Genomic DNA, 167,871 nt, shown 5'->3' on the forward strand with positions numbered 1-167,871 from the left:
GGAGGGCAGCAAGAAATTTAGACTTGGGGGGCGGGTAAGCTCACCTTCCCACCCATCCTTCTCACCATCCCCCAATCGAACCACCAGAGGTCAGCGATAATTTGAGATTTGGGACCGGCGACTTCAACACAAACCAGATCCTCGAAAACAAGCAACACGAAGTGCTCAGAACGCACCTTTGGCGTCGTTCGACTTTACAAAAACTGGCCGACAGTCAATTTCGTTCGCAAAGCTGCCAATGCGGGGGGTAGAATCGGTTTGCGAGTGGTAATATTTTATTAGCTTTTAACGCACCACCTTAAATTTTTATAACTAATTGTTTTATATTGTTAATTACATAATTTATCAAACCAAAAAAGAGACCATAAAGGCCAACTTTTATCGTACCTAGTTACGTTGCTTACTATCGTATGTATATTACGATATAGGGTACGATATATTGCAACGATTGTTTACACGATATAGCGCCCAACGGAGAGATTTTTTGGCCGAACATCAGCTAAAAATTTCATCGCGTTTTCCCGGGAAGCTGAGGTGAATCATGACCTGCTTCCCACGGCTCGTCCGGTCGCGGACGAGCATCGAGCGGCTACCATATCGCTTGACGCGATGGAGTTCGCAGCAATGTGGGTAGAGGCGAAAAATGGCCGCAGGCTCCGCGTTGACGTGGTATTCGCAAGCACCATTATGCCTAGTTCTCGGAGGACGGGGAGGTTAAGAATGCCAGCCATGAGCAAATTTCAGATGTAAAAAAACCAAGCCCCGTCAGCAAAACTGCGCGGATTTGGTTAACACTACTGAATAGACAAACGAACGTGCTTACGTGTTTGGATGCACATCTAAAAGCATATCTGCGCTTGCTTGGACGAAACTCTGCGGGCAAAGGGGTGATGTTCGTCAACGTTTGGGTATCTTAAAGGCCGCCGCCAGGGCAGCAGCGGTCGCTTCCTTGACCTGCTGCGCCTCTGCTCTTGCCTCTGCTTCTATCCTTGCCGCCGCTTCTGTGGCGGCTCTAGCTGCATCTTGGGCCTTTCGGGTAGCTTCCACCCGTGCCGCGGCCTCTGCGGCTTCACTGGCAGCTTCTTGTTCTCTCCGAGTGGCCTCTGCCTTGGCACGCTCCTGTTCGGCTCTCTTGCGAACTGCCTTAGCCTGTCTTTCAGCCTCCTCCAGCGCTCGCTTATCGGCTGTGTCCTGTCGCTGAAGTTGCCATCTTCTCCTCACCACAACGATAATCAAAACGCTAGAGACCGCGAGCACTGCTGTCGCTAAAAACCGCCATGTATCGCGCCAACGGTAGCACCATTCGGACCACATCTCGTCTCGGTAATTTAACAACGGCCCAACGGTATCGAGCAACTCGTTGCCAATCCGCCAATAGAACGGATGGTTGGGTAGTGGCATAGCCCTGCCACCCTTAAACTGCCGTAGTTGTTCAGTGTTGGTCACTGTTTGGCACAGCGTCGAGTCGTTGCCGACGCACGAGGCGACAGCATCGGCGACGGCCTGTGCTCTGTCTTTGACTTTGGTGCAGTCGCTGCTCTGGCTTGACCCACACAGTTTGAGCGTCTGGGCCAGATCCTCCGCGTTGAAGCTTTTTTCCCAGTCAGAATGCGCGGTGACGTGAATAAGCTCCTGTGCCGGATCCTTCCGGTTGCAGTAGGTAAGTCCACACACAATTAGAGCCACAATTATGATTACTTGCATGGTTCAGTGATCCAGCAGCACAAAGGTAACCTTGTCGTCCAACCAATTGGGGACTTTGTCACATCCGGCTTTTTCCCAATGCTGCCGGTCGTTTTTTTTAAAGATTTGCAGGTCGGCGCCTGGCTGCATGTCCCTCTTGTATCTGCTATAAATCGCAGAGGATTCGGTCACAATGGCAAAGCTCTGGTACTTTGCTGGTTGACCGGTGCTGGTTGGGGACAGGGCGCGAACGATGCCTAGAACGAATAGATAAAAGTTGTGATCCCACTTCGGGCTCAGTTCGATTTCGACGCCCATTTTCTTCCCGTCGGGTAGCAGCCAGATTACGTCGGGGCGTTTTTCGCCGGCCTTGTCGCCCTCCTCATCGATCATTCGTTCTGTCTCGTAGCCGATGATCGTGTCGGCGACCAGCGCATTGATGGTGGCCCGCTGTGCCAGGAGGTAATGATGGATTTGCTGCTGTTTGACCTTTGACGAATCAGCTTCCGGGTACCGAAGCAGCTTCTCGGCCCGACGCTCGGCATCTTGTTGTCCGATCTGACTGAGCGTGTAGATACAACGGGGTAGGCGGCTCTCGGTCTTTTTCTCAACGAGCCAGCCCTTTTCGGAAAGGCCCTTGGCGTAGCCCTTGGCCTGTTGTCCTGCGACTTCGCGAAGAATTTCCGCCGATGAATAGCCCCAGCGGTACACCCACTCAAGCACTTTCCGGCGCTTTTTCTCGCCCCTGGCGCGCGGACTTTCGCCGCCTAGATAGTCGGCGGCTGTTGGGGTTCTCTTTACGTTTCTAGTTTCGTTATTTTGCATCGTCACATATCATCAGTTTATAGGTATGATAGTATATGACGATACTAGGTACGATGCAAACCGACTTAACAAGTCTCTTGTTTGCGTTGTATCGACACCGATAGGAGGTTCCACGCGCAAAGCACGATTTTTGCGATCGGAATCCCACCAAGCACCATCAGGTGGCCGCTTTTTTTTCGGTAAGCTTAGGCAGCATGCGCATCATCCCCTCTGTGATGCTGGTATACACGTCCGCGGGGAAACCAGCTGGGAGCCTTGCACCAACAGCATCAATTGCCCCCGGAACTGCTTGCGCAAGGTGAGCCAGGGTCGCCTCGATGCGGTCGCCGTACCCACACCGTCGAGCTGTTCCTACAAAGTGCCGATACTCGATTTCTCTAAATTTGTAATGGGTCGACTTCCCTTTCCATGCCATGGCCAATTCAGCTTTTTGGAACGCCAACTGCCTTGCGCCCGAGCCAATGATTGGCCATGCGGATAGTACGTCGTATATCGGGGTGAGCTGATAGTCACCGCCAGCGCGCAGGAAGATACTGAAGTTCTTCGCGTGGCCATCGGTAGCGGCCATCAGGGTGAAAACGATTTGCGCGCGGAAGAACGTAGTCAGGTCGTCAGCAGGGGTAAGGGAATTCTGGAGTATCTGGGCAATCTCCAACATACCCGGTCCTCCGTCCTTTTGGTACTTCATCTCACTGTGCCGGCCAAATACTTGGCAAAAATCCTCTTGAGGCAGCCGCAACCAATAGCCTTCATCGGCGAGCCGTCGGTCAAATCGCTCAACCACAAGAGCCTTTTGGTTCCCGAAAACACCAATTTCGCTGGCGGCGACAGGAATATCCAACTCGTCAAGTAGTTGCATACACAACCATTCGTTTTCAACCGATGTGCGCAAGTCCGCACCCATATTGCCAACTAAGCCAAGCGGCAATTTGAAAATGTGCGTGGTCGGGGTCGTCCCATGTGGAAGGCACCATTGGCCGTTGTGACGCAGGAATGCTGTCTTTTCCTGCGCGCCTGCAATCGAAATCCGGAACTCGTCATCCGCGTCGGCAATGCGGGCAAACGTGGCCGCCGGTGTAACCGTGCCGATGAGATGGCCTTCGACCTGCTCATCGGTTAGCGGGGTCGCATGTATCTCGGTAATCCCGGTCGGTACTTCTCCTACCGGCAGCAACTGCAAAGCCCCAACGCAATCACGCCCAATGGCTGTCAGCAGGTCGAACGCGCCCTGCGTGTTGGTATTAAAGCGTGACTGCAGCCGCTGTCGAATTGCGCCATTGTCCGGTAGCAAGTTGTCAAAGTAATGCTCTACAGCCGCACCACGCAATGGAGTATTTTCGAGCGGGAGCGGGAGAGACAAAGACAACGGCCGGCGAACTTCAACGTTGCCCAACCAGGACTGGTCGTAGCAAAATTCCGGCGCAGCGCCTCGCGGTAGGCGCCACTCGCCAACCAGGGCACCATTCATCCATGCAGCAAGCGCGCGCGATTTCGACGGCCGCCCTACCATTTCGCCCTCCTAGGACCCATTGCCGCAGGCGCTTGCGGTTGCTCATCTTTAATCCCGATGTGCAGCTCCAGTCCGAGGCTTGCGGTAAGCAGCAACAGGCGGTCAAACGCTAACAGCGCGGGGTCAGCCTCGACCTGGGAGTATCGAGACTGGCTTAGGCCAAGCTTAAGGGCCACCTCGGCCTGCGACAGCCTTAGTTTTTTGCGCCTGGCCACGATAGCCTGCTGCAACTGCGATGCACTGATGAGTTTTTGCATGGCATTTATTGGGTATTTCAATAATCACATAATATTTGCTTTCCCAATAAAACGCAAGTATTGGCAATACAAATAATTCTAATATATTGATTTTTCCAATATTTTGTTGTTGATACGAAGCGGTTTTGTTGCGTAAATCGAAATTGAGTTGTACTTCACCTTTCCCCAGACGGATTTATGCCAGGGCTACCGTGACGGGTGTTCCGAGATGGGTATCGTCACGACTACATTGTCTCCTTTCGCGGCAGACTCCATGGCCGTACTCGATGCTGCGATGTTGAATTGCGTCGAAATCTGACCCGGGATTTGCACTGAAATATGACCCACCCGATGAGTCGCAGTATGGCTCAAGTTACAGATGAATTTCTAGTTTTCACCTCCTTGTTAGCTTTGGTCGAACTGTTCTTGAAACGGTAACTTTCGTTGCCGGTTTCGACGATATGACAGTGATGGGTTAATCGGTCGAGTAGTGCTGTTGTCATTTTTGGATCCCCAAAGATACTGGCCCACTCCGAGAAACTCAAGTTGGTCGTGATGATTAAACTGGTCTTCTCATAGAGCTTGCTCATGAGGTGAAACAGCAAGGCACCACCGTTCTGACTGAACGGCAAATAGCCCAGTTCATCAAGGATCACCAGGTCAGTATGTACTAGACGATTGGCAATCTGCCCTTGCTTGCCAGCCTGTTTTTCTTGTTCCAGCGCATTCACCAAATCGACCGTTGAGAAGAAACGGACACGCTGATGCGCATGCATGATGGCTTGTACGCTGATGGCGGTAGCCAGATGAGTTTTGCCAGTACCAGGCCCACCGATGAGCACGACATTGTGAGCTGAATCCATGAAGTCTCCACGATGGAGATGTCTGACTAAGGCTTCGTTAGCAACGCTTTGCGTGAAGTCAAAGCCGGACAGATCGCGGTAAGCCGGGAAGCGGGCGATCTTCATTTGATAATTTACGGAACGGACTTCCCGCTCTGCCAATTCGGCCTTAAGCAGGCTGTCCAGAATCGACTGCGCATTGAGATAGGCAGGCGAGTTCTGAGCCGCCAATTCATCAATGGCTTGTGCCATTCCGAAGAGTTTGAGGGATTTCAGGGCTGAGACCATCGCATCAGGCAGCATTTCGGGCCTCCCGCAGGCTGTCGTAACGTGTCACGTTGGCTAAGGGTTCTATCTTCAACAGCAATGCCTGAGGTGCATCGATTGGTGCTGGCGGTGGCAATTCCACCAGTCGCCCGAGCAAATTGAGGACATGCTGCTTTGAGGGAACCCCTGCATCGAGTGCCATCTCGACAGCTGTCAGCACTGCTTGCTCATCGTGATGCAGAACCAGGGCAAGGATCTCAACCATTTCCCGGTCACCGCCGGGTCGTTTCATGAGCGACGATTGGAGGCGCTTGAAGCCATCAGGGAATTCGGCAAAGGGAGCTCCATTTCTCAACGCGCCGGGTTTGCGCTGCAATACCGAGAGATAGTGCCGCCAATCGTAGATGGTCTGGCTGCAGTCATGACGGCGATCAATGATCCGTACGTGCTCCGCGATCACATTGCCTTCGGCAGCCACGACAAGATGGTCAGCATAGACACGCAAACTGACGGGCCGATTGGCAAACGAAGCGGGAACGCTATAGCGGTTGCGCTCGAAGTTAATCAGGCATGTCGGTGAGACGCGCTTGGTGTGCTCAACGAAACCATCAAAGGGCGCTGGCATAGCCATCAACTGGGCTCGTTCATCAGCCCACGCCTCGGCAATCGTGCCTGGCAACTCAGGATGACGCAGTTCTTGCCAGAGCGCCAGACAACGCTGTTCTAACCAGGCATTGAGTGCCTCAAGATTCTCGAAGGACGGCGCACCTTGCCAGATGCGATGTCGGGAGTCCTGAACATTCTTCTCAATTTGCCCCTTCTCCCAACCAGAGGCCGGATTGCAGAACTCGGCTTCGAACAGGAAGTGGCTGACCATGGCCTTGAATCGGGTGTTGATATCCCTGGCTTTGCCTCTCCTGATCCGATCAACGGCGGTCTTCATGTTGTCGTAGATCCCGCGCCGAGGAACACCTCCCACCATACGAAAGGCATGGTTGTGAGCATCGAACAGCATTTCGTGCGTCTGTAGCGGATAGGCCTTCAGAACAAAGGCCCGACTGTACGAGAGTTTGAGCTGGGCAACCTGAAGTTTGGTCTTCACGCCGGCAATCACTGCCCAATCTTCGCTCCAGTCGAACTGGAAGGCTTCGCCGGGGGCAAAGGTCAGTGGAATGAAGGTGCCACGTCCGGTCGTCCCTGCAGCCTCCCGCTGCGCTTGCCGCCAATTTCTGGCAAAAGCAGCCACACGGTCATAGGAGCCTTCGTAACCCAGTGAAGCCAGGTCAGCATAAATCTGTCGGAGGTTTCGCCGCTGCTTACGGTTCTTCTTTGCTTCTGTCTTGAGCCAAGCAGCCAGCTTCGGCGCAAACAGATCAAGTTTGCTCGGACTATGCCGGTCCGGATATTTCGGTTCGACAATCCCTGTGCTCAGATACTTGCGGATTGTGTTCCGGGACAAGCCCGTTCGCCTGGCAATTTCCCGAATGGCCATGCCATCCCTCAGGTGCCAGCGCCTGATTACGCTTAATAACGCCACGTCGATCACTCCTAATCCCCCACTCGTTCCCGAGTAGGTCAGTGTCTATACGTGGGTCAAAATTCGATGCAAATCTCTGCGACTAATGGGTCAGTTTTGCGTGCAAATCAACAATTTAAGGAAAGACCGCCTTTAAGCCATTTAGCGGCAAAAGTTCATTTAATACGTAGTTACGATGAACTTCGGCGGCTCGAATAAATGTAAACAGAGGACTGGAGTGGACTTCGGTGCTGCTCAACGTATGCATGTGATCTATTTCCGAGTCGTAGCCTACTGGGTCATATGTCGGAATAGCAGCCTTGCCTGGGTTGGCAAATACAAGGCCTTCCCGTGCAGCCGTCTGCCAGGCGTCAATTCTTTCTTCCATAGTCCCTTCACAAGAGAGAATTTCGCGAACGGCCTCCTTGATTGCCGAAAACACAATCGGATCTCCATTAGAAAACTCTGGCCTGCGCTTACCAAACTCAAGAAACATCGTATGCAATTTTTCGCAAGCAGCAAGGAACGTGTCTTGGTTATTGCGAAGATCTGAATCTCGCCCATCGCTATAGCGGAAGCGCCAAGTCAAATAAGGTCGATCGGGAAATGTTGCAGCACCGCCGTGCCCAAGTTTTGTGAGTAATTCCGCACCTTGTCCTTTGCATGCATCCCAGAAATCGGAAGCCTTTTCCCATACGTAATTCCGGAGACTGGATGATTTGATGCTCAAATCGAAAGATCTACCATCCACTTCATTCATTACGTTCGATATCCCGGAAAAACCAAAATGTGCAAACGTATCGGCATAGACATGTGCGGTAATGCCGATAAGAACCAGTCCAAAGTCTTCGTTCGACAGATCCAGATGATGTGCCACCATCGTTTGTGCGACCTTACTGTCCTTCCTGCAGATCATTCTCTCGGCGATCGTTGTTCCTTCACAACCGGGCAAGAAATGAAAAGGAGACCAAACATGCCGCTGATCTTCGTGGTCAACATTTTGAGCTGTATCCTTTACGGTTTCGACAGTGAGCGTAATCCCATGCGCAGTGGCACGGCAACCAACATAAGCGTTGTCCGCTAATTCCTTTGAAACACCTTTGAAATCGTCCACATATTGAGCTGCCGTGGCAATAATCATTGCAGCCTCTGGTTTTATTCCCGCTGCACGAGCCAATGCGTAGGTTCCGTAATAATGCATATCTGTCTGCATGGTTAACCTCCAAGAGTTGAGATTGATTGCTGCTAACAATCATCGATGGGGAAGCATTTACCAATTCAAATCACACAGCACATCGAGCACTTGACTTTGCCATTTTTCAATGGTGACGAAGTCATAATTATAGTCACGCAACAGGGGGCTCCTTTGAACTTTTACTGCGCTTTGTCGGAAGTGACTGCAGTGATTCGAATAGTCGCTCAGCATATACATAACCCATAAGCTTTACGGATCTATCATTAAAATAGATCCATGACAGAAGAAGTGTGGTGGCAACCGCTAAGGTCATCCCGCCGGCCAAATCGGGGGTTGCCAACTTCGTCATGTCAACAGCCAGTGGATTGAGTTGCAATGCACCACTCAGCACCAAACCAACAAGGAAACTAATGAAGCAGGACAGAACACCGATTGGTCTTACGGCAAGCATATTTCGATGGAATCCGTAAGCAATGTTTTCCTTCAGCAAGAGAGCATGATTTTTTCCCCGGGTCATTTCTCTCAACAGGCGAGTAGCGCCGATGTACGCGTCATCTGCCGCGACCGGATTTGCCAGTTCCTCTTCTGCCGTTGGCAATATGATGCCCAACTTAAGGCGAATATCTTTGTGGTATCTTGATTTGCTGAGGCTATCCAAAAAGCTGTCGCGGTGACGCAGTATCAGCGTCGTCGGCATTCCGCCCCAACGCTCTACAAGTTTTTCTTCAAGGCGCTTACCCATACCACGCGCGATACTGGCCAATGCATGGACAGCTCCGCAACTGACAACAAGACCAAGCAATGTCGTCATGACCGGATTTTTAGGCCCGAAAATCCATAGCAAAGGTACTAACAGCGGAAGCACCACCAATAATCCCGGGAAAACCCGAGCCTTCCGTTCGTATGGATCTTTAAATTGATTTAGGAATGTAGAGATATTCATACAATCACAGTCATGTAATGGCAGTCACTCGATTCGCCCCTCCTTAACAAGCGCTGCATACCCATTGGGGTGCCTTATCAGCATGACAACGGCACCTCTCAGCAATCCTTCGATTGATTTAGCTGTCGCTTGATCGACTGAGGACGGCCCGCTCGGTTGCAAATGACTATGCCATGTTCCCAAGCACCCTAAAACATTCGCCCCCTGGCTGTCATAGGATGAGATCTGACTTTTCAGACCGTCCACCCCTAAGATGAATTGGGTTGGCGATCGTGAGCTATCCGGCGGCGGTGGGAGAACATCCACGATGGTCACTTCTCGTTGAATTTGAGAGCAGCGTCCAACGATGAGACCGCCTGTTTCACTCCCAGAATGACGGACTACATCTTCTAAAATTTTTTTATGCGCCGTATCCAGAACCCTCACGCTCCAACCAGACAAGCCTGAAGTCTCGGCAATATGTGTCTTCCCAACCACCCAATGCCGCCATCTCACCGAAACTCGATCGGCATCAAGGAACCCGATGCGAACCATTCCTTCGTCAGGCAAGGACCCGACTTGAGCATCCAAGATGAGTTGTGACATGCCAGCTGCGAAAAGTGAAACACGCGCATCAGACATAGGTAGAGTCACCGAATTGCAACCGACCCCAACGTGCAATAAGGCTTCAGAAGGATCCAAAGGTTTCTTGAGGCAATTGGACTTGCGTAATTCTTCATACACAAGGCACATGAGATCGCCGCAGTTCGCGCTCCGCTGATTGCCTTCCACAAGAAAAATTCCAATTTCGCCCTGATTAGTCAGGCACCCCTCGATAACACGTGCCTTAAATGCGCTCTTGATCAAATAGTGCCGTACCGCATGTGATCCGGTGGTATTGATCAGCAAATTTCCGGCTCCGGACAACACTTCCTTCAGCGGACTCTTTTCCGGATCGGCCGTGATTATGTCGCCATTGAATACCTTGGGCTTTTTCAGGTTGAAGGTTCCGATCTCGTCGGCAAGGGCTTCACTCTTTGTGCGCAGAATGCAGTGGCGAGGAAAGAGAGCATGGCGTGCAACATTGTGTGGAGCAAGTTCTTCTGAATCGATCAGTAGGGAGGGTGGAAATCCGGCTCTTGTCGCATGAAGCACCAGCTTAGAGCCAAGGCTACCGCAACCAAGAAAACTTACAAAAGACTCATCAACCGTTGTTGGCATACCCGAGGTACGTCGCAGAAGGTCTTTACTGGTCGGTATCAGGAATGCAACCGACGATACCTGACACGATTTGTCCGATAGCCCTACTGACATAGGAACGTCCGCGCGATAACAAAGGAATTCGTACTCTGTTGTGAAACCGATGACCGTTGCTGGACGGCGAACAGGAAAGACGATGAATATGGGATGTTGATACTTAATTTTGAATTGTTTGACGGCGTAGTTCAGATTGGACGCGAATTCGTCGAACGATTTTTGGCACCCAAGTTCATTGGCACGGGTGGCGAGATCCCCTGCGCAGTTAACGGTATCCGGCAGGTACTGATCGATTACCTTAGGTTGTCCGGACTCGGTTGATGACGGCCAACACACCGCCATCAGCGACTGACCTTCGATAATGTCATTCGAAGTACGCTGATCATGAATAATAGATCGCAATTGATCTGCCAGAATTGTTGCCCCGGGCCATCGACGGTGTTCGGATGTCAGGGATGCATTGCCACTCTTTTCCCGCCAGCAATTGATAGAAAATAACTGATGTTTTCCAAGGATATGCGAGGAGAGTAGTTCTTCCGGATCAACATACATCATGTTCCGAAGATTATTTCGTCGCATGGGCTCCCACCCCTGCACGAGATTCATCAAACTCTGGCGGCCGGCATTTTTTAGCCATTCAGCCATCTGGTTAATGAGGCTGAACAATCCTTCTGCATGTAGCAGTTCAGAGATATCGCCTGCCAAAATACAAGGGGGGATCGGATCCCCTGGGCGATGGGGATTGATATGCGGCAACCTGGAATTGAAGTCAGCTCGCAAGAAAAAGCGAGGCGCTCGATCAGGATAATTTTCAGGAAAATGGATTGTTACAACTTCGCTGGCACGAACTCCATCCGGACTTTCCCCTATTTTTGCCCAACGCGATGGCAAGCGAGTATCGAACGTCGCCTCGATGACATAAGTGCCGTCATCCAAATGCCTAGGACCAGTAACATTGAAGACCGCCTCATGAGCCTCGACGACTCTGAGTGCGTCCTCAATCTGCTGTGGAAGGGCCACCATCAGCGCCATCTGTCATCCGTGAACTCGCGGTTGCGAAGCAAAAGCGGAGATCGCACTGGCCGCAGTGGCAGATTTCGATGGCTTATTGCTGGGCTTGCCCAGACCACCTGCGGTCACCTCAAACATCAGAGGTGCAGGATCTTCAGATGTCGGATAGCGAGCCGTGTTGTAAAACTCGCCAGCGACATCATCGAGGATGGATTGATACTCCTCTTTGGCGCGGATACACGGCGGATCAACATCGTCGTCCTTGATCTCGTTAGAACTGGCAACAATGACAGCCCCTCCGTACGCCTGGGACAAAGCATTACGTGCGTCTTCTGATACCTCGGCCTTACGGCGTTTATCACCCCAACTATCATTGGAGAGACTGTGCCAAGAACAATGGTGCGGGGTGCTCAATAGATCATACTTGAGGGTATCGGGACTTGATTCATACTTCTGCCACAGACGCTCCCAGATCAGTACTTCGGCAGCGCCCCCCGAGAGAAAGCGTACGGCATCAGAAACTTTGCCAACGCCGATGGTGTACTTGAAAATGACACTAGATTCATTTTTCGAGAGTTCCTGATCATCGTCCTCATTTTCTGCAAGAAGCGGCCCCAAAAGAAGCGCACCAAAATTCGACTGAGCTTTGCCGGCGACCTCTGAAATGGTCTTTTCCGGGCAAACCAAAATGTCTTCAAGTCCGTCAGTCTTGCCGTTCTGGTCTTCTCCGAGAACAAGGATAAGATCACCGTTCTCGCCAATTCCATGTTCCCTGAATAAATTAACGCGACGGCGTGCTTCCTTGTTCCAAGCTTTGGCATCGTCACACAAAGTATGCTTACTGCTAGCCCGACGGAAAATCAGGGGGGATGACCACATTTCCCGGATAACTATTTTTTTCGGCTCGGCGTTGTTGTCATAGTCCGCAAGCGCCCCCAGGTGAAAATGCTTTTCCAGTCCCCGGCAATGATCTTCATCCGGGTGGCTAAGTACCATCGCATCAATATATGGCCTGCCTTTTTCGTCTGTCGTCAGGCGATCGCGCAGATCTTTTGCAACATCGCGCACATCATCGCTCGGTTCGCGAATATTGATATCGACCAGGATGCGCGTACCACTCTCGAGCTCAAGGAGCGTCATGTCGCCGTTACCAACGGGAAAGAAGGTGATATTGGGTACAGCCATTACTTTCTCCTTGTAGAACTGAATTCATCTTGAATCAGAAGGCAAAAGCAGCTATAAAAACCGTATGTCGCTTCCGTAATCAAAAGTTCGGGATAACGAACACGGGCAAATGATGGGCGCAATGTTCACTAAAGTCAACCATAAAGTTCGGAGTAGTGGTAAATTCCGCCCCGGCTTGAAATTGGAGAAGACTGATATGGCGACTAGGCTTGGAGATAAGCTCCGTGAATTACGCAAGACACATGGTTTCACACTCGAAAAGCTCGCCGACGCGGCAGGGCTCTCAAAAAGTTACTTGTGGGAACTTGAAAACAGGGACTCGCAACGACCGTCAGCAGAGAAATTGAAAGCATTGGCCGATGTGCTAGGTGTTAGCGCAGCATTTTTTCTTGAAGATGATGTGCGGGAACCCGAAGAACGTCATAGAGACGAGGCGTTCTACCGTAACTATCAGCAACTTGATGCGCCAGCAAAAGAGCATCTGCGCCTTATTTTGGAGACTTTCAAGAAGAAATCGTGAGCACTGAAATCCGTACGGCCACTAAAGAGGCCACGCGTCTAACAAAAATTCTGGATGTCTTTCATCAGACTCACGGTGGTGATCGTTACCCCGTGAATGTCGAAAAACTGGCACTGGACTGTGCGTCCCTGTTCCAATGGAAGGATCCGATTGCGGAAGTCAGAGGGGCCAATATTGCTGGATTTGATGGCGGATTATTTAAAGACTCAGATTCTGACCGCTGGCTCCTCTTGTATAACCCGGCAGTTGACCCAGCTGGACGTATCAGGTTTACCCAAGCACATGAACTCGGGCACTACATCCTTCATAGACAGATAAAGAATGTCTTCGAATGCAGTGAAGAAGACATGCTCAACTGGGACCCCAAAAAAATTGATATCGAATCCCAGGCAGACAAATTTGCATCGCACCTACTGATGCCACTGCACGATTTCAGGTCACAAACGACAAATACCGTAGATTTGGGGTTTCTGGGGCATTGCGCAGATCGTTATGGGGTATCACTAACGGCAGCAATTCTTAAATGGCTGGAACACACCGATCAGAAAGCGGTTGTCATTCATTCACGTGATGGCTACATGAATTGGAGTTGGTCAAGCCAGCCCGCACGAAAAGCCGGCGCGTTTTTCAAGACCAGTGGTCCTCCTGTTCCGGTGCCAGACGGTTCTCTGGCTTCAAATACGTCAGTAAGACATGAAAAGGTTGGACTGCCGATAGCTGCTCAGGTGTGGTTCGAACATGCAGATAAATCCATGCCCCTTCGCGAGATGAAACTGTCTTCTGAACGTTATAACAATGTACTGAGCTTATTGATCCTGCCACGATATGCGGAAGTCTGGAGACCTAGGAAATAAGTCGTCGTATATGATGCACACGACCAACAAGTAACTTCCCTATGAAAGAGCAAATCCGAGAATTACCCGCAGGCTAACCGGCCTTCATTCGGAGTCTGTTCATGTGGCCGGTAGCGAACGCTCAACGCGACTGCTCACAGGAAAGTGCTCGGCCATTGCCGACATTCGGTTTGCTGACAGACTGGTCCGCAATAGTCCGCCAAGCAGTCTTTCTGACCATACCTAACAACTGTGTATGGCCAACCCACTTGGTAGCAGAGGCACCAATCGCTTCCAATATCCAATCAGCGTTTATACGACAAAGACAATAGTCCGCAGCGATCGAGCAAAGGCAACGCTAAGCACTCAAACCATCAAGCTCTGATTGAAGGCGAACGTTTCTTACCGCTTTGGCGAATTCAGGTAAACTTGAGGGCTACTTGGTCAGAGAGACGGTCAAGCCGACCTCCCACAACGAGTCGTAGCACTCAGGCGATTTCATGCTCAAATTTTTTGCCGTGATTTTTTTCGGATTATTGCCATGTTTGGCAAGCGCCGATGTTTCCGTGCGCGATGACTCTGGCTCCGTAGTTCGTCTTGCACGCCCTGCTCAACGAATTATTACGTTGGCCCCCCACCTCGTTGAGACTGTCTTTGCAGCGGGTGCCGGCTCACAACTGGTGGGGACGGTCGAATACAGCTCGTTCCCAGAAGAAGTCAAAAAGGTTCCCCGCGTAGGAGGCTATTCAAGACTAGATCTTGAGGCTGTGGTTGCACTGAAACCTGATTTGGTAATTGCTTGGCAGAGTGGTAACTCGCCGGCTCATGTTGAAAAGTTGCGTCAACTTGGGTTGCCAATATATATCTCACAACCCAATCGGATCGAAGATATTGCAAGCGAAATCGAGCGCATCGGGGTGCTGGCAGGAACCACCAAGATAGCGTCTAGCGCCGCAAAGTCGTTCCTTACACGACTAACGGGACTACAGACCCGTTATGGCGGCCGTCCAACGGTACGAACGTTTTACCAAGTCTGGCACCAGCCCTTGAAAACGATTGGTCGAACGCAAATTATTTCTAACGTTATTCGTATGTGTGGTGGCGAAAACGTATTTGGCAACCTGGACGTTATGGCGCCAGAGGTGACCGTGGAGGCCGTGCTGGCTGCCAATCCCGAGGTAATCATCGCAAGTGGTATGGGAGAGGCTCGCCCAGAATGGTTGGATGAATGGAAGTTACGTACAGGTCTAATAGCTGCACAGCGACAGAACCTCTTCTTTATTCCACCAGATCTTATACAGCGACATACTCCACGGCTATTGGATGGCGCTGAGCAATTGTGTCGACACCTTGAGACAGCTCGGACGAAACGCCCGTCCGGCGCCGCGCGCTGACACACAACTGAAATTGTATCCATGCAGACACGTAGCCGAGCGTTGTTGATCCTTGCCACCTTAACGATTATGGCAATTGGTAGCCTGACTCTGGCATTGATGCTCGGAAATATTCATGTATCACCAAAAGAACTTGTGTCGGTGCTGTTCGGGAACGGCAACGATCTGGCAAGAGAGGTTGTGCTCAAGCTGAGACTACCGCGTGCGCTAGCAGGCTTGGGATGCGGTGGTTTGTTAGCGGTTTCGGGAGCATTACTTCAAGTGTTGCTGCGAAACCCGTTAGCAGACCCATACGTGCTTGGGATTTCAGGCGGCGCAAGCGTTGGGGCTCTGCTTGTCATGCTCTTCGGAGTCGCCGGTGGTATCGGCGTAAGTTCTGCGGCGTTTCTTGGCGCGTTTTGTACGATGTTTATCGTTTTCGGTCTTGCCCATGGCGACGGTAGTTGGACACAGGCTCGACTATTGCTCACGGGTGTCATCGTGGCTGCCGGATGCGGTGCAGCGGTGGCGCTGATGCTTTCTATTGCGCCCGACCACAAGCTACATGGGATGCTGTTCTGGCTGATGGGTGATCTCTCGCAGTCCGGGAATCCAACATTGATTCTCGGCGCATTGGTTTTAGTCGTCCTGATTGCATTGCCCTTTGCTCGCGAACTCAATCTCTTGGCGCGTGGTTCGGATATTGCACAATCGCTCGGTGTTGCGATCAAGCGATTACGTTTTGCCATTTATGTTCTCGCCTCCCTCGCCACTGCGTCAGCTGTCACGCAGGCTGGATCAATCGGCTTTGTCGGTCTAATCGTGCCCCATTTGGTTCGACTCGCCATAGGCAACGATCAGCGAGTGCTCTTGCCTGCCTCCGCTCTGGCCGGAGGGAGTTTGTTGGTCGTTGCAGACACACTGGCACGTACCGTCATCGCGCCGCAGCAACTGCCTGTCGGCGTTCTGACCGCACTGATCGGTGTTCCGGTCTTTCTCTTTCTGCTCGCACGCGACTCGCAGACAGGGAAGTGATATGAACACGAATGCACCGCTGTTAGAACTTAGCCATCTCGACGTAGGCATAGGCGATCGCTGTTTTTGTCGTAACCTCAATCTTGTCCTGAGGCCAGGCGAGTGTTTGGCTATTCTTGGGCGCAATGGCGCGGGGAAGTCGACGTTATTGTCGGTACTGGCTGGTCTGCGTACGCAAAATTCCGGCGATGTGCGAATTGCTGGTAAGACCTACGTTGAGCAAGGGCACCGTCAGGCAGCTCTCGTTCGCGGATGGTTGCCACAAGCTCGCCAAGATGCTTTTGCTGCCACTGTATTGGAAACAGCCATGGTAGGGCGCCATCCGCACCTTGATCGATGGGACTGGGAATCCGAGACGGATGTCAGCATCGTCCGGTCGGCGCTAGTAGCTGTCGACATGGGACACATGGAGCAACGCAACATTCTCACACTGTCGGGAGGGGAGCGACAACGTGTGGCCATTGCCGCACTGCTGGCGCAGCAGCCCCAATTGATGTTGCTTGACGAGCCCATTGCCCACCTCGACTTGAAACATCAAGTGGCCATGCTGAAACTAATTGCGAACGAATCACGCGAGCGCAATGCAGCAGTTGTAATGGTTCTGCACGAACCTGCGCTAGCCCGGCGCTTCTGTGATCGCGCATTGCTGGTCCACGGTGACGGACAGGTTGAAGAAGGCGATATAGCGAGTATGCTGACTGCGGAGAAACTCTCGGCCTTGTTTCAGTATCCGCTGGCAACCACGGAATGTGGCGGGTATGTCGGGTTTATTCCGCAGTAAGGGTTGAAGGACATCGAATCGGTCGGCTGCGCACCAAACCGTGCAGTAATCGGGTTCAGACCAGCACGAAGCCGACGTGATTCGATCTCAAGATAGCATAGTGAATTAGCCTGATTAGACTGCCGGACTTCGCGTTGGGCTCAAGACATTTGCCACTATGCCCATGGCGGCCAAGGACCACACAACGAGTGGCCCTGAAGGCAGGTCGACTTTGGCTGAAATGATCAACCCCAGTGTGTAGGCAATCATCCCGACCCCATACGCCACACAGAGTCGGATACGTGGCAGATAGTTGCGACTGGCCAGCGCGGGGATGATGAGACTCGCAAAAACCAGATAGACGCCGACCAACTGAACCGATGCTGTTACGGCGAAAGCGAAGAGGCCATAGAATCCCAGGCGCCCGAGTTTCTGGCCGCGCCATCGATGGATAGTCAGAATCGCTGCGCTCAAAAGTCCGACTGGGATGAGTTGCTGATAGTTCACCCAGAGAATCTGCCCCGAAAGCAGTTCCTGAAGGTGTTCTCCGCCATGCGGATTATTGGCCACCAGAAGCATGCCGGCACTGGCGGCCAACACAAATAACACGCCGATTAATGCTTCCAGAACCTCCGGCCAACGTTTCTCCGTCCACGTGAGCAGCACAGCGCCGAGCAGCGCTGCCGAAACAGCCGCTGCTTGCGCAATCCAGCCTTCGGGTTCGAAGCCCGCACTATCGGCGGCAATCACACCCAATGTCGCGATCTGTGCAATGGCAAGGTCGATGAACACTATCCCGCGCGACAATACTTGAATGCCCAGCGGCACGTGCGTAGAAAGGACGAGAAGGCCGGCGAGGAAGGCCGGAATCAGAATGGTGAAATCCATCGTATTTACGCTCATTTCGCCAACTCGTGCCTATTTCGTAGCCATCAGCAAACGCTGGATCACATCATCGAAGAAGCCGAACAGATCCTTGGCCTGATCCGAACCGCCTACGGTGAATGGCAGCAATACTGCGGGAATCTTGGCTCGCTCGGCTAGCCATTCCGACCCACGGCTATCGTTATAGGTCGAACGGATGACGGCCCGGGCCGGCTGCCGCTGCAACTGCGCCAGCACCTCGGAAAGATGTCCGCTGGTGGGCTCGACGCCGGGCTTGGGTTCCAGCGTCGCAACTTCCTTCAACCCCAGCCAGTTCTCAAGATAGATGAACGCCTTGTGGTGGACAACGATGTTCAGTCCCCTCAGGGGTGCGGCCTGCCTCTCCCATTCCGCAATAGCTTTCTTCCAGCGGTCGGCGAACGACGCGTATCTGGCCTGATAGACCGTGCTGTTGGCGGCATCTATCTCCGCGAGACGCTTGGCTAGCCCTTCAGCGATCAGGGCGATATTGCGCGGGTCCATCTGAATGTGCGGATTGCCGCCAGGATGAACATCGCCGAGCGAGCGATCGATGCTGGTCGGAACTTCCAGCATGCGCACGAATTTGGCGGCTTCAAAGTAGCCGGGCTGTCCTTCCTGAATTTTCGGGTTGCCTGCCTGCTTGAGGAGAATCGGTAACCAGCCAACTTCCAGTTGCACACCGGTGCAAATCACGAGGTCAGCGTTTCTGGCCCGCGCCAGAAGACTGGGTTTGGCCTGGATATGGTGCGGGTCCTGGAAAGCGTTGGTTGCACTGAACACGGTCACCTTGTCGCCGCCAAGTTCCTGCGCCAGTGCGCCCCATTCCGGTTCACAGGCGAGAATATTAAGGGCCGCGAAGCTTGGAAGGGCAAAGACGGCAAGCAGCAGCGCGGCGGTATTACGAGCGTATCGAATCATGATGAACTCCTAGAATTTGTGAGCGCCGTGCGCGCCAAGACTCATTTGGTATTGCAGGAAGATCTGGTTGTCGGTGATGCCTTCCCGGGATTTGTCCTGCGCGAATTGCAGGCGAATACGCGAGAACTCGCTGGGGTTGTAGTCGAACATCAGCGCATGTGCCGAGGGAGCGTAGTGGGAAGCAAGCAGCGAACTGCTGTTAACGCCGTAGTCGATCGCCCCGGTGCTCAGGCGCTCGGCCCGTAATCCGACACGCCATTTGGGGGCAAATTGATAGACCCCTTGGAGATACCAGCCGGATTGGATGCCCGAATAGTGCCCTGTTGCCGTTCCCAACGATGCGGCATTCGTGTCGTAGGTCAGATCGCCACTTTCCGTGCGGCGGAGGTATTCTCCTTGCAGCTTGAAGTTAGTGACGCTGGCGTTGCCATTCGGTGCCCACTTCCAGACGCCGTCGGCAATCAACAAGCGACTATTGCCGGCAAAACTGTTGGTAACCGACGTACTGGTTGCGTCGAGCTCATCAAATTTCCGATCGCGCGCGGATGTGCCGAGATAAGACAGGCCGGCCCGCCAGCTATGGCTAATTCCGACGTCGCCGCCCAGATGCGCGAATACGGCCGCCGATCCGGCGCCATTTTTGTTACGGTCGGTGCCCGGATAGTTCGCACCGCGCCCGAGTTCGGCGCCGATTTCTATGAAGGTGTCGGTCGGCGCGAGCCAGCGCATCTGCACGCCATCGCTCCCAAACTGCCCGCCGAGGAAGGCGCGATAGGCGAGCGGAGAATCGACGAAATCCCAGGTGTGTGCATGCTGCTCGTTGAGATAGCCGATCCCCGAGTAGTGCCGGCCCGCCTTGAGCGTTAGGCCATAGGGCAATGCCGTCGTCTGGATGAAGGCCTCTTCGGTAGAAACGCTGTTGTCCGGATGGATCGAAAAGAGCATTGCGCCATAGAACAGATGATCGATGTTGGCCGATATGCCCAACTCGCTTTCCGTAAGACTCAAGCCTCGGTTGGCCTTCAGACCATCCAGCGTATCATTCGGCAGATGGAATCCGGTGATGCGATAGGAAGCCGAGTCTTTCGACAGATTGCTGTACTGACCGGACAAGATGAGCGACACATCCGGATTGAAGGCATTGGTGCCAGCGACCGGCGCTGCAACGGGTGCCTGTGGGACAGACTCGGCTACCTTGGCTTCCGTGGTTGATACCTTGGTTTCGGCCTGGGCAAGCCGGTTCTCCAGATCCTGGATTCGTTTTTCGTAGGATTCGCGCATCCGCGCGACTTCCTCGCGCAAGGTTTGCAAATCGTTGTCGGCAGCAATAGCAATCGTCGGCGCAAGCGCCAACGCCGCTAAGAGCGGTTTAGGTAAACGCATGAATCATCTCCAAAGCAATAGACGACCTTCCGGCGTCGCCGAAAGGGAATATCAGTGAGTTAGGCTTTAGAGATTGACGGGGGGAGCACGGGCGCCATAGGGAAGGATCGAGCGAGAAATTACCTGCGTTACCGCCACCTCGCTGTGCGGTCCCGGCATGGCAACCTGACTTGGCGAGGGGGCAATATCCAGAGGCGGCGCCGCAACTATGCCAGCATAGGCTAGACACGACAGGCACTGTTCGTCCGCCCTTTCGTGCTGCCCGGCAGGTTTGCTGTCCGCGTTTTCCTGGACCGAAGCGCTTAAGGCACGTTGCGCATCGGTGCCAATGTGTTCGATCCAGTGTGCGAACGCTGCTCCCTGCGCAAACAGCAGGAAGAACGTGCAAACAAATACGAACAATGGAATCGAACGGCGGCGCATGGAGTGATATTACCCGAACGTGGGGAAACGTGACGGAGCGATCCGTCGCGCTACGACCGCCAAAACGCGGATGTGTTCAATGAAAGACCCCAGCGGATGGATGTCCGTTTTTAAACCGCGACGAGCGATCAACGCCTCGCCTCTTACTGCGGAACCCTCGACGCAAAACGATTCATTCCCATGATTCAACTGGCCTCAGTGTAGAATTTGACAGCCTTCCACATGAGTCTCGCTGCGTTAGCCCATGGATTCTCTTTCTGCTGCTGTTTGCGCCATTCCAAAGCAATATCGTGATCAAGACATCTCGATCCCCAACTGTCTTCAAGCGAATGCCTTTTTGGTCAAAAGCGAGCGCGGAAAATATTGGGAAAAGTCGCTGGTTGTGACGTTTCCAGGACGCCGCCAGACGCTTTCGACCTATGATGGCTTGGTCGATGCGTTAGCAGTCGTCAACCATTCGGCACATCCATGTCTATGGAAAATAGTCGGCCAGGAATTCATGAATAAGGATGGGTGTGGTGGAAAGTCATACGTCGAGCACATTCGCAGAAAGCTGGCCGATGACCTTGGCCTCGAACACACATCCATTACAAAAGTTGCTACCGCAGTCGACGCCGAAAATCTGGCGGTCGTAACCAAAGTTTTTGATCCGATTACTGTCACCGTATTGGTCACCGCGGGTGTCGAGACGAACGCCATCAGAGCCGGCACCGATATGGGCACCTACATCGAAGGGCAAGAACCTCCTGGCACAATCAACATCATCTTGCTGACCAATGCGGTTTTGAGCATCGGCGCGATGGCACGCGCAATGGTCACTGCGACCGAAGCAAAAGCTGCTGCATTACAAGACCTGATGGTTCCAAGTTGCTACACACCCGACGTCCAGGCAACGGGAACGGGTACCGACAGCGTGATTGTCGTATCAGGCAACCACGGCCCTTCTATCGCCTATACCGGAGGGCATAGCCGGATCGGAGGAATGATCGGTCAAGCAGTGCACGAAGGAGTAATAGCAGCACTCGCCAAACACGAGGCATCCGAGAGGGCAAGAACGCTCAGCATTCCAGAAATTGCGTGATTCTGGATTGCAATCGCCTCTCAGACATCCTTATTTAGCAGTCGGCTGCGTCACAAACCCGATCCGCGTCAATCCGGCACGTCGTGCGGCGCTCATCGTTTCGGCAACAGCCTCATAGCGCGTATTCCGGTCGGCCTGCAAGTGCATTTCAACCTTGGCATCCTGAGCTACTGCCATCCGAAATCGCCCTTCCAACTGATCACCAGCAACTCGCTCCACACCCACATAGACCTGGCCTTTGGCATCAATCGCCACTTGCAGGTTGACGGGCTTTTCTGGCGTTGGCGTACTCGCGGCTCTCGGCAGCTCCACCGGCACGGAATGCGTCATCAGCGGTGCCGTAATAATGAAAATAATCAGCAACACGAGCATTACGTCCACCAACGGCGTCATGTTAATTTCTGCCGTTGGCATTTGAGTGCCCGCTGTATTGAATGAGCCGAATGCCATTTATGCCGCCTCCGAGTGTTTTTCATCCCGCAGCGGATGTACCCGCGCAGTATTGGCAACGAACGGCTTGCCCATCGTAAAGAACGCGTGCAAGTCATGAGCAAACGCATCGAGATCGGTCAAGATGACGCGATTGACGCGAGTGAAGGCGTTGTAGGCAAAAACAGCGGGAAGCGCCACGGCAAGGCCGGCAGCGGTCATGATTAGCGCTTCGCCGACAGGCCCTGCAACGCGTTCCAACGCAGCTTGTCCGGAGATGCCGATTGCGACAAGCGCGTGGTAGATTCCCCAGACAGTGCCAAAGAGACCGACAAACGGCGCCGTTGCACCCGTGGTGGCTAACAGCGTCAGTCCACTCTCCATTCCCGCTTGAGCACACGAAAGCTGCTGTCGGAGTGTCCGTTCCATCTGCTCGGCCGGATTGAAGCGAGAAGCGAGATGTCCGCGAGCGGCTTCGCAGTCACTGTTGCAGCTCCCGGCTTGTGTAGCCAATTGGACGTAAGGGCTGTCGCCACTGACATCACGCAACTTCTGTATGCCTTCGGCCAAAGTCGTCGCCGACCAGAACAGTCCCACGGCACGAGACGCCTTACGTAGTTTCCAGTTGTCCAGCACTTTCGCCAAGACCAGATACCAGCTCGCGACCGACATAAGCGCCAGCAGCACGGCCACAGAATGGGAAATCAAATCACCGTTTTCCCAAAGATGCGCGAATCCAAATACATTTTGCATCGCAGTTTCTTGCATGTCATTGCTCCAATCGGAAAGTAATAGGAACCAGCACCCAACTTTCAACCGGGGTGCCACCCCGCTTCGCGGGGACGAATTTCCAGGTGCGCACGGTACGCTGCGCAGATTCATCGAGTCGGAGACTTCCCGACGAGGTCTTGATATCAACCTGATCAGCGGACCCGTCTAATAAGACATGGACTCGGAGAATAGTCTTGCCTTCTTCTCCCAATCGCCGCGACATCGACGGATAGACAGGCGCCGGATTCTTTAAATAGTCAGCATCAAAGCGCGCCTGAACCAACGGTAAGTCACCTGTCATGCTGTTGCCACCGGCGCTGCTTGGCACCGATGGCTTCGCCTCTGCCGCAACCACGGGGGCATGACTTGCTGCCGGCTCGGCACTGGCTGTTGTCTCAAGCACCGGTTGAGGCGCCTTTTGAGGCGGTGTCGATTCCTTCTTCTGCGGAACCGGCGGGGTGACAACCGGCGACGGTTTTACCCGCGATGCCTGGGGCAGCGGCATCGCCTCAATCAAGTCAACGATGAGCGGCGCCTCGACAATTTGCGGCAATGCCGTCTTGGTGAGTATTAACAAGGCAAACAGGCCAATGTGCAACCCAACCACGATGCCGATCAACCCGGTCCGGCGCGTAGCAGACGGACTCGACAGAACGTAGCTCATGGGGACCTCTCAATTACTCTGGCGAACATCATGTTGGTCATCATTCCAATTTCCTAAACACTCAACTGGCACTTCTCAACCGCAGTCTTCTGCGCCGAGCATTGAATCCAAACCCGCATAAGACCAGAGCCGCGAAGCCCGCCAGTGCCCAGTTACGTACTTCTGGCGTCATGTTGCCGAGTAGCCGGGTTTTTTCCTCGACTTCATACCCTTCAACCTTCGACGCGGTTTTCCCCATCGCCTTTGCAGGCTGCTCGCTCGCTGGGGATGTCTCCGGAGTTGCAGGCTTCGTCGAGCTGTCCATTGCTCCCGACACCAATGCGGAATTAGCAGCCGAAAGCGCAGATTGACGTCCAAGGTTGGGGGCCGGCATCGATTCAGCATCCGCCATGGCCCTCCGATCCTGCGCCTCCGCGAGTGCCGTGATTTCTGGGCTACTGCATGTGTTGGCATTGCAGGCAACCCCTGCCTCTGCGATCACTTCACGATTGACTTTGTCCAAGTGGGCTTTGACCTCGGGATCGGCCTTCCAGTAACCCTTGTTGATCGCAACCAGCATTTTGTCGACCAATGCCTGATACGCCAGCAGATTCTTGGCCTCACGGAATTTTTCCTTGATGTTCAGGTTGTTCCGGTCTGTCACGTAGGTTTCGTACATTTCCTGCCACTTCGCACCATCGACAGCCTCCGGTACGGTGACCTGCCACCCCCACAGGTTGTCGGCCACCGTCTTGATATAGCGAGCACCGCCATAGCCTTCCTTCAGCATCGATTTGACCCACTCGGGGTTGGTGTAACGAGTCCGCATCTCGCGGCCCATGTACTTGTCCAGAGTTTCGTGCTTGCCGGCGGAAGGATTCGCCAGGTTCAAGACATAGGTTTCCGGCGTCTGTCCATTGACCTGTCGAATCGCCATTGCCGAACCGCCCATGTAGTCATGGAGATCATCGTTATCGAGCGTTGCAAAGAGGTTGCTGGAACGGGCGATAACGGTTGCTTTGGCGCCTTTGAGTGCCATTTTGAAGATGTTCACCGCCAGGTCCTTGCCTCCGGGGCGGTCTCCCCAATATCCCTGACCAAAAAGATGGCCCAGCCGATTGAAATACACGTCAGCAATTTCACCTTCGTTCTTCCAGGTATTGCTGGCGTCAACCGCACGGGAGACACCGACGCCATAGGCCCCTGGTGGCTCCGTAAAGATGCGAACCGCTGCCATTCTTGCTGCGTCGGCAGAATCCACGCCCTTCGCTTCGAGCGCCTTTTGTGTCGTCCTCACATTTTCCCGGATCGGGTTGTCTTCTTCCTCCAGGTCCTTGACCTTACTTACCGCGTCGTCCAGCAGCAGCATGATGTTCGGCAAGGTGTCGCGATACAGTCCCGACGGTGTAATCGTGATGTCGACACGCGGCCTTCCGAGTTCCTTGCGAGGAATCACTTCAAGCCCCGACACGCGACCGCGCTCGTTCCAAACGGGCTTGACGCCCATAAGCGCAAGGATTTCCGCTTCGGTGACCCCCTCGTGGTTCATCGTCTCGGTGCTCCACAAGGTAAATGCCAGACGATCCGGGTATTGGCCGTGGCGCTTGCGATAATCGGCGACAAATTGCTCTGCGAGCTTTTTCCCTTGCAGCCAGATGCCCGGCGAGGGTAGCCGGGTCGGGTCGAAACCGTAGAGGTTGCGTCCGGTCGGCAACGAATCCGGATTACGAATCGGATCGCCCCCCGGCCCCGCCGCAATATATCGACCGCCCAAACCGGCGGCCAGTGCATTGAGTTCGTCAGCCGCACTGTTCTCCATGAGCACCGACAATTCTTCCTTGCGACGTGCGAGCTCGTCAGGCGTCAATTTTCCGGCCATCGACAACATTGCCTCGGCCGTGGTTAGCCGGAGTGCCTTTTCCGGCGCAACGCCGAATGTGTGCAGACCATAAGGGGCTTGGCTGTTGCTGACCTCCTCGAAATACTCGTCGAGCTTCTCGACATCTTCCTCGTCTTTCACCGCCTTGATCCCGATATCCTTGAGCACGCCGGTCTTGCGAGCTTGCAGGTCGATTTCGACAAGTTTGGCTGCGGCCGTCGATTTGCTCTTTTGCGCTGCCACCTCGTAATCACCGATCAATGCCTTAAGCAGCTTGAGTTCCTGATTCAAGCTGGCCTTGTCAAAGGGCGGCGTCATATAGGAGATGGTGGCCGCCATACCGCGACGCTTGGCTTGCAATCCCTCTCCGATGTCATCGACGACATACGGATAGAACTGCGGGACATCGCCCATCAATGCCTCGCCCGGATCGGCTGGCGTGTAGCCGATTTCCTTACCCGAGAGCCATTCATGCGTACCATGCGTTCCCACGTGCACCATGGCATGCGCCTTGAATCCCTTCTGTAGCCAGAGATAGAACGCTAGGTATTGATGATGCGGTGGCAAGACGACATCGTGGAACATCTTGTCCGGATCGCCTTCCCAACCACGCGTTGGTTGCGGCGCGAAGACGAGATTACCAAAACGCTGCGCGGGAAAGACAAAATAAGGGATTCCCTTCGGGTTTTTCCAGACCATCACTTTCGATTTTTCCGGCTCGCCCCATGCCTTGATCATTGCCGTACGCAGCTTCAACGGCTGATTTTCAAGCCATTGGCGGTATTCGGAGATAGGCAGCAACATCGCATTGCCGCTTCGCACCAGCTTTTCAAGGGCACCGCGTGACCAATTTCCAACATTGGTGCCATGGTTGCGCAACAATTCCAGCATGGCATCTTCGCTGGCTGGACGTCCCTGCGTGCTGTACCCATCGCGTTCCAAACGCGTGAGAATTTGCCAGAGTGAGCGTGGCATCACGTTGAGATACGCTGCCCCCACATTCTCTTTACCCGCAGGATAGTTGTAGTAGATGATCGCGACGCGCTTGTTCGGGTTCAGTTCGTAGCGTAATGCCGTGAACTTTTTGATCCTGTCAGCGAGCCGCTCAATGCGCTCGGCAATCGGTACCTCTGCGATGTATTCCAGACCGCTGTCCCGATCCCGACGTCGCTCCTTGGCCGCCACAACCGTCGGCGCCACAGCCCCCGCGAACTCGGGAAGCGCTACCTGCCACGATCGCTCCGTGTGCGACAGTCCTATGGGGGAGTCTTCCCATTCTTTCTGGCTCAGACTCTGCAACGAGATCGCGTTGACCATCGGCACATCCAGTTGCTTCATCACCGGGATGCTGCGTTCCGGTGTATTCCCAAGCTTTGCGGCCAATCCAACGAGCGCTGCGACGCGCGATTTTCCGTTGTGGTCGATGAAATATTTCTGCGCCGGAATCTCCGACGGGTAGCCGAATGCCGCGATGACGTTGAACCCGCGAGCCTCCAAGGCGGCAAACATACTCGTTAGCAGTTCGGAACGTCCGGACTGTGCTACTGGCCGATGAAACAAGATGCCAACCCAGGGATGGTCGGCAGCGTCCGGCCGACGCTTCACGTAATCGGCCGCATAGTCCTCAAATTTTGAAAATGCCTTGCCATTGACCGGATTCCATAAGCCGCTCATGGGAAATGCAACGACTTCTCCGTACTGTACTGGCAACCCGAAATCGCGTGACAGAACCCGCTTGATCATCGAGGACAGGTTATCGACCCCACCCGCCTGAGAATAAGCCCGCAGGGCATCGTCTTGGACAAATCCGGCCTTTCTCTCGATTTCTTCGAACGAGGAACCGATGGCGTAGGCTTTGGCCCCGCGTGCACTCATTTTCTTGATTGCCGGGGTCACCGCTTCGGCAATCTCTCTGCCCATGTTGTAAATCAACGCAACGTCGGCACCGGAGAGCGTTTTCAGATCGCGCTCCTGAAGTTGCGTGAAGGGTAGGATGTGGAACTTGACCTCTTTCAACGCCAGTTCCTGGCGTAACTGCTTGATTGCCTCCAAGGCCGCTGGCGTCGAAGGATCGCCAGGAATGATCACCATCGAAAGCGGTTTTGCGCAGGCAAAACTAAACAGCGTACAGCCAAGAAAACCCAAGAGTACTCGGCAAAATACGGCGAGCAGGCTGTCTCGCAACGCCGTCTCTCGCCTACGATTATTCGGGGACATAGACGACTCTTCCATCCGGAAGTTTGTAGGCGGTACCCAGACGCTGACCTTTGCCGGATAGCTTCTGGTCAGTGACCTTCGAGACTTTGATTTCCTTGCCCTTCTTGGTGATGATCTCCATATCGCCATTGGCGTTTTTTTTCATCATCGTGACCTCAGACGTTGGATCAAGGAGGTCCATCATGTTGTAGGCCATGAACAGGGCAATCATCATCGACACGATGAAAACAATGCTGGCGTCGAATAGGTTGGCCACCCCTGCTATCGGGTCTTCAAGTGGCTCCCCGCCGAACGAGGAGCGCCTACGCTGAGACAGCAAGCGCATCGTCAGCCCCCTCTTGCAAATGACGCTGTTCGTGTTTCTTGGGATCAATGTGCGCAATGACTAATTCTGCCGCATGCGCCATTTCGCGTACGTCCTCGCGAGCCCATCGTTCGCGCACGAGGGCAATCAGGTAAGCGAGCACCCCAGCTCCAAGACCCGCGACGGTTGCGGTGAAGGCGGTCACCATGCTGCCAGCCATCTTGGGGATATTCCCTTCAGCGAGTGCCGCGAGGGAAATTCCCATCGGTATGAGTGTCCCCATCAGACCGAGTGCCGGACCGACCTTGATGACAAAACGCACCCGGTCGAGACTACGGGAGAGACCCAATTCGGTTGCCTGCAACAGACGTTCGACCTCAATTTCCAGTCGCTGTGGCGACATCTTGCACTCATAGCGAAGGCGATCAAGCGCCAAGCCAAACATCTCACGATCATCAAAACGATGCCGCCATCTTTGCCATCCCTCGAACAGTGTCATCCCGAGTTGAAGCGGGGTGTAACACACGAGGAATGCGCAGCCCGCGATAACGGGAAAGTAAAGGGCGGTTGCGACTTCGTACAACAACTGTTCGATCAGATGAACACTATCCATAGCTACCTCTTTCAAGAGAGGGAGGCACCGAGACGACTCCCGGCGCCTTCTCTGCACGTTTCCATCGAACGGTCACCCATTCGACGACCAGACATCACTTGTAGTCGTAACGAATACCGGCGTAGAAATTCCGACCTTGTCCTGGATAGTTCCAGTACATCTCGTTCTTGCCATCGAACAAGTTGTTGATCTCGGCGCGCAAGGTCAGCGTTCCGTTGCTATTGCTGAGTTCGACCAATTCTTTTTCGAGACTCAGGTTAGCCACAGTACCGGAGGGCCGCTGGATGTACGGACTGCCTGTCTTGCTGTAGTCCTTTGTCAGGACCGTGCCATAGGTGTTGGCACTCAGGCGGCTCTTCAGTTTGTATCCCGGATTGGCATAATCCACCCCGTAGCTGAACATCCATTCCGGCGTGTTGGCCAAAATATCGGTCGTGCTGCCGTTGTACTGGTAGAACTGGCTTGAATCAGTCGTCTTGCGCGTGCCCAGCCAGGTAAAGCTACCGAACGGTGTCAGACTCCAACTCTTCCCAAGAGCTTTCCCTAGGTCATAGCGCAAACTGCCTTCCATACCCGCCAATGTCGCTGCCTTGATGTTCTGCCATTGGTAGGACAGGGGCATTCCCGTCACTGCCATGCCAACGATTTTGTTTTCATAACTGGAGTGGAAATACGTCAAACTGGCCGCCATGGATTTCCAATCAAAATCGGCGCCTATTTCCCAGGTCTTGCCCTTTTCCGGTTGCAGATTCGGATTCGCGTTGTAATAGGGAGAACTGCCGCCGACCTGACGCGGGGAAGGCATCTTGAAGCCTTCGGCGTAGTTGGTACGCAGCTTCAATCCTTCGACCGGCAACCAGGCCACTCCGTAAGATCCGCCGAAGTGGCTATCCGTGTAGTCAGTCCCGCTTACCGACGTATTCGTGTATTTGTCATAACGGCCACCAACGGAGAAGATCAACCGCTCATCAAGCAAGCGGAGTTTGCTGGAGAAATACGCGCCGTGATCCGCCATCGTCGGCTTCGCCGGCGCATTGCTCGCATAGTTGTGATACTCCAGCGAATCGATACCGACCGAGAGCGACCACAAGGAGCCGTTGTAACCGGCCTGGCCGTTCAACATCTGCGTTTCGATAAAATTCGTATACGGCGGGGTGGAGGTCTTGTATTGATTGTCTTCACGTCCGGTGGTGTAGCTCGCTGACCAGTCATAGACTTTGTCATCGGTGCTTCCGGTGTAGCTCAGCGTGGTGTTTTCGGACATCTTCCGATAGGAATTGTAGGTCGAAGAGGGGGTGTTGCTGCCGGCGGAACGGATATAGCCCGTCGGCAAATTCGACGCGACGTCTCCTTGGTAATAGTTGAGTCCGACACGGTGATTCTTTGCGATGGTATAGCCCAAATCCAGGGTTCCCATCGTGTTGTGGTCTGTGTCGGTGTGATACCACTTCCCGAATTCAGACGTTGAAATATCGTTGCGCGTGAAGTTGGTAAGTCCGAGGGCGAAGTCGAAGTTACCAACGGCGCCACCCGCGGCCATCTTTTCCCGGACCAAGCCGTTGCTTCCGGCACCGAGTTCGATGGATGCGTAGGGCTTGTTTGCCGTGCCCTGTTTTGTGATGACGTTAATGACGCCACCCAGAGCAGACGAACCATATTGCACAGCAGACGGTCCGCGAATGATCTCGACCCGTTCAACGTTGGCCAAGCCCATGAAGCCAAGGTTGGCGCTGCCAACGCGGCGTCCGTTGATGAGCATGAGCACCGTATTCTCTGGCTCATTCATCATCGTTAGGGAGCCATAACCGCGCATTTGCACACCGCTGGAATCGCCTGTCGTCACAACCATCAACCCTTGCTGAGTCATGAGATCGGCAAGCGTCGATGCGGTAGATGCCTTGATGTCCGCCTCGTTGATGATCGTGACGTTGCTGCTCAGTTCTCGCTTCGCTTCTTGCGTACGATTTGCGGTGACGACCATTTCACGCATGCCGGCATCCTCGGCAACAACGGCTCCGGAAAACGTCAATGCAGCGGGAATGGCCGCAAAAATAATTCTCTTGCTCATGTTTTTGTTGGCTCCTGTGTTGAATTCGAAAAAATGCTTTGCAGATACGTGACCTTTAGTCCGTTATCTCTGAGAAACCTTGTTTGCCGTCCCAATCGACATAGAACAAACGTGATCGGGCGGAGCTGAAGGAGAAAAGGCGTTTGCCCTCAACAGAGACAGCACTCTGTCCCTGAGAAAAATCGAGTTCAGGTTCTTTCCCGGTACGATTGACGGCAATCAATGGCAGGCCGGTTTCACGCGAGCGCGTTTCCCAATAATTCTTGGGGCCAAGTTCTCCCGCCGGAGGCCAGTTCGCCGGCGACAACAGAATGGCAGCGCCTTGCTCGCGATATTGCGCAGCAAGACCCGGTTTGTACGCATCAGCGCAGATCAACACGCCCACAGGGATGCCATCGACGGACATAGGCTTGCTCTGGGCGCCCGGGGTAGACCAGGCTTCCGCCGACCCATGGACGGCCTGTTTGCGATACGTCCCCTGAATCGTGCCTTGGCGATCAATGACGACGACGCTGTTGTACAACTTGGCGGTTTTTGGATCTCTCTCGGCGAAACCGACAAATAATGCGATTCGATTGTCGCGGGCAATTGCTGCCAACGTGGAAACCCAAGTACCGGGAAATGGTTCGATCCAGTCGGTACCAATTCGTTTGAAAAAGTAATACCCCGTCTCTGCCAGTTCCGGGGTGATGACCCAGTCCGCTCCGTGGGCTACGGCTTCCTGAACCCCCTCTTCAATTCGCCTGCGATTCCCGGCGACATCTCCAGGAACGGCCTCCATATGCAACAACCCAAGGCGAATCGTATTCGGCGTTTTCGTAATCGCCGCTTTATCCCCCGCAAACCGCTTTGTGCCGGGCAGGAAAAATCCATTTTGCTTTCCCAGGGACTCAACCACAGCCTCGTAGGTTGCTTTGCCGATAAGTTCGCCAAGTCGACTGTGCCCGCCTGCGTAGGTGGCTTTCGGCCCCGTCGAACCGGAAACGATGATCACGCTGTCGGTGCCTGTTCCGGTGGCTTGCACTGCTGGGCTATAAGTGCTCGGTATCTTGAGATCTTCGAGCGCCGCCGTCTTGCCTTCAGTCACGGTCACGATCGCACGGGCCATCGCACCGTCGGTCAAGCGTGCGTTCGTCAGCACCATGATGTTGATCGTGCCATGCGGCTTTGAATCGGCCTCCTGCCCTTCGATGTAAGAACTCTCGTCGATACCCGTCCGTATGGCATTACTTTTCGCTCCGGCCGTAGCCAGGACGGTGACCGTCAACGGGCCGAACTCCTTGGTCACCACCGCAAGGTTGTCCATGTCGGCGGCCGTCGCCATCTTGGCGATCTCTGATTTGTCGAGCTTCAACGAATCAGCCAGTTTCTGGTGAATGTGTTCGAGATAAACCTTGCCGCCGCTTCCGTTCTGGTTCAAGAACTCTTTGCTCACCTTGATCCAGAGCAACGGATGCGCCGAGTGATTGACGGCTGCGCGTGCTTCAACGATCCCGTCGAATGTCGATAACGAACGGCGGCGTTCGGGAAACGAAACGACGAGCGACTTTTCCCAATATCCGTCTCGCTCTGCGCGAATCACTTGCGCTTGAGCCTGAAGATTGGCCGGCATTGTGATATCCGAAGCTGATGCCGTTGTCGACATCGCTAACGACAACGGGACTAGCAAAAAACCGAGCAGCGAAACTGCCTTCCTCGCAAAAGGGAAAAGGGTGTCGCCTCGACCACGTTGGCTGTCATGTCGAGTGAAAGGGCTCCGCTGGTTCCGGCGACATTGATCGGCGGTACAGAAAGGACGGCTTTCCAGGTCCTGTCCCATACCAAAAGAAACTGAATCGTCTGTGGTGTGGCGCAAGCAGCCAGCGAGCAACTCCACGAATCGTGAAATTGCCGAAGAACGTAGCCACCTATCGATACCAACCTGTCGATGATGCATGATCAAACACTCCTGTTTGACCTGCTGAGAGGCTGGCGGAAAGGAGAGTGGGAAGGCGCGAAACCTCTGTTCCCGAATTCTCCGACCGCCCTCCGCACCCCACAGAAGGTCAATCAATCTGTCACCCTGGGCGAGTGACACAAACAACAGGCCGGTTTACGGGCTCGCAAGTTGTTCTCTCGAACGGATGTTTCGCCTTCCCAGGAGGCCCGCAGCGACGTTTCCGACACCACGTAACGTTCCCAGTGACTGATTGCCCATCGAGCAATCCTGAAACACCTACACTCACTTACCGTTGCGGGGGCAGCCGAGGCTTGGCGGTCAACAACCACGTACCTCGTTCCCGTTTAACGCTCCACCTTCACAGCAGAGACGCACCTGTTGCAACGACTTAACTCTATAACCGGGACTGACCGAACAGGAGCAGCCCCGTAAAACTCGAAACCCTGTTACTACAACTTTCTCGTTGGACTTCCCAGCTTTTCCTTAAGCATTCTTTCGCGCGTCACACCCACGCCGATGAAATAGCCGATAAAGCCAGCGCCTATTGCAGCTTGCAGGGCAAACAACAATGAAGCGATCTCTTCGCTGGCGGGTTCGAGTAACGGCTCAAACCACGGTTTATAGTCGGGGGCAATCTCGCCGATCATGTCCTTGGCCTTGTCGTCGGACCCGCCAAACAGCTTGATTTCCGGCGCCCCATCGATAGCTTCCGGCTTTTGCACCATCCAGAAAGGGATGATCGCCAACACGACCACCATCAACAACATCATCAGATTCTTGCTCTTGCTCATGACTGCGCTTCCAATTCACGTGCAAAGCCCATCTCCCTGAGTTCCTTTGGATTAAATCTTGCCAAGGCATTGAAGATCAGCACTGTCAGCAATCCTTCGCTAATGGCCAGCGGGATTTGGGTAATCGCGAAAATTCCAGCAAACTTGGCCAGCGATGCGGCAAAGCCACCGACGGGATCGGGGAAGGCGAGCGCTAATTGCACCGATGTCGTGACATAAGTCATCAAATCACCGAGACAAGCCGCGAAAAACACGCCCACAGCCAGCGAGGCGCCAAGCATCCGAGCGATCTTGTAAATTCCCCAGGCCACAAACGGCCCGACTATAGCCATGGAAAAGACATTGGCACCCAGCGTCGTCAAACCACCATGTGCCAGCAGCAATGCTTGAAATAGGAGGACAACGAGTCCAACAGGTGCCATCGCGGCTGGACCGAACAGAAGCGCGCCGAGACCTGTCCCAGTGGGATGAGAGCAGCTACCGGTCACAGAAGGTAGCTTGAGGGCTGAGAGTACGAAAGCGAAAGCAGTGCCGACACCCAACAACATGCGTTGCTCAGGGTTGTGAGCAATCTGTTTTTTGATCGACGAAATGCCCCAGGCAACAAACGGCAAGGAGGCGACACTCCAGCCAATGGCATGCTCAACGGGCAGAAAACCTTCCATGATATGCACGATTCACCTCATTTCTCGAATACTGCTCGGGAAAATGGGAATCAGATCGGAAGATGGGCTATCAATAGCGTCGACAACAAAAACACTACCGGCAGCGAATCGTCAGAACCTCACCCCTCACCCCGAGGATTGGCACTACATTCGTTCCAGGCCGGTCTTCTGGCTCACCTTCATCCTCCTCCAGCGCCTTCCCATGCGAAAACGTCGCACAGTGGCATATTGCTGGACTCGTCAGGCTTACAGCAGCGGGGGGCTGCACCGGAATTATCATCAAGGCAATTGATGACGCCACCGGTTTCCCGTTTAACCCTGCTCCACGGTTGCAAAGCAGGACACCTAAAACTAAGGGAAAGTCTACCTTTTCAAACCCATCGAGGCAATGCGGCTTTCCACAATCATGATTCGTTCCGTGCAGATCCAACTCTTGCGTAATCAGTTGAGCAGATCCCAGTGTCTGTTTTCTGAAACGTTGCTGCCGTTACTTAACGACAAGTCAATGGCTGCTTCGGCCGGATTCTGTTGAAAAACTCCTTCGATGCACGTTTCGGTGGTTTTTTAGGGGTGCTGAAACCCTTCCCCAAGCGACTATCATCGATCGTAGAGCGATTCTGAAGGTCGAAAAATTCTTTATTGCGCTGGCGCGATTGCAAACGGAGTTTTTCAACAGAATCGCCGAGGACTTGCCTGTGAGCATTTGCTTTTAGTGTCCGCACTACTTCATGAAACGCGACATGGACCGACTCCCGAGCAAGGACAAATCAGGAGTCGAGGCATTCAGCTAGCAAACGGGTTATCTCGATGATCGGAGGCTTTGTTGTAGCCCTACTAGCATAGGGACATACAACCACTTTTCGCGAGCATATGCTAATAACCCACCAGGCTTATCCATCGACGGTCGACAAGCCTGGGCGGCTGGTAAGGCTCTGCAGCGCTTTTTCAATACACGGCTTGGTATTGCACCTAGAGTCTACGCGGACATGGTTGAGCGCTTGTGCGAATCGGCGGTTGAGGTCGGCGCAGAAGTGATCGAAGCGGCCAGGAACGAATCACGCTGGCGTTCGGTTGCCAAGCAGATGGTGCATGCCTGGAATGAAGGCATGGTATCGCTGCGTGACCCTAAGAGGTCCGTGGAGCTTCGGGGCTTGGATACTGCAATTGCCGCAGCTTGTTTTTCCGAACCAGAGCCCCCGGAACAAACCCATGTGACGATCGGTCGCTCTGAACTACTGGCTCCACAGCAGCGCAAACGATAATTTTTGAGATACTTTCATTATCTTGGGATTGGCTTTTTAGCCGATATGACAGATAAAAGTATCGAGGCTTTCCAAAACCTGAATTTGAAAAGCCGAACATCGGCAAGCTCGTCTTAGACTCGTTCGATAAACGAGTCGAATGCTTCGATGGGTAGCGGCCGACTGATGAGGAAACCCTGGTAGGCACTGATGCAAGACGTCACATTGCGCTTCGGTCCCTTCCTACGACCTCGTCGGCAGATAGCGGTATAAGATTCGACATCAAGTCCCCTCTCAGTCTTGTAGCTGATTCTCCAAGCACGGTTCCGGAGCTGGAATATCCCACCCGCAAATGAATAAAGAATAGCAACGATAGTTCCATACGAACTTTCGGTGAAACCATATCGTCATAAATAGTAGTTAATATTCTCCGGCTCATATCTCAATGGGATTTGATTCACGTGCTCTAGGACATCCATCGTTGTCGCATACACATTACGACGTACTGCACGTCGCCTTTGGTGTTTTGATTTCGTCGCATACTAAGTCTTCATGAAACCACTCTCCATCGCTCAACGACTCATTGTTCTGATCTTGATCGCTTTTGTCGCGCTACTGGCGGTCGGCGCCGTCGGCTTCTATGCCACGTTGAATACGACCCGGAGCATTCAACACATTCAGGATAAGAATATTGCCGCCATTGAGAAACTGGGTGATGCACGGCAAGCGTCCATGCTGGTCCGCGTATATTTCTATCGGCTTGTACTGGCGAAGGACCCGACCGCTAGAAAGCAGGCCAGCGACAACATCCTCGAATTCCAGGCCGCTGTCCGCCAGGCCTTCGCGGACTACGAACAAGTCGTCGTCGGAGACCAGGACAAACAACTTTTCGAGCGCGACAAAGCGCTCGTCGGCGCGTATTTCGGCATCGTTGGTCGCGCCATCGACAAGGTACTCAAGGGCGAATTCGACGAAGAGTACGAAAGCATCCTGGCCGAGGGCGCCGCGGCCAGCACCGCAGCCAGAAAAGCCATGGACGAACATGTTACGTTCAACAAAACGGATTCGATGGTGTCAGTGACCGAAGCCATCGAAAACGGACGGCAGGCCGGGCATATTGCGTTGATGACCTTCCTGTGCGGCTCGGCAGTGCTGGTCGGCTTTGGTTACTGGCTGTTCAGAGACATACAGGGGGCGCTTCGGCGGATACAAGCCGTCATGGCCCATATCGCCGGTCATCTCGATTTCACCGTTCGCGCGGACTCAACCCGGAATGACGAGATCGGACAGGTCAGCCAAGCACTAAACGATTTTCTGACCAAGCTCGAGCGCAGTCTGATATCGATTTCGCGTCGCGCAACTTCCGTATCGAATTCGGCCGGCCAGATGGCGACTACGGCTAACCAGGTGGCTACCGCGTCTCATCACCAGAGCGAGGCGGCGTCGGCGATGGCCGCAACAGTCGAGGAAATGACGGTAAGTATTAATCATGTCGCCGACCGGGCACAACAAACGAGTGTGTTCGCTAGCGAAGCGAATCGCCTCGGCGCGGACGGCGAACGCCTGATCGACCAGACGACACAGGAAATCCGGGAGATTGCGACAAAGGTGGATGACGCGGCGGAACTCATCCATGGGCTGGAACAGCACAGCCAAAAAATTGAAAGCGTCATTCAGGTCATCAAGGACATCGCCGACCAGACCAACCTTCTGGCGTTGAATGCAGCGATCGAGGCCGCCCGCGCCGGAGAGCAAGGACGCGGATTCGCGGTCGTCGCCGACGAAGTCAGAAAGCTCGCGGAGCGGACCTCCTCCTCGACGCAGGAAATCGCCGAGACGATCGGCGCCATGCGATCGAGCACACTGGACGCCGTTGCCAGCATGGAGCGGGTCGTCAGCAAGGTTGGAAATGGCGTCAACTCGTCGCAACAAGCAAATGGTCTGATGAGGGAGATCAGCGAGGGCGGCCAAGGTGGCGCGACGATGATGCGGGAAATTGCCAACGCGATCCACGAGCAGGGTGCGGCTACCAACAGCATCGCCGTTCAGGTCGAACGCATCGCCCAGATGTCGGAAGAAAGCAGCGCGGCGGCGCAAAACAGCGCCCAAGCCGCCAAGGATCTCGATGATCTTGCTGCCGAAATGCAAAGAATCGTCAACGCCTATCGTCTTTCCGAGGAAAGTGCCGAATGACGACAGTTTGTGCCCGGCGTTGCGGCGCATATTGCGCCTGCTGAGTGCCCCCCGAACCTGTCAGTCTCCAATATCTCGGCCCAGACCTTCGTCGGTGTGACGACTCTGGCATGCGGCGGATACATCAAGGCACCCGAGGCCGGCGCGCTAATCTACGTCAGCGGCTGGCGCCAAGTTCGTCGGCGGTTCTCGACTCCCCTGTACAGCGACGGGCATCTTCCCGACATAGAACAACCCGCTGTCGATGACGGTAATCGGAAAGCACCTGGCATGGAGCGGATTCTCGAGACGCTGGAGCGATTCAGGCATCTCACCAACAAGAACATCATCCGGCATTCCGGATCCGGGAATTACGGCCCTGTTGTTCAAGCTGGCGACTATCTCTTGACAAGGTCATTGATGCACAAACCCCACTGAACTCATCAATCAAGTGTTCAGGAGTCTCGCCACTACCGAACAAGCGCTTTTCTCGGGCAAGACGCCACGATAACAAGAACGTAATATTTTGTTGCTATTGTCACTCGTCCGCTATTTTCTCTCGTATGCTTGTTGATTCGTGATGGTCGAGCCATTCGATTCTATTTTTCGCTGGCGCTCCCGCGAGAAATTCCGCTGTTCAATCGCGTTGGACGGATGGACCGGCATGCTCATCCTCTCGATAGGCATCGCCGTAGTGTTTTTTGCCTTCGTTTGGGGGTTAGTGAAAAATACCACCCAACGCGAGGAAGATATCGCCCTGCAAGCAGCAATCCGTCGCAATATCAACATCTCGACCATTGCAAAAGCAGACCTTGAGCAGGTGATCAGCAAGACTAAGGCATTTTCCAATCTCGCCATTGCCTTGCTTAACGGCAATCGATCCGTCGCTGGCCATCTCAATCCGACAGCGAACGGTGATCAGGAATACCTGCGAATCGTCGTGCTGGACCAGTCGGGCAAACTGATCCATTCATCCGCGCGTCAGGTGACCGAAGTGATGGCTGAGGCGCTCACCAAAGAAATTGTCCCGGCGTTCCATAAGGATCCGGAATCCCGGGATGTCCTCGTTGGCCGACCAGACCGTAACGATTCGTGGCGCGTCCCGCTTCTCCTCAAATTACCCGGACAAGGCGAAGAGCTGGGATATCTCGTCGCAGTTTTGGACTTAGGATACTTTCTCCGGCTATTTAAGGACATCGATATTGGCCATGACGGCCGTATCGAAATCATCGGGACAGATGGATTTCAGTTCGCCGAATTACGCAGGGGAACGCTGTCATCGGGACGGAATTACCGTGATAGCGATTATCAAGAGCGGATTCTGCGACACCCGACCAGCTTTGGTACTGTCAAGCGTCCAGGCGATGATGGCGAAAGTATCTACGCAGCATATCGGCTTGAAAATTTTCCTTTGATCATAGCGACCACAGTTAGTGTTAGCGAAGTGCTCGTCGCTACTAAGGAACGACAAAAATATGTCGAGAGGATTGCCGTTCTCGCCTCGATCGCTGTCTTGTTGGGTACTGTGGTGCTCATTAGAACAACGTACGGAAGGCGGAAGATCCAGATGGCGCTGGAACGTTCCCAGGCGGAAAATAGCGAGTTAATACGACAGTTGGAAGAAAAATCGCAGCATGCCTACAAGTTGGCTTCACATGATCATTTAACTGGTCTTCCAAATCGCATGCTGTTTACCGAATTCGCTGCCGCACACTTGACTCGAGCACGGCGAAGCCAGCGATATCATGCAGTATTTTTCGTCGATCTCGATCATTTCAAAGCGATTAACGATACGTTGGGCCATCGGATTGGCGATATCCTGCTGCAAGAAGTTGCCAAGCGTTATCGCGCCAGCTTGCGGGAATCAGACCTCGTCGCCCGTTTTGGCGGAGATGAATTTGTCATGTTGATCAATGATATTGAATCGATTGACAGCATCGGGAAGATTGCGGAGAAAATCTTATCCACCGTCAAGGATCCATTTCTCGACCTGGACGGGCACAATCTCGAGACGAGCCCGAGCATAGGCATTGCCATTTGTCCCCAGGATGGCGAAAACATCGACGTGCTGCTAAAGCATGCGGATGCCGCAATGTACGTCGCGAAAGCCGCCGGGCGCGGAACCTATCGCTTCTTTGACGAAGGGCTGAATAGAAAATCCGGTTACGAGTTGGAACTGCTCCGGGACATGCGCCATGCCATCCGGGTGGGAGAATTCTTTTTGCATTTCCAACCCCGGGTGGAGGCTTACGGCTATACACTCAGCGCCCTGGAAGCATTGGTGCGGTGGCAGCATCCTCGATTCGGGTTGATTTATCCGAACGATTTCATTTCCATTGCAGAGAAAAACGAATTGATCATACCCTTGGGGCAACTCGTCATCGAACTGGCATGCGATCAGATCGTTGATTGGCGGCGAAGGGGGATCCCCGCGGTGCCGATTGCGGTGAACATCTCGGCCAAACAGCTGAAGAGCGGGGAATTTGTCGGCAAGTTCATCAGTACGCTGGTTGCCCGTGATGTTCCTCCACAGCTCATTGAAATCGAGTTAACGGAAAGTTGCTTCGTCGAAGATATCGACGACATTTCCGGGAAACTGAAAGAAATTGCCGCCTTGGGCATCCGTATCTCGATCGACGATTACGGAACAGGCTTCGCGAATATCGGACATTTGAAAGAGTTCGCTGTGCATTCCATCAAGATCGACCGGTCATTTGTCCGCGAAATAAACAATACTACGAACGACGCCATCATTGTTGACTCAATCATTACGCTGGCACACAAACTTGGTTTGTTCGTCGTCGCCGAAGGCGTTGAAACGAAAGACCAGTTGACCCATCTGAAATCCGTCGGATGCGATCAATTCCAAGGTTATTATTTCCATCGCGCAGTGCCTGCAAAAGACATTGAAAGCGTCTTGAAAAACGGAAAATTTTTGCCATGATTCTTGCCATTTCTCGTTTCGTAGCCGTCAGTGTCGCCGTGTTCGCAGGTCACGCCATGAGCGCGGAATGCGACAATCCGACGACGCTTAACTTTCTCCTGATTCCCCAAAGCAACGCTGACAAGGGCGTTTCAGCGATGCAACCGTTGTTGGCAGAACTGGAAAAGGAAACGGGGAAAAAAGTCAAAACCAATATACCGCCTTCATATGGCGCAGTGGTCGAGAGTCTGCTGGCAGAAAGTACGGACATCGCCATGCTTGGTCCTGCTAGTTTCGCCAGTGCCATGTCCAACGGAGCCGCCATCCAAGTTTTCGCCAGCTATTCTGCGAAAGCGGGGCCATTCCAAGACGAAGGGCCGTATTACCACTCCCTGTTGGTGGTGCGCAACCGCTCGCAATTCACCAGCATAGAGAAACTGAAAGGATCCACGTTGAGTCTGGTGGATCCTCTAAGTACGTCCGGATCGGTTATCCCGAGGCACTTATTTTCTCCAATGATCGGCGGCTCTCTCGAGAAATACTTCGGCCGCATCGTCTATACCGGTGGGCATGACAAATCAGCCGCGGCTGTTCTCGACGGACGGGCTGACGCGGCCTTTGTATCGACGCTTCTCCTCTCGGAGTTTATTCGCGAAGGTAAAGGCATTGAAAATGACTATAGAATATTGTGGAAATCCGAGCCCATTCCGCTCGACCCATTCGTCTATAGAACGCGTTTGTGCGCACCGATCAAAGAAAAGATACGTAAAGTGTTTCTCACCGCAACGGAGAACTCCCACAAGGCGACGCTACAGTGGTTGAACGCCAGCCGTATTGTCGCCTTCAGCGGGGAAAATTACAGGACCATAAGCCAGATCATGCAGAGTCTGCCCAAATAGGAATCAACTCGCCGCAGCATGTAATTTAGGTCGAGTATTTCAATGGCACAACTCTGAAAGGATAGATCCCTTCCGGTCACCCGTTCGGCGTTTTCAATCTTGGCGAAGTGCATCCATGAGTGCTTATTGCGCAATAAAAGCGATTATACGTAGTTGAGTCTATCGACTTCAGCAGATGTTAAAGTGCTGGTTTATTAAACTCGAAGAGGGATACTGAGTGTGCTGTTTGAATGAGCACGACGACAAATGCCTTCGTTGTTATATAGCAAATCGTAGGACAATCGACATTTTATATGGAAACAGCCAAGCTAGCAGACCTGAGAGAAAAACTGGATATTGCTCAAGCGATCATGGATGCCGATCATCAGCGTTGCAATCGCTTGGTCGCGCAAATGATAGAGCTGAGCAGTTTCCCAAACATGCGATTTGAAATATTCGGAGAACTGGTTCAGGAATTAAAGCAATACGCACTCTCTCATTACGCTCGGGAAGAATCATTCATGGAGATTTGCGAATTCCCGGGCGCGGCAGAACACAAACGCGAACATGCACAGCAGTTGAACGAAATATCCAAAATTTCAGTTGCAGTCATGCGAAATGACCAGCCCGCTGCCCATCAACTGATGCTGTGTATTTTCGCGACTTGGCAAAAGCACAGGGATAATCAGGATATCAAACTCAGTGATTTTATTTGTGTGCTTGAGCATTAGTCGGAAAAGGTCATCAGACTACGAAGCTAACAGCAGATGCGGAGCCTTTTTTCCATCTGACAGTCCGTGGTGTGACCAACGGCTAACCGGCGTTCAGGTTATTTCAAATAAACACAACATCAGCCAGACCAACCTCAATCCGGAGGTTTGCACCATAGCAGACAAGTTTGCGCATCTTGCTTTTCACGGCGGCGACAACAAACAAATTCTCTATCGCGTCACGTGACGATTTCTGCTGAGTGATGCCTCTAAACAAATGATCTCTTAGGCTGACAACCCGCCCGACTACAATAAGTTTGTTTCCCATAATCCTGTGACAATAAACTGTTTAGCGCGCTTGCGTTGTGTTCAATGTTGAAGATACCAACATCAATGACGAAAAGATTGCATATGGCTTTTAAGATCGGTGCTGAGCTCCGAAAGATGTCTTTCCATTTCAGCACCAATTTGGTCATATATTTCAATAGCTGTCTGGTTTCTTCCCTTGAGAGAGTCGATATGAATGTTGTAGAAAATATCTCGAATTTTTCGGTGGCTAGCCAAATAGCGCTGTTTCACCGAGTTCGGTAATGTAGTGACTCCGAGCATTTCCTCTTCACGTAGGAAATAAGTATCTGCGGCATTGACCAGCAGCCGAAATCTTTCGATAAAAGTCTGACTGGTGATCGTGTGTAATGGGCTCAGTTCGAGCAATTTGACCAGTCGGATCAACTCGTCACAGTTCTCGTACAAGTTGAGATGTTTGCCGGTGACGATATGCGCGTGGCGTTCCTGTGTTCTCATCAGAGAATCTCCCATTTATAGGATGCCCGACTAGTCTTGCATTCGATGATGTAAAAACGATGACAAACATATTTCACGCGCTCGATTCGGCCGTGTCGAGCGCATCGTTTCGGTCTGTTCTTAACCAATTTGCAACATGGCATCGCTATGCTCATTCGATCGAATAAAGATTGATAGCGATTTGTGATCGCGTTCGCTGCGATCGGTGAGTTACATATGGACACCACTCATAACACACAGCAGGACCGGGCAGCGTCCGTGGCGTTGCCAATCAAAGAAAAGCTGAGCGAACTGGTTCGCTACGCCTCGATTACGCGAGCGAAAACGCAAGCGAATGCGGAGTCAGTCGTGATCGGGGAGATGGAGTCTTCATTTCAGTCGGGACGGATTTTGGCGCCTCACATGGCGTTCATCCTGATATCCGGCGAAACGATCCGAATTACATTCAAGGCGCACTTTAGTATCAGGTCGGCAAAGAGACTGGCTTTCCGGATTTATGGAGGAGCTTCTGCAGAGCAGATTCGCGAGCGCCAAGCAATCGATTTCGTTAAAGAATACACCAATCTGGTTGCGGGCAATCTGGTAACCAGGCTCAGTAATGTAGGTGTTGAGGTCGGAATTAGCCTGCCTCTCGCGACAAGCGGTTTCTACGAGGTTTTCGCAGACTATATCGATAAGCAGATCCCGACCGTTGCGTGCAGCGATTTTTGGGAGTTGGATGTCGATGGGTACAAACTGTACTGCAGCGCCCAGTATGAATTTCTCAGCATCGAACGGCTCGCGAAACTTGCCGATGTTGTTGTTGAAGAGGAAGACGATGAAGAGATGGATTTCTTATGAGCCGCATTAACCTTGATCTGCAAGCGTCGCACAAAATGCTGATGCTACTGGACGAAGCAAACGCGAACACCGAGTCGGTCATCGATCTCATGCCAGGGATTTTTCTCGTGTTGAACGAGAATCACGAAGTCTTGCGAGCTAATCAGGGATTCCTCGAATTGTTTGGGTTCGATGCAGAAGATATATTTAGAGCGCCACTTGCCCGGTTCTTCCGCAAGGAAAACTGGAGTGTCTTTGCCCATAATATCAGGCAAGTTGTTGAAGCCAGCGAGCCCTACCCGATGTTGCGATTCGAAATGGGGCTTTCGACAAAAGCTGGGGAGACAGAGAGCCCATTTCACTGGACGCTAACTCGGCGAATTGTTAAGAATCAGGGCGAAGGTCGGTTGGTCATGGTTTTTGGTGATGACATTTCTGGTCTGCGTGAAGCTGAACGGCGATTGTCGAGGGTGTTTACGAGTATTCCGTTGGGGATTTTTACAATAGACGGAAATGCGCAGATCAGCGATACCTATTCAAGTTATCTCGAGTCGATGCTTGGCCAAGGCGCGCTTGCCGGCGAATGCATCGAGGACGTCTTGTTTGGTCCTGCAATGGCCACGATGTCACCAGAAGCTGTCGCCGGTGTATTGGCTATACGCGAATGTTTGGGACGGTCTGAGCTGACATATGGAAATTATCTGCGCGTCTTCCCGAAGGAAATCTATCACGATCCCGATCCCAGTGTTCGCGAAGGGCGCTGGCTTCGGATCACTTATCAGCCCATCGTGTTCGACGGCTTTGTCGACCAAATGTTAGTCATACTTGAGGATCGAACAGCAATCGTCAATGCCGAGCGGGAGATGCTCGACGCTGCGCGTGAGCGAGAAAAATCGCAGGCTCTGGAGCGACAGAGCATGGAATTCTACGAGCGCGCAATTCGCGACCCGCTAACCGGTTTGTACACCCGTTTGTACATGAAGGATGCTGTCGCAGCTTTGCTCTGGAGCCACGACCGCGAACAAATTCATGAAGCGTCAATGGTGATTTTCGATATTGACCATTTTAAGAGAGTTAACGATACGTACGGTCATAAGAGTGGTGACGTGATTCTGGCTTCGGTCGGTCAGAAGATCCTTGAGTTATGCCCAGAACAAGCTATTCCCATTCGCCTTGGTGGGGAGGAATTGGCTGTCTTTACTCCACATGGGCTCGTGGAGACGCTGGCGCTGGCTGAAAGTATCCGCCGTTCGATCGAGTCGATGGTCTGCGCTTTGGGGGGTGAATCGATTTGCGTCACCGTCAGCGGCGGTGTTGCCGAGCATATTCGGGGAGAATCTGTCGATGATTTGATGCAGCGTGCCGATGGGCTCCTTTACGCTGCGAAGGCCGATGGGCGCAACCGGATTAGTGCGGATGTCGAGATGGCCGGATTGATTTGAAAGGGAGAGTAATGCCAAACGTATTGGTCGTGGACGATTCCGAAACGGTTCGCACGCAACTCAGAAACGATCTCACTGAACAGGGATATCAGATTTTTGAGGCGGGTAACGGGGTCGATGCGTTGAAATTTCTAATTCAATGGGAACAACCGATTGACCTGATCTTCTGTGACATCAACATGCCTGAAATGGACGGGCTGTCATTGTGCAGGGAGTTGCACAAAGATCAGTCGCTTGCGCGTATCCCGATATTCATGCTGACAACCCAGACAAATTCCGAAATGAAGCAATTGGGAAAGGAAAACGGCGTCATCGCATGGATTGTCAAACCCTATGAGAAGAAAAAAGTTATGAACGGCGTCGCCAAAGTGCTAGGCATCGCGTAGGTGCGGCAAGACCCCGCCGGGATGATGAAACGGTTTCCGGCAGTTATGGCTTGATCGAAATGATCGTTGAGGTGGCGTCTTGCCGCCGGCATCTCATTTTTTGGGTCGCCCAGTCTTGATGCGCTCTATGGCTGCAACGGCTCTGGCGAAATCGCCATTGTCCAAAGTATTCAACATCACGATACCGGCTCGCAGCAATTCGCTTTTCTTTATCTCTATTCCCAGGGTCAGGGCACGTTGCTTCAATGCTGCGAACAGCGCGTAATCATCCTGAGGAATCGTGAAGCTATCACGTACGAGCTTGGGCTTCTTGGCTTTTTCGGCTTTTGGCGGTTTCGGCGATGCAACTGCTTTCACCGTACGTTCCCGGCTGGGATTCTTGGTAGTCTTGGTCTCGGACTTCTTGGCTGCACCTAAGGTAGGCGGGCTGTCGGTCATTGCATCTTGAGAGGTCGTCGGTTTCTTGGCCGAGGCTGCGCGTCTTGGCGTTCCCTTTTTTACAACTGCGGCAGCCTTCGTTCGCTTGGTGTTTGTTGCACTGGTCGCTGCTGGGGGAGCTGCATCTTCCTGCAACGATTGAGAGGCGATTTCCTGATTCATTTCATTTCCTGATGATGAAAGGTATAAACGGTATAAACAATATATGCGAAGTTGGCGATGAGTGCAAACGGAGGAGTGCAGAATCCGTTGCGATTATCGCCTTCGGTTCCTTCCACCGAAAAACATGAATATCGATGACGCATATCGATTCAACGCTTAGCGCTTCCAAAAACTGTAATTCGCTCAACAAAAACCATCTTAACAATATTGAAACTTCGCGCTGGCATCATCCATGAACTATTTAAGGCCGTTAAGGTTTGGATGATGATGTCAATATTTGAACCCGCTGTCCGCCTGGTGGGCAGGCTTTCTTTCCGCAATAAGCTACGTGCGACCGCGCTGATTTTCGGTATCCCGTTGCTGGTCTCGCTCGTGATCATTCTGGTGAGCATCGGCAATCGGGTTGCCGCAGTACAGTACGAGCGCGATGCGCTTGCGGCGCAGACGCCGGCATTGGCACTACTCGCTAATATTCATCAGTACGTAGCCACGACACAGGCTGTGCACGAGGGTACGGATGGATTAAGACTTCGTGCTGGAGTTGAGTACGAGCGCTTTGCCGATTCACTGAGAGCTCTTAAGACGTTTATTGCAGAGCGAAAAAGACTGCGTGGTTTCCTCACCGATAACGAGGCATGGCTGGCGAATCTAAGCGAATCGATTAAACAGGTTGAGTCCGATGACTTGTCCGACCTCGGCGAGGTGCATTCCCGTCTACGACAAATTGTCCGCGACGAACTCGACAAACTCAATGAACACGCTGCGTTACTCGTCGATGAAGAAACGGCCGGCAGCCGACTGATTGATGTCGTCACTTCCCAGATTCCTGAGCTTATCGATAACACCGGGCAGGCGGCCCAGTACGGTGTCGTTGCGCTCGCAACTAAAAAACTCAAAAGTAGCCGACGGAATGATCTGACACTAGTACGCGGCAATTTCAACGCGTTTGTCCAATGGAGTATGGACAAATTGCAGAAGGTGGCTCGAGATCGGCCCGACATGGGCGCCACACTCGACCAGGTGAGTGGTGAGTTAAATACTGCTTATCTCTCGGTCCAGGAAGCGCTGACCACCAAAATGCTGGATACGTCGGATTTCGACATGTCACCGGAAGCTTTTCTGGTCCTTACCGACGCTTCTTTGCGACAGTCGGTGGTGATTGTCGGAAAACTTCAGGCCGAAGCCGATATTTTGCTGGCGGAGCGGCAAGCCAATCTGGAATTGCAAAGGAATCTGGTCTGGATCGCGATTGCGGGGATTTTGGCCCTAGTTACCGCCGCGTTCATTTCGGCATACATATCGATCATGCGTGGTTTGAATGGACTTTCCGATGCCGTTAGTACGATGGCCTCCGGAGATTTAAGCGCACGCGCCCCGATTTCGACACAAGATGAAATCGGAGTTGTTGGTCAGCAATTTAATCGGATGGTTGAGAGCCTCGCAGAACGAACCGCGCTGTTGCATGAGAAAACCAATGACATCCAGAATATGTTGCACCACATGCCTCAGGGAATTCTCACCATCGTCGATGATTGCAGAATACATCCTGAATATTCCGTCTACCTTGAGACGATTTTCGAAACTCAGGATGTTGCCGGAAATTCTGCGACGCAGTTCATGTTTGACGGCAGCAATGTCGGTTCAGACATTCTTGACCAGGTTGAAACGACAATTGCGGCTTGCATAGGCGAGGATCGGATGAACTTCGATTTCAATTCGCATCTGCTGATCGAGGAATTTAGCAAGACCATGCCGGATGGTCGAGTCAAATATCTGGAGATGAGTTGGTCGCCGATTTGTGATGCCGCCGGAAGTGTTCAGAAGATCATGGTTTGCGTACGCGATGTCAGCGAGCTTCGCATACTGGAGGCAGAGGCAGAGCAGCAAAAACGCGAGCTGGAAATGGTTGGGCAGATCCTGGCGATCAGACAGGAAAAGTTCCACGAATTCATCGACAGTTCGAAAAAATTTGTCGCCGAAAATGAGTCGCTATTGCAGTCTGCCAATGACAAGAGTCCAGAACTCGTGGCGCAGCTCTTCCGCAATATGCATACGATCAAAGGCAATGCACGAACGCACGGACTTCTGTATTTGACTAACGTCGTCCATGAAGCGGAGCAGGCTTACGACGAATTACGCAAGAACGAAAAAGCCGTGTTCGTCAGGGAGGCTCTCCTTCTCCAACTACAGGAGGTCAGGGAAAGCATCGACGAGTATGCGTCGCTCAACGAACTCAAGCTGGGAAGGAGAGGGCCTGGGCGCAGAGGCAGTGCAGAGAAATACTTCATGGTGCCGCGCGAAAAGGTCGAGAAGATGATTTCCGAAATTGAGAGATTCGACAAGGACGCGTTGAAATCGAGGGATTCGTTTATTGTCGCCATGCAAACCATCAAGCACAACTTGATGCTGATCGGCACTGAATCGATAGGGGAAGTCCTTTGCGGCGTTTTCGATTCTCTACCTTCGCTTGCGGTCGAGCTTGGGAAAGAACCACCCATTTTGAAGCTGAATGATAACGGCATTCATGTTCGTAATCAGGTCGCCGATCTGTTACGCAATGTTTTCATGCATCTGTGCCGCAACGCCATAGACCATGGCATCGAAAATGCCACGGAACGGGGCGCTTCCGGCAAACCGGCGGCGGGTACGATCGAGGTGGTGGTCGAGATGGTTAACGAAAGACTGCTCATCCTGATCAAGGACGATGGGAGAGGTCTTGCGCTTCGCCGCATCCGCGAGAAAGCCGTTGGCAAAGGTATTCTTGCCGCAGATGCCGAAATGGAAGACGACGATGTCGCCAAATTAATTCTTGCACCTGGATTCTCGACGGCAAGCGCGGTTACAGAGATTTCGGGGCGAGGCGTCGGTATGGACGCAGTGCAGGATTTCGTCAAACGCGAGGGGGGCAGTATTCAGCTGCTGCTTACGGATGAAAATGAAGGGGCCGACTATCGCTCGTTTATGACCGCTATCACCTTGCCAGGAATATATGCGGTTGAATCGGTGTCGCGTCGGTTTGTGATGCAGGACATAAGTCTCCAGCCTCCGGAGAAAGCCGTATTGGGCGCTGCAAGGATATAGGCGGATGACTGATTTGATAATTCTCGCCGGCTTCGGTCTTGCTCTCCTGGCTTGTGTGGCATTGATCCTGAAATGCAATGTTTCAAAGAGAAAACATATCGAGAGCTTGTCGCGCGACCATGCGGAAAGTGTTGCCGCATTGAAAGCGGAAAACGAGGAGGTCGTTGCAAACGCACTTCGATCGGAAAAGCTGCTTGCGGAAGCCGATATGCAAATTCGGTCGCTGGTTTGTGAAAAAGACAATTTGCGGGAGAGCCTTGAACAGTTGCAGTTGGAATGCGACCGGGCTGCGACGGCGCATGCGGCGGAAGCAGAGGATCTGCGGAATGGCAACGCTACGCTCAAGCGTGATCTCATGGCCAGAGTCGATGACCTTTCGGTAGAAGTGGGCCATTTGAGAGATGTTGCCTACACGCTTGAGCATTGGCACGAGGACATGAATCTCCTCATTGCACAGAATCGGGAAATGCACAAACAGAACGAACAGTTCGGTTCGATCGTGCAGCACATTGTAATTCTCTCGCTCAATGCTGCCATCGAAGCCGCGCGGGCAGGCGAATCGGGACGAGGGTTCGCAGTGGTTGCCGATGAAGTCAGAAATCTCGCAGCTCGCTCGGAAGCCTTGTCAAAAGATTACAGCGCAAGTCTCTACAAGAATGATCTGACAACGACGGCGGCGTTTCAGGAAATCCAAGCTGACGGAAAGATGATCGTGGCGGCAATCAGCAGCATCGAATCGCAGATCGGCCAGATCAAAGGATGTTTGAGTTAACCGTATGGCAAAAATGCTGAGTGATCAGGGTAAGAAGAGTCTGGACCTGATATTTACCCGAGCGGCAAAGACGAATCTGGTGCGCGATCCGAATCACCAAATCAAGATTGAAATTTTGCCAGAAGCACGGCAAATGGAGGCGCTGGAGGAAAATCTAGTCGTTCTTACGATCTCGTCATATACCTTCAGGCTCATCGTCATGTTTCATGTAAATTCAAGTGGCGGGGCGGCGACCTACTACTCACGCGGAACTGAATTTGCGAGTTTGATCGAGGTCTTTGGCGAAATGGTGAATCAATGCTGTGGTGGAATGAACCGGGACCTTGGCAAGCATTTCCCACACATGGGAATGTCCACGCCTTCGCTTCTGAACAAGCGGTGTCTGCCATTTCTGAGGGAGTTGAATCCAACCGATGTGTCTCGTTATCGGATCAGCATCAACGATTCGTTTTCGATGCATGTTTCCTTGTGTTTCTGCGCCTTTGCTCCGATCGATTTTCGCATCGATGAACATGCGGCTGAAGAGGCATTAGGGGAGTTGGAGTTGTTTTGACCGTTAAGCCGGATGGCAATAGCCGATTGGATTTGTGTTGGGATTAGATCGAATTGTATGGAGCTAATGTGTCGGAAAAACTGGTGAGTAAAGTACTTGTGCTGGATAACGACGCTTCTTGTAGCGACGTGATTAAGGCTTTCTGCGACCAAAACGATCTCGTCGCGGTACGCGTGAGCGAAGATCGTTTGATGTCAGTGCTGGGATCTAACATCGACTTGGGCGCGATTTTCTATTCAGCGTCATACGGTGGCACTCGGGATGAAAATGTAGAAATTGCCAGGCGTATTCATGCCTTACGTCCAGAATTGCCAATCTTTCTGAGGCTGACATCGATGGAGGCAATGGATGACGTCGATGAGTCTATTCGACATGCCTTCTGCGCTTTCTATACAACTGGGGAAATGTCAGGGTTGAGAAAGGCAATCGACGAATACATTTTTAGCCTCGTCTATCCAAATGCTTTGGTTCGCGGAATTTCCGAGATGACCGAGATTGCGCTTGCCAGCCAGTTTGGGGCACATACCATTCATTGGGATACGCCATACGTGGTGCACGATCGCATGATCTTCGGCGAGGTATTTAGTCTGATTCCGCTCGAAAGCAGTTGGTGTCGCGGATACATGATGTTGCAAACAGAAGAGGACGCCATTCTCGACTTTTTGCGAGACGATCTGCGAAGACCACTGCCCGGTTTCCGTGAAGTAAATAGTCTTCTTGGTGAGATGACCAACCTTATCTGGGGCATGTTCAAGAATCGCTACATCGGTGATCACGCTCCAACGCTCAACGGTCAGATTCAAGTTCCCCTGATCGTAAATCATCAGCATAAATATGCGTCGTTCGGCACCGAGAATCCACAGCTTTGTTTTCTGTATACGCTGACGAACGAGCGTTCTGGGAAGTCCATCAGGCTATATCAGCGATTTATTTTCAATCTCACGTGGACGCCGGAAGAATTCAAGGAAGTTGCGCACGATGTCGCATCCCTGGTTGATACCGGTGAATTGGAATTGTTCTAAGCCTCTCTGTCTGAAAGGAGACGATATATGGCAAAAATTCTCGTAGTAGATGATTCGAGTACCGTTCGAGATGAGGTCGCGGGGTTTTTAAAAAATAACGGATTGGATGTCGCCACGGCGATCGATGGAAAGGATGGGTTAGCAAAGCTGAAAGCAGACGGTGGAATCAAGCTGGTGGTAAGCGATATCAATATGCCGAATATGGATGGCCTCACTATGGCTGAGAAAATTCGAGGTGAACTAGGCAATGGCTCCGTCAATCTCATCATGTTGACGACTGAAAGTAGCCCTAGCATGAAGGAACGGGGAAAAGCCGCTGGCGTCAAGGGATGGATTGTTAAACCTTTTAACGGTGCTGCCGTTTTAGAAACTTTTAAACGGTTAGCTCAGTAACTGTGCCATTGCGGTCGAGTAACAACAAAATTTTGATAGCAAGCCTCGTTGTCATGGAAACGAAACACGGTAAAGATATAAATCGTTAGCTTGTGGAAATTGCACAACAATTCTTTATCGATATTGTTTTCAGGCTAACTCATGCGGAAGATAGAAAATAGAGATTCAGCTCGAGCCGGTGCTTGGGCTGTTATCTACTGCACGAAAACAGGCAAAGTTTTACTGGGGAAACGCTCTTCAAGAGTCAACAAAGGAGGTGCCTGGAATCTGTTTGGTGGTCGTGTTGATGAAGGGGAGTTGCCCAAAGAAGCGTTGCTGCGTGAGCTGGAGGAAGAAGCCGGTTTAAGTATGGCCGCGCGGCGCATTTCCAAACTCGATACGGTGACTCGGAAGTCTCGCACGGGTAAGATAGAACGGAAATTGCACTACTACATAACGAAAACAAAGGAAGAATTTTCTCCGGACCTCAACCGAGAACACTGCGATTTTGGTTGGTTCAAGGTAAATCAACTACCCTCAAGATTCAACGGCCCCACATTAATCGCTATCAAACGCGGGTTTCTTGATAGAGCCATCAAAAATTATTACTGAGGGGATGGAAAAAGTGCTTTCCTTTGTCGGATTATTGCGGTCCGGAGAAATGGCATTTAACTAACTCGAATAATGCACGTCATTCACTCGTGCTAGGACTCCAGAAAATCTGACTCACGCAGTCCAGAGGCGATAGCTCGTCAACAATCTGATCCATAACACTCCCATCCACGGACGTGGCTGTTAGCACCGCTTCTATTTCTATAGCGTCGTCGCCGAATGCATGAATAACCAGATCGTTGACAGGGAGCGCTGCGGTGGCTAACGCTTCTTCGAGTCGATGCAGCGCGTCTTTTTGACGCTCCTTCGGAGCAATGACATAAACGGTGTGAGTTACTTCCACGTCTTTTGTGTCTAGCGGCTGCCTATTGATGCGATTTACAATTGGGCGTAACAAGGTATTTGCAGCGAGAACGAAAACCGTGGCCAATCCAGCCTCGCATATCAAATCAGCGCCGGCACATGCACCTACAGCCGCGGAACACCATAGTGTAGCTGCGGTATTTAATCCGCGTACATTGCCTTCTTCCCGCATTATCACTCCTGCACCGAGAAAGCCAATGCCGGATACTACGTAGGCGAGCACGTGTGTCGCTCCTTCGTGACCGTGTAAGCGATTGGCTACATCGACAAATATGGCTGCGCCAATTGCGACCAAGACGTTGGTGCGCAAGCCTGCTGTTCTTTGTCGATACTGCCGTTCCAAGCCAATCAAACTACCAAGAGCAAAAGCGGTAACCAGGCTGATGCTCGTGTCGGCGAGTGAAGAGAGATTTATGTTGTTTAGTACTTCCATCGTTACATCACAGTCGAAGCGACATAGTAACTGCACCTAATCCGCGGAACGCAAATAGATCATGAACAAGTATTAATGATTACGTCTTTTGTGCAATATTATGAATATACAAATATGAATCGGTTAACCATGGGTTTTGTCAATTTAGGTATTGTCATAATTGCGCGGCTATAACGACTCAACTCCAGTCTTGAGGAAGTTATTCGAGTTAATTATTGTGGGACCAGATGCAAAATTTTTTTGAACATTTAAGACAATAGGCTGTGTACCCATTTTCAAATGGGTCTTTCATCGTGGTCAGCTTGCTGCCACAATTGGGGCATATAAGATGATAAAGTCGATGTATGATGTTAACGCACGATAAGGAAATTATCAGCCAAAAGGCTAAGATAAGTACCCAGCCAAGTACCAACAGGTCGTAACTGTAGCTAGCGAAAATAATGCCTATTATTGCCGCGCATATGATTGATAGGGAGATTATGAATTTTCTAAGCCAAATCTTGAATCCGATGTGTGGCTGAATAGGGTTCTGTGTCATCCACTTCTTTCGACAATATGGCGGCAGCTAATTCAGGAGATATAATTAGGAGAGATGGCAATCTGAGGAGGGTGTTGCGCGGTTAGCGAACATAACAAATATTTAAAAATCGCGGCAGTAGGATATTCGTTTTTCTGAGAGGTTGATTGCTGGTCAATAAAGGCGGCTGCATTCAAGTCAAATCATTAAATCGATATCCTATGCCACGAATCGTTTCAATTCTCGAGTGATTGCTCGAGGGTTCTAGCGCTTCTCGTAGGCGTTTCACGTGTACGTCGATCGTGCGTTCCTCTATGAAAGAGCTATTCCCCCAAATGTGCTCCTGTATTTGATGGCGGGTATATACCTGCTCTGGGTGCGTCATGAAAAAAGAGAGTAAGCGGAATTCAATCGGGCTAAGCCGCAAAGGCTTTTCTTGAGCGGATATTTGATTCGTCGATAAGTCCAAAGTCAATGTACCGCGTATGACTTGGCCTTTTGCGAGGTGCGGCAACCGATCGGTGAGCACAGAGCGAATGCGAGCAATGAGTTCCTTCGGGGAAAAAGGTTTTGTAACGTAATCATCGACTCCTGCTCCAAAGCACAGGGTTTTGTCTTCCTCTAGCGCCCTGGCGGATAGCATAATGATCGGGAGGTTGCGTGTCTTATTGTCATTGCGCAATTTCTTGGCAAAGTCGAGTCCCGACTGACCGGGCAGCATCCAATCCAATAAGATCAAATCAGGCAATTCATACTCTAGTACGACTTGGGCATCTTCCGCGCTGGGGGCTCCAAACGACAAATATCCAGTGTGCCTGAGAGTCACCGACAGCAATTCTTGAATTGCCGGATCATCCTCAACGATCAAGATTGTTGTGGACATTGCAAGCTTAGTCGATTTGATATGCGTTATGACGCACGTCCCGCCCATCGACAATGAAAATGACATGTTCTGCGACGTTCTTGGCGTGGTCACCGATGCGCTCGACGGCGCGAGCGATCCAGATAATGTCCATTGCCAGGCCGATGGTCGTATTGTCATCTATCATGTCCGTGACCAATCGGTGAAGGATTTCTTTGTATTCCGCATCAACGCCGTCGTCATCGACGATGACTTTCTGCGCAAGCGCGGAATCAAGACGGGCGAAGGCGTCGAGCGACTCTCGTGTCATGATCATGACGGCCTTTGCAAGCTGTCGGATACTAGGCGCGAACTGCGTCGGGTTGCTGCCGGCGTCGCAAATCCGGCGCACGCCCTTGGCGATTTTCTTCGCCTCGTCGCCGATGCGTTCGAGATCGGTGACGATCTTGATGATGCCAAAGACGAGGCGCAGATCGACCGCCGTCGGCTGGCGCCGTGCGATCAACTGGGCGCTCTCGTCGTCGATCTGCTTTTCCAGCGCATTGATATCCTGGTCGCGCGCAATCGTCTCTTCGATGGCGCGCGGATCGCAGGCGCCATAAGCCTCGATCGCCGTCGCCACCTGGTTTTCGACGAGCCCGCCCATACGCAGCACGTCGCTGCGCAGACGTCCAAGTTCCTCGTCGAACTGGCTCGATTGATGATGCAGAATGTCTTCCATCGCGGTGTTCTCCTCAGCCCATCCGGCCGGTAATGTAGTCTTCGGTGCGCCGGTCCTTAGGCTTGATGAATATCTCGTCGGTCTTGCCGAACTCGATCATCTCGCCGAGGAACATGTAGGCGGTGTAGTCCGAGACGCGGGCCGCCTGCTGCATGTTGTGGGTCACGATCAGAATGGTGACACGCTTTTTCAGCTCGTGCACCAGTTCCTCGATCGCGCCGGTGGCGATCGGATCGAGCGCCGAGGTCGGCTCGTCGAAGAGCAGCAATTCCGGATCGGTCGCCAGCGCGCGGGCGATGCACAGGCGCTGCTGCTGTCCGCCGGAGAGGTTCGACGCGAGGTCCTGCAGGCGGTCCTTGACCTCATCCCACAGGGCCGCGCCGCGCAGTGCATGTTCGACCTTGTCGTCGAGCATGCGGCGATTGCGCTCGCCGCGCACGCGCAGGCCGTAGGCGACGTTTTCGTAGATCGACTTCGGAAACGGATTCGGCTTCTGGAAGACCATGCCGACGCGCATGCGCACCTCGATCGGATCGACCTCCGGCGCCAGCAGGTTGGTGTCGTCCGGATAGAAACGGATCTCACCCTCGTAGCGGTTGCCCGGATAGAGGTCGTGCATGCGGTTGAAGCTGCGCAGATACGTGGACTTGCCGCAGCCCGACGGGCCGATAAGCGCAGTCACGCGATTGTCATAGATCGGCATGTTGATGTTCTTGAGCGCCTGAATTCCGCCGTTGTAGAAGAAATTCAGGCCGCGGGCTTCCGCCTTGAGGCGTTCTTGCGTCGTGTTCGGCACAAAGGGCTCCAATGAGTTGATTACCACTTGATGTTCTTGCGCATCCGGTAGCGCAGCCAGATCGCCAGCGCGTTCATCGCCAGCACCATCGCCATCAGCACGAAGCCGGCGGCGGCGGCATTGATCTCGAAGGCCGGATCGGGGCGCGAGGTCCAGTTGAAGATCTGGATCGGCATCACCGTAAAGGGCGCCATGACCCAGTCGAACAGTCCCGCCGTCCCGCCGTCCGGCAAGGCCGTCAGCGGCGCCGGCGGCAGGAAGGCGATGAAGGTCAGCGCACCGATCGTGATGATCGGCGCGGTTTCGCCGATGGCGCGCGCCAGGCCGATGATGACGCCGGTCAGGATGCCGGGCATCGCATAGGGGATGATGTGATAGCGGCAGGTCTGCCAGCGCGTCGCGCCGACCGCCATCGAGCCTTCGCGGATCATCGCCGGAATCGCCCGGATCGCCTCGCGCGTCGCGACGATGATGATCGGCAGGATCAGCAGTGCCAGCGTCAGGCCGGCCGACAGAATACTCTGGCCGAAACCGAACTGATAAACGAAGATGCCGAGCGCCAGCAGGCCATAGACGATCGACGGCACGGCGGCGAGGTTGGCGATGTTGATCTCGATCACCTGCGTCATCCAGTTGCGCGGCGCGTACTCTTCAAGATAGACACCGGCCGCGACGCCCAGCGGCACGGCGGCCAGCGCGGTGACGAACATGACGAGCAGCGAGCCGACCCAGGCCGAGAGGATGCCGGCCTGCGTCGCCCGGCGCGAGGCGAAGTTGAGGAAAAAGTCGAGCGTGAAGCGGTCCGCTCCCTTGATCGCCATGTCGAGGATCAGCGCGACGATGACGAGCAGCCCAAAGGCGAGGCACAGGATGCCAAGCGCCTTGAAGAGCGTGTCCTTGAGTTTTCCGCGCGCGATGACGGCACGGATTTCTTCGGTCGTCAGCGGTTTCATCAGTAGTTTTCCTTGTATTTGGCCCGCAACCACTGGCCGACGATGTTGAACATCAAGGTGATCAGCAGCAGCGTGAGGCCGGCGGCGAAGATCGTCTGGTAACCGATCGATCCGTGCGGCAGATCGCCGAGTGCGACCTGGACGATGTATGACGTGATCGTTGCCGCCGGTTCCATCGGGTTCCAGGTCAGGTTCGGCTGCATGCCGGCGGCGACGGCGAGAATCATCGTCTCGCCGACGGCGCGCGACACCGCCAGCACATACGACGCGGCCAGCCCGGACAATGCCGCGGGTATAACCACGTGGATCGCCGTGTAAAGCCGCGACGAACCCATCGCATAGGCGCCTTCGCGCAGGCTCATCGGCACGGCGCGCATGGCGTCCTCGGAGAGCGAGGCGATGTAGGGCACGATCATGATGCCCATGACAAAACCCGCCGAAAGCAGCGAGAAGCCGGGCAGGTTGGGCAGCGCCCATTGCAGGATTGGCGTGACGACGAGCAGGGCGAAATAGCCATACACGATCGTCGGGATGCCGCCGAGCAGTTCGAGGATCGGCTTGGCGATTTCGCGCACGCGGCTGCCGGCGAATTCGGAGAGATAGATGGCGATCGTCGTGCCAACCGGAATCGCCACGAGCAGCGCTACCAACGATGACACCAGCGTACCGGACACCAGCACCATAATGCCGAAGTGGGCGTCGTCGAAGAGCGGCGTCCATTGCGTATCGGTCAGGAAATCGACGATCGAAATGCGCGCGAAGAAATGAATCGATTCTGAAACGAGGATATAGACGATGCCGAGCGTCGTCAGCACCGAGAGCGCTGCAGCGAGGAACAGGACTGTTTCGATCAGGCGCTCGTTCCAGTGGCGCATCGCGTTGTGCGACAGGCGCGCACTGATGTATCCGGAACCAGTGTTGGAAATTTGGACACCGGTGGTCGAGGAGACTGTTTGCATGCGTCGGACCTTGTCAAGGGATAGCGCAAATGAAAAATAGGCCTCAATTACCGTTCCCGGTAACTGAGGCCTTATAAAACGCTATTACAGCGAACCCTCGCGCTTCTGCAAGGCTTCGATCGTCACGCCGACTTCGGCGTTGCCACCGAACACCGTGCCGAGTTTTTTCTTAGCGATGTGTTCAAGATTGACCGTGTAGGCCTTGGCAGGCAGCGGCACGTACTTGACTTCCTTCGACAGCTTGGCGCCTTCCTTCATGTAGTACTCGACGAATTCCTTCACTTCCGGCTTCTCGTACGACTTGGCATTGACATAGATGAAGATCGGCCGCGACAGCGGCTGGTAGGAACCGTCCAGCACCGTTTTTTCCGACGGGGCGACACCGGCCTTGCCGGCCTTCTCGATCACCGGCAGCGCCTTCAGCTTGCCGGTATTCTCGGCGTAGTAGGCGTAGCCGAAATAGCCGATCGCATTGACGTCGCGCGAGATGCCCTGGACCAGAACATTGTCATCTTCGGACGCGGTGTAGTCGCCGCGCGAGGACTTGGCCTTGCCGACGACGGCCTCGGTGAAGTAATCGAAGGTACCCGAATCGGCGCCCGGCCCGAAGAGTTTGATCGGCGCATCCGGCCAGGCCGGGTTGATCTGGTTCCACTTGCTGACCTTGCCCTGCGCCACCGGCTCCCACATCGCCTTCAACTGCTCGACGCTGATGTCCTTGAGGAAGCTCTTCGGATTGACGACGACGGTGATCGCATCGAAGGCCACCGGCAGTTCGTAGTACTGGATGCCAGCCTGCTTGCAGGCTTCCATCTCGGCCTTGAGGATCGGACGCGAGGCGTCGGACACGTCGATTTCGCCGCGGCAGAACTTCTTGAAGCCGCCGCCCGTGCCCGAAATACCGACGGTCACCTTGACCGCGTTCTTCTTGGCTTTCTGGAAGTCCTCGGCGACCGCCTCGGTGATCGGATAGACCGTCGACGAACCATCGACCTTGACGACCTGGGCCAGCACCGGTTGCGCGCCGACCATTGCAAACCCGGCCAGGGCCAGGGCGGAAAGAATTCTGTGTTTCATCATTGCTGCGCTCCTTTTGAACGATTGTCAGTGAATTCAGAGCGCACCTTACGCGGTGATTGTGACAGTTAAGTGACGATATTCGTGGTACCAAAGGCGAGTAAGGAATCAAGCATTGCCATTTCTCGTCCTCTTTGAGATAGCGTATGCCCTCTTGAATAGGTTAATGTCATTAAATTGCGGTAGTATCCGTGCTTGATCACTAGCCTGTTATGGTTCTTTTGTTCCGGCGTCCTTGTCTATTTAGTACCTAATTTTGTGATGAACACTCAAAAAATCGCTCAGTCTGTCAGCAAAAAGCAGCATAAAAGTGATGACAAAGGAGGCAAAGCCACGGCCATATATTCGGATTCTGCTTTCCCTGCAAAACGACGCCGGTTGGCGCGCGCATTTTCTTATCCCTTGGATGATGTAATCCGGAGAACGAATGATCCCGTTCGGGAGCGGTTTTTGTTGCTAAAAAGTGAGCTTGACTCGCTTATCGCCCGGAAAAAACAGCTTGTTAGTCAAGGGGTAGAGGTCAAGAAGAGTGATCTTGTTAGATTAGGATTGCAGTTACTAAAGGGTAAAACAGACGGAGAGATTCTCATTTTGTTGAGCAAACTCACCAAGATGCCGGATTGCGAGAAGAAATAGAACTCTGTTTGAATGCCCTGTGTCATTGCCGCCTTTCCGCGTGTTCTTTATGCTGAGAGTCCCTGTGCAATTGATCGGCGAAACGCCAACCAAGCCGGCAAAACTGCGATCAGCGCTCCCGCAAGCAACAGACCTCCCACGAGCAGGGCTTCTGGCGCCCCCAAGCTGACCGGCATCACGAATCCTGTTTGCGCTTGCAGACAGGCTGCAAGCAATGTCGAAACACCGTAACCCATAGCCATGCCAACCAGGGCACCGCAGCCGATCAACATAACGACTTCCCCCCATACCACATAAAACACGTACAAGCGACTTGCGCCAATGGCGCGCAATATGGCGAATTGGCGGCTACGTGCTAGAAACCCGACGAGCAATGCGGTGAGCACTGCCGCGACCACCAATATCTGCGTCGCTAGCGCGAGAAAAGCCATCAGGTCGCGCACATTGCCAAGGGTTAGGTAGAGGTCATTCAATACTTCTGCCGGAAATAGGGAAATGCTTCGTGGTGTGCGAAATTTGGCTCGAAGCGAATACGCGGCGCTGACTGAATCTGGCTTCACCGCAATTGCCGGAACACCTGGCAGACGCTCCGGTGTCCAAGGCGGTCCCAGGCGTGTGGAGAGACCCGAAACGGTCTCCGCATGGCCCGTTGGCAAGCCATGGGCGGCCCAGACATCTTCGACCGGTATCAGGATGGCCGTATCCCAAATGTTACCGCGCGGCGGCAGGCGGCCAATAACATGGTAGCTCACACCGGAATGTTCGTGCGCTGCGTGCTCAGTTTCGCCGTCATCGTCTGGCTTACGGCGTTGGCCGTGCTGCGGACTAATCCGTGCACCGAGTGCCAATTTTACGGAGGCGCCGATGACGGCCTCTCCCCGTGCGGAAAAAAGCCGCCCTTCTGCGGGTGCCAATGTGCCACCACGACTCACAAATTCTGAGATAGTCCCGATGATCGGATAACCTTGCCAGTTATCGCCGAAAGCGATTGGCGCTGCATAACGCACACCCGGTGCTGTCGCCGCGTCCTGAAGGACGTCGCCATCGAGCAGCGGAATCGCTTGGGGACGCAGATAGATGGAGGTCAATAGCAATTGTGTCGGACTGCCATGAGCGCCAAGCAACAAGTCAAAATCGTCGGCGGCTCGCGCGCTGCCTTGCCGCAAGGCGCGTTCCTGCGAGGTGACAGCAACGCCCGTTGCCACCGACACGGCGACGAGCAACACTGTTACTCCTGCTAACAACCGGTTACGGCGGAGATCGGCGCTTATAACGGGCCACGGATTAAATTGAATGCTCACAAAGCACGCTCCAATACTGCGGAAGCCATATTGGCGGATTGCAACAGAACGCCGTCACGCAGCGTCAGGCAACGATCCATGCGCACCAACAATTCCTGTTCGTGAGAGATGACCAACACTGTCGTGCCATGCGAACGAGCAAGATCGAGCAGCAAATCGCCAACCTGTCCACGATGATCGGGGTCCAGGCTGGCGGTCGGTTCATCCGCCATGATGATCTTGGGTTGGCACAGCAAAGCACGCGCAAAAGCTACTCGTTGTCGTTCGCCACGCGAGAGCAGCGAAACATCCCGGTCAGTGACCGACGAGTCGAGTCCAGCAGCTTCGAGCAAAGCGTGGGCACGTCGTCTGAGGTCGGTTGCCGGTCGCCAGGAAGCGAAGTACGCCGGTAGCAAAACATTGTTGAGTGCGGATAGCCCATCAATCAGATGGAAATCCTGAAAAATCAGCCCAAGGTTCTGGCGACGCCACCGATCACGCATGTCGCCCGGCAACCGGCTGATGTCCACGCCATCCCAGGATACCGTTCCTTGATTGGCCAGGGTGATGCCGGCCAAGCAATGGAACAGCGTTGTTTTCCCAGCCCCGGATGGGCCGCTGATACCGACGCTGCTGCCAGGTGGAATGTCGAGTTCTTCAATGTGGAATAACGGGGTTGTTTGTCCGGCAAAAAGCATCGATAAGTCGCGCAATTGCAGGTAGGCTCCTTGGACTTCCAAACGCATTAGCCCCGGACCTCGGCGTCGACGATACGGACCTGACTGACAAAACCTGTGGATGGATCAACCCATGAGCCAATTTCCAATCGTCCTTCGACTTCGATGCGATGTGAAAAATTGACAGGTGCCAGTGTCCCGTTGAGATAGATAACAATAATGTCGGCAGGCCACTCGGCATCCGACGCACAAAACGGACACACCGACACAGGTTCCCGTGTGAGTACAAAGAACTTACTCTCCGGCTTCAAGGGCGGCGCCATGTAACCTCGCATGCGCACCGCTTTCCCCCTAAGCGCGAGTGCCTTGTCAGAATATTGAATACCAAGCACGCCGATCGATTTGTACAGCACATCGAAGCTTAGTACTTCAGTGGCGCGCGCAAGTAGTGGCCAGAATGTTCCGAATGTCAGCAAGGGGAGCATCAGGAAGCGCCGCCGTGAGAACGTCGGCCTTTCGCGCTCGGAGATGGAACAAGATTCCAACATCACTGCCGACTGCGCTTGACCATTTTGCTGCGCGTAATATTGGATTCAGGGCGGTCCGGGTTCCCTAGCGACAACGCCTCGGCGATGATACGGAAAAGATCCGTGTTTTCCATCTGCCCATGCACTTTCTCGGCGCCCGGACCCATTGCGGTCAAGATTACGTCGTCGCCAGAATGTACGCCTTGATTGGCAGCGCGCGCGCCCTTATTCGGCAGATTGCCTTCACGTAGTACGGCACCGGCTAGGTCTTTGTATTTGTCGTTGGCGACCATGACACCGCTGGCGTTCTTTATCGCCGGAACGAACTCGCCGTCCATGAATGGCTGGAATGTATCGTAGTAATCGGGGGTTGCGCCAAACACGAGGCGGATGCGGCGTGATACATCGACTTTGGATGGATATCCGTCAGTGTCCGGGCGTGGGTAATTCGGATATCCGGCATCCTCGTAAATACTAACTTTGTTGCGCATCTCGTTGCCCGCTAACTCATCGTTGACCGTGCCGATCACGCTTACCGGGTGAGAATGGTCTGCCGTAACCAGAATCAGCGTGTTGCTGCCGTTCTCTTTGGCCCATTCTTTGGCACGGGCGACAGCATTGTCGAGCATGATGGTGTCGTATATCGCGCGCTCGGGGTCCATCGAATGAGAGTATTTGTCAATACGTGCCGATTCGACCAGCAACACAAATCCTTCTTTGTTGCGTGACAGCACCTTCAGTGCGGCCTGCATTTCTTCTACGATATCCGGTTGATCGGGGAATTTGGCGACTGAGCCTTTCTTTAGGAATTTCAGATCCAGCGCGCCGTCAACGTTGCCAGTGTTGTACAGGCCGAGCAATTTGGTTGTGCTGGCATCATTTGCTGCTGCCTGCATTTCGGTCTTTGAGGTCGCCAGGCTGTAATTGGCCAGTTTGAAAAGTTCAATGAAATCGACATCGTCACTTCGTTTCGATCCTGGCGTAGATTTTGGTAGGAAATTCGGAGATCCGCCCCCCATCATCACGTCAATTTTGCTGTCGTAGAACATTTTGACGATATCGTTATAGTCGGATCGACGACGCGTGTGCGCCACCATTGCCGCGGGTGTTGCATCTTCGATTTCGGAATTGGTGACGGCTCCTACAGCCATGCCCTTGCGTTTTGCGAGGGCGGTCAAGGTATCGACCTTGGGATGTTCCAATGTGTTTGCAGCGCGTGAACAATAGACGCCGAGTGCATTAACACAGGACTTGTGACCGGTAGTGTAGGCGTGTGCTGCGTTCGCTGAATCGGTAATGATTGAATCGGTACCTTCGGTTGTCAGAAGCGCCATATACGGCATGTCGTCCATGGCAAGTTTTCCTTTGTACTTGCCATCCTCGATCCCTTTGGAAAGAATGCGCGCCGCGGTGCGATGACCAATTGAAAAACCGTCTCCAATGAACAGAATTACGTTTTTTGCAATCCGTTTTTTTGGAGTGGCATAAACGTTCCATGTTGCTGATCGGGTATGTGTCCCATCCGTCGCTGTTATCGTGTATTGCCCTGGCCTACCGATGGAAACATTGCGTAGCAGCAAGCTGGAGACGTCCTTTCCGTCTTCACGAGAAATCAACTCGGCCGCTTTACCGAGCGTTTTGACATAGTCCTCGCCGTTGATTTCCACTGATACCAGTTTCGGATCAACGACACCAGCGAATTCGACCTTGAAGTCGAAGTGTGCTCCAGCGACAATGTCAGCCCGGTTTATAGGAAAAATGGTCTGTGCATGCACAGGCAGGGTCACTGCCGCAAAAAAAGCCAAGGCAGGGAAAATGAGGTGCGGGCGCATGCTATTCATCCGTCGTAATGGAAACGACACAGAGGATAGAGGGCGTAGATTAAAGAAATGTGACGGCGCCAAAAATTGCAAAATGTCAGAAGAGTGTCGAAGATTTGACGGATGGCGACAGGCTACGAGAGCAAAACGAGTAAATGTCCTCGGCGGACGAGTCTTCTGTTTCCGCCAACAAACTAAGGTGGTAGGCCACGGCGCTCCGAGCCATCACGGCGACCTCGCGGCGTGTGAGAGTGCCAGCGACGATCGGTGGGGTAGGTCTAAGGCGCACGTACAATGACCGGCTGGCGATAATTTCCGCCATGCATTCAGCCATTGTCGTTTCGCCTGCATAGGCTGGAGCAATGCTGCGTCGCCCTGAGCGGTCGAAATAGGCGAGCGCGAGCGGTTGCACCGGGCGTTTGCTGTCGATGGCCGGTTGCAGCAATGCGCCGTGGAAGGGCTGTAGGTGTGAACCGTCGGTCGTCGTACCTTCTGGGAATACAGCAACGTCCTTGCCGGCGGCGAGCAAGGTTTCGATCCGGGCATTGATATCGATGGCATCGGCCCGACACCCGCGGCGCAGGAACAAAGTGTCGGTATTTGCTGCGAGCCATCCGGCCAGTGGCCAATCACGCACCTCCGATTTTGAGACGAAAGCCATTGGCCGAATCGCATTGAGAACGAAGATGTCGAGCCAGGAGATGTGGTTAGCGACGATCAGGCTGCCGTGCGGCACACCGTGCAGATTTGCATCGAGGTGGATCGCCAGGATGTCGAGCAGTTGCTGCGACCAGCGCTGCTTCAGCCAGAGTCGAGCGTCGTCGTTGAGAAATCTATAGACGGCCGCGACGGTCAGTGCGCCCCAAAGAAGGTGAAGACCAAGGCGCGCGTAGCGCACCCATTGCAGCAGGCGCGGGGTGCGGTTTGCTTTTGCGCGCTTCAGTCCGGGCTCCCCATGAAGTGCTTGGCATAACGCTGGTCGATCCGTGAGAGAGGCATCAGGATGGGCAGGTCGGCTGTGTTGAAATCCGGGTCCCATGCCGGTTCGCCGCAGATGTAGGCGCCGGCGCGCAGATAGCCCTTGATCAATGGCGGCAGTTCGGCGTCGAGGTCGTTTCGTAGTGCTTCCAGCGGCAAGGGGCAGCGCGGAAAAACACGGTACTCGAGCGGGCTCATGTATTCGCCAAGACGGCTGAACATGCTGGCCGCGGCGTGACCGCCGTCGGCCATGCTGATGCTTGCGCAACCGATGAGGTATTCGTAACGATTTTCGAGCATGTACTTCGCTAATCCTCCCCAGAGTAGCGCAATGGTTGCCCCGGTGCGATAGTCTGGATGCACGCAGCAACGGCCGATTTCGACAAGACGCGGGCGCAGCAATCGCAAACGAGTCAGGTCAAATTCGTTTTCGGAATAGTAGTTGCCAACCCGGCGAATGTTTTCCGGCGACAGGATGCGATAGGTGCCAACGACAATGCCTTCGTTGTCATCGCGCACGATCAGGTGTTCGCAAAAGGGATCGTAAATGTCCCGATCGACACCTGGCGTGCGGGTCGGCAGGTTGGCGCCAAGTTCTCCAGCGAAGACGTTGTAACGCAGTCGCTGGGCCTCGAGAATGTCCCACTCGCTGTGGGCCAGTGTGACGGAAAGCTTGCTCCTGGAGGGCTTTGCTTTCAGGCTGGTTTGGATGTTCGTTTCCACTGTCTGTCGCTCCTTGCTATGGCATCGGAGCGACAGTAACGATGTCGTGTTACCTGCGTATTGCGCGAAAATGACGGTTCAGTTGATGACGGTTCTCCGGAATAATGGAGTCGTAGAGGACGGCATTGGCGATGCATACCACATCATTCTTTTAGGCCATCCTCAACCGCCCAAAGGCTCCTCAGCCCGAAGAAGCCAAGCAGGACACCCGAAAGCCCCCCCGGGGAAACAACTTCTGAATCTGCCTTTTTTAGGCAAATGGGGAATTTTCGAGTGCGGTGAATCGCGGGGTCACCATGCCTCAATGGAGACTTTTTCTGTCGCTTAGTTTCGGTCGTTTTACGTGCCTAAATGGGCGCCATGGCCTTCTTCGCCGCGGCTTTTACTGCTGCTTTTTTGGCGGCATATCCTCCTTGTTTCGCATAAGCAGACTTGCAGGTGCGGCGAATAGAGTGTCTAATCACCGCATGAAAGGCGGAGAAAAACTTTATATCTGGCAAGCCTGCGACTGGCCCGATTGGCGCTACGATCTATCGGTACTCGCGGGGCCTTTGGCTAAGGTCAGCCACGCCCAAGGCGTCCTACAGGGAAGGTTGGCTGATGCCGGCCTGGCTTTGCGTGATCAAGCGAGTCTCGAGGTGCTCACCGAAGACGTGATGAAAACCAGCGAGATCGAAGGCGAAATGTTAGACCTTGAATCGGTGCGGTCATCCATTGCGCGACGTCTCGGCGTTGATATCGGCGCAGCCGCTCCGGTGGATCGGCACGTTGATGGCATCGTCGAAATGGTACTCGATGCCACCTCTCATAGCCGAGAACCACTAACCGCTGAACGCCTGTTTGGCTGGCATGCCGCTTTGTTTCCCTCCGGATATTCCGGCATGAGCAAGATCGCTGTCGGTCAGTGGCGAGACGATACTGACGGGCCCATGCAGGTCATTTCCGGGCCAATGGGGCGGCGCAAGGTACATTTTCAGGCACCGCCAGCTAAGGTACTCAATAGGGAAATAGCTCGTTTTCTGACATGGGCAAATGGGACTACCGGTGAGCCTATGCTTATCAAGGCGGGGCTGGCACATCTGTGGCTTGTGACATTACACCCGTTCGACGATGGTAACGGTCGCATCGCCCGGGCCGTTGGTGATCTCTTCTTGGCTCGTGCCGATGGCTGCGGCCAGCGTTTCTTCAGCCTTTCCGCGCAGATTCAGCGCGAACGCCGTGACTATTATGATGTGCTCGAACACACCCAAAAAGGTACGCTCGATGTCACCGAATGGCTGACATGGTTCCTCGATACCCTCGGCCGTGCCATTGAAAGCGCCCAGGCTACCTTGGATGCAGTCCTGGTCAAAGCACATTTCTGGCAACGCTTGGCTGCTACGCCGATCAATGAGCGACAGATCAAATTACTCAACCGCCTTTTGGATGGCTTCGAAGGCAAGCTCACAACCAGCAAGTGGGCGGCCATCGCCAAGTGTTCCCCCGATACCGCGTTGCGAGATATTACGCATCTATTGGAACTCGGAATACTACGAAAATCATCTGGTGGTGGGCGCAGCACAGGATATGAGTTGGCCGCCTGATGAAGAGGCCCACGCCTGGGAAATACTTGCTCGCTATTTGGCGCAATCTTAGAGAAGAGCCAAAAGGACCACATGAACGAAAACACCTGCGCCACAGTGGCCACTCAGACGCCAGCGAGACGTTCGGTTTGGGGGGCGGAAACCCCCGGGGTGACTGATCCCGGCGAGACCACTTTTGAACCTGCCTATTTTTTAGGCATTTGGAGTTTTTCAGGGGCGAGGGTAGATTGAATACCCGTATGCCATAGAGTATTGCTATGCGATTTTCCGTTTTTAGGGGGTGTAACGCGGGGAGGGGTGTGCCACAAAAGGGAATTTTTTCACTACCATTTTTTCCGTAAGCCGGGGACCCTTGTGCCACAAAAGGAAAAAGGGGACGCGCCCCTTCTCGTTTTTCAGTGCTTACGGCCTTCTATTGCGACGACATCGCCTTCTTGGCCGCGGCTTTTTTGGCGAAAATTCGGTCCTTGTGCTGGGCCTGGACAACCTCCCATTTTCGCTCCGAAGTGGCCTTTTTCATCCGCCCCAACAGCAAAGCCAAGTCCGTAAGCTGATCCTGCTACCCTTAAACAGTTCCGCCAACGCTGGTGTTGTTTTTTCGCTACTTAGTCGTATACGTCATCAGGGACTGGCTGCGTGATTAACGCTGCACGTCTGTGGTTGCAGCGGGATCAACAGCTGAACGCATTGTTGCTTGAGAAATGCCGAAATCGAAGGCGGGGGCTCGTGGTCGGAAACGACCGCTGAAAGCCGATCCCAGCCGCACAAGAAGACCGGTGCGGTGACGTCGAATTTGCGATGGTCGATGACCAGCACCACGCGGTCGGCAATTTCCATCAGCGTCTGCTTGACGAGTCGCTCGACGTCGACCGAGGTGTAGATTCCGCGGTCATCGACCGCCGCGGCGCCCATGTAAAAGGTGCGTACGCGAAGCCGCTTGGCATTGTCGACGGTCACCGAGCCGACGAAGGCACGGCTTGGCCGGTACAGGTCGCCGCCGAGAACGATGGTCTTGGCTAGCGGCAGTTCGAAGAGGTGATTGATTACCGGAATCGAGTGCGTCACCACGGAACCACTGAAATCTTCGGGAAGCGCCTTGGCGACTTGCATCGCCGTTGTTCCGGCATCGATCGCGATTACATCGTTGGGCTGAATGTCTTTCGCGGCGAGCTGTCCGACGACCGTCTTCGCCGATCTTGCCGCTGCCGCACGTCGCTGGTACTCCGATACCGTGGGGTCCGTACTCGTCTCGGGCATCGGCAGGCGCAAGGCGCCGCGCAGAGCGATCGCCTGTCCCTTTTCGTGCAGGCGTTGCGCGTCGCGGCGAATCGTCATTTCGGAAACGCCGAGCAGCGCGGCGAGTTCCCCGATCGTGACAAACCCGGTCGCCCGCAGCTGGTCGATGATGGCTGCTCGCCGCGCATGCGCGTCGCGATAGCGAAGCGTTTCTGGGCTCAAGTTCACATTCATTGTGGGATTTCCGTCGAGTTCTCAATTTGTGTAACAAAAATCACAAACCGCCTGATACCGGGTTCGGCAGGCGCCGCTGGCGGCGAATCTCCGCTCGACTAAGCGCATTGCCAAGCAATTCAGCTGTTTAACACTTTAGCAAGATTTGCCCGTGTCGGCTATGGTTGGTGATTAATTGTTATATTTATAACATTTTATTGTTTGTTTAAATAACAATTGTTGACAGATTTGTGACATTGTGTGTAATCTTAGCAACAAATTACTTGTGCGGATTCAGGAGTCGCGATGTCCAGTTCTTTCAGGGTTGTCTGTGTCGGAGTGGTTACCGTCGATGCGCTCGCGCTCGTCGAGCGCTACCCGGCGGCCGACGAGCGGGTCGTTGGTGAGGAAGTGATTGTTTCCGGCGGGGGGCCGGCGGCCAATGCGGCGGTCGTGCTGGCCCGCCAAGGCGTGCCGGTGTCGTTCATCGGCCGGGTTGGCGCCGATGCGACCGGCGAGCAGGCAATCCGCCTGCTTGAAAACGAAGGCGTCGATGTCTCCGGCGTGCTTCGCGACAAGGATGTTCCGACCCAGGCGTCCTGCGTCGTCGTCTCCAAGACCACGCAAGCGCGGGCGATTTCCACCCTGGCCGTGCCGCCGCTGCCGGCGTTCGAAGCGTTCGGTTCGCGGGCGATGGAATTGGTCCGGAATGCAGAATGGGTCCATACCGATCACTTGGGTTTTTCGCCGGTCGCCGCCTTCCTGAAGCGCTCGGAACGGCCGGCGCGTCCGCGCCTCGCCGTCGATGCCGGCAATCCGGTGCCCGGCCTCGACTTGTCGTTGCTCGATCTCTACGTGCCGACTACCGAATCTATGGTGCGCGAATTCGGACTCGAGCATACGCTGGCCGGCATCGCCGCCGCCGCCGACAAGGCGCTGGCGGCCGGTGCATCGGCGGTGGTCGCGACCAACGGGCGGCACGGTTCGACCGCCTGGTGGAGCGACCGGTTTGCGCTGGGGCAGGCGCCGGGGCGGGTCGATGTGCCGGCGATGGACGGTGTGACGATTCGCTCGACACTTGGCGCCGGTGATGTCTTCCACGGTGCGCTCATCTCCGCGCTTTGCCGCGGGTGCGACTGGGCGGCGGCGCTGGCGCAGGCCAATGCAACCGCCGCGTTGTCGTGCCGGGGGCTCGATGGCCGCAGCGCCGTGCCGACGCTGGACGAATTGCGCCGCTACCTCTGATTGGCGGCGCCTTCATTTGATGACCGATTTATCACAGGAGTAACCATGACTACCTCTTCAAAACCTAGCGTCGCATCCGTTCTGGCTCGTCCGTCCGGCGGCTTCGCCATGCTGGCTGTCGATCAGCGCGAGGCGATGCGCCTGATGTTTGCCGCCGCCGGCGCCAAGCCGCCGGTCGAGGATCGCGTGCTGACCGATTTCAAGGTGACGGCGGCGGAAATCCTCTCGCCCTATGCCTCGGCGATTCTCGCCGACAAGCAGTTCTGCTTCGACCAGATCGTGGCCGCCAAGGTGTTGGCGCCGCAGTGCGCGCTGATCGCGGCGGCCGACGAGTTCCTGCCCGGCAACGGCATTCCGGTCGACGATGTGTGCATCGACGAGGCCGTCAGCCCGGCCGAAGTGCGCAACGCCGGTGCCAAGGCCATGAAGCTGCTGGTGTTGTGGCGTCCGGACGAGCCCGCCGAAAAGCGGCTGGCGATGGTCGAGGACTTTGTGGCGCGCTGCCGTTCGGCCGGCCTCGTCAGCATCATCGAGCCGGTCGTTCGCCCGCCGCGGCGCGGCTGGGCCTTCGACCGTGAAGCGGCGATCATCGCCGCCGCCAAGGAATTGGGGGGCACCGGCGCCGACCTGTACAAGGCGGAAATGCCGTTCGGCGGCAAAGGCGCCGAGCGGGATCTGCTTAACGCCGCGAAGCAGCTCAACGACCAGATCCGCATGCCGTGGGTCATCCTGTCTTCGGGCGTGCCGGCCGACATTTTCGGGCGTTCCGTGCGCATCGCCATGGCTGCCGGCGCATCCGGCTTCCTCGCTGGCCGTGCCGTCTGGGCTTCGGTGATCGGCGCCGACGACGTGCGCACTATGCTCCACGACGTTTCGGTGCCGCGCCTCAAGCGTCTCGGCGAGATCGTCGACGAGGGCATGGCCCGTCGCTGAAGGTTCTTTCTTTCCAGCATCACTTGCTTTGAGTCAGCTTTAGAGGGAGGGTTGTCGTGTCAGCAATCACCAAAGTGGTATTCACGGAAATCGGCCAAGTCGCCACGGAGAAAGTCGACGAGCCGTTACCCGCGTTGAAAGCGAACGAAGTCCGCATCGCGCCGGCGTATCTCGGCGTCTGCGGTTCCGATCTGCACGTGTTGGGCGGCGGCCATCCGTTCGCCAAGCCGCCGATCGTCACCGGGCATGAAATCTCGGCGGTGGTCACCGAAGTCGGCGCCGAGGTCACGAATACGGCAGTCGGCGATCACGTCGTCGTCGATCCGATCATGGCCTGCATGAATTGCCGCGCCTGCCGCAACAAACGCTACAACCTGTGCGAACCGCCGCAGGTCGCCGGTTTCCGGGCGCCGGGGTTCGGCCGCTCGTCGCACGTCGTTCCGGCGCGCAATATCCACGTCGCGCCGAAGTCGCTGCCGCTCGAAGTGCTGGCGTTCGCCGAGCCGGCGGCCTGCGCACATCATTGCGTCAATCGCCTGCCGGTCGATGCGCGGGAGATCGTCCTGGTCATCGGCGCCGGAACGATCGGCCTGTCGGTGGTGCAGGCGTTGCGCATCATGGGCGCCGGCCATATCACGGTCATCGAGCCGGATGCACGCAAGCGCCAGCTCGCGCTCAAGCTTGGCGCGCACCGCGCCATGGCGCCCGGCGAACTTGCGGCCGACGAGCGCTTTACCGGGGTCATCGACATCGTCGCCGCGCAGGCGACGATCACCGAAGCCTGCACCAAGGTCGTGGCGGGCGGCACGGTAATCTGCATGGGCGTGCCGAACGGGCCGCGTGAAATTCCGCTGCCGAGCATGCAGCGTTTCGAGCGCGATCTGTTGAGCACCGGCATGTACGTGCCCGACGACTTCGATGCCGTGATCGGCTGGCTCGCCGATGGCCGTTTCGATACCTCGGACCTGATCACCGACGTGGTCTCCGTCGAGGAAGCGCCGGTCGCCTACGCCAAGGCCAAGGAGCCGACCTCGATCAAGGTTCTCATCAAGTTCCCTTCCTGATTTATCCGTGACGCAAAGGACATCGAAATGAATACTTCCACGTATCGTATCCGCCGTCCGCAGGATGTCGTTGATCTCGTCAACGAGCACCCGGCGCTCAACACTTCGATCGGCATCGTGCTGATCGCGCTCGGCGGCATCCTGATCGACGCTTATCAGGCCGCGATGATCGGCTTCGGCAACAAGTACATCGCCGCGCAGTTCGGCATCTCGCAGGGGCTGGCGGCGACCATCAACGCCTCGGTGCTGGTTGCGGCGCTGATCGGCGGCCTGCTGGCCAACCGGATCATCAATTCGGTCGGCCAGAAACGCGCCTTCCTGATCGGCATGGGAATGTGCACCGTCGGCGCCGCCGCCGTCGCGGTGACGCCGGACATCTGGTGGCTGTTGGCCTGCCGCGTCATCATGGGGATCGGCCTCGGCATTGACTTCCCCTTGGCGACGAGCGCCGTCGCGGAACTGCGCGGCAGCACCTCGAAAAAGTCGGGCACCTCGGTCAACCTGTGGCAGATGGGCTGGTACCTGTCGACGACGGTGGTCTTCGCCGTCCTGCTGACGCTCAATTCCGTCGCGATCCCCGAAGCGGCGCTCTGGCGCTATGGCATCGGCATTGGCGGCGCGTTCGCCGTCCTCATCATGATCCTGCGCTACGTCTTCATCGGCGAGTCGGCGATGTGGGCGGCGCGGGCGAACCGCTTCGACGAGGCCTGCAAGATTCTCAAAAAGCGCCATGGCGTCGACGCCGTCGTTGCCGAAAACATTACGTCGGAGGCGGAATCCTCGGTCAAGATGCACGGTGCCTACGGCGTGTTGTTCAACAAAAAATACCGCCAGCGCACCATCCTCGGCTGTGTCGTGGCGACGATGCAGGCTTGGCAATACAACGCGGTCGGCGTCTATCTGCCGCTGACGCTGGCCGGCATCCTGGCCGGCGGGCTGACCAGCGCATTGTCAGGGTCGGCTGCGGTCAACGCGTTGTGCGGCGTCACGGGCGGGGCGATCGGCTCGGTGATCGTGCGCCGCTTCGGTTCCCGCCGCCAGTCGATGGTCGGTTTCGGGCTGGTGTTCCTCGCACTGCTGATCCTGGGTTCATTCGGGAAAGAAAACCCAATGCTGGCGCTGGCGCTGCTCGGGTCGATCATCTTCTTCCATTCCGCGGGGCCGGGCGGCCTCGGCATGACGATCGCCACGCTTTCCTATCCGCCGAGCATCCGGCCGGCCGGTGTCGGCTTCGCCCGCGCCATCATGCGGACCGGCGCGATCGCGGGCCTCATCCTGTGGCCCATCGTCTGGCAGACCTACAAGACCGACGCCTTCTACCTGCTCTCGGCGGTGCCGCTCATCGGCTTCCTGACCTGTGCCTTGATCCACTGGGAACCGATCGGTGCCAACGTCGATGCGGAAGACGCCGAAGTGCTTTCCGAAGTGACGGCGGAGGAGAAGTAAGATGACGACAACTACGTGGCCGGGATCGATCGGCTTCATCGGGCTGGGCGCCATGGGCGGCGCCGTCGCGCAGCGGCTGTCGAGCGCCTGGAAGCTCAAGGTCTTTGATCTTTCACCCGCGGCCGTCGAAGCCATCGGCAAGTTCGGCGCGGTCGCTTGCGCCAGCCCAGCGGAGGCCATGGCCGGGGCTGCGGTGGTGTTCTCCTGCCTGCCAACGCCGGAACTCGTCGAAGCGTTCTGGACTGAGAACGGCAAGCATCTTGGCGATGGCGCGATCGCCGTCGATCTCTCGACGATCGACCCGGCGACCTCGCGACGCGTGGCGACGCTGATCGAGCGGCAAGCCGGCGCCAAATTCGTCGCCTGCACGATGGGCAAGACGCCGGCGATGGCCCGCGAGGGGAAAATTCCGGTGTTTGTCGGCGGCGACGCCGCTGCCGTCGAGAAGCTGCGCCCGGTCCTGGCCGTGATGGCTAACGCCGTGTTCGACATGGGATCGGTCGAGGGCGCGACGATGTTCAAGCTGATCTCCAATCTGATCGGCATGACCAACCTGGCCGTCCTCGCCGAAGGCCACCTGCTCGCGCAGGCAGCCGGGATCGATCCCGCGACCTACATGGAGGCGTTGCGCACGACGGGCGGTTGGTCGGTCCAGGCCGACATCCGCCTCAAGTGGATGATGGAGCGCGACTTCGCGCCGCGCTTCGCGGTCGACCTCGCGGCCAAGGACCTGCGCCTGTCGGTCAATGCGGCGGCGCAGTGGGGTATTCCGACGCCGGTCGCGGCGGCCGGCCTGTCGGTGTTCTCGCTGGCGCATGCCGCCGGACTCGGGGCGAAGGACGCGGCGGCGATCGTCGAGCCGCTCACGCCGAAGGTCAAGGTGTAACCTCTCACCGGGCAAACGCAGGCGCCGGTCTCTCGTGCGCTCGCCCGGCGGGGTTGCAATGAACGATTTGCCAAGGGAGGTTTGTCGTGACTGACCATCGCAATTCTGTACCAACTGATGGCTTGAGCGGGGCCGCCATGCGCAAGGTCGTCGCTGCAAGCTTTGCCGGCGCGATGCTCGAATGGTACGACTTCTTCGTATTCGGCACGGCGTCCGGTCTGGTCTTCGGGCGCCTGTTCTTTGCCCAGTCCGATCCGATGATGGGCATCATCGCAGCGTTTGCAACCTTCGGCGTCGGCTTCTTTGCCCGTCCGATCGGTGGCATCGTCTTCGGCCATTTCGGCGACCGGGTCGGCAGGAAAGTGACACTGATCTGGACGCTGCTGATCGTCGGGCTATCGACGTTTCTCATCGGGTTGCTGCCGACCTATGACGAAGTCGGCGTGCTGGCGCCGATCCTGCTGGTTCTCCTGCGTATCGTCCAGGGCTTCGGCCTCGGTGGCGAGTACGGCGGCGCCGCGCTGATGACCATCGAGTCGTCGCCGCAGTCGCGGCGCGGCTTCATGGGCTCCTTGCCGCAAGCCGCGGCATCGGCGGGAATCATGCTGGCGACCGGCGTCTTCTCGCTGTGCAACTGGCTGCTCAGCGAGAGCCAGTTCATGCTTTGGGGCTGGCGGATTCCGTTCCTGCTGTCGATCGTGATGCTGATCGTCGGCATGTATATCCGGGTGCATGTCGAGGAAACCGGCGACTTCCAGCGGGCGCACCGTGCGCTGGCACGTTCCGCCGACGCCGAGGGCGAGCGGCCGAAGGAATCGCTGCCGATCGTCGAATTGTTCCGCCGCCATCCGAAGAACATTCTTCTGGCGCTCGGTGCGCGCTTGGCCGAGACCGTGTCGTCGAACGCGATCAACGCCTTCGGTATTGCCTACATCTCGAGCCAACTCGGCATGGGGCGCCAAGTGCCCTTGACCGGGATGCTGATCGCCTCGGCGGTCGGCATCGTCCTGTGCCCGGTGATCGGTCGCCTCTCCGACCGCTGGGGCCAGAAACCGATCTATCTGGCGGGTGCGGCGTTCTGCGCCGTGTTCATCTTCCCGTTCTTCAACCTGCTGGCGACGAAGGACATCCATGTCATCTGGGCGGCGCTGATCGTCGCCTACCTCATGGGGCCGACGTCGATGTTCGCCGTCCAGCCGACGATGTTCTCGCGCATGTTCGGGACGCGGGTCCGCTACACCGGCCTGTCTTTCGCCTACCAGTTCTCGGCCATTCTCGGCGGCTTGACGCCGCTGATCGCCTCATCGCTGCTGGCGATGAACGGCGGCCGGCCGTGGTTCGTCGCCGGATATCTCGCGGCAATCTCCACGATTTCCTTCGTCTGCGTCTGCCTGATCAAGCCGCATCAGGAGATCGATGGGCATGCCGTGCCGAGCGTCGTCGGCGCAACATCTACCGGGAAATAGTATGGCAATTGTGTTCGATCCGAATCCTTATCTGGCGGTCCGTCAGGCCTTCGACGCGCCTTGGCCGGGACGAAGGGGGCCGAGAATCGACTTGCGCTGCGGTGAACTCGCCGCGACGATCTATCCCGAAGACGGCTGCCGCATCACTTCCCTGACAGCCTACGGGTTCGAGCTGTTGCGCCAGTGGAATCCGAACCGGCGCGCCTTCCAGTACGGCTGCTTCCCGATTGTTCCATGGGTCGGCCGGATGCGTGCCGGGATGCTTCGTTTTGCGGGCAAGGACTATTAATTGCCGGTCAACAAACCGCCGCACGCGCTGCACGGCACGGCGTGTTTCGGGGCGTGGCGGACGATTGCCGCGAACGGGACGATGGCCGAATTCGAGTTCGCCTTGGGTGATCCCTGGCCATGGGCGGGGCGTGTGACGCAACGGATCGAACTGGTGGACGACTCGCTCAACCTGACGCTCACCATTGAAACGGAAGGGGAACCCTTTCCGGCGGCGGCCGGCTGGCATCCGTGGTTCGCCAAATGGATCGGCGACGCCGCGTATGTGGCGACGGCGCCGGTCGGCAATGCTGGGGAGCGGTTGCAGGTTGCCTTCTCTGCGGATTGGCAAGAAGAGCCGCGCCCCGACGACCTACCGACCGGGCAGCGGATCGCGGTTTGCGAAGGGCCGTGGGATGACTGCTTCGGTTTCGACGACGGCCTCCAAGCCTCGCTCTCCTGGCCGGGAAAGATTCGGCTCGGCATGACTTCGCCGGCTTCACGGCTCGTGGTGTTCGACAAGCAGCCCGATGCGACCTGCGTCAATCCGATGTCCGGGCCGCCGGATGGCGTGAATACCTGCCCACGACTCGTAACCATCCGTGATCCGCTAGTGGTGTCATCGGCGTTGAAATTTGTCCCGGAATATTCCAGGTAGAGAAATGGCCCTAGGTGGGCTAGGACTTGGTTAGTCCGTGCCTTGCCCTGTAGTTCGATATGGGACGGTTGAGGATGCAATAACACATTCGTCATTGCGGTGAAGTTCGGTGCAGTGTTGAATCTGGATTGGGCGCCTTCTCGCCGTATACCCCTCATTTTTACTGTTTCGCTGTAAGCCTTGCTCCATGCAGCTTCCCGAGAGACGTATTACTTGGCGGTGTCGAAGTCGAGTCAAAGTCAATCCTCAACTTTTGAAAAGGTGAGGGGTCTTGCGATAGTTGCGCATAGTCATTGGTATTTTCCAATACCCCTCGCACGGTATGTACGAGAACGTGCAGCCTACAAGGTGGGCTACGATAGCCCATCGCAATTTAGCAGTGAGTACAGCCGTCTATTTGGCGCGCCACCCAAGCGTGATATCAAGAGCCTTCGTAGCCAAGCGTTGCCTTTCGTCGCGTCGGCCTAAGCCAGAATTCAGAGCAAAGGCCGACAAGGAGGAAAGCCGCTATTTGCTTTCAGGCCATCAGCGTTACAGCCCCCCCAGTTGTTGATCTGGAGGTCTAATTCTCACGTTCACAGGTTCAACTAGCTGACCTTTGCAAGGCTCTATTGTTGAAGGTCAGCTCTTAAGCAGCAGAAAGAGCGGAGTTCAGGACACTGTGGGCAGGCGCCTGGGCGATGTTCGGTGCTTCGTTCAGGCTGGATAAGTAGACGTTCAAGAACGGCCAACCGTAGGCGACGACACCACTAAGAATCAGCAGTGGAACGGAAACAGCGAAAACGCCTGTCAGCAGCAGAGCCAGAGAAACGAGAGAAGCGGCCGTACGGCTTTCGGTCAGACGCTCCAACGACTTGATCAGGGGACTAGGGCTCATGGTAAATCCTTTCGTAGACATTTAGGCTTTGTCGCATAGTGAAATACTTCACCATCTGACGGAAGCCATGTTATCGAGGATCCATCGAGGCGTCTGTTTTGATTCTGCGCGCCTTTTGTAGCCGCATGTAACATATGTCTTTTTACAAGTACAAATGTTAATTTTGTGCTTAGAGCACTTGTTGCCGATTCCGTTGAGTGAGGGATCTCCGTCTGCTTTGAAAGACGTTTTCCCGAGCAATGAACAGTGCTGAGATCAAGTTTGGTTGATTATCATTGCCTGATAACGTCTATTATCAGGCTTGCGTTTTTATGTGTTTTTCCGCAAAATCGCCGTCAGGCACCCCTAAAATCACCTAAAGATGGCCCAGCACACCGAGGTTTCGCTCCCCGACGTCCGCTATACCCGGGCCGATTTCGCCGCCCTGCGCGCCTATCTGCAGCGACTCCCGCTCGGCCGCATCGCCACGCTCTACTACACCGAGGACGATCTCGAGCGCCTTGCCTGCGATTCTGAGAGCGCGCTCCGAGACCGCCTAGAGACGATGCGCGACCGCCTGGTCATCGAGGCGAGCCAAACCAACCCGTATCTCGCCGACATGCTGCAAAACGCCCGGCGCAGCGGCCTGTGGTCGCCAAAGCTGGTGGATTTTCTGGTCAGGGCTGGCGAAGCCGATCGACAAGGGCCCAAACGCGCTGATCTCGTCTCCGCCTGGCTGCGGCCGCGGGTGGCGGCAGTGTTGCGGGAAGAGTCGGTCCGCACCCTGGGCGACCTGATAGCACTCATCGAGGTCCGGGGGGATGGCTGGTGGAAACCGGTGCGCTGTATCGGCGCCGGCAAGGCACAACGCCTGGAAACCTGGATGTCCCGTCATGCCGCGACCTTGGGGGAGATACGACGCATCGAGTTGCCGCCGGTGATTCGTGGCGAGACCATAGAGATCGGTCCGCAGGCACCGTTTCTCGTGCCGCTCGAGCGAATCCGGCTCCCGGAGGCGCTCAGCGGTCGGCAGGGACGCAACCGCGCCAACAATTACTGTCAGATCTCTGCACGCAACGATCTCGATGCCATCGACGCCTATCTCTATCGTTTCCGCGCCAACGAAAAGACGCAGCGGGCCTATCGCAAGGAGCTGGAACGCTTTTTACTGTGGTGCATCATTGAGCGTGATACGTCGATGTCCTCTGTTTTCCAGGAGGACTGCGAAGCCTATAAAGATTTTCTGGCCGTCCCGGGCGAAGCCTGGATCGGACCACGGGCCTTGCGCCACAGCCACGACTGGAAACCCTTTGCCGGCATTCCCTCGGCCTCTTCGCAACGCTATGGTGTGCAGGCGATCCGAAGTTTTTTTGAGTGGCTCGTCAATGTCCGTTATCTCGCTGGAAATCCGTGGCTGACGGTCGCCGATCCCGCCGTTGCAAAGCCTCTGACGCCGATCCAGATTGATAAAGCCTTGCCCAAATCCCTTTGGGAAAAGCTAAGTCGCAGTGGTGGTTTGCTCGACCAAATGGCCGCCATTTCCCCCGAAGATCTCGCCCAACGCTATCGTCTGCGCGGAGCCTCCCGGAAAATCAACCTGGCTGCCCAGTTCCGGCTCGTCAAAGCCGCGCTGTTGTTGCTCGGCGACGGCGGGCTGCGCCGTGAAGAGGTGGCATTTGCCGTGCGCCATCACCTCAAACCGATTCCGGATTCATCGCTGTGGGAACTTGACGTCCTCGGAAAAAGAAACAAGTGGCGGACCGTTTTTTTACCGAACCGGGTGATTGATGCGCTTCGCGCCCACTGGGTCGACCGTGACCTCGATTTTAGTTTTGCGATGGTCGATACCCCCCTGTTATCCCCATTAGTATCCCCTCCTACCCCGGATGCACAGACCAAGCACCTCTCAGAAAGTGGTCAATTGCGCGATTCCGGCTTCAGCCAGGACGGTCTCTACCGCGTCATCACCACGGCGCTGAAGCGAATTGCTGACGAAGAGGTTCTCGATCTCGAGGCCGACGAGCGAGAGTTGCTTCGGAACACCCATCCGCACATGCTTCGTCACACGTTCGGAACGCAAGCGGCAGCCAGTCAGGTTCCGCTCGACGTCCTGCAACGCGTGATGGGGCACGCTAGCCTTCAAACCACGACGATCTACGTACAGGCGGAAAAGCGGCGCAGCATCGAGGAGATGGGCAAGTTCTTTGGTTGATCGGCAGCGGCTATCCACAAAACCTGTGGAAAATCCTTTGCACAAAGAGGCCGAAATACCCGCTGCTTCTGGTGTTGCCTGCCTTGCTGAAAGAACAGGCATTGGATTGTGCAATCCAAATTTAAACGGGGGATTACCCGGTAATCCCCCCCTTGTGTTCGCTGTTAGCAAATCCCAGAATCGATCAGCCACACACCTAAAGCCTGCCTGACCATTGGGCTCTTTTTCGACTTCGCGGCGTGCGCTCGGATAAAAGGGGTTTGCGAGACAAAGGAGGAAAAGACTCTCTGCCTTTCGTCTTCGGCGTGGTCGTCGAACCACTTAAGAGCCGCATCGATCTTCTCCCTTTTCTCGTTTGAAGCAGGAGAATCGATCTGCAAAGCCTGCTTCGTCTCAATGTCCGTTTGAGGGCGTGTTCCGGCCTGCTTCGCGTCCGCATAGCGCCTCTTCACCGCAGTCCGGAAAAATGCAGCGATGCTCGTGATGGGTGAAAGGCTTGAGTCACGGGCTCGAGCACTGACGAGATCGAGCGTTTTCACCAAAAACTGTTCATCGTGTTTGGCGAACAAATCCTCGGCTTCTTTTGGATAAATGCCAATATCAACGATTCTTTTGATCAGAGCCGTGTCGATCACGGGCGGAGGAGGTAGCTCGAGAGATCCTTGCGCGCGGAGAAACACCTTGAATTGGAGGTCTGTGACTCGGCGCCCATTCTTGTGTTCGACCATCTCAACTTGGATGTCGGTCGTTTCGATCTCGGCCAGCGCCGGCTTCAGCGTATCGCGCTTGAAATATTTGTACTCTGGTTTCTCTGTTGCTATTGGCGTTCCGGTCAGCACCTCGTGCCACCATTCCCAAGGCTCTCTCCTCGTCAGATGACTAGGGTTGGTCGCATAGCGTTTACAGTTTTCGTAGAGAGCTGCGCCAGCGTTTGTTTTCAGAGAAGTTAGATAGTAAAGAGAGAGTCTCGTAAAAAATTCTGGCGAGCGAAGAATTTCCTCAGTTGCGGGGTGCAATCCCCATCCAACCATCGTTGGTCGCTTTCGTTCGCCAGGGATGATTTTGACGCTTGCGACCAGAACGTCAGACGAAAACCCTTTCGTGCTATCGGTGATGATCTTGATGTCCTGGAGCTTAAGGAGGGTGTCCTTGAGTAAAGCAGCGTCGTCTGAATTGAATGCGGCGTCCTTTGCCAGCTCAGATAGCGGGAGCCAATAGAGGGACTTGAACACTTCGGCACCTTCGGGCGCCAAATCACCCGGCGCTCCCAATCGCTGCGTGTGATAAAGCAAGACGTTGAAGACTTTTCGCCCCAAGAGAGACAGGGATCCTCCGCGCGCAACACGTGGAGCAATGATCTCGTTCGCTTTCTTGAACTCTTTTTTTTGGGGGACGGGAAGGTTTTCTTTACCCATAGGTGAGCTTTTTCGGCGTCATTGGGGGGTGTACAATTTGGACACCCCTAGAAGCGGAACCCTTGTTTTTCAAGTTCGGCCTGCAATGCTTTCTCAAGCGCTACGAAATCGATTCCTTTTGCGGTGATCTTTATGTTGTCGATGCCGCGATTTAGTTTTCCGATCGTCTTTCCGGCTTTGTCGAGGACTCGCGTTTCCTGTCTTGTATGCGGAGAAACGGCCGGTCGAATGAGCCAGGCCATGAGCTCCTGTTGCGTCCTGAATTTTCCGCTCGCCAAACGCTCGCAACCTTCGACGACTTTTTCTGCTGGGTAGACACAGATTGCCTGCGCAGCCGAAGCACCGAGCAGTTGTTTGTTTGCTTCCAACATCTCAAGAACTCTTGATGGAAGTTTTCCAAAGCAGTTATAGCGGATGACGTCTTGTCGCGTGCGACCAATGAGGCTCGACGCCTCCGAATTCGATTTCACGAAGCCAAGTTCGAAAAGCGATTTGAGTTGTTTAAAAATTTCGTAATCCGAAAGATCTTCTCTTGCAAGATTGTCAGCAGCCAAAGCCCGTGCAGCGTCTTGATCCGAAAACTGGCGAACGATCGCGGGGATGTCAGTGTGCCCCAGTCTCTTGCAGGCCTCGTAACGAGTGTGTCCGGCAATCAATTCATAACAACCCTCCGGAACGGGGCGAACAATAACGGGGGAAATCAAACCGTCAGTGTCGACAATCGAAGACATCAAGTCCTCGATCGCTTGTTCGGTAACTTCTCGCACTTGAAAGGGCGATGGCCGGATCGCGGCGATCGGAATGCGCAACGCGTCGTTAATCATTTGCCCCATCACCGTGCTCGAACGGACCTCTTCTTCGATCACGCGAGGGTTGCGCCGATTTCTCAATCCCGCTGCAAGATCCTTTTCGCTAATTTTGCTCATTTACTATCCTTCGGCTTGCTCTCCAGCCCTGTAATTGACATCATTTCTCGGGCAATGCCAACGACGGCGCGTGATACGTTCGAGTCTCTTTCGAGTTGGAGAACAGTCTTGTTTACGATCTGCCCTTTATCCACGTCGGTCGTGAGTGGCATCGTGTTTTCAAGAACGCGTTCGTAGTACTCACTGGCTGCCTCTTGCACTAATCGGCAAACCTTCTTTCTCGAATCGTGGCGAGTGAGAACGGCTCCGCCAAATTTCAATCTCGGGTTTGCGATTTTCGCTTGGTGAATGAACGCCACTAAATCATCAGCACCGATCAGGGAAAGCTTTGAACCAGACGACAGCGGCGTGAAAACAAAGTCGGATGCGGCGAGCGCGTTTGCCGTGAGGAAACTCAGGGCTGGCGGTGTGTCCAGGATAATTACGTCATAGACTTTTGTGACCGGCGCAAGCTTCTGCGACAAAAGAGATGTGCTGGCAAACGGGGTGGCGTGTAGCTGCCGTTCCAAGTTCGCGAGCTTCAGCGAGCAACCGATGAGATGCACACCATCTACAGTGGTCTGTTCGATAACGGCCTGTGCAACAGAGGTCGAACCGTCTAGAACTTTCTCGAGAGGAACTCCCGGTGTTTCTTCTGCACTGTAGAGCAGCGCTGTGACATTGGCCTGGGGGTCAAGGTCGACAACAAGAACGTCAAGACCTTCCCTGGCGAGGGCATCCGCGACGTTCACCGCAAGGGTTGTCTTAGCAACGCCGCCTTTGTGGTTTGCGATAGATATGATCATAATTCCCACCGGTTGTTTTCAACGATTCGCAGGTGATTATCTGCTGAAGTTGATAAATGATAGCGGTTGGGCTGAAATAGTCAATGAAAATTGTCTCTATGTATATAGCAACTCGTTGTAACTTAATACATAACGCGTCTTGCTATTTAAGGTGAGCTTTTACGGCGTCCTGTAGAATTTTTCGCGTTTATCAACACATGTAAAATTTTAATAACACACATTGAGTGTTCTTTTGATAAACACAAAGTTAAAATCGTTAACAGGGGCCGAAACCGTTACGTAGCGGTGCTTACAGCGGAGTAAGGTGAGCCTTTACGGCGTGAAAAGTGAGCTTTTACGGCGTCGTCAGGGCTTTTAGGTGAGCCTTTACGGCATCGTAAGGTGAGCCTTTACGGCGTCTTGATACCCAAAGGTGAGCTTTTACGGCGTTCCGCCGATTTCGCCGTTCAGCAAGATCTCTCCACCTCGGCCTTCAACAAATCCCTGTGCCGCTCGAACATTTCGCGCGCCTCGTCTTTAAGGTCGGTCGGAACTTCGGGCATCGGAGCTGCACGACCGCCGCCATGACGAATGGCCACTGCATACCGCTTCAGATCCTTTGATTGCTGGGCGCGACCGAAAATCTCCTTCTGAAGGTCCTTGATGCGCTGCCGACCAGGATCGATTTTCAATTCGGTAATGATGTCAGTGGTGATGACTTCGACCAGGGCAGCCTGCCACGTCTTCAGAATCCCGCCGTAGGCGCCGGCCAATGCGCTCGCGTCCGGAGCGTGAAGATTCTGCGCAAGGCGCTTTTGCTCATAGAGATCCACGGCGCGCATGAGAAAGGAAGGAGGGAACGTCGTTTCGGCAAGCTGCTGCTTGATCCAGGACGCGGCGAACGGAAACCGTTTGGCGAGATTCGGTGGGCAGGGGGGCATGGACGACTTCCTTTTGTTGGAAACAGGCGGCGAAGCCGTTGGAGTTATATTTTACGCTACCCTTACGCACCCGTGCGTAAGGGTTATTAATGCGTGTTGGCGAATTGGGGCAAAACTACGGCGTGTGCACGCTAATGAGTAACGCAGGGATTCGACGATCAGGGCGAAATGGATAACCGAGACGATTGGTAATGTAGGTTGTGCTCGTGTTCAACGGGCAGCCCTTCGAAAATACCGCCCTCAATTTCCGCAACTCTGGCGTAAAAAAATCGAAGATGATTGCGACAGCAGCGGCCCTGTGCAAAAAAGGGGGCTGCTCTCTAGGGTTGTTTCGTCGACTTCTGAAATCATTGGGCGCAATCGGAAATCGTGGAAGGAAAGGCCGGGATCACGGATCCACGCAGGAGTTTTGCATCCAAACCACATATTATTTAATGAAAATTTAGCCTAAAAATTGATTTCTGCCTGTTTATATACCATTATTATGTGACATACACTAACTTTTCATGTGTTAACCATATTTTTATGTTATTTGAACTCTCGACCCCTGACGAAATCTCGCTCGAGCTTGCGCGACGTCTGCGAGAGCATCGGCTCGCCCAAAACCTGACTCACAAGGAACTAGCGGATCGCGCTGGCCTGTCGAAAGGCATGGTGGCGGCCTTCGAGAAAACAGGGAAGGCTTCGTTCGGCAACTTCATAAAGTTAGTCGTAACTTTGGGCTTGGTTACACAGCTAAACGAGTTGCTCATATTCAAAGCGACCTCGATTAAGCAAATGGAAATGGCGAGTCACAAGAGGCAGCGAGCACGGAGGTTTCGATGAAAAAATTGAGCGTAATTTATGCCGGGTGGAACGAGCATTTCTTGCTGGGGACACTTGCAGACGACGGATCGCAACTCCTCTTTGAGTATTCGAGCGAAGCCCTCGTCCGAGGGCTTGAGCTATCGCCTATCCACGTAAAACTCCGGTCGCAAGCTTACGCGGGGTTCCCAGACTTCCTTCTTCGATTACCCGGATTCATCGCAGATGCCTTGCCTGACGGCTGGGGATTATTGCTGCAGGATCGAGCTTTTAGAGCGAGAGGGTTAAACCCAGCCGATTTGTCGCCTCTCGATCGCCTCGCTTTTGTGGGCAAGCACGCCATGGGTGCTCTTGAATTCGAGCCAGACGGATCAGACGCCCTGGAAACTCGCGACGTCGAATTGCTAGCGTTAGCCAATGCGGTGCAGGATGTCTTAGCCGACAAAGACACGGTGTTGCTTGGCCAACTCGCCTTGATGGGAGGTTCTCCGCACGGCGCCAGGCCAAAAGTGCTGGTGTTCTACGATCGGGATACAGGTCGGATGTCGAATCTGGACGAGATGGCGGGCGAATCGTGGCTCGTGAAATTCCCAGCCCAGTCCGAGCACAAGGAAGTGTGCGCCATCGAACATTTGTACGCTTTCATGGCCAAGCAGTGCGGAATCGACGTTCCTGAAACCGCATATTTCGACATCGGCAAAAAGCTTTCGGCATTTGGCATTGCGCGATTCGACCGAAAGCAGGGAGTGCGGATCCCGGTCCAAACGCTTGCGAGCCTTCTGCACGTCAATTTTAGGGTTCCGGGAACGCTAAGCTACCGCGAATTGCTGCGTGCAACCCGCGCGATTACCCATGACGAGCGTGACATTAAACAAGTTTTTTTGCGCTGCGTATTTAACGTCGTGTTCAATAACCGCGACGATCATCCCAAGAATTTTTCGTTCTTACTCAACCAACAAGGGCGCTGGGAGCTCGCCCCGGCGTATGACGTAACCTTCTGCGAAGGCCCAGGAGGAGAGCATCAGATGGATATTTGCGGGGAAGGGCGGAAACCCGCCCGGCGACATCTTCTTCAACTGGCGGCCGAAAACGGGGTTCCGAGAAAGGATGCGGTTTCCAGTATTGACGCTGTTTTAGCGATGGCAAGAGCGGCGCCGGATCTCTTGAAAAACGGGCGCATCCGCAGAGACACGGTTGGGAAATTGAAGGGGATTATTGGGGAGAATGCGGCACGGTTGGTGTGATCGCAAAAAAACGCCCGAAGGCGGTATTTAGGAGCGGTCAATATATTTCAAGCGCTTCCGGCGGCCGGCAATTCCGGCATCGATTCGCCAACCCCACCGACCTCCAACCAACCTCGGCAACACGGGGCCGGCAAATCCTCCCAAAACCACCAGTGCCACAACGCCCACTTAGGGGCCGGCGAGACTTTCGGCTTGTGGGACGGGAAAGAGTCAGACTCGGGCGGGGGGTACCGGTTATATGCTGACGCAGCGATTGACGACGGACAATAAGCACTGCGCATCTTCTATGAGCTCGAACTTTCGACCAGAGCTTTAATCAGTCAAACTCATGGAGACTGACGTTCACAACTGCGCTGAATACTCGCTTGCTACCTATTTTGGTTGAGGAATGGCAGTGGCCTGGAAAGTTATCACCTGAGGCCCGTTTGGCATGGCTGTCAGCCTCGCATAATTTAGCGGCTTCCGATAATCAGAGCGTTCTGATCAAGAGATTAGTGTTAGCTGAACCGCAGGCAATTACAGAATAATTGACTTTCATCAGTGATACCTCTAGTCTGGGCCTGTGTCACCATGACAGCCTTTTAACGGCCAACAGAGGGTAATATCCCGCTGGTGGCCGTATGTTTTATTAGCTGCGAACTGGTCGTTTTCTAGCTCCGAGAGAGCCAGAAGTCGCTGACATCATCGAAGTGGATACGGAAGTTAATTTCTGCGTGTTATTGGTTTTTTCTGAACAATGGCGAAAGTCGGTGCTATGCTGTTCATGCAGCACTTAGACATACCCCCTTAAGCCGCCCTACTGGGCGGCTTTTTTATTCCTTGTCGAGGAGTATCTTAGTCTTTAGGCTTGCCTGGGCGAAGCATCGAACTCAACTATTGTTTTTCACCCGCTCAGATGCCATATTGATTCACTGCCTTTTGCATCCGAACGACTACGGAATTTAAATACTTGACGGTTGCGTCGGTCTGGTTGATGACTGACACATTCTGTTCGGTCATATGAGAAACCCGTTCAACGTTCTGAGCAAGCTCGAGCATGGCGCTCTGTTGCTCGTTCGATGCATGTGTGATCTCCTCAACCATCTGGGTCGTCTTATCCATTTCGGTATTAATCTCTCGCAGTGATTCTTCCGCGCCATTCACGAGAGTGACCCCCTCCGCAACCTGTTGGGCGCCAGCTCTCATGCCATCTACAGCCCGGCTCGTTTCATCCCGAATGGTTCGGATCATGCCACCAATCTCTTCAGTTGCTTTGGCGGTTCGTTCAGCAAGTTTCCTGACCTCATCGGCTACCACCGCGAAGCCCCGACCCGTTTCTCCTGCTCTGGCGGCCTCAATGGCCGCATTGAGCGCAAGCAGATTGGTTTGATCGGCAATTTCCTTAATCACTTCTGTAACACGGCTGATTTCTTCGGATCTCTGCCCAAGCGACTCGACTTGTTCCGCAGAAATACGTACGTTGTCTGCGAGTGCTTGAATTGTTTGACTCGCGCTTTTAGTTACGGCTGCACCCTTATGTGATATTTGACCTGTTTCAAGCGCTGTATCTCGTGTCATTTTTGCATGCGTTGCGACTTCACCAATCGAGACAGTAACCTCTTCAATTGCGGCGGCGGCGGAAGCGGTTGCTTCACTTTGTTTAACGGCAGAGTCATGCGAAACAGCCATACCAGAATTGACATCGTTGGTGGCGTATTGAACCTGCTTCGAGATATCTGCCAACCCCTGCACCGTCGCTTGTACCGACGACACAAACATATCTGCTTCTCGTGCAATCTGTCCGACGACATCACGGCGATCCAAAGTGAAGCGCTTGCGCATATTTCCGCTCGAAAGCAAATCGCCTAGCCACTGCTTTGTTTTATCCAAGCCAGTTGTCGTTTGGGGGACGTATCCAACGAGATAGAACAACGCATAGCAAATCACGAATATCGCCATCGAGGCCGCAACAGTATCGGGAAGTGCTGGGATACCTAAATGGCCAGTGAGCGCATTCACTGCAGCTAACAAGGCCATGATCCCAATCGCGATCATTTGCGCTCGAAGTGAGAGTACTTGATTAACCCATTCGGGCCGCTTTCGGAATACGCGCCCGTGTTCAACATAAAGAGAGGTACTGCCGTCTCTGATCTGTTTGTAGGCAGCGTCGGCCGAAGTAATCTCTTCCCGTGAAGGTCGAGACCGAACCGACTGGAATCCGACGACAGTGCCGTTTTCCCGAACAGGTGAAACATTCGCCACCACCCAATAGAAGCCACCATCTTTTCTTCGGTTTTTTACGACGCCTCGCCACGGCCGACCGGCCTTGAGGTCTTTCCACATATCCGCAAATGCTGCTGGGGGCATGTCCGGGTGCCGTACCATGTTGTGTGACTGCCCAATCATTTCTTCCCGAGCGTAGTTGCTAACGTTGGCGAATGCCTCGTTTGCTTCAACGATGACGCCCTTCAAGTCGGTTGCCGAATAGATAAACTCATTCTCAGGAAGCAGTGTCTCGACATTGGTTACGGGCATGTTGATTTTCATTACGCCTCCAGGTGCGGGTTTGTTGCGAAATCAGGGTTCGGGATTATGTGAGTGCGCTTTTTTAAATACTCAAGGTTCTGGTTTGTCTGCGACAAACGGACGGAGCTTTAAGTCATACTTGACTACGTGATTCAGAATCCATTGCCGTGCCATCAACGTTACGGTGGCATTGTCGATCGACTTGCCTTGCATCAGGTCCAGGTTGAGGGAAGAAAACTCTTCCATGATGCGAACATGCGCTCGGATGTGGTCGTCAATGTCGGCCGCAGGCATGTCAGAGGCGAGAAATAGGGATTCTTCATGATCAATATGACGGGCGAGATCCAGACCAATTCTGCTGAAGATCTCGGAAAAAGCTTCGGAGTCTGCGGACTGAGATTTGGCAATCTCGAGCAATTTTTCCAACGCCCTAAACAGCTCGGCGTGCTCGGCATCAATGAGCTTATTTCCCGTCAGTAGTGTGGACAGTGTGTAAGCACAACCAGTATCTAACGCCAATTTAATGCCCCGCATATGCCGTAACCATGGTTGAGACTAGCACTGACAGATTCCTCATGTCATGTTAACCAGACAACGAAGAACGAGCATAAGAAGAATATGTTGCCTGAATGGAAGTTAATTGTCGGCGCGCGTCCAAAATTACCCAGCGATGCACGTTGAACGACTACCCAGGGCAGGCTAGTGCCTCACGTGAATAGCAAGTGTTCCGTAGGTCACCGACTTTGCCACGGTTACGCCTCAGCGGTGGCTTATCCGGACTCCTTGTAATTGATACGTATGGCTACAGCGGGCGAGTCATGCCGCCTCCGTTGTTCGGCCCCGAGTTGCCGTCGTGCATCCGGGAATATTCTAATAGATGTTAGAATATTGCCATGAAAACCCGATTACTCAAAGACGCGCTCTACGAGCAGGTTGCCCGAATCGGCAAAGCGGTCTCCAGTCCGAAACGACTGGAGATGCTTGAACTGCTTGCGCAAGGCGAAAAAACCGTTGAAGCGCTGACGGAAGAACTGTCAATTGACGTCAAGCTGACCAGCGCGCATCTGCGAACGCTGAAGGAAGCCCGTCTAGTGGTGCCACGGCGTGATGGCCGATACATCTATTACCGACTCGCCGGCAAAGATGTAGCCAATCTGTGGGTTAATCTCAGGGAAGTGGCCGAAGAGCACCTCGTCGAATTGAAACTGGCACTGCGACAGATCTCGGAGAGTCCATCGCAACTGGTAGCGGTCAGTCGGGCGGCGCTTCTGGAACAAGTGATAAGCGGCGACGTGGTCGTCATCGATGTTCGGCCGCAGTCGGAGTACGACGAGGCACACTTGCCGTTTGCCCGCTCAATGCCCTTGGTCGAACTCGAGAAGCGCCTTTCCGAACTCCCGACGGACAAGGAGATCGTCGCCTATTGCAGAGGACCGTTCTGCCTGCTGTCCGATGAAGCAGTTGCTTTGCTGAGCGCTCGCGGTTACAGGATACGCAAGATTTCAGACGGTGTCAGCGAATGGCAAGCCGCCGGGTTGCCCGTCGAACACAACTCGTGCGAGACATGACAACATGAAGGGGCGTGAAAGTGGCATGCCGGAGGAGGCCTACTGGGAAAGTTTCTTCGATGCGGACAGGGCGGTTGAAACATTGCTAGGGGACTCTGTCCTTCAAGGCGATCTCGTTGAATTTGGCTGCGGCTACGGCACGTTCACGCTCCCCGCAGCCCGACGTATCACTGGCAAGGTTACTGCACTAGACATTGAGCCTGACATGCTCGCATCGCTGCGCTGCAAGGCTGAAGCAGGCGGATTGCCCAACATTCACCCGGTTCTTCGCGATTTTGTGGCGCACGGTACCGGCATTGCTGATGGTTCCCAGGCACACGCCATGATCTACAACCTGCTGCATTTGGAGAATCCCCACGCATTGTTGGCCGAAGCGCATCGAATCCTGCGACCCGCTGGCGTTCTTTCCGTCATCCATTGGCGAAGCGACATTCCTACCCCGCGTGGGCCGTCATTGGCTATCCGCCCCAGTTTGGATCAATGCCGACGCTGGATGGTGCAGGCAAGATTCGAGTCCATTGAGTTGATTGATTTGCAGCACTGCTGTCCGTTTCATTTTGGCTTGATTGGGCGACGCTGATTCAGGCGAACACAAAGGGAGACTTGCCATGAAAATTCTGCTCATCTTCAACCACGAACCCTACAACGGGACCGATGTCACCTGGAACGGCCTGCGTCTCGCCGGAAAACTGGCGGAAGGGGGTCACGAGATCCGTCTCTTCCTGATGAATGATGCAGTCGATATGGCGCGCGATTCGTGCCGTCCGCCGGCCGGTTATGACCAGGACTTATCGCGGATGTTGAAAGACCTGATTGTCGGCGGTGTAACGGTCAAGGTTTGTGGCACCTGCATGGCGCGTTGTGGCATCTACAAGAATCAACCGTACTTCGAGGGCGCCGAAAAGTCGACGATGCAGGCTCTCGCCGACTGGGTCGTCGAGAGCGACAAGGTCATCACCTTCTGAGCAATAGCTTCGATTTTCACTAGGGCCCCGGCGCAGCACGACGCGTGGTACGACACGCCGCGTGGGCGATGGATTGGCAAGACCGAATATTGCCTGATCGAACGACAACTGACCTTAGAGTCGGGCGCTCATATGGTTGATGTGGACTGCGGTAGGTCACAAGATGAAATAGACTTTCAGTGTGACCTTTTCTCGGAATGTGTGTGCCCACAACCGTCCTTGGATCCGAAGTAGCGACAGACTCACACAGAACTCCGAAAACGTCGGATTCTAGTCGGCAGATCGGCGCCGTTTTTTTTCTTCGTACATCATGGCGTCCGCCTGCCTGATTAGCGTCTCTGCATCGGTTTCATCGCCGCGCGCAATTTGGATGCCGATGCTGGCCGAACACCGGTGAAAAACACCTCGTCCAAGCCGTATCTCGGCATCGAATGTCTGCCTAATTTTCTGCAACACACTTCCTGCATAGTGATAGGCCAATTCATGGTCAGGACCCAAGTCTTCAAGCAAGACAATGAATTCGTCGCCGCCGAGCCTGGCGACGGTGTCGGCATCGCGGACCGCGTTTGTGAGACGCTTGGCGACCTCGACCAGCAACCGGTCGCCGCTTTCGTGACCGTGCGTATCGTTCAATTCCTTGAAGCGATTGAGGTCAATGAACAGCAGGGCGACATGGCTTGCGCGCCGCTTGCCGGAGCGGAGCGCATGCTGGATCTTCTCGACAAGCAGCCGCCGGTTTGGCAACAGTGTCAGCGGATCATGAAAAGCGAAGTGCCGGAGTTCTTCTTCCAGTCGTTTTCGTTCGGTGAGATCGAAGAATTGGATGAGCAAATGTGCATTACCGCCGATAACAGTAGGTAGCAGTTGGCAATCCAGAGAAACCATCTTGTCAAAGCTGGTCAGTAAGTCAATGACAATGCGTTGCGGTACTCTTTGTGCAAGAGCCTCCCGACAGGCGTCAAACAATCCGCTGTCTTTCCAGGCAAGATGGTCGTTGAAGTTGTGCGCTAGCAGTGCGTCGAGGGTGCCACCAACCAGTTCTGCATACGCCTGGTTGGCCATCACGCATTGCCCGTCACTACGATAGACGCCCATGGCGACGGGCGAGCTGAGCAAAATTTTTTCATTGAATTCGTAAGCTTCGGACAAATGCTGCGTTCTTTCCGCTACAGTTTTTTCCAGGTTGCGGTTCGAGTGCTCAAGCGCCTCGTGCGCACGGCGCAGCCTTTCCTGCATCGTCCGCATCGACGCCATCAGCCGGCCCAGCTCGTCCTGATAAGGGTAGTCAATCGAAATGGTTTCCTTGGCACCAGCAATCAGTTCGAACTGCGTGACGACCTCGGTCAATTTTGCCAGGGGGCGCGACAAGCCTTTGTTGATGACAAGGTAAAAAATCAGCCAAAGTCCCGTCGTTTTGATCAGCGAGTTGATCAGAATGACGAAAAAACTGTATTTCACGCGATTCAGGGCGACTGAACGGTCTGCGTAGATCGTGAGTTCGCCTAGTTTCCTGAGCCCGGTTGGTGTCTTCCTTTTCAAGGGTGTCGCGTTAAACTGGAAGGGCGCCAAGAATCCCAAAGCAAGGTTTTCGTTCGTGGATGGAATGTCGCCTTCTGTCGCCAAGATTTCTCCTTCTGCTGACGCGATCTTGACGCCGGTGACGATGGAGGATTGGGCGATGCCGTGCGCCATGGTTTTCATTAGTGGCACATCCAGTTCCCACATGGCGTTGGCGACGCCACCGTTAAAGGACTGTCCGAGCGAATCTAGATCTTCATGTATTTGTTGCCGGATCGTGGCGTATTCAAGGATCAACTGGACCGCCGTGACGACAATGGCGAGCACCAGATAGCCGCCAAAAACTAGCCGGAAGAGACGGCCCGCCAGTGAGTGCCAATAGTTCATTGCGGCCTTGCCGGTCTGCAGCTAGAAGTTCAGCATTTTGTCGGCTTCGCTTGGCGAGACGTAGCGAACGAAGATCCGCTTCAAGGTTCCATCGGCGCGCATCTGCTGGACTAGCGCGTTCCAGCGCTTGGCCTCGTCCTCTGAGAAACGCTGTTTAGTCAGCATCATGCATCCGACGATGCCGGGGTCCTTGGGCGCCCAGTCTTGTATCGTGACGTCCTTCTCCATCGACAGTTCGCTGATATTCTTGCGATAGACGAAGGGGAAGGAATAGAAACCGTCGATTCGGCCGTGCTTCAGTTTTTCGAAGAGTACGTCGACATTTCCACTCTCCTCGACGCGACCATCTTGCTTCAGTCTGTCCAGCTTGGCGTCGAGTTCCTTCCCGTGCGTGTAGCCACGAACCATGCCGAACTGCAGCTTCTCGTTGGCAATGAAATCGGCGGCATTCTTCACTGATGCTTGCGCCTGTGGGCCAATCACCACGAAATTTTTCGCCGTGATTGATGGAATACACCACAATGTTTTATCGCGTTCCGGGCTACGGATTCCAGACAGTGTCATATCGATTTCGCCGCTGGAGAGATCAGCCCACAGTCTTGCAAAGGGCATTTCCTGGGTGATAAAAAGGCATCCGGTGCGCTTTTTGATCTCCTCCATGATGTCCTTGTTCATGCCCTTCTCTTGGCCATTCTCAATGTAATATCTATAGCCGAGCTTGAACTGCCCAACCCGAATCGGTGAGCTCCCACAGTCGACGGGGCCGGCCGCGGCGATGCCGCTGATGAACAGTGCGCCAAGGCACGAAAGAATCGTCAAGATCCGCAGATTCTTGATTTTGCGGGACACCTTCATCGATATCTTCCGATCATGAATTTAGCATGGGGTGACCCCAAACATTTTTCGGAGTTAATTCTTTTCCATTCTAGCCGGCGATCTTGTTGTGGTGAAGAGCATCGCTGGAATTCTCAGCCAATCGGTCGCGATGCATCGATTACGGAGAAACGGCGAAAGCCAAATACATCCATGCGAACGGTCGTACTGAATATCTAGTGGATACGTCGCGGATTTGATGCGATTGACTTGTTCTCCTTATGGATTTGCTTCGACACAATCTCCCAATTTAGTTTATGCCGCAAGCAAAGCTGTTGCATCGTTGCTAACGAACAGGGACGTTTACAGCGACAGAGCGAGAATCAGGATTACTTTGTCAAATGCATACATCGTTTGCCCTACTGACATGTTTCGACAAAGACTCCGATCGTCACAATCATGATTGGCGACGAGAGAGTGGCCGACCACCTAGCCTGTAAGCTTCTCAGAGAGAATCTAGATCGACAGCATCAAGTTTCCAGCAGTCCAGAAAGGACGTACTAGTCTGCACGTTGTTCTCAGCTCTGGCCATATCCGTCGTCGGCTTGACAAGCTCAGCTGGATATTGGGTGAGAATGGATATAGCCACCTAGAATATTTGGATAGACAGGAGTTTATTGCGTAATGACGCATATGTCATTGACTGACAGAGCGACTCAAGACAATAGATTCATAGCCCTGCTTTACAGTTTCCATAAAGCGGAAAGAACTTGATCAGTTTGCGACGGCCGGACTCACGCCGAGCCAAGAACTATTGTCAGCATCCTGTTTGTGAAGCCGACTGTCCAAAGAGCAATGCTCGTGACGCCTCGGTGACGGTTGGTGCGATATTGATTTCTTCCGCTAGGCGATACGCGCGACCGACAGCCGGCCGGCCTAGAACCGCCTCGAACCAGCGTTTCAGATGAGGAAAATCGTCAATGTTTTGCTGCTGCCGTTTCCAGGGGACAATCCATGGATAGGCCGCCATATCGGCAATCGAGTATTCGGCACCGGCAATGAACTCGCGGTCGGCCAGTCGCCGATTCAACACGCCGTAAAGCCGATTGGTTTCCTTGACGTAGCGATCGATGGAATAGGGAATCTTCTCGGGGGCATAGAGGCCGAAATGATGGTTCTGACCGGCCATCGGTCCAAGCCCCGCCATCTGCCAGAATAGCCACTGGAGCACTTCGGTGCGACCTCTAACGTCGCTGGGAAGAAACCTACCCGTCTTCTCCGCCAAATAAAGCAGAATAGCCCCCGACTCGAAAATTGAGAGAGGCCCGTTGCCATCCGCTGGTGCATGGTCGACCAACGCCGGAATGCGATTGTTCGGTGCGATCTTTAGGAAATCGGGCTGAAACTGCTCGCCCTTTGAGATGTTGACCGGAATGATCTTGTAGGGAAGTTGGGCTTCTTCCATAAAGATCGTGATCTTGTGGCCATTCGGCGTCGTCCAGTAGTAAAGGTCGAGCATCGTTCTGTCTCCGGGATAATTGCTAGTCTGCTATGGCACAGCATTGCGGCCGTGGAGGAGATAACCCGGCCGCTGAGCCAAACGATCGTAATAAGCCTCCACATGCGGAAGTTCGAAACGTTCAATAGGCGACATGAACCAACGGTGCACCGCAACGCCCAGTACGATATCGGCCAGCGTAAATGCATCTCCGGTCACGAATGCACCGGTCTGCGCCAAAGCCTTGTCCAGGATTTGGATATGGTGATTCCAGTTGTCGACGCTCTTGGCGATTTCCTGCACATCCTGGTACTCGGGGCTCTTGCGCACGAGGCCCATGAAGGCGTAGCGCCAGGCATTGTTGAGTTCGGTGGCTTGCCAGTCCATCCATTGCTCAACGCGAGCACGTTGGCGAAGGTCGGTCGGCAAGAGGTCGATTCGCTGGGAACGCCCGGCCAGGTAGCGGCAAATCGTGTTCGACTCCCAAAGAACGAAGTCATCATCGACAATTACTGGAACCTTGGCATTGGGATTAAGCGCGAGGAACTCATCGGATTTAAGCGTCAGCCCCTCCTTCCCCCATTCGACATGTTCGTACGTCAAACCCAATTCATGGCACAGCCAGAGTACCTTCTTGACGTTGATCGAATTGGAACGACCGAGAACCTTCAGCATGGCGTCTCCTCAGGAAGCAAAGGTGTGTTGATTCTAGTGGCGAACTCTGTCACCGCACGCCAAGACTGCTTATTGACGATGATCCGAGCATGTATTCCCGGACCAGTTCGCGCGCCCGATGCAATCGACTCTTGATGGCACCTGTCTGTTCGCCCAGACGCGTCGCGATTTCTTCGATCGTCAGTTCCTCGAAGTCACGGAGCAGGACGACTTCCAGATAATGCGCCGGCAGCGATTCCAGTGCAGCGGCAAGATCCATGCGCAATTCGTTGTCGCTCCGGCTCGCCAGCTGTTGCTCGACGACTTCTTCGTCCAAAGGATCGTGGCGAAACATCATGCGTTCCAGCTTGCGGCATTCGCGCTTAATCACGGTAAACAGCCACGACGAGAAGGCAGCGGCCACCTTGAGCGCTTTTACCTTGCGTGAAACGACCATCAAGGATTCCTGCACGGCGTCATCCACGTCGCTGGCCTGGCAATGCTTGTAGGCGTAGCGACGGGCATCGGCCTTGCAGACGGCGAGCAGACGGGTAATCGCCAGCGGATCGCCGGTCTGCGCTGCATAGATGAGATTGTCGCGTTCGATTCCAGTGACGGCCATGGCTCAATCTCCCTTATCGATCCTACTTCGGGCAATCGCACAGACAGGGCAGCCGCCGAGCAGCCCATTGATCACCAGCATCAGGCCGACCGCACCGGCAATGACTGCGGCGTTGGATAGACCCCAGCTCGAATAGGCGAATATCAGCAAGCCCGCTCCGGCGAGGACGCGAATAACGCGTTCCCATGTTTTGTTCTCTTTAGCGCACTGCACTTTGAACTCCTTTCATGAATTTGGTTGCGACGCACTCGACGTATCGGCGGCTTCTCGCCTCAATAGCGCGTCGTCAGGTGGGTAAGCCAGGCCGGCGACTGTTCGACCAACCACGCCTCCATGGGTCGATCGAGTCCGGAAAGCATCAAGACCGCAATGGCGATCATAAATCCACCGAGAAGCGTCTTGCCGGTCTTGCCGGCCTGCATCAGACGACCACGCAAGCGGACCATTGCTGAGCGCGAGACATAGGCCAGGACGATGATCGGTAGCGCGGCGCCGATGCCGAAAACCCCCATCAGCAACGCCACTTGCAGCAGATGCGTGCCTTGGCTGGCCAGCACAATCGCGGCGCCCAATGTCGGGCCGACGCATGGGCTCCAGACGACGCCGAGCACCAGGCCGATGACAAACTGCCCCCACAGGCCATCGAAGCGGATATTGGCGATCAGATTGCTGCCGGCGTTACCGATGTTGGCGGTTGCCGAGGCGAAACGCTGTTGAAGCGCACCGGAAATCAGCACCAGACCAAACACCCCGAACAGCACGGCGCCGACATTGCGAATGATCGACGGATCGAAGCCGAAGGCTGCGCCGGCACTGGCGAGGAATGTACCAACCAGGGCATACGAAATCGCCAGCCCGCCGGCCAGGACCAGCGGCGCCTTGGGATGAGCGTTCGTCGCCGAGCCGAGCAGGATCGGGATGATCGGCAGTACGCACGGCGATAGCGTCGACAGGACGCCGGCGACCAGGCCCAATCCGTAGGAAGCGATGCCGAAGTCCATCACTGAACCGTGGACTTGACGAGTTTCTCGATGCCGTCACGCGAGGTGTCGCCGACCGATCGCGCCACTTCCTTAGTGCCTTTGTAGCCAATCAAGGTGCTCTGCATGGTGACCTTGTAAGTCTTGAGCAAGGGCTTGCTGGTATCGAAGTCGATCATCAGTGTCGTGACGTCCTTATACGCAGGCTGTCCCATCAGGTCGCTGACGATGGGAATCTGCGTCTTGCAGGTGGGGCACCAGGTGGCATGGATATGGAGCAGCACCGGCTTCCCCGCCTGCGTCAATGCATCGAAAGTCTTTTGGTCATACGTCTTGATTTCCCCCGCCAACGTCATCGATGCCGAGGCAAGAAGGGAGAGCGCGAGAAGCGATGATTTGATGAGTTTCATGGTGTCGTCCTTTCAGGTCACGAAGGGCCAGTCCTTCACTCACTAGGAGTCGGCAAGAACACCAATCGATTCGTAGCAACGGAAAAATATTTTTTGTCCGCTGCGAATCCCTTGCCGAAGTCAGCCCCTCTTAGTGGGTGAGGCAACCCCTCGCCGCGTTTGCGGAACCTTTACCCAAGGAGATACACATGAACACTTCACTCAAGATGGCTTCTCTTGCCGCCCTCACTGCCGCAACGCTGGCGTTGCCCGTCGCCGCCGCCGACATGCAATCTTCGGCTGCAAAGTGCCAACCTAAGGCTGGGATGGCACGCTGCCGGGCCAAGTCCGGTGCCAAATGTGCCAGCCGGACCGATGCCTCTGCCAAATGCGGCGCCCGGAAATGCGCCCCGAAGTGCGGTGCCAAATGCGCGCCAAAGAACTGATGCAACTCGTCACGCAGCGGAATTCTGAACTGGCCGGCGACGCTCAGCGTGCTGTTGGCCAGCGCTTGCTGGAAACCTACGCGAGATTGGCCGAGCAAAATAAACATTTGCTCACCGATGTTATGGGGGGCCAGATGCCGCATCAGTTGCATCACTACCCGGAAGGCGATGCCGTCGATCATGATCATGGATATCAGTGGTTCTATCATTCCCACGCGCCGGAGGACCGGCCCGATTCGACGGAGCATGGGCATTTCCATCTCTTCGCCGGGAAAGCGTGTTGGACTCATCGCCACAATTCGACCGGAGAGCGCGCATTCCAAGCATTGACCGGCAGACCAGCGGAGTTGGCCAATACACGCCATCTGCTGGCTATTGGTTTGAGCGCAAAGGGCGTTCCAAGCAATTTGTTTACCGTCAACAGCTGGGTGACGGGCGACATGATGCTGAGCGCGGACGCGACGGCCATGCTGCTTGAACAAATGAAGTTGAACACCGGCTACGAGACAATCGATACGGTCATCGAATGCGTGGTCTCGCTCTGCCGTAACCAGATCGAGCAATTGTTAGCAGCGCGGGACCAGGTCTTGTTCTCGTGGGAGTCGGCCAATGTGCTGGCCGACCGAAATCTTGAAGTGCTGTCCGAAACGACGATTGATCTCGATGACTTGCTGCAATCGCCCCGCCGGAATGAATCTTTGGGCTAATAAGCCAGAAGCGCTTTTGCCGATGCCCTGACCACGCATCCAATCAATTCAATATCGGCCTCGGGCTCCAGGTCTTTGGGCGTTCCTTTTCCGCCGGTTGGCGCGGTGACAAGCGAGCCATTTTCGCGCTGAACCGAATATTCGCCGGTGCAAGCCGGACAATAAATTTTGTCTCCAGGCTGGTGATTGCGTCGGAGTACAAGCGTAGGCCCGCACATCACACAGTCATGAAGCGGAATACCTTCATCGCTATGGCCAACGATGTGATCCAGTTGGCCAGATCGGCCAAGCGAGATGAAACGCGTCCCGAATGTCGCGTCGAACTGCCGGTCAAGATTCTCCTCAATGATAGTCAGCGCTTTTTCGGTGGGCATTCCTCGACGATAGGGGCGTGTGCTCGTCATGGCGTCGAAAGCGTCACAGATGCCAACGATGCGTGCATCGAGCGGTACGTCTTTACCGACCAAACCGCGTGGATAACCTCTCCCGTCCGGGGTTTCATGATGAGCGCGTACGGCCGCTTCGGCAAGCGCGGCCAAAGGATGGCCAGCCAACATGCGCCAGCCGACTTCCGGGTGGGTTTTGATAACTTCATATTCTTCTTCGGTCAGCCGATCTTTCTTGCCAAGAATATGGTCCGGAACGCTGACCTTGCCGAGATCATGAAGAAAGCCGCCAACCGAAATCCGGGCCACGTCGGCATCAGGCAGAGATAGTTCCTGTGCGAGCAATCGGGAAAATTGTGAAACGCGCCATAGATGCCCGCCGGTATAGGGATCTCGCGCTTCAACCATCCAGGCCATCACCAGCAACGTCATCAGAAGATTTTCCTGATGGCGTAACTTTTCCGGCCTGTCGGCACCAAGCAAACGGGAGACCGTGGTGAGAAAGCTCATGACATCTCCAATATTCACACTATGCGTCAGTGGAAGGTCGCAATCCCTTGTTGGCAGTGCCAACCGGCGGTCATGTATGCAGCGCCATCGGCACTATCTTCCCAATTCAGGAGTGCGTGGAATTCTGATTCTTAACTCTCATCAGACGAGTATGTCTGTCTAGGGGAGATATCGCAATATGCATTAGGAGCGGCTGGAGGACCACTAAAGTCTTAGTTAAGAATTGAATTGGCTAAAGCCCTTCACCAAGGGATAGCATTTACCGAAGACCGGACGACATACAAGGAATCTCAACGCACGAACAACAATTTGTTACATGGTTTTGTCATCAGTTTAAGTAACTCTTAAGTCGTTACGCTTTAGTCTTCAATCACGGAATCAGGCGTTTTGCCTATGCAAGTATCGTGAAAGGAGATCACCATGAACGTCAATCGAAGCAGACTGTCAGTTGGCGCGCTTGCGGTTGTGGGCGCTTTTTCCCTAGGATATATATTGAGCGGCGTTGACGGCACGCCAATTTTGGGGCGAGCTCACGCAGCGGTCGCAACGACGCAAAGCGAGATGTCCGGTCCCTTTGTCGGCGCAACCGGGGGCGACATGGCAGCCATCGTTGCTCGTAACGGGCAGTCGGTCGTTAATATCAGCATTGCAGGCACCCACAAAGTCAAGTCTGGCATGTCCGACACTCCGATCGATCCGGAGGATCCGTTCTTCGACTTATTCCGCCGCTTCGGCATCCCCCAGCAGCCGAGCGAGACCCCCGTACACGCACTTGGTTCGGGTTTCATTGTTAGTCCGGACGGAACCATTCTGACCAATGCCCATGTCGTCGAGGATGCCGACGAGGTGACGGTAAAACTGACCGACAAACGGGAGTTCCGCGCGAAAGTCCTTGGCATGGACAAGGCGAGCGATATCGCCGTGTTGAAGATCCAGGCGGAAAATCTGCCGGTCGTGCAGATCGGCAAGGCCGACCAGGTGAAGGTCGGCGAATGGGTCCTGGCCATCGGGTCGCCGTTCGGCTTCGAGAACAGCGCTACGGCCGGTATCGTCTCGGCCAAATCGCGCTCGCTTCCCGACGGCGGATATGTGCCCTTCATCCAGACGGATGTCGCGGTCAATCCGGGGAACTCCGGGGGGCCCTTGTTCAATACGGCGGGTGAAGTCATCGGCGTGAATTCCCAAATCTATTCACGCAGCGGCGGCTATCAGGGCTTGTCCTTTGCGATCCCGATCGACGTTGCCATGAATGTCGAGAAGCAGATCGTCGAACACGGAAAGGTCGAGCACGGTCGGCTTGGCGTGATGGTTCAGGAAGTTTCCCAACCGCTCGCCCAATCGTTTGGATTGAGCAAGCCGGGCGGTGCCTTGGTCGGCAACGTCGAAAAGGGCAGTCCGGCAGCTAAAGCCGGTCTGGCAAGCGGAGATGTCATCCTCGGCATCAATGGACGTGACATCGCGTCGTCCGGCGAGCTGGCGGCCGTCGTCGCCAACATCCATCCGGGCGACACGGCGAAGCTCCAGGTCTGGCGCAAGGGAAGCATGCATTCGGTCGAAGTGAGCGTTGGTTCGGCGACCGGCAGCAACACGCTCGCCAGCAGCGACAAGCGCGAGAGCGAGACCGATCATGGCAAACTCGGCGTCAGCGTCAGGCCCCTGACGTCCGATGAGCTTGCAGAGGCCGGTGTCAAGGGCGGACTGGTCGTTCAGGACGTCAGCGGACCGGCAGCCGCCGCCGGCATCCAGGCCGGAGACATTCTCCTGTCAGTCAATGGTGAAGCGCTTGCCAAACCCGAGCAATTGCGAAGTCTGATTGCCAAAGCTGGCAAGCATGTTGCCATTCTGGTTGAGCGTGGCAATACCAAACTTTTCGTGCCAATCGATCTCGGTTGATGCATCCGGCGTAATCCAAGCTTTGCTCCGAAGCGGCGCTCGCCGCTTTCGGAGTTAGCTGTTTCCATGGAGTTGTCATGGAGTGGAATCATGAACTGATCGCCAGCACGATTTGGCTGGCGAGGTCATTTCTCCTCAGCCTGGCCGGAATTGTCCTCGCCATCGCCTGGCTCGGCCGTTTTACCGAATGGGGTCGCCAGTTCAAACGCATCACTGCTGGCTTCTTTCTCTCGTCCAATGGGGTAGTGCCACTTGCCTGGCTGGCGGGCATCGTTTTCATGACGCTGTTTTCGGTACGAATGAATATTCTCTTTTCGTACTGGTACAACGGCTTCTACAACGCGATGCAGAATCTTGACGCCCAGGCGTTCTGGCGGATGTTGGCGATTTTCGTGGCACTGGCAGCGGTCCATGTCGCCCGGGCTCTGGCCGATTTCTTCCTGCGGCAGGCATTTCTTGTCCGCTGGAGAACGTGGCTGACGCGAACCTTGATTGATCGCTGGCTCGACCGGCAGGCTTACTATCGCAGCCGCTTCGTTTCCGCCGAAGCGGACAATCCCGATCAACGAATTCAACAGGACGTGGAGAGTTTCGTCGGCAATACGCTGTCCTTGTCGATGGGACTGCTCGACGCGGTGGTTTCCCTTCTGGCGTTCACGCTGATTCTCTGGAACCTTTCGGGAACCCTGGCGATTCTCGGCCACGAGATTCCACGGGCGATGGTGTTTGCGGTCTATCTCTATGTGCTGGTGGCCACCTTATTCGCGGTCAGGATCGGGCGTCCGTTGATCCGGCTGAATTTTCTCAATGAGCAGTTCGTCGCCAACTTCCGCTATGCGCTCGTGCGGCTCCGCGAATACGCCGAAAGCATCGCGTTCTATGGCGGCGAAACCGTCGAGAAGGATGGTCTGTTCAGGCGATTTGCCGCAGTTATTACGAATGTCTGGGAAATCATTTTCCGTTCATTGAAGTTTCAAGGGTTTAATCTTGCCATCAGCCAGGCTGCGGTAGTTTTTCCCTTTGTCGTGCAAGCGCCGCGCATGTTCGCCAAGCAGATTACGCTCGGCGACGTGATGCAAACCGCGCAATCATTTGGACAGGTGGAATCCGCGCTGTCCTTTATCCGCAATTCATATGACAGCTTTACCGCCTTGCGCGCCGTCATCAACCGTCTTGGAGGATTCCTCGATGCGGCCGATGCCACTGCCCGATTGCCGCAACTCCATACCGACGTCGATGAGACGCGTCTGGCGGTCGATGCACTGACGGTCAGTTCGCCGGTAGGACAGCGCTTGATCAGCCAGTTGCAGTTTGACTTGCGGCGAGGGGCGTCGCTGCTGATTCGGGGCCGGTCCGGGATCGGCAAGACGACGCTGCTCAGGGCGCTTGCGGGACTCTGGCCGTACGTCGAGGGCAAGGTTGCCCTGCCGACCGGCGGGCATGCCCTGTTCCTTCCCCAAAAGCCCTATCTGCCTGTCGGAACGCTTCGCGAAGCGCTCCATTATCCGTGTCAGGCGAGTGATCGCGCCGATGTCGAAGCGGTTCTGCATGCTTGCCAATTGGCGCATCTCGTTCCGTTGCTCGATGTGCAAGACGATTGGTCGAACAGGCTGTCTTTGGGCGAGCAACAGCGACTGGCGATCGGTCGCGTTCTGCTGAATCGTCCGGTGCTCCTCTTCCTCGATGAAGCGAGTTCCGCTCTGGACGAAGGTCTCGAATTCGCCATGTATGACGTGCTTTCTCGCGCGTTGCCTGATTCGATTCTAGTTAGTGTTGGACATCGCAGCAGTTTGTCTCGATTCCATCGTCACGTACTCGACATTCTTGAAGAAGGTCAATGGGAACTATGCGCAAACATGCTTGATAATGCTCCGTCAAACATCGAGAAAACTTAATTGCTAGTCATGCAGAAAAACAGGCTAAATATACCTAGCGACCAATCCATTTCAAAAGTGTCGCGAATAACTTAGAACGATCCACAGGTTTGGCGATGTGATCGTTCATCCCCGAGGAAAGACAAGCCTCTCTGTCCTCACCGTAGGCACTGGCAGTCATGGCTACGATGGGAGTACTTCTGTTTAGCGAATTGGCTCTAATCATTTTTGTCGCCTCCAGTCCATTCATTATCGGCATTTGCATGTCCATTATGATTAAGGCATATTTGTCCTTTTCGGCCAAGGAAAGCGCTTGGGAACCGTTCTCGGCATCATCTACACAGAATCCGATTGATTCCAGATGAGAGCCGACGATCTCCCGAATGATTGGGTCATCTTCAACAAGGAGGACTCGTGTACCCGGGAAGTTCTGCTTTAACAGTTCTTCGATATTGGAAGAGTCTTCGGTTTGCTCCTGAATTCTCGAAAAATCCCTCTTCAAAGGAAGTTCAAACCAGAAAGTACTGCCAGATTCAGGTTCGCTTACCACTCCAATCTCTCCACCACTTAGTTGGACTAAGCGCTTGCAAATTGCCAATCCCAATCCAGTACCGCCATATTGTCGGCTTGTACTGTTATCGGCTTGTTCGAAAGATTGAAATAGCCTTGCCTGTGCACCTAAGTCGATTCCGATACCGGTATCTGCAACTTCGAAACGAATTCGTACAGAGACAGAGTCTTCCGAAACAGGCGACGCCTTCAACGTCACCGATCCATGTTGTGTAAACTTGATAGCATTCCCGAGAAGATTGAGGAGAATTTGTCCTAGCCGCAAGGGGTCACCACGAAGCGGTAACTCTTTGAGCGAGTCGTGAGCATCGGTGATTAGTCGCAATCCCTTATCAGCGGCCTTAAATTTAAGAGTCCCCACTATATTGTCGATGCAGGAGGCGATATTCAGCGGCACGTCTTCCAATACCATGCGATCGGCTTCGATCTTTGAGAGGTCTAATATATCGTTAAGGATTGATAGTAGATGGTCGGCGGAGCGCCGCGCTTTGGCAAGGTACTCTTTCCCTTTAGCGTCTGCAGTGCATCGATTGGCCAGTTCAATCATTCCTATCACACCGTTCATCGGGGTACGCAGTTCATGGCTCATGTTGGCAAGAAACGTACTTTTTGCACGACTGGCCGCTTCAGCCGCATTTTTTGCATCAGCCAATTCGACCGTGCGCGACGCCACGAGGGCCTCCAGATTTCCACGATAGCGAAGAAGCTCAGCTTCAGCGCGTTTTCGATCTGTAATGTCGCGAAATACCGTGACAGAGAAGCCAGAAAACGCTCCTCTATCATCAAGTATGGGGCGACTTGCGACCTCAACATCTAGTGGAGCACCAGATTTCGTCACAAACTGTCGCTCGCCGGAGAACAGGCCTCCATTGCGAATAGTCAAGTCAATCGGGCATTCACAACCTGATACGCAGTCGTCATTCGCGTGCCGATGAAACAACTCATGCCCGACCTTACCAATTACTTCGCCTGAGGAGAAACCCAATAACTCGGCAAACGCCGGGTTGATTGAGGTGACTCGACCATGAGCATCCATCACATAAATACCATCGGCAATCGTGTCGGTAATTGCTCTAAAGCGTCGGCTCTGGAGGGCGAGTGCCTGCCGGGCACAAATAACGCGCCAAGTAAGCAAGAATAAAAGAAACAATACAACACTCGTTGCAAAGGCTTCTTGATAAAAACTAACCCGGAGTGTCCCAAGTGTCGGAGCCGGCGCGTACGCGACGATATATGCCGTCAAATTACCAAGTACATCGTGTACCGGAACAAATGAGACAGCCCAATCTTCGAGATCCGACATATCTGGTCTGCTATTACTAGCACTAAGATTTACGGACAAACTAAAGCGTTCGCCTTTGGTCATGCCGGTGTGCAATTTTGGCATGTTGGCTAATATCCGATTTAATTCCTGTACCTGCACAGATGGGGGAGGAGGCGAGTCAGGCAACCTCAGATGCACGTCTTCTGTGTACCAATCAGGATTTGGCTTCCAACGTTCATAGATGCCCTTTAAATCACTAAAAAGTGCGGCATCTACTCCCCTTCCAAGTAACACAAGTGCGTAATCGCGTTCCGGATCGTTGCGCATCATGGCATCGCGCACACTCCTGAATGGGATACTGGTTTCAACGCTGCCTAAATGTCGCTTCCCCAGAAACAAGGGGGTGACATAGCGAAATCCGGAAAAAACGCGGCCAGGTTCAAATGAAGTGACAGGTCGAAGTTCCGTGTTTGCGATACGAACCGAGGGCCTGATATCCCAAAGAGAATCACCGTATTTGTCAGGCGCATGAAAGCGCAAATAGGCCTCAGACGATGCAGTATGAAATTGAAACTGACGAATCCCGAGTTCGACCAAGCGATCGTAGGTTGACGCCAATCGACGATAAAGATGACCGCGGGCTAACGGATCACCATCAAGGCCTGCAGCAAAAATAGCGAGAACTTCCGGACGACAGACTATCTCGTTAACTATCAGATCGTTCACTAAGGAAAAACTGTTAACACTCGCTCGATAGGCAGTAGCGGCAACGGCAATGTGTTGATCGAGATATTGTTCCTCTTTACTTAACCAATTAGCATGAAGTAGCCAAAGCGCACCCAACCAGATGAGTACAAATAGCGAGATGAAGAATACTCGCAAGCGCCAATCGATTTTGAGGTCTCGCTCGGCAAACACTAGAAATTTCCTTCAGTTGGAATATCTTTTTTCTTGTATAGCACCCGCATTGGATTGTAATCAATGTCCTCTGCTGATACGGCCCCATGACGAACATTATCTCCCCATGTAGCACGAGTGTTCGAATCCACTTCTAAAAGTGCAATACGAACACTTTCTATTGTCTCTTTCGAAAGACGTTGGCTGTTGGCTATTAGTCCCAACGCGGGCAGCGCGGCCGTCTCTGCAAGCCTGATAACACCCAGGTGCGCATATTTAGCCCCAATTGCGCTCTTGACCACGCCGAGATCGTAATCGCCTCGCACTACGGCCAAAGCAACTGCGTCGTGGGCATTCAAATATCGATATTTGTTCGATTCAATATGCGTCCCGGCCATATGCAAGAGTCCGTCAGCTGCGAAATAACCGCAAGTTGACATCGGCTGAGTAAGTGCAATTTTCAGATTGCGCGGAAATTTCAACTTACGATCATTTCCAGCAAGAGCGATCATGGCACAAGTGTAGGCTGCTTCGCCGTTTGCTTCCCTAAATTTAACTACGGGCTGAGCGGCAGGGAACACCTTCTTTAGTGCGACATATGGCAATGGTCCGAGATAAGCTAAATCAATCTTTCCGGAACGAAATTTGTCGAGAATTTCCTGATTGGATTTGGAGTACTCAATGCGAAACACCATGCCTAGTCTTTGCTCCAAATAACTGAGCAATGGTTTCCATTGCCCAATGACGAGTTCCGGCGATTCCATTGGCATTGGTGCGAACACAACGACCCTATCTGCCGCATATCCTAAATCAATGCAGACACACATCACCACCCAAAGCATAGTACTAAAGCATATTCTAGGCATTTTCGTACTCGCCACCCGAAGCATAGTCCACGTGATGAATTCTGGAGTGACATCCATAAAATTTCAAGAATTCAATCGCATTCAACCAACTTTGCGACTGTCGGGGTTCGTCTAGTTGAGGTCGTCGTATTATTCTTCGCTGAGAGCATTCACTTTAGTCCAAATCTACCTCTGTGGTAGTGTCGATTGGGCGAAATCTCTTATCGTTGTGGCGAAACTGAAGACGCCTTTAAGGCAGATGTTGCTGTCGCCATGAGTGATGGCCAGACTAAGACCGGGTCTATGTGCCGCAGCGAATGAATGTTAAGTACAATCGACTGCCGGGAATTGAGGCGGAACTCGGCAAGGTAACCCGCTTCGGGCGTTGACTGTTTATTCTCAAGGGCAGAGAAACTATTGGCGATTTTTCTGCATTTTTTTGGAAAGAATGCGCGTGATTGAGATAGGAATTCCGGGTCGTCAGAAGATTTCTTTGAGTCATCTCGTCCTCGATTTCAATGGCACCCTGGCCTGTGATGGACATCTATTGCCCGGGATCAAGGATCGACTGGCAGTCTTGGCGGAGAAACTGCATGTTCATGTGGTGACTGCCGACACCTTTGGTCTTGTTCGGGAAACAACGTGTAATGTGCCATGTTCTATCACTATTCTTTCCCCGGGGCTGCAGGCCGAGTCGAAACTATCCCATGTGCAGACGCTTGGGACCGAATCATGCGTTTGTATCGGTAACGGCTATAACGACCGGTTGATGGTGCAGGATGCTGCGGTTGGGATTGCGGTTGTTCAAGGAGAAGGGGCTGCCACTGAAACGATGCTCGCGGCTGACGTTGTCGTGACGAATATTTTTGACGCTCTGGACCTCCTTGTCTCCCCTCTGCGCCTCGGGGCCACACTGAGGGATTAGCCAGAAATCTGACCTGACTTTTGGCTAAAAGCCGGCACTTGACTTTTTTGTGGGCTCTTTGATGCCATGCTGATGTAATTTATGTCAGGAAAATTCCAGAGGAAACGGCGCATAAAAACGGTCGAATTCCTTCGCTCGGATCTCCTTGAGGACGCTGCTTCAGTACATTTCTAGAGCTGCTCGTAAGAGCAATACTAGTTTCGGATCCGAAATAGAGTAATAGATGTTATGCCTGGATCGACGGGGAGTTACCAAATGGCTAAACACCAATTTGTGAAGATGCTGTGAGACTAAAGGTTGAGACATACCGAGAATCTCAACCAACTCATTTACGCATAGTTCGCGATTATCGAGTGCATACAACACTCGCAAATTATTCACGCTCGAGAACCCGTGCCACATTGCGGCTTCTCTTGGAAATTTTGAAGGGTCAAGTCTAGGTCTCATGCTCAACGATTGGTTCAGCGTAATAACACTTAAGGACTCCCTCAAGCCTCTTCCAACTCCAAAAAGGGACCGTGCAGACCATACATCGGAAACAACCCAAGCAACAGTCTTATATTAGCATATGCCAATGATTGGTTGTGAGCACTAAATAGCGACCTACGACGTTCAGTTGTAGCCCCTTGACTATAAGATGCTATGCCGTTTGTGTAATGAAACACGCTTCCGCGCTTGGTCTCGAACTATTGGCTACCCATTAGTAAATTCGGCAACCAATCGCTCAACGCCGGAAAAATTGAGATGAGAAATAATACGAGGAGGTTAGCAATCAGAAACGGCATCGACCCCCTGAATATCTGAACGATGCTCAAGCCGGAGATCGTCGAAACAACGTTCAGACACATGCCGACCGGCGGCGTGACAAGACCGATGGCCAAACCAACAATCAGAATATTGCCGAACTGAATCGGAGAGACTCCCAAAAGCTGGAGTGGCGGCAGAAAAATCGGCGTCAACAGCATGATGGCGGGGCTCACATCAACAAAGAAACCGATGGCCAGAATGACCACATCAACAACGAGCAGGGCGGCGACAGGTGAGAGATGCATCTGCACAAACAACAAACCAACCGCTTCGGTGACATGCTCTAGTGCCAGAATCCACGTAAAAACGCCGCAGAAAGCGATGATGATCATCACATTTGCACTACTCAGGATGGCGTCCTTGAAAAGCCCCGGCAAGTCGCGAATCTTCATTTCCTTGTAAACGAAAAGACCCACGAGTAGCGAATAAAGCGTACCGATTGCGGCGGACTCTGTCGCCGTGGTGATGCCGGAAACAACCGATCCCACGACAATAATCGGCATGGCAAGCGCCGGCAACGCATGCTTGCAGCATTCCCCGATCACTGCGGCGGAGAGATCGACGTCTTCGCACGGATAGTTGTGGCGGCGAGCCATGAATACGGTAATGGCCATCATCATGACCCCCACCATCAACCCGGCGATCATGCTCCCCAGAAACAGCTTTCCGACCGATTCCGATGCAACAAAGGCATAGATCACCATCGGAATGCTTGGCGGGATGATCATGCCCATGGTCGACGCCCCCGCAACGAGCCCGGCGGCGAAACGCAGCGGATATTTCCGCTTTTTCATTGCCGGAATCATGACCTGACCGATCGAGGCCGCATCGGAAACAGAAGACCCCGAGATGCCACTGATGATCATGCTCGCCATGATGCTGACATGGCCGAGACCGCCTCGCAGGCGTCCGGCAAACAGCATGCAGAAATCGATCAACCGGCTGGTCAGGCCGCCGTGGTTCATGAAATGCCCCATGACGATGAACAAAGGCAAGGCAATCATCACCGAAGAATCCATCCCGGAAAATACGCGGGCCGGCAGGACGGTGATGAGGGTCGGCTGATGTATCAGGAAATACAAGAGCCCCGATGTGCCCATGGAATAGGCGACAGGCACGCCCATGATCAGGAGTACGACCAGACTGCAAAGAAGCAATGTCATAGCGCCCCCCTGTTTTCTTCCGAGTTGCTTGCAAACATGGTCACCAGTCGAGTGACGCAGAACAGCACCGAAAAGGCACATCCGATAGGCATGGCGACCTGGACCAACCCCTCCGGCACATGCAGGACGGGGTGTTCGCTGCCTCCGACGGCGCCCACCCAGTCGATGCTGTACTTGAACAGGAATGCGTTCAACATGCCGACGATGACGAGATTGGTCCCATCGACGATCCGGCGCACGCGCGCCGAAAGACAATTCACAAACGTATCGACGATGATGTGCCGACTCCGTGCAATGTCGACCGCCCCGCCAAGCGCGGTAGTGTAAATAAACAGCATGACGCCGGCCTCATTGGCGCCAACAATCGTTGTATTGAAGAGATAGCGCAAAGCGACAAGAACGATGACCAGAACAAATATGACGATGCATAGCACCATCACCAGCCACTGCAGAACTCCGGACAGCGCACCTTCCCATCGGCGCATCCGATTGTTCCAGCAACCGCAAGATACCGTCGCGGAAGAATCACTCATGGTTGTGTAACCCTCTCGTTATTCGCACCGGCAGCCGCCTGGGCTGCCGGCGTCTCCATTACTTGCTTGCTGCAATCGCTGCCTGAATCTCGCTTTCCGAGAACGTGCCGTCCTTGACATAGCCATCCCAGACGGGTTTGACCTTGGCCACGAACTTCACACGACTCTCGGCTGAGATCGAATTGACTGTCATGTTCTTCTTGAGCGTTTCCATATAGTTGGCTTCAGAAGCGAGCCAGTTGGTGTCGCTCCACTCCATCGCTTCCTTAGCCGCCTTGTTAAACACCGCTTTCAGCTCTGCCGGTAGCGCCTGGTACCACTTGAGATTCACCATGAAAGGGTCCGGATGAATCTGATAGTCGACTATCGACAGATATTTCTGGGCTTCGTAGAACTTCATCTCGGCGATATTCGACGGCGGGTTCTCCTGCCCATCGACGACGCCCATCTTCAGCGCCATGTAGGTCTCGCCATAGGGAATCGATTGGGGATTGGCACCGAGCGCCTGCATTGTCTTGACGATCGTCTCGATCGGCGGCGTGCGAATCTTCAAGCCTGCCGCATCTTCCGCCGTGTTTATCGGCCGTTTGCTGTTCGAAATCTGCCGAAAGCCCCCGGCAACGCCCGTCGCTGGAATGTAATAGCCATTCGCCTCGGCATGTTTGGCGATGTCAGAACCGAAACTGCTGCGCATGGCCTTCAACACCGCGTCGGTACTGCTGAACAGGAAGGGCAGCGTGTATATCAGGAATTTCTTGTTGGCCTTCGTGAAAGCGCCTCCGCGTGTCCCCTGCACGCTTCCCATCTTGACCATGTCCATAACCTCGGGCTCGTTGCCGAGGGCGCTGGCAGCGAACAGCTCGACCGAGATTCTGCCATTACTGGCCTTTTCGACATTTTGCTTGAACATCAACATGGATTTGTGACGCACGCTGGATTCCGGCTGCGAGTGCGCGAATTTGAAATTGAATTCGGCGGCAAAGGCCGGCAACGCAATAGTCATACAGACTGCAGTCAGGCTCAGGGACTTCAGAAACAATCGACGCATGATTGACATCCTCCTCTGTGGTTTACGCAATATGATGTTTGGATCAGAAGCGTGCTCTGCGGTGCTATTGGCGCTGACGAATCTGTTCGACGCAGTCCGTCATGATGGTCTTGAAGGCCGTTTGCAAGTGGTACATGTCGTTTCCGAGAATCAGCATATTCACCCCTTTGGCGATCATGTCCATGGCATTTTCAATGGTTGGCGGAACGACTGGGCACATCATCCCGACGCCTTTGGCGCGCGCCCTTGTCTCAATCTTCTTGTAGGCATCAATCAGGGATGGATGATCGATCTTGTAGCCGATGGGAAGATTGGCGGAGAGGGAATAGTCGATCGGCCCAAAATTGATCGCATCGATGCCATCGATCGAAAGGATGTCATCGACGTTGTCGGCAAATTCATAATCCTCGGCCATCGGAATAATCAGGCTTTCCTCGTTGCTTCGGCGGATGTATTCCTCCCAACTGAATCCGGGTCCGCCAAACGCGGCCGCCCGCACATTCGATTCGGCGCCCCGGCGTCCCACGGGGGGAAACTTGGCGGCCCGAACGATTTCGGCAGCTTCTTCCTTTGTGCGTACGTGCGGTATGACGACCCCTTCCGCCCCCATCTCCAAGGTCTTGCGAATATCCACTTCGTTCGTTCCCGTCAGGCGAACGACTGAAGAAATGCCGGCGAGGCGGGCCGCCATGATTTGGCGCTCAAGTTCGGGACCGACCCCGATCGAGGTGTGCTCAACATCGAGATAGACAAAGTCATAGCCCCAATTGCCGACACTCTCGATGACGCACGATGCGCCTGTAAAAATCGCAAATCCGAACACCGGTCCGCGTTTCATTTTTTGCCTGAGATTCATACCAAAAACCTCTCCTTTAAGCGCGGCAAAGGCAAAACTGCTTGCTGATCCGTGCCATGGGTTAATGATGCTGGGGACGTGCGCGACCCACACAAGCTACCAAACAGTAGGTGTGGAGTAATGGCTTTATAGACTGATTGGTAGGTCGTGTCAACACTGCCGCCGGTCAGTCTGGCAGCAACGGGAAGTTCAACCGAAAATTAGGCAACAAACAGGAGACGCCGGGCCAGCGCCACGACGCTGGAACACCATACCGAAAACTCCGAGAACTCTGCTATATTTGCAGTGTCGGCGACAAGATCCATACCACTATAACCATACCTTTGACGCATGAACCCCTTACCGAAAAATGTCCGGGTCGGACGAAACGGGCGCATTGGCATACTCAAGAAGATCCCTCGAGATCTTTGGCAGCACCCCGCTTATGCCGGCAAATCGAAAATCGTTGAACGCTCGACGGGCAGCACCTCCACAGACGAGGGCATAAGAATTGCGGTCGATATGCTGGCGCGCCTGGAAGACGAGTTTTCTCGGGCCCGTGCCGAATTGAGTACAAGCCTCCCGAGCGCAGATATTTCCGAACCGCCGACAGCGCCTTCCCCGGCAGCGAGGAAGCGCAAGCCCGTTCAAAGCCGCGCCCATGTCGCCGAGGAGACGCGCCGCGACATTATTAACGTGGCGATGAAGGAGTTTGCCGAGAAAGGACTTTCCGGCGCGCGCGTCGACGAAATTGCCGCCAAGACACGAACTACCAAACCGACGATTTACTACCACTTCGGCAGCAAGGAAAAGTTGTACGCAGCCGTCATGGAAGAGGCCTACGGCGAAGTTCGCAACAAGGAACAAGGGTTACACCTTGATGATCTGCCGCCGGTCGAAGCCCTGCAAAAACTCGTTGAGGTGACGTTCGACCATCACGCGGCCCACACCGAACACGTCCGCCTGGTCTGCGTGGAAAACATCGAGCGCGGGCGACACATCAGCGGTCGCTCCTCGTTGGTACAAAGAAACGCCATCGCTATCGAAACCGTTCGCAAGCTACTGGCACGCGGCGAGCGTGCAGGCGTCTTCCGCGAAGGCATCAATCCGTGGCACTTTCACCTCCTGATTACATCCTTTTGCTTTATACGCGTTTCGAACCGCTACACCTGGAATGCCGTATTCGAAATGGATCTTTGGCGCGAAGAAGATGTTCCTAAACAGCGCCAAATGATCATTGAAGCGATATTGCGCTACGTTCGGCCTGGCCCATGATGTCGGTGCATCCGGACTATCGATTAACACGCGCTACCTTGCTTGTGACCAGGCGGTGAGTAGCCCGGCGCCAACTTCTATTGTCCATAGCTAGACCGTCCTGATTATCTGTATATGCAAGCGGCAAGAACACGGAATTATTATGATATTTCGGTGGCGGTCAGGATGTGCGCAAGAAGATAAGTTCCGGATTCCGGCTCTGTTGCCCCGTGGCTCGCAAACGTCTTGGAAGACAGAGATGTCTCGGCTAGAGACGCAATAATGTTTTGATCATATCCAGTCACCATAAGAACCCAGTCTACGGCAGTGTCTTTGCCGCGAATTCGCTGCTCTTCAGTCATTTCGGTAGCAAGCTCTGATTGAAACAGATGTGCACCGATCACTCCACTCCTTTGCGTCAGGGGAGGCAGTAGTTCATTAACAAGCCAATCGCGTAAAGCCGACGCCATTTCCGGTCTTGGACGGAGCCTAAGCAAGGACACGTGTGCTCCCAGGCCGTCGCCTGCGCTATATGTAAGCGTGCAAAAGCCTCGCTTCATGCCGCGGTAGTGCCTCATCATGCTTGAGGTCCATGCGCTTGGATTGTTAAGTCGATCAAGGTAGGGCTTTGACGCCAGAGTGTCCAACTGGTCAACTTCGTATAGGACGAAGTACCCGGGGCTTCCTTTTGTCGAAATCCAGCGAGAGCCTCGCAAGAATCCCGGAATCGACATTCTCTCCTGAAGATGCTCACGAGAATGCCATTCGTCATGTTCGGCTATCGCCGACTCATCAATGTCGAATGAAAGAATCAGTGCGGCTTTCCCAAGCAATCCCATGGAACTCTCCTCTCAGAGGTGCTGTGGCATTTAATTGTTTTCCGATGTTGAGCATGAAGAGCTTTTCGCCAGTTTGCGAAAGAGCGTCCTTCGACTTAAGCGAAGGCGCTGAGCCAAGTCTTCTCGATTTCCTCGCACCATGGACTCTGCCCAGGCAATATAACGTCGTTCGACATCTTCCAGTGGCGCGGGTTCGTCAACGATGAATGCGGTTGAAGAGGATGCAGCAAGCACTGTCGAGGGTGAGGGTTGCGCCATAGGTTCAAATTGCTTTTCTGTAATTGTCTTTCCATCTGCCAATATCGTTGCACGCTCAATGATGTTTCTTAGTTCACGTATGTTTCCGGAATATTCGCGTTGCTGAAGAAACTGGATGGCCTGAGGCGTTAATGAAAAGTCCTGACCATCAGCGACCCGTTTCAGGAAGGCGGTTACCAACATTGGAATGTCCGTTTTTCGTTCTGCCAAGTTTGGAACCTGTATTGGGAATGTGCTGATTCGGTAATACAGATCACGTCGAAAGGTTTCCTTTTCAACCATCTGAGCCAGATTTCGATGCGTGGCGCAGACCAACCTGAATCCAGTCCTCAGAATATCGACGCCGCCAACGCGCCGATAGGTGCCGCTCTCGAGCAGACGCAGAAGCTTGACTTGCAATGACAAAGGGATGTCGCCGACTTCGTCTAAAAACAGCGTGCCACCGTTTGCTGCCTCCACCAATCCCATTTTTCGATGCGACGCCCCCGTAAATGCGCCTTTCTCATAGCCAAATAACTCACTTTCAAAAAGCGATTCTGTTAATCCGGAACAGTCGACCGGAACAAAGGGACCGTTTGGGTGGCTTCCCTTCTCATGCAGCATTTTCGCAACCAGTTCCTTGCCAGTTCCAGTCTCGCCTTGTAAAAGCACTGCCGCGCTTGTCGGGGCGACGCGTACGGCGAATGCCAGCATTTGCAAAAATTTCGGCGAACTTCCAACTAACCCCTCTGACTCAGCATGACCAGATGCCTGCTTAACGACGCGCATGGTTTCCACGAAAAAGACAATATCCCCGCAGTTGTCACGAATCGGGGTTGTCTCCACATCAACATGCTCTTCGCCCTTGGGCGTGTGATGGCAATGTAATACCCGCTGTGGGCGGCCACTCTCTTGGCTCATGCGCAGGGGACATGGTTCTCCTGTTTGGTCGCACGGGGCGTCGAATCGATGCGATACCTCGTAGCAGTGGAGTCCAGCCACGGCCCGGTTTGGGGAAAATGCGGCCGAGTAGGCCTTGTTCGCGGCCACTATTCGATAATTCGCATCCATGATGATCCGAGGTTCTGGAAACGCATCAAGGAAAGAAACCAGCTCTGGAAGGGATTTTGAATGCGAGTTCATAACTAGCTAGCGCCATAAATGCCATTAGTGACACTAAATATAGCACTGTCCTTTCTACGGGTGCCATATATGGCACTTTAAAATTTCACTGAAATATAAACTTCACTATAAATACAATGAATTACATATTTGTGCATGATCAGAAATTTTGGCATGGTTATTGATTTGATATAGGCAGAGTTGCTTATATTTCAAGGAGACAACCATGACAACAGAGATCTTTGCAAACAGCGCCTTAAGCGTTGCTCAAGTAATCACAACCGTGCCAATCTTCGTTGCTGCTCTGGTTGGCGCGATCCCGGTCTTGCTGTTATGCGTCACTTGCCGCTGTTGTAAGAGCGCCTGCGCAACAACCGTTGGTTATATTCGTGACTTATGTGCCAAACATTAACGCAACAAGCGAGTGCCTTAGGACTGGACAGGTCAATTGGTCACGGCTGATCGCAATTTGAAAAGTTGATGCATCAATGTGTGTTACGACCAATAATGATTTATAGCCAACTTTCTCGAAAAGACGCGCGAAATTTCGGGACGGCAGAAATCGCCTTAGATAAGCATCCACCGATTCAAATTGCTCTTGCCGCCGGTGTAATCGCGATGGTTCGGTAGTTTCTATAGTACAGTTGCTTGTATCTTTACTGATTTAAGTCCTACGCACAGATTAGCTGTGGCGATAGGTGTCCAGCGCCATTTTCAGCAGCGCGTTGAGGTCGGGGCTGGCAATCGCATAGTAGGTCCTGCGTCCCGACCGCCGCGCCGAGACGAGCTTGCCGTCGAGCAGCAGGCCAAGCTGTTGCGAGACGAGCGATTGTGACAGGCCCAGCGCATCGACGAGTTCGCCGACGCAGCGCTCTTCGTCTTCAAGCGCATAGAGGACGCGTAGCCGGTTGAGACTCGACAATCCGAAGAGCAGGGCGCGGCCGCGCGCGCTGAGTGCGCAGCCGCAGGCTCCGTTGTCGCGTTTGTCTGCGTTTGTCATGCAAGACGCGCCGATGCCGGCGCCTCAGTCGCCGGTCCGGTCACGCTGTTCCTGCGACTCCAGCCAGAGCGCGTTGACGATGGCGAAGAGGACGGCGAAGCCGAGGCCAAGCATCCAGGTGAAATACCACATGCGATAGTCTCCCGATCAGTAGGTGGAATGGTCGTTGGCCTTGATGTACTCGACGGTGACCTTGCCGCGCATGACGCGGTAGGCCCAGCCGGTGTAGGCGACGATGATCGGCGTCATGATCAGCGCCACCCAGAACATCACGCCGAGGGTCCGTTGGCTCGAGACGCAGTCCCAGAGGGTCAGGCTGCTGCGCGGATCGGTGCTCGACGGCAGCACGAAGGGAAAGATGGCGATGCCGGCGGTGGCGATGATGCCAAGCTCGGCCAGGGCGCTGCAGACGAAGGCGATGACGCCGCGCGCCGCGCGGGCGAAGACGATGCCGAGCGCCCCGCCGACGAAGCCGAGCGCCGGGAAGGCGAACAGCGCCGGATGCGCGTGGAAATTGGCCATCCAGGCGCCGGCCTGGCGGACGACTTCCTTGTCGAGCGGGTTGAGCCCGGCGCCGGTGTCGATCGGCGAAGTGACGACATAGCCGGACATCGTGTTGGCCATGACGCCGCCCAGCGCGAATCCTAATAGCATGACGATGCCGGCGAGTGTCGAGGCGCGCTGCGCGCGGCGCTGGATGTCGCCCTCGGTGCGGACGATCAGGTAGTTGGCACCGTGGAAGACGAGCATCGACAGGCTGACGACGCCGGCGACCAGTGCGAAGGGGCTGAAGAGCTGCCAGAAGCTGCCCGAATAGACCGGCAGCATGGTCTCCTCGAAGTGGAAGGGAACGCCGAGGATGACATTGCCGAAGGCGACACCGAAGACGAGCGCCGGTACGGCGCTACCGGTGAAGATGCCCCAGTCCCAGGCCTGGCGCCAGCGCTTGTCGGCGAGCTTGCTGCGATAGTCGAAGCCGACCGGGCGGAAGAACAGCGCCCACAATACCGCCAGCATGGCGATGTAGAAACCGGAGAAGACGGCGGCATAGACCAGCGGCCAGGCGGCGAAGAGGGCGCCGCCGGCGGTGACGAACCAGACCTGGTTGCCTTCCCAGTGCGGGCCGACCGAATTGAGCACGGCGCGGCGCTCGTCGTCGCTGCGGCCGGCGAAGGGCAACAGCGTGCCGACGCCCATGTCGTGGCCGTCCATGACGGCGAAGCCGAAGAGGAGGACGCCGACGAGTGCCCACCAGACGAATTTCAGGGTCGTGTAATCAAGCATGGCGAGCCTCCGTGTCCTGTCCGGCGGTTTCGAAATGGTAGCGTCCGGTGCCGAGGCTGGACGGACCCAGGCGGGCGTACTTGAACATCAGGTACAGTTCGGCGACGAGCAGCAGCGAGTAGAAGATCAGGAAGCCCGAGAGCGAGAAGATCAGGTTGCCGGGGCTGAGCGCCGAGGTCGACAGGTGCGTCGGCAGCACGCCGTGGATCGTCCAGGGCTGGCGGCCGTATTCGGCGACAAACCAGCCGAGTTCGCAGGCGATCCAGGGCAGCGGGATCGACCATAGCGCCCACTTCAGCAGCCAGGGCGTCGAGAGCTGGTTGCGTGCGGCGTAGTAGAAGGCGGTGGCGAAGAGCGCCAGGAAGCCGATCGACAGGCCGACCATCAGCCGGAACGACCAGAACAGCGAAGGTACGTGCGGGATCGCGTCGTCGATGGCGCGCGCCTTCATCTCGGGTGTCGCCTGGCTGACGTCGGCGACATATTTCTTGAGCAGCAGGCCGTAGCCGAGGTCGGCCTTGACGGCGTTGAAGTCGGCCAGCCGCTGCGCGTTCTTCGGGTCCTTGCGCAACCGTTCGAGCGCCTTGACGGCGACGATGCCGGTGTCGATGCGGCGGGCGATGCGCGCTTCGAGTTCGTCAATGCCGGGGATGACCTTGTCGGTCGTGCGCGTGCCGATCAGTCCCATGACATACGGAACATGGATGGCCATCTTGGTGGTGCGCGTCTTTTCGTCGGGGAAGCCGAACAGCGTCAGGCCCGCCGGCGCCGGTTCGGTCGTCCACATCGCTTCCATCGCCGCCAGCTTGGTTTCCTGCGTTTCGGCGGCGGTGTAGCCCGATTCGTCGCCAAGGACAATCACCGACAGCGCCGAGGCGAGGCCGAAGGAAGCGGCGATGCGGAAGGAGCGGTGGGCGAATTCGCTGTCGCGGTTCTTGAGCAGGTACCAGGCGCTGATGCCGAGCACGAAGACCGAAGCAGTGACGTAGCCGGCGCTCAGCGTATGCACGAACTTAGACTGCGCGACCGGGTTGAAAACGATGTCGGCGAAGTTGGTCATTTCCATGCGCATCGTCACCGGGTTGAAGTCGGCGCCGACCGGGTTCTGCATCCAGGCGTTGGCGATCAGGATCAGGAGTGCCGAGAGGTTCGAACCGATCGCGACGAGGTAAGTGACGCACAGGTGGCTGAGACGCGAGAGCCGTTCCCAGCCGAAGAAGAACAGGCCGACCATCGTCGATTCGAGGAAGAAGGCGAGCAGTCCCTCGATCGCCAGCGGCGCCCCGAAGATGTCGCCGACATAATGCGAGTAGAAGGCCCAGTTGGTGCCGAACTGGAATTCCATGGTCAGCCCGGTGGTGACGCCGAGCGCGAAGTTGATGCCGAACAGCTTGCCCCAGAACTTCGTCATGTCGCGGTAGATCGTCTTGCCGGTCAGCACATAGACCGATTCCATGATCGCCAGCAGGAAGGAAAGGCCGAGCGTCAGCGGAACGAAGAGGAAATGATAGAACGCTGTCGCCGCGAACTGCAGGCGCGACAGGTCGACCAGGGAGTCGCTAATCATGATCTGTCCTTGAGGAGTCGGAAATCGGTTTGCTGGCGTCGGACGCCTGGAAGACGCCGTCGAGCCGGTCGGCCAGTTCGCGCTGGCTGACCGGCGTGCCGAAGAAAATGAGCTTGATGGCGACGATCAGCACCAGCTTGACGAGCAGGACCAGCGCGATTTCGCGCGCATAGGTCCGGCGCGGCGCCGCCGCGTCCGGCGGACGGGCGTCGCGGGCGGGGCTGTCGCAGCCGGGGCGCATGATCTGCCGGGTCAGGCGGTCGGCAGCTTGGCCGGCGTTCTCGGATCGACGTTCGCCTTGAGTCCGCCGCTGTAGCTGCTGACCTCGAAACCGTTCTGGGCGAGTACGCGCGCGGCGAAATAGCTCATCTTGCCGAAGGCGCAGAGTGTCACCACCGGCCGGTTTTTGTCGAGCTTGCCGAGGTTGGCGCGCAGCGTCGCGAACGGGATGTTGAGCACCGTGGCCGGCGCCGGATAGGCCTCGGCCAGCGGTTTGCCGCGCACGTCGACGATCTGCACCGCCGGGTCGGTCGGCAGGGTTTCGGTATGCTTGACGAGTCCGTCGCGGCGGTTGCAGGCGGCGAAGCCGGCCAGGTTGATGATGTCCTTGGCGGACCCGAACGGCGGCGCGTAAGCGAGTTCGAGGTGGCAGAGGTCCTCGATCGTCATCTCGGCGGCGATCGCCGTCGACAGCACGTCGAGGCGCTTGTCGATGCCTTCGAAGCCGGTCGCCTGCGCACCGAGGAGGCGGCCGGTGCGGGCGTCCCAGACGATCTTGAGCGTCATCGGCTTGGCGCCCGGATAGTAGGAGGCGTGGTGGCTGTCGTTGACGGTGACCGAGGCGAACGGGTACTGGAGGGCGCGCAGCCGCTTTTCGCTCCAGCCGGTGATGCCGGCGACGACGTCGAAGGCGCGGACGATGCCGGTGCCGATCGAGCCGGGGTAGGGTCGGGCCTTGTCGCCGAGGAAAATGTGGTCGGCGGCGACGCGGCCCTGGCGGTTGGCTGGGCCGCCCATCGGCACGGTCGTGCGGCCGGGGACGACGCGGTCCTGCGTTTCGACGACGTCACCCGCAGCGTAGATGTTGGGGTCGGAGGTCCGCTGGAAGGCGTCGACGACGATGTGGCCGCGCGCGCCGAGTTCCAGCCCGGCCCGCTTGGCGAGGTCCGAGTCCGGCTTGACGCCGATCGAGAGGATGACGAGATCGGCGTCGAGCACGGCGCCGGAGTTGAGTTCGCAGCCGACGTGGCTGTCGCCCGGCCGGAAGGCGCGGATGCCGTCGCCGAGGAAGACTTCGACGCCGTTGCGGCGCAGTTCGCTGTCGAGCAGCGCGGCCATCGGCGCGTCGAGCGGCGGAATGACCTGCGGCATCAGTTCGACGAGCTGGACCTTCATGCCGCGCCGCTGCAGCTGCTCAGCCATCTCGAGACCGATGAAGCCGGCGCCGATGATGACGGCGCGCATGCCGGTGTTGGCTGCGGCGATGATGCGGTCCATGTCCTGCAGGTTGCGCAGGGTGAAGATGCGTGGGTCGTCGATGCCCGGCAGCGGCGGACGCACTGGCGAGGCGCCGGGCGAGAGCATGAGCTTGTCATAGCGCAGCCATTCCGTCCTCCCGCTAACCAGGTCTTTCACTTGCAGTTTTTTCCCGGCGTGGTCTATGTCAATTGCTTCGCACTGTGTAAACACATTCAGATTCAGCTGGTCTTTGAGTGAAGACGATGTTTGGACAGCAAGTACATCGCGAGCCGGAATCTCTCCGCCGATGTGGTAGGGCAGGCCGCAGTTGGCGAAGGAAACGTCGGGGCCGCGCTCGATCAGCGTGATTTCGGCGCTTTCGTCGAGACGGCGTGCCCGTGCGGCAAATGATGCTCCTGCGGCAACGCCGCCAACGACCAACAGCTTTAATGCTCCCATAACAATTCCTTTATAAAATGGCCGGTTGATGCAGATGGACTAATATAGTGGCAAATGCCAAAAACAGCAAAGACAGTTCGCAGCGATTCATTCCGGAACACATATCGCTTTTTGAGCTGCCGCGTTGATGGTTTTCAAGACCAAAATAACGACCACGATGCTTAGAATTATTAGAAGGCCAAATCCCAGCCATACGAGTAATCCGTTTCCTGTGCGCTGTGCCATCAGGAACGACGCTATCGTGATGGCGGCTAGAGGAAAGGAATAGGCCCACGAGGAAAGGAAAAACCCCTCCCGTATGAAGCGCAAAGCATTCGAGAAAAGCAATATTGTGATGAATAGCGCGGTGTAATAAAAAATTCGGCCGAGGACATCAACCCCCGGTGTCAGCGCACTGTATGAGATGAAACCGACAGCAGGCGGTGCGATCAGAATGAACAAGGTTGGCAGCAAGCGCGGTGGAATCGGATCGTGAAAAAAGACACGGTAAAGGACAATGGTCATCAGTACGATCCAGAACACAATGCCGATGCTGAAATAGAACCAACCGATCTCGGTCAAACCAAACGATGTCGCACTGATCGGAACAAAAAGATTTCCAACCACTGGGATAAACCAGGCAGGCGTTGCGTGCTTGAGTTCATAGTGGGAGCGATATATCCAGCTACTGAGGATTGCGATGGTAAATCCGATGTGCACGCCGGCTCCTAGTGCCCAAAGAAAATACGCAGTAGAGCCTGAAGTCTCTTTCCATACCACCGAGAGGAGCAAAAGACTGATCGAAATAGTCGGGAAGAAATTTACTCGAATCGGGTGGTTCCATTCCGCGATTACATGGTTTCGATAACGAGCGAACTTGATTGCATACGCCAGGACAAATCCAAGAAAAACAATCGACGCAAGAACGGCCAGCACTAACCAAACTGGGCCAATCCAATCAACTGCGCGCTGAGCCCGCTGCCAAGCAATCGCAAGTCCGCAGATTCCCATGACGATCGAGAAGATCGAAACCGGGAAATGCGCCAATCTACTCGTTTCCATTGAAGATGTTTCGGTACTCAAGGGTTCCTCTTCGATTTTCTAGGCAAAGATCGAATTTAGCCAATTTAGCAATTGCTTCAGATCAATCGCTCCGGCCTGCTGGTCGATGAGCTTTCCCTGTCGAAAGACGGCAAGAGTCGGAATGCTGCGAATGCCAAAACGGGTGGCCAATTCACGTTCGCGTTCGGTGTTGACCTTGGCCACTCGTACGGAAGACACCAACTCTTCGGCTGCGCGGTCGATGATTGGCGTCATCATCTTGCACGGGCCGCACCACGGAGCCCAAAAATCGACGAGGACAGGAATATCGGAATGATTGATGTGTCGGTCGAAGTTTACGGTTGTCAACTCCAAAGGCTTTCCCGGCAGCAACAGATGCTTGCACGAACCGCAAATCGGTCGCTCTGCCAGTCGATCGCATGCGACTTGGTTCGTGGTATCACAATTCGGGCAAACAATATTCAAGGAGTCTGACATTTCCACGTCTCTATATTAGGTGTCGCTAATATAGAGACGTGGGGCGGAAAAATCAAGTTTTTTTCTGGCATATGCCCGTATTATTTACGAGAGGATCTCGAGTTTTTCAACCAAATGCGCTAGCACGCCGGCTGACGCAGGTTATCACCTTGATCGCCCATCTGCGGAGGCGTCTAAGCCGGCGTTCGAAAGCCTGGTCGCGAAAAAATTTGAATATAGCGTCGGCTATCTCATAATCGATTACACGCGGCCTATCTGAATTGGGGCCAGATCATGGAGACAATCAGTACATCAGCGTCCAGTGGCGCCGAGAAACATGGATTGAAAAACCGAGCACATTTTCGCGTGTTTGTATCGAACACTTCAGGCATTCTGCTACAAGGCCTTTTTCCCCTTTGCTAGCAGACACATATTTGCCGCCAAAAATATAAGCAGAACAAGAAAAGACCAGTTGGCAAGCGATAGGCCGAAAACTACGAGATCCTTGCTCTCACACGATCCTGTGGCCATGAAGAATAGTGGGTAAATCTGACCAAGCCAGTCGATCAGGCGTTCGGTGACTCCTGGTTCAACAATCGTGCAGGTAAGGCCCGATTCAGGGAACCACTGTAACCAGCTTTGCTGGGCTGCAACGTTCATACACCAGCCGCAGCAAGCCGATGCAATACCAAGTAATACCCTTCGTAGTATTAGATTTTCCCAACCAAAAAAGGCGAAGATCAGCAAAGCGCCGATAACAAAGAAAGCAAGACGCTGGAATATGCAAAGGTGGCAAGCGTCAAGCCTGAGAAGATTGGCTAGCGTGACAGCGAACAAGCCAAGTCCGAGAGCGAAGAGTGCCATTACTAATGTAATTTGACGTCCATTTTCGTGAATCAGTGTCGCGATATTTTTCATGGTTGGGTTCAACAAGAAAAATTCTCTCCATCGATAACTTGATCAGTATGCAAGTCATGCGTCCATGCATTATTGGCGGCAGGCGTTGCTCTTAGGTTGCGAAGAACGAAGCTGGCCTCGGCACGCGCTAGTACGCGACTGGAAACGGTAATTTCGGCGTTGAGGTAAAACACGCACCGACGTCGTTTGGTTAATTTGGCGCTGATGTTCAGCGGGGTGGAGTGGGGAATCGGTTCGACAAAGCGGACCTTCAGTGAGGCCGTCACGGCCTCGATTCCCTGCCGGAAAAGACAATGAGTCATCGCAGCATCAAGCATCGTGCTGATCATTCCGCCGTGCAACTGGTTCGGATAGCCTTGCCATCGCGAATCCGGTTGATAGATCGTGGAAACCGTGTTGCCATTGCCAGCCCGGAATTTCAGCCCCAGCGAATCTCCAGAGCCACAAGCCATGCACGAGGCATGGCTTGGTGGTGGAATGATCGGGTCGGAACTCGGTACGTTATCGTAGGGAGAATAAGTTAATCGGAATTCGTTATCCAAGGCGATTCCTGCGCGGAGAGAGTGAAGACGAACAGGGTGCCGGATACGCCCCCCAAGCCCTTCGCCTGGCCCTGAACCCATTGCCTCGACGACCTGGCATCGCATAGCGCTCGAGTCCCGCCGCGCCTTCCTCCAGATAGGCGTTCAGAACGTCGGGAACATCTCCTGCGAGGAAGGAATGAACCTTGATCCCGTGTTCGCCAAGCAAGCTTTGCCACCGGTAGGAGACAGCGCCGCAAAGCAGTAGCGTCACTCCTTTGTCGAACAGTTACCGGCACCTGGCGTCATCTCGTTGATTCTTGATTTGCCAGACTGAGGCGTCGTCCGTGGCTCGCTCGCGGTCAATCAGCAGGAATGTTTCCGCTGACTCGAAGAGCGGTGCGATCCTTTGCCGGCATACGGGAATGGCGATTTTCATGGTGATTGCAGCTCTTACGACGCTCTTCATTACGCAAAACGCGTGCCGGCAAGTTGATGCTGCTATTCGGTCTAAAAATCAATGAACTAGACTTTTCTTGAGAGATAGGACTTTCCGAAAGTTGCAAAAGTGCAATGCGCGCGTCTGCAATTGATGCACGAATGCATGTCTTGTTCTCCACAGATTGTCGGCGCAGGCTTTGTTGATCATCATGGTGCGTTCTATTGGTGTTAGCATATGCCACAAACTGAACCAAGGAGAAATTCAATGGCAATGCGTCTGACTGATCGTGCCGCCGAACAGATTCGGAACTATCTCGCAGAGCGCGGTGGCGGCGTGGGTATCCGTGTGATCGTCCAGTCGTCGGAGTGCTCGGGAATGGCCTATCGCTTGGAGTTTGTCGACAAAGCGGAAGAAAATGATTTCGTCTTTGACAGTTGCGGTGCAAAAATCTTCGTCGACGAGAAATCGTTGATTTGGCTCGAGGGAACGGAGATCGACTATCTGCAGATTGGTGACGAAAGCGGTTTTGCGTTCAACAACCCCAATGCAAGAAACCAATGCGGGTGTGGCGAGAGCTTCTACGTCTAAGGTATCGACCTTTTTTCGTCTTAGGGAAAGACCATGAAGTTGATCAAATCGATGGTGCTTTTTGTTGTTCTGGTCGCGGCCAAGTCGTTCGCTGCGGATGTCAGCTACAACGGCTTCAGGCCGGATTTCGTTATCGATGTGCGGACACCCGCAGAATATGTGGCGGGTCACATCGACGGCGCGATCAACATTCCCGTCGAACGCATCGGTCAGGACTTACGGGCCGTCAAGGGCGTCCGGCAGGACAGCACAATTTTGCTCTACTGCCGGAGCGGTCGACGTTCGGCAATTGCGGCGGAAGTGATTCGCCAGCAAGGCTACCAACGTGTGCTCGACGGTGGTGGTATCGACACTCTGGTGCGTTCCTTGAAGCAATGCCAGTCGAATCAGTGCTGAAGATAGGGTTGGCGACAGAATGAGAGCGCTATCTTGAGGAGTATGTCGTGATCGTCGAACTGGCTTCGAACTCGGAGCGCAAGATGGCGCAAGCGTTGATCGAGGCTAGAGGCTTGGCTTTCGAGGAATGCGTTGATGTCACGTACGGTATCTACGAGAGCGAACAACTCGTCGCCACCGGCTCGCGTGCCGGCAACATCCTCAAGATGCTCGCTCTAGCGCCCGAACACCAGGGCGGTTCGGTGCTCGGCGAGTTGGCGACAGAACTCGTGATGAGCGGGCTGCGAGCCGGGCACGAATCGCTGTTCGTCTACACCAAGCCAGAGTTCGTTTTGTCGTTCCAGGCGCTCAATTTCACGCTGCTCGCCCATCAGGAGAAAGTCGCCCTGCTCGAATACGGCCAAGGACTCACGAAATGGCTGGAATCGAAGAAGGGGCTCATGCGACCTGGATTGAACGGGGCGGTCGTAGTCAATTGCAACCCTTTTACCAACGGCCACCTGTATCTGATCGAGAACGCCGCGCAGCGTGTGGACAGTCTCTATGTCTTTGTGGTCAAGGAAGACCGCTCGGTGTTTCCCTTCAATATGCGGTATTGGCTTGTCGAGCAGGGGGTTCGCCACATTTCCAATGCAGTGCTGCTCGATACTTCGCATTACATCGTCAGCGGGGCGACGTTCCCGACCTACTTTCTGAAAAAGGACGATCCGATAGCTCGCATTCAAATGGAACTTGACGTCACGCTGTTCGCTTCCCGGATTGCGCCGTATTTCGGCATTACCCGACGTTTCGTCGGTACTGAACCAAATTGCGCGCTGACCGGGGGATACAACGCGGCGATGCTGCGCACACTGCCGGCGCACGGGATCGAGTTGCAGGTCGTTGAGCGCAAGCAGACCGATACTGGCGTGATTAGTGCGTCCAAAGTACGCGAGTTAGTTGGCCAAGGCGATCTGGCCAGACTCGCTGACTACGTGCCGACGACGACGCGGACGTTTCTGGAGAGCGACGAGGCCGCACCAATCCGCGAGCGTCTGCAGCAAGATTTTAGGAATAGAGCACTAAATGGGTGTTAAAGAGAGAATACACATCGTCGCAAAACGGCAACCACATCGGTTGTGACAGAAATCACTGTCGCGCCTGCCGCAGCCTCAAGCTTAAATCAGCTCCCACGCCTTGATCTTGCGATAGAGCGTCGTTGGATGCATGCCGAGGTGGGCGGCCGTCGCTTTCCGGTTGAAGCCGTTTTCCTTCAGTGCGGAGAGAATTGCTTCGGCCTCGGCCTGCCGGCGTATCTGCGCCGCCGGCGAGGGGTGACGATCGGATGCTTCCGGAAATGTTTGCAATTCAGAAGGAAGCTGTTCTGGCGTGATCCATGCGTTGTGGCAAAGCACGACGGCGCGTTCGATCACGTTTTCAAGCTGCCGGATGTTGCCCGGCCAATCGTAACGCTGCAACGCTTCCATCGCGCGGGGGTCGATTCCGGCAATATTTTGTTCCATTCTCGCGTTGGCTCGTGCCAGCAGTTGTGCGGCCAGCGCCGGAATGTCTTCGCGGCGCTCGCGCAAGGGTGGAATGTCCAGCCGAAAGACGACGAGCCGGTAATAGAGGTCCTGTCTGAAAAGGTCCTCGTCGACCATCTGCTTGAGATCACGGTGGCTCGCGGCGATGACTCGTGCCTTGAAGGGTTCGGGTTTTGTGCTGCTCAGTGGCTCGAATTCACGCTCCTGAAGCACTCGCAGCAGGCGGATTTGCATGGCAGGACTGATTTCGCCGATTTCGTCGAGGAACAGGGTGCCGTCACGGGCTTGTGAAAGTCGTCCCGGTTTGTCGCGATCCGCACCGGTAAACGCTCCTTTTTTGTAGCCGAACAGTTCTGATTCGAGGAGGTTTTCCGGGAGCGCGCCGCAATTGATGGCAATGAACGGTTTGTCGGCGCGTGGTCCATGCTGGTGGATGGCGCGGGCGATAATTTCCTTACCGGTGCCGGTTTCTCCGAAGATCAGAACCGACGTCGGGTTGCCGGCCAACACGGGCACCAGATCTAACACCTGCTGCATCGCAGGACTCCGGCTCGTTAAGGAATTCTGCCGATGGAGGGCGTTGCGCAAGGCTTCCAATTCACTGATGTCGCGAAAGGTCTCCACCCCGCCAATGATATTGCCCGCGTTGTTAATCAATGTCGCCGCCGAGACGCTGATCGGGATGCGTTCTCCCTCAATATCGACAAAATAGCAGCGCTGGTCCTTGATCGGGCTACCTTTGGTCAAGGCTTCCCGGATTGGACATCGGCGCTCGCAAAGCCTGGAATGCAGGACGTCAGAACAAATCTGCCCCAAGGCATCCTGACGCGAGATACCGGTGATTTCTTCGGCCGACCGATTGAACGAACTGATTTTCCAGTCTTTGTCGACGGTAAAGACGCCTTCGGAAAGACTGTCCAGGATCGACCGATCAAAATCGTTGCCAGGCATCTCGCAGCCGGTTGGTCACTCGCTTGGAAGGAACATTACTGCTTCCGCCTCAACGACACCCCCCTTCGGGAGGGCGGAAACCTGAACAGCGGCTCTTGCCGGGTAAGGCTCGGTGAAGTATTCGCTCATGATCTCGTTGAATCGCGCGAAATTGGAGAGGTCCGTCAGAAACACGCCAAGACGAACGATATCCGAGAGGTTGCCTCCCGCAGCCAACGTGATTGCGCGTAAGTTTCGGAAGACCTGATGTGCCTGAGCCTCGAACCCTTCAAGCAGATGACCTTGTGAGGGATCGATACCCAATTGCCCGGAAAGAAACACCAGATCTCCGGCACGAATTGCTTGCGAATAGGTTCCGATGGCTTGTGGCGCATCGGTCGTGTGAATGACTTCCTTGTTCATCATGCGATCCTCATTGGGGGGGCGAAAATCAAAACTGATTGGTACGCAGCATCACGAGCGTACACGCCTCAATCGGCTCGATGCCGGCGGCGCGCAGTTGCTCATACTCGCCGGGGTTTTCGGTGCCGGGATTGAAGATGACGCGGTGGGGGGCCAGCGCAATGATTTGCTCGAACAGGCCCACTTGGCGTTGCGGTCCGACATAGAGCGTGACGGTGTCTACCTTATCGGTCACGTCGCTGATCGTCGAAAACACCTTTCGGCCCAGAATCGTCTCTTCCTTCGGTGCAACCGGGATCGGGTTGTGTCCGTACTCGGCCAGCATCTTCATGGCCTTGTTCGAATAGCGCTCTTCGTTGGTGCTGGCGCCGACAACGACGACGTTTTCCATGGGGTGTCCTTTCGTGGGATTAATCAGTGATCGCAAGCGTTGACGCCTGTCTGGAGCATACCATTCAGGCAAGCCGTGACCAGATTCTCCGGTGTATCGACAGGCGCGCCAACCAAGACCTCGATGCCTTCGGCGACGAAGAGCTGCTGTGCGCGCAGGCCCATGCCGCCGGCGATGATCCGATTGACGCCGCGCTCGGCAAGCCACGGGGGTAACAGTCCCGGTTGATGCGGCGGCGCGTCGATGTCCTGACGCTGCTGGATCGTCTTGCCGACCGGGTCGGCGTCGATCAGCGCGAAACTGGCACAGTGGCCGAAATGGACGGCCAGCTTTCCGTCGGCCAGTGGTATGGCAAATCTCATGGGAAACTCCTTGTTGTGGATGCGGCGTTGAAAAGTGACGGCCTATTGCAGGCCCAGTTCCGCCCAGACAGAGCGGATGTCCTCGGCGCTCGGGCAATCGGTATCGACTACGGCGAGTCCTTGAATCTGGGCGCGTGTGACCTCCGGATCATGGCGAATGCGGCCCACTACGCGTGCACTGAACTCACGGGCCTTGGCCTCAATTCGCTCGCAGAGTTCGGGGTTAATGTCCCACTTGTTGATGCACACGGATGCCGGAATGCCGAAGTGCCATGCGAGTCCGAGCACGCGCTCCAGGTCATGCTCGCCCGAAACGCTGGGTTCGGTGACGAGCAGAACGTGCGAAGCGCCGGTGATCGAAGCGATGACCGGGCAGCCGATGCCGGGCGGACCATCGACGATTAGCACAGGATGGTCGCCTTCTTCGGCGATGCGCCTCGCCGCCTGGCGAACGGCGGTGACGAGCTTGCCCGAATTTTCGGCAGCGACGCCGAGGCGGGCGTGGACCATCGGGCCACACACGGTGTCCGAGACCATCCATTCGCCGCAGCGGCGTTCCGGGAAATCGACGACATCCATTGGGCAGGCCCTAAGACAGACGCCGCAGCCTTCGCAGGCGGTCGGGTCGATCCAGTAGGTTTCATGTCCGTTTTCTGGAGAAGGCGGCTGGATGGCGCCGAACCGACATTCGGGCAGGCAGACGCCGCAATTACAGCAGACTTCCTCCATGACCACCGCCTGATGTCCGCTGAAGAATTCGTGGCGTTCACGCACGGTTGGGGCGAGGACCAGGTGGAGGTTAGCCGCGTCGACGTCGCAGTCGGCAATCACCGGGCGTTCGGCGAGACGGGCGAACGAGGCAGTGAGACTGGTCTTGCCGGTTCCACCCTTGCCGCTGAGAATAACGAGTTCCTTCATGACATAGCCTCGATGGCTGTGTTTCCGCCAAGGTGGGCGGTTATATTTCGCCACAGAAGTTCAAAATACGCCCGATACTCGGGCAAGGCTTCGACAATGATTTGCCCGCGGGAATACGCTTCGGCGATCCGGCGGTCATCCGGGATTTCGAGCAGGACCGGAATGCCTTCTCGGGCGCAGTAGTCCTGCACCCGATCGTCGCCGATACCGACGCGGTTGATCACCACGCCAAACGGTACCCGCAGTTCCCGGGCCGTATCGACGGCTAGACCAAGATCATGCAGGCCAAAGGGCGTGGGTTCGGTGACCAGCACGGCGTAATCCGCACCGCGTAGCGTGGCTACTGCCGGGCAGGCGGTGCCGGGCGGTGCATCGAGGATGGCGGGCAGGTCGTTTCTCAGGCGGTTCTTGACCGCATGAACGATTGTCGACGCCAGTGATACGCCAACATCGAGGCAACCGCTGATCAGTGTGATCCGCTCATCCTGAAAAGTGCGTACCTCTCCGACGCGAAAATCCTTCTCACAAATAGCTCCGCGCGGACAGACTTGTGCGCACCCGCCACATCCATGACATAGCTCCGGAAATACGAGAGGGGTCCGGCAAAACGAGGCTAACGCGTTAAATTGGCAGAACTCGACGCATTCGTCGCAGGCGTTGCAGGCATCGGCGTTGATCTCCGGAACGGAGATGGCAATCTCTTCTTCGGAAATCATTGTCCCCGAGAAGAAAAGGTGAGCGTTCGGTTCCTCGACGTCACAGTCGAGTAACTGTACCGGTGTGTCAAAGACACGCGCCAAGTTCACGGCAACGCTGGTTTTGCCGGTGCCGCCTTTACCCGATGCGATCGCGACGATCATGGCCGGTTCCCTTTAAAGTACTCGCGTACGCCTCGCCGCTGCGCCGTTTCCGCGTCAACTTCGTCATACCAACCGTTGCGCGTCGATTGGATATGGTCAAATCTCGCGGTAAATGGCTTGATGTCGAGCAAAGGTGATCCGTCGAGAATGTCCGATCCCCTGAAATGAAGGATGCAACCTTCGATACGCAACAATTCGACGACACTGAGGCCGATGGCATTCGGGCGTGCGGGATAGCGTGTAGCGAAGATGCCGCGCTCTACGTCTTGCAGGAACGGTCGGACTTTCAGTCTTGGGCGTTCGGCGCGGTCCAGGTAGTAAATCAAGTGGACATGCGAAAAACCGTCGAGATCGAGCAGTCCTTCCGCAAATTCCGGGAGTATCTCGATACGTCCCTCGCATTCTCGCGCAAAGACCGGCTGAATCGGCGTGCGTTCGGCGCAGATGTGTTCACTATGGATGAAACCGATTGGCGTGAATGCAATCAGCCGCTTGGTCATGCCCAATGGCCTTCGACATTTGCTGCGGCGGCCTGGACCAAATTGCCGGCACGGTAACGCGCCAGCGCTTCGGCGATGGTCGGTGCGTCGGTATTGAAGACTTTGACGCCGGCCGCTTCAAGCACGCGAAACGCTTTCGGGCCGCAATGACCTGTGACGAGGCCACCGGCGCCCGCCTTGACGATGGTCTGCGCGGCTTGGATGCCAGCGCCTTGCGCGGCATTCTGGTTCTGGTGGTTGCTAATGACTTCAAAGGCGTCGCTCTGAAGGTCGAAGACCAGGAAGTTGCGCGTGCGGCCGAAGCTCGGATCGAGTGGGGCCGAAAGGTTGTCGCCTTGGGTGGTGAATACGATTTTCATGGGTATATCGGTTCGGTGTTTGTATCATCGATGCGCAAATATTGGCATACGCCAATAATTATTGCAACCAATGCGAGTGTTTTTGTTGGCATATGCCATAATAAAAACCCCGGCGCTGTTCTATCGTCATTTGGCGAACGCCGATTCGACATCTTTTTGGGAGGACACGATGCCCGTGATTACTCTGCCCGACGGGGCGCAAAGAATTTTTTCCGAACCCGTGACCGCCATGTTGGTCGCACAGTCCATTAGCCCCGGATTGGTACGGAACGCACTGGCGGCACGCATCAATGGGAATCTCTCTGATCTCGCCACACCAATCGATGTCGACGCTCAATTCGCCGTGTTGACTGAGCGTGATCCGGATGGGTTAGCCGTGCTGCGGCATTCCTGCGCGCATCTGATGGCCATGGCTGTCAAACAGCTCTATCCGGATGCGCAGGTGACGATCGGTCCGACCGTTGAGGACGGCTTCTACTACGACTTCGCCTATTCGCGCCCCTTTACCCCGGATGACCTCGGCCACATCGAGCAGCGGATGCGAGAACTTGCCTTCGCCGATATTCCCGTGCAGCGCTCCGAGGTCTCGCGCGAAGCAGCGATCGGGCTGTTCGAGTCGATGGGTGAGAACTACAAGTGCGAGATCATCCGCGACTTGCCGGAAGACGCGACGATCTCGTTGTATCGGCAAGGCGATTTTGTCGATCTTTGCCGTGGCCCGCACGTTCCTTCGACGGGGCGCCTCAAGGCCTTCAAGCTCATGAAGGTGGCTGGCGCCTACTGGCGGGGTGACTCGAGCAATATCATGTTGCAGAGGATCTACGGAACCTGCTGGGCGGACGCGAAAACGCTGGAAGACTACCTCCAGCGACTCGAGGAAGCGGCGAAGCGCGATCACCGCAAGCTAGGCGCCCATCTCGATTTATTCCACTTCGACGAATGCGCGCCGGGGTCGGTGTTCTGGCACAGCAAGGGCTGGACGCTGTTCCAGCAACTCATCACCTACATGCGCCAGCGACAACTCGATGCCGGTTACGAGGAAGTGAATACGCCCGACGTGATGGACCGATCGCTTTGGGAAATTTCCGGACACTGGAGCAATTACCGCGACCACATGTTTACGACAGAGACGGAGGACGGCCGGACCTTCGCGCTCAAACCGATGAATTGTCCGGGCAGTGTTTCGATCTTTGCGCACGGCTTGAAGAGTTACCGCGACTTGCCGATCCGCATGGCCGAATTCGGCAAGGTGCATCGCTACGAGCCTTCAGGCGCTCTGCACGGGCTGATGCGCGTGCGGCACTTCACACAGGACGACGCGCACATATTTTGTACATTGGAGCAGATGCAGGTGGAGTGCGAGACCGTCACCCGCCTGATCCTCGACATCTACCGCGACTTCGGTTTCAGCGATGTCGCGATCAAGCTGTCGACCCGGCCAATCAACCGGATCGGCAGCGACGAGGTCTGGGATCGGCTGGAACGCGCGCTCTCCGCCTCGCTGGACGCGATGGGATTGGGTTACACGACGAATCCCGGCGAAGGCGCTTTCTACGGACCGAAGCTCGAATTCGTGCTGCGCGACGCGATCGGGCGCGACTGGCAGTGCGGGACGCTGCAAGTGGATCTGAACCTGCCGGAACGCTTCGATATCGGCTACATCAACGAAGCAGGCGAGCGGGTACGTCCGGTCATGCTGCATCGCGCGCTGTTCGGTTCGCTCGAACGCTTCATCGGTATCCTGATCGAGCACCACGCCGGAACATTCCCTGCTTGGCTGGCGCCGATCCAAACAGTCGTTTTCAGTATTACCGACGCGCAAACCGATTATGTTCACCAGGTGGTCGACGAACTGAAGAATGCGGGCGTTCGGGCTATCGCTGATTTGCGTAACGAGAAAGTTGGCTTCAAGGTGAGAGAACACACGCTACAACGCGTCCCCTATTTGCTAGTGGTCGGCGAACGGGAACGGAATCAGGGAGGCGTGAATGTCAGAGATGTAAAAGGAAAAGATTTAGGATACATAGCGCGGGAACGGCTGTCCGAGTTGTTCCGTGCAAGGGCATCGACAGTTTGACGGTTGGAATGCTCAATTCCGGCGATGATCGCGTCTCATTAACAGGTAGAGGTGGAGTAGACGCTGATCTATTGCAACTGAACGGGAACCTGCGCGATCCTAATGCTGGTGTAATGACCGCCCTGCCTGGCAGCCGTAACGACTGTCGCGGAGGAACGCGCTGTCCACAATCGGAATGCAAGAAAGTCCACATTGAGATTTAAAATCACTGCAAAAATAAGCACCTTGAAACACTCCAATCAATTAACCGCTCTCGCTACCATAGTGCTCACAACCATCTCAACGCGCCTGTGATGTCATAACCCACAATCGCCACTCTGCTCCAAAACGAATGACGAGGTATACATGGTTCGCCCACTCAAGTGCCGCCAGATAAGCTGTAATCCGGCCTCAAGATATTTCAAGCCAGCCGGAATTCCCTTGCGTGAGCTTGATGAGGTTGTGTTGAAATTGGATGAAATTGAGGCTATGCGCCTAACTGATCTTGAGGGCCTCTATCAGATTGATGCGGCGCAGCAAATGGGGATATCCCGGCAAACCATCGGTAACATCCTGAAGAGCGCACATGCCAAGATAGCCGATGCCTTGCTCAACGGGAAAGCATTGCGAATCAATTCAGAAGAACAGACTTATTGACTACCGGAAACAGTACTGCTTATTGATAACGTTCGCTGATGAGCTCTATCAAATCGCGTGCAAGCATCAGCTAACGCCGAGACGACTCAGATTTAATGCATACACCTAGTTGCTTAAATTGGAATAGAAATTAGTGCCCAATCATAAAGAATCGGTGGCATCGGTTGCTACATATCGTGATCGGCCAGTGGACACAAGGTCTCAACAAACAATTTCCAGGTTTATCATCACTATTTTCTCAGTTAGATTTGGTCTTACGATTTCCCGCCAACGCGCCGTATTGCTGAGGAGCTTGTCAATCAATGAATGCAGACGTACTAAGCTCGCTCATCCAAATCATGGTGGTTAATATCGTTCTGTCCGGAGACAATGCGGTGGTTATTGCTCTGGCAGCGCGAAATCTTGCACCTGGCCGCAGACAGTTAGCCATTTTGTGGGGATGCGGCGGCGCAATGGTTTTGCGAATATTGATGACACTCCTGGCGGTTCAGATCATGAAAATCCCGCTCCTGCAGCTGGCGGGGGCCTCATTGCTTGTCTGGATTTCAATCAAGTTGTTAATCGAGAAACCTGAAGAGCCCAATCAACAAAGTACTTACGACAACATTATTGGTGCCGCACGGACGATTGTTATCGCCGACATACTGATGAGCCTTGACAATACACTCGCTATTGCTGCAGTAGCCAATGGGAATCAGTTGCTGGTTGTCGCAGGCCTGGCAATTTCGATTCCGTTGATTGTTTTTGGCAGCACAATCATCATGCGGATGATGGATCGCTTTCCGATAATTATTTATATTGGCGCGGGTCTTATTGCCTGGACAGCGGGTGCAATGATTGGTAACGATGCCGTCCTGCGCCCATATTTACCCACTCTATTTGTTGACAGTCCATTCGTCTCAATTTTAATCACGACGCTGGTCATCTCCGTCGGATGGTGGCACAACAAAGTTACGGTTCTCGACCGTAGCCGAGATTAGTTCCCCATGTTTTCGATGCTGGCATGGACAATTTCATCGCAAAGCCAGTCAATCCCGCGGACCTTTACGGTGCATTGTTAGCCAGAGGCAAACGGCTTCAGATTCAGGAGGCCACATCCTGGCGCTCGCTAACAATTCAAAGAATGCCCTAGCTCCACGGCCGTAATGCCGTAGCCACATAAGTTAGTACATAGAGCAGGAGTGAGGTGCCCCCGCTAAACAGTGCCAATGGTAATTTAGTAAAGTCCGTTTTCGAGAAGGAGAATGGACTTGAAGAAGCGGTTTTCAGAAGAGCAGATCATCGGATTTTTAAAGCAGGCGGAAGCTGGCGTGCCGGTGAAGGAATTGTGTCGTCAGCATGGATTCAGTGACGCATCGTTCTACACGTGGCGTGCCAAGTTCGGAGGGATGACGGTCCCCGACGCCAAACGTCTGAGGGAATTGGAATCGGAGAATGCCCGGCTAAAGCGGTTACTGGCGGAATCTATTCTGGATGCCGAGGCACTACGGTCAGTTCTCGGCCGAAAACGCTGAGCCCCCAGCAAAAGCGTGAGGCGGTCCGGACAATGCAGAATGACACAAAGATTTCTGAGCGCCGGGCCTGCCAGCTGGTGGGTCTGTCACGCACGGTGCTGCACTACGAATCGAAGGCTCAGCCCGCGAATAGGCAATTGCAGGCAAGGCTGATTGAGCTTGCTGGAGAGCGCAGGCGCTTTGGCTATCGTCGCCTGCATGCATTGGTTCGGCGGGAAGGCGTCTTAGCGAACCACAAACGCATCTACCGACTTTACCGCGAGGCCGGCCTTGCGGTGCGGCGGCGTAAGCGGCGGCACGGTGTGACAGTCGAGCGGCAAACACTTGAGTCGTCGCTGGAATTGAACCAGGTCTGGTCGATGGATTTTGTTAGCGATGCATTGGCCAATGGCCGGCGGATCAAGGTGCTGACTATCGTCGATGATTTCAGCAAAGAAGCGATCGACCTAGTGGCTGACTTCGGTATCTCGGGGCAGTATGTCACGCGGGTTCTCGATCAGGCAGCCAGATTTCGGGGCTATCCCAAGGCGATACGCACCGACCAAGGGCCAGAATTTACGGGCAAGGCCCTTGACCAATGGGCTTACAAACACGGTATCCAACTCAAGATGATTCAGGCGGGGAAACCAACTCAGAACGCCTTCATCGAGAGTTTCAACGGGCGCTTCCGGGATGAGTGTCTCAACGACCATTGGTTTACGACCTTGGCCGAAGCCCGTATTCTGATCGCAGCATGGCGTCAGGACTACAACCAATGCCGACCTCATAGCACGTTGGGGTATCAAACGCCGGCAGAGTTTGCAGCAAAACACCGGGGAATTACGTCGGCATTGCCGACAGAAAAAGAGCGTCTTTAGGATGCAACACGAGGACTTTTACTAGAACGCCCTTGGCTCTATTCCTGGGGGCACCTCACCGTTTCTTCATGGTCATGATGAACGTCCTCAACTAAAAAACTATTGTAGAGCCCTCATTCAGTTTATGAAGAAGGAGAGCTTGCTAATCTTCCCATACGCAATTTACGCAACACCCTAACCTGATGAATGGCGCCTGTTACGTACGTTGATCAATTAAGACATGCACAGATCGTCGACTACTGGAAGGGAATGGGCGAGGCTTGATGCTTCGCGAACGAACGTCAGTGCCTCGCCGTCATCTGGAACGCGGCCCAGAAAATAGGCTTCGGATATTTGCGCTTGAGGTCGAGCTGGGCTTGGCGCATGGCATCAGCAGAGGGCTTTCCCGCCTTCAGGTAGGTATAGAACCCAGCCATCAGGCTCGATGTAGCTTCATCGTCGATGGGCCAGAGCGTTGATACCACCTGATTGGCCCCCGCATACAGAAAGCCTCGCACCAGACCAACCACGTCGTCCCCATTGGCAATTTTGCCTAAGCCTGTTTCACAGGCACTCAGCGTTACCAGCTCTGCATCCAGGCTCATCGAATAAAGCTCACCCACCGTCAGGCGATCCCGTGGATCGGTTGCAGAGTTGCCGGCCAGCATCAGTGCAGATCCTAGCGGATCGTCAGCATCGAACTTGCCGTGAGTGGCAAAGTGCAAGTAACGGAAGCCGGCACCATAGTCGATCAGGTTTTTCTTGCTTGCTTGTTCCTTCAACAACACCTCTGATTTGGAGAAAATCGTGGCCACCAGTTGAGCCTCTTTTTCAGCAAACGGCAGGTCGTATTTCCGGTCGCCAAGATCGGGATTGCCCAGCGCAAGCACGGTACCGGATTTGTCCGTAACGCGGCGTGCAGCAATGTACTTGAGCGTCGAGGCACTTGGCAGATAAGTGAGTTGGTAACGATCGATAAGGAACTCGCTACCGTCGAAAAGCGCGGCGAACGGAAGGTAGTGAAGTTTGCCGTGACCGGCAATAATCAGCTTCGAGTTCCGTATCAACGGTAGAAGCGGTGCAACTAGCCGGTCGTAAAGTTTCTTGCCGATAGCGGGATAGTCGTCGCTAAACTGTTCAATTGCTTGACGGAACGATTGAATCTCGCTTTCGAGATCGGCACGCTCGAGCTTGACGGCCTGGATTTGTTTTGCCTCGAAAACGAAAGCATACAAGTTCTGACTGTCGTAGTAGTAACTGACGATGGCATGGTCAGGGGGTAGGGCACGGTCAATGTCGTCGAGGCTAACCGTGGGTACGGATACCAGCGAGGCCAGTTCCGGCGCTTGGCTGCTCAACGCAGCGCGGGATTCGGTTTTAAGATTGCGCAAGTCGCCAAGAATCGCCGCGACCTGTGCCGGGGTGACTTCCTGCTTGCCTTCGAGCGAGTGCGAGGCGTGAACCAGCAAATCACGATCCGCGCTGGCGTCTCGCGTCAACGAAACTTCGTTGGCTTGGCTGCTGCCAAGAAGCTGACGAACTTTCTCGGCATCAGGACCGACGATGTGGAAATCCTGCTTGCTGGCAAGCATGTCGACCAGCGCACGGGATTTGGAGCGTTCTACCATAAGGAATGCATCTTCGATGCGACCGGATTGAAAAAGGAGCCGAATCAAGGCCTGGTAAACCGATTGTTTGTCACCGAAGAAACCAATCTTGGCGTTTTCGGTGCTGATGGTCGATCGCTGTTTCTCTATCTCGGCGACGGCGCGCTGGTAAAGCGAGATAGCTTCCTCAGGGCTTTGCTCGCTTTCGGCAATACGCCCCCGGTCATACAGTGCAGCCCAGTAGATGCCGGGCAGAGCAGCAATTTCTTCTCTGGCGAGTATCTCATCCAAATAACTCTTGGCTTCGGCCAGACGCCCGACTTCGACACGGGCATGGGCAACCTGGAATTTGGAAGAAATCGAATACTGATCCATGAACGGAGTTGCAATCAAACTAATCCCCGATCCGCTACCATGAGCCAGTGAAAACGCACCGAACACAAACAAGAAAAGATCGGAACCCAAAGTACTTTCATCGTCGGCCATTTCAAGTGCCGCCCGGTAGTCCCCCTGCGCCATGTAAGCTTTGACCAGGGCCATGCGTCGTTGTGTTCGAAATTTTTTGTCGATGCTCGCCTCGAATGTCGTGAGTTGGCTCTTTATTTCGCTGATGGCGAGCGCTGATTTTTCCTTATCGCCGCCAAGGCTGAAAACTATGGCTGCATGCGTCAAGGCGGTCAGATTAGTTTCCCCGCCCCGGCCACAAACCGCGTTGCCCGCATAAGAGGTAAAGCTACCTTCCCGGTCATCCCGGCATGTGGTTCTGGCTAATATCGACTGTGGCGTGTTTTTGTACGGCGCTGGCAAAGATGAATCAGGAATTTTCCCGCGCTGCTCCCAGGCGATCATAGCTTGTTTGATAGCGCCGGCCTGATCACCCAGTTCAAGCAGGATTTCTGATCGCTGCATAGGCTCGCGCACGCTAAGAGGATATTCGCCGCCGGGCGAATTCACTTCGATTCCAAGCGGGATGATCTGGATTGGAAACAATCGTGCTGGCTTGCCGACAGGGTCGCCGTACATGCTCACCGAAGCACCCACCGCATCCAGGCATTGCAGCGCCTGCCCATACTGTTTCGTCTCGTAGAGAGCGACGCAGTAGCGGAATAGAAACGGCTGTGCGGAGGGTTCGACCGGGTTTTGGGGAATACCGTTGGGAAACAACCTTTCCTGAAGAAAACGCAGATAGTCCGGACTCACCATGCCTTCGGAACCCTGCATGTATTTATCTTCGTACATCAGGGGAATATCGCCGCGCTCGATTGCGAGGGGGCCGGCGTCGGTCTGGATGTTCAGAGTTTCGGCGTAGGCGATGGAGGCCATGAGCATCGACAACAGGGCGGCAAGCAAACGGTTCATGACGCGAATTTTGGGCATGGAGAATGTCTCCTGTCGCAAAGGCGGGATCGAAGTTCGGCTAACATCGCGATCATTCTTACCCCATATGGGTGGGGCTGTCATGTCTGCTGTAACGCGTCGCACAACGCGCACAGTGGCTTGTCCAATCTGCGGGACCCAAGTGGCCAGGGCTGAAGCCGCGCCGAGGCGGCTGTTGTTCCTTCTGGCCAACTTAGACGGATCCGGATAAGAAAGCTGACATCAATCGCCTGTGATGCTGTTGAGCAATCTGCGCCCCGCCATTACGACGAACCCACCGCTTAGAAGACGATGAGGTGCGGAGGTTTCGACAGCGCGAGCCATCAGCATGCCGGATGGAAGAAAAACGGCGCTGCGTAACGTAACATCAGTTACTGGAAGTTCTTTTTTACACTGCCGACGAGTTCGCTCGGTGTTACCCAATACTCGCCTTGATGAACGCCGCTGCAGCCATTCTGCTCTTTATCGAGCCAGCCAGAGCGGTCTTTGGCGATTAAGTATCCCAATTGCAAATCTCCACGACATACCCGAACAATATCGCTGATGGCTTGTCAGAACGATGTCGCCCGATCACGACAAACATATGTCAAATGCATTTTTAATACTATCCCTGGTTAGATACGCGCCCAGACCTATCTCAAGCGATTTCATTGATTTCTTGAATATGTTGCTCTCGCTACTCGGGACTTCCGGTTTGTTGTAGCTGACCGCTGATTGGCGAACAGTTCTCTGCTGATTACATATTCGCCACGCTCCCTGTTCTCCAGACAATCCTGGCGTTCTCTAACCATAATCCGTTCATGCACAATGCAGAAAGAACACAGCTTGAGTGTCAGATATAGTCATGACGAGCGGGAAAAATTTCATGATGCATCGATCCTCTCGGAGTTCAGAAATTGCCCTGTGCCGGATCTGCTTTTAAAGGGCTCGACCTTCGCCATGTCCTTCAAATGTTTGACCATCTCGAATGTGATAAAGGCGTTTAAAGGTCGGGATGATTTTTTCGTCATGAGTGACTACGATTACCGCAGCTGAGTACTGTTGTGCCATTTGATTGAGGATGCGTATCACGGACAAGGCGCGCTCGCTATCAAGAGGCGCGGTCGGCTCGTCCGCGAGCACAACCGGGGGGTAGTTGGCCAACGCCCGCGCAATCGCTACCCGCTGCTGTTCTCCTCCGGAGAGTTGAGAAGGTTGCGCCTTGGCGCGGTGTCCAACATCAAGCGCGTCGAGCAGTTCCAAGGCACGCTGGCGCGATTCACTATTAGTGTGCCCCGCCAGCATCGGCAACAGCGCAACGTTATCCGTCACGTCAAGAAAAGGGATCAGATACGGCGCCTGAAAAACGAAACCGATACGATCACGGCGAAGCGCACGCAAATCAGAGATTTTCCAGCCTCCGTCGTAAATCACGTCATCACCGAGGGTCATTCGACCGCTGGTCGGTTCAATGACTGCGCCAAGGCACTTGAGTAACGTGCTTTTTCCAGAACCTGAAGGTCCGATGAGACCAACCACCTCGCCAGGGGCAACAGTCAGGTTGACATCCACGAGCGCGTTAACGGCGGTTTCACCGTCGCCATAGCGCTTGCGCAAGCCTTCAATTCGGATACCAAAGCCATTCATGTCAGCCACCAATGGCCGTGGCCGGATCGACGCGCAACGCTGCCCGGATAGCTAGCGTGCTGGCAATCGCGCAAATCACCATGACGGCAACGAATCCCCATAAGGCGTCGCTCGGTACGAGTAACACGTACTTCGGAAAGATCGGCGCCCATGCCGTAGCAACCATCTTGCCAACGATGAAACCGATAAGTCCGAGGCCAAGCGCCTGCTGCAAAATCATGGCGGCAATTGTCCGATTGTGCGTCCCGATGAGTTTCAACACAGCAATCTCGCGAATTTTTCCCAGAGTCATCGTGTAGATGATGAAAGCGACGATCGCCCCGCTTACAATCGCTAGAATCACCAGAAACAACGCAATCTGCTTGGCCGACGTGGCAATCAATTTCGCGACCAGTATTTCCTCCATCTGCTCGCGTGAATAAGCTTGCAGGTGCTTCCAACGTTCGATCTCGGCAGCGACGGCTGTCGGTCTGGCATTCGGGGATACTTGGACCAGAATGGCGTTAACGTTGCGATTGCTCGTTTGGGAGGCCACGATGGCGTCGAGTAATCCCGGCACCCACGGCCGGTTGAGGGATGGATTGGCCGCCGTCCTTGCCCGTTCATTGACGATCGCATCATTATCTTTGAGGAACTGCGCCTCTTGGGCATCCTTGAGCGGGACGAACACCATCGGATCTCCGCCAGACGAAACCATGCGCCGGGTCAATCCGACAACGACAAAATCATGGCGTCGGATACGAATCGATTCGCCAATTCGAAAGCCAGTCTTTACGTCCGCAACGGCCTCGTAATGGTTGCGCGTAACATGCCGGCCGGCGACCAAGTATTCCGGCTCGCCCGGCTGCCCCGGTTCAAAGCCGACCACCATGGTACGAACATCGGCGTCACCCTGACGCACTTGCATGGTCAGATAGGTCACATTTGCCGCGCGCGTAACGCCCGGCATGCCAAGAATCGCTCGGTAGAGATCATCGCGAATACTGGACGACTCGGCATAAGGGCCCAGGGTATCCTTCTGTACCACCCACAGGTCGGCACCGCTGTTGTTAAGGAGAGCCTTGGCGTCATCAACCATGCCCCGGTAGATGCCAGCCATCGATAAGGTGAGGCCAATCAACAGACCCAGCCCCATCCCGGTCAGAACAAATTTCCCCCAAGAATGCAGGATGTCTCGCCCGGCAAGACTAATCAATGCTTTCCTCCGACCAGTTGCTCTTCGACTCTGACGCGCGAGCTATCCGACAACTCTTTCTCGCTGTAGGCAATCACCCGGTCACCCTCCTGCAAACCTCCCAGGATTTGTATGTGCCCGTCCAGTCCAGAAAGCCCTAGTGTGACGGGCACGAATGTCGGCTGATCGTTCTGTAGACGCCAAACACCAGCCCCCCGTACCGTATGTTTGATAGCGGCATTGGGCAGAATAAGTGTCATCGGTCCGGGGGCAACGTGGATTGTCACTTCTGCGAGTTCACCAACCGTCAGGTCTGAGGGAACCGTGTCAAAAGCCACGAAGGCGATACGTTCTTCAGTCACGGCATCACTGAGGGGTTCAACACGGACGACTTTCCCTGGCAAGGTTATTCCCGGGTTAGCGCGCAACACGATCTCCGCCTTGAGCCCCCCCACGAGGCCACGCGACCGGCCCTGATCGAGACGGACTTTTAGCCATAAACTGTCCGGATCAATCAGCTTAAGCACCGACTGCCCCGCAATAACGGTCGACCCCGGCTCTGCATCTCGGCTGGTGACGATGCCATTACGCGGCGCCAGAAGAAACAAATTTTTCCGCTGTTGGTGCAATGCTGCCTGCTCGGCGTTCAGACGTGACAATTCCTGTCGCGCCCCAAGCAAATTGGCGTCTGCCGATTCAAGCGCCGCTTGTGCGGAAATGAGTTCCTGTTGTTTGCCCTCGACGGCGCTTGTACTGACAAACTTTTTCTCACCAAGGTCGAGATAGCGACGAGCATTTAGCGAGGCCAGATCTTTGCGAGCCAGTCCATCCTTACGCTGTGCCTCGGCGGCGATTAGCGCACTGTGGGCGCGCGCGTACGAGGCATCCATCGAGCGAATGCGCTCATCGAGGTCCACTGGGTCAATTTCGGCAAGATTTTGGCCGGCTTTGACGCGGTCGCCCACATCGACCTGAAGCGATCTGACGCGACCGGCTGCCGTCGGTCCGATGAAATAGCTTCGACGAGCCTCGACGGTAGCGATTCCAAACAGTGCTGGCGTCACGAGCCCGGTTTCGACCGATACGGTCGTAACGCGAATCGGCGCCAAGGGGCCGGAACGAACCCCGACAAATCCGAATCCGAGGAGCAGCAGCAATCCGACTAGCCACAAACCCGATTGCCTGGTGAAGAGCGCGGTGAGCTTCATGCGATGGCCATCCGTCTTTGTTGGTAGATGGAGGCTCAGGCGTTGCTTGGGCTGCGTCGCGCCGTCATCGCTCGGCTCAGTACCCCAATGTCCTCGGGGTTGAGAAGTCGGCGAGCGAGAGGCAGAAGGTAGCGGTTCTCTTTTTCTATGTGCCCACGGTACAACGCAGTCACGCGGCGAACCGCCGCTTCCTCAAGAAAAATGCTAGTGCCATCGATGATCGACGCCAACTGGTTGCGTACGGAATTCAATGCAGCACTCATCTGAATATGGTCTCCTAATAACTCGGATACCAGAGATCGCACCATTTCAAGCTCATTCTTGGCAGCTCTACGCAGTAGTCGGGGAAAAAGATTTTTTTCCTCATCTTCGTGATGATTCGCGCCGGCCAGATCGAAATAGCGCATGACATTTTGTGCCGCCTGCCGGGCTTGATCATCGGCACCGTGCAAGGGCAAATATTCGAGCAACCGCTCAAGGGTCTTGAGTTGCGCTTCGATGCGATCATGACAGGCCTCTAACATTTCGAGGGGCTCGTCCAATGAAGGTGCATGAGGCAACATGGAATCGGTCATGTGGATACTCCACAGAGATAATGCAATCGATGTTATTGAGAACAGCCGCGAAATCCGTCAAGCAACAGCGGAAAAATCCGACGCGCTGCATCCACCATTTCGGCTTCGCTGCGAAACAATGTGCTCTGCACGACAAGTCCTTGTACCGCACCTATGAACAACATTGCAGCGGTGGTCTCATCCAACGTGGGCGACAATTGGCCAGCCCTTTTTGCTTCGCCCAGAAGATCCAGCAACTGACGGCGATAACTTCCGATGATGTTCCGGACGCGTTCATGAAAGGGAGAATCGACAGGCCGTTGAAGTTCGTGAAAGAGAATGCGTGGGGCCCCTGGGAAATGAGCAACGAGGCCAACATGTTCCAAAAATACCCGCTCTAGCCGAGCAAGTGCATCGCCTTTTGAAGCAAATGCTGCATCAAGAACGGTACCGAGTTCCTTCTGCACCCACGCAAAGACCTCAACCCAAAGGCTTTCCTTGTCTGGGAAATGACGAAATAACGCCCCATGCGTCAATCCAACCCGATTCGCAATTGCCTGAGTCGTAATGCCTTCTGGACTGGCCTCTCGTGCCAATTCAAGTACTGCGGCGATTACCTGACGGCGGCGCTCAGCGGCCGGTAAGCGCCTTCGCGTTGGAGTCGAGTCCGCCATGAGTTTCCTTTCGAAAAGGGATTAGAGAGACTAATAAGTAAGTTGTTACTATCTTATTTGTCGAGACGTCAAAACGCAACACCTAAAAATAACTGCCTTTCACTGCAAGCCGGCGCTAAGAAAATTTCACGATGAAAACCGCATCGTGGTTCTTGCCGAAATTACTTCGATAAGCGCTTAACTAATCTGGGGACGCCCGATTGTTTCCGTCATCGCGTCAGGTGATAGAGCTTTCACCACTTCGCCAATAACGGGATCCACACCGAATCGGGAGCGTTACCTCCGCGACACTCTTTGGAAATAAGGCCGGTAGGCAGAAGCCCTGGCTAAATCTTAAAACGGGTGACGGATAACAACATTTGATGAGCGACATGTTCCAATGTCTTGGCCGAGTCAGAGGTGTTGTGCGCCGTCGTACTCGACTCCTCCGTTGCTTGCGCCACCCGTTCGACGGATTGAGCGATAACTTGGCTGGCAGTCCCTTGCTCAGAAATAGAAGCAGTTATGTCGCTGACAACGCGAACAACCTCTCCAGAGCTATGTTGGATTTGTTCGATGGATGAGCCTGCTTTCTCCGCGAGCATGGTGCCCTTATCAACTTGTTCGACCGTTTTTTGCATGTCTCCAACTGCGGTTTGTGTATTGGCCTGCATTTTGGAGATCATATTCGAGATTTCACCGGCCGAAGCTGTGGTGCGTTCTGCCAGTTTTCTAACTTCGTCGGCAACAACAGCGAACCCTCGGCCTGCTTCACCGGCTCTAGCGGCTTCAATGGCCGCGTTCAGCGCCAGCAAATTCGTTTGATCGGCAACTTCTCGAATAACTTGGACAATGCTTGATATCTGGACCGACTGTTCCCCCAGATTGTTTATCACTCCCGAAAACTCTTTCACCGACGTCACAATTCGATGCATTTCCTCTACTGCGCTCCGGATTACAGCGCCGCCTTCTTCGGCGAATCGCCCAGCGTGATGTGCAAGATCCATTGCTTCTTTGGCATTGTCAGCCACATGGCTGATGCTGACCAACATTTCTTCGATCGACGCAGCCATTGTCGCCGCAGAACTGCTGTTAACCTCGGCGGCCTTTGCGGACTCGTTCGCGCTCACGTCCATCTGCTTGGCACTGGTATCAATCGCTGAAATCGACTCATGCAACTCTGCCAGCGTTTGTCTTAATACGTGGACCAGATCGTTGAATGCCTCCGCCGTTTGTCCAATCTCATCACGACTGTCGATCGCCACGACCTTCGTAAAATCCTTGTTGCTGCTAATTTCGGCGATTACCGATCGGATTGTGCTTAGCGGCTGGGTGATCGACCGAATAATGAGATAAGAAAGAACGACACTCAGTACGAGTCCCAGCGTGATAAAGCCAATTGCAACCATCCGAGCACTTAGGTAGTTATCTTGGGCACGTTCAAATTCGCTCTTGGCGTTTGCCTGGATATAATTGGTTAAGGCCGTAGCCGAAGCATGTGCCGCTGCATAGGTTGGGTTCAAATTTCTCAGCAAAATTTCGTCGGCTTTGTTGTATTCGCTAGCAACCAGAGCTGCTTTTGCTGGGTCCAGACCCTCCGCCAAATAGCGTGATCGACTTTCCGCATATTTGTCGGCCAGCGATTTCTCTTCATTGCTCACGGAGTGCTTCAAATATTCTTGCCACAGGGCAGTGATCTCATCCCGGTTTTTGGCAATACTGTCGATATGCACTGAGATCGGATGATCATGGAGTTTGGATAACGGGTTGCTCGGGTCGTGCTGTAAAGCCAGCATGACTTGGGAGCGGTTATCGTTCATCAGCAGTGTGATTTTGCTGACGATATTCGACGGTACTAGACGATCGTTGAATGACGCGTCCAGGGCCACATTGCTGTTCTTCGCAGTATTTAGCCCAACGAAGCCCACGACCGCGATTACGACCAGCATGATCGCAGCAAGAATTACGAGCCTTGGGCCGATATTTATGTTTTTCAACGCGTTCTCCGATCACCAAATTCGCAGTAACTAGCCTTGAATTCTTGGCTACCCGTGGTTCGTTCGGGCTTATACCACATAAGGACTGCCAATTTCCATGATCTATGTCAGGGAAAACTTCGGTAGGTTTTGCTTTGAAATTGACATTTCCTGAGGTAAGGCGATACTGCAACAGAATATTTACGGCATTGCCTTTCTGCCAAGCTTTCCGGAGAAAAACCGTGCAACTCAATACATTGGAAGGCATCTTGGGCCAGCTTCAAGCGATCCGGGAGGCGGATATCCGGACAAGGTAATCGCGTGACGACCCGAGTGATCCCATGTGCTGTTTAGATGAGGCGCGTACCGTGCTTTGGTCCTGCCCCGCCGACTTTGATGAATACGGAAGCAAGGACACGGCGAATAGAGGAGAGTTACGCGGCCATGTGCAGGCACTGTATCAGGCTATCCTCCGGGGAAACTTGGTCGTCGTGTGCAGCGAGGGAGCGAAATATTTGCCCGAAGCACATGGTCCGAATTTCCATTTATCGGTGGGGAGGCGTGCATTCCTTGAATATCTGGAACGCTTCTCTCTCCCAGGTATCACAGCACTCGATCCAGCCGAGCAGTAATTTGAAAAATAGGACTGTAGTCCGTCCTTGTCACCAATTCGCTATCAACCAAAATGTGTTTGCTCCAGACAGAGGAAGAGTTATTGCTCGGTAATCCAGAGCCTTTGGAGACATCGGCAATGACGGGGGTGTTTTATCCGGGCAAATTGATGCTCGACTGGCCAGGCAATGCGCTTCAGACGTTCGGGTATGTCTTTTACAAGGTGTTTGACGGCAGGTTCGACACCAAAAATGGGGCAGGCGCCCATTCGCGATCAATCAAGCCAGTGTGCACATTGCTTACATGCCCGAGGCTAACCTCGGAGACTTCTGACAAGTCCGTTACTCTCCATGCGCGGCCGGGTTCGCGGAGCATGGCGCGTAAGACTTGCGCAGACTTAGGCCTAAATAACGATTTGAGCTCGCGTTGCTCCGCCGCAGGCCTGTCGGTTAACCTCGATCGTGTTGATCAGGCACTTATCTGTCACCAACGAAGTACAGAAGTCCTCCCGCAAGACCGCGGGTTGCTAGGGTATTCGCGGGCGGGCGGCGCCGGCGTTCCGGAGGATGGAACCGGCGCTGTCCAACCCGGTCTTATCGGCACGAATCCTTTTCAGGAGATGGTCATGAAAAGCAATGTCGGTGGCATCGATAAGGTAGCGCGGATCGTTGTTGGCGTCGTGCTGCTCGGCTGTGCGCTGGCGGGTATCGGCGCGCCCTGGACCTATGTCGGCATAGTCCCGCTGGCGACCGGGCTGCTCGGCTGGTGTCCGCTCTATCCCTTGCTCGGCTGCAATAGCTGCAAGAAATCCGACTAGCTGCGGCGATCGCGGCAAGGTTCGCCGCGGTCGCGGGTGTATCCCGTTTGTCCTATGCTGATGGTGTTGCCCGCAAGGGGGCGCCAGGCGTTTTCGTATCCGTAGCTTCGTGCGACGACCGGGGTCGTCCCTAGGCGCATTATCGTTTACTATATATTTGCCGATATAATATCGAAAGGTATACTATTTCCGTGTCAGTCTTGTAGCGAGAGTTCGTATGGCCACCGAAGCTTTGAGTATTGAACGGATGAACGCCGCGGCCGGCGAGGCAACGGCGATTCTGCGCGCCTTGGCCAACGAGTCCAGGCTGTTGTTGCTGTGCCAGTTGTCGAACGGCGAGTTGTGTGTCAGCGATCTGGAAGAGCGGCTCGATATCCATCAGCCAACCTTATCGCAGCAACTGGGCGTGCTGCGTACCGAGGGGCTGGTGACGACGCGGCGCGAGGGCAAGAAGATTTTTTATTCGATCCGCGACACACGGGTGCTGACCCTGCTCAGGACCATGTACGAGGTGTTCTGTCCCAAAGCGGAGCGTGGCTGATCATGACAATCGGGAATCGCATGAACGAGAGACTGAATATTCAAGCAGCGATGCCGGGACGGGTGACGCGCGGCCTGCTGGCCTTGCTGTTGGGCGGGGTGGTCGCGTCGGCGGCGGTCGGCGCCGAGTCGCTGGCGAGCGCGCCGGTGCGGCAGGAGGCCGGGGGCGGCGTCTATGTCGCCGAGGGCGGCGTCGAGGCGGTGCGGCAGACCGTCGTCTCGGCGCAGGTGCCGGGCGTCATCAGCCAGCTTGGCGTCAAGGCCGGCGACGTCGTCCGCAGCGGTCAATTGCTGCTGCAGATCGACGCGCGTGCCGCCAATCAGGCGAGCGTCGCCAGCAGCGCCCAGGCCGAGGCGGCACGCACCGCCTTCGAGGTCGCCAGCAAGGACTACGCGCGGCAGAAGCAGCTTTTCGAGAAGGAGTACATCAGCGCGGCGGCGATGGAGCGGGCCGAGGCGCAGTACCGTGCCGCGCGCGCCCAGGCCGACGCCGCCGGCGCGCAGGCGCAGGCCGCGCGCGTGCAGACCGGCTTCTTCGCGCTGTCGGCGCCCTATGCCGGCGTCGTCGCCGACGTGGCGGTCACGCTGGGCGACATGGCGATGCCGGGGCGCGCGCTGATGACCGTTTATGATCCCGCTGTCCTGCGTGTCAGCGCGATCGTGCCGCAGAGCCAGGCCGAACGCGCCGTACCCGGCGGCAAGCTGCGCATCGAGTTGCCCGGTGCACCCGAGGCGCAGCGCTGGATCGATCCGGCGAAGCAGGTGTGGCTGCCGGCGGCCGATCCGGCCACGCACACGCAGCAGCTTCGGCTCGAATTGCCGGCCGGCACGCGCGGCGTCCTGCCGGGGACTTTTGCGCGCGTGCATCTGCCGGTCGCGGCGGGCGTCGCACAGCGGCTTTTCGTGCCGGCCAAATCGCTGTTCCGGCGTGCCGAACTGAGCGCCGTCTATGTCATCGACGCCAACGGCCGGGCGCATCTGCGCCAGGTGCGGCCGGGGCCGGTGGCCGGCGACGAGGTCGAGATCCTTTCCGGCGTAACGGCCGGCGAACGCGTCGCCGTCGATCCGCTCGCCGCCGCGCGCACTCGCTGAGCGATGGGACGGGTCATGCAAAACGAATTGAACGTTTCCGGACGTATCGCCGCCTTCTTCCAAAGCGCGCAGATCACGCCGCTGCTGGCGCTGGTCGCCTTCCTGCTCGGCGTTTTCGCGGTTGTCATCACGCCGCGCGAGGAAGAGCCGCAGATCAACGTGACGATGGCCAATGTGCTGATCCCGTTTCCCGGCGCCTCGGCCAAGGATGTCGAACAGATGGTCGGCATGCCGGCCGAGCAGGTGCTGAGCCAGATCGCCAACGTCGAGCACGTGATGCTGGTGGCACGGCCGGGGCTGGCGATCGTCACCGTCCAGTTCGAGGTCGGCGTGCCGCGCACCGAGGCGCTGGTGCGCCTGCACGACACCTTGCAGAGTAATCGCGACTGGCTGCCGCCAGGGCTCGGCGTGCTCGAACCGATCGTCAAGCCGAAAGGCATCGACGACGTCCCGATCGTCTCGCTGACCCTCTGGTCCAAAGACAACGGCATCGGCGCCTACGATCTCGAACGCTTGGCGCACAGCATCGAGAGCGATGTCAAACGCGTCGCCGGCACGCGCGAGGTGACGACGCTGGGCGGGCCGGGGCGCGCCATCAACGTCGAGGTCGATCCGCAACGCCTCGCCGCGCACGGCGTCACCGTCGCCGATCTCGGCGCGACGCTGCGTTCGGCCAATGTCGGCATGCCGATCGGCGAACTCACCGCCGCCAATCGCGCCGTCGCCATCGAAGCCGGTCCCTTCCTCGAAAACGCGCAGGCGGTCGCCGACCTCGTCGTCGGCGTCAATGCCGGCAAGCCGGTCTTCCTGCGCGAAGTGGCGACGCTGTCGGACGGTGCGCCGCCGCCGACGCGCACTGTCTGGCACGGCACTGCCGGCAAGGATGCCGCCGAGTATCCGGCGGTGACGATCGCCGTCACCAAGAAGCCCGGCCAGAATGCCGTCGAGGTCGCCGATCGCGTCATCCGCCGCGTCGACGAACTGCGCAACACGCTGATCCCCGAGGCCGTCGAGGTCACGGTGACGCGCAACTATGGCGAGACCGCTAACGACAAGGCGCAGAAGCTGATCCAGAAGCTCCTCTTCGCGACCGCGTCGGTCGTCATCCTCGTCTTCTTCGCGCTCGGCCGCCGCGAGGCGGCGATCGTCGGCACGGCGGTGATCCTGACGCTGGCGGCAACGCTGTTCGCCTCCTGGGCCTGGGGTTTTACCATCAACCGGGTCTCGCTGTTCGCGCTGATTTTCTCGATCGGCATTCTCGTCGACGATGCCATCGTTGTGGTCGAGAACATCCATCGCCATCAGGCGCTCGATCCCGACAAGCCGCTCGACGAGATCATCCCGCCGGCGGTCGACGAGGTCGGCGGACCGACGATCCTGGCGACGCTGACGGTGATCGCCGCCTTGCTGCCGATGGCCTTCGTCGGCGGCCTGATGGGGCCGTACATGAGCCCGATCCCGATCAACGCGAGCATGGGCATGCTGCTGTCCCTGACCGTCGCCTTCGTCGTCACGCCTTGGCTGGCGCGGCTCTGGCTCAAGCACGGGCATCATGGCGGCGCCGGGCTGGCGGCGAGGATCACGCCCTTCTTCCTGCGCGTCTTCTCGCCCTTCCTCGACGAGGCGCGCGGCAAGGCGCAGCGTGCCAAGCTCGGACTGGCCGTGCTCGGCCTCATCGCCTTTGCCGTGCTGCTGCCGGTGATCGGCTGGGTGCAGCTGAAGATGCTGCCCTTCGACAACAAGTCGGAATTCCAGGTCGTCGTCGATATGCCGGCCGATGCGCCGGTCGAGCGCACCGCCGCCGTTCTGCATGAACTCGGCGCGTATCTGGCGACGGTGCCCGAGGTCGTCCATTACCAGGCCTACGCCGGCACGGCGGCGCCGATCAACTTCAACGGGCTGGTGCGCCAGTACTACTTGCGCAGCGGCGGCGCCGTCGGCGATCTCCAGGTCAATCTCGTCGACAAGCACCATCGCGACGCCCAGAGCCATGCCATCGCCATGCGGGTGCGGCCGGCGCTGCAGGAGATCGGCAAGCGCCTCGGCGCCAACGTCAAGGTCGTCGAGGTGCCGCCGGGGCCGCCGGTGCTGGCGCCGATCGTCGCCGAGGTCTATGGGCCGAGCGATGCCGGCCGGCGCCAGGTGGCCAAGGCGGTGCGCGCCATCTTCGAGAAGACGCCGGGCGTCGTCGATGTCGACGACAGCAGCATCGTCGAGGCGCCGCGCAAGCTGCTCGTCATCGACCGGCGCAAGGCGTCGGCGCTCGGCGTGCCGCAGGGCGCCATCGTCGCGACGCTACGTGCCGGGCTGGCCGGCGAGGCGGCGGCCTATCTGCACGACCAGAGCAAGTATCCGGCGCCGATGTCGCTGCATCTGCCGGTGGCGGCGCAGGGCAATCTCGACGCGCTGCTGCAGCTCGGCGTCAAGACCGCCGCCGGCCGTATCGTGCCGCTCGCCGAACTGGTGACGGTCAGCGACACGCTGCGCGAGCAGCCGATCTATCACAAGGACGGGCTGCCGGTGAATTTCGTCGTCGCCGACATGGCCGGTCGCGTCGATAGTCCGCTCTACGGCATGTTCGAGACGCGTTCGGACATCGCCGCCACGGTCGCCCCCGATGGCGGACAGATCGGCGAGTTCTTCGTCGCGCCGCCGAGCGATCCGTACCGCGGCTTCAGCCTCAAGTGGGACGGCGAGTGGCAGATCACCTACGAGACCTTCCGCGACATGGGCATCGCCTATGCCGTCGGCCTGGTGCTGATCTACCTGCTGGTGGTCGCGCAATTCGGTTCCTACCTGACGCCGCTGGTGATCATGGCGCCGATTCCGCTGACGATCATCGGCGTCATGCCCGGTCACGCGCTGCTCGGCGCGCAATTCACGGCGACGAGCATGATCGGCATGATCGCGCTGGCCGGCATCATCGTGCGCAACTCGATCCTGCTCGTCGACTTCATCAACCTGCAGATCCGCCAGGGCGTCGCTTTCAAGGAGGCGGTCGTCAATTCGGCGATCACCCGCGCCCAGCCGATCGCACTCACCGGCATCGCCGCCATGCTCGGCGCCTTCTTCATTCTCGACGACCCGATCTTCAACGGCCTGGCGATCTCGCTGATCTTCGGCATCTTCGTGTCGACGGTGCTGACGCTGATCGTCATCCCCTTGCTGTATTTCATGGCCTATCACCACCGTCTGCACCTGATCGAAAGGAGCCCCTCATGACCTCGTGGCGTCTCGTCCGCATCATCGCCGGTGCCTTCATTCTCCTGTCATTGGCCTTCGGCATCGAGGGCAGTCCGCTCTTCCTCAGCGCCTGGTGGCTGGCGTTCACCGCCTTTGTCGGGGCGAATCTGCTGCAGAGCGGGCTGACCGGCTGGTGTCTGATGGAATGGCTGTTGCGCAAGCTCGGCATCGCGCCGGGGTGCTGAAAGGATGTTCATGAAACGAATCTTGAACCAGGGCGTCTGGCTGCTGGCCGGGGCCTTGCTGATGCCGTCGGCCGGCGCGATCAGCCTGCAGGAGGCATGGGAGGCGGCGCGCGACGCCGATCCCGAGTTCGCCGCAGCGCAGGCCGAGGCCGAGGCCGGCGCCAAGCGCCGCGACCAGGCGCGGGCGCTGTGGCTGCCCTCGGTCAGCGCCAGTGCCGCGTCGGGGCGGGCCAACAGCCAGTCGACGACGCGCGACGCCGGTTTTTCGGCGCCGGGATTCGGCACCTCGCGCAATGTCGATTTCCAGACCTCGATCAACAACGGCACGCTCAATCGCTGGACGGTCAATGCCATCCAGCCGCTCTACAGCCGCGACCGGCTGGCGCAGAGCCGGCAGCTCGACGCCGCCGCCGATGCCGCCGACGCCGGCTGGCTGGCGGCACGGCAGGCGGCGCTGTTGCGCACGGCCGAGCGCTATTTCGCCGTCGTCCAGTCGGAAACGGCGCTCGATCTCGCGCGTCGCCAGCAGGTTGCCGTCGAGCGCGCCCGGGTCGAGGCCCAGGACCGTTACCGTCTCGGCGACAAACCGATCGTCGATAGCCACGAAGCGACCGCGCGCGCCGAAGCCGTGCGTGCGCAGGTGCTGCTCGCCGAGAGCGATCTGACGCTGCAGCAGCAGGCGTTCGAAGATCTGGTCGGCCGCCGTCCGACCGAATTGTGGCGGCCGCGCGCGCAGGCCGGCGAGGCGCCCGGCACGCTCGAGGACTGGTTGCAGAAAGCCGTCGACGGCAGCCCGACGCTGCGCATGCTGTCGGCCCGTCTGGTCGCGGCGCAGGAGGAGGCGAGCCGCCACGGCGCCGCCGCCGCGCCGAGCGTCGATCTCGTCGCCCAGTCGGGGCGCGAGCGCCTGGCCGGCAGCGGCGATTACGGCGCCAATGCGCTCAACGACCTGCGCAGCAGCATGATCGGCGTGCAGGTGACGATTCCGATCTTCACCGGCGGCATGCGCAGCGCGCGCCAGGAGGAGGCGCTCAAGCTCGCCGACAAGACGCGCTTCGAGAACGAGCGGGCGCGGCAGCAGGTCGAGCAGTCGACGCGCGCGGCCTGGCTCGGCGTTACCGTCGGCGCGACCCGGGTCAAGGCGCTCGAGGCCAACGTCAAGGCCAGCCTGGCGCGGCTCGACGCCACCCGGCTCGGCCACCAGGTCGGTGACCGGACGATGCTCGACCTCCTTAACGCCGAGAACGACGCGTCTAACGCCCAGCTCGAATTGCTCAAAGCTCGCCTCGGCGTCATCCTCGATCGTTTGCGTCTGGCGGCGTCCGCCGGGATGCTCGACGAGGCGCTGTTCGAGACGGTCAGCCGCAGCGCGCTGGCGCGGGAATAAGGTTAGGCGCCCGCCATTTCAGCATGGCTTCGAGCAGGTCGGGGTCGATCGGGTTGCCGAGGTGCCAGAAGCCCCTCAGGAGCAGCCTCATTGAAGCGTTAGCCGTTGGGTTGGTCGTCTTAATGCTGATTTACCGATCATGGCGTTGTGTGGTTGGCACGTATTCTCAGGCGCAGGTGCAGCAATATTGACGCCGTGAGTGATTTAGATGCCAAGTAGATTAAAGGACGTCTTGCCTTTACCAGTCACAGCACATCCTCCAAAATTTGAGATGCTGCTCTTACTGCATCAACACATCGTGTCGCCCGCAACTCTTGGAATTTCTCATTATGCTCGGACGAGCCTACCGTTACGCCTAAAATCCCCTCACAAGAACAGGCTGTCATTCGATCCTTGAATTTGGTCAGGAATATCTGCCCCAGAGCATATGTATGAGCTTTGGCTTCAAGATCATCATGGTTGCTCATTCCGTGTTTCATGGAAATGGCGAGAAGTGCCCCGCTAGCTGTGCCGCACAGTCCTGTGCCAATCCCGCAGGTTCCACTACCAAAAATGGTAGAAATCTTCATCGCGTCCAATTTTTTCATGACGCCAGGCTCACAAAAAGGAATGAAGATAGACTGGCTACAGGTATGCTTTTGTAAAAAAAGTTCAACCGCTTGTTCTTCTCTTTTCATGGTATTAGTTCTCAAGCACCTATGTGTTTTCTGCTTGTTTGGAATTGTCGAGGCAATTCAGTCATATGAAAATCACTTTTTCTCTTTCAGCTTCATAATGCCAAGAGCATCCATGACGATTTTTTCATACACAGTCTCCGTAGTTCCTAGCCTCATTTTTCGCATGAAGTATTTTTCATAGGCGATTTTCGCAAGATGTACCCATTTTCCGCGTGAAAACCAATTTACGTTACGCGGAGGAATCTGCGGAAGTGCAACGAATGCGGCACCAGAGTCGCCAAAGTCAGCCAAGCAGACTGCATTCCATGTTGCTCTTTCTTTCGGTTCCCTACCTGCAATAATTTCGGCAATGTTGTGTGCTGTTGCGGTTACCATGGACTCGATCATATACCCAGTTTTCGGAGTACCTGTAGGGACAGGCGTCACTTCAACCGGGGGGATGGCGACACAGACACCCACAGCGAAAATGTTTTGATACTTCGGGTTGCGCTGATGCGGGTCGATCAAAATAAAGCCACGTGGATTGGTTAGCCCTTCAATTCCAAATACAGCATCAACCCCTTTGAATGCTGGAAGCAACATCGAGTATTTGAAGGGTAGTTCGTGTTCTCTTTTGGGCTTCCCATCCTCGTCATGCTCTGTAACACACATCTTACCAGGCTCGATTTTGGTTACTTTTGCATTACATATCCATTTGATGTGTTTCTCACGCAGTATCGATTCCATCATTCCTTTTGAATCACCAACGCCACCAAGTCCAAGATGTCCGATGTACGGTTCAGAGGTAACGAAAGTCATTGGTACACGATCACGTATCTTGCGATGGCGAAGATCAGTCTCCATTGTCATTGCGAATTCATAGGCAGGACCAAAACAAGACGCCCCCTGTACCGCTCCAACGACTATGGGGCCAGGATCAGCGACGAATCTACTCCACTCTTCCTGCGCATGCATCGCATGGTCAATGTTGCAAACCGACTGGGTATATCCATTCGGACCCAATCCCGCTATCTCGTCGAAAGCCAGCTTCGGTCCTGTTGCAATGATTAAGAAATCGTAGTCGAGTTCACGACCATCATCGAGGTCCAACAAATTGTTCTCTGGGCGAATGCGGCTGACGCCAGAAGCAATAAAACCGATCTCTCGTTTTTTCAGTAAGGGGGCAATTTCAAGTTCAACCTCGTCGCGATTACGCCAATTGACTGCGACCCAAGGATTCGAAGGAACAAAATGAAACTTAGGAGTGTTTGATACAACGGTTACAAGATCTTCCTTGCGAGCCAAGGCGCGCATTTCGTACGCCATTGCCATGCCGCCTATACCGGCACCAATGATTACAATGTGAGCCATTGACTCCTCCTGTCGTTTAGTTGACAAAATTTGGAATGCCAAATATTGCTTGGTTGCCTCTCTTTTGTTTTCGATTGAGATTTTATGGGCGTAGAAAATGCCGCCTCAGCTAGCAAAAACGGCCATGGATACAGCATGCAGCGAAAATCGAATATGCCAGCTAATTAAGGGTATGCTTATATTTTATCTGGGTCAACTTTCGTTATTCTGCAGAGAACGCCTTAATAGGGGGCGTCTCAGAAAACGGAAAATAAAGCACGCTAAGCCGGTTGCATCGGTCGAAACGGCCTGAACTTGCCCGCACCAACCTTGGCGCTGCTGCGGCACAGGTAATCTCCGGTCAGGTTGAGTGTTCCCAGCCCAGCAGAGACAGGCATTGCAGGCTCTCTGCATCCGAAAACATAGTGACTCGGTTCGAAAAATTCGTGAAATCGTCGAATGATTTCTGCCACCCGAAAAGATTCTGAAGCCATCTGTTCGATTGTTTCGCGCGGTCTATTCCCATATTCCCCTTGTCGGATGAGTTCCCTGTAAGCATCGTTTTCCACATCTTTAATCTGTTGAATCAGGAATCTCAATCTCGGTTCTCGAGAGCGAATGCTCCATCTGGTAAATGCACGAGACAAGGTTGATACAGCCATGGCGTTCGAGTTCGGTAACGGAAAGTTCGGCTGCTGCAAGTTCTCCAACGGCATCTTTGTCATAGCCGGTAACCAAAAGAACCCAGTCCACGCCGCTGTCTTTGCCGCGGATGCGTTGTTCTTTCGTCATTTCGGGAGTAAGCGCAGCCTCAAACTGATGGGCGCTCACTAGTCCGGTTTTTTTGTGCAGCGAAGCCAAGGCTTTACGTGCGAGCCAATCGCGCAACGCGACTTCATGTTCTGGGTCAGGGCTGAATCGGAGCAGTAAACAGTAACTTCCTAAACCATAACCGCCACTGAATACGAGGCGGCAGAATCCACGGTTCATGCCGTGGTAGTACTTCATCATCTTCGCCGTCCACACGCTTGGGTTGTTGAGCCGATCGAGATATGGCGAAGCGGAAAGCGTTTCAAGATCGCTGACCTCGTACATCACGAAGTAACGAGGGCTACTGTCTTTTGAACTCCATCGCGAGCCTCGCAGGAAACCGGGAATCGACATCCGTTCATGAAGATGCTCGTGCGAGTGCCAGTGGTCATGTTCGGAGATTGCATTCGGAGCGATGTCAAACGCCAGAATCATTGCAGCTTCGCCTAACAGTGCCATGTTTCCTCCGCAAGGTTGATAGAAGGACGAATCATCGAGCTTTTTTCCTCTTCAAGCCTTCGTTTTCTCGGAAGCAGTTGTCAAAGGAGCAGGTTGCCGAAGATTAGGCAGGAATACCGCGAGTAGTCCGATCAATGGTAGGAATGCACATATTTTGTACACCGTGACGATGCCCCAGAGGTCGGCTAGTTGTCCTAGGACGGCAGCACCGATTCCGGCCAGCCCAAACGCTAATCCAAAGAACAATCCGGATACCGTACCTATCTTGCCGGGGAACAATTCCTGTGCATAGACCAGAATCGCAGGAAATGCGGACGCGAGCATAAAGCCGATGATCATGGTTAAGGCCACCGAAAGATCCGGCCCAACATAAGGAAGAAATAGCGTGAATGGCGCCACCCCGAGGATGGAAACCCAGATCACTTGTCTGCGTCCGATGCGATCACCGATTGGGCCGCCGAGCAACGAACCTGCAGCTACTGAAAGCAGGAAGTAGAAGAGGTGATACTGCGCTGATTTCGTATCAAGATTGTACTGATGCATCAGGTAGAAAATTAGGTAGCTGTTGATACTGGCTAAGTAGAAGAACTTCGAAAAAATCAGTGCTATCAGCACCGTTAACGTACGAGCGACATGGAGAGATGGCAGAGCATCTCCAGAAGAGCGCGAAATTATCGATGGTTTGCGTTGATGTTGTCGGTACCAGCGACCAACTCCAATCAGCACGATCATCGCCAGTAAAGCGATCAATGAGAACCCGGCAATGCTGCGTTGTCCATAAGGCAGAACGATCCAAGCTGCAAGCAGAGGGCCCGTGGCGGATCCCGCGTTTCCGCCAACTTGGAAAATTGACTGCGCGAGTCCGTGTTGTCCACCTGAAGCCATACGTGCTACACGCGCTGATTCCGGATGAAAGATCGCAGATCCGGTACCGACCAATGCTGCGGCCAGCAGTACGGCTGGAAAACTCGCTACCATTGACAGCACGAGCAAGCCAATCAGCGTGCAACCCATGCCTATCGCAAGCGAGAAAGGTTTTGGATGACGATCGGTATAAAACCCAACTACAGGTTGCAGTAGCGAGGCTGTGAACTGGAATGCCAGCGTGATCATTCCGATTTGGGCAAAGCTGAGACCAAACTCCATCTTGAATAAGGGATAAATGGCCAGCATGAGAGACTGAATGGTGTCGTTCAGGAAGTGGGAAAAACTGATGGCTCCTAGAACTTTGAAAGCAGTTTTGCTTGTCTGGGGTCTTGCTGCAAGATTTGCTTCCATTCAATTCCTGAAAAAAATACTAAGAGCATCAGCCCCGGGTCAATTTGCCCTTTTTTCTCGTAGGCCGTTCTAATGTTTTACTTCGCTGAGTGCGGAATCCTGCACAGTTGAGCACAAATTTTTGTTTTGCATTTTCCCTAATCGTTTATAGCATATGCCATATATCATGGCAATGTTACCAGAACCCCTCCGAAATTCTATGATCACTCACGAACCATAGCCATTCCTCACGAAAGTCGAGGGGGATTTGGCTCGCCTCTGCACTGCGAACTGTTGGAATTCGCTGTCTTCTCACAAAACGTTGTGTGCATAAGTGGCTTGGTAGCCCCCTATTCGCCTTACTAGGCACCGAAGCGTTGGCACGCTTCGGGTTTTTCCTTTGGCGGTGTTGGCTCGTTGTTGATTACACGGTCTGAGCAACACCTCCCAGCTGGTCAACAAAAAAATGCCGGACTTCTCGGCCGTTCTGTCCGCATGAAATGGCGAACGTCCGGATGAGGAATCTCAGCAGACGCTTGTGCGTCAACACTGACAAAGGCGGTTTTTGCAACGACCTGTTCAGCGGACCTCAATGCCGAGGACTACTTCGATCGACTACGCGTCATTGCACCTCTGGCGATCCGACGGGTTCCTTTGGGTATGCAAGTGCCATCTGTCTGAGAGCTGCAAGAGCCCTAGGCGCGTCGGCATGAAAGTCCGTAGTATTCGCTTCCAGGCTGAGCCGGCCGCGGTAGCCGATGGCACGGACATTAGCGAAGAAGGGCGCGTATCCCGGATGCTCCATAGGTTGACTGGGGAAGGAGCGGCCGCCCCATGGGTTAGCGAAGTGCAGGTGGGCGATCTTATCTTTTGCCTTCACTAGAATCGTCGGTTCCTCACTTTCCTCCGCGAGATGGAAGAAGTCGACGACGATCTGGATTTTTGGGTGGTTTATCTGTATCACTAGGTCGTAAGCTTCGGCAACGTTATTGATGATGTTCGATTCCGCTTTGCGCAACGGTTCCACGGCGATCACGAAACCGTATTTGTGGCAGACAATCTCATCTCCCATCCACAACAGGAACTCTTGCAGCTGATCCCACGCGCGGCCTCTGGAAAAACCATCCGGCACATTGCGGGAACTGGGACTACCGAACATGATCGTACGCACGCCTAGGACCTCCGCGCGGGCCAGCGCCTTCCCGACATAATCGCGGACGTGGGAAAGATCGATACCCGGGCCCACGATCTTCAAGTCCGCAGGCAACAACGTACACATGGCTTCGACGTGGATTGGGCAGGCTCTTGCCGCATTGACGGCCTCGCGGAACGAAGTCTCGCTAAGTTGCATGATTTTCACTCCGGCGGGCTCGACGTAATCAAACCCCCACTCGGCGAGCTTGTCGATTTCCGCCAGTGGATCGTAGTGATCAAACTGTGCCACGCCGAATCGTAACTCGCACGAGCCCCCTTTGGTCGACAGAAGACTATCCATCTTGATCCCCATGTAGATTTTCTAGCCGCGCCGTCTTGTTTTTGATTTACTGCGCTTGTTAAGCGAGAGTCTAGTGCATCCGTGCTGGCAATGTGCGGCGATTAACACGAAATTTTGGTTTGAATCAGCAGTCTAAGTGGCGATGACGTCGTTCGCACTCGATGATTGACTGAAGCCCCCATCACTGGGCTTTCCCAACGCATTTCGCACAAGGATGGAAATTGGCCGAGTATTTTCACCTACGACAACCCTGACGCAACTTGGCATCGTGATTCCGAGACAACGTTTTCCTTGAGGACGTTACCTTCACCCCGATTTCTCTGTCGCTCCCGACTCAAGAGCACACGGTACTAACACTCCCCCTTTTGACAAACATCAGAAAGAGAAGCATTTGTCCGCCTTACAGAGGTGTCAAAACGCATTTGTGCCCGATCGTGATCGTTTAAAAAGAGCCAATCCGCCCCGGTTTGCATCCGGTTGCTCTAACGGATATGATTTAATCAATATGTCAATGTCACGTTAATTTGAAACTGTTGATAATCAAGGTTGGCATCCGTTATGACTCTCCCTGTTTTTCTCCTCGGTTCGTCCGTCGCTATGACCGGCATTGCACTCGGCCTCTTTGGTCTCTGGGCCAAGAAGCACCGAAAATCTTCGCCACGCCCTTGATGGCGCTGCTGACATCGTTCAAGGCGTTTCTCTTACCTTACATTATTCGATCGGCATCCTACCTACCCCGGACCAATCCTTCCGGGGATGTTTTCTGGGATTTCATCGAAAGGCCGATCAAACACGACAATCGATCGGCCCCATCACAGAAATTCGCCCTCTCCGCTGAGCCAAAACCCGACTTTTTGACACTGGCTAAAAAGTTTTTCTGAAAGTCCGCCCGCGCCAATCATCCTGGCGATTAAAGCCGCGACCACATGAACGTTTTCGCCTAAATCCCTGGCAATCTCGTCTGCCGTCATCAATCCTTCCCGAAGTATGCTGTCCTTAATTTTTTGGGCCAGCTGTTCCGCCCGGCTCTCCGATTTTGGTGTCGCAGCAGGCATCTGGGTGCCATAGGTGGGGAAGCCGAGCCACGCGGACTCATCGAGCCCATCGGTCGCAGATAACGGTGCGACCGAAACGTTTTCCGCTACACCTTTGGCGTCGTTGGCGAAGGGCTCCTTTACGTCTCTTACTTTGCCGGCATCGAGGGCAGCAAAAACATTGTTGATGGATGAATTGAGTTCGATCGCTTTGATGGCGCGAGTGACGGCGACGTAGACGAGATTGGCTTCCTGGTCGAGGTCGTCCATCTCGTCGGCACGGACGAAGCCTTCTTCGTCGACGAAGTTTTCGAAGTCTTCTCCGAGGATGACCTGGTCGAACTCGAGGCCTTTGGACTTGTGGGCAGTGCTCAGGGTGATGTGGGCCTGATCTTGAGCGACAAGTGCTTGTTTGACCATCGGGACGAGGGTCGGGATGGAGGCCTTGAACTGCTTCACGACCTGAAAGAGGGAGAGGAGTTCTTTGTCGTCAGCGGCAAGGGCGTACTCTTCGATTTTGGCGAAGGTGCCGAACGAGCGGATGAACGGATCGCGGATTTCGGTGAGGCGGTCGGTCCAGAGGTAGAACACATCGACGATTTTGCCAAACGGGAAGTTTTCGGCGCCGACGATGGCGAAGGACTTTTTGCCGAGGAGTTCGACGGCGCGTGCGAAGACTTTTGCGTTGGTACGCTGAATGATGGCGTAGGGCTTTTCCCTATCGACGACAAATGACGTGTCGAGACCATCCTTGCCAATGACGGAAAGGGTTTCTTTCTTGAGTCCTTGCAGGAGGCGCGTGGCGACGGCGGCGACACCGGAACCGAAGCGGAAGGATTGGGTCAGGGCAAGGCGTTCGATCTTACGGTTTTTGGCGCTCGCAATTTGCTCTGCCAGTTCGAAGGCATTCTTTGCGCCGCGAAAAGCGTAGATCGACTGATGGCGATCGCCGACCAGAACGAGTTTGACGTCTTGCCGAAGGACGATGTCGGCGGTAGCCGGGTTGATGTCCTGGGCTTCGTCGATAAGGATGGTGGTGAACCGTTTCTTGAGGTTCGGTTGCGTGAGTTGATAGAGCTTGAGATAGCCGTCGTGGGGCATGGGGATGTCTTTGTTCGACGGATCCTTCACGTCCTTCCAGACCTTCGTGGCGAGCGGTAAAAGAGACTCGCGCTCGGCGACTGGCACGATTTCCGGCACATGCTGGAGACCGATGGCGGTATCGGCCGACCGGACGTAGGCCAGCACGGTTTCGACGACTTGCGAAGCCAGCATGACGTTGAAGCGGTAGGCACGCATCAGGTGGCTCGGCGCCAGTTCGCCCAACTTTGGACGATACAGCTCGCCGAAGCTGCCGTAAGCGAGAGAGTGCGTCGTCCGGGCTTGCACGTTCGACGGGAACTTCTGCCCTGCTTCATTCGCAATGGCACGATTGAACGCCAGATAGAGAACTCGTTCGCGGGGGTTGGCTTCTGCATACCGAACAAGGGTAGAAGTTTTGCCCGTGCCGGCGAAGGCATTGACGAGCAACACTTCGGCTTTGCTCGCAATCACTAATTGTTGTTCTTTGGTCGTGTTGTTCATTGTTTTTCCTTTGTATTCAGTTCGTTGCCATGAATTCATTATACCATTAGCATAGTCATTTCCAAAATCGCTCCCGACAACGGCGCGCCGCCCGAACACTGGTCGTGCATCTTCCAATCGACCGCTTCAACTCACCACACGCTCTCTTGGCCCACGGCTGCAAATCAGTCTGCGAGGTGTTTCTGATTCCTCGTTCGGTGCCAATGTCGCCGCCATCGTGTTCGATGCTCGCAAGGCCCACCTCCTGATACAACAGTGCGCCAACGATTCCGGATTGACAGCGTCATCACTAACCGCCGGCGGGCGAAAGTCGTTCGATTTCGCCATCGGATTGCCAATCCCGAATTCCGAAGGTGAACACGTCGGCAATGACGGCGGTGTTTCAGCCGAAAAATTGATGTTCGACTGACCATGCAACACACCTCAGACGCTCGGGCACATCTTCCAGAAGGTGTTTGACGGCAGGTTCCGCACCGGAAATGGGGCCGGGGAACACTCTGGCCACCATGAGTGAATAACGCAGATACGGCATAACCATTTATGCAGAGAGTTTTCCCAGCCCGCAGAGGTGCTCGCTCGGGAAACCCGAGCCGCACCAAACCAAAACGACCATCTCCGTGGTTATGCGCAGGCTCCCGGAGGACTACAACGCCGATACCTGTATATAATTACAGTACCCGATATTTTTCTGACCACCATGTCTCTGCTTTCTCTTTTCTCGGCGCTGAGCCGCCCGGCAAATTCGCCGCCACTGCGCCTGCCGCTTTTCGCGCATCCTGTTCGCGCCGGGTTTCCCAGCCCCGCAGACGATTATGTCTGCGACACGCTCGATCTCAACGAGCATCTGATTCCACATCGGGAAGCAACCTTCTTCGTTCGCGCCAAGGGCCTCTCGATGATCGGCGCCGGCATCCAGGACGGCGACCTCCTGATCATCGACCGTTCCCTCAACCCCGTTCATCGCGCGATCGTGATTGCCGTCATTGACGGCGAGTTCACCGTCAAACGTCTCTACAAGCGAGGCGGCAAGATCCGGCTCCTCGCCGAAAACCCCGACTTTTCTCCCATCGACCTGCAAGAGGGGCAGGAGCTACAGGTCTGGGGCGTCGTCACTAGCGTGATCCATCGCCTGCGCCCATGAGCGTCTTTGCCCTTGTCGACGGCAATAATTTCTATGTGAGTTGCGAGCGGGTCTTCAACCCGAAACTCGAAGGTCGGCCCGTCGTTGTACTTTCCAACAACGACGGTTGTGCCGTCGCTCGAAGCGCCGAAGTCAAAGCCTTGGGCGTCAAAATGGGCATGCCCTGGTTCAAGATGCAGGACCTTGCTCGACGACACGGCATCGTCGCCTTGTCGAGTAATTACGAACTCTATGCCGATCTCAGCAGCCGGATGATGAGCATCCTGGGGCGCTATGCCCCGGAGCAGGAAATCTACTCCATCGACGAGTGCTTTCTCGGCTTTGACGGCTTTCAGCGCTATGACCTGATGACCTACGGCCACGACATGCGCCAGACGGTCCGGCAGTGGGTCGGCATTCCCGTTTGCGTCGGCTTCGCTACAACGAAGACGTTGGCCAAGCTCGCCAACCATTGCGCCAAAAAAGGTCTGACGGGCGCGGAGGGGGTTTGTGACTTCACCCGGTTGAACGAACAGGAAATCCAGGAACTTTTTACACGCATTCCCGTTGGCGAAGTCTGGGGCGTTGGCCGAAAACTCGCCGAGCGGCTCGAAGAACGCGGTATCGCACACGTCGACGCGCTCCGGCGCTCCGATGCAAAAGTCCTGCGCCGGGAATTCTCGGTGGTGCTTGAACGCACGGTCGCCGAGCTCAACGGCGTCTCTTGCCTGGGACTGGACGAAATCGCACCGAACAAGCAGCAAATCATGTCTTCCCGCTCCTTCGGAAAATATCTTCACGACCTTGAGCCGCTCGAGCAGGCGGTGGCGAGCTACATGGCCATCGCCGCCGAGAAACTCCGCCGCCAACAATCCAAAGCAGGTCTTGTCCAGGTTTACGTTCGAACCAATCCCTTTGCCGAACACCTCCCGCAGTACCAGCAAGGCCTGTCGGCCCCTTTGCCAGAACCCAGTGACGACACTCTTCGACTCATAAAAGTCGCCCGTTGGCTCCTCAAAAAGATCTACCGGCCAGGGTATGCTTATCAAAAAGCGGGGGTAGTTCTGATGGATCTTCAAGAAACCGCTTCTCTTCAGCGCAGTCTTTTTGCACACAATCCAGACAACGAAAGACTCATGGAAGTCATGGATCGCGTCAACGCCGTATGGGGCAGGGGGACCTTGCGCTGCGCTACCGAAGGCCTGCAGAAAGAGTGGTCGATGAAACGCGAGAAGAAATCACCGAATTTCACCACCCGTTGGGATGAGCTTCCGGAGGCTTACTGACGTGTGCGGCCGTTTCGCCCTATCTGTTACTGCAGAAAAACTCATCGAATTCTTCGGGCTCGATGAATGCGCGGACTTCGTCGCGAACCTGAACATTACACCCGGCACCGATATTCCGGTGATTCGCCATTCGCCAGAGGGCAAGCGGGTGCTGCATCTGCTCAGCTGGGGCCTCTTGCCGCATTGGGTCAAAAATCCGGAGACAGCGAATCGCCCGATCAATGCCCGTATCGAAACTTTGTCAGAAAAACCGTATTTCCGTGATGCCTATCACAAACGGCGCTGCCTCATCCCCGCAGAGGCATTTTATGAGTGGAAGCGCGATGGGAAGGCGAAGCAACCGTACCGTTTTACACCGAACAAAGAAGCGATCATGGCTTTTGCCGGACTCTGGGAGTCCTGGAAGGCCCCTGACGGAGAAGTTCTAAGAACGGTTTGTATCGTTACGACCGTGGCCAATGACGTGATGAAACCGGTCCATGACCGAATGCCAGTAATTCTCGCGGAAGACAGCTGGGCGGCTTGGTTGGAAGGACCGGTTGAAGCCGCTCTAGCGCACAGCCCATGTGCGCTGTCGGCAGAACCGATCGACAAAATCGGAGAGCCACCGCTGCGGCAGCTGAAAATGCTTTAAAAACCAGCGCGTCATGATCATTTAAGGCTTTGTATTACTGTAGAATTGTTCGAATGACGCGCTCTGAACTGATCGAACGCCTCGCTTGGCGTTTCCCAAGTTTGATCCAGCTGGATGCTGAAGCATCAGTGCGTGAAATCGTCGATGCGATTACTCAAGCACTCGGAAAAGGTGACCGGATTGAAATCCGAGGATTCGGCAGCTTTTCGCTAAATTACCGGCCTCCTCGAAATAGCCGGAACCCAAAAACGGGTACGCCCGTCGCCGTGCCGGGAAAATGGGTGCCACATTTTCGGCCTGGCAAAGAAATGCGGGCGCGGATCGACACAACTATCGCAACTCCGACCAAAAAGGTCGCTTGACGAATCCCAGACAAAAAAATCCCGCGCCGGTGTGGCACGGGACATAAATCTCATCATTGCGATGAGTCAGGGAGGGTCAAACATTGTCAGCAGGGGATGCTGAAGCAACGAAGTCACTTTACTCGCGATCGCCGGCATTGTCTGTGCCGAAATTTCCACAATTTGTAACTGCAATTGCGCCTGAGTAGCGCCTTTGATCCGGGTCATGTTCGATTGGGGGCGGCAACGCAAAGCTCATCTTCGCTGGTGGGACAAAGAAGGCCCTTTGATCCGGGTCATTTCTCTTGTAGGGCGGGAACCCCACCGATATCACATCCCCCTCGGGCAACACAAGGCCGACGAATTCACCCCAAACCGGCAGCGCCCAAGTAGCCGCAGAGAGGGCAACGAGA

At 55.0% G+C, this 167,871-nt stretch carries 159 protein-coding genes and 2 riboswitches; of the genes, 61 read left to right on the plus strand and 98 right to left on the minus strand.

The annotated features are described in order from the left end of the window. Window positions 1-897: 897 nt before the first annotated feature. The 10 genes from BLR25_RS10645 to BLR25_RS10690 all read right to left on the minus strand — a co-directional run bounded on the left by BLR25_RS10645 (window position 898) and on the right by BLR25_RS10690 (window position 12,449). On the minus strand, window positions 898-1,704 hold the full coding sequence (locus BLR25_RS10645) for a hypothetical protein (RefSeq protein ID WP_091937406.1): 807 nt from the start codon (window positions 1,702-1,704) through the stop codon (window positions 898-900). Between the two features lie 3 nt (window positions 1,705-1,707). Then, window positions 1,708-2,508 carry a hypothetical protein gene (locus tag BLR25_RS10650; protein WP_091937407.1) on the minus strand — a complete coding sequence of 267 codons (801 nt, stop codon included), beginning with the start codon at window positions 2,506-2,508 and terminating at the stop codon, window positions 1,708-1,710. Window positions 2,509-2,665: 157 nt separating this feature from the next. Then, on the minus strand, window positions 2,666-4,018 hold the full coding sequence (locus tag BLR25_RS10655; RefSeq protein ID WP_091937409.1) for a type II toxin-antitoxin system HipA family toxin: 1,353 nt from the start codon (window positions 4,016-4,018) through the stop codon (window positions 2,666-2,668). Continuing rightward, a complete protein-coding gene (locus BLR25_RS10660) occupies window positions 4,012-4,275 on the minus strand; it encodes a helix-turn-helix domain-containing protein (RefSeq protein WP_091937410.1) in 264 nt (87 codons plus the stop codon). Before BLR25_RS10660 ends, BLR25_RS10655 begins: the two co-directional genes overlap by 7 nt. Before the next feature lie 347 nt (window positions 4,276-4,622). Beyond that, window positions 4,623-5,399: an IS21-like element helper ATPase IstB gene (istB, locus tag BLR25_RS10665; protein ID WP_091937412.1), complete on the minus strand. Its 777-nt coding sequence runs from the start codon at window positions 5,397-5,399 to the stop codon at window positions 4,623-4,625. Next, the gene (gene istA, locus BLR25_RS10670) at window positions 5,389-6,909 is read right to left on the minus strand and encodes an IS21 family transposase (protein ID WP_091937414.1); all 1,521 of its coding nucleotides are present in this window, start codon (window positions 6,907-6,909) and stop codon (window positions 5,389-5,391) included. Before istA ends, istB begins: the two co-directional genes overlap by 11 nt. Before the next feature lie 106 nt (window positions 6,910-7,015). Continuing rightward, window positions 7,016-8,092: a DUF6765 family protein gene (locus tag BLR25_RS10675; protein WP_091937416.1), complete on the minus strand. Its 1,077-nt coding sequence runs from the start codon at window positions 8,090-8,092 to the stop codon at window positions 7,016-7,018. A gap of 133 nt (window positions 8,093-8,225) precedes the next feature. Beyond that, a complete protein-coding gene (locus tag BLR25_RS10680) occupies window positions 8,226-9,017 on the minus strand; it encodes a hypothetical protein (protein ID WP_091937418.1) in 792 nt (263 codons plus the stop codon). A gap of 24 nt (window positions 9,018-9,041) precedes the next feature. After that, entirely contained in the window at window positions 9,042-11,285 is a 2,244-nt protein-coding gene (locus tag BLR25_RS10685) for an anti-phage 6A-MBL system cap2_3 protein (RefSeq protein ID WP_091937420.1), read from the minus strand. A 3-nt stretch (window positions 11,286-11,288) separates the two neighbouring features. After that, on the minus strand, window positions 11,289-12,449 hold the full coding sequence (locus BLR25_RS10690; RefSeq protein WP_091937422.1) for an anti-phage 6A-MBL system MBL-fold protein: 1,161 nt from the start codon (window positions 12,447-12,449) through the stop codon (window positions 11,289-11,291). Between the two features lie 109 nt (window positions 12,450-12,558). On the opposite strand from BLR25_RS10690, the gene BLR25_RS10695 reads away from it, so the two are divergent. From BLR25_RS10695 to BLR25_RS10715, 5 genes are all read left to right on the plus strand, one after another. Next, the gene (locus tag BLR25_RS10695) at window positions 12,559-12,969 is read left to right on the plus strand and encodes a helix-turn-helix domain-containing protein (protein ID WP_245715528.1); all 411 of its coding nucleotides are present in this window, start codon (window positions 12,559-12,561) and stop codon (window positions 12,967-12,969) included. Continuing rightward, window positions 12,966-13,823, plus strand: coding sequence for an ImmA/IrrE family metallo-endopeptidase (locus tag BLR25_RS10700; protein ID WP_218122702.1), 858 nt, complete (start codon window positions 12,966-12,968; stop codon window positions 13,821-13,823). The genes BLR25_RS10695 and BLR25_RS10700 overlap by 4 nt, the downstream gene beginning before the upstream one ends. 479 nt (window positions 13,824-14,302) lie before the next feature. After that, complete coding sequence (locus BLR25_RS10705) at window positions 14,303-15,196, plus strand: cobalamin-binding protein (RefSeq protein ID WP_091937426.1); 894 nt, start codon at window positions 14,303-14,305, stop codon at window positions 15,194-15,196. Between the two features lie 21 nt (window positions 15,197-15,217). Then, window positions 15,218-16,210 (plus strand): FecCD family ABC transporter permease, encoded by a 993-nt coding sequence (locus BLR25_RS10710; protein WP_091937428.1) that lies wholly within the window; start codon window positions 15,218-15,220, stop codon window positions 16,208-16,210. 1 nt (window position 16,211) lies between these two features. Further along, entirely contained in the window at window positions 16,212-16,991 is a 780-nt protein-coding gene (locus BLR25_RS10715) for an ABC transporter ATP-binding protein (protein WP_091937429.1), read from the plus strand. Between the two features lie 114 nt (window positions 16,992-17,105). Here the strand turns inward: BLR25_RS10715 and BLR25_RS10720 are convergent, their stop codons facing one another. The 4 genes from BLR25_RS10720 to BLR25_RS10735 form a co-directional block, all read right to left on the minus strand. Then, window positions 17,106-17,858, minus strand: a complete 753-nt coding sequence (locus BLR25_RS10720) for a metal ABC transporter permease (RefSeq protein WP_245715529.1) — start codon at window positions 17,856-17,858, stop codon at window positions 17,106-17,108. A gap of 30 nt (window positions 17,859-17,888) precedes the next feature. Further along, the gene (locus BLR25_RS10725) at window positions 17,889-18,794 is read right to left on the minus strand and encodes a metal ABC transporter substrate-binding protein (RefSeq protein WP_091937433.1); all 906 of its coding nucleotides are present in this window, start codon (window positions 18,792-18,794) and stop codon (window positions 17,889-17,891) included. 9 nt (window positions 18,795-18,803) lie between these two features. Next, window positions 18,804-20,177 (minus strand): TonB-dependent receptor, encoded by a 1,374-nt coding sequence (locus BLR25_RS10730; protein ID WP_091937435.1) that lies wholly within the window; start codon window positions 20,175-20,177, stop codon window positions 18,804-18,806. A gap of 66 nt (window positions 20,178-20,243) precedes the next feature. Next, complete coding sequence (locus BLR25_RS10735; RefSeq protein WP_091937437.1) at window positions 20,244-20,600, minus strand: hypothetical protein; 357 nt, start codon at window positions 20,598-20,600, stop codon at window positions 20,244-20,246. A 244-nt stretch (window positions 20,601-20,844) separates the two neighbouring features. On the opposite strand from BLR25_RS10735, the gene BLR25_RS10740 reads away from it, so the two are divergent. Continuing rightward, on the plus strand, window positions 20,845-21,681 hold the full coding sequence (locus BLR25_RS10740; protein WP_091937439.1) for an adenosylcobinamide amidohydrolase: 837 nt from the start codon (window positions 20,845-20,847) through the stop codon (window positions 21,679-21,681). A 30-nt stretch (window positions 21,682-21,711) separates the two neighbouring features. Here BLR25_RS10740 and BLR25_RS10745 read toward each other — a convergent pair whose 3' ends face one another. From BLR25_RS10745 to BLR25_RS10790, 10 genes are all read right to left on the minus strand, one after another. Continuing rightward, a complete protein-coding gene (locus BLR25_RS10745; protein WP_091937441.1) occupies window positions 21,712-22,131 on the minus strand; it encodes an ExbD/TolR family protein in 420 nt (139 codons plus the stop codon). Next, a complete protein-coding gene (locus BLR25_RS21765) occupies window positions 22,132-22,878 on the minus strand; it encodes a MotA/TolQ/ExbB proton channel family protein (protein ID WP_091937443.1) in 747 nt (248 codons plus the stop codon). A 1-nt stretch (window position 22,879) separates the two neighbouring features. After that, window positions 22,880-23,545, minus strand: coding sequence for an energy transducer TonB (locus BLR25_RS21655; protein WP_091937445.1), 666 nt, complete (start codon window positions 23,543-23,545; stop codon window positions 22,880-22,882). Window positions 23,546-23,606: 61 nt separating this feature from the next. Then, entirely contained in the window at window positions 23,607-27,620 is a 4,014-nt protein-coding gene (locus BLR25_RS10760) for a cobaltochelatase subunit CobN (RefSeq protein ID WP_091937447.1), read from the minus strand. Continuing rightward, complete coding sequence (locus BLR25_RS10765) at window positions 27,607-27,945, minus strand: DUF2149 domain-containing protein (protein WP_091937449.1); 339 nt, start codon at window positions 27,943-27,945, stop codon at window positions 27,607-27,609. The genes BLR25_RS10760 and BLR25_RS10765 overlap by 14 nt, the downstream gene beginning before the upstream one ends. Continuing rightward, window positions 27,923-28,537: a MotA/TolQ/ExbB proton channel family protein gene (locus tag BLR25_RS10770; protein ID WP_091937451.1), complete on the minus strand. Its 615-nt coding sequence runs from the start codon at window positions 28,535-28,537 to the stop codon at window positions 27,923-27,925. Before BLR25_RS10770 ends, BLR25_RS10765 begins: the two co-directional genes overlap by 23 nt. A gap of 94 nt (window positions 28,538-28,631) precedes the next feature. Continuing rightward, window positions 28,632-30,605: a TonB-dependent receptor plug domain-containing protein gene (locus tag BLR25_RS10775; RefSeq protein WP_091937452.1), complete on the minus strand. Its 1,974-nt coding sequence runs from the start codon at window positions 30,603-30,605 to the stop codon at window positions 28,632-28,634. A gap of 55 nt (window positions 30,606-30,660) precedes the next feature. Continuing rightward, the gene (locus tag BLR25_RS10780) at window positions 30,661-32,217 is read right to left on the minus strand and encodes an adenosylcobinamide amidohydrolase (protein WP_218122703.1); all 1,557 of its coding nucleotides are present in this window, start codon (window positions 32,215-32,217) and stop codon (window positions 30,661-30,663) included. A gap of 456 nt (window positions 32,218-32,673) precedes the next feature. Continuing rightward, window positions 32,674-32,938, minus strand: a riboswitch (cobalamin riboswitch). A gap of 55 nt (window positions 32,939-32,993) precedes the next feature. Then, window positions 32,994-33,335: an energy-coupling factor ABC transporter substrate-binding protein gene (locus tag BLR25_RS10785; RefSeq protein ID WP_091937456.1), complete on the minus strand. Its 342-nt coding sequence runs from the start codon at window positions 33,333-33,335 to the stop codon at window positions 32,994-32,996. Further along, window positions 33,332-34,000, minus strand: a complete 669-nt coding sequence (locus BLR25_RS10790) for an energy-coupling factor ABC transporter permease (protein ID WP_245715535.1) — start codon at window positions 33,998-34,000, stop codon at window positions 33,332-33,334. Before BLR25_RS10790 ends, BLR25_RS10785 begins: the two co-directional genes overlap by 4 nt. Window positions 34,001-34,141: 141 nt before the next feature. Continuing rightward, window positions 34,142-34,364, minus strand: a riboswitch (cobalamin riboswitch). A gap of 622 nt (window positions 34,365-34,986) precedes the next feature. Here BLR25_RS10790 and BLR25_RS10795 point away from each other — a divergent pair. From BLR25_RS10795 to BLR25_RS10820, 6 genes are all read left to right on the plus strand, one after another. Further along, the gene (locus BLR25_RS10795; RefSeq protein WP_218122704.1) at window positions 34,987-35,262 is read left to right on the plus strand and encodes a hypothetical protein; all 276 of its coding nucleotides are present in this window, start codon (window positions 34,987-34,989) and stop codon (window positions 35,260-35,262) included. 531 nt (window positions 35,263-35,793) lie between these two features. Beyond that, window positions 35,794-37,434, plus strand: a complete 1,641-nt coding sequence (locus tag BLR25_RS10800; RefSeq protein WP_091937460.1) for a methyl-accepting chemotaxis protein — start codon at window positions 35,794-35,796, stop codon at window positions 37,432-37,434. A gap of 9 nt (window positions 37,435-37,443) precedes the next feature. Beyond that, the gene (locus tag BLR25_RS10805; RefSeq protein WP_091937462.1) at window positions 37,444-37,851 is read left to right on the plus strand and encodes a hypothetical protein; all 408 of its coding nucleotides are present in this window, start codon (window positions 37,444-37,446) and stop codon (window positions 37,849-37,851) included. Window positions 37,852-37,993: 142 nt separating this feature from the next. Then, window positions 37,994-40,357: a putative bifunctional diguanylate cyclase/phosphodiesterase gene (locus BLR25_RS10810; protein WP_218122705.1), complete on the plus strand. Its 2,364-nt coding sequence runs from the start codon at window positions 37,994-37,996 to the stop codon at window positions 40,355-40,357. Continuing rightward, on the plus strand, window positions 40,354-41,235 hold the full coding sequence (locus BLR25_RS10815) for a phosphate/phosphite/phosphonate ABC transporter substrate-binding protein (RefSeq protein WP_091937464.1): 882 nt from the start codon (window positions 40,354-40,356) through the stop codon (window positions 41,233-41,235). Before BLR25_RS10810 ends, BLR25_RS10815 begins: the two co-directional genes overlap by 4 nt. 293 nt (window positions 41,236-41,528) lie before the next feature. Next, window positions 41,529-41,945: a bacteriohemerythrin gene (locus BLR25_RS10820; protein WP_091937466.1), complete on the plus strand. Its 417-nt coding sequence runs from the start codon at window positions 41,529-41,531 to the stop codon at window positions 41,943-41,945. A 103-nt stretch (window positions 41,946-42,048) separates the two neighbouring features. On the opposite strand, the gene BLR25_RS21270 is transcribed toward BLR25_RS10820, so the two are convergent. Beyond that, window positions 42,049-42,252: a hypothetical protein gene (locus BLR25_RS21270; RefSeq protein WP_091937468.1), complete on the minus strand. Its 204-nt coding sequence runs from the start codon at window positions 42,250-42,252 to the stop codon at window positions 42,049-42,051. 62 nt (window positions 42,253-42,314) lie between these two features. Beyond that, window positions 42,315-42,728, minus strand: a complete 414-nt coding sequence (locus BLR25_RS10830) for a hypothetical protein (protein ID WP_091937470.1) — start codon at window positions 42,726-42,728, stop codon at window positions 42,315-42,317. A gap of 216 nt (window positions 42,729-42,944) precedes the next feature. Between BLR25_RS10830 and BLR25_RS10835 the strand changes: the two genes are divergently transcribed. The 3 genes from BLR25_RS10835 to BLR25_RS10845 are packed head-to-tail and all read left to right on the plus strand — an operon-like array spanning window position 42,945 to window position 45,375. Then, window positions 42,945-43,568, plus strand: a complete 624-nt coding sequence (locus BLR25_RS10835) for a hypothetical protein (protein ID WP_143009832.1) — start codon at window positions 42,945-42,947, stop codon at window positions 43,566-43,568. Continuing rightward, on the plus strand, window positions 43,565-44,989 hold the full coding sequence (locus tag BLR25_RS10840) for a sensor domain-containing diguanylate cyclase (protein WP_091937474.1): 1,425 nt from the start codon (window positions 43,565-43,567) through the stop codon (window positions 44,987-44,989). The genes BLR25_RS10835 and BLR25_RS10840 overlap by 4 nt, the downstream gene beginning before the upstream one ends. A gap of 11 nt (window positions 44,990-45,000) precedes the next feature. Then, on the plus strand, window positions 45,001-45,375 hold the full coding sequence (locus BLR25_RS10845) for a response regulator (protein ID WP_091937476.1): 375 nt from the start codon (window positions 45,001-45,003) through the stop codon (window positions 45,373-45,375). A 93-nt stretch (window positions 45,376-45,468) separates the two neighbouring features. Here the strand turns inward: BLR25_RS10845 and BLR25_RS10850 are convergent, their stop codons facing one another. Then, window positions 45,469-45,975 (minus strand): hypothetical protein, encoded by a 507-nt coding sequence (locus tag BLR25_RS10850; protein WP_091937478.1) that lies wholly within the window; start codon window positions 45,973-45,975, stop codon window positions 45,469-45,471. Window positions 45,976-46,236: 261 nt separating this feature from the next. On the opposite strand from BLR25_RS10850, the gene BLR25_RS10855 reads away from it, so the two are divergent. The 6 genes from BLR25_RS10855 (at window position 46,237) to BLR25_RS10880 (ending at window position 52,387) form a co-directional block, all read left to right on the plus strand. Then, window positions 46,237-49,056 (plus strand): HAMP domain-containing protein, encoded by a 2,820-nt coding sequence (locus tag BLR25_RS10855; RefSeq protein ID WP_143009833.1) that lies wholly within the window; start codon window positions 46,237-46,239, stop codon window positions 49,054-49,056. Between the two features lie 4 nt (window positions 49,057-49,060). Further along, complete coding sequence (locus BLR25_RS21770; RefSeq protein ID WP_281245577.1) at window positions 49,061-49,828, plus strand: methyl-accepting chemotaxis protein; 768 nt, start codon at window positions 49,061-49,063, stop codon at window positions 49,826-49,828. A gap of 4 nt (window positions 49,829-49,832) precedes the next feature. Further along, entirely contained in the window at window positions 49,833-50,381 is a 549-nt protein-coding gene (locus BLR25_RS10865) for a hypothetical protein (protein WP_091937482.1), read from the plus strand. Between the two features lie 68 nt (window positions 50,382-50,449). Then, window positions 50,450-51,403, plus strand: a complete 954-nt coding sequence (locus BLR25_RS10870; protein WP_176785842.1) for a chemotaxis protein CheX — start codon at window positions 50,450-50,452, stop codon at window positions 51,401-51,403. 27 nt (window positions 51,404-51,430) lie between these two features. Beyond that, entirely contained in the window at window positions 51,431-51,796 is a 366-nt protein-coding gene (locus BLR25_RS10875) for a response regulator (RefSeq protein WP_091937486.1), read from the plus strand. A 141-nt stretch (window positions 51,797-51,937) separates the two neighbouring features. Continuing rightward, complete coding sequence (locus BLR25_RS10880; RefSeq protein WP_091937488.1) at window positions 51,938-52,387, plus strand: NUDIX domain-containing protein; 450 nt, start codon at window positions 51,938-51,940, stop codon at window positions 52,385-52,387. Window positions 52,388-52,466: 79 nt separating this feature from the next. On the opposite strand, the gene BLR25_RS10885 is transcribed toward BLR25_RS10880, so the two are convergent. The 7 genes from BLR25_RS10885 to BLR25_RS10915 all read right to left on the minus strand — a co-directional run bounded on the left by BLR25_RS10885 (window position 52,467) and on the right by BLR25_RS10915 (window position 59,071). After that, window positions 52,467-53,183 carry an MgtC/SapB family protein gene (locus BLR25_RS10885; protein ID WP_091937490.1) on the minus strand — a complete coding sequence of 239 codons (717 nt, stop codon included), beginning with the start codon at window positions 53,181-53,183 and terminating at the stop codon, window positions 52,467-52,469. A gap of 710 nt (window positions 53,184-53,893) precedes the next feature. Further along, on the minus strand, window positions 53,894-54,583 hold the full coding sequence (locus BLR25_RS10890) for a winged helix-turn-helix domain-containing protein (protein WP_091937492.1): 690 nt from the start codon (window positions 54,581-54,583) through the stop codon (window positions 53,894-53,896). Between the two features lie 7 nt (window positions 54,584-54,590). Continuing rightward, window positions 54,591-55,283, minus strand: coding sequence for a phosphate signaling complex protein PhoU (phoU, locus tag BLR25_RS10895; RefSeq protein WP_091937493.1), 693 nt, complete (start codon window positions 55,281-55,283; stop codon window positions 54,591-54,593). Window positions 55,284-55,296: 13 nt separating this feature from the next. Next, window positions 55,297-56,079: a phosphate ABC transporter ATP-binding protein PstB gene (pstB, locus tag BLR25_RS10900; protein ID WP_091937495.1), complete on the minus strand. Its 783-nt coding sequence runs from the start codon at window positions 56,077-56,079 to the stop codon at window positions 55,297-55,299. A 20-nt stretch (window positions 56,080-56,099) separates the two neighbouring features. Further along, window positions 56,100-57,032: a phosphate ABC transporter permease PstA gene (gene pstA / locus BLR25_RS10905; protein WP_091937497.1), complete on the minus strand. Its 933-nt coding sequence runs from the start codon at window positions 57,030-57,032 to the stop codon at window positions 56,100-56,102. Next, window positions 57,032-57,991, minus strand: a complete 960-nt coding sequence (pstC, locus tag BLR25_RS10910; RefSeq protein ID WP_091937499.1) for a phosphate ABC transporter permease subunit PstC — start codon at window positions 57,989-57,991, stop codon at window positions 57,032-57,034. The genes pstA and pstC overlap by 1 nt, the downstream gene beginning before the upstream one ends. 84 nt (window positions 57,992-58,075) lie before the next feature. Then, window positions 58,076-59,071, minus strand: coding sequence for a PstS family phosphate ABC transporter substrate-binding protein (locus tag BLR25_RS10915; RefSeq protein ID WP_091937501.1), 996 nt, complete (start codon window positions 59,069-59,071; stop codon window positions 58,076-58,078). A gap of 258 nt (window positions 59,072-59,329) precedes the next feature. Between BLR25_RS10915 and BLR25_RS10920 the strand changes: the two genes are divergently transcribed. Continuing rightward, window positions 59,330-59,704: a hypothetical protein gene (locus BLR25_RS10920; RefSeq protein WP_091937502.1), complete on the plus strand. Its 375-nt coding sequence runs from the start codon at window positions 59,330-59,332 to the stop codon at window positions 59,702-59,704. Between the two features lie 47 nt (window positions 59,705-59,751). On the opposite strand, the gene BLR25_RS10925 is transcribed toward BLR25_RS10920, so the two are convergent. From BLR25_RS10925 to BLR25_RS10950, 6 genes are all read right to left on the minus strand, one after another. Then, window positions 59,752-60,930: an FtsX-like permease family protein gene (locus BLR25_RS10925; RefSeq protein ID WP_245715530.1), complete on the minus strand. Its 1,179-nt coding sequence runs from the start codon at window positions 60,928-60,930 to the stop codon at window positions 59,752-59,754. 71 nt (window positions 60,931-61,001) lie between these two features. After that, window positions 61,002-61,730: an ABC transporter ATP-binding protein gene (locus BLR25_RS10930; protein ID WP_091937504.1), complete on the minus strand. Its 729-nt coding sequence runs from the start codon at window positions 61,728-61,730 to the stop codon at window positions 61,002-61,004. After that, the gene (locus tag BLR25_RS10935) at window positions 61,730-62,146 is read right to left on the minus strand and encodes a hypothetical protein (protein WP_218122706.1); all 417 of its coding nucleotides are present in this window, start codon (window positions 62,144-62,146) and stop codon (window positions 61,730-61,732) included. The genes BLR25_RS10930 and BLR25_RS10935 overlap by 1 nt, the downstream gene beginning before the upstream one ends. Window positions 62,147-62,208: 62 nt before the next feature. Then, complete coding sequence (locus tag BLR25_RS10940) at window positions 62,209-64,020, minus strand: alkaline phosphatase (RefSeq protein WP_091937703.1); 1,812 nt, start codon at window positions 64,018-64,020, stop codon at window positions 62,209-62,211. Between the two features lie 85 nt (window positions 64,021-64,105). After that, window positions 64,106-64,906, minus strand: a complete 801-nt coding sequence (locus BLR25_RS10945; protein ID WP_245715531.1) for a lysophospholipid acyltransferase family protein — start codon at window positions 64,904-64,906, stop codon at window positions 64,106-64,108. A 41-nt stretch (window positions 64,907-64,947) separates the two neighbouring features. Then, a complete protein-coding gene (locus BLR25_RS10950; RefSeq protein ID WP_091937506.1) occupies window positions 64,948-65,709 on the minus strand; it encodes a GNAT family N-acetyltransferase in 762 nt (253 codons plus the stop codon). 467 nt (window positions 65,710-66,176) lie between these two features. Here BLR25_RS10950 and BLR25_RS10955 point away from each other — a divergent pair, with 467 nt between their 5' ends. Further along, window positions 66,177-67,292, plus strand: coding sequence for a Fic family protein (locus tag BLR25_RS10955; protein WP_091937508.1), 1,116 nt, complete (start codon window positions 66,177-66,179; stop codon window positions 67,290-67,292). Window positions 67,293-67,913: 621 nt separating this feature from the next. Here BLR25_RS10955 and BLR25_RS10960 read toward each other — a convergent pair. Beyond that, complete coding sequence (locus BLR25_RS10960) at window positions 67,914-68,762, minus strand: DeoR/GlpR family DNA-binding transcription regulator (RefSeq protein WP_091937510.1); 849 nt, start codon at window positions 68,760-68,762, stop codon at window positions 67,914-67,916. Window positions 68,763-69,047: 285 nt separating this feature from the next. Between BLR25_RS10960 and BLR25_RS10965 the strand changes: the two genes are divergently transcribed. From BLR25_RS10965 to BLR25_RS10995, 8 genes are all read left to right on the plus strand, one after another. Beyond that, the gene (locus BLR25_RS10965; RefSeq protein ID WP_091937512.1) at window positions 69,048-69,986 is read left to right on the plus strand and encodes a carbohydrate kinase family protein; all 939 of its coding nucleotides are present in this window, start codon (window positions 69,048-69,050) and stop codon (window positions 69,984-69,986) included. Window positions 69,987-70,031: 45 nt separating this feature from the next. After that, complete coding sequence (locus BLR25_RS10970; protein WP_176785844.1) at window positions 70,032-70,919, plus strand: aldolase; 888 nt, start codon at window positions 70,032-70,034, stop codon at window positions 70,917-70,919. 56 nt (window positions 70,920-70,975) lie between these two features. Then, the gene (locus BLR25_RS10975) at window positions 70,976-71,983 is read left to right on the plus strand and encodes a zinc-dependent alcohol dehydrogenase (RefSeq protein WP_091937516.1); all 1,008 of its coding nucleotides are present in this window, start codon (window positions 70,976-70,978) and stop codon (window positions 71,981-71,983) included. 27 nt (window positions 71,984-72,010) lie between these two features. Then, entirely contained in the window at window positions 72,011-73,429 is a 1,419-nt protein-coding gene (locus BLR25_RS10980; protein ID WP_091937518.1) for an MFS transporter, read from the plus strand. Window position 73,430: 1 nt separating this feature from the next. Next, window positions 73,431-74,315 (plus strand): NAD(P)-dependent oxidoreductase, encoded by an 885-nt coding sequence (locus BLR25_RS10985; protein WP_091937520.1) that lies wholly within the window; start codon window positions 73,431-73,433, stop codon window positions 74,313-74,315. Window positions 74,316-74,401: 86 nt separating this feature from the next. Beyond that, window positions 74,402-75,781 carry an MFS transporter gene (locus tag BLR25_RS10990; protein WP_218122707.1) on the plus strand — a complete coding sequence of 460 codons (1,380 nt, stop codon included), beginning with the start codon at window positions 74,402-74,404 and terminating at the stop codon, window positions 75,779-75,781. Window position 75,782: 1 nt separating this feature from the next. Then, window positions 75,783-76,070, plus strand: coding sequence for an aldose epimerase family protein (locus BLR25_RS21540; RefSeq protein ID WP_218122708.1), 288 nt, complete (start codon window positions 75,783-75,785; stop codon window positions 76,068-76,070). Continuing rightward, window positions 76,071-76,706, plus strand: a complete 636-nt coding sequence (locus BLR25_RS10995) for an aldose epimerase family protein (protein ID WP_218122709.1) — start codon at window positions 76,071-76,073, stop codon at window positions 76,704-76,706. It abuts the gene before it with no gap. Between the two features lie 628 nt (window positions 76,707-77,334). On the opposite strand, the gene BLR25_RS11005 is transcribed toward BLR25_RS10995, so the two are convergent. Continuing rightward, window positions 77,335-77,583, minus strand: a complete 249-nt coding sequence (locus BLR25_RS11005) for a hypothetical protein (RefSeq protein WP_143009834.1) — start codon at window positions 77,581-77,583, stop codon at window positions 77,335-77,337. A 361-nt stretch (window positions 77,584-77,944) separates the two neighbouring features. Here BLR25_RS11005 and BLR25_RS11010 point away from each other — a divergent pair, with 361 nt between their 5' ends. Beyond that, window positions 77,945-79,774: a phage integrase family protein gene (locus tag BLR25_RS11010; protein ID WP_091937528.1), complete on the plus strand. Its 1,830-nt coding sequence runs from the start codon at window positions 77,945-77,947 to the stop codon at window positions 79,772-79,774. A gap of 164 nt (window positions 79,775-79,938) precedes the next feature. Here BLR25_RS11010 and BLR25_RS11015 read toward each other — a convergent pair whose 3' ends face one another. From BLR25_RS11015 to BLR25_RS11030, 4 genes are all read right to left on the minus strand, one after another. Continuing rightward, complete coding sequence (locus tag BLR25_RS11015; RefSeq protein WP_091937530.1) at window positions 79,939-81,189, minus strand: replication initiation protein; 1,251 nt, start codon at window positions 81,187-81,189, stop codon at window positions 79,939-79,941. 47 nt (window positions 81,190-81,236) lie between these two features. Beyond that, complete coding sequence (locus BLR25_RS11020) at window positions 81,237-82,115, minus strand: ParB/RepB/Spo0J family partition protein (protein WP_091937532.1); 879 nt, start codon at window positions 82,113-82,115, stop codon at window positions 81,237-81,239. Beyond that, a complete protein-coding gene (locus BLR25_RS11025) occupies window positions 82,112-82,900 on the minus strand; it encodes a ParA family protein (RefSeq protein WP_091937534.1) in 789 nt (262 codons plus the stop codon). Before BLR25_RS11025 ends, BLR25_RS11020 begins: the two co-directional genes overlap by 4 nt. Before the next feature lie 446 nt (window positions 82,901-83,346). After that, the gene (locus tag BLR25_RS11030) at window positions 83,347-83,820 is read right to left on the minus strand and encodes a hypothetical protein (RefSeq protein WP_091937536.1); all 474 of its coding nucleotides are present in this window, start codon (window positions 83,818-83,820) and stop codon (window positions 83,347-83,349) included. Between the two features lie 525 nt (window positions 83,821-84,345). Here BLR25_RS11030 and BLR25_RS21950 point away from each other — a divergent pair. Then, on the plus strand, window positions 84,346-84,645 hold the full coding sequence (locus BLR25_RS21950) for a helix-turn-helix domain-containing protein (protein ID WP_091937538.1): 300 nt from the start codon (window positions 84,346-84,348) through the stop codon (window positions 84,643-84,645). Beyond that, a complete protein-coding gene (locus BLR25_RS11040) occupies window positions 84,642-85,868 on the plus strand; it encodes a type II toxin-antitoxin system HipA family toxin (RefSeq protein WP_091937540.1) in 1,227 nt (408 codons plus the stop codon). Before BLR25_RS21950 ends, BLR25_RS11040 begins: the two co-directional genes overlap by 4 nt. Before the next feature lie 891 nt (window positions 85,869-86,759). Here BLR25_RS11040 and BLR25_RS11045 read toward each other — a convergent pair. Both BLR25_RS11045 and BLR25_RS11050 read right to left on the minus strand, forming a co-directional pair. After that, window positions 86,760-88,394, minus strand: coding sequence for a methyl-accepting chemotaxis protein (locus BLR25_RS11045; protein WP_091937542.1), 1,635 nt, complete (start codon window positions 88,392-88,394; stop codon window positions 86,760-86,762). 69 nt (window positions 88,395-88,463) lie between these two features. Continuing rightward, on the minus strand, window positions 88,464-88,907 hold the full coding sequence (locus tag BLR25_RS11050; RefSeq protein ID WP_091937544.1) for a bacteriohemerythrin: 444 nt from the start codon (window positions 88,905-88,907) through the stop codon (window positions 88,464-88,466). A 359-nt stretch (window positions 88,908-89,266) separates the two neighbouring features. Between BLR25_RS11050 and BLR25_RS11055 the strand changes: the two genes are divergently transcribed. Genes BLR25_RS11055 through BLR25_RS11065 form a run of 3 tightly spaced genes read left to right on the plus strand, consistent with a single transcriptional unit; the run spans window position 89,267 to window position 90,906 of the window. Continuing rightward, window positions 89,267-89,941, plus strand: a complete 675-nt coding sequence (locus BLR25_RS11055) for an ArsR/SmtB family transcription factor (protein WP_091937546.1) — start codon at window positions 89,267-89,269, stop codon at window positions 89,939-89,941. 4 nt (window positions 89,942-89,945) lie between these two features. Beyond that, window positions 89,946-90,521, plus strand: a complete 576-nt coding sequence (locus BLR25_RS11060) for a class I SAM-dependent methyltransferase (RefSeq protein ID WP_091937548.1) — start codon at window positions 89,946-89,948, stop codon at window positions 90,519-90,521. A 28-nt stretch (window positions 90,522-90,549) separates the two neighbouring features. After that, window positions 90,550-90,906: a DsrE/DsrF/TusD sulfur relay family protein gene (locus tag BLR25_RS11065; protein WP_091937550.1), complete on the plus strand. Its 357-nt coding sequence runs from the start codon at window positions 90,550-90,552 to the stop codon at window positions 90,904-90,906. Between the two features lie 270 nt (window positions 90,907-91,176). Here the strand turns inward: BLR25_RS11065 and BLR25_RS11070 are convergent, their stop codons facing one another. From BLR25_RS11070 to BLR25_RS11105, 8 genes are all read right to left on the minus strand, one after another. Next, complete coding sequence (locus BLR25_RS11070; protein ID WP_091937552.1) at window positions 91,177-92,811, minus strand: diguanylate cyclase domain-containing protein; 1,635 nt, start codon at window positions 92,809-92,811, stop codon at window positions 91,177-91,179. Between the two features lie 21 nt (window positions 92,812-92,832). After that, window positions 92,833-93,666 carry a substrate-binding periplasmic protein gene (locus tag BLR25_RS11075; RefSeq protein WP_091937554.1) on the minus strand — a complete coding sequence of 278 codons (834 nt, stop codon included), beginning with the start codon at window positions 93,664-93,666 and terminating at the stop codon, window positions 92,833-92,835. Window positions 93,667-94,441: 775 nt separating this feature from the next. Continuing rightward, window positions 94,442-95,143, minus strand: coding sequence for a glutathione binding-like protein (locus tag BLR25_RS11080; RefSeq protein ID WP_091937556.1), 702 nt, complete (start codon window positions 95,141-95,143; stop codon window positions 94,442-94,444). A gap of 30 nt (window positions 95,144-95,173) precedes the next feature. Further along, complete coding sequence (locus BLR25_RS11085) at window positions 95,174-95,797, minus strand: glutathione S-transferase family protein (RefSeq protein ID WP_091937557.1); 624 nt, start codon at window positions 95,795-95,797, stop codon at window positions 95,174-95,176. Window positions 95,798-95,846: 49 nt separating this feature from the next. Beyond that, window positions 95,847-96,398 (minus strand): RNA polymerase sigma factor, encoded by a 552-nt coding sequence (locus BLR25_RS11090; protein WP_091937559.1) that lies wholly within the window; start codon window positions 96,396-96,398, stop codon window positions 95,847-95,849. A gap of 3 nt (window positions 96,399-96,401) precedes the next feature. After that, the gene (locus BLR25_RS11095) at window positions 96,402-96,611 is read right to left on the minus strand and encodes a YgaP family membrane protein (RefSeq protein WP_091937561.1); all 210 of its coding nucleotides are present in this window, start codon (window positions 96,609-96,611) and stop codon (window positions 96,402-96,404) included. A 59-nt stretch (window positions 96,612-96,670) separates the two neighbouring features. After that, a complete protein-coding gene (locus tag BLR25_RS11100) occupies window positions 96,671-97,399 on the minus strand; it encodes a cytochrome c biogenesis CcdA family protein (RefSeq protein ID WP_091937563.1) in 729 nt (242 codons plus the stop codon). Beyond that, entirely contained in the window at window positions 97,399-97,788 is a 390-nt protein-coding gene (locus tag BLR25_RS11105; protein WP_091937565.1) for a thioredoxin family protein, read from the minus strand. Before BLR25_RS11105 ends, BLR25_RS11100 begins: the two co-directional genes overlap by 1 nt. A 406-nt stretch (window positions 97,789-98,194) precedes the next feature. Here BLR25_RS11105 and BLR25_RS11115 point away from each other — a divergent pair, with 406 nt between their 5' ends. Beyond that, window positions 98,195-98,920 carry a DUF6969 family protein gene (locus BLR25_RS11115; RefSeq protein ID WP_218122710.1) on the plus strand — a complete coding sequence of 242 codons (726 nt, stop codon included), beginning with the start codon at window positions 98,195-98,197 and terminating at the stop codon, window positions 98,918-98,920. Here the strand turns inward: BLR25_RS11115 and BLR25_RS11120 are convergent. Then, entirely contained in the window at window positions 98,917-99,816 is a 900-nt protein-coding gene (locus tag BLR25_RS11120; RefSeq protein ID WP_218122711.1) for an HD-GYP domain-containing protein, read from the minus strand. The genes BLR25_RS11115 and BLR25_RS11120 overlap by 4 nt on opposite strands. Window positions 99,817-100,413: 597 nt before the next feature. Here BLR25_RS11120 and BLR25_RS11125 point away from each other — a divergent pair. Together BLR25_RS11125 and BLR25_RS11130 are read left to right on the plus strand one after the other, a co-directional pair. After that, window positions 100,414-101,709 (plus strand): Do family serine endopeptidase, encoded by a 1,296-nt coding sequence (locus BLR25_RS11125; protein WP_245715532.1) that lies wholly within the window; start codon window positions 100,414-100,416, stop codon window positions 101,707-101,709. A 77-nt stretch (window positions 101,710-101,786) separates the two neighbouring features. Further along, a complete protein-coding gene (locus tag BLR25_RS11130) occupies window positions 101,787-103,604 on the plus strand; it encodes an ABC transporter ATP-binding protein/permease (RefSeq protein ID WP_091937569.1) in 1,818 nt (605 codons plus the stop codon). Window positions 103,605-103,638: 34 nt separating this feature from the next. Here BLR25_RS11130 and BLR25_RS11135 read toward each other — a convergent pair whose 3' ends face one another. Continuing rightward, complete coding sequence (locus tag BLR25_RS11135; protein WP_091937571.1) at window positions 103,639-106,335, minus strand: ATP-binding protein; 2,697 nt, start codon at window positions 106,333-106,335, stop codon at window positions 103,639-103,641. Continuing rightward, window positions 106,335-107,237, minus strand: coding sequence for a PhnD/SsuA/transferrin family substrate-binding protein (locus BLR25_RS11140; protein WP_091937573.1), 903 nt, complete (start codon window positions 107,235-107,237; stop codon window positions 106,335-106,337). The genes BLR25_RS11135 and BLR25_RS11140 overlap by 1 nt, the downstream gene beginning before the upstream one ends. A gap of 129 nt (window positions 107,238-107,366) precedes the next feature. On the opposite strand from BLR25_RS11140, the gene BLR25_RS21955 reads away from it, so the two are divergent. Further along, window positions 107,367-107,480 (plus strand): hypothetical protein, encoded by a 114-nt coding sequence (locus tag BLR25_RS21955; RefSeq protein ID WP_176785846.1) that lies wholly within the window; start codon window positions 107,367-107,369, stop codon window positions 107,478-107,480. A 127-nt stretch (window positions 107,481-107,607) separates the two neighbouring features. Beyond that, window positions 107,608-108,084: an HAD family hydrolase gene (locus tag BLR25_RS11150; protein ID WP_091937575.1), complete on the plus strand. Its 477-nt coding sequence runs from the start codon at window positions 107,608-107,610 to the stop codon at window positions 108,082-108,084. A 159-nt stretch (window positions 108,085-108,243) separates the two neighbouring features. Here the strand turns inward: BLR25_RS11150 and BLR25_RS21960 are convergent, their stop codons facing one another. The 5 genes from BLR25_RS21960 to BLR25_RS11175 form a co-directional block, all read right to left on the minus strand. Then, window positions 108,244-108,531: an ArsR/SmtB family transcription factor gene (locus BLR25_RS21960; protein ID WP_091937577.1), complete on the minus strand. Its 288-nt coding sequence runs from the start codon at window positions 108,529-108,531 to the stop codon at window positions 108,244-108,246. Window positions 108,532-108,770: 239 nt separating this feature from the next. Continuing rightward, complete coding sequence (locus tag BLR25_RS11160; protein ID WP_176785847.1) at window positions 108,771-110,054, minus strand: TRAP transporter large permease; 1,284 nt, start codon at window positions 110,052-110,054, stop codon at window positions 108,771-108,773. Next, complete coding sequence (locus BLR25_RS11165; RefSeq protein WP_176785848.1) at window positions 110,051-110,539, minus strand: TRAP transporter small permease; 489 nt, start codon at window positions 110,537-110,539, stop codon at window positions 110,051-110,053. Before BLR25_RS11165 ends, BLR25_RS11160 begins: the two co-directional genes overlap by 4 nt. A gap of 106 nt (window positions 110,540-110,645) precedes the next feature. After that, a complete protein-coding gene (locus BLR25_RS11170; RefSeq protein WP_176785849.1) occupies window positions 110,646-111,635 on the minus strand; it encodes a TRAP transporter substrate-binding protein in 990 nt (329 codons plus the stop codon). A gap of 64 nt (window positions 111,636-111,699) precedes the next feature. Continuing rightward, a complete protein-coding gene (locus tag BLR25_RS11175) occupies window positions 111,700-112,491 on the minus strand; it encodes an HpcH/HpaI aldolase family protein (RefSeq protein ID WP_091937585.1) in 792 nt (263 codons plus the stop codon). A gap of 330 nt (window positions 112,492-112,821) precedes the next feature. On the opposite strand from BLR25_RS11175, the gene BLR25_RS11180 reads away from it, so the two are divergent. Then, the gene (locus BLR25_RS11180; RefSeq protein ID WP_218122712.1) at window positions 112,822-113,745 is read left to right on the plus strand and encodes a TetR/AcrR family transcriptional regulator; all 924 of its coding nucleotides are present in this window, start codon (window positions 112,822-112,824) and stop codon (window positions 113,743-113,745) included. 140 nt (window positions 113,746-113,885) lie between these two features. On the opposite strand, the gene BLR25_RS11185 is transcribed toward BLR25_RS11180, so the two are convergent. Next, entirely contained in the window at window positions 113,886-114,563 is a 678-nt protein-coding gene (locus tag BLR25_RS11185; RefSeq protein ID WP_091937589.1) for a hypothetical protein, read from the minus strand. Window positions 114,564-114,593: 30 nt separating this feature from the next. Next, on the minus strand, window positions 114,594-115,943 hold the full coding sequence (locus BLR25_RS11190) for a sigma-54 interaction domain-containing protein (protein WP_091937592.1): 1,350 nt from the start codon (window positions 115,941-115,943) through the stop codon (window positions 114,594-114,596). Between the two features lie 205 nt (window positions 115,944-116,148). Here BLR25_RS11190 and BLR25_RS21005 point away from each other — a divergent pair, with 205 nt between their 5' ends. Beyond that, on the plus strand, window positions 116,149-116,334 hold the full coding sequence (locus BLR25_RS21005) for a hypothetical protein (protein ID WP_143009835.1): 186 nt from the start codon (window positions 116,149-116,151) through the stop codon (window positions 116,332-116,334). Window positions 116,335-116,604: 270 nt separating this feature from the next. On the opposite strand, the gene BLR25_RS11195 is transcribed toward BLR25_RS21005, so the two are convergent. The 10 genes from BLR25_RS11195 to BLR25_RS11240 form a co-directional block, all read right to left on the minus strand. Further along, window positions 116,605-116,922 carry an ArsR/SmtB family transcription factor gene (locus BLR25_RS11195; protein WP_091937594.1) on the minus strand — a complete coding sequence of 106 codons (318 nt, stop codon included), beginning with the start codon at window positions 116,920-116,922 and terminating at the stop codon, window positions 116,605-116,607. 24 nt (window positions 116,923-116,946) lie between these two features. Then, window positions 116,947-117,054, minus strand: a complete 108-nt coding sequence (gene cydX / locus BLR25_RS11200) for a cytochrome bd-I oxidase subunit CydX (RefSeq protein WP_091935848.1) — start codon at window positions 117,052-117,054, stop codon at window positions 116,947-116,949. 15 nt (window positions 117,055-117,069) lie between these two features. Then, window positions 117,070-118,206, minus strand: coding sequence for a cytochrome d ubiquinol oxidase subunit II (cydB, locus tag BLR25_RS11205; protein WP_091937596.1), 1,137 nt, complete (start codon window positions 118,204-118,206; stop codon window positions 117,070-117,072). Next, window positions 118,199-119,773: a cytochrome ubiquinol oxidase subunit I gene (locus BLR25_RS11210; protein WP_091937598.1), complete on the minus strand. Its 1,575-nt coding sequence runs from the start codon at window positions 119,771-119,773 to the stop codon at window positions 118,199-118,201. Before BLR25_RS11210 ends, cydB begins: the two co-directional genes overlap by 8 nt. Beyond that, window positions 119,766-120,014, minus strand: coding sequence for a cytochrome oxidase putative small subunit CydP (gene cydP / locus BLR25_RS11215; RefSeq protein WP_091937600.1), 249 nt, complete (start codon window positions 120,012-120,014; stop codon window positions 119,766-119,768). The genes BLR25_RS11210 and cydP overlap by 8 nt, the downstream gene beginning before the upstream one ends. An 11-nt stretch (window positions 120,015-120,025) precedes the next feature. Then, complete coding sequence (locus BLR25_RS11220) at window positions 120,026-121,690, minus strand: FAD-dependent oxidoreductase (RefSeq protein WP_091937602.1); 1,665 nt, start codon at window positions 121,688-121,690, stop codon at window positions 120,026-120,028. Between the two features lie 87 nt (window positions 121,691-121,777). Beyond that, window positions 121,778-122,752 carry an SLAC1 anion channel family protein gene (locus tag BLR25_RS11225; protein ID WP_245715533.1) on the minus strand — a complete coding sequence of 325 codons (975 nt, stop codon included), beginning with the start codon at window positions 122,750-122,752 and terminating at the stop codon, window positions 121,778-121,780. Window positions 122,753-122,770: 18 nt separating this feature from the next. Continuing rightward, window positions 122,771-123,208 (minus strand): thioredoxin TrxC, encoded by a 438-nt coding sequence (gene trxC / locus BLR25_RS11230; protein ID WP_091937606.1) that lies wholly within the window; start codon window positions 123,206-123,208, stop codon window positions 122,771-122,773. Between the two features lie 375 nt (window positions 123,209-123,583). Then, window positions 123,584-124,105 (minus strand): disulfide bond formation protein B, encoded by a 522-nt coding sequence (locus tag BLR25_RS11235; protein WP_091937608.1) that lies wholly within the window; start codon window positions 124,103-124,105, stop codon window positions 123,584-123,586. Between the two features lie 8 nt (window positions 124,106-124,113). Beyond that, complete coding sequence (locus BLR25_RS11240; protein ID WP_218122713.1) at window positions 124,114-124,647, minus strand: PaaI family thioesterase; 534 nt, start codon at window positions 124,645-124,647, stop codon at window positions 124,114-124,116. 685 nt (window positions 124,648-125,332) lie between these two features. Between BLR25_RS11240 and BLR25_RS11250 the strand changes: the two genes are divergently transcribed. From BLR25_RS11250 to citC, 3 genes are read left to right on the plus strand one after another with little or no spacing between them, the layout of a single operon-like run. After that, window positions 125,333-125,656: a HesB/IscA family protein gene (locus BLR25_RS11250; RefSeq protein ID WP_091937614.1), complete on the plus strand. Its 324-nt coding sequence runs from the start codon at window positions 125,333-125,335 to the stop codon at window positions 125,654-125,656. 33 nt (window positions 125,657-125,689) lie between these two features. Continuing rightward, the gene (locus BLR25_RS11255; RefSeq protein WP_091937616.1) at window positions 125,690-126,052 is read left to right on the plus strand and encodes a rhodanese-like domain-containing protein; all 363 of its coding nucleotides are present in this window, start codon (window positions 125,690-125,692) and stop codon (window positions 126,050-126,052) included. A gap of 47 nt (window positions 126,053-126,099) precedes the next feature. Continuing rightward, window positions 126,100-127,128 (plus strand): [citrate (pro-3S)-lyase] ligase, encoded by a 1,029-nt coding sequence (gene citC, locus BLR25_RS11260; RefSeq protein ID WP_091937618.1) that lies wholly within the window; start codon window positions 126,100-126,102, stop codon window positions 127,126-127,128. An 81-nt stretch (window positions 127,129-127,209) separates the two neighbouring features. Here the strand turns inward: citC and BLR25_RS11265 are convergent, their stop codons facing one another. From BLR25_RS11265 to BLR25_RS11300, 8 genes are read right to left on the minus strand one after another with little or no spacing between them, the layout of a single operon-like run. After that, on the minus strand, window positions 127,210-128,526 hold the full coding sequence (locus BLR25_RS11265; protein WP_091937620.1) for a sigma-54 interaction domain-containing protein: 1,317 nt from the start codon (window positions 128,524-128,526) through the stop codon (window positions 127,210-127,212). 15 nt (window positions 128,527-128,541) lie between these two features. Beyond that, window positions 128,542-128,928, minus strand: coding sequence for a RidA family protein (locus BLR25_RS11270; protein WP_091937713.1), 387 nt, complete (start codon window positions 128,926-128,928; stop codon window positions 128,542-128,544). 28 nt (window positions 128,929-128,956) lie between these two features. Next, complete coding sequence (locus tag BLR25_RS11275; protein WP_091937622.1) at window positions 128,957-129,319, minus strand: CoA-binding protein; 363 nt, start codon at window positions 129,317-129,319, stop codon at window positions 128,957-128,959. A 23-nt stretch (window positions 129,320-129,342) separates the two neighbouring features. Next, on the minus strand, window positions 129,343-129,681 hold the full coding sequence (locus BLR25_RS11280; protein ID WP_091937624.1) for a NifB/NifX family molybdenum-iron cluster-binding protein: 339 nt from the start codon (window positions 129,679-129,681) through the stop codon (window positions 129,343-129,345). A gap of 42 nt (window positions 129,682-129,723) precedes the next feature. Next, window positions 129,724-130,599, minus strand: coding sequence for an ATP-binding protein (locus tag BLR25_RS11285; RefSeq protein WP_091937626.1), 876 nt, complete (start codon window positions 130,597-130,599; stop codon window positions 129,724-129,726). Further along, entirely contained in the window at window positions 130,596-131,459 is an 864-nt protein-coding gene (locus BLR25_RS11290; RefSeq protein ID WP_091937628.1) for an ATP-binding protein, read from the minus strand. Before BLR25_RS11290 ends, BLR25_RS11285 begins: the two co-directional genes overlap by 4 nt. Next, window positions 131,456-131,959, minus strand: a complete 504-nt coding sequence (gene tsaA / locus BLR25_RS11295; protein ID WP_091937630.1) for a tRNA (N6-threonylcarbamoyladenosine(37)-N6)-methyltransferase TrmO — start codon at window positions 131,957-131,959, stop codon at window positions 131,456-131,458. Before tsaA ends, BLR25_RS11290 begins: the two co-directional genes overlap by 4 nt. Then, window positions 131,956-132,318, minus strand: a complete 363-nt coding sequence (locus tag BLR25_RS11300) for a NifB/NifX family molybdenum-iron cluster-binding protein (RefSeq protein WP_091937632.1) — start codon at window positions 132,316-132,318, stop codon at window positions 131,956-131,958. The genes tsaA and BLR25_RS11300 overlap by 4 nt, the downstream gene beginning before the upstream one ends. A 169-nt stretch (window positions 132,319-132,487) precedes the next feature. Between BLR25_RS11300 and thrS the strand changes: the two genes are divergently transcribed. From thrS to BLR25_RS11320, 4 genes are all read left to right on the plus strand, one after another. Continuing rightward, the gene (gene thrS / locus BLR25_RS11305) at window positions 132,488-134,395 is read left to right on the plus strand and encodes a threonine--tRNA ligase (protein WP_091937634.1); all 1,908 of its coding nucleotides are present in this window, start codon (window positions 132,488-132,490) and stop codon (window positions 134,393-134,395) included. Window positions 134,396-134,740: 345 nt separating this feature from the next. After that, complete coding sequence (locus BLR25_RS11310; RefSeq protein WP_091937636.1) at window positions 134,741-135,031, plus strand: DUF134 domain-containing protein; 291 nt, start codon at window positions 134,741-134,743, stop codon at window positions 135,029-135,031. A gap of 302 nt (window positions 135,032-135,333) precedes the next feature. Next, entirely contained in the window at window positions 135,334-136,011 is a 678-nt protein-coding gene (locus BLR25_RS11315) for a TerC family protein (protein WP_091937638.1), read from the plus strand. Between the two features lie 270 nt (window positions 136,012-136,281). After that, window positions 136,282-137,402 (plus strand): IS3 family transposase gene (locus BLR25_RS11320; protein WP_245715534.1). Its coding sequence is split into 2 segments (ribosomal slippage): window positions 136,282-136,528 and window positions 136,528-137,402, totalling 1,122 coding nucleotides; the frame shifts between segments, so codons are not numbered across the junction. Window positions 137,403-137,683: 281 nt separating this feature from the next. Here the strand turns inward: BLR25_RS11320 and BLR25_RS11325 are convergent. From BLR25_RS11325 to BLR25_RS11355, 7 genes are all read right to left on the minus strand, one after another. Continuing rightward, window positions 137,684-140,365 carry a CHAT domain-containing protein gene (locus BLR25_RS11325; protein WP_176785850.1) on the minus strand — a complete coding sequence of 894 codons (2,682 nt, stop codon included), beginning with the start codon at window positions 140,363-140,365 and terminating at the stop codon, window positions 137,684-137,686. A 918-nt stretch (window positions 140,366-141,283) separates the two neighbouring features. After that, a complete protein-coding gene (locus BLR25_RS11330; RefSeq protein ID WP_091937642.1) occupies window positions 141,284-141,991 on the minus strand; it encodes an ABC transporter ATP-binding protein in 708 nt (235 codons plus the stop codon). 1 nt (window position 141,992) lies between these two features. Further along, the gene (locus BLR25_RS11335; protein ID WP_091937644.1) at window positions 141,993-143,186 is read right to left on the minus strand and encodes an ABC transporter permease; all 1,194 of its coding nucleotides are present in this window, start codon (window positions 143,184-143,186) and stop codon (window positions 141,993-141,995) included. Further along, window positions 143,183-144,373, minus strand: coding sequence for an efflux RND transporter periplasmic adaptor subunit (locus tag BLR25_RS11340; protein ID WP_091937647.1), 1,191 nt, complete (start codon window positions 144,371-144,373; stop codon window positions 143,183-143,185). The genes BLR25_RS11335 and BLR25_RS11340 overlap by 4 nt, the downstream gene beginning before the upstream one ends. A 35-nt stretch (window positions 144,374-144,408) precedes the next feature. Beyond that, the gene (locus BLR25_RS11345; RefSeq protein ID WP_091937649.1) at window positions 144,409-144,948 is read right to left on the minus strand and encodes a hemerythrin domain-containing protein; all 540 of its coding nucleotides are present in this window, start codon (window positions 144,946-144,948) and stop codon (window positions 144,409-144,411) included. A gap of 32 nt (window positions 144,949-144,980) precedes the next feature. After that, window positions 144,981-145,601 (minus strand): TetR/AcrR family transcriptional regulator, encoded by a 621-nt coding sequence (locus BLR25_RS11350; RefSeq protein WP_091937651.1) that lies wholly within the window; start codon window positions 145,599-145,601, stop codon window positions 144,981-144,983. 326 nt (window positions 145,602-145,927) lie between these two features. Beyond that, window positions 145,928-147,577: a methyl-accepting chemotaxis protein gene (locus tag BLR25_RS11355; protein ID WP_091937653.1), complete on the minus strand. Its 1,650-nt coding sequence runs from the start codon at window positions 147,575-147,577 to the stop codon at window positions 145,928-145,930. 1,216 nt (window positions 147,578-148,793) lie between these two features. Between BLR25_RS11355 and BLR25_RS11365 the strand changes: the two genes are divergently transcribed. The 6 genes from BLR25_RS11365 (at window position 148,794) to BLR25_RS11390 (ending at window position 155,432) form a co-directional block, all read left to right on the plus strand. Then, entirely contained in the window at window positions 148,794-148,985 is a 192-nt protein-coding gene (locus BLR25_RS11365; protein ID WP_091937718.1) for a YgaP family membrane protein, read from the plus strand. Window positions 148,986-149,202: 217 nt separating this feature from the next. After that, the gene (locus BLR25_RS11370; protein ID WP_218122714.1) at window positions 149,203-149,526 is read left to right on the plus strand and encodes an ArsR/SmtB family transcription factor; all 324 of its coding nucleotides are present in this window, start codon (window positions 149,203-149,205) and stop codon (window positions 149,524-149,526) included. Between the two features lie 20 nt (window positions 149,527-149,546). Further along, window positions 149,547-150,617: an efflux RND transporter periplasmic adaptor subunit gene (locus BLR25_RS11375; protein ID WP_091937655.1), complete on the plus strand. Its 1,071-nt coding sequence runs from the start codon at window positions 149,547-149,549 to the stop codon at window positions 150,615-150,617. Window positions 150,618-150,632: 15 nt separating this feature from the next. After that, window positions 150,633-153,839 (plus strand): efflux RND transporter permease subunit, encoded by a 3,207-nt coding sequence (locus BLR25_RS11380; protein ID WP_091937721.1) that lies wholly within the window; start codon window positions 150,633-150,635, stop codon window positions 153,837-153,839. Continuing rightward, a complete protein-coding gene (locus BLR25_RS11385; protein ID WP_091935804.1) occupies window positions 153,836-154,045 on the plus strand; it encodes a YgaP family membrane protein in 210 nt (69 codons plus the stop codon). The genes BLR25_RS11380 and BLR25_RS11385 overlap by 4 nt, the downstream gene beginning before the upstream one ends. Window positions 154,046-154,055: 10 nt before the next feature. Next, window positions 154,056-155,432, plus strand: a complete 1,377-nt coding sequence (locus BLR25_RS11390; protein ID WP_091937723.1) for a TolC family protein — start codon at window positions 154,056-154,058, stop codon at window positions 155,430-155,432. A 245-nt stretch (window positions 155,433-155,677) separates the two neighbouring features. Here the strand turns inward: BLR25_RS11390 and BLR25_RS11395 are convergent, their stop codons facing one another. From BLR25_RS11395 to BLR25_RS11430, 6 genes are all read right to left on the minus strand, one after another. Beyond that, window positions 155,678-156,109: a C-GCAxxG-C-C family protein gene (locus BLR25_RS11395; protein ID WP_091937657.1), complete on the minus strand. Its 432-nt coding sequence runs from the start codon at window positions 156,107-156,109 to the stop codon at window positions 155,678-155,680. A gap of 72 nt (window positions 156,110-156,181) precedes the next feature. Then, a complete protein-coding gene (locus BLR25_RS11400; protein ID WP_091937659.1) occupies window positions 156,182-157,459 on the minus strand; it encodes an NAD(P)/FAD-dependent oxidoreductase in 1,278 nt (425 codons plus the stop codon). A gap of 552 nt (window positions 157,460-158,011) precedes the next feature. Continuing rightward, window positions 158,012-158,707: a DUF4286 family protein gene (locus BLR25_RS11415; RefSeq protein ID WP_091937673.1), complete on the minus strand. Its 696-nt coding sequence runs from the start codon at window positions 158,705-158,707 to the stop codon at window positions 158,012-158,014. A 51-nt stretch (window positions 158,708-158,758) separates the two neighbouring features. Further along, the gene (locus BLR25_RS11420) at window positions 158,759-159,985 is read right to left on the minus strand and encodes an MFS transporter (RefSeq protein WP_091937674.1); all 1,227 of its coding nucleotides are present in this window, start codon (window positions 159,983-159,985) and stop codon (window positions 158,759-158,761) included. Window positions 159,986-160,586: 601 nt separating this feature from the next. Then, window positions 160,587-161,471, minus strand: coding sequence for a sugar phosphate isomerase/epimerase family protein (locus BLR25_RS11425; protein ID WP_091937676.1), 885 nt, complete (start codon window positions 161,469-161,471; stop codon window positions 160,587-160,589). An 800-nt stretch (window positions 161,472-162,271) separates the two neighbouring features. Then, a complete protein-coding gene (locus BLR25_RS11430; RefSeq protein WP_176785853.1) occupies window positions 162,272-164,077 on the minus strand; it encodes a UvrD-helicase domain-containing protein in 1,806 nt (601 codons plus the stop codon). A 697-nt stretch (window positions 164,078-164,774) separates the two neighbouring features. Between BLR25_RS11430 and BLR25_RS11440 the strand changes: the two genes are divergently transcribed. Genes BLR25_RS11440 through BLR25_RS11455 form a run of 4 tightly spaced genes read left to right on the plus strand, consistent with a single transcriptional unit; the run spans window position 164,775 to window position 167,479 of the window. Then, complete coding sequence (locus tag BLR25_RS11440) at window positions 164,775-165,218, plus strand: LexA family protein (protein WP_091937682.1); 444 nt, start codon at window positions 164,775-164,777, stop codon at window positions 165,216-165,218. Next, entirely contained in the window at window positions 165,215-166,483 is a 1,269-nt protein-coding gene (locus BLR25_RS11445) for a Y-family DNA polymerase (RefSeq protein WP_091937684.1), read from the plus strand. The genes BLR25_RS11440 and BLR25_RS11445 overlap by 4 nt, the downstream gene beginning before the upstream one ends. A 1-nt stretch (window position 166,484) precedes the next feature. After that, window positions 166,485-167,117 (plus strand): SOS response-associated peptidase, encoded by a 633-nt coding sequence (locus tag BLR25_RS11450; protein WP_091937725.1) that lies wholly within the window; start codon window positions 166,485-166,487, stop codon window positions 167,115-167,117. A gap of 53 nt (window positions 167,118-167,170) precedes the next feature. Further along, on the plus strand, window positions 167,171-167,479 hold the full coding sequence (locus tag BLR25_RS11455) for an integration host factor subunit beta (protein ID WP_091937686.1): 309 nt from the start codon (window positions 167,171-167,173) through the stop codon (window positions 167,477-167,479). A gap of 118 nt (window positions 167,480-167,597) precedes the next feature. Here BLR25_RS11455 and BLR25_RS21545 read toward each other — a convergent pair. Continuing rightward, window positions 167,598-167,871: hypothetical protein (locus tag BLR25_RS21545; protein ID WP_218122715.1), on the minus strand; the 274-nt coding region annotated here is incomplete at its 5' end.

Origin of the sequence: Propionivibrio dicarboxylicus, assembly GCF_900099695.1 — a bacterium.
Lineage (GTDB): Bacteria > Pseudomonadota > Gammaproteobacteria > Burkholderiales > Rhodocyclaceae > Propionivibrio > Propionivibrio dicarboxylicus.

Excerpts from the sequence above, each read along its gene's own strand:
- BLR25_RS10645 (WP_091937406.1), bottom strand. The coding sequence starts at position 1,704 with ATGCAAGTAATCATAATTGTGGCTCTAATTGTGTGTGGACTTACCTAC.
- BLR25_RS10650 (WP_091937407.1), bottom strand. The coding sequence starts at position 2,508 with ATGCAAAATAACGAAACTAGAAACGTAAAGAGAACCCCAACAGCCGCC.
- BLR25_RS10655 (WP_091937409.1), bottom strand. The coding sequence starts at position 4,018 with ATGGTAGGGCGGCCGTCGAAATCGCGCGCGCTTGCTGCATGGATGAAT.
- BLR25_RS10660 (WP_091937410.1), bottom strand. The coding sequence starts at position 4,275 with ATGCAAAAACTCATCAGTGCATCGCAGTTGCAGCAGGCTATCGTGGCC.
- istB (WP_091937412.1), bottom strand. The coding sequence starts at position 5,399 with ATGCTGCCTGATGCGATGGTCTCAGCCCTGAAATCCCTCAAACTCTTC.
- BLR25_RS10675 (WP_091937416.1), bottom strand. The coding sequence starts at position 8,092 with ATGCAGACAGATATGCATTATTACGGAACCTACGCATTGGCTCGTGCA.
- BLR25_RS10680 (WP_091937418.1), bottom strand. The coding sequence starts at position 9,017 with ATGAATATCTCTACATTCCTAAATCAATTTAAAGATCCATACGAACGG.
- BLR25_RS10685 (WP_091937420.1), bottom strand. The coding sequence starts at position 11,285 with ATGGCGCTGATGGTGGCCCTTCCACAGCAGATTGAGGACGCACTCAGA.
- BLR25_RS10690 (WP_091937422.1), bottom strand. The coding sequence starts at position 12,449 with ATGGCTGTACCCAATATCACCTTCTTTCCCGTTGGTAACGGCGACATG.
- BLR25_RS10695 (WP_245715528.1), top strand. The coding sequence starts at position 12,559 with ATGATGGGCGCAATGTTCACTAAAGTCAACCATAAAGTTCGGAGTAGT.
- BLR25_RS10705 (WP_091937426.1), top strand. The coding sequence starts at position 14,303 with ATGCTCAAATTTTTTGCCGTGATTTTTTTCGGATTATTGCCATGTTTG.
- BLR25_RS10710 (WP_091937428.1), top strand. The coding sequence starts at position 15,218 with ATGCAGACACGTAGCCGAGCGTTGTTGATCCTTGCCACCTTAACGATT.
- BLR25_RS10715 (WP_091937429.1), top strand. The coding sequence starts at position 16,212 with ATGAACACGAATGCACCGCTGTTAGAACTTAGCCATCTCGACGTAGGC.
- BLR25_RS10720 (WP_245715529.1), bottom strand. The coding sequence starts at position 17,858 with ATGGATTTCACCATTCTGATTCCGGCCTTCCTCGCCGGCCTTCTCGTC.
- BLR25_RS10725 (WP_091937433.1), bottom strand. The coding sequence starts at position 18,794 with ATGATTCGATACGCTCGTAATACCGCCGCGCTGCTGCTTGCCGTCTTT.
- BLR25_RS10730 (WP_091937435.1), bottom strand. The coding sequence starts at position 20,177 with ATGCGTTTACCTAAACCGCTCTTAGCGGCGTTGGCGCTTGCGCCGACG.
- BLR25_RS10735 (WP_091937437.1), bottom strand. The coding sequence starts at position 20,600 with ATGCGCCGCCGTTCGATTCCATTGTTCGTATTTGTTTGCACGTTCTTC.
- BLR25_RS10740 (WP_091937439.1), top strand. The coding sequence starts at position 20,845 with ATGGATTCTCTTTCTGCTGCTGTTTGCGCCATTCCAAAGCAATATCGT.
- BLR25_RS10745 (WP_091937441.1), bottom strand. The coding sequence starts at position 22,131 with ATGGCATTCGGCTCATTCAATACAGCGGGCACTCAAATGCCAACGGCA.
- BLR25_RS21765 (WP_091937443.1), bottom strand. The coding sequence starts at position 22,878 with ATGCAAGAAACTGCGATGCAAAATGTATTTGGATTCGCGCATCTTTGG.
- BLR25_RS21655 (WP_091937445.1), bottom strand. The coding sequence starts at position 23,545 with ATGAGCTACGTTCTGTCGAGTCCGTCTGCTACGCGCCGGACCGGGTTG.
- BLR25_RS10760 (WP_091937447.1), bottom strand. The coding sequence starts at position 27,620 with ATGTCCCCGAATAATCGTAGGCGAGAGACGGCGTTGCGAGACAGCCTG.
- BLR25_RS10765 (WP_091937449.1), bottom strand. The coding sequence starts at position 27,945 with ATGCGCTTGCTGTCTCAGCGTAGGCGCTCCTCGTTCGGCGGGGAGCCA.
- BLR25_RS10770 (WP_091937451.1), bottom strand. The coding sequence starts at position 28,537 with ATGGATAGTGTTCATCTGATCGAACAGTTGTTGTACGAAGTCGCAACC.
- BLR25_RS10775 (WP_091937452.1), bottom strand. The coding sequence starts at position 30,605 with ATGAGCAAGAGAATTATTTTTGCGGCCATTCCCGCTGCATTGACGTTT.
- BLR25_RS10780 (WP_218122703.1), bottom strand. The coding sequence starts at position 32,217 with ATGCCGGCCAATCTTCAGGCTCAAGCGCAAGTGATTCGCGCAGAGCGA.
- BLR25_RS10785 (WP_091937456.1), bottom strand. The coding sequence starts at position 33,335 with ATGAGCAAGAGCAAGAATCTGATGATGTTGTTGATGGTGGTCGTGTTG.
- BLR25_RS10790 (WP_245715535.1), bottom strand. The coding sequence starts at position 34,000 with ATGGAAGGTTTTCTGCCCGTTGAGCATGCCATTGGCTGGAGTGTCGCC.
- BLR25_RS10795 (WP_218122704.1), top strand. The coding sequence starts at position 34,987 with ATGGTTGAGCGCTTGTGCGAATCGGCGGTTGAGGTCGGCGCAGAAGTG.
- BLR25_RS10800 (WP_091937460.1), top strand. The coding sequence starts at position 35,794 with ATGAAACCACTCTCCATCGCTCAACGACTCATTGTTCTGATCTTGATC.
- BLR25_RS10810 (WP_218122705.1), top strand. The coding sequence starts at position 37,994 with ATGGTCGAGCCATTCGATTCTATTTTTCGCTGGCGCTCCCGCGAGAAA.
- BLR25_RS10815 (WP_091937464.1), top strand. The coding sequence starts at position 40,354 with ATGATTCTTGCCATTTCTCGTTTCGTAGCCGTCAGTGTCGCCGTGTTC.
- BLR25_RS10820 (WP_091937466.1), top strand. The coding sequence starts at position 41,529 with ATGGAAACAGCCAAGCTAGCAGACCTGAGAGAAAAACTGGATATTGCT.
- BLR25_RS21270 (WP_091937468.1), bottom strand. The coding sequence starts at position 42,252 with ATGGGAAACAAACTTATTGTAGTCGGGCGGGTTGTCAGCCTAAGAGAT.
- BLR25_RS10830 (WP_091937470.1), bottom strand. The coding sequence starts at position 42,728 with ATGAGAACACAGGAACGCCACGCGCATATCGTCACCGGCAAACATCTC.
- BLR25_RS10835 (WP_143009832.1), top strand. The coding sequence starts at position 42,945 with ATGGACACCACTCATAACACACAGCAGGACCGGGCAGCGTCCGTGGCG.
- BLR25_RS10840 (WP_091937474.1), top strand. The coding sequence starts at position 43,565 with ATGAGCCGCATTAACCTTGATCTGCAAGCGTCGCACAAAATGCTGATG.
- BLR25_RS10845 (WP_091937476.1), top strand. The coding sequence starts at position 45,001 with ATGCCAAACGTATTGGTCGTGGACGATTCCGAAACGGTTCGCACGCAA.
- BLR25_RS10850 (WP_091937478.1), bottom strand. The coding sequence starts at position 45,975 with ATGAATCAGGAAATCGCCTCTCAATCGTTGCAGGAAGATGCAGCTCCC.
- BLR25_RS10855 (WP_143009833.1), top strand. The coding sequence starts at position 46,237 with ATGATGATGTCAATATTTGAACCCGCTGTCCGCCTGGTGGGCAGGCTT.
- BLR25_RS21770 (WP_281245577.1), top strand. The coding sequence starts at position 49,061 with ATGACTGATTTGATAATTCTCGCCGGCTTCGGTCTTGCTCTCCTGGCT.
- BLR25_RS10865 (WP_091937482.1), top strand. The coding sequence starts at position 49,833 with ATGGCAAAAATGCTGAGTGATCAGGGTAAGAAGAGTCTGGACCTGATA.
- BLR25_RS10875 (WP_091937486.1), top strand. The coding sequence starts at position 51,431 with ATGGCAAAAATTCTCGTAGTAGATGATTCGAGTACCGTTCGAGATGAG.
- BLR25_RS10880 (WP_091937488.1), top strand. The coding sequence starts at position 51,938 with ATGCGGAAGATAGAAAATAGAGATTCAGCTCGAGCCGGTGCTTGGGCT.
- BLR25_RS10885 (WP_091937490.1), bottom strand. The coding sequence starts at position 53,183 with ATGGAAGTACTAAACAACATAAATCTCTCTTCACTCGCCGACACGAGC.
- BLR25_RS10890 (WP_091937492.1), bottom strand. The coding sequence starts at position 54,583 with ATGTCCACAACAATCTTGATCGTTGAGGATGATCCGGCAATTCAAGAA.
- phoU (WP_091937493.1), bottom strand. The coding sequence starts at position 55,283 with ATGGAAGACATTCTGCATCATCAATCGAGCCAGTTCGACGAGGAACTT.
- pstA (WP_091937497.1), bottom strand. The coding sequence starts at position 57,032 with ATGAAACCGCTGACGACCGAAGAAATCCGTGCCGTCATCGCGCGCGGA.
- pstC (WP_091937499.1), bottom strand. The coding sequence starts at position 57,991 with ATGCAAACAGTCTCCTCGACCACCGGTGTCCAAATTTCCAACACTGGT.
- BLR25_RS10915 (WP_091937501.1), bottom strand. The coding sequence starts at position 59,071 with ATGATGAAACACAGAATTCTTTCCGCCCTGGCCCTGGCCGGGTTTGCA.
- BLR25_RS10920 (WP_091937502.1), top strand. The coding sequence starts at position 59,330 with ATGAACACTCAAAAAATCGCTCAGTCTGTCAGCAAAAAGCAGCATAAA.
- BLR25_RS10930 (WP_091937504.1), bottom strand. The coding sequence starts at position 61,730 with ATGCGTTTGGAAGTCCAAGGAGCCTACCTGCAATTGCGCGACTTATCG.
- BLR25_RS10935 (WP_218122706.1), bottom strand. The coding sequence starts at position 62,146 with ATGCTCCCCTTGCTGACATTCGGAACATTCTGGCCACTACTTGCGCGC.
- BLR25_RS10940 (WP_091937703.1), bottom strand. The coding sequence starts at position 64,020 with ATGCGCCCGCACCTCATTTTCCCTGCCTTGGCTTTTTTTGCGGCAGTG.
- BLR25_RS10955 (WP_091937508.1), top strand. The coding sequence starts at position 66,177 with ATGAAAGGCGGAGAAAAACTTTATATCTGGCAAGCCTGCGACTGGCCC.
- BLR25_RS10960 (WP_091937510.1), bottom strand. The coding sequence starts at position 68,762 with ATGAATGTGAACTTGAGCCCAGAAACGCTTCGCTATCGCGACGCGCAT.
- BLR25_RS10965 (WP_091937512.1), top strand. The coding sequence starts at position 69,048 with ATGTCCAGTTCTTTCAGGGTTGTCTGTGTCGGAGTGGTTACCGTCGAT.
- BLR25_RS10970 (WP_176785844.1), top strand. The coding sequence starts at position 70,032 with ATGACTACCTCTTCAAAACCTAGCGTCGCATCCGTTCTGGCTCGTCCG.
- BLR25_RS10980 (WP_091937518.1), top strand. The coding sequence starts at position 72,011 with ATGAATACTTCCACGTATCGTATCCGCCGTCCGCAGGATGTCGTTGAT.
- BLR25_RS10985 (WP_091937520.1), top strand. The coding sequence starts at position 73,431 with ATGACGACAACTACGTGGCCGGGATCGATCGGCTTCATCGGGCTGGGC.
- BLR25_RS21540 (WP_218122708.1), top strand. The coding sequence starts at position 75,783 with ATGGCAATTGTGTTCGATCCGAATCCTTATCTGGCGGTCCGTCAGGCC.
- BLR25_RS11005 (WP_143009834.1), bottom strand. The coding sequence starts at position 77,583 with ATGAGCCCTAGTCCCCTGATCAAGTCGTTGGAGCGTCTGACCGAAAGC.
- BLR25_RS11010 (WP_091937528.1), top strand. The coding sequence starts at position 77,945 with ATGGCCCAGCACACCGAGGTTTCGCTCCCCGACGTCCGCTATACCCGG.
- BLR25_RS11015 (WP_091937530.1), bottom strand. The coding sequence starts at position 81,189 with ATGGGTAAAGAAAACCTTCCCGTCCCCCAAAAAAAAGAGTTCAAGAAA.
- BLR25_RS11020 (WP_091937532.1), bottom strand. The coding sequence starts at position 82,115 with ATGAGCAAAATTAGCGAAAAGGATCTTGCAGCGGGATTGAGAAATCGG.
- BLR25_RS11025 (WP_091937534.1), bottom strand. The coding sequence starts at position 82,900 with ATGATCATATCTATCGCAAACCACAAAGGCGGCGTTGCTAAGACAACC.
- BLR25_RS11030 (WP_091937536.1), bottom strand. The coding sequence starts at position 83,820 with ATGCCCCCCTGCCCACCGAATCTCGCCAAACGGTTTCCGTTCGCCGCG.
- BLR25_RS21950 (WP_091937538.1), top strand. The coding sequence starts at position 84,346 with ATGTTATTTGAACTCTCGACCCCTGACGAAATCTCGCTCGAGCTTGCG.
- BLR25_RS11040 (WP_091937540.1), top strand. The coding sequence starts at position 84,642 with ATGAAAAAATTGAGCGTAATTTATGCCGGGTGGAACGAGCATTTCTTG.
- BLR25_RS11045 (WP_091937542.1), bottom strand. The coding sequence starts at position 88,394 with ATGAAAATCAACATGCCCGTAACCAATGTCGAGACACTGCTTCCTGAG.
- BLR25_RS11050 (WP_091937544.1), bottom strand. The coding sequence starts at position 88,907 with ATGCGGGGCATTAAATTGGCGTTAGATACTGGTTGTGCTTACACACTG.
- BLR25_RS11055 (WP_091937546.1), top strand. The coding sequence starts at position 89,267 with ATGAAAACCCGATTACTCAAAGACGCGCTCTACGAGCAGGTTGCCCGA.
- BLR25_RS11060 (WP_091937548.1), top strand. The coding sequence starts at position 89,946 with ATGAAGGGGCGTGAAAGTGGCATGCCGGAGGAGGCCTACTGGGAAAGT.
- BLR25_RS11065 (WP_091937550.1), top strand. The coding sequence starts at position 90,550 with ATGAAAATTCTGCTCATCTTCAACCACGAACCCTACAACGGGACCGAT.
- BLR25_RS11070 (WP_091937552.1), bottom strand. The coding sequence starts at position 92,811 with ATGAACTATTGGCACTCACTGGCGGGCCGTCTCTTCCGGCTAGTTTTT.
- BLR25_RS11075 (WP_091937554.1), bottom strand. The coding sequence starts at position 93,666 with ATGAAGGTGTCCCGCAAAATCAAGAATCTGCGGATCTTGACGATTCTT.
- BLR25_RS11080 (WP_091937556.1), bottom strand. The coding sequence starts at position 95,143 with ATGCTCGACCTTTACTACTGGACGACGCCGAATGGCCACAAGATCACG.
- BLR25_RS11085 (WP_091937557.1), bottom strand. The coding sequence starts at position 95,797 with ATGCTGAAGGTTCTCGGTCGTTCCAATTCGATCAACGTCAAGAAGGTA.
- BLR25_RS11090 (WP_091937559.1), bottom strand. The coding sequence starts at position 96,398 with ATGGCCGTCACTGGAATCGAACGCGACAATCTCATCTATGCAGCGCAG.
- BLR25_RS11100 (WP_091937563.1), bottom strand. The coding sequence starts at position 97,399 with ATGGACTTCGGCATCGCTTCCTACGGATTGGGCCTGGTCGCCGGCGTC.
- BLR25_RS11105 (WP_091937565.1), bottom strand. The coding sequence starts at position 97,788 with ATGAAACTCATCAAATCATCGCTTCTCGCGCTCTCCCTTCTTGCCTCG.
- BLR25_RS11115 (WP_218122710.1), top strand. The coding sequence starts at position 98,195 with ATGCGCGCCAAAGAACTGATGCAACTCGTCACGCAGCGGAATTCTGAA.
- BLR25_RS11120 (WP_218122711.1), bottom strand. The coding sequence starts at position 99,816 with ATGAGCTTTCTCACCACGGTCTCCCGTTTGCTTGGTGCCGACAGGCCG.
- BLR25_RS11125 (WP_245715532.1), top strand. The coding sequence starts at position 100,414 with ATGGCAGCCATCGTTGCTCGTAACGGGCAGTCGGTCGTTAATATCAGC.
- BLR25_RS11130 (WP_091937569.1), top strand. The coding sequence starts at position 101,787 with ATGGAGTGGAATCATGAACTGATCGCCAGCACGATTTGGCTGGCGAGG.
- BLR25_RS11140 (WP_091937573.1), bottom strand. The coding sequence starts at position 107,237 with ATGGATGTCACTCCAGAATTCATCACGTGGACTATGCTTCGGGTGGCG.
- BLR25_RS11150 (WP_091937575.1), top strand. The coding sequence starts at position 107,608 with ATGCGCGTGATTGAGATAGGAATTCCGGGTCGTCAGAAGATTTCTTTG.
- BLR25_RS21960 (WP_091937577.1), bottom strand. The coding sequence starts at position 108,531 with ATGAGACCTAGACTTGACCCTTCAAAATTTCCAAGAGAAGCCGCAATG.
- BLR25_RS11160 (WP_176785847.1), bottom strand. The coding sequence starts at position 110,054 with ATGACATTGCTTCTTTGCAGTCTGGTCGTACTCCTGATCATGGGCGTG.
- BLR25_RS11165 (WP_176785848.1), bottom strand. The coding sequence starts at position 110,539 with ATGCGCCGATGGGAAGGTGCGCTGTCCGGAGTTCTGCAGTGGCTGGTG.
- BLR25_RS11170 (WP_176785849.1), bottom strand. The coding sequence starts at position 111,635 with ATGCGTCGATTGTTTCTGAAGTCCCTGAGCCTGACTGCAGTCTGTATG.
- BLR25_RS11175 (WP_091937585.1), bottom strand. The coding sequence starts at position 112,491 with ATGAATCTCAGGCAAAAAATGAAACGCGGACCGGTGTTCGGATTTGCG.
- BLR25_RS11180 (WP_218122712.1), top strand. The coding sequence starts at position 112,822 with ATGAACCCCTTACCGAAAAATGTCCGGGTCGGACGAAACGGGCGCATT.
- BLR25_RS11185 (WP_091937589.1), bottom strand. The coding sequence starts at position 114,563 with ATGGGATTGCTTGGGAAAGCCGCACTGATTCTTTCATTCGACATTGAT.
- BLR25_RS11190 (WP_091937592.1), bottom strand. The coding sequence starts at position 115,943 with ATGAACTCGCATTCAAAATCCCTTCCAGAGCTGGTTTCTTTCCTTGAT.
- BLR25_RS21005 (WP_143009835.1), top strand. The coding sequence starts at position 116,149 with ATGACAACAGAGATCTTTGCAAACAGCGCCTTAAGCGTTGCTCAAGTA.
- BLR25_RS11195 (WP_091937594.1), bottom strand. The coding sequence starts at position 116,922 with ATGACAAACGCAGACAAACGCGACAACGGAGCCTGCGGCTGCGCACTC.
- cydX (WP_091935848.1), bottom strand. The coding sequence starts at position 117,054 with ATGTGGTATTTCACCTGGATGCTTGGCCTCGGCTTCGCCGTCCTCTTC.
- cydB (WP_091937596.1), bottom strand. The coding sequence starts at position 118,206 with ATGCTTGATTACACGACCCTGAAATTCGTCTGGTGGGCACTCGTCGGC.
- BLR25_RS11210 (WP_091937598.1), bottom strand. The coding sequence starts at position 119,773 with ATGATTAGCGACTCCCTGGTCGACCTGTCGCGCCTGCAGTTCGCGGCG.
- cydP (WP_091937600.1), bottom strand. The coding sequence starts at position 120,014 with ATGCGCCCCGGCTGCGACAGCCCCGCCCGCGACGCCCGTCCGCCGGAC.
- BLR25_RS11220 (WP_091937602.1), bottom strand. The coding sequence starts at position 121,690 with ATGGGAGCATTAAAGCTGTTGGTCGTTGGCGGCGTTGCCGCAGGAGCA.
- trxC (WP_091937606.1), bottom strand. The coding sequence starts at position 123,208 with ATGTCAGACTCCTTGAATATTGTTTGCCCGAATTGTGATACCACGAAC.
- BLR25_RS11235 (WP_091937608.1), bottom strand. The coding sequence starts at position 124,105 with ATGAAAAATATCGCGACACTGATTCACGAAAATGGACGTCAAATTACA.
- BLR25_RS11250 (WP_091937614.1), top strand. The coding sequence starts at position 125,333 with ATGGCAATGCGTCTGACTGATCGTGCCGCCGAACAGATTCGGAACTAT.
- BLR25_RS11255 (WP_091937616.1), top strand. The coding sequence starts at position 125,690 with ATGAAGTTGATCAAATCGATGGTGCTTTTTGTTGTTCTGGTCGCGGCC.
- BLR25_RS11265 (WP_091937620.1), bottom strand. The coding sequence starts at position 128,526 with ATGCCTGGCAACGATTTTGATCGGTCGATCCTGGACAGTCTTTCCGAA.
- BLR25_RS11270 (WP_091937713.1), bottom strand. The coding sequence starts at position 128,928 with ATGAACAAGGAAGTCATTCACACGACCGATGCGCCACAAGCCATCGGA.
- BLR25_RS11275 (WP_091937622.1), bottom strand. The coding sequence starts at position 129,319 with ATGGAAAACGTCGTCGTTGTCGGCGCCAGCACCAACGAAGAGCGCTAT.
- BLR25_RS11280 (WP_091937624.1), bottom strand. The coding sequence starts at position 129,681 with ATGAGATTTGCCATACCACTGGCCGACGGAAAGCTGGCCGTCCATTTC.
- BLR25_RS11285 (WP_091937626.1), bottom strand. The coding sequence starts at position 130,599 with ATGAAGGAACTCGTTATTCTCAGCGGCAAGGGTGGAACCGGCAAGACC.
- BLR25_RS11290 (WP_091937628.1), bottom strand. The coding sequence starts at position 131,459 with ATGATCGTCGCGATCGCATCGGGTAAAGGCGGCACCGGCAAAACCAGC.
- tsaA (WP_091937630.1), bottom strand. The coding sequence starts at position 131,959 with ATGACCAAGCGGCTGATTGCATTCACGCCAATCGGTTTCATCCATAGT.
- BLR25_RS11300 (WP_091937632.1), bottom strand. The coding sequence starts at position 132,318 with ATGAAAATCGTATTCACCACCCAAGGCGACAACCTTTCGGCCCCACTC.
- thrS (WP_091937634.1), top strand. The coding sequence starts at position 132,488 with ATGCCCGTGATTACTCTGCCCGACGGGGCGCAAAGAATTTTTTCCGAA.
- BLR25_RS11310 (WP_091937636.1), top strand. The coding sequence starts at position 134,741 with ATGGTTCGCCCACTCAAGTGCCGCCAGATAAGCTGTAATCCGGCCTCA.
- BLR25_RS11315 (WP_091937638.1), top strand. The coding sequence starts at position 135,334 with ATGAATGCAGACGTACTAAGCTCGCTCATCCAAATCATGGTGGTTAAT.
- BLR25_RS11325 (WP_176785850.1), bottom strand. The coding sequence starts at position 140,365 with ATGCCCAAAATTCGCGTCATGAACCGTTTGCTTGCCGCCCTGTTGTCG.
- BLR25_RS11330 (WP_091937642.1), bottom strand. The coding sequence starts at position 141,991 with ATGAATGGCTTTGGTATCCGAATTGAAGGCTTGCGCAAGCGCTATGGC.
- BLR25_RS11340 (WP_091937647.1), bottom strand. The coding sequence starts at position 144,373 with ATGAAGCTCACCGCGCTCTTCACCAGGCAATCGGGTTTGTGGCTAGTC.
- BLR25_RS11345 (WP_091937649.1), bottom strand. The coding sequence starts at position 144,948 with ATGACCGATTCCATGTTGCCTCATGCACCTTCATTGGACGAGCCCCTC.
- BLR25_RS11350 (WP_091937651.1), bottom strand. The coding sequence starts at position 145,601 with ATGGCGGACTCGACTCCAACGCGAAGGCGCTTACCGGCCGCTGAGCGC.
- BLR25_RS11365 (WP_091937718.1), top strand. The coding sequence starts at position 148,794 with ATGAAAAGCAATGTCGGTGGCATCGATAAGGTAGCGCGGATCGTTGTT.
- BLR25_RS11370 (WP_218122714.1), top strand. The coding sequence starts at position 149,203 with ATGGCCACCGAAGCTTTGAGTATTGAACGGATGAACGCCGCGGCCGGC.
- BLR25_RS11375 (WP_091937655.1), top strand. The coding sequence starts at position 149,547 with ATGAACGAGAGACTGAATATTCAAGCAGCGATGCCGGGACGGGTGACG.
- BLR25_RS11380 (WP_091937721.1), top strand. The coding sequence starts at position 150,633 with ATGCAAAACGAATTGAACGTTTCCGGACGTATCGCCGCCTTCTTCCAA.
- BLR25_RS11385 (WP_091935804.1), top strand. The coding sequence starts at position 153,836 with ATGACCTCGTGGCGTCTCGTCCGCATCATCGCCGGTGCCTTCATTCTC.
- BLR25_RS11390 (WP_091937723.1), top strand. The coding sequence starts at position 154,056 with ATGAAACGAATCTTGAACCAGGGCGTCTGGCTGCTGGCCGGGGCCTTG.
- BLR25_RS11395 (WP_091937657.1), bottom strand. The coding sequence starts at position 156,109 with ATGAAAAGAGAAGAACAAGCGGTTGAACTTTTTTTACAAAAGCATACC.
- BLR25_RS11400 (WP_091937659.1), bottom strand. The coding sequence starts at position 157,459 with ATGGCTCACATTGTAATCATTGGTGCCGGTATAGGCGGCATGGCAATG.
- BLR25_RS11415 (WP_091937673.1), bottom strand. The coding sequence starts at position 158,707 with ATGGCACTGTTAGGCGAAGCTGCAATGATTCTGGCGTTTGACATCGCT.
- BLR25_RS11420 (WP_091937674.1), bottom strand. The coding sequence starts at position 159,985 with ATGGAAGCAAATCTTGCAGCAAGACCCCAGACAAGCAAAACTGCTTTC.
- BLR25_RS11425 (WP_091937676.1), bottom strand. The coding sequence starts at position 161,471 with ATGGGGATCAAGATGGATAGTCTTCTGTCGACCAAAGGGGGCTCGTGC.
- BLR25_RS11430 (WP_176785853.1), bottom strand. The coding sequence starts at position 164,077 with ATGAACAACACGACCAAAGAACAACAATTAGTGATTGCGAGCAAAGCC.
- BLR25_RS11440 (WP_091937682.1), top strand. The coding sequence starts at position 164,775 with ATGTCTCTGCTTTCTCTTTTCTCGGCGCTGAGCCGCCCGGCAAATTCG.
- BLR25_RS11445 (WP_091937684.1), top strand. The coding sequence starts at position 165,215 with ATGAGCGTCTTTGCCCTTGTCGACGGCAATAATTTCTATGTGAGTTGC.
- BLR25_RS11455 (WP_091937686.1), top strand. The coding sequence starts at position 167,171 with ATGACGCGCTCTGAACTGATCGAACGCCTCGCTTGGCGTTTCCCAAGT.